At 41.8% G+C, this 230,686-nt stretch carries 196 protein-coding genes, 4 tRNA genes and 1 riboswitch (2 of these 201 only partly in view); of the genes, 107 read left to right on the forward strand and 93 right to left on the reverse strand.

All coding sequences use genetic code 11. From position 1 onward, the window contains the following. From AC1DYB_RS06825 to AC1DYB_RS06835, 3 genes are all read right to left on the reverse strand, one after another. Positions 1-2,568: the 5' portion of an FtsX-like permease family protein gene (locus AC1DYB_RS06825; RefSeq protein ID WP_477433502.1), read on the reverse strand. The gene continues 846 nt to the left of window position 1, outside the view; the window shows 2,568 of its 3,414 coding nt (coding positions 1-2,568); its start codon is at positions 2,566-2,568; its stop codon lies off the left edge, out of view. A 1,022-nt stretch (positions 2,569-3,590) separates the two neighbouring features. Further along, positions 3,591-4,310, reverse strand: a complete 720-nt coding sequence (locus AC1DYB_RS06830; RefSeq protein WP_477433504.1) for a LytR/AlgR family response regulator transcription factor — start codon at positions 4,308-4,310, stop codon at positions 3,591-3,593. Between the two features lie 5 nt (positions 4,311-4,315). Next, positions 4,316-5,200 carry a sensor histidine kinase gene (locus tag AC1DYB_RS06835; protein WP_477433507.1) on the reverse strand — a complete coding sequence of 295 codons (885 nt, stop codon included), beginning with the start codon at positions 5,198-5,200 and terminating at the stop codon, positions 4,316-4,318. 426 nt (positions 5,201-5,626) lie between these two features. On the opposite strand from AC1DYB_RS06835, the gene AC1DYB_RS06840 reads away from it, so the two are divergent. From AC1DYB_RS06840 to AC1DYB_RS06885, 10 genes are all read left to right on the forward strand, one after another. Beyond that, positions 5,627-6,823, forward strand: coding sequence for a lanthionine synthetase LanC family protein (locus AC1DYB_RS06840; RefSeq protein WP_477433509.1), 1,197 nt, complete (start codon positions 5,627-5,629; stop codon positions 6,821-6,823). Between the two features lie 96 nt (positions 6,824-6,919). After that, positions 6,920-7,102, forward strand: a complete 183-nt coding sequence (locus AC1DYB_RS06845) for a hypothetical protein (RefSeq protein ID WP_477433511.1) — start codon at positions 6,920-6,922, stop codon at positions 7,100-7,102. A gap of 116 nt (positions 7,103-7,218) precedes the next feature. Beyond that, positions 7,219-7,341 (forward strand): hypothetical protein, encoded by a 123-nt coding sequence (locus AC1DYB_RS06850; protein WP_279629784.1) that lies wholly within the window; start codon positions 7,219-7,221, stop codon positions 7,339-7,341. 152 nt (positions 7,342-7,493) lie between these two features. Further along, a complete protein-coding gene (locus AC1DYB_RS06855; RefSeq protein WP_477433514.1) occupies positions 7,494-8,369 on the forward strand; it encodes a HEAT repeat domain-containing protein in 876 nt (291 codons plus the stop codon). A 3-nt stretch (positions 8,370-8,372) separates the two neighbouring features. Next, on the forward strand, positions 8,373-9,287 hold the full coding sequence (locus AC1DYB_RS06860) for a hypothetical protein (protein ID WP_477433516.1): 915 nt from the start codon (positions 8,373-8,375) through the stop codon (positions 9,285-9,287). A gap of 43 nt (positions 9,288-9,330) precedes the next feature. Continuing rightward, the gene (locus tag AC1DYB_RS06865; RefSeq protein ID WP_477433518.1) at positions 9,331-10,344 is read left to right on the forward strand and encodes a hypothetical protein; all 1,014 of its coding nucleotides are present in this window, start codon (positions 9,331-9,333) and stop codon (positions 10,342-10,344) included. Positions 10,345-10,887: 543 nt separating this feature from the next. Next, on the forward strand, positions 10,888-12,072 hold the full coding sequence (locus AC1DYB_RS06870) for an ABC transporter permease (RefSeq protein WP_477433520.1): 1,185 nt from the start codon (positions 10,888-10,890) through the stop codon (positions 12,070-12,072). A 15-nt stretch (positions 12,073-12,087) separates the two neighbouring features. Beyond that, on the forward strand, positions 12,088-14,271 hold the full coding sequence (locus tag AC1DYB_RS06875; protein ID WP_477434214.1) for a peptidase domain-containing ABC transporter: 2,184 nt from the start codon (positions 12,088-12,090) through the stop codon (positions 14,269-14,271). After that, entirely contained in the window at positions 14,268-15,566 is a 1,299-nt protein-coding gene (locus tag AC1DYB_RS06880) for an HlyD family secretion protein (protein ID WP_477433522.1), read from the forward strand. Before AC1DYB_RS06875 ends, AC1DYB_RS06880 begins: the two co-directional genes overlap by 4 nt. Positions 15,567-15,647: 81 nt before the next feature. Continuing rightward, on the forward strand, positions 15,648-18,746 hold the full coding sequence (locus AC1DYB_RS06885) for a lantibiotic dehydratase (protein ID WP_477434216.1): 3,099 nt from the start codon (positions 15,648-15,650) through the stop codon (positions 18,744-18,746). A 96-nt stretch (positions 18,747-18,842) separates the two neighbouring features. Here the strand turns inward: AC1DYB_RS06885 and AC1DYB_RS06890 are convergent, their stop codons facing one another. After that, on the reverse strand, positions 18,843-21,914 hold the full coding sequence (locus AC1DYB_RS06890; RefSeq protein WP_477433524.1) for a lantibiotic dehydratase: 3,072 nt from the start codon (positions 21,912-21,914) through the stop codon (positions 18,843-18,845). 1,310 nt (positions 21,915-23,224) lie between these two features. Here AC1DYB_RS06890 and AC1DYB_RS06895 point away from each other — a divergent pair. After that, positions 23,225-25,933, forward strand: a complete 2,709-nt coding sequence (locus tag AC1DYB_RS06895; RefSeq protein ID WP_477433526.1) for a T9SS type B sorting domain-containing protein — start codon at positions 23,225-23,227, stop codon at positions 25,931-25,933. Between the two features lie 33 nt (positions 25,934-25,966). Here the strand turns inward: AC1DYB_RS06895 and AC1DYB_RS06900 are convergent, their stop codons facing one another. The 4 genes from AC1DYB_RS06900 to AC1DYB_RS06915 all read right to left on the reverse strand — a co-directional run bounded on the left by AC1DYB_RS06900 (position 25,967) and on the right by AC1DYB_RS06915 (position 28,032). Beyond that, entirely contained in the window at positions 25,967-26,215 is a 249-nt protein-coding gene (locus AC1DYB_RS06900) for a hypothetical protein (RefSeq protein WP_477433528.1), read from the reverse strand. A 180-nt stretch (positions 26,216-26,395) separates the two neighbouring features. Further along, positions 26,396-26,590: an Arm DNA-binding domain-containing protein gene (locus AC1DYB_RS06905; protein ID WP_477433530.1), complete on the reverse strand. Its 195-nt coding sequence runs from the start codon at positions 26,588-26,590 to the stop codon at positions 26,396-26,398. Between the two features lie 422 nt (positions 26,591-27,012). Next, positions 27,013-27,711 (reverse strand): phage integrase SAM-like domain and Arm DNA-binding domain-containing protein, encoded by a 699-nt coding sequence (locus tag AC1DYB_RS06910; RefSeq protein WP_477433532.1) that lies wholly within the window; start codon positions 27,709-27,711, stop codon positions 27,013-27,015. Positions 27,712-27,960: 249 nt separating this feature from the next. After that, positions 27,961-28,032, reverse strand: a tRNA-Glu gene (locus AC1DYB_RS06915). A 196-nt stretch (positions 28,033-28,228) separates the two neighbouring features. Between AC1DYB_RS06915 and AC1DYB_RS06920 the strand changes: the two genes are divergently transcribed. From AC1DYB_RS06920 to AC1DYB_RS06945, 6 genes are read left to right on the forward strand one after another with little or no spacing between them, the layout of a single operon-like run. After that, positions 28,229-28,510: a DUF427 domain-containing protein gene (locus tag AC1DYB_RS06920; RefSeq protein WP_477393438.1), complete on the forward strand. Its 282-nt coding sequence runs from the start codon at positions 28,229-28,231 to the stop codon at positions 28,508-28,510. 2 nt (positions 28,511-28,512) lie between these two features. Continuing rightward, positions 28,513-29,898, forward strand: a complete 1,386-nt coding sequence (locus AC1DYB_RS06925) for a mercuric reductase (RefSeq protein WP_477433534.1) — start codon at positions 28,513-28,515, stop codon at positions 29,896-29,898. A 9-nt stretch (positions 29,899-29,907) separates the two neighbouring features. Further along, positions 29,908-30,867, forward strand: a complete 960-nt coding sequence (locus tag AC1DYB_RS06930; RefSeq protein WP_477433536.1) for an ABC transporter ATP-binding protein — start codon at positions 29,908-29,910, stop codon at positions 30,865-30,867. Then, positions 30,864-32,435: an ABC transporter permease/substrate-binding protein gene (locus AC1DYB_RS06935; RefSeq protein ID WP_477433539.1), complete on the forward strand. Its 1,572-nt coding sequence runs from the start codon at positions 30,864-30,866 to the stop codon at positions 32,433-32,435. The genes AC1DYB_RS06930 and AC1DYB_RS06935 overlap by 4 nt, the downstream gene beginning before the upstream one ends. Positions 32,436-32,439: 4 nt before the next feature. Next, positions 32,440-33,591: an ergothioneine biosynthesis protein EgtB gene (gene egtB, locus AC1DYB_RS06940; RefSeq protein WP_477433541.1), complete on the forward strand. Its 1,152-nt coding sequence runs from the start codon at positions 32,440-32,442 to the stop codon at positions 33,589-33,591. A 19-nt stretch (positions 33,592-33,610) separates the two neighbouring features. Beyond that, complete coding sequence (locus tag AC1DYB_RS06945) at positions 33,611-34,609, forward strand: L-histidine N(alpha)-methyltransferase (RefSeq protein WP_477433543.1); 999 nt, start codon at positions 33,611-33,613, stop codon at positions 34,607-34,609. Between the two features lie 105 nt (positions 34,610-34,714). Here the strand turns inward: AC1DYB_RS06945 and AC1DYB_RS06950 are convergent, their stop codons facing one another. After that, positions 34,715-35,536, reverse strand: a complete 822-nt coding sequence (locus AC1DYB_RS06950; RefSeq protein ID WP_477433545.1) for a phytanoyl-CoA dioxygenase family protein — start codon at positions 35,534-35,536, stop codon at positions 34,715-34,717. Between the two features lie 124 nt (positions 35,537-35,660). Between AC1DYB_RS06950 and AC1DYB_RS06955 the strand changes: the two genes are divergently transcribed. Next, positions 35,661-36,557 carry an AraC family transcriptional regulator gene (locus AC1DYB_RS06955; RefSeq protein ID WP_295721740.1) on the forward strand — a complete coding sequence of 299 codons (897 nt, stop codon included), beginning with the start codon at positions 35,661-35,663 and terminating at the stop codon, positions 36,555-36,557. 4 nt (positions 36,558-36,561) lie between these two features. Here AC1DYB_RS06955 and AC1DYB_RS06960 read toward each other — a convergent pair whose 3' ends face one another. From AC1DYB_RS06960 to AC1DYB_RS06975, 4 genes are read right to left on the reverse strand one after another with little or no spacing between them, the layout of a single operon-like run. Then, complete coding sequence (locus AC1DYB_RS06960) at positions 36,562-37,218, reverse strand: response regulator transcription factor (RefSeq protein ID WP_295721742.1); 657 nt, start codon at positions 37,216-37,218, stop codon at positions 36,562-36,564. 44 nt (positions 37,219-37,262) lie between these two features. After that, entirely contained in the window at positions 37,263-38,045 is a 783-nt protein-coding gene (locus AC1DYB_RS06965; RefSeq protein ID WP_295721744.1) for a sensor histidine kinase, read from the reverse strand. Then, complete coding sequence (locus AC1DYB_RS06970; RefSeq protein ID WP_477433548.1) at positions 38,021-38,653, reverse strand: hypothetical protein; 633 nt, start codon at positions 38,651-38,653, stop codon at positions 38,021-38,023. The genes AC1DYB_RS06965 and AC1DYB_RS06970 overlap by 25 nt, the downstream gene beginning before the upstream one ends. Positions 38,654-38,678: 25 nt before the next feature. After that, complete coding sequence (locus AC1DYB_RS06975) at positions 38,679-39,164, reverse strand: hypothetical protein (protein ID WP_477433550.1); 486 nt, start codon at positions 39,162-39,164, stop codon at positions 38,679-38,681. Positions 39,165-39,557: 393 nt separating this feature from the next. On the opposite strand from AC1DYB_RS06975, the gene AC1DYB_RS06980 reads away from it, so the two are divergent. The 3 genes from AC1DYB_RS06980 to AC1DYB_RS06990 all read left to right on the forward strand — a co-directional run bounded on the left by AC1DYB_RS06980 (position 39,558) and on the right by AC1DYB_RS06990 (position 43,783). After that, the gene (locus tag AC1DYB_RS06980) at positions 39,558-40,493 is read left to right on the forward strand and encodes a hypothetical protein (protein ID WP_477433552.1); all 936 of its coding nucleotides are present in this window, start codon (positions 39,558-39,560) and stop codon (positions 40,491-40,493) included. Between the two features lie 301 nt (positions 40,494-40,794). Beyond that, positions 40,795-42,630, forward strand: coding sequence for a transthyretin-like family protein (locus tag AC1DYB_RS06985; RefSeq protein ID WP_477433554.1), 1,836 nt, complete (start codon positions 40,795-40,797; stop codon positions 42,628-42,630). Between the two features lie 286 nt (positions 42,631-42,916). Further along, the gene (locus AC1DYB_RS06990; RefSeq protein ID WP_477433556.1) at positions 42,917-43,783 is read left to right on the forward strand and encodes a DUF4261 domain-containing protein; all 867 of its coding nucleotides are present in this window, start codon (positions 42,917-42,919) and stop codon (positions 43,781-43,783) included. Positions 43,784-43,857: 74 nt separating this feature from the next. Here AC1DYB_RS06990 and metF read toward each other — a convergent pair whose 3' ends face one another. From metF to AC1DYB_RS07030, 8 genes are all read right to left on the reverse strand, one after another. Continuing rightward, positions 43,858-44,814, reverse strand: coding sequence for a methylenetetrahydrofolate reductase [NAD(P)H] (gene metF, locus AC1DYB_RS06995; protein ID WP_477433558.1), 957 nt, complete (start codon positions 44,812-44,814; stop codon positions 43,858-43,860). Between the two features lie 152 nt (positions 44,815-44,966). Next, complete coding sequence (metH, locus tag AC1DYB_RS07000) at positions 44,967-48,641, reverse strand: methionine synthase (RefSeq protein ID WP_477433560.1); 3,675 nt, start codon at positions 48,639-48,641, stop codon at positions 44,967-44,969. A gap of 161 nt (positions 48,642-48,802) precedes the next feature. Then, positions 48,803-48,913: riboswitch (SAM riboswitch) on the reverse strand. 132 nt (positions 48,914-49,045) lie between these two features. Next, positions 49,046-49,777 (reverse strand): Bax inhibitor-1/YccA family protein, encoded by a 732-nt coding sequence (locus AC1DYB_RS07005; protein ID WP_295721760.1) that lies wholly within the window; start codon positions 49,775-49,777, stop codon positions 49,046-49,048. A 114-nt stretch (positions 49,778-49,891) separates the two neighbouring features. Beyond that, complete coding sequence (locus tag AC1DYB_RS07010; RefSeq protein WP_477433563.1) at positions 49,892-50,875, reverse strand: YihY/virulence factor BrkB family protein; 984 nt, start codon at positions 50,873-50,875, stop codon at positions 49,892-49,894. 276 nt (positions 50,876-51,151) lie between these two features. Continuing rightward, positions 51,152-52,378, reverse strand: coding sequence for an alanine dehydrogenase (locus AC1DYB_RS07015; RefSeq protein ID WP_295721765.1), 1,227 nt, complete (start codon positions 52,376-52,378; stop codon positions 51,152-51,154). Positions 52,379-52,434: 56 nt separating this feature from the next. Further along, positions 52,435-52,851 carry a tRNA (adenosine(37)-N6)-threonylcarbamoyltransferase complex ATPase subunit type 1 TsaE gene (gene tsaE, locus AC1DYB_RS07020; RefSeq protein WP_477433565.1) on the reverse strand — a complete coding sequence of 139 codons (417 nt, stop codon included), beginning with the start codon at positions 52,849-52,851 and terminating at the stop codon, positions 52,435-52,437. Positions 52,852-53,075: 224 nt separating this feature from the next. Beyond that, positions 53,076-55,586, reverse strand: coding sequence for a TonB-dependent receptor (locus tag AC1DYB_RS07025; RefSeq protein WP_477433567.1), 2,511 nt, complete (start codon positions 55,584-55,586; stop codon positions 53,076-53,078). A 77-nt stretch (positions 55,587-55,663) separates the two neighbouring features. Further along, entirely contained in the window at positions 55,664-55,990 is a 327-nt protein-coding gene (locus AC1DYB_RS07030; RefSeq protein WP_295721772.1) for a hypothetical protein, read from the reverse strand. A gap of 265 nt (positions 55,991-56,255) precedes the next feature. Here AC1DYB_RS07030 and AC1DYB_RS07035 point away from each other — a divergent pair, with 265 nt between their 5' ends. The 3 genes from AC1DYB_RS07035 to AC1DYB_RS07045 all read left to right on the forward strand — a co-directional run bounded on the left by AC1DYB_RS07035 (position 56,256) and on the right by AC1DYB_RS07045 (position 58,347). Then, a complete protein-coding gene (locus AC1DYB_RS07035) occupies positions 56,256-56,603 on the forward strand; it encodes a hypothetical protein (protein WP_295721774.1) in 348 nt (115 codons plus the stop codon). Between the two features lie 137 nt (positions 56,604-56,740). Next, complete coding sequence (locus tag AC1DYB_RS07040; protein ID WP_477433569.1) at positions 56,741-57,460, forward strand: peptidylprolyl isomerase; 720 nt, start codon at positions 56,741-56,743, stop codon at positions 57,458-57,460. A 119-nt stretch (positions 57,461-57,579) separates the two neighbouring features. Beyond that, complete coding sequence (locus AC1DYB_RS07045; RefSeq protein ID WP_477433571.1) at positions 57,580-58,347, forward strand: exodeoxyribonuclease III; 768 nt, start codon at positions 57,580-57,582, stop codon at positions 58,345-58,347. Positions 58,348-58,492: 145 nt separating this feature from the next. On the opposite strand, the gene efp is transcribed toward AC1DYB_RS07045, so the two are convergent. From efp to AC1DYB_RS07080, 7 genes are all read right to left on the reverse strand, one after another. Continuing rightward, the gene (efp, locus tag AC1DYB_RS07050) at positions 58,493-59,056 is read right to left on the reverse strand and encodes an elongation factor P (protein WP_295721780.1); all 564 of its coding nucleotides are present in this window, start codon (positions 59,054-59,056) and stop codon (positions 58,493-58,495) included. Between the two features lie 357 nt (positions 59,057-59,413). Next, the gene (locus AC1DYB_RS07055; RefSeq protein WP_477433573.1) at positions 59,414-60,457 is read right to left on the reverse strand and encodes an NAD(P)-dependent alcohol dehydrogenase; all 1,044 of its coding nucleotides are present in this window, start codon (positions 60,455-60,457) and stop codon (positions 59,414-59,416) included. A gap of 165 nt (positions 60,458-60,622) precedes the next feature. Continuing rightward, on the reverse strand, positions 60,623-61,243 hold the full coding sequence (locus AC1DYB_RS07060; protein ID WP_477433575.1) for an ABC transporter ATP-binding protein: 621 nt from the start codon (positions 61,241-61,243) through the stop codon (positions 60,623-60,625). Between the two features lie 113 nt (positions 61,244-61,356). Continuing rightward, positions 61,357-62,142: an acyl-ACP--UDP-N-acetylglucosamine O-acyltransferase gene (lpxA, locus tag AC1DYB_RS07065; RefSeq protein WP_295721786.1), complete on the reverse strand. Its 786-nt coding sequence runs from the start codon at positions 62,140-62,142 to the stop codon at positions 61,357-61,359. Then, positions 62,139-63,545: a bifunctional UDP-3-O-[3-hydroxymyristoyl] N-acetylglucosamine deacetylase/3-hydroxyacyl-ACP dehydratase gene (locus AC1DYB_RS07070; RefSeq protein ID WP_295721788.1), complete on the reverse strand. Its 1,407-nt coding sequence runs from the start codon at positions 63,543-63,545 to the stop codon at positions 62,139-62,141. The genes lpxA and AC1DYB_RS07070 overlap by 4 nt, the downstream gene beginning before the upstream one ends. Before the next feature lie 116 nt (positions 63,546-63,661). Then, a complete protein-coding gene (gene lpxD, locus AC1DYB_RS07075) occupies positions 63,662-64,702 on the reverse strand; it encodes a UDP-3-O-(3-hydroxymyristoyl)glucosamine N-acyltransferase (protein WP_477433578.1) in 1,041 nt (346 codons plus the stop codon). A gap of 193 nt (positions 64,703-64,895) precedes the next feature. Next, entirely contained in the window at positions 64,896-66,155 is a 1,260-nt protein-coding gene (locus tag AC1DYB_RS07080) for an HD domain-containing protein (RefSeq protein WP_477433580.1), read from the reverse strand. 280 nt (positions 66,156-66,435) lie between these two features. Here AC1DYB_RS07080 and porX point away from each other — a divergent pair, with 280 nt between their 5' ends. Then, on the forward strand, positions 66,436-67,989 hold the full coding sequence (gene porX, locus AC1DYB_RS07085) for a T9SS response regulator signal transducer PorX (RefSeq protein WP_295721794.1): 1,554 nt from the start codon (positions 66,436-66,438) through the stop codon (positions 67,987-67,989). 158 nt (positions 67,990-68,147) lie between these two features. Here porX and AC1DYB_RS07090 read toward each other — a convergent pair whose 3' ends face one another. The 8 genes from AC1DYB_RS07090 to AC1DYB_RS07125 are packed head-to-tail and all read right to left on the reverse strand — an operon-like array spanning position 68,148 to position 75,231. Further along, complete coding sequence (locus tag AC1DYB_RS07090) at positions 68,148-68,879, reverse strand: DUF4197 domain-containing protein (RefSeq protein ID WP_477433582.1); 732 nt, start codon at positions 68,877-68,879, stop codon at positions 68,148-68,150. Between the two features lie 42 nt (positions 68,880-68,921). Next, entirely contained in the window at positions 68,922-69,932 is a 1,011-nt protein-coding gene (locus tag AC1DYB_RS07095; protein WP_477433584.1) for an inorganic phosphate transporter, read from the reverse strand. 21 nt (positions 69,933-69,953) lie between these two features. Continuing rightward, entirely contained in the window at positions 69,954-70,604 is a 651-nt protein-coding gene (locus tag AC1DYB_RS07100) for a DUF47 domain-containing protein (protein WP_477433586.1), read from the reverse strand. A 47-nt stretch (positions 70,605-70,651) separates the two neighbouring features. Next, positions 70,652-71,716, reverse strand: coding sequence for a sensor histidine kinase (locus AC1DYB_RS07105; protein ID WP_477433588.1), 1,065 nt, complete (start codon positions 71,714-71,716; stop codon positions 70,652-70,654). Between the two features lie 9 nt (positions 71,717-71,725). Continuing rightward, positions 71,726-72,424 (reverse strand): methyltransferase domain-containing protein, encoded by a 699-nt coding sequence (locus AC1DYB_RS07110; protein WP_477433590.1) that lies wholly within the window; start codon positions 72,422-72,424, stop codon positions 71,726-71,728. 18 nt (positions 72,425-72,442) lie between these two features. Continuing rightward, on the reverse strand, positions 72,443-73,567 hold the full coding sequence (locus tag AC1DYB_RS07115; RefSeq protein WP_477433592.1) for an NAD(P)/FAD-dependent oxidoreductase: 1,125 nt from the start codon (positions 73,565-73,567) through the stop codon (positions 72,443-72,445). A gap of 5 nt (positions 73,568-73,572) precedes the next feature. Beyond that, on the reverse strand, positions 73,573-74,682 hold the full coding sequence (locus AC1DYB_RS07120) for a type III polyketide synthase (RefSeq protein ID WP_477433594.1): 1,110 nt from the start codon (positions 74,680-74,682) through the stop codon (positions 73,573-73,575). A gap of 18 nt (positions 74,683-74,700) precedes the next feature. Beyond that, positions 74,701-75,231: a YceI family protein gene (locus AC1DYB_RS07125; protein WP_295721810.1), complete on the reverse strand. Its 531-nt coding sequence runs from the start codon at positions 75,229-75,231 to the stop codon at positions 74,701-74,703. A 141-nt stretch (positions 75,232-75,372) separates the two neighbouring features. On the opposite strand from AC1DYB_RS07125, the gene AC1DYB_RS07130 reads away from it, so the two are divergent. Then, complete coding sequence (locus tag AC1DYB_RS07130; RefSeq protein WP_477433597.1) at positions 75,373-76,257, forward strand: UbiA family prenyltransferase; 885 nt, start codon at positions 75,373-75,375, stop codon at positions 76,255-76,257. A gap of 267 nt (positions 76,258-76,524) precedes the next feature. Here AC1DYB_RS07130 and tnpA read toward each other — a convergent pair whose 3' ends face one another. The 6 genes from tnpA to AC1DYB_RS07160 all read right to left on the reverse strand — a co-directional run bounded on the left by tnpA (position 76,525) and on the right by AC1DYB_RS07160 (position 81,117). After that, positions 76,525-76,989, reverse strand: coding sequence for an IS200/IS605 family transposase (gene tnpA / locus AC1DYB_RS07135; protein WP_477433599.1), 465 nt, complete (start codon positions 76,987-76,989; stop codon positions 76,525-76,527). Between the two features lie 52 nt (positions 76,990-77,041). Then, positions 77,042-78,352: a carbohydrate porin gene (locus tag AC1DYB_RS07140; protein ID WP_477433601.1), complete on the reverse strand. Its 1,311-nt coding sequence runs from the start codon at positions 78,350-78,352 to the stop codon at positions 77,042-77,044. Positions 78,353-78,386: 34 nt separating this feature from the next. Further along, positions 78,387-79,034 carry an HD domain-containing protein gene (locus AC1DYB_RS07145; protein WP_477433603.1) on the reverse strand — a complete coding sequence of 216 codons (648 nt, stop codon included), beginning with the start codon at positions 79,032-79,034 and terminating at the stop codon, positions 78,387-78,389. A 45-nt stretch (positions 79,035-79,079) separates the two neighbouring features. Then, the gene (locus AC1DYB_RS07150; RefSeq protein WP_477433605.1) at positions 79,080-79,328 is read right to left on the reverse strand and encodes a helix-turn-helix domain-containing protein; all 249 of its coding nucleotides are present in this window, start codon (positions 79,326-79,328) and stop codon (positions 79,080-79,082) included. Positions 79,329-79,472: 144 nt separating this feature from the next. Continuing rightward, on the reverse strand, positions 79,473-79,901 hold the full coding sequence (locus tag AC1DYB_RS07155; protein ID WP_477433607.1) for a PepSY-like domain-containing protein: 429 nt from the start codon (positions 79,899-79,901) through the stop codon (positions 79,473-79,475). A 97-nt stretch (positions 79,902-79,998) separates the two neighbouring features. Then, positions 79,999-81,117 carry a DUF4407 domain-containing protein gene (locus tag AC1DYB_RS07160; RefSeq protein WP_295721825.1) on the reverse strand — a complete coding sequence of 373 codons (1,119 nt, stop codon included), beginning with the start codon at positions 81,115-81,117 and terminating at the stop codon, positions 79,999-80,001. A 210-nt stretch (positions 81,118-81,327) separates the two neighbouring features. Between AC1DYB_RS07160 and AC1DYB_RS07165 the strand changes: the two genes are divergently transcribed. The 3 genes from AC1DYB_RS07165 to AC1DYB_RS07175 are packed head-to-tail and all read left to right on the forward strand — an operon-like array spanning position 81,328 to position 82,748. After that, entirely contained in the window at positions 81,328-81,642 is a 315-nt protein-coding gene (locus AC1DYB_RS07165; protein ID WP_295721827.1) for a rhodanese-like domain-containing protein, read from the forward strand. Positions 81,643-81,644: 2 nt separating this feature from the next. Next, a complete protein-coding gene (locus AC1DYB_RS07170) occupies positions 81,645-81,833 on the forward strand; it encodes a DUF6358 family protein (RefSeq protein WP_295721829.1) in 189 nt (62 codons plus the stop codon). 9 nt (positions 81,834-81,842) lie between these two features. Beyond that, positions 81,843-82,748, forward strand: a complete 906-nt coding sequence (locus AC1DYB_RS07175; RefSeq protein WP_477391086.1) for a prohibitin family protein — start codon at positions 81,843-81,845, stop codon at positions 82,746-82,748. Between the two features lie 409 nt (positions 82,749-83,157). Here the strand turns inward: AC1DYB_RS07175 and pyrH are convergent, their stop codons facing one another. From pyrH to rplM, 6 genes are all read right to left on the reverse strand, one after another. Next, the gene (pyrH, locus tag AC1DYB_RS07180; protein WP_295721833.1) at positions 83,158-83,862 is read right to left on the reverse strand and encodes a UMP kinase; all 705 of its coding nucleotides are present in this window, start codon (positions 83,860-83,862) and stop codon (positions 83,158-83,160) included. Between the two features lie 125 nt (positions 83,863-83,987). Then, a complete protein-coding gene (nagA, locus tag AC1DYB_RS07185) occupies positions 83,988-85,109 on the reverse strand; it encodes an N-acetylglucosamine-6-phosphate deacetylase (protein WP_477433610.1) in 1,122 nt (373 codons plus the stop codon). A gap of 180 nt (positions 85,110-85,289) precedes the next feature. Next, entirely contained in the window at positions 85,290-86,141 is an 852-nt protein-coding gene (gene tsf, locus AC1DYB_RS07190) for a translation elongation factor Ts (RefSeq protein ID WP_477391090.1), read from the reverse strand. A 155-nt stretch (positions 86,142-86,296) separates the two neighbouring features. After that, positions 86,297-87,157 carry a 30S ribosomal protein S2 gene (gene rpsB, locus AC1DYB_RS07195; RefSeq protein ID WP_295721839.1) on the reverse strand — a complete coding sequence of 287 codons (861 nt, stop codon included), beginning with the start codon at positions 87,155-87,157 and terminating at the stop codon, positions 86,297-86,299. An 18-nt stretch (positions 87,158-87,175) separates the two neighbouring features. Further along, the gene (rpsI, locus tag AC1DYB_RS07200) at positions 87,176-87,562 is read right to left on the reverse strand and encodes a 30S ribosomal protein S9 (protein ID WP_090638861.1); all 387 of its coding nucleotides are present in this window, start codon (positions 87,560-87,562) and stop codon (positions 87,176-87,178) included. A 26-nt stretch (positions 87,563-87,588) separates the two neighbouring features. Then, positions 87,589-88,026, reverse strand: coding sequence for a 50S ribosomal protein L13 (rplM, locus tag AC1DYB_RS07205; RefSeq protein WP_295721842.1), 438 nt, complete (start codon positions 88,024-88,026; stop codon positions 87,589-87,591). A 200-nt stretch (positions 88,027-88,226) separates the two neighbouring features. Between rplM and AC1DYB_RS07210 the strand changes: the two genes are divergently transcribed. After that, complete coding sequence (locus AC1DYB_RS07210; protein WP_477433612.1) at positions 88,227-89,513, forward strand: BamA/TamA family outer membrane protein; 1,287 nt, start codon at positions 88,227-88,229, stop codon at positions 89,511-89,513. A gap of 115 nt (positions 89,514-89,628) precedes the next feature. On the opposite strand, the gene AC1DYB_RS07215 is transcribed toward AC1DYB_RS07210, so the two are convergent. Next, positions 89,629-90,039 (reverse strand): SPW repeat domain-containing protein, encoded by a 411-nt coding sequence (locus AC1DYB_RS07215; protein WP_295721847.1) that lies wholly within the window; start codon positions 90,037-90,039, stop codon positions 89,629-89,631. Positions 90,040-90,359: 320 nt separating this feature from the next. Here AC1DYB_RS07215 and AC1DYB_RS07220 point away from each other — a divergent pair, with 320 nt between their 5' ends. Continuing rightward, positions 90,360-90,491, forward strand: a complete 132-nt coding sequence (locus tag AC1DYB_RS07220; protein WP_262492947.1) for a hypothetical protein — start codon at positions 90,360-90,362, stop codon at positions 90,489-90,491. 211 nt (positions 90,492-90,702) lie between these two features. On the opposite strand, the gene AC1DYB_RS07225 is transcribed toward AC1DYB_RS07220, so the two are convergent. Continuing rightward, a complete protein-coding gene (locus AC1DYB_RS07225; protein ID WP_477433614.1) occupies positions 90,703-92,346 on the reverse strand; it encodes a S8 family serine peptidase in 1,644 nt (547 codons plus the stop codon). A 24-nt stretch (positions 92,347-92,370) separates the two neighbouring features. Next, positions 92,371-93,912 carry an L-piperidine-6-carboxylate dehydrogenase gene (gene amaB, locus AC1DYB_RS07230; protein ID WP_295721970.1) on the reverse strand — a complete coding sequence of 514 codons (1,542 nt, stop codon included), beginning with the start codon at positions 93,910-93,912 and terminating at the stop codon, positions 92,371-92,373. A gap of 240 nt (positions 93,913-94,152) precedes the next feature. On the opposite strand from amaB, the gene AC1DYB_RS07235 reads away from it, so the two are divergent. Then, positions 94,153-95,556: a tetratricopeptide repeat protein gene (locus tag AC1DYB_RS07235; protein WP_295721855.1), complete on the forward strand. Its 1,404-nt coding sequence runs from the start codon at positions 94,153-94,155 to the stop codon at positions 95,554-95,556. 203 nt (positions 95,557-95,759) lie between these two features. Here the strand turns inward: AC1DYB_RS07235 and AC1DYB_RS07240 are convergent, their stop codons facing one another. Both AC1DYB_RS07240 and AC1DYB_RS07245 read right to left on the reverse strand, forming a co-directional pair. Next, the gene (locus tag AC1DYB_RS07240; protein WP_477433617.1) at positions 95,760-97,715 is read right to left on the reverse strand and encodes a TonB family protein; all 1,956 of its coding nucleotides are present in this window, start codon (positions 97,713-97,715) and stop codon (positions 95,760-95,762) included. Positions 97,716-97,717: 2 nt separating this feature from the next. Next, the gene (locus AC1DYB_RS07245; protein WP_295721860.1) at positions 97,718-98,089 is read right to left on the reverse strand and encodes a BlaI/MecI/CopY family transcriptional regulator; all 372 of its coding nucleotides are present in this window, start codon (positions 98,087-98,089) and stop codon (positions 97,718-97,720) included. A gap of 167 nt (positions 98,090-98,256) precedes the next feature. On the opposite strand from AC1DYB_RS07245, the gene AC1DYB_RS07250 reads away from it, so the two are divergent. From AC1DYB_RS07250 to AC1DYB_RS07260, 3 genes are all read left to right on the forward strand, one after another. Then, a complete protein-coding gene (locus tag AC1DYB_RS07250) occupies positions 98,257-99,660 on the forward strand; it encodes an MBL fold metallo-hydrolase RNA specificity domain-containing protein (protein ID WP_477433619.1) in 1,404 nt (467 codons plus the stop codon). Positions 99,661-99,721: 61 nt separating this feature from the next. Next, a complete protein-coding gene (gene parS, locus AC1DYB_RS07255) occupies positions 99,722-100,213 on the forward strand; it encodes a type II RES/Xre toxin-antitoxin system antitoxin (protein ID WP_477433621.1) in 492 nt (163 codons plus the stop codon). Between the two features lie 3 nt (positions 100,214-100,216). Beyond that, positions 100,217-100,666: an RES family NAD+ phosphorylase gene (locus AC1DYB_RS07260; RefSeq protein ID WP_477433623.1), complete on the forward strand. Its 450-nt coding sequence runs from the start codon at positions 100,217-100,219 to the stop codon at positions 100,664-100,666. Between the two features lie 57 nt (positions 100,667-100,723). On the opposite strand, the gene AC1DYB_RS07265 is transcribed toward AC1DYB_RS07260, so the two are convergent. After that, entirely contained in the window at positions 100,724-102,292 is a 1,569-nt protein-coding gene (locus AC1DYB_RS07265) for a M28 family metallopeptidase (protein WP_477433625.1), read from the reverse strand. Between the two features lie 117 nt (positions 102,293-102,409). Between AC1DYB_RS07265 and AC1DYB_RS07270 the strand changes: the two genes are divergently transcribed. Both AC1DYB_RS07270 and AC1DYB_RS07275 read left to right on the forward strand, forming a co-directional pair. Further along, the gene (locus tag AC1DYB_RS07270; protein ID WP_477433627.1) at positions 102,410-102,616 is read left to right on the forward strand and encodes a hypothetical protein; all 207 of its coding nucleotides are present in this window, start codon (positions 102,410-102,412) and stop codon (positions 102,614-102,616) included. Next, a complete protein-coding gene (locus AC1DYB_RS07275; protein WP_477433629.1) occupies positions 102,617-103,075 on the forward strand; it encodes a DUF6036 family nucleotidyltransferase in 459 nt (152 codons plus the stop codon). A gap of 111 nt (positions 103,076-103,186) precedes the next feature. Here AC1DYB_RS07275 and AC1DYB_RS07280 read toward each other — a convergent pair whose 3' ends face one another. From AC1DYB_RS07280 to AC1DYB_RS07290, 3 genes are all read right to left on the reverse strand, one after another. After that, complete coding sequence (locus tag AC1DYB_RS07280; RefSeq protein ID WP_295721874.1) at positions 103,187-103,879, reverse strand: response regulator transcription factor; 693 nt, start codon at positions 103,877-103,879, stop codon at positions 103,187-103,189. Between the two features lie 105 nt (positions 103,880-103,984). Further along, complete coding sequence (locus AC1DYB_RS07285; RefSeq protein WP_477433632.1) at positions 103,985-105,781, reverse strand: sensor histidine kinase; 1,797 nt, start codon at positions 105,779-105,781, stop codon at positions 103,985-103,987. 173 nt (positions 105,782-105,954) lie between these two features. Continuing rightward, positions 105,955-106,320 (reverse strand): DUF3127 domain-containing protein, encoded by a 366-nt coding sequence (locus AC1DYB_RS07290; protein ID WP_295721878.1) that lies wholly within the window; start codon positions 106,318-106,320, stop codon positions 105,955-105,957. A gap of 82 nt (positions 106,321-106,402) precedes the next feature. Here AC1DYB_RS07290 and AC1DYB_RS07295 point away from each other — a divergent pair, with 82 nt between their 5' ends. Together AC1DYB_RS07295 and AC1DYB_RS07300 are read left to right on the forward strand one after the other, a co-directional pair. Next, positions 106,403-107,575 (forward strand): THUMP domain-containing class I SAM-dependent RNA methyltransferase, encoded by a 1,173-nt coding sequence (locus tag AC1DYB_RS07295; RefSeq protein WP_477433634.1) that lies wholly within the window; start codon positions 106,403-106,405, stop codon positions 107,573-107,575. Then, positions 107,576-108,073, forward strand: a complete 498-nt coding sequence (locus tag AC1DYB_RS07300) for a hypothetical protein (protein ID WP_477433636.1) — start codon at positions 107,576-107,578, stop codon at positions 108,071-108,073. A gap of 4 nt (positions 108,074-108,077) precedes the next feature. Here the strand turns inward: AC1DYB_RS07300 and cysM are convergent, their stop codons facing one another. From cysM to epsC, 3 genes are all read right to left on the reverse strand, one after another. Then, a complete protein-coding gene (cysM, locus tag AC1DYB_RS07305) occupies positions 108,078-108,950 on the reverse strand; it encodes a cysteine synthase CysM (protein WP_477433638.1) in 873 nt (290 codons plus the stop codon). A gap of 149 nt (positions 108,951-109,099) precedes the next feature. Further along, the gene (locus AC1DYB_RS07310; protein ID WP_477433640.1) at positions 109,100-110,242 is read right to left on the reverse strand and encodes a serine hydrolase domain-containing protein; all 1,143 of its coding nucleotides are present in this window, start codon (positions 110,240-110,242) and stop codon (positions 109,100-109,102) included. Positions 110,243-110,362: 120 nt separating this feature from the next. Further along, positions 110,363-111,193: a serine O-acetyltransferase EpsC gene (gene epsC, locus AC1DYB_RS07315; RefSeq protein WP_295721888.1), complete on the reverse strand. Its 831-nt coding sequence runs from the start codon at positions 111,191-111,193 to the stop codon at positions 110,363-110,365. Positions 111,194-111,436: 243 nt separating this feature from the next. Between epsC and AC1DYB_RS07320 the strand changes: the two genes are divergently transcribed. After that, positions 111,437-112,321: a sugar phosphate isomerase/epimerase family protein gene (locus AC1DYB_RS07320; protein ID WP_477391122.1), complete on the forward strand. Its 885-nt coding sequence runs from the start codon at positions 111,437-111,439 to the stop codon at positions 112,319-112,321. Between the two features lie 61 nt (positions 112,322-112,382). Here AC1DYB_RS07320 and AC1DYB_RS07325 read toward each other — a convergent pair whose 3' ends face one another. Both AC1DYB_RS07325 and AC1DYB_RS07330 read right to left on the reverse strand, forming a co-directional pair. Further along, positions 112,383-113,024 (reverse strand): zeta toxin family protein, encoded by a 642-nt coding sequence (locus AC1DYB_RS07325; protein WP_477433642.1) that lies wholly within the window; start codon positions 113,022-113,024, stop codon positions 112,383-112,385. After that, positions 113,024-113,266: a hypothetical protein gene (locus tag AC1DYB_RS07330; protein WP_295721894.1), complete on the reverse strand. Its 243-nt coding sequence runs from the start codon at positions 113,264-113,266 to the stop codon at positions 113,024-113,026. Before AC1DYB_RS07330 ends, AC1DYB_RS07325 begins: the two co-directional genes overlap by 1 nt. Before the next feature lie 302 nt (positions 113,267-113,568). Between AC1DYB_RS07330 and AC1DYB_RS07335 the strand changes: the two genes are divergently transcribed. Both AC1DYB_RS07335 and AC1DYB_RS07340 read left to right on the forward strand, forming a co-directional pair. Further along, the gene (locus tag AC1DYB_RS07335; protein ID WP_477433645.1) at positions 113,569-114,120 is read left to right on the forward strand and encodes a peroxiredoxin; all 552 of its coding nucleotides are present in this window, start codon (positions 113,569-113,571) and stop codon (positions 114,118-114,120) included. A 342-nt stretch (positions 114,121-114,462) separates the two neighbouring features. Beyond that, on the forward strand, positions 114,463-115,596 hold the full coding sequence (locus AC1DYB_RS07340) for an alpha/beta hydrolase fold domain-containing protein (protein WP_477433647.1): 1,134 nt from the start codon (positions 114,463-114,465) through the stop codon (positions 115,594-115,596). Between the two features lie 28 nt (positions 115,597-115,624). Here AC1DYB_RS07340 and AC1DYB_RS07345 read toward each other — a convergent pair whose 3' ends face one another. From AC1DYB_RS07345 to AC1DYB_RS07360, 4 genes are all read right to left on the reverse strand, one after another. After that, entirely contained in the window at positions 115,625-116,971 is a 1,347-nt protein-coding gene (locus AC1DYB_RS07345; protein ID WP_477433649.1) for an MFS transporter, read from the reverse strand. Between the two features lie 76 nt (positions 116,972-117,047). Next, positions 117,048-117,842, reverse strand: coding sequence for a molybdopterin-dependent oxidoreductase (locus AC1DYB_RS07350; protein WP_477433651.1), 795 nt, complete (start codon positions 117,840-117,842; stop codon positions 117,048-117,050). Next, positions 117,823-118,533, reverse strand: coding sequence for a cytochrome b/b6 domain-containing protein (locus AC1DYB_RS07355; RefSeq protein WP_295721906.1), 711 nt, complete (start codon positions 118,531-118,533; stop codon positions 117,823-117,825). Before AC1DYB_RS07355 ends, AC1DYB_RS07350 begins: the two co-directional genes overlap by 20 nt. A 92-nt stretch (positions 118,534-118,625) precedes the next feature. Continuing rightward, positions 118,626-119,423 carry a DUF1223 domain-containing protein gene (locus AC1DYB_RS07360; protein WP_477433654.1) on the reverse strand — a complete coding sequence of 266 codons (798 nt, stop codon included), beginning with the start codon at positions 119,421-119,423 and terminating at the stop codon, positions 118,626-118,628. 255 nt (positions 119,424-119,678) lie between these two features. Between AC1DYB_RS07360 and AC1DYB_RS07365 the strand changes: the two genes are divergently transcribed. The 6 genes from AC1DYB_RS07365 to AC1DYB_RS07390 all read left to right on the forward strand — a co-directional run bounded on the left by AC1DYB_RS07365 (position 119,679) and on the right by AC1DYB_RS07390 (position 122,795). Further along, positions 119,679-120,251, forward strand: coding sequence for a sigma-70 family RNA polymerase sigma factor (locus tag AC1DYB_RS07365; protein ID WP_477391136.1), 573 nt, complete (start codon positions 119,679-119,681; stop codon positions 120,249-120,251). A 10-nt stretch (positions 120,252-120,261) separates the two neighbouring features. Then, a complete protein-coding gene (locus tag AC1DYB_RS07370) occupies positions 120,262-120,540 on the forward strand; it encodes a hypothetical protein (RefSeq protein ID WP_477391138.1) in 279 nt (92 codons plus the stop codon). A gap of 83 nt (positions 120,541-120,623) precedes the next feature. Then, the gene (locus tag AC1DYB_RS07375) at positions 120,624-120,887 is read left to right on the forward strand and encodes a hypothetical protein (protein WP_477391140.1); all 264 of its coding nucleotides are present in this window, start codon (positions 120,624-120,626) and stop codon (positions 120,885-120,887) included. 76 nt (positions 120,888-120,963) lie between these two features. Further along, complete coding sequence (locus tag AC1DYB_RS07380; RefSeq protein ID WP_477433656.1) at positions 120,964-121,542, forward strand: peroxiredoxin-like family protein; 579 nt, start codon at positions 120,964-120,966, stop codon at positions 121,540-121,542. A 107-nt stretch (positions 121,543-121,649) separates the two neighbouring features. Continuing rightward, complete coding sequence (locus AC1DYB_RS07385) at positions 121,650-122,159, forward strand: molybdopterin-binding protein (protein WP_477433658.1); 510 nt, start codon at positions 121,650-121,652, stop codon at positions 122,157-122,159. Positions 122,160-122,165: 6 nt separating this feature from the next. Next, the gene (locus AC1DYB_RS07390) at positions 122,166-122,795 is read left to right on the forward strand and encodes a DNA-3-methyladenine glycosylase family protein (protein ID WP_477433660.1); all 630 of its coding nucleotides are present in this window, start codon (positions 122,166-122,168) and stop codon (positions 122,793-122,795) included. Positions 122,796-123,074: 279 nt separating this feature from the next. Here AC1DYB_RS07390 and cphA read toward each other — a convergent pair whose 3' ends face one another. Next, a complete protein-coding gene (cphA, locus tag AC1DYB_RS07395; protein WP_477433662.1) occupies positions 123,075-125,702 on the reverse strand; it encodes a cyanophycin synthetase in 2,628 nt (875 codons plus the stop codon). A 270-nt stretch (positions 125,703-125,972) separates the two neighbouring features. Between cphA and AC1DYB_RS07400 the strand changes: the two genes are divergently transcribed. The 7 genes from AC1DYB_RS07400 to AC1DYB_RS07430 all read left to right on the forward strand — a co-directional run bounded on the left by AC1DYB_RS07400 (position 125,973) and on the right by AC1DYB_RS07430 (position 134,376). Further along, positions 125,973-126,893 (forward strand): cyanophycinase, encoded by a 921-nt coding sequence (locus AC1DYB_RS07400; RefSeq protein WP_477433664.1) that lies wholly within the window; start codon positions 125,973-125,975, stop codon positions 126,891-126,893. 153 nt (positions 126,894-127,046) lie between these two features. After that, a complete protein-coding gene (locus AC1DYB_RS07405) occupies positions 127,047-127,889 on the forward strand; it encodes an isoaspartyl peptidase/L-asparaginase (RefSeq protein ID WP_477391152.1) in 843 nt (280 codons plus the stop codon). Positions 127,890-128,033: 144 nt separating this feature from the next. Beyond that, positions 128,034-128,675, forward strand: coding sequence for a tetratricopeptide repeat protein (locus AC1DYB_RS07410; protein WP_295721929.1), 642 nt, complete (start codon positions 128,034-128,036; stop codon positions 128,673-128,675). Positions 128,676-128,859: 184 nt separating this feature from the next. Next, positions 128,860-131,004: a carboxy terminal-processing peptidase gene (locus AC1DYB_RS07415; protein ID WP_477391156.1), complete on the forward strand. Its 2,145-nt coding sequence runs from the start codon at positions 128,860-128,862 to the stop codon at positions 131,002-131,004. Positions 131,005-131,145: 141 nt separating this feature from the next. Beyond that, positions 131,146-132,231, forward strand: a complete 1,086-nt coding sequence (locus tag AC1DYB_RS07420; protein ID WP_477433667.1) for a ligase-associated DNA damage response exonuclease — start codon at positions 131,146-131,148, stop codon at positions 132,229-132,231. Next, entirely contained in the window at positions 132,228-133,853 is a 1,626-nt protein-coding gene (locus AC1DYB_RS07425; protein WP_477433669.1) for an ATP-dependent DNA ligase, read from the forward strand. Before AC1DYB_RS07420 ends, AC1DYB_RS07425 begins: the two co-directional genes overlap by 4 nt. Before the next feature lie 61 nt (positions 133,854-133,914). Further along, a complete protein-coding gene (locus tag AC1DYB_RS07430) occupies positions 133,915-134,376 on the forward strand; it encodes a MaoC family dehydratase (protein WP_477433671.1) in 462 nt (153 codons plus the stop codon). Between the two features lie 84 nt (positions 134,377-134,460). Here the strand turns inward: AC1DYB_RS07430 and AC1DYB_RS07435 are convergent, their stop codons facing one another. Both AC1DYB_RS07435 and AC1DYB_RS07440 read right to left on the reverse strand, forming a co-directional pair. After that, positions 134,461-137,406 (reverse strand): outer membrane beta-barrel protein, encoded by a 2,946-nt coding sequence (locus tag AC1DYB_RS07435; RefSeq protein WP_477433673.1) that lies wholly within the window; start codon positions 137,404-137,406, stop codon positions 134,461-134,463. 218 nt (positions 137,407-137,624) lie between these two features. Continuing rightward, a complete protein-coding gene (locus tag AC1DYB_RS07440) occupies positions 137,625-138,449 on the reverse strand; it encodes a collagen-like triple helix repeat-containing protein (RefSeq protein WP_477433675.1) in 825 nt (274 codons plus the stop codon). 217 nt (positions 138,450-138,666) lie between these two features. Between AC1DYB_RS07440 and AC1DYB_RS07445 the strand changes: the two genes are divergently transcribed. Continuing rightward, the gene (locus AC1DYB_RS07445; RefSeq protein WP_477433677.1) at positions 138,667-138,939 is read left to right on the forward strand and encodes a hypothetical protein; all 273 of its coding nucleotides are present in this window, start codon (positions 138,667-138,669) and stop codon (positions 138,937-138,939) included. Between the two features lie 234 nt (positions 138,940-139,173). Here the strand turns inward: AC1DYB_RS07445 and AC1DYB_RS07450 are convergent, their stop codons facing one another. Further along, complete coding sequence (locus AC1DYB_RS07450; RefSeq protein ID WP_477433679.1) at positions 139,174-141,819, reverse strand: zinc-dependent metalloprotease; 2,646 nt, start codon at positions 141,817-141,819, stop codon at positions 139,174-139,176. Positions 141,820-141,907: 88 nt separating this feature from the next. Next, a complete protein-coding gene (locus AC1DYB_RS07455; protein WP_477433681.1) occupies positions 141,908-143,149 on the reverse strand; it encodes an aspartyl protease family protein in 1,242 nt (413 codons plus the stop codon). A gap of 58 nt (positions 143,150-143,207) precedes the next feature. Here AC1DYB_RS07455 and AC1DYB_RS07460 point away from each other — a divergent pair, with 58 nt between their 5' ends. Then, positions 143,208-144,533, forward strand: a complete 1,326-nt coding sequence (locus AC1DYB_RS07460; RefSeq protein ID WP_477433683.1) for a D-alanyl-D-alanine carboxypeptidase — start codon at positions 143,208-143,210, stop codon at positions 144,531-144,533. A 68-nt stretch (positions 144,534-144,601) separates the two neighbouring features. Here the strand turns inward: AC1DYB_RS07460 and AC1DYB_RS07465 are convergent, their stop codons facing one another. Continuing rightward, complete coding sequence (locus tag AC1DYB_RS07465) at positions 144,602-145,168, reverse strand: hypothetical protein (protein WP_295721952.1); 567 nt, start codon at positions 145,166-145,168, stop codon at positions 144,602-144,604. Positions 145,169-145,264: 96 nt separating this feature from the next. Continuing rightward, complete coding sequence (murQ, locus tag AC1DYB_RS07470; RefSeq protein ID WP_477391176.1) at positions 145,265-146,077, reverse strand: N-acetylmuramic acid 6-phosphate etherase; 813 nt, start codon at positions 146,075-146,077, stop codon at positions 145,265-145,267. A 100-nt stretch (positions 146,078-146,177) separates the two neighbouring features. On the opposite strand from murQ, the gene AC1DYB_RS07475 reads away from it, so the two are divergent. Next, entirely contained in the window at positions 146,178-147,761 is a 1,584-nt protein-coding gene (locus tag AC1DYB_RS07475; protein WP_477433685.1) for a S41 family peptidase, read from the forward strand. A gap of 193 nt (positions 147,762-147,954) precedes the next feature. Here the strand turns inward: AC1DYB_RS07475 and der are convergent, their stop codons facing one another. Together der and era are read right to left on the reverse strand one after the other, a co-directional pair. Beyond that, the gene (der, locus tag AC1DYB_RS07480) at positions 147,955-149,256 is read right to left on the reverse strand and encodes a ribosome biogenesis GTPase Der (protein ID WP_295721958.1); all 1,302 of its coding nucleotides are present in this window, start codon (positions 149,254-149,256) and stop codon (positions 147,955-147,957) included. Positions 149,257-149,404: 148 nt separating this feature from the next. Then, entirely contained in the window at positions 149,405-150,280 is an 876-nt protein-coding gene (era, locus tag AC1DYB_RS07485) for a GTPase Era (protein ID WP_295721960.1), read from the reverse strand. Between the two features lie 144 nt (positions 150,281-150,424). Here era and AC1DYB_RS07490 point away from each other — a divergent pair. Further along, positions 150,425-150,497, forward strand: a tRNA-Met gene (locus AC1DYB_RS07490). 54 nt (positions 150,498-150,551) lie between these two features. On the opposite strand, the gene AC1DYB_RS07495 is transcribed toward AC1DYB_RS07490, so the two are convergent. Beyond that, a complete protein-coding gene (locus AC1DYB_RS07495; RefSeq protein WP_477433687.1) occupies positions 150,552-151,115 on the reverse strand; it encodes a dihydrofolate reductase family protein in 564 nt (187 codons plus the stop codon). Positions 151,116-151,514: 399 nt separating this feature from the next. Between AC1DYB_RS07495 and AC1DYB_RS07500 the strand changes: the two genes are divergently transcribed. Both AC1DYB_RS07500 and AC1DYB_RS07505 read left to right on the forward strand, forming a co-directional pair. Continuing rightward, on the forward strand, positions 151,515-155,207 hold the full coding sequence (locus tag AC1DYB_RS07500; RefSeq protein WP_477433689.1) for an MBG domain-containing protein: 3,693 nt from the start codon (positions 151,515-151,517) through the stop codon (positions 155,205-155,207). Between the two features lie 179 nt (positions 155,208-155,386). Further along, positions 155,387-156,874 (forward strand): serine hydrolase, encoded by a 1,488-nt coding sequence (locus tag AC1DYB_RS07505; RefSeq protein WP_477433691.1) that lies wholly within the window; start codon positions 155,387-155,389, stop codon positions 156,872-156,874. Between the two features lie 182 nt (positions 156,875-157,056). On the opposite strand, the gene AC1DYB_RS07510 is transcribed toward AC1DYB_RS07505, so the two are convergent. Further along, positions 157,057-157,944 (reverse strand): dienelactone hydrolase family protein, encoded by an 888-nt coding sequence (locus tag AC1DYB_RS07510; protein ID WP_477433693.1) that lies wholly within the window; start codon positions 157,942-157,944, stop codon positions 157,057-157,059. A 409-nt stretch (positions 157,945-158,353) separates the two neighbouring features. On the opposite strand from AC1DYB_RS07510, the gene AC1DYB_RS07515 reads away from it, so the two are divergent. Next, positions 158,354-159,256, forward strand: coding sequence for a VOC family protein (locus tag AC1DYB_RS07515; protein WP_477433695.1), 903 nt, complete (start codon positions 158,354-158,356; stop codon positions 159,254-159,256). Between the two features lie 129 nt (positions 159,257-159,385). Beyond that, complete coding sequence (locus AC1DYB_RS07520) at positions 159,386-159,976, forward strand: C40 family peptidase (RefSeq protein ID WP_477433697.1); 591 nt, start codon at positions 159,386-159,388, stop codon at positions 159,974-159,976. A gap of 266 nt (positions 159,977-160,242) precedes the next feature. Here the strand turns inward: AC1DYB_RS07520 and AC1DYB_RS07525 are convergent, their stop codons facing one another. Further along, the gene (locus AC1DYB_RS07525; RefSeq protein WP_477433699.1) at positions 160,243-161,580 is read right to left on the reverse strand and encodes a BamA/TamA family outer membrane protein; all 1,338 of its coding nucleotides are present in this window, start codon (positions 161,578-161,580) and stop codon (positions 160,243-160,245) included. Positions 161,581-161,813: 233 nt separating this feature from the next. Between AC1DYB_RS07525 and AC1DYB_RS07530 the strand changes: the two genes are divergently transcribed. Together AC1DYB_RS07530 and katG are read left to right on the forward strand one after the other, a co-directional pair. Continuing rightward, positions 161,814-161,886: transfer RNA gene (locus AC1DYB_RS07530), tRNA-Met, on the forward strand. Positions 161,887-162,110: 224 nt separating this feature from the next. Further along, a complete protein-coding gene (gene katG, locus AC1DYB_RS07535; RefSeq protein WP_477433701.1) occupies positions 162,111-164,357 on the forward strand; it encodes a catalase/peroxidase HPI in 2,247 nt (748 codons plus the stop codon). A 312-nt stretch (positions 164,358-164,669) separates the two neighbouring features. Here katG and AC1DYB_RS07540 read toward each other — a convergent pair whose 3' ends face one another. After that, on the reverse strand, positions 164,670-164,867 hold the full coding sequence (locus AC1DYB_RS07540; RefSeq protein WP_477391203.1) for an SHOCT domain-containing protein: 198 nt from the start codon (positions 164,865-164,867) through the stop codon (positions 164,670-164,672). 601 nt (positions 164,868-165,468) lie between these two features. On the opposite strand from AC1DYB_RS07540, the gene AC1DYB_RS07545 reads away from it, so the two are divergent. After that, positions 165,469-165,879, forward strand: coding sequence for a helix-turn-helix domain-containing protein (locus AC1DYB_RS07545; protein ID WP_295714811.1), 411 nt, complete (start codon positions 165,469-165,471; stop codon positions 165,877-165,879). A gap of 83 nt (positions 165,880-165,962) precedes the next feature. On the opposite strand, the gene AC1DYB_RS07550 is transcribed toward AC1DYB_RS07545, so the two are convergent. The 4 genes from AC1DYB_RS07550 to AC1DYB_RS07565 all read right to left on the reverse strand — a co-directional run bounded on the left by AC1DYB_RS07550 (position 165,963) and on the right by AC1DYB_RS07565 (position 169,039). Continuing rightward, positions 165,963-166,718: a hypothetical protein gene (locus tag AC1DYB_RS07550; RefSeq protein WP_477433703.1), complete on the reverse strand. Its 756-nt coding sequence runs from the start codon at positions 166,716-166,718 to the stop codon at positions 165,963-165,965. Between the two features lie 257 nt (positions 166,719-166,975). Further along, positions 166,976-167,812, reverse strand: coding sequence for a glucosaminidase domain-containing protein (locus AC1DYB_RS07555; RefSeq protein ID WP_477433705.1), 837 nt, complete (start codon positions 167,810-167,812; stop codon positions 166,976-166,978). Positions 167,813-167,860: 48 nt separating this feature from the next. Then, entirely contained in the window at positions 167,861-168,397 is a 537-nt protein-coding gene (locus AC1DYB_RS07560; protein ID WP_477391209.1) for a glycoside hydrolase family 73 protein, read from the reverse strand. Positions 168,398-168,400: 3 nt separating this feature from the next. After that, entirely contained in the window at positions 168,401-169,039 is a 639-nt protein-coding gene (locus AC1DYB_RS07565) for an O-methyltransferase (protein ID WP_295714822.1), read from the reverse strand. Positions 169,040-169,246: 207 nt separating this feature from the next. Here AC1DYB_RS07565 and AC1DYB_RS07570 point away from each other — a divergent pair, with 207 nt between their 5' ends. The 7 genes from AC1DYB_RS07570 (at position 169,247) to AC1DYB_RS07600 (ending at position 174,808) form a co-directional block, all read left to right on the forward strand. Continuing rightward, the gene (locus AC1DYB_RS07570) at positions 169,247-170,056 is read left to right on the forward strand and encodes an alpha/beta fold hydrolase (RefSeq protein WP_295714826.1); all 810 of its coding nucleotides are present in this window, start codon (positions 169,247-169,249) and stop codon (positions 170,054-170,056) included. Between the two features lie 46 nt (positions 170,057-170,102). Further along, positions 170,103-170,726 carry a lysophospholipid acyltransferase family protein gene (locus AC1DYB_RS07575; RefSeq protein ID WP_477433708.1) on the forward strand — a complete coding sequence of 208 codons (624 nt, stop codon included), beginning with the start codon at positions 170,103-170,105 and terminating at the stop codon, positions 170,724-170,726. 36 nt (positions 170,727-170,762) lie between these two features. Then, the gene (locus AC1DYB_RS07580; RefSeq protein ID WP_477433710.1) at positions 170,763-171,383 is read left to right on the forward strand and encodes a 1-acyl-sn-glycerol-3-phosphate acyltransferase; all 621 of its coding nucleotides are present in this window, start codon (positions 170,763-170,765) and stop codon (positions 171,381-171,383) included. Continuing rightward, positions 171,373-172,473, forward strand: coding sequence for a glycosyltransferase family 2 protein (locus AC1DYB_RS07585; protein WP_477433712.1), 1,101 nt, complete (start codon positions 171,373-171,375; stop codon positions 172,471-172,473). The genes AC1DYB_RS07580 and AC1DYB_RS07585 overlap by 11 nt, the downstream gene beginning before the upstream one ends. After that, positions 172,452-173,126, forward strand: a complete 675-nt coding sequence (locus tag AC1DYB_RS07590; RefSeq protein ID WP_477433714.1) for a carotenoid biosynthesis protein — start codon at positions 172,452-172,454, stop codon at positions 173,124-173,126. The genes AC1DYB_RS07585 and AC1DYB_RS07590 overlap by 22 nt, the downstream gene beginning before the upstream one ends. Positions 173,127-173,242: 116 nt before the next feature. Further along, on the forward strand, positions 173,243-174,094 hold the full coding sequence (locus AC1DYB_RS07595) for a 4-hydroxy-3-methylbut-2-enyl diphosphate reductase (RefSeq protein WP_477433716.1): 852 nt from the start codon (positions 173,243-173,245) through the stop codon (positions 174,092-174,094). Positions 174,095-174,124: 30 nt separating this feature from the next. Beyond that, positions 174,125-174,808: a fatty acid desaturase gene (locus tag AC1DYB_RS07600; RefSeq protein WP_477433719.1), complete on the forward strand. Its 684-nt coding sequence runs from the start codon at positions 174,125-174,127 to the stop codon at positions 174,806-174,808. Between the two features lie 65 nt (positions 174,809-174,873). On the opposite strand, the gene AC1DYB_RS07605 is transcribed toward AC1DYB_RS07600, so the two are convergent. Further along, the gene (locus AC1DYB_RS07605) at positions 174,874-175,722 is read right to left on the reverse strand and encodes a menaquinone biosynthesis family protein (protein ID WP_477433721.1); all 849 of its coding nucleotides are present in this window, start codon (positions 175,720-175,722) and stop codon (positions 174,874-174,876) included. Between the two features lie 77 nt (positions 175,723-175,799). Next, entirely contained in the window at positions 175,800-176,420 is a 621-nt protein-coding gene (gene mqnB / locus AC1DYB_RS07610; RefSeq protein WP_477433723.1) for a futalosine hydrolase, read from the reverse strand. Positions 176,421-176,514: 94 nt separating this feature from the next. Here mqnB and AC1DYB_RS07615 point away from each other — a divergent pair, with 94 nt between their 5' ends. The 4 genes from AC1DYB_RS07615 (at position 176,515) to AC1DYB_RS07630 (ending at position 182,336) form a co-directional block, all read left to right on the forward strand. After that, complete coding sequence (locus AC1DYB_RS07615) at positions 176,515-176,931, forward strand: 6-pyruvoyl trahydropterin synthase family protein (protein ID WP_295714878.1); 417 nt, start codon at positions 176,515-176,517, stop codon at positions 176,929-176,931. 9 nt (positions 176,932-176,940) lie between these two features. Then, on the forward strand, positions 176,941-177,579 hold the full coding sequence (gene folE, locus AC1DYB_RS07620; protein ID WP_295714852.1) for a GTP cyclohydrolase I FolE: 639 nt from the start codon (positions 176,941-176,943) through the stop codon (positions 177,577-177,579). A gap of 81 nt (positions 177,580-177,660) precedes the next feature. Next, the gene (fabD, locus tag AC1DYB_RS07625) at positions 177,661-178,548 is read left to right on the forward strand and encodes an ACP S-malonyltransferase (protein WP_477433726.1); all 888 of its coding nucleotides are present in this window, start codon (positions 177,661-177,663) and stop codon (positions 178,546-178,548) included. Positions 178,549-178,607: 59 nt separating this feature from the next. Further along, positions 178,608-182,336: an ATP-binding protein gene (locus AC1DYB_RS07630; RefSeq protein WP_477433728.1), complete on the forward strand. Its 3,729-nt coding sequence runs from the start codon at positions 178,608-178,610 to the stop codon at positions 182,334-182,336. Between the two features lie 27 nt (positions 182,337-182,363). On the opposite strand, the gene AC1DYB_RS07635 is transcribed toward AC1DYB_RS07630, so the two are convergent. After that, a complete protein-coding gene (locus AC1DYB_RS07635; protein WP_477433730.1) occupies positions 182,364-182,897 on the reverse strand; it encodes a YfiT family bacillithiol transferase in 534 nt (177 codons plus the stop codon). An 87-nt stretch (positions 182,898-182,984) separates the two neighbouring features. Between AC1DYB_RS07635 and AC1DYB_RS07640 the strand changes: the two genes are divergently transcribed. Continuing rightward, complete coding sequence (locus AC1DYB_RS07640) at positions 182,985-184,322, forward strand: FAD-dependent oxidoreductase (protein ID WP_477433732.1); 1,338 nt, start codon at positions 182,985-182,987, stop codon at positions 184,320-184,322. 131 nt (positions 184,323-184,453) lie between these two features. Here the strand turns inward: AC1DYB_RS07640 and AC1DYB_RS07645 are convergent, their stop codons facing one another. After that, complete coding sequence (locus tag AC1DYB_RS07645) at positions 184,454-184,882, reverse strand: GNAT family N-acetyltransferase (protein ID WP_477433734.1); 429 nt, start codon at positions 184,880-184,882, stop codon at positions 184,454-184,456. Positions 184,883-184,972: 90 nt separating this feature from the next. Here AC1DYB_RS07645 and AC1DYB_RS07650 point away from each other — a divergent pair, with 90 nt between their 5' ends. The 5 genes from AC1DYB_RS07650 (at position 184,973) to infB (ending at position 193,005) form a co-directional block, all read left to right on the forward strand. Continuing rightward, a complete protein-coding gene (locus tag AC1DYB_RS07650) occupies positions 184,973-187,333 on the forward strand; it encodes a prolyl oligopeptidase family serine peptidase (protein ID WP_477433736.1) in 2,361 nt (786 codons plus the stop codon). Positions 187,334-187,602: 269 nt separating this feature from the next. Further along, on the forward strand, positions 187,603-188,013 hold the full coding sequence (locus AC1DYB_RS07655) for a hypothetical protein (protein WP_477433738.1): 411 nt from the start codon (positions 187,603-187,605) through the stop codon (positions 188,011-188,013). 124 nt (positions 188,014-188,137) lie between these two features. Beyond that, positions 188,138-188,602, forward strand: coding sequence for a ribosome assembly cofactor RimP (rimP, locus tag AC1DYB_RS07660; RefSeq protein ID WP_295714876.1), 465 nt, complete (start codon positions 188,138-188,140; stop codon positions 188,600-188,602). A 3-nt stretch (positions 188,603-188,605) separates the two neighbouring features. Continuing rightward, positions 188,606-189,841 carry a transcription termination factor NusA gene (gene nusA, locus AC1DYB_RS07665; protein ID WP_295718532.1) on the forward strand — a complete coding sequence of 412 codons (1,236 nt, stop codon included), beginning with the start codon at positions 188,606-188,608 and terminating at the stop codon, positions 189,839-189,841. Between the two features lie 59 nt (positions 189,842-189,900). Further along, a complete protein-coding gene (infB, locus tag AC1DYB_RS07670; protein ID WP_477433740.1) occupies positions 189,901-193,005 on the forward strand; it encodes a translation initiation factor IF-2 in 3,105 nt (1,034 codons plus the stop codon). Between the two features lie 435 nt (positions 193,006-193,440). On the opposite strand, the gene AC1DYB_RS07675 is transcribed toward infB, so the two are convergent. Next, positions 193,441-194,052, reverse strand: coding sequence for a hypothetical protein (locus AC1DYB_RS07675; RefSeq protein WP_477433742.1), 612 nt, complete (start codon positions 194,050-194,052; stop codon positions 193,441-193,443). A 175-nt stretch (positions 194,053-194,227) separates the two neighbouring features. On the opposite strand from AC1DYB_RS07675, the gene AC1DYB_RS07680 reads away from it, so the two are divergent. From AC1DYB_RS07680 to AC1DYB_RS07745, 14 genes are all read left to right on the forward strand, one after another. Beyond that, entirely contained in the window at positions 194,228-194,974 is a 747-nt protein-coding gene (locus tag AC1DYB_RS07680; RefSeq protein WP_477433744.1) for a hypothetical protein, read from the forward strand. A 118-nt stretch (positions 194,975-195,092) separates the two neighbouring features. Further along, entirely contained in the window at positions 195,093-197,870 is a 2,778-nt protein-coding gene (locus AC1DYB_RS07685; protein ID WP_477433746.1) for a TonB-dependent receptor, read from the forward strand. 5 nt (positions 197,871-197,875) lie between these two features. Next, positions 197,876-199,042 carry a DUF4249 domain-containing protein gene (locus AC1DYB_RS07690; protein ID WP_477433748.1) on the forward strand — a complete coding sequence of 389 codons (1,167 nt, stop codon included), beginning with the start codon at positions 197,876-197,878 and terminating at the stop codon, positions 199,040-199,042. Beyond that, complete coding sequence (locus AC1DYB_RS07695) at positions 199,039-200,199, forward strand: DUF4249 domain-containing protein (RefSeq protein ID WP_477433749.1); 1,161 nt, start codon at positions 199,039-199,041, stop codon at positions 200,197-200,199. The genes AC1DYB_RS07690 and AC1DYB_RS07695 overlap by 4 nt, the downstream gene beginning before the upstream one ends. 9 nt (positions 200,200-200,208) lie before the next feature. Further along, the gene (locus tag AC1DYB_RS07700) at positions 200,209-201,378 is read left to right on the forward strand and encodes a DUF4249 domain-containing protein (RefSeq protein ID WP_477433751.1); all 1,170 of its coding nucleotides are present in this window, start codon (positions 200,209-200,211) and stop codon (positions 201,376-201,378) included. Between the two features lie 84 nt (positions 201,379-201,462). After that, positions 201,463-203,847, forward strand: a complete 2,385-nt coding sequence (locus tag AC1DYB_RS07705) for a hypothetical protein (RefSeq protein ID WP_477433752.1) — start codon at positions 201,463-201,465, stop codon at positions 203,845-203,847. A gap of 209 nt (positions 203,848-204,056) precedes the next feature. Beyond that, positions 204,057-204,130 (forward strand) — tRNA-Asp (locus AC1DYB_RS07710). Positions 204,131-204,365: 235 nt separating this feature from the next. Beyond that, the gene (locus AC1DYB_RS07715) at positions 204,366-205,637 is read left to right on the forward strand and encodes a site-specific integrase (RefSeq protein ID WP_477433754.1); all 1,272 of its coding nucleotides are present in this window, start codon (positions 204,366-204,368) and stop codon (positions 205,635-205,637) included. A gap of 425 nt (positions 205,638-206,062) precedes the next feature. Beyond that, positions 206,063-206,536, forward strand: a complete 474-nt coding sequence (locus AC1DYB_RS07720; protein ID WP_477433756.1) for a hypothetical protein — start codon at positions 206,063-206,065, stop codon at positions 206,534-206,536. Then, positions 206,520-207,068, forward strand: coding sequence for an XRE family transcriptional regulator (locus AC1DYB_RS07725; protein WP_091209314.1), 549 nt, complete (start codon positions 206,520-206,522; stop codon positions 207,066-207,068). Before AC1DYB_RS07720 ends, AC1DYB_RS07725 begins: the two co-directional genes overlap by 17 nt. Positions 207,069-207,660: 592 nt before the next feature. Then, positions 207,661-208,701, forward strand: a complete 1,041-nt coding sequence (locus AC1DYB_RS07730) for a CBASS cGAMP-activated phospholipase (RefSeq protein ID WP_477433758.1) — start codon at positions 207,661-207,663, stop codon at positions 208,699-208,701. Between the two features lie 2 nt (positions 208,702-208,703). After that, a complete protein-coding gene (locus AC1DYB_RS07735) occupies positions 208,704-209,699 on the forward strand; it encodes a CBASS cGAMP synthase (RefSeq protein WP_477433760.1) in 996 nt (331 codons plus the stop codon). A gap of 7 nt (positions 209,700-209,706) precedes the next feature. Continuing rightward, positions 209,707-211,464, forward strand: coding sequence for an E2/UBC family protein (locus tag AC1DYB_RS07740; protein ID WP_477433762.1), 1,758 nt, complete (start codon positions 209,707-209,709; stop codon positions 211,462-211,464). Then, positions 211,464-211,916, forward strand: a complete 453-nt coding sequence (locus tag AC1DYB_RS07745; RefSeq protein ID WP_477433764.1) for a Mov34/MPN/PAD-1 family protein — start codon at positions 211,464-211,466, stop codon at positions 211,914-211,916. Before AC1DYB_RS07740 ends, AC1DYB_RS07745 begins: the two co-directional genes overlap by 1 nt. Before the next feature lie 213 nt (positions 211,917-212,129). On the opposite strand, the gene AC1DYB_RS07750 is transcribed toward AC1DYB_RS07745, so the two are convergent. Then, on the reverse strand, positions 212,130-212,288 hold the full coding sequence (locus tag AC1DYB_RS07750; RefSeq protein WP_477433766.1) for a hypothetical protein: 159 nt from the start codon (positions 212,286-212,288) through the stop codon (positions 212,130-212,132). A 22-nt stretch (positions 212,289-212,310) separates the two neighbouring features. Beyond that, entirely contained in the window at positions 212,311-216,075 is a 3,765-nt protein-coding gene (locus tag AC1DYB_RS07755) for a YobI family P-loop NTPase (protein WP_477433768.1), read from the reverse strand. Between the two features lie 634 nt (positions 216,076-216,709). On the opposite strand from AC1DYB_RS07755, the gene AC1DYB_RS07760 reads away from it, so the two are divergent. The 7 genes from AC1DYB_RS07760 (at position 216,710) to AC1DYB_RS07790 (ending at position 222,124) form a co-directional block, all read left to right on the forward strand. After that, positions 216,710-217,036 (forward strand): helix-turn-helix domain-containing protein, encoded by a 327-nt coding sequence (locus tag AC1DYB_RS07760; protein ID WP_477433769.1) that lies wholly within the window; start codon positions 216,710-216,712, stop codon positions 217,034-217,036. Beyond that, positions 217,026-217,274, forward strand: coding sequence for a hypothetical protein (locus AC1DYB_RS07765; RefSeq protein ID WP_477433771.1), 249 nt, complete (start codon positions 217,026-217,028; stop codon positions 217,272-217,274). Before AC1DYB_RS07760 ends, AC1DYB_RS07765 begins: the two co-directional genes overlap by 11 nt. Before the next feature lie 176 nt (positions 217,275-217,450). After that, entirely contained in the window at positions 217,451-217,858 is a 408-nt protein-coding gene (gene mobC, locus AC1DYB_RS07770; protein ID WP_477433773.1) for a plasmid mobilization relaxosome protein MobC, read from the forward strand. Next, positions 217,843-219,114 (forward strand): relaxase/mobilization nuclease domain-containing protein, encoded by a 1,272-nt coding sequence (locus AC1DYB_RS07775; RefSeq protein ID WP_477433775.1) that lies wholly within the window; start codon positions 217,843-217,845, stop codon positions 219,112-219,114. Before mobC (AC1DYB_RS07770) ends, AC1DYB_RS07775 begins: the two co-directional genes overlap by 16 nt. A gap of 3 nt (positions 219,115-219,117) precedes the next feature. Then, complete coding sequence (gene mobC / locus AC1DYB_RS07780; protein WP_477433778.1) at positions 219,118-221,055, forward strand: conjugal transfer protein MobC; 1,938 nt, start codon at positions 219,118-219,120, stop codon at positions 221,053-221,055. A 201-nt stretch (positions 221,056-221,256) separates the two neighbouring features. After that, positions 221,257-221,733, forward strand: a complete 477-nt coding sequence (locus AC1DYB_RS07785; RefSeq protein WP_477433780.1) for a MauE/DoxX family redox-associated membrane protein — start codon at positions 221,257-221,259, stop codon at positions 221,731-221,733. Positions 221,734-221,830: 97 nt separating this feature from the next. Continuing rightward, positions 221,831-222,124 carry a hypothetical protein gene (locus AC1DYB_RS07790; RefSeq protein WP_091209353.1) on the forward strand — a complete coding sequence of 98 codons (294 nt, stop codon included), beginning with the start codon at positions 221,831-221,833 and terminating at the stop codon, positions 222,122-222,124. A gap of 43 nt (positions 222,125-222,167) precedes the next feature. Here the strand turns inward: AC1DYB_RS07790 and AC1DYB_RS07795 are convergent, their stop codons facing one another. From AC1DYB_RS07795 to AC1DYB_RS07805, 3 genes are read right to left on the reverse strand one after another with little or no spacing between them, the layout of a single operon-like run. After that, positions 222,168-223,508 (reverse strand): RagB/SusD family nutrient uptake outer membrane protein, encoded by a 1,341-nt coding sequence (locus tag AC1DYB_RS07795; protein WP_477433783.1) that lies wholly within the window; start codon positions 223,506-223,508, stop codon positions 222,168-222,170. 15 nt (positions 223,509-223,523) lie between these two features. After that, complete coding sequence (locus AC1DYB_RS07800) at positions 223,524-226,757, reverse strand: SusC/RagA family TonB-linked outer membrane protein (RefSeq protein ID WP_477433785.1); 3,234 nt, start codon at positions 226,755-226,757, stop codon at positions 223,524-223,526. Positions 226,758-226,786: 29 nt separating this feature from the next. Next, positions 226,787-228,217: a TlpA family protein disulfide reductase gene (locus AC1DYB_RS07805; RefSeq protein ID WP_477433787.1), complete on the reverse strand. Its 1,431-nt coding sequence runs from the start codon at positions 228,215-228,217 to the stop codon at positions 226,787-226,789. Between the two features lie 479 nt (positions 228,218-228,696). On the opposite strand from AC1DYB_RS07805, the gene AC1DYB_RS07810 reads away from it, so the two are divergent. The 3 genes from AC1DYB_RS07810 to AC1DYB_RS07820 form a co-directional block, all read left to right on the forward strand. Then, a complete protein-coding gene (locus tag AC1DYB_RS07810) occupies positions 228,697-228,933 on the forward strand; it encodes a helix-turn-helix domain-containing protein (RefSeq protein WP_477433789.1) in 237 nt (78 codons plus the stop codon). Between the two features lie 171 nt (positions 228,934-229,104). Continuing rightward, positions 229,105-229,281, forward strand: coding sequence for a hypothetical protein (locus tag AC1DYB_RS07815; RefSeq protein ID WP_477433791.1), 177 nt, complete (start codon positions 229,105-229,107; stop codon positions 229,279-229,281). Between the two features lie 243 nt (positions 229,282-229,524). Continuing rightward, positions 229,525-230,686, forward strand: the 5' portion of a protein-coding gene (locus AC1DYB_RS07820; RefSeq protein WP_477433793.1) for a SulP family inorganic anion transporter. It continues 395 nt past the right edge of the window; only the first 1,162 of its 1,557 coding nucleotides appear in the window; it begins with the start codon at positions 229,525-229,527; its stop codon lies beyond the right edge, outside the window.

The raw sequence follows: 230,686 nt of genomic DNA on the forward strand, positions 1-230,686 counted from the left end.
TCCCACGCCGCTGGTAGTACCAGCAACATTGTTAGGCGGAGCATCTGCTTCGGCCATTTCAGTTATTGTGCCGTTACTTGCAAGGGCCTCTTTTATCGCATCAAAATGTTGGTGAAGTTCAATAGTTCGGACGGGTATCGTAATCAATCTGTCCTGGCTGTAGCCAACAGGGCGGTCTTTGGCAAAAAGTATCTGCCGGATAACTACAATGGTACCTATGATGAGCACAATAGAAACTGTAAACTGAAGTACCACCAGTACTTTACGCGGCGCTGAAGCCAGCCGCCCAACCCGGAACGCCCCCTTCAATACCTTTACTGGCTTAAATGACGACAGGTAGAGCGCCGGGTAACTGCCGGTGATTATAGCAGTGACCAAACTAAGGCCAATGCCGGCGAGCCAAAACGCCAGGCTGTTCCATGGAATAACTATCTGTTTACCGGCCAGTTCATTGAACGCCGGGAGACTTAATCGTGCCAGAAGTAAGGCGGCTAATAATGCCAGTAATACGCAAAGTAACGATTCACCGTAAAACTGTTGTATCAACTGGCTGCGGGATGAACCTATTGCCTTGCGGATACCTACCTCCCGCGCGCGTTTCTCAGATCTGGCTGTACTTAAGTTCATAAAATTAATACAGGCCAGCAGCAGTACAAACACACCTACAATGCCAAAAAGCCACACATATTGTATTTCGCCGCCGATGTTTTTTCCGTCCTTAAACTCACTATACAAATGCCATTTACTCATTGGCTGCAGGAACAGCGCCGGTTTTGTTTTAGCCGAAAGCGGTTTTAAATGCCTCTGCTTTTCATCTCTTATTTTTAAAGACACTTTCCCGAGGTCGGCATTGTCAGCCAATTGAACATATAAATTAACAATGCCTGGACCCCATGGCTCCTTCATCCCGCTCAATCTATAATCTGTTGCATAGCGGTCCCAGCAACCAATAAAAGCCAGACCGGCAAGCGTGGTATTTTCAGGCAAATCTGCATAAACGCCGGCTACTTTCAGGTTATCCAGATTATTCAGCTTTAATACTTTAGCCATGGGATCCTCATTCCCGAAAAATGCCTTAGCTGTCGACGCGGATATTAGTATAGATGATGGGTCCTTTATAGCATCGCGCCTGCCCTTGAGCATATTTAATGTAAACAGGTCCGGTCCGCCAGCTTCCATAAAGGTACCTTGCTTGTTCAGTTTTTTATCGTTTAAAGCCAGTATATAATCTCTCGGCAAGGTCGACATTGCTACAGATTTAAAATCGCCGCCATAATTTTTGCGTAGCTCGGCCGCCAAAGGGTACGGTTCATGAAATAAGGTTTTCACTTCGCCATTAATGGTCACATTTTGCATTACCTGGGCTATACGGTGGTAATTATTGTGATACCTATCAAATGATACTTCATCCAAAATCCACAAACTAATCAGCGTTACTACTGCCATGCCCACTGCAAGGCCACCTATATTAATGAGCGACAATACCTTATTATTAATAAGGTTGCGCCAGGCAATTTTGAAATAATTTCTAATCATATAATTGCGGTTTAGTTTTACAGGAGCCCAACCTGGCAGGCTTCCTGAACGCAATATTACCGCCGGTATTCGTAACCGGGGTGCCAACTTATCAATTGGCACCTCTTCTTTCAAGCTATTCTTATATTCCACCGGGGTTTTGCCGGTCATCTCTTTAAAAACCCGGTTGAAAGTTGTTTTGGAATTAAACCCTGACTCGTAGGCGATCCCCAGCAGTGTGAGCCGGTCGTAGGCCGGGTCCTGCATCTTCCGGGCAGTTTCACGAACCCTGAACTCATTAATAAAGTCGCTGAAGTTCTTTTCCATCCCCACATTAATAATTCGCGATAAATCGTGTGGATGGATATTCAGCTTTACTGCCAGAGAAGTCAATGTCAGTTCGGCATCCTCGTAAAAACGATTTACGGCTACGGCTTCCTTTAGCCTGCGGCTTTTTTCCCTTGCATCATGTCTATCTGTTACCGGCGTGGCCAATTGTGTGCTGCCATCCAATTTTAGCATCACTTCGGCGGCCACGCCAATAAGCACAAAAGCAACGGCAAAACTCAAGACATCATAAAACAGCCATAACATGCAAAGCAAGGCGAGCAGGCGCAAGGCCTTATCCAACCGGCGGAAAGCAAAGCGCGGCCTATCCATGAGCACCGGCTGTAAACTGTTATAAAAATGCTGTATCAACCGGTGCGACAGGTATAAATAAATAAGAACCGAAATTAGCACCAGCCAGCCCGGCATCCAATACGCAACCAGCAAAGGGCAAAAATGCAGAACATCCTTTCGGCCAAATTGTAGGTTTGGTGCCGTCATATGCCGCACATAAAAATACAATAGCGGCCCCAGCGCCGGTAAAAAAAACGGTGAAAGCCCACCAGTCTTCAATACAATTACAGTTAAAGCGGCACTTAAAAACAGATTGGCTGTTTGGCTTTCCCTTTTTGCAAATGCTAAAAGCAGCGCAAGCGTAAACCCCGAAAATAGGGTTGCCATGGCGGCCACATGATACAGGTTAATATGGAATATATCAGGATTCAAGTAATTCAAATAGCCCAAAGGCTGTTCCAAATTTACAATATATTCATATATACAAAATTATGCGATGATATATATGTTTATTCTGCTTAATCCTATGTTTTGCTGTATTGTTGCGAATAAGTATACCAAGCAAAAAGCCGCTCTACTTTCGTAAAACGGCTTTGTAGCCCGTAGGGGAATCGAACACGATCCACAACCAATTGACTTTCAATATTTTATATAGTTAAAAATTCACTACACACCGAATTACCAACCATTTTTTTTGATGCAGATTATTTACAAATCTTACTACACTAAGATACAAAATATTGCAAAAAGCACCGATTAAATTGTAATTTCCTGCTCGTGTTCCATATCCTGATCTTCATCACGCGGGAGTTCCTGGGCTTGACTCGGGGACGTTGTATTTTAAGTTCGGCCAGGGAGGGATTTGTACGCAGTGGTAAAATCAACTTTATTTCTCTTTAATGATAGTTTTTCAAAGGCTGGTCTCGTTTAAGACCCTTTCAAATTCGAATAAATTCAGCAAAATCTGATGTGCAAATTCAACTATTATAGATTAAGTTTTAGATAAATATTCTGGGCTATTGAGTGAAATCTTTTGGTTCTTTACTCGAGCCCAAAAGGTCAACAGGCCTAAACTCGAGCCAATTACTTAAAAGCGTGAGTTCTGGCAGCTATTTGCTAAATCTATAATTATTATGAAAAAAAAGAGTTTCTTTTTTTTGCCGCGAATTTTTACCGGTAATGGCTGACGGAGTGGCAGGATATACATGGGGAATCGAACTAGGTATAGAAGTAATTTATTTTCAATATATAATAAAGTGGTATTTAAACTGCGCAATGAATCGTTTAATAACACGTACTGATCATTGCCGACAAGCTTCCTATGGTAGTTAAAAAATACAGTTAAATAATTGGGGCTATAATGATACTGGAGCCTCACGATCGAGGCGGTTCATCCGCAAGCGTTTTAATCAAAGAATCGGGAGGGTGAAATTTTCGGTCCTGGAATTTTTGCCTTATTTTTTTGTGTTATCCATATTAAGCTTCTCAAATAATGACTCTTTATAAGTGTTGCCAATCGGAAGTATTGTTTTATCTATTAAAATTACGCTGCCATTTTCAATAATCTTTATCTTGTCGATATTGACAATATAAGATTTATGAATTCTGAAGAACGAATGAAAATGCAATAGCTTTTCCACTTCTTTCATCAACATATAGGTTAAGTGTTCCTCACCCTTCAGATAAATCGTAACATAATTACTGGCGCCTGCCACATAGGTAATTTCGTTGAAATTTATACGAACCAATTTTCCTTTTATTCCACTTTTAACGAAGAAGTAATCGCTTTTTGGGTTTTGATGCTGGCCGGGTCCCGTGAACGACTCTGTTTTATTAAACTTTTCAACCGCTATTAAGAACCTGCTGAATGTAAAAGGCTTTAATAGGAAATCCCTCGCATTTTTATCAAAAGCATTTATAGCGTAACCGGCAAATGCAGTAGTAAAAACGATGGTGGTTACAGAATGAATCAGGTCGGCAAAATCAATACCTGATATTTGAGGCATATTCACGTCAAGAAATGTTATGGTGGGCTTTTCTCTATTGATTATTTCAAGTGCAGATAATGGGCTCTGCGATGTTCCTATCAGCCGGACCCAAGGCGTCTTCGCAATGTATTTTTCAAGGATTTCGATAGCATAGGCTTCGTCATCAACTATATAGCAAGTTATCATAGTTGTTATAATGAAATTTCAAGTTTTACAGAGTAGAAGTCGGAAGTGTTTTCTAACTCTAAAACAAATTTGTCGAGATAATGAGTTTTAAGCCGTTCCATTATATTGGGAATTCCCAAACCGTGCCCAATTGTGCTGAACTGCTTTTTCCTGTTTTTACTTAAATAAGTCAATTCATTATCCCGGCAAGTAATATATAAATACGAATCGTCGGCGTTGCCGGCGGTAAGGTCCGCGTGAATGAACAGGTTTTCGACTAAGGTCATCAGAATCAAGGGTATGATCCGGGTATTAGTTTCATCTTCCTGGAAAAATGTTTGAATGGCGAACGGGCCTTTTAGCCTTAATTCGTTAATGGAGATAAAATTTTTGATATGCGTTATTTCGTGGCTTAGTGGAACTTTGCCGTCTTCATTTGCTTCGGTCAGCGAATATCTCATGATCTCAGAAAGTAAGATAACGGATTGTGCAGCTTGCTCAGAAACTTCAAAAATAGCGCCATAAATGAAATTCAGTGTATTGAACAACAAATGTGGATTAACCTGAGATCTCAGATACGCATTATCGGAGCGAATCAGATTTTTCTCAAGTTCTTTTTTTTCTATCAGGTTTTCTAACCTTTCATATTCCATTGCAGATATTTTGTTGTTCTGGGCTATGGATTTTTTAGCGAACCAGTAAGCTGAACCGAGCAGGATAAAATAGATGCCCCTCCAAACAGACCTCAAAACTTCAAATTTTTCAATGCTGAGTGGATTGATCTTTATTCCCCTGGCTGCCTGCGCCAGGCTACCTGCGATATGGATGACGAGTAAATACAGCAATATTTCCAGCACAAGCCAAAAGACTAAAAAGACTATTCTACCTTTTTTACCTCGTTTTAACTCCATAACAAAATGTGCATGGAAATAAAATAAAGAAATATTGATCGCATAAGGAAAGAAGTAATCTGAAAATCCAAGGGGTTTTCCGGTTAGGGTGGTAATAAATAATATTTCATATGTTATGAATATTAACCAACATAGACAATGGATAATAGCTGTGGAGTATTTTGTTAATATCTTCCTCATATATGTTTTTTTACAGTTGGCATAGAGCAACGGCAAGTTTATATAATAAATTTTTCATGTGAGTATCGTATAATTAATTTCAGAAGAAAATTATGAAAAACCTTATTAAATATAAATCGAAGCTAAAAATACGGTCTATTTACCGGTATAAAAATGATACTTTTTCTTCAGAAACAACCAAAGATCCCACAACGACAACAATTTTGACCACCGTCTCCGGCATACTGCGCATTATCAAATAACCTGATGGTAACGATGAACGGCTTGCTGAAATCGGAAATGCAGAGGGAGATACATAAGATAAATGACTATTTTTTGGATTTGGAAAACGTTCCGTCTTCTATTGATCTCTATACTGGCCTGTCAGGTAACCTGTTATTGATGACCCAGAACTTTTTATGGACAGAGGACAGGATTTATTTAGAAAAAATTGACAGCTACCTGGCTTTTAGTATGCTACAGATAGAAAAGTCACTTAATCAGAATTGGAATTTTTCATTGGCGCTTTCGGGATGGGGATGGGTTTTGAATTATTTAAGTCAGCATGAAATTACCGATTCGGAAATTGTTTTAGGGAGTATAAATGGTTACCTGGGAGGCGCAATGGCCAATCTTTTAATGAACGATAACTACGACCAACTAAATGGAGCGATCAGGATAGGCCGGTATTTTATCGCTCAGGGATATTCCGGGCAGTTAACAGCTATTATATCGTATCTGAACAGGATTAAATTGACCGTTGGTGACCAGATTATATGGCAGAAAAAAAAAGAGGGCGCTGTCTCCGGCTATTATGACCTTGGATTGGCCCATGGGGCAGCAGGCATTTTACATTTTTTGGCCACTTGTTTGGAAAATCAGGTGTGTGAAGAAGAGTGTTCAGCATTGATAGATGGCACAATTAGGTTCATTCTCTCGAATATACAGGATTATCAGTCGTGCGGATCTTATTTTCCAAGCATGGTTTCGGCCGAAGAACATTCTTCAGGGCGCATGAAACAAACGCATAGTCGTTTAGCCTGGTGCTACGGTGATTTAGGCATATGGTATACTTTGTATACTTCATCGGTGTTGACCAAAAATCAGCCGTTGCAAATGCAAGCACTTGCGGGTTTGAAAACGCTGGCCAGCAGGAGGTCTTTTGAAGAAACATTGGTTGTGGACGCCGGTTTCTGTCATGGCTCATCGGGTATTGCTCATATATTCAATAAAATTTGGGTTACCACCCAGGATGTGGTGTTTGCGGAGGCCAGGGACTTTTGGTTGCGGGAAACCATTACCTACGGTATCAATAAGTATGAATTTCTTGTTGGAAATTTCGATAACAGGACATTTAAATCCTGCGACACGTTACTGGAAGGCCTGATTGGCGTGGTTTTAACTTACAATTCCTGCTTAGATCCCCGATTCGGAAGGTGGGATGAATGTCTTCTGCTTTCCTGATCATGAAAAGATTGCGATGAAGTATTAATATATATTCTCGGAATGGCGTAATCCGAAAAGCCGACAGAGTAGGAAATAACAAACAAACAATCAACTATGGAAAAGTTAAAACCAACGTTCAAAAAGGAGATCGTAACCAAGCTAACTGATGCTGAGCAATCAATGGTACTTGGTGGAAACCAGCAGGCGTTATTTACAACATCAAACGAAAGGTGCACCGGAATTTTATGCTGCGATCCAAATCCGCCAACGCCTATTACCAGCGTTTCCTGCCCGTAAAAAACAATACGGTTAAAAATCTTAAGAGGAGGTTATTCTTTGAAAATCCTTAACAGAGTAGAAGACGTAAACCCGAAGACGATAATGTAGGGAAACAAACTAACAAATAAATTTTTATGAACACCAATTTTAAAAGAGTGCGTTTAAACGACCTTGAAGTAAACGTAAGCCCTGTGCAAAGTGAGCAAAGTTCACAAGCTGTAGTAAGTCTTGTGGTAGTTGTTATCATAGCGCTTTAAGCTATTATGAGCTTGTTGAAAAATACAAGCTCATATTTTAAAATTTAATTTCCGGCATTCAAACACTCACCTTATGCGTGAATATTTAGAATTTGTTGCTAACCGGCAGGAAGCTCGGAAAGAAGGAATACACCGATTTATAGTTAAGCTAAATGGAAGATTACTTTTCAAAAGCGGGGTTGAACCGTATTAATAAAATAAAAAGCCTGGGTGATTTTTGTCACTTGATCAAGGATAATACATCAAGGGATATCTCATACCTGGAAGAAGGACTAAAGAACCTTAGTGACGTGGGTTTCTTAAATGATTTAATTGATTATGAATTAAATCAGCTTATGGAGAAAACTGTTTACGTTCCGAACCCGGGTTCCTTTACCTTTATTAATTTATTTGATTGCGATTACTGTTCTTTTAACCTGTTTTACAGTAACGAATTGGATTTTACAAACAAAACATTATGTGCCGGCTTTGCTGCCGACCGTTTGATGTTATCATTAACTGATGGGGACGTAACATATGATTTGTATAAACAGAACGACCCATATCCCCTCGATATCCTGGATAAATCCAAAAAGATGGACCTCGTCCATTCTGATGCGGTTTTTAAAAATGGAGAAATTTTGTCGCTGAAGGCTCATGAGGATATTATTGTTTTCAAAGAGAGCGGTGAAAAAAGTATGATTTTGCTTGTGGTAACATCGAAAGATGAAAGCGCTTTCCTGTGGGAATATGACACTTTAACACTGACCCCCAAACAAATTATTACCGGAGATACCATCTCGTCGCGGTTGGAACACACGCTGCGCTTGCTTGGTGAGCTCGGACATCTGAGTTCGGTTACTTATTTGCAAAAATTTCTCGATTATGAAGACTATAATGTAAGATGGGAAGCCGCCAGGGCAATCATGCTAATTGATTTTAATAAGGGTATGGAAGCTTTGGAATATCTTAAAAATGACCCCCACCCCCAAATTCAAAAATCGGTTGATGGCGCACTGGTCCAGGTACAAAACTTAATAAACGCATAAAATATGGCAATTTCTTATACCTTAAATACATCTGAAAGCATATCATTTAAAGAATTGACTGATTTTGTAACGGAGACATTAGATCCTGATGATGTGGATACATTAGCCGCATGTACCGAGAAATTACAGATGTTATCCAATAATGAATCCTTCATAACAGAAATTATCCATGAAGAATTAAGTGATACCAAGCTTTTTCAGGCCAATAATACCCATTCTGCCCAGAGCTTAATGCTGTTCAAACACCCCAAGTATTATATGAGGCTCAATATCTGGCCCCCGTCCTCTGAAAGGGAAGATATCCGGCAGTGGCAGGACCAGTTGTACTTTTATCTGCGGGCTCATGATCATAATTTCAATTTTCTTACCGTAGGCTATTATGGATCAGGTTACGGCACTGAATTGTGGGAATACGATTCCGAATCGGTTGTCGGGTACGCTGGAGAAAGCGTTGACTTGACCTTTTTAGAAAAAACACGTTTACCTAAGGGGAAAGCAATGCTTTACCGGGCATCCAAAGATATTCATTCTCAATTTCCGCCTGAAGACTACTCCGTTTCTATCAATATTTTGCCTACGACCCTAAACATCGTCAGAAAGGAACAATTTTATTTTGACCTGGACAATAAAACAATTGTTGGCACTGCCGCAAATAATGGCACCGGAAGATATCTGATGCTGAACCTGGCGGCAAAATTTGGCAATGGTAAAACAGTCAACCTCTTACAGGACCTTGCGCATACACACGAAATTCCATATGTAAGGCTAAAAGCATTCGACGCCTTGTCTGTATTAACCAATGATAGAACCCGCATTTGGTCAGAAGCGCTGAATGATGATCATAAGATTGTATCAGGTCACGCAAAACTCTTTTTAGAAGGTAAACTATACAATGGTATCAAAGCCATTCAAACATAAAACAGCATTTACGAAACATCTAACCATCGCTGATATAAGTTCTATGGATATTAAAAGGCAGTCTTTTCCTTTAGTGACTTCAGTTGCTGTGATAACGGCTTTTGCGATCTTTTTAATCGCTATATTATCAACAAAGTTGTTGCACCTATACGGCCGCCCGTTGGCTTTTGGTATAACGGTAGACCTCGTTATTGTTTTGCCTGTTATTCCGGTGATATTAAGCTATGGGTCCCCAGGTACCAAGTACCTGTCATCATTGCTTTTTACTTTCGGTATTATTATAGCGGGATGGGTTATCCCCGCAAATGAACAGGTTTTGCTTTCTTATTTCAAATGGTGGATAGTGCCGGTAGTGGAGCTGGCGAGTGTTACGTTCTTAATTGTCAAAGTAAAAAAAGCCTTAAGGATGCACAGCAATTCAGGCCATGTTAATGGAGATTTTTACAGCGAACTTAAAAAGGTGGCATTTACAATGATTCCGAACCGGATAGCCTATATCGTATCATCGGAAATAGCGGTGTTTTATTACCTGTTTTTTAACAGGGGAAAGATCACCTATAGCAACAAGCATTTTAGCTACCATAAAGACACGGGAACAATTGCATTATTTGGTGTTTTGATCTTCATGATTTTTGTTGAAACCACGGCAACTCACCTGCTTTTGGCTAAATGGAGTGCTAAAGCGGCCTGGATACTTTCGATTATCAGTATATATGCTGCTCTTCAGTTACTGGGAATGGCAAGGGCATTTTTCAGGCGGCCGATTGAAATTAAAACAGATTCGTTGATATTGCGGTACGGTTTACTTGCTGAAACAGAAATTCCTATAAATGATATTGAATATATAGAAGCGGCTACGCATACAGGTGATAAGTACCCTGAGCTTCAATGTTTGTCTCCGCTTCGTAATCTGGATAGTTACAATATGATTATTAAGCTGCGCAGCCCGGCAACCATATCCTTTATTTACGGCAAGGTAAAAACTTATCAGACAATTGCCTTTCATGTGGATAATAGCATCTTATTCAAAGAAACGTTGGACAGCCAAATTCAATGATCGAATTAAGTTAGAAATAGCCAGCTTATATTTAAGGGAGGCTGCACAAAATACGCGTAGAGCATTTATGAAATTATTTAAGCACATCACCTTGTCAATTTTATTAAGCTCGTTCAGTGCAATTCTTGTATCCATCATTTCGAACCAGCTCTTTGAAATAAATGAATACGAATTGGTGTTTTTTATCGGCTGTCCGCTGCTCGCGGGTTTAATTTTCTGTTACTCTAAGATTTGCCAATATTATCCCGGCTTAGGGCTGATCGACTACCTATTGGTTGGTATTATTACTGTTTTACCCACATCGTTCCTATCCTGTTATTTATTGTATCAATGTGAGGGCAACGGCAGGCTATCACACCTATATTTAAATTTCAAGGGAGATTTTCTTTTTGTTACGACAGCCATATTCGTTATGGTTAGCGCTTGCGGTTTAATCACGTCTATTTTTGTTAGTTCATTTATAATCATCAAAAGAAAATGATTTTTTTTAAGCTGTCGGCTGCTGCTTTAAGTATAGCCTTTCGGAATTTAATTCAAAGCGGGATGAAGTCCTTTTTGTCCATCCTTGGCATTTCCATCGGCATATTCATGCTGATAATGATTTTTTCTATTGTCGACAATATGAAGGGGAGCCTGCAGAAAAGTGTTAACAAATTTGGATCCGATGTAACCTACGTTGAGAAATACCCCTGGGAGTTTACAGATAACGTTCCCTGGTGGAAATATTTGAACCGGCCTGTGGTAAAGCTAACGGAATTTCATTTTTTGGAGCGAAGGCTGGCTATACCTTGTTTTATATCCTTTAATAATATCATTAACAATGAGACGGTGAAGTTTGGATCGGTATATATCAATAATGCTACAATTTCGTCAAATAGCGCCGACTTCGATAAAATCAATTCTTTAAACCTCAAATGGGGGAGAAAATTTAACGACAACGACCACAAAAACGGAGCAAAAGTAGCCATTATCGGTTGGGACGTATATCATAGCTTAGGATTAGATAGTATAACATTTGACGAAAAGAGCCTCATTCTGCTTGGCAGGAAGGTACAGGTAATCGGTGTTTTGGATAAAGAAGGGCAGGATGTCTTCAATAACTCGGCCGACGATAAAATATTTATCACCAATTCGTTTGCGGCAAAAGTTTTAAATCTTAATCTGGAGAGGTATCAACCGGCTATCATGATTAAACCGAAGAACGGGCGTGATAATCCTGATCTTAAATATGAAATTCAATCTCTTATGAGATCGGTAAGACGTTTGCCGGCGCAGGCAGAAGATGATTTTGCTGTAAATAATACAACGATATTGGTAAATGCATTTGGAAAATTGTATCACGTAATGGAAGTTACGGGTTGGCTGGTTGGCTCGTTCTCATTGCTGGTAGGCGGCTTCGGAATAGCCAATATTATGTTCGTTTCGGTGAAAAGCCGTACTGCAATAATCGGGGTGCAGAAAGCCGTGGGGGCTAAAAGCTATTATATATTGCTGGAATATTTATTTGAAGCGATCATGCTCTGCTTGCTGGGCTCGCTTCTTGGTGTCGCATTTTCATTCCTGGTGGATTTTCTGATAAATCAATTATCAAATAATAATTTTTTCATCAGTTCCCAACGGCTTTTGACGGCGACGGTTCTGGCAGTACTGATTGGAATTATCAGTGGCATCATACCTGCATTTTCGGCTTCCCGGATGAACCCGGTAGATGCGATCAGATCTCATTAACCTCCGGACGCTATGATGAGGATAAAATCATTTCCCTGGTACAAACAGCCCGATCAAATGGATTGCGGTCCTACCTGTTTAAAAATGATCGCTAAATTCTTCGATGTAAGTATTGCCCTCCAGGACATCAGGGATTTATGCCAGATCAACCGCGACGGGGTATCCCTTCTCGGAATCAGCAAAGCTGCCGAAAGAGTAGGGTTCCGGACACTGGCAGTAAAGATTGACGCCTCCCAGCTGCGCGATTTGGAAATGCCTTGCATCCTGCATTGGAAACAAAATCATTTCGTCATTTTATATAAGATAGCAAAGGACAAGTTTTTCATTGCAGACCCTGCCGTTGGCCTCCTGGCATTGGACGAAAAAGAGTTTAACACTAACTGGTTGACCGGTAATAAGGGGATTGCATTACAAATCACACCAACGCCTGAATTATTTGAACGGGACGAGGAGTCAGAAAAAAGTGACTTGTTAACCTGGTCGTTTTTATTAMGTTATTTAAGCCAATACCGTAAATTATTAGTACAACTCCTGTTAAGCCTTATACTTGGCAGCCTGTTTCAGTTGATCATCCCATTTTTGGCGCAGTCAATCGTTGATATAGGGATCAATACAAGAAATATCAATTTTATTTCCGTAATCCTGATCGCGCAGCTGATTTTAATAGTCGGCAAGGTCACCGTCGATTTTATAAGGGCGTGGATACTTTTACATATCAGTACACGCGTCAATATATCTGTCCTCACGGATTTTCTAATTAAGCTGATGAAGCTGCCAATGAAGTTCTTTGACAGCAAAATGACGGGTGATATTATGCAGCGGATGAATGATCAAAGGAAGATTGAAACCTTTTTGACCGGATCAACGCTAAGTACGATTTTTTCATTTTTTAATCTCGTGCTTTTTTCCCTGGTGTTGGCCTATTACAATTTGCTTGTTTTTTTCTTATTCTTAGGAGGCAGCCTGTTTAATGTGCTCTGGATATTTCTTTTCCTGAAGCGCAGGAGAATACTGAATTACAAAAGCTTTGAACTTGCAGCTAAAAATCAAAGCGCGATCGTGCAGCTCGTAAATGGGATGCAGGAAATTAAACTCAATAACTGTGAACATCAGAAAAGATGGCAATGGGAACATTTGCAGGCGCGGATGTTTAAATTTAATATTAAATTATTAGCGCTGAGCCAATACCAGCAGGGCGGGGGGACCTTTATCACCGAAGGAATAAATGTAATCATTACATTTTTAAGCGCTAAGGCCGTAATTAGCGGGCATTTGACGTTTGGGGGAATGATTGCTGTTCAATATATAGTCGGGCAGATGAACAGCCCGATCCGGGAACTCTTGAATTTTGTCCAGACTTATCAGGATGCGAGAATAAGCCTGGAACGCCTAAACGAAATCCATGCGATGGAGGATGAACAATCAGTGGGTGAGCAGTTTGAAGCCGATGTGCCAGAGAAAAAAGATATCTCAATTCAATCATTGAGTTTCTGTTATCCCGGAGTTGCCGGCGAACGGATTTTAGATGACATCAGCCTCAATATCCCAAATGGAAAAACAACAGCTATCGTTGGCAAAAGCGGCAGTGGCAAAACAACGATCCTGAAATTATTATTGCGTTTTTACGAGCCAGACAGCGGGCAAATAAAAATTGGAGGGCGGTTACTTAACACGCTCAGTTTTAGCGCCTGGAGAGATCAATGCGGTGTTGTTATGCAGGATGGTTTTATTTTTTCAGATACCATAACTCAGAATATTGCTGTGGGGCATGACAAACCGGATAGCAACAGGCTAAGACAGGCGGTGAAGACGGCCAACCTGCAGGATCTTATAGAAAAGCTGCCCATGGGTCTCGAAACCAAGATCGGGCCGGAGGGAAACGGGATCAGCCATGGACAGCGGCAACGAATACTGATCGCCAGGGCGGTATATAAAAACCCTCAGTATCTTTTTTTTGATGAGGCGACCAACGCGCTTGATGCAAATAATGAAAAGACGATCATGGGCAATTTGCAAGAGTTTTTTGTCGGCCGCACGGTAATCGTTGTTGCCCACAGGTTAAGTACGGTGCGAAACGCCGATCATATCATATTTCTGGACAAGGGGAAAATTACCGAGCAGGGAACTCATGATATACTGACCTCTTTTAAAGGGGAATATTATCAGCTCGTTAAAGACCAATTAGCATTAGGCGTATGAATGGAAAAAAGCTTGCTGAAAAAGATCATCAAAACAGGCACTCCGAAGAAGTGCACGAAATTATAACGGCGGTGCCTTCCTGGTTGTTAAGGGCGGGTATATCCGTTATGGGCCTGGGCACAGCTTTGATCATTATGCTTGCGTTAATTATTCATTACCCGGAGATTGTTTCTACGCAACTTAAGATAAGCTCCAGTAATTTATCAAAAGCTGTGAAAGTAAGGTCATCCGGAAGATTGATAAAACTATTGGTAAAAGACGACAGCTACGTCAGGCAGGGCGCAACACTGGCATATTTGGAAAGCACAGCTGATCATGCCCGCACATTGCAATTGCTTGTTAAACTTCGGCTGTTGCAGAAGCAGCTTCCGGCTCATTTAAAACCGAATTTAGACCCTTTTTTTTTCACAGGTGCAACAGGCTTGGGAGAGGTCCAAAATTCATTTGAACAATTCATGGAAGCTTACGATTCTTATGTATCAGGCTTTCAGCGAGGTTACTATGTGCAGAAAAGAACATACCTTAACAACGATTTGCGCAATATTACCAGGCAATTAAACAAATTGCAGGCGCAAAAACTCCTGTCACAAAGAAGCGCCTTTTTGGCCGATGATGATTTCGCTATGCATAAAAAGCTGGCAGCCCAGCATGTAGAAACAGTAGCCGAACTCCGTTTACAGGAAAGCAATTACCTCGCTAAAAAATCACCTTTAATTCAAAACGAGAATTCTATTATTAATAACCGTATGGCCGAATCGGCGATAAAAAAAGAATTGCTTGATTTAGACAAGGGCATTTCCGAAAATTCGGCAAAATTTGAACAGGCAATAGGTGCTTTGATCAGCGCCATTGAAGAATGGAAGATGAGATACACCGTGAGCGCGTCTCAAACCGGCCGCCTCTCTTACAACGGTATAATCCAGGAAAATCAGGAACTTGCTGCCGGGCAGGAAATCTTCTATATCAATCCGGGGACGGGGCATTTTTTTGGTATGATGAACATTCCCGCAAATAAATTTGGCAAAGTAAAAGCGGGTCAGCGCGTTATCATTAAGCTTGACGGTTATCCTTTTGAAGACTATGGCTCTTTACAGGGGAAGATAGCGCGGATAAACGAGTTCTCTGCTGATGGGTACCCCTTTTCTGCCTATGTAAGCTTACCTGGAAATTCGGATTTTGATAAGCGTATACATCTCAAGGAGGGATTGCCGGCAAGCGCCGAGATCATAACAGAGGAGGCGACTTTGTTTCAGCGATTAACAAGAGCCATTACAAAAAATACGTCTCCAAATTGACGGGCTCCTATTACACCATTTAACACCATTTAGATTTTGAAGTATTTTTTCCACCATAATATTGTCATCAGGACACCGTTGATGCCATTTAAAAAAGGCTTTGACCGCGCCGACTTGAAAGAGATTCTCGCTACGGATGTTGTCCGGGAGGCCTTGTTTTTATCATCTCCCGAGTTACTGGCCGAATTTGAAAAGACCGGCAATGGCTTTTTTGATCGGGAGGATAATAAATTACCTGTTTCTTTATTGAAATATATCTATAGGATGCATACCAGGTGCACTCCATTTGGCTTATTTGCAGGTTGTAGCGTCAGCGGTTGGGGAAGCAGTTACTTACTAACAGACAGCGGCTTAAAAAGGAGCACAAGATTGGATATGGAGTTTACATGCGCACTGGTCCAGGTTTTAGAGAAACTTGATTTTATACGCCCATTTTTAAAGTATTATCCTAATAGCAGTTCCTATCATGATGGAACGACGGTTAGGTACATCGAATATTATTTCATCAATAAAAAAAGAATACATCAATTATGTGAGGTAATATTGGATGAATATATCGGGCGGATACTTTCGCGTGCCCGTAACGGGGCAACCTTCCAGGAGTTAGTGACGAGCTTGGATGATTTTGAGCTGTCTTTAGAGGATTCTTCATCTTTTATAACCGATGTGATCAATGCCCAATTGCTGGTTAGTGAATTGGAACCAACCGTAACAGGTGACGAGTTGCTTAAAAACATGCTTCGAACGTTAAAGTTCATTGAATCTCAACGCCATGATGAGCAACTTCAAGATACGATTGCACTGCTGGAGGACGTACAAAATGATCTGAAAGATCTGGATGGAGCAACAGGAAATACAAGGGATTCGTACTTGAGAGTGGCCGGTAAACTGGATGTTTTTAATATCCCTTATGATTTGGGTAAATTATTTCAGACTGATTTATTCAAAAAAATAAAACAGATAAACGAAGACAAAGAAAAGGAAACGGTAGTTCAGGATGCATTAATCAGGGCAATAAAGGTGCTGCGAAGCATCACTCCAAAATTCGAGGAGCCAAATTTAGCGGAATTTAAAAAGAGATTTTTTGCCAGGTATGAATATGAGGAGATTTCCCTGCTGGAGGCTTTGGACAATGAATGGGGTATTGGTTACGGGTCTCATAACAATCATACAAGTAATTCAGACCCCTTTTTGGAAAACCTTGGTATTAATACGGGAGCACCCCAGAACAGGGAAATTAAATGGGATAGACATCAAACTTTTTTCTTTAAAAAACTTTTAACTGCGAAGGCAGAAAATAGGCACACTGTTACGCTCAGTGAAGCGGAAGTCAAAGGGCTGGAAGATATGGATGACGAGTTGCCGGCTACGCTGGCAGTAACCTTCAATTACGTTAAAAATAAAAAGGAAGAACATCAGTTGCTGATCAAACATGTAAGCGGGCCCACAGCGAACCATATGTTAGGGCGATTCGCAGCTGTAGACCCCGAAATTAAGCAAATCGCGAACTATGTGTCCGTATCAGAAAAAGATTATTACCATCCACGCATTTTAGCTGTGTTGTCACATCTTCCCGAAAGCAGGACGGGAAACGTGCTCGTAAAGCCAATGATGAGAGACTTTGAAATTTCATATTTATCCAATAGCGCTATTCATAAAGAAAGGCAGATCCCGTTGGACGATCTATATGTTTCAGTTCGCAATGATCGGCTGTATCTAAGATCAAAACGCTTAAACCAGGAAATTATTCCCCGGATAGATAACGCACACAATTTCAGGCATAAAGCATTGCCACTTTACCATTTCCTGGGTGACCTTCAAACACAGGGGATAAAAAACGGGGTTTATTTTCACTGGGGAGCTTTGGCAAATGAATTTAAGTTTTTACCCCGCGTTGAAATAGGCAACGTCATTGTTTTCCGTGCGACCTGGCAACTATCAAAAGATGACTATAATGAAATCATAACCGGTTATGTTCCTTCTATGAGCTCGGAAGAGCTGCTGGTCCGTGTGTTGAACTGGAGAGAAAATTATCAGCTGCCAGAGCTCGCGTTGTTGATAGACGGGGATAACGAATTATTAATCAATTTCGACGATGAGTTTTCCCGGGTCATGTTTATAAATATGCTTAAAAACAGGAATAATATTATTCTTAAGGAATTCCTGTTTGACGATGAACATGCCGTTGTGAAAAACGAAGCCGGCGAATTTTTTACAAATGAGATGATCGCTGTGCTAAACTGTGAAAAAGACACCATCGATAAAAGGCAAATCAATGGAAATACAGGAATTCAAACAACAGTAAAAAGGAAATTTCCGGTCGGCTCGGAATGGCTATATTATAAAATCTACTGTGGAAAAAAAACGGCTGATCTTTTGCTGCAAAATGAAATAAGGGTATTGACAGGGAGCCTGATAGATAATGGCATTGCAGACTACTGGTTTTTTATCAGGTATAATGACCCGGATCCCCATATAAGACTGCGAATTCATTTACCTGATCCTGAAAAAACGGGAGCTGCGATCCGTAGCTTAAAATCAGACATGAGAAACCAATTAAGAAATAATCTGGTCTGGAAACTGCAACTGGAAACTTACCAGCGGGAATTAGAGCGCTACGGCCAATCTTCCATTGAGATTTCAGAAAAAATATTTTTTCACGACAGCGCATTGGTTGTCAGTGTGATGCACCTGATAAAAGAGGATTCGGAACTGAGGTTCATGTTCGCTCTTAAAGCAGTAGATCTATTATTAAGCCAGTTTCAGATGACCGATCTGGACAAACTTTATTTCCTCAGGGAGCTTGAAAATGATCATCTGAAAGAATTTGGTAAGGATATGAAGGAAAGGATTAATAAATTATTTAGGGACAAAAAGGCCCTGTTGCACAATTTCTTTAATTCCCCGCTCACGGACACCGATGAGCTTAATCAACGTATAAATGAATGGACGAAACAGGTAACACCGCTTATATTCTCGATGCGACGGAAAATTGCAAACAGTAAGGACGTGATTATCAGTACGGTCATATCAGCTCACATACATATGCTTTTAAATCGCCTGTTCAGAGGACATCAGCGCCTCTATGAAGTGGTAATTTATTCTTTTTTACACAGCTTGCACCGTTCGGAAATTGCTAAAAATAAAATCCATGGGCTTGCCAGCATCAACAAATTTTAATCAGATAAATCCCCGATAAAATTATGAGCGAGATATTTTCTATACTAATAATGACGTTCAGGTGTTGTTGAATAAGGGGGGCGAAAGGTAATAAAACTAGCGTACCTTTTTAAGCCGGGCCTGTTCGGACATTTTTAATTTATAAAAACAGTGATAAATAACCAACTCTTGTTTCCGCTGATGACTGATAAATGCCCTGTTAAGGTGCATGTGAATCAAATCAGCAAGAAGCTGGTTTTTACGGTAATCCTGGTTTTTTTTGAAACTGTTGTTAAGGTCTTTAAGTACGCTAATAAAAGATTTTTGGTATTTAGTGAGACGTAACGAAGTGAAGAATCTTTTATTGGAAAGTAAATTTTCAAATTCTTTTTTCATTTTCCTATATTTTAAATCCAAAGAAACCTTCAGCAGTTTATCAGCGGAGAACTCATTGTAAAATGAATTGCTCATTTGATGGAGGAAATTTACCTGGTTAGCCGGATCCGGGATAAAAATTTCAAGCATTTCATTGATGGAAATCATGGCAAGACTATGGTCGCTGTATATTGCGGGGCCATTTTTGCCGAGAAAATACAGAATAATGTTACTGCTCTGATGAAAGAATTCCTCAACCTTTTCGATCAGATCGGCCCCATAACGCTCTATTTCACGCTGGTAAGTTTCTGCCTGGTATTCTTTGATGATATGATAAAGAAAAGTGTCTGAAAGGCTTTCTTTAAATTTGGTAATTATAGAACCGATGTAGGATTCGCTTACCTTTATTCTCAGCCTGATATGATATCCCGAATCATTATATCTGATAAAAAACCAGGTCACCGGTTCCATTTTCGAGATCCTTTTTAGTAGCGGAAGTACTTTCCCGATCAGTAGTTCGTTTGCAGTAGCCGGAGTACAGTAAATTTTTAGATATAGCCATTTGCTGCCGATTATAAATGCTTTTTCTTTTTTTGTCTGGTGGGGTATATGTTGAATGTATTTGGCCGTATACACCGTTGATTCCTTATAGAGAAAAGAAATAAGTTCATTAGTGTATGGCTTTCCAGCACCATCCACTACTTTTAGGGAGGTGGGGGCAGGTAAAAAATACTCTTTTAAGAGCACCTCTTTTTCTTCTTTGATGACTTTTAGAAAGAGCAAGAGTTCATTTCTGTTTTTTAGGTTAAAAATAAGCTGCTGGTCGGATTTGGCAAGGGAAATTAAATCCGGAAGCCTGCACTTTTTTTTGATCGCTTCAAATTGCAAAATGGCCTGATCCTGGCTGAGTTCGCGGAGTACGTTAAAGTCATCACCTAATCGCCATTTAGCTTCCGCAATAACGATATCGTTGAAAAGAACTTTGGGGTAATAACGCATACCAGGGAAAAAATGTTCGAGGTTAAATGTCAGGTTGGCTTGTAATCCCTGATATTGAAGGTCACATAAGAATCGGAAAATTGCCAGTTCGCTATTACTGTGATTGTAGGCTGAGCTAAGTCTTGGTACAACAATCTTTTTTAAAGAGGATGACTCCAACACGATCCGGTCATCAACGACCGAAACATATAAGTCTGATAAGGCAATTTGTTTGTTTATGGGATAACCTGAATAAGCGTTAACGGGAATCTCGTAGCTGTAAACCGCGCTTCTTCTGTTGATATTATCGACATGTGCGTTTGAAAGCTGTGCTATTTCGGCAAATATAACCTCTGGATTATTTGACTCCTCTATCCCGGCAATGTCCTTTGCTATTTGCAGGATCTCTGGGCTTAACGGGGTAAACCTGCCGATGAGAGCATTAGCAGAAACCCCTCCTGCATTTTCAATAACGATTTGATCCTCAATCAGCTTGAAAACAACACATAACGAAGAAGGTAACAATAAGGTGTCATCTATCCGGAGATTGATCAAGTCAGCCGGCTCTATTTGTATAGTTTCTATCGGGGTTCCGTTAAGTTCGGTCCACTTTTTTAACAGTAATCTGTGCACATCTGACCACTCGATTGAGACAGCGTCCTGTTTTGGGTTGGTAAATTGAACTTGATCCAATAATTCAGGTTCCTGGAATGCTGTCATCAGGTTGCCGTAACCTACACCAGCATCAGGGTCCAGGGCATTCAATAAAAGTATCTTTTGTTTGTCGAACCGGTTTTTAAAATCTTTGATAAAACTGGCCATGGTTTGTGATTGTACAGGAGGTACCAAATATTTCAGGGCTTCAATGGCCAAAGATATCTTTTGTTGGTACTGATCATTAATTCCTCCCGATAATGTAGGGCGCAGGGCGTTCGCGTAGAAATTGGTTTTAGGCTTTTTTAATCCGAGATGATCGGATATACGATCCATATTTTTATGAAGACGTTGCAGCGTTGATAATGTAGGATACTTGATGCTGCGCATTTCCGTCATTAAATGTGAAATCGTTTCGGCTAAAGCTGTTTCTTTGTTGTTGTTGAGCAATAAAATCCGTTTTAGGTAATCCTCGCCGGTGATGTTGGGGTCTGAATCTGTTTTTAGAATTTGCGCGTTTTTTAACAGTAGCAAATATGCCCTGGCTTCTTCCTCAGCGTATGCTGTCTTCGAAAGAACCCACGATAGAATGTTATCTTGTTTTAATTTTTTTCTGGCTATGTATTTGAGCAGAGCGTTGGTCAATGTATCACTTTCTAAAGATTCTAAGGAAAATGATAATTTGTTATTGTCCTGATTATCAATTGATTTGATATACCTAAAATGCCTTCTTAATTTGTATAATGTCGGGTTTGCATAATAAAGATGCCCGTCTGAAAGACCTGGCTGTAGTTTGGATGCTATTTTTAATGATAGTTCATTATCAATCTCCAGTTTTATAATTGAATTTTCCTGTTTTCCAACAACTACTTGGTCCCAGCCCGACCATTTAACAACCGAGCAAACAGAAAATCCGCCGAACGGAGTCGGCCGGAAACTCATTCGGTTATAGTATTTCAGGATGCTAAGGGACATTTTGGGCTCTAGAGAGGTCATATTAAAGTCTATAGCCGAAAGTAGGTCGAATAGCAACGGGTTAGCCAGATACAGGGCGACCTTAAAATAATCGTTTTTAAGGGGACTGTTTTCCTTATCAACAACATAGTCGGAGTAGCTTAAAAAGGGTGTTCTAAGTATTAAAGCGGGGTGTATTTTGTATGGATCGATCAGTTTAGCATGCATATCGGAAATAAAAATGACGGTTATTTGATAAGGTATTCAAAGAAGGTGAAAAATTGGAAATAACTACTAATAGTAGTCGCGATTGGCACTAGACTTGGTTTTGCTGGGACATTAAAACGGACAATACAGCGACATGGCCACCTGGAGGCCCCTGCACCTGGTCAATGCCAATCGCCTGCTGAAAAAACTGCCTGCAAGCAAGCTGAATTATATTGTCGCCGAACGATAGTGGTGCGCAAACTATCACTTGTAACTTAAAAACCACAATCCTATAGTAGATTCTGAATGATTAGTTTTGTTGACTCTGTAACGATGATCTCGTGCCTGCCTTTAAAATCAATTACCGTACCTTCAACTGACATCGTTTTACCCCCAATTTGGGGAGCCAGTTGCTTAGCGTCGCCTTTTAATACTACTGTTAGCGATAATAAGCAATAATAAGATTAGGCAGCATATTTTTTGAAGATAATAAAATATCGGGACAAGACAGGCTACCCTCCGTCAAAATTTACCGCTAATGGTTTTAATCTTTCTGAGCATAATTAACAGACGTATTATAAAAATTCGTCAATTCCGGAATCGACACCTCAATTGTAATTCGTAGATAAACCGGTGCTGTTCCTTCACGGGTAATTTTAGATCACTTTACGTAAAAGAGTAGCGCAAAGGATTTGTTCATCGCGGGTCGCTTTTTAAGTGAATAAAAGTAGCTTTTAAATCATACTGAAATCAACATGTTTAATTATTGAACATGTTGATTTTCAGAGCCTTATAAACTTTCTGATGGCCTGTTGGTTTTTAACCTCGACAGGTCACCCAGAGGTCACCAGAAATATGCGATTATTTGGTTTATTTTGACTTTTGATATAAACAACAAAAACGCCGTAAGTTATTCATTTACAGGGTTTCTGTTATTTTTTTTTAAATATACTTGGCGTAGAGGGAGGGAACAACCTTGTGTTGTTTTGTGTCTCTATACCAGCAAGTTATATTCAAAAAAAACTTTGAGGGTCACCGAATAGGTCACCTCCAAATTCAACCAAATAACGCGAATGGCTTAAGGTAAAGTTACTGAATTTTCAATTGTATCGCAAGGGGAAATAAGATAAGGTATTAACGGATTAAACGGCTAAACTCCGACGAGAATCGAACTTAATTCCCAAATCGCTGACTTTATTTTCGGTAGTACCGATACATCCTGGTTGGAAAATAAAAGCAAAGTTGGTGTGATTCACTATTCGCAGTGGTAGATAAGAGGCCGAAATATTTCTTTTTTAAATTATCTTTGTTTTCGACTTGCTTATCACTTGATGAAGACTAAACGGGCGGAATGGTGCATCCGTAATTTCTTTTTTATTTTCTTGTGGGTGTTGTGCGTGCCTATTTATAAAGTGGCGGCACAAGTTATCACACCTAAAACCAACCTGGTATTTCCCATAGACGCTACCGGCCATAAAACGATTGTGCCCGGCGACGTGGCTACGGTTGCTGGAGCCGGCAATGCCACGGTAGCGGTCAGTCCTTCAGCCTTCGATTGTTCGCAACTGGGTAAGCAACAGGTGACGCTGTCGGTGTCGGCGCCCTCGGAGGTCGAATTTTCAGATCCGGTAGGTATTGTTACCGATCCGAACGGTGATATTTTCTTTACGGATGCGACAAACCATTTGATCAAAAAGATCACACCGGATGGCACGGTGACGACGTTTGCAGGTAGTGGTGCGGATGGAAACGCGAACGGACCGGCCAGCCTGGCCAGTTTTGGCAACCCGGCATGGATGGCGATCGATCATTTGGGGAATTTGTTTGTGGTCGATTACCAGTTCAATGAGATCCGGAAAATCACCCCCGACGGTACGGTGAGTAATTTTGGCTCGGGCTTTCAGCAAATTATCCAAGGGGTTGTGGCCGATCAGTCGAATAATATCTTTGCGACGGTGGGGGTTTACGTCGACAAGATCACGCCGGACGGCACGGTTTCGCTTTTTGCTGGTATCGATTCTGACGGCGATCTGGACGGTACGGGGACAGACGCCCGGTTCAGTTTTGTTCGGGGTATTACGATCGATCCTTCGAACAATTTGTTTGTGCTGGATTATGGCAATAGCAAAATCAAGAAAATAACGCCTGGCGCTGTGGTCACGACAATTTATAGCTTTACCCAATATTCAGTTTACGGCTGGCTGACGATCGATGCGGCCGGCGATCTTTTTATGACGCAGGAATACTCGGTCTGGGAACGTTCGGCTTCCGGCGTGATCAGTAATTTTGTGGGCACGGAATTCATGGGTCAGGGATTTAAAGATGGCACCGGCAGCAGTGCTGAATTCAACCAACTCGGTGAAATCACCACGGATGCCTCAGGCAATATGTATGCGACCGACCAGGAAAACAATGCGATCCGTAAGATCACCCCGGCGGGCGTGGTGTCGACTTTGGCCGGTGGCGTTGCGGGAAATCAAAATGGAAATATCTACCACAGCTCGGTCACTTCGCGGCAGATCCCGGTCACCATTATTAGCACACCGGCGATCGCTGCGCATGCCGACGAGACGATTCCAGCCGGGACAAACTGCAGTGCAACCATTCCCGATTATACAATAACGGCCGTTGTCAGCGACATTTGCAGTCAGGTGCAGCTTCAGGTCACCCAGTTACCGGCCGCCGGCACCGTAGTTAACCTTAATACCACCACACCGGTAACGCTTACCGTAACGGATGGTTTTGGCGGTACGGCGTCGACCAGCTTTTCGGTCACCAGCAAGGATCAACCGGTGATAACCGCCAAACCCGGCCCGATCAATTTGAAACTGGACGTCTCCGGAAATTACACGGTTCAACTCAGCGATGTCGCAACTGTTTCAGGTTGCAGCGCGCCCATCAACGTGACGCTTAGCCCGGCATCCTTTTCCTGCGCTGACGTTGGCCCGCAAACGGTCACCGCAACGGCCACTTATCCTTCGACCGGTGCCAGTGCGACACTTAAGGTCCCGGTCAACGTCACGAGCTCACTTATAATGACCTCTACCTTTAACAATATGATCCTTCAAGATAACGGTTTGTGCCCGCTGCAATTGCCGGATTATACCAAGCAAGCAACAGTCAATGACAATTGTTCCAGTGTCGTTTTCACACAAACACCGGCGCCGGGAACAATCTTGACCGGTACCGCGCCTGTACAAGTAACCGTTAGCGTTTCCGACAGCCATCAAAATACAGCGCATGAGTCCTTTAGAGTCACCCCATCGATTTCCGCGCCGCCGGCGCCCGCGCTGACCATCGAACCGACTGCACCCGTCATTTGCGCAAAAACGCCGCTTACCTTTACTGCCCTGCCGGTAAACTTTACTGGTACCTTAACCTACAAGTGGCAAATGAACGGACAAAATGCTGGCGGAAACAGCGCAACTTTTACGGCCAGTGATTTCAATAATAGTGACCAGGTGACTTGCATGGTGATCGGCAGTCTTAGCTGTTTTGCGCCGCTACAGAGCGAGCCGGTTATTGTACAGGTCAACCCGCTGCCGCAGATCAGCCTGCCAAACCAGGTGTCAATTGATCTTGGACATAGCACCCAGCTCGCCTCGGTCGTGATCGGCGATATCAACAGTTACCAATGGAGCCCCGCAACCGGCTTGAGCAGCACGTCGATTCCCAATCCGCTGGCCAGCCCGCAAAAGACAACGACCTACCAGTTATCGGTCACCGCCTCAACAGGCTGTCAAAGCAGCGCACAAATTACGGTCACCGTCCTAGAACCGGTCGTGATCCCTAATACCTTTACACCTAATGGCGACGGCATCAATGACACCTGGAATATTGCGTATTTAAGCGACTATAACCATTGCACGGTCGACGTTTTTACACGTTACGGCCAGCAAATATTTCACTCCAACGGCTATCCTGTTGCCTGGGATGGTACCTATGGCGGCAAGAACCTGCCGACGGGGACTTATTATTACGTGATCGATCTCGAAAACGATACGGCAAAATTGAGCGGTTTTGTTGCGATCATTCGCTAGTGCGAGTGGTTCGATAAAGGTAGCACAGCAATATCATTTCAATTTCCAATGCACATAACTAACAATATGGCCGGTCATCATGGCCAGCAGATGATCGATGAGCTGGCCGGTTTCAGGCCCCGTTAACCTGGGTTTTTGCCGCTTATAATCCGCGACACTTTGCTTACCGAGAACGGTTTCTACCCAGCTGATCATGAGGGAATCACTGTGCCGGTCTAGAAAGATTGTAGAAGCGCCGCTTACGAAAGACCGGCTTTTACATGGTTTGTGCTTCAAATCCATTGCCAATTAATGCTTTTACTTCGGCATTATGCTCATTAAATTGTGCAACCACATAATAAGCTTTTTCCGTACGGCCAATAAATTGACTACGTAGCTTGTCGGCGGTAATTTCTACACCTGCGCCAATTAGTTGTTGATGGGCGTTCGTTACTTTAGTGTGTAGGGTATCTAAGTAACTGTTTAAAGCCGTTGTTTCAGATTTAGTGCCGATTGCCGTCCTGCATGTCTATTCCGTCCTGACGGCTCACAATCTCGCCCGGCCGGTACTTCCGCACGTTTTCCGTTAACTGTGATACGCATATAAATCGGTATTGCCCCTGATGCGTAAACTTTTTGCTTTTTTAAATAATAGAGCAGACTAAAATTTGTTTTCATGATTCCAAGTATTAAAATGTATGCTTTCAATTAACAGGTATCCAGATGTTAAGATTATTAACATCTGGATAATAAATAGATTATAAAGAATTCGGTAAGTGGTAAATTTGATTTGTGGTACTCACCGAATTACGCACCGCGCTTTTTGATACAGATTGGTTGCAAATCTTCACCATAAATATTTGTATTTTGAAATTATTTTCAAAGTGCCAATTTCACTTTTACAGAAAATGCAGCAATTTCGGAAAGTCATGAAGTCCAGATCTCGCCCTAATAGAGTCCTTATTTAAACATCGTTTATTATAAATCTAATTGCGTAGAAGCCTATTCAGAACGGATTGTTTTCACCGGATTAGCCATTGCAGCCTTTATTGCCTGAAAGCTTACTGTAATCAGTGCAATGGCTAACGCGGCAAATGCGGCTATGGCGAACATCCAATATTGTATTGTTGTCCGGTGCGTTCTTTTGCCTTAGCAGTGGATTTAAAATTGATGAATGGATTTTGCTTTAACCAGCCATTAGCAATACAGTGATTAGCTATTTTTTTAAGATGTTTAATGTACTTGGCAGCGGATACACCGGTAATTTTACAATCTGCTTTCAGGTAAAACTCAAATCCAGTAATAAAGGCATAGTTTAATTGGCTGATCGCTATATCTGTTTTGCCATATTTCTTTTGCAGGAAGCCAGTAAGGTGTTTTTCAGACGTATTGTATCCTTTTAATGTATTTGCTTCAAACCCATTACCAATCAATGCCTTTACTTTGGCATTATGTTCAGCAAACAGCTGCATCAGATAGCGGCTCTTTTCTGTTTTTCCTGTGAATTGGTCCTGTAGGCTTTCAGTGGTGATGCGCTGGTTTGAATCAATCAGCACCTGGTGCGCATTTCTAACTTTGGTAAGCAGGCTGTCCAGATAATTATTAAGCGATTTGATCTCTTCTTTTGCGCTGATGGCTCGACCCGCATGGCTGCTCCATTTGGCCGGATCACATTCACGTCCGGCAGACATTTCTACGCGTTTACCATCTACGGTAATGCGCATGTAGACGGCCATAGGGCCGCCTTTGTAGCTTTTTTGCTTTCTCAGGTAAAAAAGCAGGTGGAAATTACTTTTCATAATTACAAGCTTAAAAGTGAAACAAAAGTAAGTTTGTAGCCTGCTATTATCAAGATGTCCAACGATTGAACCTCTTGATAATCAATTAATTATGAGCAATTCGGTGCGTAGCATTTTTCCATTTAGGTACGCACCGAATTTGCTTCTTTTTAGTTGCAATTGAGTGCATAAAATGGTGTTTGATAGAAACAAAAAAACCTGCAATTATTTGATTTGCAGGTTTTTAGCATCTTTCGATATTGTTTTAAGTAGCCCGTAGGGGAATCGAACCCCTGTTTCTAGAATGAAAATCTAACGTCCTAACCCCTAGACGAACGGGCCTTTTTTTCTTTTTTGTTTCCCTTATTTTGGGATTGCAAAGATATAGCTTTAATGATAAAAATAAAATAAATTTTTCTTTTTTTTTATTTCTGCCTGATAATGAACGGCTTTTTTTTATTTACCAAACAAAATAGCACAATTTCAATTGTAAATCTGCCCCCGTTAAGGCTATCTTTATCCTAAAATCAATTTACTTATGAAAGCAATCTGGAATGATAAGATTATAGCACAAAGCAATGATACAATTATTGTTGAAAATAATCACTATTTCCCCAAAGATAGCGTGAACGCCGAATACCTTGAAACCACCGACACGCACACAACCTGCCCATGGAAAGGCTTAGCATCCTATTATACCTTGAACGTTGATGGGAAAATAAATCAAGATGCTGCCTGGTATTATCCACAGCCTAAGGAAGCTGCAGCAAACATTACCAACTATGTAGCATTTTGGAAAGGTGTTAAAATAACCGAATAAAAATGAAAAAATACGATGCCATCGTCATAGGCGCCGGCCAGGCCGGCGGTCCGCTTGCCAAAAAACTGGCTATGGCCGGGATGAAAACTGCCTTAATCGAAAAACGTTTTTATGGTGGCACCTGTGTAAATGATGGTTGCACGCCCACCAAAACCTGGGTGGCATCGGCAAAAGCGGCTTATATGGCTGTTAAAAGTTCTGATTTGGGAGTATCGGTAAAGCGGTTCTCCATCAATATGCCCAAGATAAAAAAGCGTAAAGACGATATAGTGATGCGTTCGCGCGTGGGCGGCCAGCATGCAGCTGAGAAAATAAAAGGACTGGATGTTATTTTTGGAGATGCTACCTTTACCGGCAAAAAAACAATTGCTGTTGCCCTTAACAGTGGCGGCAATCAAAATCTGCAGGCCGATCTTATATTTTTAAATACCGGTGCAAAACCCTCTATTCCCGAAATAGAGGGGCTGAATGAAATTAAATATCTTAATTCAACTACCATTTTGGACCTCGATTATGTGCCCAAACACCTTTTGGTTTTAGGGGGTAATTACATAGGTTTAGAGTTCGGACAGATGTTTCGCCGGTTTGGGAGCAAGGTTACCATATTAGAAAAATCAGCCAGGATAGTAGCACACGAGGATGAGGATGTATCGGCAGAGATGCAAAAAATACTGGAGGCAGAGCAGATAACTATTCATACAAACGCACAGGCCACCAAATTCAAGCAAAAAGGCGATGGTAAAATAACTGCAACAGTGTTGGCTAACGGAGAGGAAAAAAAAATCAAATGCACGCATGTGCTGATAGCCGTTGGTCGCACCCCTAATACCGAAACACTGGGCTTAGCTAATGCGGGGGTAAAAACAGATGAAAAAGGGCATATCAAAGTAACTACCAAGCTGGAAACTAATGTGAAGGGCATTTATGCTTTAGGTGATGTAAAAGGCGGCCCCGCGTTTACACATATCTCTTATAACGATTACACGATAGTTTACCGCAACCTCATTGAAAAACAAAATTTTAATACCACAGATAGGCCCGTTCCTTATTGCATGTTCACCGATCCGCAATTGGGCCGGGTTGGAATTGATGAAACGGAGGCAAAAAAGCACGGTTTAGATTATAAAGTAGCCCGGTTACCTATGGCATATGTGGCCCGGGCTATTGAAACCGGGGATACACGGGGCTTTATGAAAGCGGTTGTTGATCCTAAAACAAAAAAAATCCTGGGTGTTACCGTATTAGGCCCAGAAGGCGGCGAGATCATGACCGTATTACAAATGGCGATGGAAGGCGGCATTACTTATGACAGGATCCGCTATTGCGTTTTCGCTCATCCCCTGTATTCAGAATCATTGAATAACCTTTTTTTGGCTTTAGAAGATTAGTTTTACTACATGATAAAGGTAGATGGTATAAGCAAGCATTTTGGCAGGATTAAAGCCGTTGATACCATATCTTTTGAGGTGCAGGACCAGGATAATCTTATTTTGCTGGGCACCAGTGGTTGCGGCAAAACCACCACACTAAAAATGATTAACCGGCTGATAGAGCCCGACAGCGGAAATATCTATATCAACAACAAAAACATATTTGAGCAACAACCCGAAGTTTTAAGGCGAAGCATTGGCTATGTATTACAAAACAACGGATTATTCCCCCACTATACAGTGGCCGAAAATATTGCCATTGTTCCACAATTGCTTAAGTGGGATAAAAAGAAAATAGAAACCCGCACGGCCGAGTTGATGGAAAAGCTGCATCTGGATGCAAATTACCTCCATGCTTATCCAAACGAACTTAGCGGCGGTCAGCAACAGCGAATAGGGCTTGCCCGGGCCCTGGTCTCCAATCCGCCGGTTTTGCTGATGGATGAACCCTTTGGCGCACTGGATAATGTAACCCGATCAAACATTCACAAAGAATTTAAAGCACTTGATGAGCTAAAAAGAAAAACCATTGTTATGGTTACCCATGATGTACAGGAGGCATTTGAATTAGGCGACAGAATATGCCTGATGGATAAAGGTAAAATTGTACAATCGGGCACACCTGCCGAACTATTATTTAACCCGGCCAATGAATTTGTGGAGGGTTTCCTGAAAGACCAGCGCCTGCAACTGGAGTTTAAAGCAGTTCGGCTACGCGATCTGTGGGGCTTGCTGCCAGAATTATACCAGGACCAGCTTAATTCATCTTCACTATCATCTGATATTGACCTTTGGGCGGCGCTGGAAAGTTTCAAATTCAGCAACGAGGAAACCATCAGGATCAATAAAGATCAACACACGCAAAAGTTAGTAAGCTTTGAGCAATTGATGTCTGCTTTTTATCAATATAAACAAGCAATGGCATGATGGAGCATCAGCAAACATTATTTGAATTTATGGAGCAACAGGCCGATAAACTTGCCATGCAAACGCTGCAGCATATCGGGCTTACTTTTATTTCGCTTTTTATAGCCGTGCTTATTGGCTTGCCGCTGGGTATTTTTATCACCCGCAAAGTAAAACTATCCGGGCCGGTTTTGGGTGTTGCCGGGATATTGCAAACCATCCCCAGTATTGCATTATTAGGTTTTATGATCCCCCTTTTAGGAATCGGTGCCAGGCCCGCAATTGTGGCATTGCTGCTTTATGCTTTATTACCTATCATTCGTAATACCTATACGGGCATTACAGGGGTTGATGCCGCCGTGAAGGAAGCTGCGGTAGCTATGGGGATGAATAAGTGGCAGGTATTGTTTAAAGTTGAGCTGCCGCTGGCTATGCCCGTGATTTTGGCCGGTATCCGTACCGCTACGGTAATAAATGTGGGCGTGGCAACATTGGCCTCATATATTGCAGCGGGTGGCTTAGGCGAGTTTATTTTCGGCGGTATATCACTCAACAATACCAACATGATATTGGCCGGAGCAATCCCGGCAGCGTTACTGGCTATTATTTTTGATTTCCTGCTCTCCAGGGTGCAAAAATTAAACTTCAAAAAGATCAAAGCAGGCGCTTATGGCATACCGGTTTTATTGGCATTATTATCATCGTTTTACTTTATCCCCTCTGCATATGGCGGCAAACTTACCGCCGGTTTTACGCCCGAGTTTATGGGCAGGCAAGATGGTAACCTTGGGCTGGAAAGCAAATATGGCCTAAAAATCCACACCATCGTCATCAGCGATGCTGTTATGTACAAGGCCGCGTTTGAAAAACAATTGGATGTTATAAGCGGCTACTCAACAGATGGCCGGTTAAAGGCTTATGACCTGGTGGTACTGGATGATGACAAAGTGATTTTTCCGCCTTATTATGCCGCGCCCATTGTTCGGGAAGAGGCAATCAGGAAATTTCCCGACCTGGAAAAAACATTAAATTTACTGGCAGGCAAAATAAATGATTCCATTATGACGGAATTAAACTTCCGTACCGACTATCTTCACCAAACCCCGGAACGTGTAGCAAAAGATTTCCTGGAAACCAACAAACTATATAAACCATCCCGCGAGGGGAATGCAGGAATCATTCGCATCGGATCAAAAATTTTTGGCGAGCAATATATCCTGGCTAATATGTACAGCATGCTCATAAAAGGGTATACCAATTATGATGTATCAACAAAAACAGGGTTGGGCGGAACCAAAATTTGTTTCGATGCCCTGACAAATGACCAGATAGATTTTTACCCGGAATATACCGGTACGGGCTTGCTGGCTATATTACAGGCATCGCCGGCAACAGTTACCAGGGTAACCCAAAATAAAGATAGTACATACAACTATGTGCAGCAGGAATTTATAAAACGCTACCAGGTAAAATGGCTAAAGCCCATTGGCTTTAATAATGCTTACGCGTTAATGATGAGAAAACAGCAGGCAAAAAATTTAAATATTAAAACAATTTCAAACCTTAAACGATACTTGAATAGTAGGTAATTCAATGAATTTAGTCGATTATTATACAAAAGTGCGCCAGCGAACGGAGCAAATTTGCAGTTTCCTGCAAACCGAAGACTACGTGGTGCAGCCTGTAGTTGATGTTAGTCCGCCTAAATGGCATATAGGGCATGTTACCTGGTTTTTTGAAACTTTTATTCTGAAACCTTATTTTATGGGTTACCAGGAATTTAATGCCAATTACAATTACGTTTTTAACAGCTATTACGAAACCGTAGGCAACCGGGTAATCCGTACCGATAGGGGTAACTTAAGTCGCCCAACGGTTGCCGATATTTATCAGTACCGGGCCTATGTGGATGAGGCCATGACCAGGTTTTTACGCGATGAGCCATCCGCAGAAATAAAAGAATTGTTGGTACTCGGTTTTAATCACGAAGAACAACACCAGGAGCTTTTATTAACCGATATTAAATACATTTTAGGGCACAACCCCTTGTTTCCGGCCTATTCTGATAAATATGTATCGCCAAAGATCCAAAAGACCGACAGTCCCGATTTTATTAAGATGAATGAGGGTGTATACGAAATAGGTTATACAGGTGATGGATTTTGCTTTGACAATGAGCTAAACCGGCACAAGGTTTATTTAAACGAATATGAAATAAGCCCAAACCAGGTTACTAATGCCGAATACCTGGAGTTCATTAATAGTGGAGGCTATCATGATTTCAGACACTGGCACGCCGAGGGCTGGGATTGGGTAAACACCAATAAAGTGGAGTGCCCGCTTTACTGGCATTTAATTGATGGCGAATGGCAAAACTACACCTTCCACGGCTTGCTGCCGCTTAATTTAAAAGATCCGGTTTGCCATATCAGCTATTTTGAAGCTTATGCTTATGCCTCCTGGAAGGGCCTCCGTTTGCCCACCGAGTTTGAATGGGAAGCCGCCGCAACCCAGTTTAGCTGGGGCAAAAGCTGGGAATGGACAGAAAGCTCCTACCTGCCTTACCCTGGTTTTGCAAAAGCTCCCGGTGCAATTGGGGAATACAATGGCAAATTCATGGTAAATCAAAAAGTATTGCGCGGGGCATCAGAAGCAACCCCGCCCGGACATAGCAGAATTACTTACCGCAACTTTTTTCAAACAAATTTACGTTGGCAATTTACTGGCATAAGACTTGCGCGGTAAAAGCACAAAACAGGAAGATATGGACTCAACCTTAACTCATACCCAATTGAACCCCGAATCAGGCATTAAAACTGATTCGTTTTATAACGATGTTATAAAGGGCTTGCAATCATCGCCAAAGCGTTTAAATTCAAAATATTTTTACGATGCCAATGGCGATAAGCTTTTCCAGGAATTGATGGGCTGCGAAGAATACTATCCAACCAACTGCGAACTGGAAATATTTTCTGAAAGGACCGATGAGATCACCAATGCGCTAATTGCCTCTGGTGATGCTTTTGACCTGATAGAACTTGGTGCAGGCGATGCCATGAAATCGACCTACCTGTTGAAAGATTTGCTGGATAAAAAAGCAGATTTTACGTATTTGCCTATCGATATTTCTGACAATGTAATATCATACCTCAATATCACCCTGCCCGTAACCCTGCCGGGGTTAAAGATCACCGGCTTAAACGGCGAGTATTTTGATATGTTGCAGAAAGCGGCATCAATATCCTCCAGGCGTAAAGTGGTACTGTTCTTAGGATCAAATATTGGTAATATGGCCGTTCCTGAAGCTATTGAGTTTTGCAGGGAGTTGAGGAATAACTTATCCGAAGGCGACATGGTACTTATCGGCATGGACCTTAAAAAAGATCCTAAAGTTGTATTAGCTGCCTATAATGACAAAGGGGGTATCACCAAAAGATTTAACCTTAACCTGCTGGAGCGGATCAACCGCGAGCTGCAGGCCGATTTTGATTTGACCAAATTTGATCACTACCCAACCTATGACCCCGAAACCGGAGCTTGCAAAAGCTACCTTATCAGCCTGGAAGATCAAAAGGTGAACATCAGCGGGAAAGAAACCATCACGTTTATGAAAGATGAATACATCTACATGGAGATCTCCCAGAAATTCACCATCATGCAAACCGACCAGATAGCCATCAATACAGGCTTTGTTCCGCTAACACAGTTTTTTGACGGTAAAAAATGGTTTGTTGATGCTGTATGGATAGCAGGTACAATATAAACACGATTTACAGGATGAGGCAGAATTTACAGGTTTTTTGATTTGAGGTTTAAGTTTTAAACCCGGCAAAAAACCTGTAAATCTTTTCAAATTCTCAAAATCGTGTTAAAGTAATTTTGGGTTCAGTTTCGAGTCTATAAGCCCGCCAATAGGCTTACCCATCAACCATTTATGGTGATCATTTTTTTGCCAATCGTTTTTATATGGGGTGATGCGTGCGCCGTCAGCAATATAAATAACAGTCATTACCTCCCGCATTTTATCGGAGTTGTTGCCCGGCGCGTTATGAATTGTAAAACCGCGGTGCCATGTAGCGTCACCAGCCTGCATCGTTTTTGCTCGGCTTATAGGGAAGTTATTGTTTTTCACATAATCATCAAAAGCCGATTCCGACTCGTCCGAGATCTCGTGGTTAAAAACAGCTCCATTAGTATAGGAGTTTGATGCAAAGGTGAGCATCCCCATATCTACATCAATATCAACCAGCGGCATCCACATGGTTACCGTATTATTGGTATCAATTGGCCAGTAATATTGATCCTGGTGCCAGGGGGTAGGGCCACCGCCTGCTTCTTTAAACAAGGCCTGGTCGTGGTACAGCCTCACGTTTTCAACCCCCATAAGGTCGGCGGCAATTTTTGCCAAGCGCCTGGCAAAAACGAATCTTTTTACATCGGCATCAAGCTGCCACAGGTTCATGATCTGCAAAAATGCTTTGCCGTAAGTGTCCCTGTCTTCCAGCTTTCTTTTTTCGGTGTTATACCGGTCTGCAGCCCCTACAATTATCGGCCTGTAAACTTCCATTTCATCCTTTGAAAGTACGCCTTTAACCAAAGTATGTCCCTTTTCACGGAACTCATGAATGCTTTCTTCGGGTAATTTTATCAAATCATCCAACAGCAAAAGATCAGAAATCTTTGTATTCATATTTTTTTTAGTTTATATCCAAAGTAAGTTTAACTTTAGCTGATAAAAAATGATGTAAATGGTGTTATTATGGATTATTTTATCCGTAACTTAACAATAAAATAAATTTACGCTAAAATATGCAATGATAAAGGCCTCGTACGAAGTTCTTCAACCCGCAAACACGCAGTCATTCCTGGTCAGGAAATTTGATAAACTGGCATTTGATGCCCCTTACCATTTTCATGAGGAATATGAGCTGACATGCATCATAAAAGGCGCCGGCAAACGATATGTTGGCAGCCACATGGAAGACTTTGTGTCTGGCGATGTTGTGTTGCTTGGGCCCAACCTGCCTCATTGCTGGAAACTGGAGGGCGGTGATATTTTGCCCAGTGAAGCATGCGCTATTGTGATACAGTTTAACGATGCTTTTTTAGGCGACGAGTTTTTTAACAAGTTTGAGTTACTGCATATTAAGAAGCTTTTTCAAAAAAGCGGCTGTGGAATTTCGTTCCACTCAGATACGCAGGCAGAGGTTAAGCAACTTTTGATGAACCTGGTTGAGGAAAAAAGCAATTTCAGGATATTGATAGGCTTACTGGAGGTACTGCAATGCCTGGCCTCGTCAGATGAATATATCCTGCTTGATCAGCATCGCATTGTGGCAGAGCGTACATCTGCGGAGCGGGAACGCATTAACCCGGTATTTGCTTACCTGGTTGAAAACTTCAGAAAGCAGGTATCACTGGATAAAGCCGCCAGCATAGCCAACATGACCACAAATGCTTTTTGCAAATACTTTAAGAAAGTAACCCGCAAAACATTTATGGAAACCATAATTGAGTACAGGCTTAATTATGCCATACAGCAATTAGTACAAACAGATAAACCCATATCTGAAATTTCATTTGAAAGCGGCTTTGGCGATGTATCACATTTTTATAAAATGTTTAAAGCCAAAATGCACCTTAGCCCGCTTAATTATCGCAAACGGTTTATGCGTAATTTAGCCAGCAGCGCCAAAAAACTATCGGCCTAAAAAATTATACTACGTTGATGATACCGCGTTTAATGGCATATATAACCAGGCCAACTAAATTTTTTGAACCGGTTTTTTCAAACAACCGGGCCCGGTAACCCTCAACGGTACGTACACTCAGAAAAATTTTATCGGCTATTTCCTGGTTGGAGTATTCCTGGCAAACAAGTTTCAAAACCTCTACTTCACGTTCATTAAGATCGGCTTTATTTTGAGCAATATTTTCGGCGTGATCATTGCCCACCAGTTGTTTAATGAGCGTAATGGATAAGTGTTCATTAAAATAAAAACCCTTGCTATGAACGGTAGATACAGCTTCTATGATCTCCTCCGGCTCGGCATTTTTAAGCAGGTAGCCTGATGCCCCGGCTTTCATCATATCAACAATATATTTATCCTCGTTGAACATGGATAGCGCCAGTATCTTAATATTTTTATAATTCTGATGAACAAATGCTGTAGTTTGAATCCCATCCATCTCCGGCATTTTTATATCCATCAATAGCACATCTGGGGTTTGGGTTGTTAATAACCCCATCAATTCTTTACCGTTTGAAGCCTCAAGTACCAGGTCAAAATCTTTGAAATCTTCAAGCGTAGCTTTTAAGCCATTTCTGAAAATTTTATGATCATCTACAATACCTAATTTAATTGTACCCATTGATTCACAAATAGTTGAATAAAGATAGTTTTAATGTAACAAAACTATGCTATTTTTAATTTAATAGTAGTGAGCGTACCATTTAATGGCTTGCTGTAAATATTAATATCCCCGTTAATCAACTGCACCCGGCTTTCCAGGTTTTTAATTCCAAACCCCTGCTTTACTCCACCCAGGTTAAAGCCCACGCCGTTATCTTTAAATTCCATCACCATATAATTACCCTCCTTGTTAATAGACAGGTAAATAACCGTTGCGTCGGAGTGTTTAATGGCGTTGCCAAAAAGTTCCTGCGCTATACGGTAAAGGGTAAGTTCTATTTCTTGCGCAAAGCGCTGGTCGGGCATATTTTTACTAAACTTTACTTTAATATGGGTGGTTTGCTCAACTTTATTACTTAAGGCCTCCACAGCAACCAACAGGCCATAATCGGTAAGTACGGGAGGCAACACATTATGAATAATATTACGAATCTCCTGGATGCATTCGTCGGTCAGTTTTCGCGTATCGGCAAGCAGCGGCTGCGTTGCTTCGCTCATGCAATTTTTATCAAGCCGGTGCAAATTAAGCTTTATGGCCGATAACACCTGCCCAACACTATCATGCAGATCCTCAGCCAGCCGCTTGCGTTCACTCTCCTGTGTTTCAAAAACAGCGGCCAGCAGATCGCTTTGGCGCGCATCATGTAATGATCGTAATTCAACCTGATTTTTGATCATTTTACGCTGGTAAATGATCACAAAAAAGAACAAGCAGGTAATCAGTACCACTACTACCAGTGTACCAATTATTAATACCGGGATCAGGTTGTTTTGTGGGGTTTGCAAAGTAATCCTACTGAAAATAAAATATTAGCGATTATGTTAGTAATGCTGTTAATTATATAGTAATTGTGCCGGTCACTTATGGGTATTTGTGTTAATAGCATAAACAGAAAAATATTAACTGATGAATAAAACAGAACACCCGCATTTATCCAGAACAGCCCTTGTTTTTCAATGTCAATATATTTTAAGGGATTTAACAACTTGTAAAAGTATATTAAAGATAATATAATTAAAGATACGCTCAATGATGTATTTGAAACTGTGGGGTATTCATTCATATTGCTATTAAAATACAGCATAAGCACAAATGTGATGAAAGCAAGTGCGAGTGTGATCTTTTTAAGAATCGGCTTATTAAATAAAACGTAATAAATTAATGTATAGAAGATCAGGGACACTAAAATATTTAAATGAATAACCGGCATGTTGTTTTTTGTTCCGCTTTCTGACATTAGCCACATGACAGGATCAAAAGTGCTGGATATAAGAAAATAAAGAGCTGCGATTTTCAAAACCCTATCAAGGTGCTTATAATTATATACTGTTGCCAATACAGGAAAAAAGCCAGATATCCCTGAGATTAGAGCAAATATATTATCTATAGACATGGCTATTAATAAATTGGTGCTTTAATTAGCTTCCTGAAAGTGCATTTTTGGGGCAGCCTGTAGATCCTGGACATGGATACGATTGATTACCTACTAAATTATCAGTAGTTGGAGCAGATACTTTAAATGTTTTTATTTCTGTAGATACAGCAGCAACTTCTTTTTTAACTTCTCCGGGTAATTGATCCTGGCCATCTGCCTGTACCCCGGTTATTACAAAGCGTTTTTCACCTTCGGCATTGGCAACTACTTTGATAAAGAAATTGCCTACGCTTACAAAAAACTTTTGCCAGCCGCTAAGCTGTTGTTTATTAGCATAATAAATGCGAATGCCTAAACAGCCATTTTGTTGCAATATAGTGTTCAATATCTTTTGTCCAAAAAATTGAGATACAACTCCATCAGGATGTCTGTGTCTGTGGTTACGTGTCCAGCTGGCTGCAAGTTCAAGATCAATGGGTGCACCTTCATCACCGGTAATTGGATTAGGCTCTCTTGGTTTTGTTTCCATAAGTAATTTTAATAGAGGGTTAGGAATATGTGGCTAAAACTAACATTAATTAGTTATTATTTCAATGATCAAAAAACGTAGAGAGTAAAACCAAACGACACGGAAATATCACAACTAACTCATTTATAATTGTTTACAAATTTAAACATTCTTAAAATTTATATTTTTACGTATTTCTACGCATTCAAAACTGTATTAATACGTGCTCCATAACCCATTGAGAATGAACTGTTTTGTATGGTGTTTTAAATGACCCTGTTTTTAAACTTAATCTTGGCCGCCTTTGGCACCGATTCGATATAATACGATATTGGTTTTATTATTAATTTGGCTAAATATTATTAATACCTTTAATAAGTAATTCATCACATCAAAAACCTAAGTCTAAACATCATGCAATCTGAAATACCGATCAGCAAAATTAACCCGGAGCAAGTAGGCAAATTTATTACCAAAAGCTATTATCAGGAACTCGCTCAAAATTTCGAAGATAAATTCCCATCAGAAGCCCGTTCTGTAACACTCTCAAAATCAACACTTGAAACAGCCTTAGGCGACAAAAATGTCTCAGGCATTAAATTCATGAACGGCCTTGAAGATGCAAACGTTCCTTCGTCAAGGCTTCTTGTGCTTATGCCTGTCAATTATACTATGAATAGCAGCCTTCCAAATGCCTTGATCAATAAGAGTGGCTTTATGACAAATACCGGTGCTATAATTTCTTTAGAAAAAACATGGCAGGTATTATTTAATCATGTACTTAATTTTAAAAAACTTGATTTAAGCGTTCATTACACAAAAATTAACCGGGGATCATTTCTTGGACGTAACGTGCTAATCGAACTTGTAAATAAAACTGATGGTGATAACCTTATTTATAATTTTGGTTATAATATGGAGATGAATTATCCGTACAAGGCACTCATACACCCCGAAAACAATTTGTCTTTAATAGTAGACCAATCATTTCCTTGCCCGGGTTCATCCGGTTGCCCTAAAACAGATAGTGATATGTGCGCACTTACACATATTGCAACCAATTTTGCCGGTAACAACGCCGAAGGAGAATTAAATATACTTAGAGCTTTCAGGGATAAAATTTTACAGGACAAATTTACCGGCACCGAAATAGAAAAATATTATACCATTTCAGCATCATTATTGGAGGCTATTAATAAGCGGCAAAACCAGGAAATTATATTTAAAGGCATATATGATAAATATATAAAAACATCTATCGATTCGATAAAACACAATGATGAGGCAACCGCCTACGCCCTGTTCCAGGAAGCTATGCAGCACCTTACAGATACTTATTTATATCAATAATTCCCAGGAACATAAAAAAGCGTCATTTCTTAGCTGAGGTGGCGCTTTTTTAGTTTAAATCTCACCAGGCTTTGCATAACCGTACGCGTGTTTCTACGCTGCAAAACTGTATTAGTACGCTAACAGATAGCGTACAACCCCAAGCTACAAAACAGTAGTAGCAACATTGATTAGGATCATTTTTAGCTAAACCTTTGACATATCAAATCAGCGGTATGAAATGCCTGCATGGTTAGATGTTATGGAGTATGCCGAAAATCCAATTAAAGAGTAAGCCGAAAAAAATCTAAATTAAAAACCTATGAGCTTTATTATTAAAGGAAACCTACGTGGTTTGCTGTGTTCTGATTGTGAGATCCCCGTATCTGGTATCTCTGTAAAAGTTTACAAACCTTTGGACAGGGGCAACGAAACCCGCCTGGCAGTAGCTGATGCCAAACAAACATTTCACCAGGTAAGCGATGAAGAACTGAAAGAAAAAGAAAAGCTATTTGTTGCCGAAGGCAGTTTACAGGACAATGGTGATTTTGTTATCCAGATTGGCGACAAATCTGGCTACGAAGGCGGAGCTTTGGATGTTGACTGGTATTGCGGCAACACACCTATAAAAATCGGGCCCGGACCAAAAAAAGACCTTTCCCTGCAATTTCATATCACCACCTTGCAGCCTATGTATAAGCAAAGTGAAAGGGGCGAGCAGTTAGCATATTTTGAATATAAAATAGATTCTAAATGGTTTTGCCGAATCCTTACCCTGCTTGATATCTGGGTAGTTTGCGGCATTGTGGTTGACTGCGATACCAAAAAACCAATAGCAGGTGTAAAAGTATTTGCCTACGATGTCGATTTGTTTCAGGATGATACATTGGGCAATGCTTATACCGATTTTAATGGCAAGTTTGTTATTGTGTACCCAGGCGCCAATTTCAGGCAAACGCTGCTTTCACCATTTTTAAATGTAGAATGGCCTGCCGGTCCTGATTATTATTTCAGAATTGAATCATCATCCGGCGCTGTTTTGTTGCAGGAAGACCGTACCCGTGGCCGCCAAACAGACAGGCACAACGCTCATAACTGCTTTTGTGTGAAACTATGTATTAAAGGAGGCGATATTCAGGTGCCCTGGTTTACCGCAGTAGGCAACTTCAGTATCACATCAGATATTGATGCATCCGGCAAAACGTTGATTACTAAATTTGGCGCCGGTGGCACCGGGTATGGCTTTTTCAGTTCGGTTAAACTGGAGGGTTATGCAACAAAAAAAGTTCCTACTGCACCAGCAAGTGCACTTCATTATCGCTTTTTATACTCATTAGATAATGTAAATTTCAGCCCGGTAACCAGTGCACAAATGGAAAGCACCCCGCTTAAAGTGGCAACACGCCAAATTACCTGGAACGGCACAACGGGTTTTCAGGATGTAGTTATCGATATTAATCAGCCGGCATCTGTACCCGATAGCATCCCGGCCGATAACTTTCCAAACCCAATCCCAGATCATGTTCTTAATCCGGATGCTAATGGCTGGATAAGGGTTGACCAGCCGGCGTTAGATAATGGATTTTACGGGGCGCTTCTTTATTTAAATACCAACACCATTATTGGCGGCGGCGATGCAAGCACCGGTTTAACAGCGGGTGACGTCGTAAACGTCGCGGATCAAAAAAATGGTAAAATGTTATATATCCAATTTCAAACCACAGATGACCCAACCAACCCTGCATCTACCAATTTAAATACCCAGGCGCTCATCGGTAAAATATATGTAAACAACTGGAACGAGGTAAACCTGCTTAAACTGGAAGAATTGTTTGCAGGAGGCGGCAGCGGCTGTACGCCGGTACAATCACAAGCCCATGCCGATTATACGGTTGATCATGAACTGATAGCCAGCTGGAGCATGGGTGTATGGTCAAACGCTATAGGTAGTGTAGCGGGCTTACCATCGGGAACTTTCCCAAGAGGCGGGGCAGCTAAGTTTAACCTGGCATCGCCACCAATACCTTATGTATTAGTGCCTGCGTTTAATACCTGGCCATCATGCGCATATAGCTTAACACTAAATACTGTACGTAAATTAACTACCGGCGAATATAACGACCAGGGCAAAACCAACCAGGTTATCTTCTGCAAGTAACCTGCTCAAAAAGGTATCACTTTAATTTAGTGGTACCTTTTTTATTAAAACAGCCTTAATATATTGCACCCCGGATGTTGGATTTGTTTAGCCTCGCCTTTAAGCAAATGAGGAATGCTAAGGCCCAATATAATGCCGATAACAGATTTAATATGACTTAAAAAGCCATTGGTATTAGTATAGATACTAATAACTAAATGTAGATATTTGATTGACAGGTTTAGGATAAATTTTTTAAATATATTTTATAAATCCAACCCTCAAATCATCATTTTAATACACCCCTATGGGAATCTTCGATATATTTAAAAAGAAGTCGACAATAACTGATAATCCAGAACCTGAACAAGAGCGGTTAGAAAACTATCCTGAAATCCTTACTACCAAGCTTTTATTTGTAGATAAGCCGGTTATAAATGTCGAAAAGATACTATATGAGCTAAACAGATATGTTAATAATATTACGCACTCAGAAATAAAAAGTGCTTTTATGTTTGCCTTTCCCGATTTTAAAGTTGAGCTGGCCGATGCAACAGGCCCGGCGCAATGTATTGTTTTAGTACCTGAAGATAAGTACCCTAAACTTGAAATTCCAGAAGAGGCCTTTCAGCAAAACTGGCATTGGAAAGATGCCAAGATCGCCACAAATAATTGCCATTATGAGTTACTTGTTACCGACATCATGACCAGGACGCTGGAATACAAACAGCGTTTAAACCTGTATATGAACTTTTTGGTTGCAGTTGTCAAAGCAACAAAACCAGATGTTGTATATGCTGTTCATGGCCAAAAATTGATCAATCCAACAAACCTGATCAACGACTGGGATGAGCCGAACAGACAAATACTCCATGCACTTTTTAATGTAAGGCTTTTCAATATTACCGGTAGCGGCAAAACAGACCTGTTAATGGACACTATTGGACTCAATGCTATTGGCCTGCCCGATTTTCAGGTTCGTTTTTCTGCTTTTGAAGCAAATGAAATAGCAAATTTACTGTGGAATTATGCCTATTACATTTATGATAGCGGCGATGTTATAGAAAACGGAAATACACTCGAAGGGACAATTAGCGGGAGCAAATGGAAATGTGAACGGATCATACCGGCATTACAACCAGAACGCGTGGTTATAAACGTACAGTCGAATTGAATAATGAATAAACAAAAAACGATGCTCTTGTTTAGAACACCGTTTTCTCCAAAGAATATTACTATAAAGGTCTACTAAAATATTGCTTCCGCAATTCGCTTAGTTGGCCCGGCGTTACTCATGGTATAAAAGTGCAGTACAGGTACGCCAAAAGCTATCAGCTCGCGGCATTGGTTTATCATCCATTCTACACCAATATCCTTCACATCTTTTTCTGATTTGCATCCATTTACCGCATCGCACAGATCTTCCGGCATATCAATATGGAATGTTTTGGCCAGATTGATCAATTGCTTTGATGTGGTAACCGGCTTTAAACCCGGTATAATAGGTACTGTAATCCCATTGGCGCGGCAATTGTTTACAAAATCGAAATACTTTTGGTTGTCAAAAAACATTTGGGTTACAATGAAATTTGCACCCATATCTACCTTTTGTTTAAGGTATTTAAAATCGGTTTTGAGGTTTGGGGCTTCAAAATGCTTTTCAGGGTAGCCTGCAATCCCGATACAGAAATCGGTTTTAAGACTGTCATTATTATGCTCATGCAGGTAAATGCCATTGTTCATGTTCACTACCTGTTGCAGCAGGTCGGTAGCGTAGTTGTGCCCGTTTGGGGTAGGTACAAAAGAAGCGTCTCCGCGTCTTGCATCTCCACGAAGTACCAGTACATTTTCGATACCCAAAAATTGCAGATCAACCAAACCATTCTCGGTTTCATCCTTGGTAAAACCACCACACAACAAATGCGGAACGGTATCAACCTTATACTTATTCATAATGGCCGCACAGATAGCAATAGTACCGGGGCGTTTGCGATAGCTCAGTTTCTCCAGCAAACCATTATCGTGCTCCTTATAAATAAAATCCTCGCGCAGCGAAGTAACATCAATAAACGGCGGTTTAAATTCCATCAACGGATCAATAGCATTGTAGATGCCCTCGATGCTCTGACCTTTCAACGGTGGAATCAGCTCGAAAGAGAATAGTGTTTTACCGTTTGCGTTTTTTATGTGTTCCGTTATCTTCATTATATGGTTCGGGTTACGGGGCTCTCCTCACCCGTCATTGCGAGGTACGAAGCAATCCCCAAACTTTACAGAGTGGCTCTGCTTATCGGGGATTGCTTCGTACCTCGAAATGACGGGTTTATATGCCTGTATGTCGTTTTATATTTGTGATCTTAATAATTTATATTCGGACCTAACCAGCGTTCAACCGTTTCGAGATCCATGTTTTTCCTAACCGCGTAATCCTCAATCTGATCCTTGCTGATCTTGCCAAGTCCAAAATATCTGGCCTGCGGATGCGCGAAATAGAAACCGCTTACCGATGCAGCCGGGGTCATCGCCAGGCTTTCAGTCAGGTGCATTTTGGCGGCATCTTCTGCTTTTAACAATTCAAACAAGGTTGTTTTTTCCGTATGATCCGGACAGGCAGGATAACCCGGTGCCGGGCGGATACCCTGGTAGTCTTCTTTGATCAGGTCTTCAGTGCTTAATTTTTCCCCTTTAGAGTAGCCCCAGTATTCCTTACGTACCAGTTCATGCATTTTCTCAGCAAAGGCTTCGGCAAGGCGGTCGGCAAGGGCTTTGGCCATAATGCTGTTATAGTCGTCATGGTCGGCCTCAAATTCGGCTACCATTTCATCGCAGCCAATACCTGTAGTTACCGCGAACCCACCAAAATAATCGGGAACTCCACTTTCTTTTGGCGCGATAAAATCTGACAACGCATAATAAGGGTCGCCTTTTACCTTTTCGGCCTGCTGGCGAAGCGTATGAATGCGGGTTAACAATTGCGTTCTGCTTTCATCTGTATACAATTCAATATCATCACCAACGCTGTTAGCCGGCCAAAAACCTATTACGCCATTAGCCTGCAATAGTTTTTGATCTACAATTTTCTTCAACAGCTCCTGTGCATCATCAAAAAGTTTTTTGGCTTCATCGCCCACAAATTTATCCGCAAATATTTTAGGATAGCTTCCGCGCAATTCCCAGGTATGGAAAAACGGTGTCCAGTCGATATAGGGAACGAGCTCCTCCAGCGGGTACGACTCCAATACTTTGGTACCGGTAAAAGTTGGCTTAGGCGCAATATCACCATCCAGACTGATCTGAAATTTTGACTGCCTGGCCTGATCAATGGTAACAAACCGCTTGTCAGATTTTTTATTCAAATGCGCTTCGCGCGATTTGGCGTACTCGTCTTTAATATTTTTAATGTAAGCATCACGATTTTCGCGGTTCATCAAACTGCTGCAAACAGTAACACTGCGCGATGCATCCAATACATGTATAGCTGCACCCGAGTAATGAGGATCAACCTTTACAGCAGCATGAATACGTGATGTAGTAGCCCCGCCAATAATCAACGGAATAGTAAAGCCCTCACGTTCCATCTCTTTGGCAAAATGCACCATCTCATCAAGCGATGGAGTGATTAATCCACTAAGGCCGATAATATCTACGTTTTGTTTTTTTGCTTCCTCGATGATTCTTTGTGCCGGCACCATTACGCCCAGGTCAATTACCTCGAAGTTATTACAGGCCAAAACTACACCTACTATATTTTTACCAATATCATGCACATCGCCCTTTACGGTAGCCATCAGCACCTTACCGGCATTGGCCCGCTGATCTGCATTGGCATTGTTTTTCTTTTCCTCCTCAATGAAAGGCAACAGGTAAGCCACCGCCTTTTTCATTACACGGGCCGATTTTACCACCTGCGGCAAAAACATTTTGCCGGCACCAAACAGATCACCAACGATGTTCATGCCGTCCATTAGCGGACCCTCAATTACCTCCAGTGGTTTATCATAAGCCTGGCGCGCCTCTTCCACATCATCATCTAAATATTCAATAATACCTTTAACCAACGCGTGTGATAAGCGTTTGGCTACTGGTTGTTTACGCCATTCTTCATCGCGCACAATCTCTTTGCCTTTACTTTTGATGGTATCGGCATATTCCACAAGGCGCTCGGTAGAATCATCACGGCGATTAAGCAATACGTCCTCTACCAGCTCCAGCAGGGTTTTATCAATCTCTTCATAAACTTCCAGCATCCCGGCGTTTACAATACCCATATCCATACCCGCTTTAATAGCATGATACAAAAATGCCGAGTGCATAGCCTCGCGCACAACATTGTTTCCCCTAAAGGAGAATGAAATATTACTCACCCCGCCGCTTACTTTGGCGTGAGGCAGGTTTTGTTTTATCCAGCGGGTGGCTTCAATAAAATCAACCGCGTAGTTGTTGTGTTCTTCCAGGCCGGTAGCAACAGTTAATATATTCGGGTCGAAAATAATATCCTGCGGAGGGAAACCAACCACATCAACTAATATATCATAGGAGCGTTTACAAATCTCGGTACGGCGCTGTAATGAATCGGCCTGGCCGGTTTCGTCAAAAGCCATTACTACAGCAGCGGCGCCGTAGCTTAATATTTTGCGGGCGTACTCAATAAACTTTTCTTCGCCCTCTTTAAGGGAGATAGAGTTTACGATGCCCTTACCCTGGATACATTTTAAACCAGCCTCAATAACCGTCCATTTAGATGAATCAATCATGATGGGCAATTTGGCAATATCGGGTTCGGAGGCTACCAGGTTCAGGAATTTAACCATCACCGCTTCCGAATCAATCATCCCCTCATCCATGTTGATATCAATCACCTGGGCACCACCCTCAACCTGTTGCAGGGCCACAGCCAAAGCAGCTTCATAATCCTCGGCTAATATCAGTTTGGAGAATTTTGGCGATCCGGTGATATTGGTACGCTCACCTACGTTTACAAAAATACTTTCGGGCTTTATGGTAACGGCTTCCAAACCACTCAGGCGAAGATCCGGCTCCACTTCCGGGATTCTCCGGGGTGGATACTTAGATGCCCGCTCGGCAATACATTTGATATGCTCGGGAGTAGTGCCGCAACAACCACCCACTATATTAACCAGCCCGGCTTTGATAAAATCATCAACCTGGTGAGCAGTTTCATGAGCGGTTTCGTCATACTGACCAAACTCATTCGGCAAGCCGGCGTTTGGATAAGCTGATATATATACATCGGCTTTCTCAGAAAGTTCGGCAAGGTGCGGGCGCATTTCCCTTGCACCTAAAGCACAGTTTAAACCTACCGAAAGCAGGTTGGCATGGCGGATAGAATTCCAGAAAGCCTCAACAGTTTGCCCCGATAATGTACGCCCGGAAGCATCGGTAATAGTACCCGAGATCATGACAGGCAGATGCTTGCCAGATTCATTTGCATAACGGTTGATGGCAAACAAAGCGGCCTTGGCATTCAGGGTATCAAATATGGTTTCAACCAGTAACAAGTCCGATCCGCCATCAACCAGGCCACGAACCTGGTCGTAATAAGCATCGGCCAGATCATCAAAAGTAACCGCCCGATAACCCGGATCATTAACATCGGGCGAAAGGGAAGCGGTACGGTTGGTTGGCCCAACAGCCCCGGCCACAAAACGTGGTTTATCCGGCGTTTTTATATTGTACTCATCAGCAACTTCGCGGGCAAGGCGTGCACCTTCATAGCTCAGCTCGTACGCCAGTTCTTCCAGCTTATAATCAGCCAGGGAAATTATTTGTGTGCTAAAAGTATTTGTCTCGATGATATCCGCGCCGGCATCCAAATATTCGGCATGGATGGCCTTAATGATATCCGGGCGTGTGATGTTCAAAAGGTCATTATTCCCCTGCAGATCGCTATTGTGATCTTTAAATCTTTCCCCACGAAAATCCTTCTCGGTAAGCTGGTACCGCTGTATCATGGTGCCCATGGCACCGTCGATCACAAGGATGCGTTTTTCTAATTCTTTTCTAATATCCATTGATAGTATCAAGTAATTAGTATCAAGTATCAAGTACGGCAAATTCCGGTGCTTGATTTTAATTAGGTCATGATACAAGCAAAAAAATGTCTTGATACCTGATACTAACTACTTGATACTTAAAAAACTTATTTCGAAAAGTCGGGTGTTATTTTGACTTTCGCTTATCTTTCCCAGGGCCGTGCGGCTGGCTGAGTAGAATGTAGCACCTTGTGAAGCACAGGTTGCTAAGACATCGCAGGGTCTAATCCCTCCGTCTTTCTCCATAAGCATTGCAAAGGTGCATAATAATGCGGTAAAATGCAATAGTGTATATCCTCATCTATCTGTACGCTAAGTAAATTTACGCATACAAAAAAAGCCGCCTTTGCAGGCAGCTTTTAATAATAAATGTTTTGCTAATATTATTTTCTTCTGCCGAATAAACGCAGTATCATCAGGAAAAGGTTGATGAAATCAAGGTATAATGTTAAGCCACCCATAAGGGCCATTTTTTTTGCCGAAGCGTCGCCATATTCAAGGCCAGCGCCAATACGCTTTAGTTTTTGAACATCATATGCCGTTAAGCCAACAAAAACAGCTATACCAACGTAGCTAATAATATATTCTAATTGGGTACTGTGCATAAACATGTTAAATATTGATGCTACGATTATACCAATCAAGCCCATTATCATTATCGACCCAAAGTTTGTAAGATCGGTTTTGGTGGTGTATCCGGCAACTGCCATAACGCCAAACACTACAGAGGTGGTAACAAATACACCCACCACAGAGCTTGTTGCATAAACCAAAAGTATATAGCTTAAACTTACTCCCATTATTGCCGAAAATGCAACAAAAAGCAATGCTAAAACACCGTAAGACAAGCGGTTAAAACCAAACGAGATAATTAACACAAAAGCAAGCGGAGCAAACATTACAATAGTACCTAAACCGGTGTTACCACCTGTTTCCGGGTTTCTGAGCATTTCATACAATGCCTGGTTATTTGAAAAAACAAAAGCGCAAAAGGCAGAAAGGCCTAAGGCAACAAACATCCATAAAAATACATTAGCTATAAATTTACGGGATGCATCTTGTTCTGTTAATTGTATTACGTTTTTGTAAACGTATTCAGGATCTTTAGTTTCCATTTTTTTATAAATAATTCTTATACGAATTTACGAATAATAAGTGAATATCATGTGAAGATTGTTTGTGGAGAGTCAAGAGATCAGGACCTAAACCGGTTAACTCCGCGCGATCGATTATTTCTTCAGCACATCCTTTTTCAAATGCCCCTGCAATTGCGGATTTTGTGGGGGAAGATTTTTCACTTCTCTTTCAACCTCGGTTTGTTGAACAGAAACCGCGTAATCTGCCGGTTCAATACGGCTGCCAATGGCCTCGGCATATACCTGGGTAAACTCGGCGCCGATGTATAATATAGCCGATGTATAATAGATCCAAACCAAAATAACAATGATGGAGCCTGCAGCTCCGTAAGCTGATCCCTGAGCCGTATATTGAATATACAGACTAATCATATACTGACCAAGCATAAAAAGCAACGACGTAAAAAAAGCGCCAGACCGCACATCTTTCCACTTGATTTTTACATCGGGCAAAAACTTAAATATGATGCCAAACAAAGTAGTAATTACGATGACAGTGATGGCAAGGTTAATTCCTTTTAACAGTAATCCTGTTACAACGGGGATAAAATGTTGTATTTTATCCTTCAAGGCATCAAGTATAATATTTATTGCAAGTGTAGCTAAAAGCAAAAAACCAAGGCTTATAATTAATGAAAAGGATACAAAACGATTTTTGAGCAGTTGAACCCAGCCGCGTTTTGGTTTTGCTTTTACCCGCCAAATGGTGTTCAATGAATCCTGTATCTCAATAAAAATACTGCTCGCGCCCAATAGCAGGGTAATTACACCAATTATTACCGCCATCCCCGATTTGCCCGAAAGTGCCAGGTGTTTTAATATATCCTGGATTTGCAAAGCGGGTCCTGAACCTACATAATGAGCAATTTGTGGGTACAACCTGTCTGTAGCTGCATCCTGTCCAAAAACCAGGCCCGCTACTGAGATAACGATGATGAGCAAGGGAGCAATGGAAAACACGGTATAGTAAGCCAACGATGCACTTAATTTTAAACCATTATCGCTTCCAAAGCCTTTAAAGGTTGCCACCAATACCTTCCAAAGCTGTGTTAAATATTCTTTGCTTAAAAAACTCATTCCTTATTTTTTTAATTATACTGCTTAAACCCATATTGCAAAGCAATTTTAATGCCTTTAAGCAAATGGTGATTAAAATTCCAATTACAAAGCTGTAAAAGGGGTATCGGGCAGCTGACAATCAGGTCATTCGCCAAAATCATCAGGCCACCATTCACTTTTTAGTACGGTGAAACTATGCGTTTGCATATCCGGGGACTGTCAATATACTTGTAGTGTTGTGCCTGGGCGTTGTTGTTTACAATAAAAAGCAACAAGACAGCAAGCCAACAAAGTTTACCTGTTTGATACGATAAGCAAATCAAGATCTTTACATGGGATGCCGAAACGCTCACCAATGTGTTTGTTTGTAAGATGGCCCTGGTAAATATAAACAGCATTACGCACCCCCGATTTTTGCCATATCACATTCTTGATACCTCCGTGTTCGCCAATATCCAACAGGATAGGAGCAAAAATATTGGTAAGCGCATAGGTAGCAGTACGGGCAACTCTTGAAGCTATATTGGGCACACAATAATGGATCACATCATATTTGCGAAACACCGGGTGAGTATGATTGGTAACTTCGGATGTTTCAAAGCAGCCACCCTGGTCAATACTTACATCAATAATTACCGAATCGCGCTTCATGCGGCTAACGGTTGTTTCTGATATAATGCAGGGACTGCGGCCATCCTCCGCGCGCATGGCCCCAATAGCCACATCGCATGTAGTAATCGCCTTTTCCAATACTATTGGCTGCACTACAGAGGTAAAAACCCGGCTGCCAATATTGTTTTGCAAACGGCGCAGCTTGTATATTGATGGGTCAAAAACCTTTACCTCGGCACCTAATGATATAGCGGTGCGCGCGGCATATTCACCCACAGTACCGGCACCCAGTATCACGATCTCTGTTGGCGGCACGCCGGTAATGCCTCCCAGCATCAGGCCTTTACCTTCAAAAACGTTACTTAAATATTCGGCCGCAATTAATATGGATGTTGCGCCCACAATCTCGCTCATGGCCCTTACAACGCTAAGAGAGCCTCCTTCATCGCGCAAATGCTCAAAGCAAAGTGCGGTTATTTTTTTATTGATGAGGGCATGCAGGCAATCTGCTTTAAGTGTTGCCATTTGCAGGGCCGAAATCAGGATCTGTCCGGGCTTCATCATTTCAATCTCCTGCTTCATAGGAGGAGCGATTTTTATGATGATATCGGCCTCATAAACAGCTTTTGTATCATATACAATATGAGCTCCCTGCTCGCTGTAATCCTTGTCGCTAAAATTAGCGGCCTGCCCGGCATTACTTTCCAGCATTACATGATGCCCGTTATTTACCAATAACGCTACCGAAAGTGGTGTAAGCGGAATCCTGTTTTCCTGGAAGGAAATCTCCTTGGGGATGCCGATAAATAGTTTGTTTTTTTTGCTTTTAACCTCCAGCATCGACTCCTGCGGTTGCATCATTGCCTGTTTGGCAACATCCGAAAACCCGCTGTATATCCCTGAACTCATTTGTGTGTGTTATTTTTCTGGCTGATGAAGATAAGAAAAAACGACTTATCATAAAACTAAATAATTTCAATGTCTATCTGCCTCGCTCCATCATCCAAAACCTTTAGATTAATGTTGGAGTAATGCTGTGGCAGCAGGTCTGGTATTTTCTCAGGCCACTCAATAAAACAATAAGCACCGTCATAAAAGTATTCTTCATAACCCATATCAAGGGCCTCGGTTTGGTCCTTAAGCCGATAAAAATCAAAATGATATATCTTACCTTTTACAGTATGATACTCGTTAACAATAGAAAATGTAGGACTGGTCACCGTATCCGTTGTGCCTAAGCCCTTGCATAGTTCTTTAATAAGTGTGGTTTTACCCGCACCCATATCGCCATAAAAAAGAAAGATCCTACTGTTTGCCGCATGCTCAATAATAGCTTTGGCTGCGTTGGGTAAATTTGATATGGATGGTATGATTAGCTGCACTGTAACATTTTTAATTAAGCTACCATGTCATTGCGAGCGCAGCGTGGCAATCGCGGACTTTATATCGCGGACGTGCACAGTTCGCGGTTGCTTCGTCGTTCCTCCTCACAATGACATAGTAGAAGATCATTCAAAAATACTCAAAAATACTCAAAAATACTTAAACCAATAAGAAAGTCCTGCCGACGATAACCGGCAGGACTTTCTTAACTAAAGGAATTATCTTATGATTTCTTACCCGTATTAAATCCAAACGGCACAACAACTTTAAAGCTGATATTGCGGCCCATATTAAATATACCAGGGCGCACACCTGCAGGCACTGTTGCGTTATCAAAATATTTTAACCTGCTCATGTTTGATTGATAGTTAACATTTGCAAGGTTGGTACCTTCAATAAATAATTTAATTACCGGTTGCCCTGCTTTGTTTACAATGTTACCACCAAAGCCGGCGCTTAGCAGGTTATAACCTGGCGTAGCAGTCTCGGTACCGTAGGCTGCAAAGTAACGGTTTTGGGCGCTGTAGTGATCAAAGCCTACAAAAACATACAAGCTTTTAAAGTCGCCAAAGCCACCGTTAAATGTACCGCGCAGTTCAGAGTGGGTGTGCAACGGGGGTATAAATGGCAGGTATTTTAAACTGTCGGCTACCGGGCCGCCGTTGCCCTTATTTTCGCCATAAGTTAAACTTAGCGCGTTTTCAAAATGCAGCCATGGTATAGGGTGCAAATCTACATTCACCTCGCCACCGTAAATACGCGCTTTACTTTGCACATAAGTAAATGTGGTATAACCTTGTGTATAAACCGGGCTTCCATCAGGATTTAAAACCTGCTGCTGGTAAATGTAGTTGGAGATATCGTTATTAAACACCTCCACACTGGCCGATATATTCGGGAGTGTTAAAAAGGTGCCAAGGTCTTCCTGTACACTGAATTCGGGTTTAAAGTTTTTATCACCGATGTGATAGATCTGCGAACCCGGATCTGGTCCGTTGGCCGAGATCTCGGCAATACTTGGCGCCCGGAAGCCCCTTGAAATATTACCTTTTACCAGGAATGCATTAGATACGTTATAGGTGGCCCCAAAGCTGCCTGATGCGCCCCTGAAGGTTTTACTAAAGGCTTCAAACTGGTTGGTAACATTTGGTGTAGTGGTTGGATTTGCTCCTGTGTATAATTGAGGAAATCCGTTGCTGCCCAAACTATCAACATAGGCAGCACTACTGGTAAACGACCGGTTATCATACCTTGCACCTAATGACAGATCAAGCTTTCCGTAGCTTTTCTTCACTACAAAAAACGGACCTACATCAAACTGGTGATAGGCCGGGATTGGAAAATCTGTAGCATCGCCGATAGTGTTATTTTGATACTGCCCATTAATGCCAAAAGTGGTTTCATAATCATTGCCGATACTGAAATTGTATTTAACATCATAGGTATAAGTAGTTAAATGAAGGTTTAACCCGGCAACATCACCAGCTTCGGGATGGGTATATTCGCGCCTGTGACTGTATTGATAACCCAGGTTTACAACCAGGTTCCCATCGCCCAACCTAAAGTTACTATTGTTATAGATGCGGTAGAGCTGCACATGCTGGTGCAACGTAGGGATAGTATATGAGTTTAACACGGATTGCGGAACGATAGGCCGGGAGGCATCATCCTCTGTAATCTGGCGGGTAAACTGGCGGGTAATTGAATCGCGGCTACCATCAGGGATAGATTGCTCATCATCAAAAACAGATGCATGCAAATATGATGTACCCCATGATTTATTTAGCCCTAACATAATACGGGCATCTTTTTCTTTATAGTTGGTGCCGTAAACGCGACCATCATGCTGGTTCTGGTAGTTTTTTCCTTCTTTGGCAGATACTACCGTCCCCCAAACAAAACCATTTTGATTGCCCTGAAGTCTGAATGATCCGTTCAATAAACCCTGGTTAGTGCCATAAATTCCTTGCACAGAACCTGCTATTGTACCTTCGGGAACTGGTGATGGTGATATTAAGTTAACAACCCCACCAATGGCATCAGAGCCATAGGTTAAACTGGCAGGCCCTTTAATTACCTCAACACGATCAACAGAATTTTGATCTACCTCAATACCGTGCTCATCGCCCCATTGCTGCCCTTCCTGGCGAATGCCATCCATCAGCGTGATAACCCGATTATAGCCAAGGCCATGGATAAAAGGTTTTGATACGTTTGGCCCGGTGGTAACGGCGCTTACGCCCGGCAGGGTAGCTATCTGATCAATAATATTACCAGAAGCAGCGCGCTGATCTAAATAAGTTTTCCCCACGGCTAACATAGGCACAGGGCTACGCTTTATTTCGGTGGCTTTACTTACACCGGTAATTATAACCTCGCCGGCCTCAACAGATGAAGTTTGCAGCTTTACATCAAATACGGTGGTTTTGGAAAAATCAACCCTTTGGTTGAGCGTTGAATAACCGATGTAACTTACCTGTACAAGGTAAATACCTTTAGGTATGTTGTTAAAAACGTACTTCCCGTTTGCATCGGTGATTGCACCTTTTCGCAGATCGGGAATAGTGATTGTAGCACCTATAATAGGCTTGCCATCGGCTTTATCTGTAATGATACCCGATAGGGTTCCGATAACATCTTCCGGCGTATTTTTAGTAGTTATAGTGGTGGCATGTGCCAAATAAGTAAAACCTATAAACAGCAATATTAAGAAGCTAATTAGCTTTAATTTCATAACGAATAAATTGTGGATCAATAAATACCGCCTTTAAAACGGCTCAGTTTGTAAAAAATTCTAACAGAATAGATTTGTTACGAAATTACAGGAGGAGCCCTGCCGGCTGCAAGCACAAGCGACATGCTTACAAAATCATAGTCGCAAGGTTTAAAAACATGCATTACTGCAAGTTGTGGAGTTGCATATAAAGGGGTATCAATTACTGCAAAATTGTGGTGCATGGCATCGCACATATCGCATTTCTCCTTCACGGTTTGCTGCGGATGGCTGTTTGTTACCAGTTCTGTTTTGGAGATGCCTTTTATAAGCTGGTGCTGGTGCGAATAAACCATATACTGACCTGCAATAAAGCAGATGAGCAACAGCCACGAATAAATAATATTTGATTTATTTTTCTTCACACTTACAACCTTTTTTAAGGTGCGGCACAAAAATAAGCAATAAAACCACATAATTAATGCAACATTGTAACAATTGTGATAAGTTGGTAGTGGATAGTTCATGGATCAAGGCAGCCTAAGTCGTGATTATTTGGGCATCACTCATTAACTATCAGGATGTTTACAGGTATTAGTTTACAGTAGCTTTATGTGTTTACATCATGTTATTAACATTTCGCCATGATCCATGAACTATCAACCATGAACTAACCCTATCTTTGCCCATATGAAACCTGCTGAAATTAATTTAAAGTGGACTGCACTGCAGGAACGCATTGCTGAAGATTTTGATAACGAAAAACCCGATATAAAGGTAATACTGTTTTTAATTGGTGTGCAGGAACTTGGCCAGGGACCGCGAAAGTTTAGCAAACGCCAAAAAGAAGAGTTGATGCATATAGCCAATTGCAAGCTGATGAGCATGATGGGTTTTTATGAACTGGAAGGCCTTGACCAGGATGGCTGGCCGCATTGGAAATTGATAAAAGTTATCCCCAACTACACGTTACTTGAGCAGGAAATGCTCTTGAAATCATTAATAATTAGTTATTTTGAGGAACAGGGAGTAGTTTAACTGCCAGGTTTGAATTGGGGGTGGGGTTGGTTAAATTACCTATTCTTTAAGTTTCTATAAATTCACACATTCGAAAAAACTTGGATCAGGTAACATGATGTACGTTTCCTGAATTTCAAAAAACTCTGTTTCAGCCAATGAAAAAGCTTTTTACAATAACACTGTTATTACTTACCCTTACTGCTACAGCCTTTGCCAAGCCACCGAAAAACCAATATGTACGCATCAGTACCAGTTATGGCAGTGTCATCATCCGCTTGTACAATGAAACCCCTTTACACCGCGATAACTTTATAAAACTTGCAAAAAAAGGGTTTTATAATGGCGTGCTATTTCACAGGGTGATCCAGAATTTCATGATCCAGGGTGGCGACCCCGATTCTAAAGATCCCAACAAAGCAAAACCCGGCGCCGAACTGGGTAATGGGGATGTTGGTTACACTGTACCGGCCGAGTTTAGAGATAGTTTGTTCCATAAGCGTGGGGTACTTGCAGCAGCCCGAGATGATAATCCTAAAAAAGCATCAAGCGGGTGCCAGTTTTATATTGTGGAGGGCAAACGCCTGAGCGACGCTAAAATGGATTCGCTGGAAAACGGTCGCTTAAAAGGTTACAAAATACCGGCCTGGCAGCGTGAATATTACAAAACAGTAGGTGGTACCGCTCAATTAGATCATGGTTATACTGTTTATGGCGAAGTAGTATCGAGCATTGACATGGTTGACCATATTGCTGCGGTGAAGAAAGATAAAAATGACCGTCCGCTGGAAGATGTACCCATGACCGTGGAGGTTTTGAGCAAAAAGCAATGCAAGCAGCTGGACAAGCTTTTGAGCCCAGGCCCCCCAGCCCCCTAAAGGGGGAGCGATATATTTGTGATAGGGCTCTTCAATCATTACAGATATAATTAATATTGCGCACAAAATATTTTACAATAATTTAAATCAAAAATTCCCCCTTTAGGGGGTTAGGGGGCATGAAAATAATCACTTATAACGTTAATGGTATCCGATCTGCAATAAGCAAAAACTGGCTGGCCTGGCTACAGGCTACCGATGCCGATGTAGTTTGCCTGCAGGAAATTAAAGCTACTCCCGATGTACTTACCGACCTTGGGCTGGTAGATCAGCTTGGTTACAAACACTACTGGTTCCCGGCCGAAAAAAAGGGGTATAGCGGTACCGCTATCTTCTGCAAACAAACACCAAAACATATTGAATATGGCTGCGGTATCCCTGATTTTGACCGCGAAGGCCGTTGCATCCGGGTTGATTTTGATGAAGTATCCGTAATGAGTGTATACTTCCCGTCGGGCTCAAGCGGCGATGAACGCCAGGTATTTAAGTATCGCTTTTTAGATAAGTTTGGCAAATACCTTACCTTGTTAAAGGTAGATCACCCTAAACTGGTAGTATGCGGCGATTACAACATTTGCCACCGCCCCATCGATATCCATAATCCAAAGTCAAATGCCAACTCATCCGGCTTTTTACCCGAAGAACGTGAGTGGATGGAGAAATTCATCGAAGGGGGCTTTATTGATACCTTCCGCCATTTGAACAAAGAACCACATAATTATACCTGGTGGAGTTTCAGGGCCGGCGCAAGAGGCAAAAACCTGGGCTGGCGTATTGATTATACCATGGCCAGTACCGAGCTGGAAAATAACATTAAAAGAGCCGCTATATTGCCCGAAGCCAAACACTCTGACCATTGCCCGGTTTTGCTGGAGCTGGAGTTTTAGCCCCCCGGCCCCCTGAAGGGGGAGCTTATAGGGCTTATTTCAAGTTCGGCATGACACCAAGAGACAAAAAAAGGAGGGTTTGTTTTTAACAAACCCTCCTTTTTTATATGCTAATCAAAAAATTCCCCCTTCCGGGGGTTGGGGGCTACCCCTTTACTCTTTCCACATATGCACCGGTTGCTGTATCAACCTTAACCTTATCACCAATATTGATGAATAATGGTACGCGGATCTCGGCACCGGTTTCAACTGTCGCGTTTTTTAGGGCGCCTGTTGAGGTATCGCCTTTAACGGCTGGCTCGGTGTAAGTAATTTCCAGTTCGGCAGATCCGGGGATGGAACCCATGATAGGTTCTTCGCTTTCAAAAGCTACTATTACGTTCATGCCTTCTTTCAAGAATTTAACCGCGGGGCCAAATAATTTTTTAGGTATGCTATGCTGATCATAAGTGGTGTTATCCATTACTACTAATGAATCGCCCTCGTCATATAAATATTGATAATCACTGGTTTCAACACGGGCAATATCAACCTCCTCGTCGGTACGAAAACGGTATTCAACCAATTTTCCTGATTTTACATTACGCATACGAGCCTGATAAAATGCACGCAAGTTACCTGGTGTACGGTGTAAAAATTCCTCTACCTGCACTAATTCGCCATTAAAGCGAAGCACATTTCCATTTTTAACATCTGATGCTTTGGCCATAAAATAATATTGAGGCGCAAAATTAGGAATTAGATATGAGATGTGGAATATGAGAGGTTAGATTTTTATAAAGGAGATAATCAGGTGGTTAGGGATAGGAATAAAGATAAAAAGAGCAAGGAATAAGGACAATGGGGTTGTTGGTAAACCTTTTATAAAACGTTATTGAATAATAAAATCCTGAAGACTTTGAAGGAGAATTGGCGCTTTAAAAAGTTTGTCATCCTGAGGAACGAAGGATCTATTCGCAAGCTCTACAGAGCGAAGAAGCATAGCGGCGTAGATCCTTCGTTCCTCAGGATGACAAAAGTTTTAGTCAATACATCACATATAGGATATATTTATAATATCAAAAATCTACAGCGTAGCAATATCAATCACGAAACGATACCGTACATCACCTTTTTGCATACGTTCATATGCAGTGCTGATATCTTTGATATCAATCATTTCAATATCAGATACGATGTTGTGTTCTGCGCAAAAATCAAGCATTTCCTGTGTTTCGGCTAAGCCTCCAATGCCAGATCCGGCAAGGCTTTTACGGCCACCCAATAAACTGAATGCCTCGATGCTGGCCGGTTCTGGTGGCACCCCTACGCAAATATGTACACCATTGGTTCTTAATAAAGACAGGTACATGTTAAAATCATGTGGTGCAGAAACAGTATCCAATATAAAATCGAATGAGTTTTTAGCGGCTTCAATCTGTTTAGGATCGCTGGTTACCACAAAATGATGTGCTCCCAATGCTTTAGCATCTGCTTCCTTGCTTGGCGAAGTACTTAAAACGGTAACTTCGGCGCCAAAGGCTACACCAAACTTAACGCCCATGTGGCCTAATCCGCCCAAACCCAAAACTGCAAGCTTATGGCCTTTTCCAACTTTCCAGTGCCTAAGCGGTGAGTAGGTGGTGATACCGGCGCATAACAATGGCGCGGTGGCGGCAAGGTCAAGTTTATCAGAAATATGAAGTACAAAATCTTCATTAACAACAATGCTGTTGGAGTAACCGCCGTAGGTAGGTGTTTTATGATCCTGCTCCAGGCCATTGTAGGTTTGCGAATTGCCATTTAAGCAATATTGCTCCAGGTCCTCCTTACAGTTTTCACATATCCTGCATGAATCAACCAGGCAGCCGGTACCGGCAAGATCGCCAACTTTAAATTTTTTAACATGATCGCCAACTTTAACCACCCGACCAACAATTTCATGTCCCGGTACCATTGGGAATATCCCGGGAAACCAGTCATTCTTTATCTGGTGAAGGTCACTATGGCAAACGCCACAAAATAAAATATCAAATTGCACATCATGCGCACCAACTTCGCGTCGCTCAAAATCCCATGGGGCGAGGTCGGTAGTAGGTGATTGTGCTGCATATCCTTTTACTGGTATCATAAGTAGTTTTTTGTTTTAGTAACTAAAGATACGGGAATAGATATGAGATATTAGCTGTGAGATTTCAGATTTCGCCCGGAAGTTGCTGAATTATGACAATAGCATGTGGAGGAATAAGATTAGATCAAAACTTCGACAAGACCGATTTTAACTTCTGCCTCAAATCTAACTCTTGTAATCAGATATGCTCAGCCGTTGTTTACAAAAGCCATACTCATGTTCCTGGTTTGAGCAGATGATAGTGAGGCGACCTGTTGCAAACTGTTCAACCAGGCTTAAATACCAATCCACACCCTGATGATCCAGGTTGGAGGTTGGTTCATCGAGCATCAGCATGGGGGTATCGGCACAAAAAGCCAGGATCAGCTTAAGGCGCTGTTTCATGCCCGATGAAAAATATTTAATAAGCTTATGCTCGCTTTTGGGCAGGTTTAGCAAATTGATCAGGTGCTTTTTATCAACACCTTCTTTGTAAGCTTTAAACTTAAAATGAAAATCAACCATTTCACTAAGCGTAAATTCCTCAATTACTTCCAGGTATGGGGCGGCAAGACTTAAATATTGAAATACCTTATCAATCTCGATCTGTTTTTCCTGAAATTCAAAATCAATAGTACCAATTGACGGGGAAAGACTGCCGTTTAAAATCTGTAGCAAGGTAGATTTCCCCGACCCATTTGGCCCAAGTATGGCATATGATTCACCGCTGGTAAACGTATGGTGTATCCCCCTGAAAATCCAATCGCGGTTAAAGCGGCGGCCAATGTTATTTAGGGTGATGGTCATGAGATGTCTGAATCAGAATTTACAGAATTATAGAATGGGCAGAATAGAGAATGTTGAACAAATTTACAGGATTCTGTTAATTCAAAAATCCTGTAAATTCTGATTCAGACAATTTAGCTATTCCCAAAACCCTTCATGATACCTCTTTGCGAATTTTGCAGGAAGTTGATGATTTCATCGCGTTCCACACTTGGTGTAAACTCGGCTTCGATGATGTCAAGGGCCTTACTTACATTATATTTTTTGAGGAACAGGATACGATAGATCTCCTGGATTTCATTGATAGTAGCAGCAGAAAACCCTCTGCGGCGCAAACCAACCGAGTTGATACCTACGTATGATAATGGCTCCCGACCAGCTTTGGTAAACGGCGGCACATCCTTACGTACCAACGATCCGCCGGAGATCATGCTATGCGCGCCAATTTCAACAAACTGGTGAACGGCTGATGATCCGCCAATAAAGGCGTAATCATATATATTGATATGCCCGGCCAATTGTACAGCATTGGCAATAATCACATTATCGCCGATAACACAATCATGTGCTACGTGCACATAAGCCATCAGCAGGCAGTTGCTGCCAATGGTGGTGGTATTTTTATCCAAAGCAGTACCACGGTTAAGTGTTACACACTCGCGAATGGTTGTATTGTCACCTATAGAAACAGTGCTTTGCTCGCCTTTATATTTCAAATCCTGGGGTGGCGCAGATACTACGGCTCCCGGAAATATACGGCAGTTTTTCCCTATACGGGCGCCATCCATGATAACCGAGTTGGAGCCTATCCAGGTACCCTCGCCAATTTCAACATCTTTATGGATAGTAACAAAAGGTTCAATCACCACATTATCGGCTATTTTAGCCTGTGGGTGTATATATGCTAAAGGCTGGATCATGCTTCTGTTCCTTTTACTTTTACAATTTGTGCCATTAATTCAGCTTCAACAACAACTCTGTCGCCAACCATACCTACGCCCTTCATAGTCGCAATCCCTCGTCTGATAGGGGCCAGCAGATCGCAAATATAAATAATAGTGTCGCCAGGTACTACTTTACTTTTAAAGCGGGCATTTTCTATCTTTAAAAACAGGGTCAAATAATTTTCCGGATCGGGTACCGTATTTAAAACCAGGATACCCCCGGTTTGTACCATACCCTCAATTTGCAGCACACCCGGAAATATAGGGGCGCCCGGGAAGTGACCTTTAAAAAACTCCTCGTTGATGGTTACATTTTTCATGCCCACAACGTGGCTTTTGGTCAACTCCAATATTTTATCTATCATTAAAAAAGGCTGCCTGTGCGGTAGCATACCCATAATTTCTACCGTATCAAATACCGGCTTGGCATTAGGATCATACACCTTAACCTGTTTGCGGCTTTTTTCTTTTTTAATTAATGTTTTTATTTTTTTTGCAAAAGCCACATTAGCAGCATGGCCGGGGCGGGCAGCCATAATGTGCCCTTTAAGCGGTACACCAACCAGGGCCAAATCGCCTATCATATCCAGCAGCTTGTGCCTTGCAGGCTCATTCTGGTGGCGCAATTCAATATTATTAAGTATTCCCTGCGGGGCTACGTTAATATCTTTACGGTTGAATAGTTTGGCAAGGTGGGCAAGCTCTTCTTCGTCCACTTCTTTATCAACAACCACAATGGCGTTGTTAAGATCGCCACCTTTAATCAAATCATGCTTTACCAACATCTCTAACTCATGTAAGAAGCAAAAGGTACGGCATGATGCAATTTCCTTTTTAAACTCACTTATGGTAGATATACTGGCATGCTGACTTCCCAACACCTGCGAGTTATAGTCAACCATACAGGTAAAACGGTAATCATCCAAAGGCATGGCCACCATTTCCACTTTGCGGTCGGGCTCAGAGTAATGAATATTGTAAGGGATGTGGTAATATTCGCGGTCGGCTTCCTGTTCAACCAGGCCAGTTTCCAGTATTACGTCAACAAACTGTATCGAACTGCCATCCATGATAGGCGTTTCGGGCCCATCCATATCAATTAGCACATTATCAACCTCTAATCCTACTAATGCAGCAAGTACGTGCTCCACTGTATTTACCGTAGCGCCGTTTTGTGAAATAGTAGTACCACGTGATGTATCTGTCACATTATCAACATCCGCATCAATTATAGGCGAACCGGGCATATCAACCCTCCTGAATTTATAGCCGTGATTTTCGGGTGCGGGGTTAAATGTCATGGTTACCCTTTGACCGGTATGTAGGCCGGTGCCCGAAACCGAAACAGGTGTTTTAATGGTTCTTTGTTTTACATTCATTTTTTGTAGCGTTCATTGGTTCATTTGTTCATTAGTTCATTGGTGAATAGTTCATTATTGCCATCAGAAAAGACCAATGAACTAATGAACCGGTGAACCAGTGAACGTTTACCGAACTATTGCCCCTTCTTTAATTCGATAATTATTTTTTCTAATTCGTTTATTCTTTTCTCCAACTCGGGCAGGCGGTTTATAACCACATTTGACCGCATATTGGCATTGTATGATGTAGCAGGAGTACCGGCCCATTTTTTACCTTCCTCGGTAATAGAGCGGCTAACACCTGATTGAGCCTGAAATTGTGACCGGTTTGCAATGTTGATGTGACCAACTAAACCCACCTGGCCGCCCATAATTACATTTTCGCCAACCTTAGTACTGCCTGATATGCCCGTTTGGGCCGCAATTACTGTATTAGCCCCAATCTCTACATTATGGGCTATCTGAATCAGGTTATCCAGCTTTACGCCCTTGCGTATTACTGTTGACCCCATAGTAGCCCTGTCAATGGTGGTGTTTGATCCTACCTCCACGTCATCTTCCAAAATCACGTTGCCTATTTGGGCAACTTTGGTATAAGTACCATCGGGATTGGGGGCAAAGCCGAAGCCATCACTACCAATCACCGCGCCCGAGTGCACCACAACGTTATTACCTATCACGCAATCAAAATAAACAGTAACACCCGAGAACAAGGTAACGTTGTTTCCAATGGTTACATTATCAGCGATGTTAACATTGGGGTATATTTTACAATTGTCGCCAATTTTGGCATTAAGCCCAATGTAGGCAAATGCTCCTATATAGGGTTCGGCACCAATTTGTGCAGATGGGTGGATAAAGCAAGGCTGTTCGATGCCTTTTTTATTGAGTTTGAAGGTATTATATTTTTCCAGCAGAACCGAAAATGAACTGTAAGCATTCTCCACCCTGATCAGGGTAGCGGTAACAGGCCCGGTAAGCTGCAGATCGTTATTTATAATAACTACCGATGCGTTTGTAGTATATAAGTACTGCTCATACTTAGGATTGGCCAAAAAAGAAAGACTGCCGGAAGTGCCTTCTTCAATTTTGGACAGTTGATGAACGGTTACCGAAGGATCACCTTCAACAGTTCCGTTAAGAAGAAAACTTATATCCTGGGCAGTAAATTGCATCGACAAATTTAAATGTTAAAATTAAAGCAGCAAATTAATTAGTGAGTATCAAGTAGTGAGTATCAAGTATCAAGTAGTTAGCATCAAGATAGCTGCATTGAAGCCCCCCAAAATCCTTATACGTGATACATTTATTAAGTAGTTAGTAACAAGACAGCTGCATTGCAGCGTCCAAAAATCTTGATACTTGATACTAACTACTTGATACTTCAACACTACTTGATACTTCAATTAACTCCTTACTATAGCAAAGTATATATTTTTTTACCGTTTTAGCTAATGCCTCTAAATTTGAGTTATCGCTTGCGGTTGTAATATCATGTACATGACCATCCTTCATCAATATGCCAATATTGCCATCGCCGGCAGTGTAGGCATTATTACGTATGGATGTAGTGAAAACAAAGTAACCTGCATCCTGCTCGCTTACGCTATATTTTTGCATCGCTTTTTTAATGAGCGAACTTACAAAGGCCTTATCCGGCCGTTTGTTGCTGATATCTACATGGTACAATTTACGCTGTATCAGGTTCTGTGATAAGGTTGATAATATAAAATCATGATGCCCGGCCCAAACCTTTACCGCGGCCATAATATCGGTATCATCCAAACCGGCAAAAGTATCCAGGTGATGATCTTCGTTCATGAAAGCATCCCTGCTGATGTGGCCTTTAATAAAATGTTTTAAAGCGGGTGTGGCAAACAGATCCTCGCCCTTTAAGGTAAGTTCACGGCAGCGTTTAAAAATTTTCACCAGTAATTCTTCACCGGCAACCACTGCTTTATGCAGGTAAACCTGCCAGTACATCAGCCGGCGGGCTATCAGGAATTTTTCTATCGAATAAATGCCTTTAGCATCTACCACAATAAGATCGTCCTTAACGTTCAACATTTTGATGATCCGCTCTGAGCTGATTACACCTTCTGATACACCTGTAAAAAAACTGTCGCGGTTAAGATAATCCAGCCTATCCATATCCAACTGGCTTGATACCATTTGATGCAGGAACCTTCGGGGGAAAGTATCATTAAAAATACTGATAGCCATAGTTAAACGCCCGCCAAATTGCTCATTAAGTTTATTCATGAGCATTGATGAGATATCCTCATGATCAATGCCTTCAATAATAGTACGCTCCAACGCGTGCGAGAACGGACCATGACCAATATCATGCAGTAATATGGCAATGGTAACCGCTTCCTCTTCCTCATCGCTGATGTTGTGGCCCTTGTTACGCAAGGTTTCAATAGCCATATCCATAAGGTACATTGCACCCAGCGCATGATGGAAACGGGTATGCAGCGCACCGGGATATACCAGGTGTGTCATTCCCAATTGCTTGATATACCTTAATCTTTGAAAGTAAGGATGCTCAATCAGGTCGAATATCAGCTCTGTTGGGATGCTGATAAAGCCGTAAACCGGATCGTTTATTATTTTCTTTTTATTCAATGGGATCAATAAAGTGCAAAAATGTAAAACAAAGGTAAAATAAGCGCCCGATGTTTGTTAAATTTTGTTAATACCTTTACTCAGTGACAACAAAACCGTCCCTTTGAGGTTTTATTGTCTGAATCAGAAACGTCTGAACCGGAACTCATCGAATTAAAGAATTATTTGAATTTTACTTTAATGGTGAATATTTGGCAAGCAGATAGTTCTGTTTATTCCTTAATTCGATGAGTTCCGGTTCAGAAATAATTCTGATTCAGACTACTTAAATACAGATATTATGCAAGATACAACCATTTTATGGGCTGATGACGAAATTGACCTGCTACGACCACATATACTTTTCTTAAACGAAAAAGGCTACAAGGTTACAACCGTAACCAATGGCAACGATGCTGTTGATACTTTTAAGAGTGGCTATTTCGACCTGGTTTTCCTGGACGAAAACATGCCTGGTCTTACCGGCCTGGAAACACTGCAGCAGATCAAGAACATTAATAACGATGTGCCTATAGTGCTGATCACCAAAAACGAGGAAGAATATTTGATGGAGGATGCCATCGGTTCAAAGATTGATGATTACCTTATCAAACCGGTTCACCCCAAGCAGATCCTGCTTACCATTAAAAAATTGACCGAAAACAAACGCCTGGTTACCGAAAAAACAACCATGGCTTACCAAATGGATTTCCGCACGCTGGGCATGACGCTTAACGATAACCTGAGCCACCAGGAATGGGTTGATGTTTACAAAAAACTCATCTACTGGGAGCTGGAACTGGAAAAACTGGAAGATGCCGGCATGCACGAGATATTAACCATGCAAAAAGCTGAAGCCAATACACAGTTTTGCAAATTTATTGAACGCAACTATTTAAACTGGATAAAAAATCCGGATTCGGCGCCTACCAGCTCACCGCAGTTGTTTAAAAAGAAAGTGTTCCCTAAAATGGATGGCAAGGGGCCCTTGTTTTTTATACTGATAGATAACCTTAGGTTTGACCAGTTTAAGATCATCAACCCCATAATTTCCGAATATTTCAGGTTAGAGGAAGAGGATACTTATTACAGTATTTTACCTACTGCCACGCAATATGCCCGTAACTCTATTTTTAGCGGCCTGATGCCTTTGGATATGGAAAAAAGATATCCGCAGATGTGGCAAAATGATGAAGATGAAGGCGGAAAAAACCTTTTCGAATCTGAATTTATTGCCGATCATTTAAAACGGGTGTTAAAAAGAGACTGCAAATACTCTTACCATAAAATACTTAACATTGATGAAGGCCGGGCATTGAATGAATCGGTAAGTAACCTGATGAATAACGAGCTGAATGTGGTTGTATACAACTTTGTTGATATGCTATCACATGCCCGTACCGATATGCAGATGATTCGCGAACTGGCCAGTGATGATGCGGCTTACCGTTCATTAACCTTATCATGGTTTGAGCACTCGCCTTTGTTTGATCTGCTTAAATTTTTGGCACAGAAACAAGTACGTGTAATTATTACCACAGACCACGGTACCATCCGCGTAAAAAACCCAAGCAAAATAGTGGGCGATAGGAACACCAATACCAACTTACGCTATAAACAAGGTAAAAACCTTAATTATAATGCTAAAGAAGTATTCCACATCCGTAACCCCCATGATGCTATGCTCCCTAAGCTGCACTTAAGTTCAAGCTTTGTGTTTGCCAAGGAAGACAGCTATTTTGTGTACCCGAACAACTATAACCACTTTGTTAACTTTTATAATGAAACCTTCCAGCATGGAGGCATCTCGTTAGAGGAAATGATAATACCGGTTGTAACCTACGGACCAAAATAGGAAGCGCCTCTATATCTCTCCGCTGATTAGCGGAAGACTTTAAAAACATAAAAGGAAAGGCCAATCGTTTTGCGATTGGCCTTTCCTTTTATGTTTGATATTTTTAAATTCTGTAAAGCGCAAATCAAAAAACTCCCCCTTCAGGAGGTTGGGGGGCTCTACTTCTTTTGCTTATCAGCAAAAGCGAATACCTTTTGCAATAACGGCGTTGTGCGTGCACCAAGATTTTGGCGAATATCCAACTCTTGTTTGGCTATCTCCAGAAATAAACCATCAATAGCTTTTTGGGTTACATAATCGCTGATATCGGGATTAATCTTAGATACAAATGGTACTTTGTTGTAGGCCTGGGCTGCATCTGTATAGTATTTTGTAGCACCTGTTTTGTTTAAACTTAATTGTACAACAGGTTTAAACTTGTCTGATAACTGCAAGGTTGTTGTGCGCTTAAAATATTGAGTTGCAGCATCCTCTTTACCCAATAAAATATTGGTAACATCCTGCAAGGTCATTTGCTTTACAGCACTGATAAATATGGGTTTTGCCTGTACCGCGGCATCTTCTGCGGCATGATTAAGGGAGGTTATCACATTATCACAAAGACTGCCCAAGCCAATGCTTCTAAGCGTTCTTTCTGCTTTTTGGGCTTCGGGCGGAAAAAGTATCTTAACCTCCGCGTTCTTCAAAAAACCATCCACTGCCGAAAGCTTATCTGAGCTTTTACCGGTTCCTATTTCAAGGGCCTGTTTAAGGCCGTTGCCAATTTCAAATGTTGTTGGGTTACCCTGTGGGCTTGTTACTGCTGCCCGGGCTACCTGGTTCAGCGTATCGCAACTGCTAAGTGTTATAAAGAACAATAAAACAGCTATAGATAATATTTTTGTTTTCATAGTTGCTAAAAGTAACAAAAATGCCTCCAAGTATTTGGAAAATTATCCTATCGCTTTTAACAGGGCAAATACACCGGCAGCAATCAGGGCAGAAATTGGAATGGTAATTATCCAGGCCCACACCAGGTTAATGGTTACCCCCCAGCGTACTGCAGAAACACGCTTGGTTAAACCTACACCGATAATTGAACCTGTAATAGTATGAGTTGTTGAAACCGGAATACCAAATCTTTCGGTAATAAAAAGGGTAATGGCACCGGCTGTTTCCGCACTTACGCCTTCCAATGGAGTTACCTTGGTGATCTTTGACCCCATGGTTTTAACGATCTTCCAACCACCAGACATGGTTCCGGCTGCAATAGCCGAGTAACAAGCCAATGGGATCCACTCGGGCATTGCTGCGCCAGGCTGAATAATTTTTGCAGCTATCAACGTTACATATAGTATTCCCATTACCTTTTGCGCGTCGTTACCACCATGTGCAAAACTTAATGCCGCTGCCGATACCAACTGTAATCTTTTAAACCAGCGCTCTGCGGCGGCAGGCCTTGCTCTTTTACAGATGTTTAGTATCACAATGGTTACTATATATGCTATAATTAAGCCGATAAAAGGGGCTAACACAATATATGCTACAATGGTAAGCACATACTTCATTTCGATGGCATGCAGGGCATTTGCACCCATATAAAGGGCATTAGTCATACCTGCACCTGCAAAGCCACCAATAAGCGTATGCGATGAGCTTGAAGGGATCCCAAACCACCAGGTAATTAAATTCCAGGAGATAGCTGCAATTAAGCCGGCCAATATTACATGCATGGTTACATAATGCTCCAGTACGATCTTTGAAACCGTATTGGCAACCTTATGATCTTTTATAAAAAAGTAAGCTGCAAAGTTAAACACTGCTGCCATGAGCACAGCCTGGAAAGGTGTAAGTACTTTAGTAGATACTATGGTAGCGATGGAGTTGGCAGCGTCATGAAAACCGTTTGTGTAATCAAAAACAAGAGCAAGTACAACAACAACGACAAGTAGGGAAGTAACCATTTAGTGATGATTAGGATATGCTTAAGCGTTTTTAACTAAAATTGATTCCATTACGTTGGCCGCATCTTCGCACATATCTGTAGCGGTTTCAAGGGCGGCAAGTATCTCTTTATATTTTATAAGCCTGATAGCATCCTTTTCGTACAGGAACAGATCTGCTACAGCGCGGTCAAATACATAATCAGCCTGGTTTTCCACGCTGTTTATCCTGATGCATGAATCGGCAATGTTACGTACGTTACGTAAATCTTTTAATTCGCGTACAGCTTTTTCCAGGTCAATACTGGCCTGCAAAATCAAATCAGATAGCTTACGGATATGCTCATTAAAATCATCTATCCTGTAAAGGCTCATGCGGTTAGCAGCACCTTGTATATAATCGGCAACATCATCAATAGCAGTAGCTAATGCGTGAATGTCCTCACGATCAAATGGCGTAATGAAATTTTTACCCAGCTCAAGATATATCTGGTGTGTAAGTTCATCGCCTTTGTTCTCCAGCTTGTCAATCTGTTTAAACAACTCCTCGCGGGTGGCGGCGTTGTTTGAGTTAACAGCTTCAACCAATATAGTTCCCATGGTTACTACATTGCTTGCCGCTTGCTCAAATAAAGGAAAAAATATTTTTTTATCCTTTGGTACAAAATACTGGAAAATGCTGTTAAGTGACATATTGCTTTAAATTGAGGTAAAGGTACGGTTGCTATGTTAAATTAATGTTAACTTTTTAACACTGGTATATTTGGGAAAGGTAGAGTTTGTTTTGCTCTTTGCAAAGTAAAACCAAAGGTAGATCCGAGCCCCTCGGTACTGCGTACGTTGATGGTTTGCTGGTGCGCTTCAATAATATGTTTTACAATAGCCAACCCCAAACCCGAACCGCCAATTTGCCTTGAACGGCTTGTATCAGTACGGTAAAAGCGCTCAAAAAGGCGCGGCAGAAATTTCTCTTCTATACCAATACCATCATCGGTAACTTCAACCAAAACCTGGTCATGCAGTACAAACAGGCTTACTGATGTGCTGCCTTCCTCTTTACCGTATTTAAAGGAATTATCTATAAGGTTCACCAAAACCTGCCTTATTTTTTCCCTGTCGGCATATACAATAATACCTTCATCATATTTTTGTTTAAAGATCAGTTTAATCTTGTATTGCTTGCCCTTAATCTCCAATGACTCAAACACCTCTTTTATAAGATCATTGATCTTAAATTTTGTATAATTAATAGGGATCTCGCCCGATTCCAGCTTGGAGATCTCATCCAGGTCCTTAATCAGGTAGCTTAAGCGATCAACGTTTTTCGAGGCTTTCTCCAAAAACTGCTTTGCCATTTCACGATCATCAAAATCATCATCCTGCAGGGCTTCTATATATCCCTGTATAGCAAAAAGCGGTGTTTTAAACTCGTGCGATATATTGGATAAAAAATCCCGGCGAAATTTTTCCTGCTTGCGCAATTCATCAATTTCTGATTTTTTTTGCTTCGCCCATTCTTTTACTTCCTGTTCAACATCATCAATCGGGTTGGCCGTTACATGCTCGCCAAGGGCATCGCGCAGGTCGCGCCCCAACTTCAGGTTATGGATAAGCTTATAGATAAGTTTAATGCGCGAGTAAATATATTTTTCTATGAGGTAGTAAAATACGATGTAGCTTACGACAAGGGTAGCCGTAAAAGTGATCATAACATCGTACCATTTGTGTTGAAAATAAAAGTTTACTGCCGACAGCGTTATTGCTACGCCTGTTGCGGTAACTAAAACCAATACGCGCAAATTCATAGCGTAAAGCTACGATTTATAGATCACTAACTGCCAGCGGAAAGGCCACTTCCATGTTAAATTAAAGTTATCAATTCCTGCATTTTTAAGCAAGGTTAATAATTCGCGCTTTTTAAAGGCACGCTTTACTGATAAAGGACCATCATAACGTACCATTTTGTTGCGGGTTAAAACATGGGTTATCACTATAACTGCGTAGTACAATAACCAATGCCGGTGCAGATCGGTAATAATAATGCCTTTGCCGGCAGATGCATGCATGTTTTTGATCATCTGTATCCAATGCTCATCATCAAAATGGTGGGTGAACAGGCTGCTGATAATGATATCGTGTTTGCCCAGCAAATGAATATCCTTTATCACATCGGCTTGTACATAGCTGATATTATTAAAGCCCTTTGATGCCTTGCCTGCAAAATTGATTGCCGCGGGGGCCGCGTCAATACCCGTAAGTTTTAGGTGAATTTGTTGCTGTTTAGCCCAATTGGCAATGGCAATTAGCGTGTCGCCACCACCACAGCCCCAGTCACTAACCGAATAACCATTATGCACCGGAAATTTTTTGAGGCTGTCTATTATACTATTATGCCCGCCAAACCAGGAGTTTACTTTACCTAATCCCTCTAAGACCGGGGCTATTTCATTATATGGCAAATAGAGATCATCCATGATCTCGGCATCAAAAACGCGGATTGATAAATCGGGCATATCGTAAATACGCTTATATCAGGCAAAAGGTTTGCCATGGGTTTTACTTATCAGGTAACGAGACAACGGTGGCAGGCCGTTTAACAGGTGCAGAGTAAGCGCGGTAGTATTGTTATTGCCAAACAACCGTTGTAGCTGTCGCCCCACCCACAAACGCTGTGCAAATTGCTTATTCCAGCTCTCTGTATAGTCGGCTTCCAGGCTTGCACGATTGCTGTCAACAAATTTACCGGGCTTATAATGACTGATGATTTTCTCTGATAGTATCTTAGCCGAGTGAATTGCCATAGTCATCCCATTGCCGCAAAGCGGGGCAATCATCCCGGCCGTATCTCCGCTCATCAGGATGTGGTTATCAACCGGGGCCTTTTTCTCAAATGAGATCTCATTGATCACTTCGGGCTTATCCAGCAAAAATTCTGCATTGGTAAAAATATCGTTCAGATAAGGGTTTTTACGAATGATGTTATCCTCTAAAGCCTGTAATGTTCCGAACTTACGCAGGTCGTCCCGGTGCGCCATATAGCACATGCAGTACCTGTCGCCATCTGTTTTGCTTACGCCGCAATAGCCATCTTTATAATTATTAAGCTGGATAAGATCGTCTGGAAAATCCATTTTTACATGAAACTTTACCGCCAGGTACGGACTTCGTTTATAAAAAAATGGGCGTTTTAGTTTTTGGTCGAGGTTTGATCGTTTACCGAATGAGCCGATAACCAGCGGGGCAGTCAGCACCGCGCCGGGAGTAACCACCTCGAAATGATTGTTTTTAAAATGAATATCCTCCACCCGTGTGCCAATCATGAAGTTTACCCCTTCCACCATCGCTTTATGGTAAAGAAAATTATCAAAAGTGTAACGACTCAATCCAAAACCACCCAAATCAAGCTTTTGCGAAAATTTGGTACCAGATGCCGCTGTAACTTCCACCCGGTTGATGCGGGAAACGTTCAACTGATCAAGATCAATATCTAAGCTGCCGAGAAAGGGAATTACTTCGTTGGAGATATATTCGCCGCATACCCGGTGCATCGGGTAGGTTTTTTTTTCGATAAGGGTAACCTTTAATCCGGCGCGGTTAAGCAATATCGCATTAAATAATCCGGCCAGGCCGCCACCAACTATCAATACGTCGCTCATGTGGGTTAATGCATTTCAAGTATCATACCTTCAACCGTTAAACCGGGCCCAAAGGCAAAGCTCATGATCTTTTGATCTACTAGGTTTCCGGCTTTAAGCATTTTCTGCAACACAAAAAGAATAGTGGCAGATGACATGTTTCCGTATTCCTGCAATACCTGGTAAGCAAACGCATTACTTTCTTCGGGAAGTTCCAATGCCTCTTCAACCGCTTCCAGTATTTTACGCCCCCCCGGATGCACGGCGTACGCGGTGATCTGCCCGGCATCAAGCTTTGCTTTTTGCAAAAACCTACCGGTTAAGGCCTTTATGTTTTTTTTGATCTGTTTAGATACGCGCGACGTAAGCTTCATTTCAAAACCGGTATTGCCCACATACCAGCCCATATCATCGCGGGCCTCGATCACAAATTCCGAGTAGAAATTTTTTAAAGAGAGATGTGTTCCTTTACTCAATCGTTGTGATGTATTTTCAACCAATACCGCAGCTGCCCCGTCAGAGAACAGGGAATTGGCAACCCAATTATCCAGGGTATTATCTTTTTGAAAATGCAGCGTACAGAGCTCTACACTTACCACCAGCACCTTTGCTTCTGGGGTGGCCCGGCAAATATAGTCGGCAACTTTTAAACCATTAATTGCACCATAGCATCCCATAAAATTGATACAGGTGCGTTCTGTATCGCGATTAAGGCCAAGCTTTTCTACCAGCTCGATATCAATGCCTGGGGCATGCATACCGGTACAGCTGATGGTTATCAGGTGTGTTACCTGCTGTAAAACACCTTCTTCAAAGCCCGCAATGCAGTTTTTTACAGCATTAATGGCTATAGCTATCGCTTCATTTTCGTAAAACTTTAGCCGCTTCTGCGTGTCAGGGAAAGGATCAAAATTTCCTGATGGATCAAAAAAAGTATAATTGGATGGATCGCTTTCGCCAAAATCCTTAATTACCGAATACCGATGATCGATACCAGAATTATCATAAATGCTTTTTAACCTTGCTGCATTTGTATTATCCAACCCAAAAGCGTTCACCATAAAGTGGTAAATATCAGCCTGGGCAATACGGTTATGGGGATTTGCTATCCCGATGGCACTAATGCAACTCTCCATTAATTTTTTTTAAACCTTTTATTTGCTAATCTCTGTTTCTACCAGGATATTGGCTTCGTTTGATAGCACAATATTCTGGCCGCCAATGCCAAAGTCGGTTCTTAAAACCTGGAATCCCCCTTTAAATATTGCAGTATTGCCCGCTTCAGTATACGTAAAAGGTATTTCTATCAACTTTGTTTTATCTTTAATACTTACGTTAAAACTGCCCGTATAGTTGTTTCCGCTTGTATGTTTAAATGAAACCGATTTTACGGTGATCTTAGGATATTTGGCTACATCAAAGTAGGCTTCACTTTTGATGTGGCTATCCCGGCTTTCGTTATCGGTATTTAAACTATTAGATGCTACCGAAGCCTCTATTGAGCTACCCGCAAGGTTAGTTGGCTTAAACTGGATGTCGGCATTAACGCCTCCAAAATTACCGCTTACATTAAAGCCCAGGTTTTTAATTTTAAAAGAGACATTTGAGTGTGTTACCTTGCTTTGTGCAAAGGTGTTTATAGCTAAAAAAGCTAAGATCGCGACTGCATATATTTTTTTAATCATGGTATAATAACGTAGTTTTCAAACATAATGATTTATGCAATACTAATTTTTACTTTAGTGAAATGAAGCATCCTATTTTATGTTTATAACGTTTAGTAAACAGTCACCGTTGCCTTCATCTTTCTAATATGCATCAATTGAATGAAAATTAATCAAATTATACCTACATCTTCGGCACTTGCACACCTGCGTTTTGTTTTTTCTGTCTTCCTGCTGCCGGTATATTTGTTTGCCTTTAGCCAGGTGCCGTTTATTGATCCTGTTAATGCAATATTGGTGTTTTTAATCTGGCATTTTTTGGCATTCCCGGCAAGTAATGGATATAACAGTTATTTTGATAAGGATGAGGATAGTATTGGCCTTTTAGAAAAGCCGCCCCAAGTAGATATCAGCCTTTATTATTTTTCCATTTTGCTGGAGGCTTTGGCTTTTTTATTGGGTTTTTTAATCAGTTGGGAATTTGCTTTCGCGGTGCTGCTCTATGGCATCATGTCCAAACTTTATAGTCACCCGGCAACCCGGTTAAAAAAATACCCCATCATTAGCTTTCTTACGGTTTTCTTTTTCCAGGGAGCTTTTATCTATTATGTCACTTTTTCGGCACTGAGTGGCCTAAGCTTATTGAGGCATTGGGATATTAGCTTTATAGTAGCCGGGGCAATATGTTCTTGTTTAATTGGGGCATCATATCCATTAACACAGGTTTACCAGCATGAAGAAGATAGCCGCCGTGGCGATAACACCATTAGCCTTTTGCTGGGTTATAAAGGGTCGTTTATTTTCTCGGGAGCGTTATTTGCGTTGGGAATTGCCTGCTCGTTTTATTACTGGCATACCGCGGATAAAATGTATAACTTTTATTTTTTCCTGGTATGCGCGCTGCCTATATTTTTATTTTTTAATTATTGGTTTTACAAAGTGGGTAAATCAACCGATAACGCCAACTTTAAAAATGCCATGCGGATGAATTTTTTAAGTTCGGGATGTATGCTGATCTATTTTGGAACGCTGGCGCTGATTGGGTAATCTGTTTAAAAGAACAGGTGGTAGATAGGTAGCTCCTACGGAGCAAAGCGATCATTCATTTTTGGGGGCTACAAACAGGTAGCCTCTACGAGGCATTTAAGACATTTCCAATTGACATAACAAATATCCCGTGGGGATATGCACCCTATAAACGCTTAGTGTCATTCTTTTAACATGCAAATATATCCCGTAGGGATAACCTGTTTGTAGAAAAAAAACAGGTAATCTTTTTGCCTCGTAGAGGTTACCCAATAAAGCGCGGGGCAATCAATCTATCAAATCCCGAAACACATATTTTTCATCATAATTAACCGAATAATCTTTCAAAATATTCAAATACTCTTCTTTGAATGATTTCTTTCGATGATGTTCTTTTTGATTGTTGATGTATTTAACAACTGAATCTATTTGAGAATTACTATTGCTGAAAGCTCCATAACCTTCCTGCCATTGAAACTTTCTCTTGGTAAATCCTTGTTTGTTTACAAATTCCGAACTGTCTCCTTTAACAAGCCGCATTAACTCGGATATTGACTGGCTGGGGTTAAGGCCAATAAAAAGATGTGAATGATCTGTCGCAGAGTTTATCGCAAGTAATTTGTGCCCATTATTTTGAACTATTCCGGTAATGTAACGATGCAATTGTTCTTCCCATTCAGGTTGAATTATTGCCATCCTGTATTTTGCGGCAAATACAAAATGAATATATAGTTGTGTATAAGTATTAGGCATAAACAAATTTAATATTGTATTAGTCTTTTGCAAACTTTAAATACCGTTACAATTAAAATTCAATATGCGCACGCAACGAAAATACATTCACCGGGCCGCGGTCTTTATTGTATGCCGGGTTTAGGATAAACTGATAATCGGGCGAAAGCCAGAATTTTTTCTGATAGGCATTTATCTTATAATACAGTTCGGCTATCAGTTCATTGCTGTAATTTAGTTTTCCATCACCAATAATAAAACCGTATCCGCCGGCGGCAAGGTAATCGCGATGTGGCCGGGCGAGGCCATTGGCTACAAATGCAAGTCCTAATTCGTCGTCGCCACGTTTCCATGAGCTGCCTTTGAGCATAGCGCCAAAGCTTAATGACCGGTCTATTTCTGTAAAATACCAGGTTTCGGTATGGCCATCGTTATAGCTTACTTTGGCAAATACGCCAAAATCCTTGCTCAGGTATTGATCAGCACTAATGCCGAAACCATATTTATGTTTGCCATAAACCAGGTTGGTATCAATAACAGGATTAACCGCATTAATAGCCAGCGCCTGCCTGTAATCGCCCATTTTGCCATTGTTACGAAAGCCCAATACCCTCACGGTCCCTTTGTTGCCGCCAACGGTGTAACGCCTTTCATACTCCAGGGTTTGGGTATTGGCTTTCCCAATTTTTGCGTCCCATATAGCACCATTGGCTGTGGTTGTCGACATGGTGAAGGCAAATCTTAACGTCCAGTTGGGCATACCCAATTCAGTATGTACGCCCATGGCATAGCCGCGGGTATTTGCCGGATAATCCCACGCACCGTTATCCATTAACGCCCAGTTCATGAACTGCGACCTTGGGTCATGACTAAACTCGTTACCGTCATAAAAATCGGCCATACCAAATTTACCAACGGTAACAGAAAAATAACGTTTGCTTTTTAAACCTGCCAATTGGTTGACATCATCCTGTAGTGTGTCTTTATCTTTTCCCCATTCAAAATTTTGGGTAAAATATAAACGGGCTATATAAATTTTAGGCTCCGAACCTCCAACCCTAAAGGTTTCGCCATTTGGGAAACCTGCTACACCCAGCGTTTTGCTCAGGCCCGATCCACCAGACATTTCGGGATTAAAATAGGCCGAGGCCCCTTTCCATAGGCGTGCAGCCCCAAAAAATGTAGTGGTTATTGAACTTTGGGTTTCTGATTTGGTGAGCAAACTATTGTTGCCGGTATAATCGGCACCAAATGATGGTTTATACTGGGTAATAATGGTTTGCTGGAAATGAAAATTAAAGCGCTGTTGCTTTAACGTATCCTGTGCTTTTGTAATAACACCTATACTTAACAGGGGAATTATAAATAGTAAAGTTTTTTTCATAAATAATAATTGATGCTGAAACGTTTTTTTTAACCTATGGTTTGCATTCCAGGTAGAATTGCTGCAAATAAGCCTCCATAAATTGATGACGCTGTTGGGCCAGCTTACGGCCGGTGGCGGTATTCATCTTATCTTTCAGTAATAATAGTTTTTCGTAAAAGTGATTGATTGAAGGCGCGGGGGAGTTTTTATACTCCTCTTTGCTCATATTTAAATTGGGCTCAATTTCGGGGTTATAAATTTCTAGGCCTTTAAAGCCGCCATAAGTAAAGGCCCTGGCTATACCTATAGCACCAATAGCGTCAAGCCTGTCGGCATCTTGTACTATAGCTAATTCCGGAGAGTGGAAGGATGGCTTATCAAAGCTTGATTTAAACGACATATACCTGATGATCTGTTGCACATGTACAATAACATCTGCATCAACATTTACGCTCTGCAAATAATTGCCGGCTGTAAGCGGACCTATTTCTTCATCCCCATTATGGAATTTACTATCGGCAATATCATGAAGCAGGGCTGCAAGCTCAACGATAAGCAAGTTGGCTTTTTCGGTTTGTGCAATTAGTTTGGCATTGGTCCATACCCGGTGTATGTGCCACCAGTCGTGGCCACCTTCGGCATTTTTAAGGGTATCGCGTACAAATTGTACCGTATTATCAATCAGATTGGCTGTCTCCATAACGGGTGCAAAGATATTATTGCCCCGGATGAAACAACGGATAATTTATAAATTATTAACAAACGACAATCTTTCTGTGTCTATCAGGGAGTAAATATCTACATCTAATATGGCGGCCACCTGGAATAGTCTTTCAACGGTTATTTTGGTATAGCCCAACTCAATTTTACTATATGCATTTTGCGATATATTCAATTTAGCGGCAAGATACTCCTGCGTGTAGTTTAACTGCTCGCGCGTGTGTCTTATATTAACAGCAATTGCCTTGATCTTATAGTTCAGCGTATCTTTCATCAAATTAGTTTATTTATTATTATCAATAAACGAGATTAACTAAGAACTGGATTTACACTTTTTAGTTTTATAGAAACTTTTCTTTCTGTCATTAAAGAATCAGTTTTTTGTATCTGTCCATATTGCCTTAAATTAATCTGCCTATTAATCTTTTTTAACAAAGTTTCCTTTATCATCAAAAATAAGGTCGCCGCTTTTTATTTCTGCCTCATAAAAAGTTTTACCTGCAGCATCGGTAACTTTTCCGGCTTCTTTTATTTTCGACCCTTTATAATGGGTTTCTACATAAGGAGCTATATTTTTGGGCAGATCGCTTATTTTAATTGAATTAACAATCTCTATAAAAATACCGGCAGGTGTGAATGAAGCCGAATTATCCTCGCCCGATTTACCGCCCCAATTAGCCTCGTAATTACCCTTTTCTTTTTCCCAGCTTACTTTGGTCGCCGCAGGGTATTTAGAAACCAATGCCGCTTTAACTATAGCAGGCACATCTTTGGATTTTAGGTCCTGTGCCATAGCAACGCCGGATGCAAAACCCAGTACCATTAATAATACAAATTTCTTTTTCATGATAATTTTACTTTACACAAGTATAAATTACCAATCTGTAGAAATTTGGGTTTATTTCTTCGGAAACTCCTGATAATGATAGTAATATCAGATTACATCAATCATAAGTATGCCGCTCAAAATCATAATCGGATTGCGATGTGATGATCTTTTTACGCCGCTCCACATCGATACCTAAATTGTGCTCGTAGGTATCGTCAGTGACAGTAATGTCCCTGTTCTTTTCCTTTTCGGCCATATATAGATTAGCTTCGGCAGTTTTGGCTATAGCAGTATCATATGGCCCTTTAGGCGACATGAGCTTTACAAACACAGGCAAACACTCAAATAAAATAAACAGATAACCTATAAAAGATATGGCCATATAAGTATCCAGATCGCGGGTGCCGTTTTCGTTGAAGGATAGCTGCCCAAGCGCCCAGTTACGATCTGCAAAGCCTGCTACATTGGATAGGCTATCCAATTGATGATCGGTAAACAATCTGGTGCTGTTGAGCCCCTCATAGTCCTTTCGCTTGCTCAGGTATTGATCCATTTGCCCCAGGTTATCCGTTACCGTTTTTAGCCGGTTTTCTTTTTCCTCCAATACACTTTGTTTTTGTTTGGCATAGGTCCCGTAACCGGTAATGCCCGACGTTTGATTGGTTTTATCACCAAATACTTCCTGGTTAAGCAGGAAACGGGAACGGTTGATATCTTTTTCCAGAGAGTCTTTTTCTTTCTTCAGATCATTGTTCTTACCCATCTCCATTGCATACTTTTGATTGTATGTTTTTTCGAGCGTATCAATTTTACGGTGCTGCCCTTTCAGATAGGATGTTTTTAATTTCTGACGGATCTCCTTATCAAAGATCTTCAACTCCAGGGGGCGGGATATCACTATACCGATCATGATGGCCAGTAAAATACGCGGAGAAGCCTGCAATATCTGCTGGTTGGTTGTACCCTCTTTATTAATGCTGGATACTATATAACGATCCATGTTAAAAATGGCTGTTCCCCATAGTAATCCAAATAAAATGGCAAACCCTACGGCAAAGGCATCGCCATTAAAGACAAAGTACATGGCATAACCACCAGACAGGGAGGCAAACAGCGCCGTGAAAAATATGGTAGCTCCAATACCCACATACTTATTATGCTCGATGGGGTATTTTTTTAGGGTATCTATATGTGCTCCTGAACAAAACCAGAAAAAGCGGGTAACTTTTTTCATCTATATGATCTGTTTAAATTTAATGCCGGTTAATATTTATGTAAAATTATTAATCGCACATTATCAATCCACTGCCTTTTTAGTGCTAAAAATAGCGCTTTATACAGCAAACCATATAATAAACGCTCTTAGGTATTGATTGTTACAAAATTTGAGCATAATTATTTGCAATAGAAAAAAAGCTACCTTTGGGTTATAATTTTATTAATCATGAACGAGATAACCGTACAGGAACTAAAAGAGAAAATTGACAAAGGTGAGGATTTTCAACTGATTGACGTCAGAGAAGATTTTGAATATGAAACATCAAATTTGGGTGGCCAGTTAATACCTCTTGGTGGTATTTTAATTGAAGCCGAAAAGATCCGTAAAGATAAACCGGTAGTAGTAATGTGTCGCAGTGGTAAACGCAGTGCAGCCGCTATTATGCAGCTGGAACAACGTGGCTTTACCAATCTATCTAATTTAAGCGGCGGCATTTTAGCCTGGGCTGCAGAAATTGACCCTACACTTAATGTATACTAACCATGGGCTTTAAATTAGTGCTCAATGTATTGTATACCATAGGGGTGGTATTGTGCGCCTTTGTAGCATATCAATATTTTCTGGCTAAAAACTACCCGGTTGTAGGCGTAGCCATATTTGCCGGAGTTGTTGTTATAATCTTAAAAATAAGACTGTTAAAAGACGTAAAGAACTCTCAGAAAAAGGTGTAACTTCATTGCATGTTTATAGCAATATTAGGAGTTATTGTACTCGTGGTGGGTATAGTACTCAAACGCTCACCTGAGCCCGCAAATCACTTCAGTAATATAGTAAGTATAGCCGGAGGAGCAATGGTAGCCATAGGGCTGCTGTTATCCATGTTTAAGGTTATTGAGCCGGGCAAAGTAGGAGTGCAAACCCTTTTTGGCAAGGTACAGGATAATGTTTTAGAGAGCGGATTGCACATTATTAATCCTGCTGTTGAGATCACTATTTTCGATACTCAAACCCAAACCTATACCATGAGCGCTGTTAGCAGCGAAGGGCAGAAGGAGGGCGATGACGCGATCCGCGTATTATCTTCTGATGGGTTAGAGGTTACCATCGATCTATCGGTGTTATACAAAGTAATGCCCGATAAGGCCGGTTACATTTTGCAAAACATCGGCGAAGATTATATCGGCAAAATTGTTCGCCCGGTAGCACGCACTGCCATACGTGACAACGCGGTAAATTACGCGGCGGTTGACTTGTATTCAACCAAAAGGCAGGAATTCCAGGATAAAATAAACCGTTACATAACGGCAAACTTTGCTAAAAGAGGGTTGGAGCTTCAACAAATTCTCGTGCGCAATATCACCCTGCCAGCATCTGTAAGGGCAAGTATCGAATCAAAGATCAACGCCGAGCAGGATGCTCAGAAAATGCAATTTGTATTGCAGAAAGAAAAGCAAGAGGCAGAACGTAAGCGGGTAGAAGCACAAGGTATCGCCGACTATCAAAAAATTCTTTCAACCGGCTTGTCTGACAAACAGTTACAATACGAAACCATCAAGGCACAAATGGCTATAGCTACTTCGCCAAATGCCAAAGTGATCATTATTGGCGGAGGCAGAGGAAACCCAATAATGCTGAGCGACAAGTAAACACGAATTTCACGAATGAAGGCGAATTTCACGAACCTTGTTTGGAACCATAAATAATAAAGGCCACCCTATCCGGGCGGCCTTTATTGTTTATGGCTTAGAATTAATTCTTCGTTCCTACGTATGCCGCGTTCGCAAAAAAAGGTTTGTCATCCTGAACGCAGTGAAGGATCTGTTATTCGCCATGCTTCTTCGCCCTGTAAAGTCTGAGAATAGATCCTTCACTGCGTTCAGGATGACAAACCTTTTTAACGTCATTTCTCCTTCAGTGTCCCCCCGGATTTTATCACTCGCAATGACTATTTTTAGACAGCCTCTCTGGATGACAAGCCTCTTAAAACGTCATTTCCACCTTCGGAGTTTTTCCGAATTCTATTGCCCAGAATGGTAAAATAATTGAGAAAGACTCTTACCTTACCAGTGTACCTATGGCTTCGCCAAGGGCTATCTTCATAAAGTTGCCCTCTTTGTTCATATCAAATACAATAATAGGCAGCTTGTTTTCCTGGCAAAGGGTTATGGCTGTCATATCCATTACATTTAAGCCTTTGTCATATACTTCCTGGAAAGAGATTTCGTCATAGCGGGTAGCCGAAGGATCTTTTTCAGGATCGGCGGTGTAGATACCATCAACACGGGTACCTTTCAATACAACGTCGGCTTTAATTTCAATAGCGCGTAATGATGCAGCGGTATCGGTGGTGAAATATGGGTTACCGGTACCGGCGCCAAATATTACTATTTTACCCACCTCTAAATGGTGCATAGCACGGCGGCGGATGTATGGCTCACAAATTTGTTCCATTTTAATGGCCGATTGCAGGCGGGTTTCAACGCCAATGCTTTCCAGCGCATTTTGCAGGGCCATGCAATTGATCACAGTAGCAAGCATACCCATATAGTCGGCCTGAGCGCGTTCCATCCCTGATTTCTCTGCGCTTAACCCTCTGAAAATATTACCGCCACCAACAACGATTGCAATTTCGATCCCCGCGTCATAAACGTTTTTTATGTCCTGTGCATATTGCAAAACCTGGGCATTATCAATACCATATTGCCTGGTGCCCATCAGCGATTCGCCCGAAAGTTTCAGTAAAATTCTTTTGTACTTCATTTGGTGTGATTTGTTAATAATAGAAATAGATGGAACTTGCTTTTGTGGATATCATGAATTGATATAGCTCTGTTCATATGTGCGTAGTTCGCCAAAAATAAAGAATAAAAATCAGTGTTAAAATTTTATGTTGTCTTTGTTAAAAAATCACCTTGTAAAATGGTGCCTTCCACCTCAAAATCAGCATTAAAAATAACCAGGTCGGCATCAAAGCCTTTTTCTATTTTGCCCTTTTTAAGTTGTTTTGCCAGTTGAGCGGGGTATAACGAGGCCATGTTAACAGCTTCGGCAAGGTCAATACCCACATATTTCACGCAATTTTCAACAGCATTCAACATGGTAAGGCATGAGCCCGAGAGTGTGCCGTCGGGCATGGTATACCTGTCGCCTCTTAATTCATGTTGATAAGTACCCTCTTTAGTTGAAGTTACGGCATCGGTAATTAAATATAGCTTATCGCCCAGTTCGCGTTTAGCCAACCGGATCATCGCGAAATCAACATGAATACCGTCGGCTACAATGCTGGTATATGGCCGTTCTTCAAAAATGGCAGGAATATAACCCGGTTCGCGGTGATGCATCTGTGGCATGGCATTAAATAAATGCGTTACTGCCTGCACCGGTTTGTTTAAAAATGCTTTTCCTTCGGCATACGTAGCATTGCTATGGCCTGAAGAAATGATGATGTCCTGGTTATATAGGTAATCGATCACTTCCTGATCCTGCAGCTCGGGCGCTATGGTGATCATTTTTATCTCGCCTTCGGCACGTTCTACCCAGCCTTTAACCTCGGCAAGGGTAGCTTTCTTAATATATTTTTCCGGATGCGCACCCTTTTTTGCCGGGTTTAAATATGGCCCTTCCAGGTGCAAGCCCCAAAAAGCACCCTTAGCTTCTTTACGGTATATTTTAGCAGCATCGATACCTGCTTCAACAATATCATTGGTATTGGTTCCAATGGTTGCGAAAACGCCGGTAGTTCCCTGGTTAAGCAAGTCGGTTTCTAAACGCGCTAATGCATCAACAGTTGGCGTGCCTGCAAAAAGCTTTCCGCCGCTACCATAAATTTGGAGGTCGATAAAACCGGGGGCAAGGTATGAACCATTTAGATCTTTTCTCTCGGCATCGGCGGGGATAGCAGTATCATCAATAACATCGAGGATTGATGTGCCAGATATTAAAACGGCTTTGCACCGGGCAATTTGCCCGTTTGAAATGAGTTGGAGATTGTAGAGTGCTGTTACCATAATTCCTGAAGGGTTTTAACAACATGTCATTGCGAGCGCAGCGCGGCAACCGCGAACTGTGCATCTTCGCTCTGTATAGTTTGCGGTTGCGTCGTCGTTCCTCCTCGCAATGACAGGAGAATTATCAAACAATATCGCAAAAAAAATCCCCCTCGTTTTAAAACGAGGGGGATTAAATATTTAAGCTCCTAAAGCTACTCGCTTAAAGGCAGTAACTGTTAAACCTTTTTCAACAGTGCTCAGGAATTGAGCAACGCTTTTTGAAGAGTCTTTTACAAACTCCTGGTTTAACAAAGTAGAATCTTTATAAAATTTGTTCAGTTTACCTAAAGAGATTTTTTCAACCATTTCTTCTGGTTTACCTTCAGCACGGATCACATCTTTAGCAATTTCTAACTCACGCTCAATTACAGAAGCATCAACACCATCTTTATCAACAGCAATAGGGTTCATAGCAGCAATTTGCATTGCAACGTCTTTACCTGCTTCGTCAGCACCTTCTGGGTTTGAGTTTAAAGCAACTAATACACCTAAACGAAAGTTACCATGTACGTAAGCGATAACTTTTTCGCCTGTAATGATCTCTAATTTAGATACACCAATTTTTTCGCCGATTTTACCTGTTTTATCGATAATAGCTTCACCAATAGTTGTAGTGGTGTTATCTGTATCGATAGAAATAGCGTAAAGCTCTTCGATGCTTTTTGGTTGGTTTTCAACAGCTTTGTTAGCAACTTCATTAGCGAAAGCAACAAACTCAGCGTTTTTAGCCACGAAATCAGTTTCGCAGTTAAGTTCAATAATAACACCGGTTTTACCATCAGCAGATGTGCGTGAAATAACAACACCTTCGTTTGATTCTCTGTCCTGACGGCTTGCTGCAACTTTAGCGCCTTTTTTTCTTAAAAAGTCGATAGCTGCTTCAAAATCACCGTTAGTTTCGGTTAATGCTTTTTTGCAATCCATCATACCGGCACCTGTTTGTTGGCGCAGTTTGTTTACGTCGGCTGCAGATATTTGTACTGTAGACATGTTTTTAAGTTTTTTATTGTAAGTTATGAGTGATAGTTGCAAGCAAAAGTAAAGCTCTACTGTAACCTGTAACTATTTCTATTATTAAAAAATATGGGTTGTATAATGCAGCTATAAAAACTTACAGCACACAACATACAACCCACAAATTATGATTACTCTTCTGTTGTTTCGGCAGCAGGAGCTTCAGTTTCAGCGTCAGCTACAACATCAGCAGTTTTCCTTGTTCTTTTACCACCTTCGTTTTCGCTGCGGTCTTTAACTTCAGGAGCATCAGCTTTAGCTTTCGCGGTAGCTGCTTCTTTTTCTGCTTCGTCTTCTTTGTCGCGTTTGCGTTCATCTAAACCTTCTTCAATTGCTTTGATGATAATGCTGGTGATCAATGAAATTGATTTTGTAGCATCGTCATTGGCAGGAATAGGGAAATCGATGTTTGAAGGATCAGAGTTGGTATCAACCATAGCAAATGTAGGGATGTTCAACTTCAAAGCTTCTGAAACTGCGATATGTTCTTTCTTAACGTCGATAAGGAATAATGCTGCAGGTAAACGGTTCAAATCAGAGATACCACCTAAAAGGGTTTCTAATTTGATACGCTCACGTTGTATCATCAGTCTTTCTTTTTTAGAAAGGTTGCTGTAAGTACCGTCTTTAGTCAATTTATCGATGTTTGACATCTTTTTGATTGACTTACGTACAGTAGCAAAGTTGGTTAACATACCACCCAACCAACGCTCGGTGATGTATGGCATGTTTACGCTTTTTGCATAGTCAGCAACGATATCTTTCGCTTGTTTCTTTGTAGCTACGAATAATACCTTACGGCCTGATTTTACAATTTGTTTGATAGCTGCAGCAGCTTCTTCAACCTTAGTTAAGGTTTTATTTAAATCTATAATGTGGATACCGTTACGCTCCATGAAAATGTACTGTGACATTTTCGGATCCCATTTGCGGGTAAGGTGACCAAAGTGTACACCTGCATCCAGTAAATCCTGATATGTTGTTCTTGCCATTGTGTTGTCCTCCTGTGATTAACGTTTACTGAATTGGAATCTCTTACGTGCTTTCTTACGACCTGGTTTCTTACGCTCAACCATACGGTCATCACGTGTCATAATACCTTTAGCGCGTAATGCTGGTTTCTTTTCAGGATCCAGTTCAACGATGGCTTTCGCGATAGCTAAACGAACGGCTTCTGCCTGTCCTTTTACACCACCACCGGCAACATTTACTTTAACATCAAATTTTCCGGTGCTACCAGAAACCTCAGTGCTCTGAGTTACGATGTACTGTAATGGCAATGTTGGGAAGTACTCTTTGTAATCTTTACCGTTAACGATGATCGCACCATTTCCTTCTGAAAGGTAGATGCGGGCAACGGCTGTTTTTCTTCTGCCTGAAGTGTTAGTTGTTGGCATTTCTTTTCTCCTTTAAAATTAAAAAGTTAAATGGTTGTTGGATTTTGTGCTGCATGAGGATGCTCTGCACCTGCGTATACATGCAGGTTACCAAATAATGCTTTACCCAAACGACTTTTAGGTAACATACCACGAACGGCTTTTTCAATTACGCGTTCAGGATGTTTTGCCATTAACTCCTTAGGAGAAATGAAACGCTGACCACCTGGATAACCAGTGTAAGAAACATATTGCTTTGCGCTCAATTTGTTTCCGGTCAACTTTACCTTGTCTGCATTGATAACTATTACATTATCACCGCAGTCTACGTTCGGGGTGAAATCTGGCTTGGTTTTACCACGAATGATCATTGCGATCTTAGTGGACAAGCGCCCCAAAATCTCGCCTTGTGCGTCAACAACAACCCATTGTTTGTTAACGGTTTTTTTGTTGGCTGAGACAGTTTTGTAACTTAACGTATTCACTTGCTTTAAATTAAATTGTTTAAACGTTTATTATACCCCGCATTTTCGGGACTGCAAAGATACAGCTATTTATGTTATTAACAAATAGTTTTTAAGGAAATTTCACGGGTAATTATTCAATAATTTATCACAGCTTATATTATACTTTTTAAACCGATAGCTATATATTAGCAAAGAACTATTATTAATTCCCTAAATTGATGTCACCCTTTTGCAGGTTTGCGCTTGCTGTATGCTTTATTGTTTTAAACTCAATTCCGCTTTCTGCACAAACCAGGGTAAGCCTGGAGGATTCATTAAAAACGCAAAGTGACGCTAATGGCTTCTTAAATTCAATTTTCAGCAGTAAAAAACCAGCCACTGCCGATACCAGCCGCGAGGAAAAGAATTTCTTTTGGGCTATACTGCCATCTGCTGCTTATAACCCAAGCGTTGGCTTTGCCGTCGGGGCTACCTCTGCAGCCGGTAAATACTTTGGGGATAGGCACAATACCATCCTATCAGTAATGAACGCCGGTGCATACATTTCAACCAACGGGCTTTCAACATTGGAGCTAAAACATAATGCGTTCACCTCAAAAAATATATGGAACCTGCAAGGTACATTACAGGTAGGCAAAACTATAGCCAAAGATAATGGCCTGGGCACAGGTTACCGTAGTATTGGCGATGGCCCGTTCCATATGGGCGATCAGCATTTTAATGATAATCCCGACGAATTCCCTTTAAGGTATACCTACCTAAAAATAAACGAACGCATTTACCGTAAAATAACAGATCATATTTATGTTGGAGCCGGCCTTAGTTTTAACTTTTACAATAATATTGATGATAACCGGGCAAACATCCCGGCAACCGATACGCACAACTTTAGGTACAGTGTGCATAAAGGCTACTCTCCCTACCGTTATAACGCAAATGGCATTTTAATAAACTTTCAATACAACAGCCGCGATCAGCCAAACAGGGCATTCAAAGGCATTTATGCGGATGTTATTTTACGAACCAACCAAGGCTGGCTGGGCAGCAATCATAACGCGGTTCAATTAAAAGCGGAGTTCAGGAAATACTGGAGCTTAAGTGATACCGATCCTGAAAATGTTTTAGCTTTTTGGCATTGGGCCAATTACCTGCTTAAAGGTTCAGTACCGTACCTGGAACTACCGGGCACAGCAAGTGATGCCTATGGCCGTATTGGCCGCGCTTTTATTATCGGCCGGTTTAAGGGCCCATCCTTTGTTTACAATGAGGCCGAGTACCGTTTTCCATTAACCGGTAACAAGTTATTAAGTGGCGTTACGTTTGTAAATATCGAATCGGCAAACAACCAGCGGGATATTAAACTGTTTAGCCATTGGGAGCCGGGAGCCGGTTTTGGCTTAAGGTTGTTGTTCAATAAATTTACCCGATCAAACATGTGCTTTGATTATGCCCGGGGCAGTTATGGCTCAAGCGGCTTCTTTTTGGGACTTAACGAAGTTTTTTAAACCCCGCCCGCAATAGTGCTGTTGATTTATCCCTGGGGAAAATTTGAAAAAAAGTATTACAAAATAAAAGGGGCGCAAAATTTTGCGCCCCTTTTATTTTGTAATATATAACTGTTTATAATGAATCTGTTGAAGTAAACCCACCTTCTTGAAGCGGTTCCTGGTGTCTTTTAAGCAAAGGCGATCCCTCGGTGAAAATACCCATGATGAATAACAAACCACCAAATAAAACCTGCGGTATCCATAATTTCGAGCTGAAATCATAAACCCATGGAGAGCACATCAGGAATGAACCCATAATTACATCATTTACATTGTGCATGCTCATCGGGAACACTTTAATAAAGCCCAGCTTGTTATCTGCAAAAATAGCCATGATCAGTTGTAACCATCCGACGATCAGTGGCAGGAATAAAGCCGCGCCGCCAATATGTAATGTATCAAATGTCCACAGTGTAGAGATCAGTAACAGGGCTACTACATAATTTAAAAATGCATAAAATGTTGTTGGAATAAAGCTTTTCATTTTTTAGCGAATTGTTGTATAGTGTATCTATATTTTATATATGTGTCTCAAAAATCGTTGCAAAGCTAAGCATTTATACAGTTTTTTGATATTTAAAATTGCCCCGAACGCTTTTTATTGTTTAAAACAATTACCTTTAATTAATTGCAGTAATAATTCGCTAAAGATAGGCGTTTTTAAAATTAAAGCAATCCATTTTTCTTTCTACAACCGGGCACCACAGATAAAGCCCGTTAATTCATCCGCTATTACAATAATACCCAGATTGCAATACCAGCAATTGAGGGTAAATTAACATCTAATCTAAAACTATTAAGATCATGAGCAAGGACAGACAAGCCGTAAAAGAAAAAAAGAAACCAGCCGCAGAAGGAGGCAAAAAAGCCCCATCTGATTATCAATCAGGCAAAAAAGATGCTGTAAAACCTATTGGCGGCGATAAGAAAAAGTAATTTTTTTTGGAATTTTTGGACGAAAGATTTTCGGAGCAAAGAGCAAGGATTTTTGGACGAAGATCTTTCAGACAAAGGATTTTCGGACAAAGGACAAAAGATATAAAACTGTTTAAAGTTCCTTATCTTTTGTCCTTCTGTCTTTTGTCTTAAAGTCCTTTATCTTTTATCTAAAAATCCTTGCTCCTTGCTCCAAAGTCCCAAAAAAAATCTATTTTCTTTCCCCTTGCACAGTGGCTGCTATTTGTAAAGCTTTATAAGCATTTACAATGCCGCCGGTTTTGCACAGGGTAGTAAAATCAACCTTTTCGGTTTTTGAGCCGGGTTTGTAAACCATAGTGCCCGTTAATGGCGTGGCCGAAGCCAGGATAACCTGTTTTAACTGTTTTGCACTCAGGGTTGGGTAATATTCCAATATTAAACCAGCTATACCGCTTGTTATCGGTGCCGAAAAGCTGGTTCCATCTTCGGTATTAAATTCTGCATCAGTATCAATGGTGGTAACCTTTACACCAGGTGCAAAAACATCTACCATCTTTTTGCCGTAATTGCTAAAATCTCCGGCAAGGTGATCATTCAAACGTGAGCCGGAAGCACCTACATTGATTAGGTTATCAGCATCCGTAGTTGATCCATCCAAAAAAAGATCATTCGGATAATCCGGATCCTTGTCCATATCATCATTATCATTCCCGGCAGCCAATACCAGCAGTACATCTTTTGCAGCTGCATACTTAAATGCCTCGTCAACCCATTCTTTATGTGGTGATATTTTTTTACCAAAGCTCATATTAATAACCTTTGCGCCATTATCAACCGCGTAATGTATGGCATTGGCAACATCCTTATCGTACTCATCGCCGTTAGGCACGGCTTTAAGCGCCATGATCCTTACATTATCTGCAACTCCATTTATACCGTAATTATTTCCACGCACAGCACCTATCAATCCGGCTACACCTGTACCGTGGGATGCATCAGCAAATTTTAAAAGATTGTTGCCATAGGGCTTATGATCCTGGCTATCTACATTATCGCCAACTATCCTTTTGCGTGCTTCCAGATCGGGCGATAAGTTGTTGTTAAGCTTTTCCAGGTATTCGCTTAAATCCTTAATGATAGCGGCATTTGTTTTGTTGCCACCCTCCTGCGAAAATATGGTAGCCCAAACATATTTGCTTTGGCTTAAGGTATCGTTTGTTGTTTTAATCCTTACAAGATCGGCTTCTTTAAAAGTATCGCCGGCACCTATATTAAGCGATTTTTTGATATATCCGCTGGTTGCCATCAAAGCATTCATGATAGGCTGCAGCTGTGCCGTTTCCGTCTGCGATTTATTGATAGTAGTATCATAAATGGTTTTAACACGCTGCCAGTAAGCAAATGCCTTTTTATCTGTAGCTGTAGCTTCAGTCAAAGCAGCGTATTTCCCTTTAAGCTTATTATACTCGCGCACTTCTTCGGTAGTTTCATTAAAATCGGCTTTGCCGCCTGCACCACCTAAAAAATTCCAGCCATGTATATCGTCAACATAACCGTTATGGTCATCATCAATACCGTTGCCGGGTATTTCCTTTGTATTTATCCATAAGATGCTTTTCAGATCTTTTTGCAAGGTATCCACCCCGCTATCAATAGTAGCTATAACTACCGTTTTGCTTTTTTTACCTTTTACAAAAAGATAAGCCGGTTTTAAACTGATGCCAAAATAGCCATCGTCTTTAAGGTCCATTAATTGCCAGTGCCTTGGCGGTTCGGGTTCTGGCCTGGGCATTACCTGCGCCGATACCGGTTGATCAATTGTTAAAGCAGCTAATAAGAAAGTACAGGTAATGAAAGAGCGAAAATTAAACATGTATAAGTATTAGTAATAAAAATTTTAGAGGTCGAATTTGATCCCCTGGGCTAAAGGCAACGTTTTTGAATAGTTAATAGTATTGGTTTGTCTTCTCATGTAAACTTTCCATGCATCAGAACCAGACTCGCGGCCACCGCCGGTTTCTTTTTCGCCGCCAAAAGCGCCGCCTATTTCTGCGCCCGATGTACCGATGTTTACGTTGGCAATTCCACAATCAGAACCAGCGTATGATAAAAATTGTTCTGCCTCGCGTAAATTATTAGTCATGATGGCCGATGATAAACCCTGCGGCACACCATTCTGCAAGTCGATAGCCTCTTCAAGCGTAGTATATTTTATAAGGTAGAGGATAGGTGCAAAGGTTTCGTGCTGTACAATTTTAAAGTGATTTTCCACCTCGGCGATACATGGCTTTACATAACAACCGGATGCATATGCGCCGCCTTCCAGCTTACCGCCTTCAACAACAAATTTGCCGCCTTCGGCCTTACATTTTTCTATAGAATCCAGGTACAGGGCAACAGCATCATGATCAATCAGCGGCCCCATGTGGTTATGCTCATCCAGAGGATTACCTATGCGGATTTGACCGTAAGCGCTCACCAGTTTTTGTTTAAAAGCTTCGTAAACACTTTCGTGTATAATAAGCCTTCGTGTACTGGTACAGCGCTGGCCGGCGGTACCCACGGCGCCAAAAACAGCGCCAATAAGTGACATGTCCAGGTCGGCATTTTCGCTGATGATGATGGCATTATTGCCACCAAGCTCCAGCAAACTTTTGCCTAAACGGGCGCCAACAGCCGCGCTCACAGCCTTACCCATGCGGGTTGATCCGGTAGCCGATATGAGCGGTACGCGGGTATCATTTGCCATTAACTCACCAATATTTCTATCGCCGATGATGAGGTTTGATACCCCTTCTTCAATGCCATTTCTTTTCAAAACATCCTGCGCAATGTGCTGGCAGGCTATGGCGGTCAATGGTGTTTTTTCTGAGGGTTTCCAGATACAAACATCGCCGCAAACCCAGGCCAGCAGGGCATTCCAGCTCCATACCGCAACCGGGAAGTTAAACGCCGAAATAATACCCACAATACCCAGTGGATGGTATTGCTCATACATACGATGCTCAGGCCTCTCGGAGTGCATGGTTAAGCCATACAGCTGCCTGCTTAATCCTACCGCGAAATCGGCGATATCAATCATTTCCTGTACTTCGCCAAGGCCTTCCTGGAGGCTTTTACCCATCTCGTAGGATACCAGGGTACCCAGGTCCTGCTTATTGGCACGCAAGGCCTCCCCAATCTGGCGCACTATCTCGCCACGTTTTGGCGCAGGAGTCTGGCGCCAGCTTTTAAATGCTTTAGCGGCTTGTTCAATTACCTGGTTATAATCGGCTTCGGTAGCAAATTTAACCGTGGCTATCTTTTGGCCATCAACGGGCGATGTAATATCTTTTAAAGTTGCATCGGGGCTGCTGCCCCAGTTACTGCCGGTACTAAAAGCTTCATTAATATCGTTTATATGTAAACGTTTTAGAATATCTGTAATATCGAGGCTCATAATTGTTACTTTTGTCAAAGGTAAAAATCTTTAAGGCAATTTTTTGATCACCCGCTCATTGCCTGCTAATTGATTGTCATTAATTATCAAGGCTTTGCAATTAACATTTGTTAAAATGTGTGAATGTTGAAAACTAAATTGTCGATTGGACGCTTACTTATTGTATTTTCAACTAAATAAGTCTTTAAATAAGCAATTTTAATTGTTAACCTAAAGCGGATGTTCTGCAAACATAATTGAATGGAAGAAGAATTTGAATTTGGTTTTACCGAAGATCCAAAGTTTTCGGTAGAGCGGTACGAGGAGATGATCCGCAATCACGACCAGTACTTTTTTGATGCCCAGGCGTTTGAGAACATTATCGACTATTACATCGAAAAAAATGATCCCGCCAAGGCACTGCAGGTGGCCGAGTACGCACGTAATCAACACCCATTTGCAGCGGTTTTTTTAATTAAACAAGCGCAGTTGCTTGTAGTGGGCAACAAAGTGCCCGAAGCTTTTGCCGCCCTTGAAAAGGCTGCTATGCTTGAGGCCTCTGATGCTGATATTTATATTATTCGCGGCAACCTGTATGAAAGCATGGAGCGGTTTGGCGAAGCCCTGGAAAATTATGAAAAAGCCCTTGGCCTTGCCGAAGAAACCGACGAGATATTACTGCACATAGCCTACGTTTACCAAAACATGGGCGATTATGATACTGCCATAAGTTACCTTAAGCTTTGCCTTAAGCAAAATATGGAAAACCAGGATGCCCTTTACGAACTGGCTTTTTGCTATGACGTAATGGATAACCAGCAGGAGAGCGTGCAGTTTTATCAGCAGTATATTGATAATGAGCCTTACAGCTATGCCGCATGGTACAACTTGGGCAACGCTTATACCAAGCTGAGTTTGTTTGAGAAAGCGATAGATGCTTATGATTATGCTATCCTGATAAAAGACAGTTTTGCATCAGCCTACTTTAACAAGGGTAACGCCCTGGTTAATCTGGAGAAATATGCCGAAGCCATTGAAGTTTATCGCCACACCTTTGAGTATGAGCAACCAAATGCCGATACTTATTGCGCTATTGGCGAATGCTACGAAAAGCTGGAGCAAATGGATGATGCCCGCGCATTTTATAAAAAATCAGTTAAAATGGATCCCAAGCTGGCTGATGCCTGGTTTGGGATAGGTGTTACGCTTGATTTTGAGGAACGTTATTTTGAAGCCCTGCACTTTTACAAAAAAGCGCTGGATCTTGATATTGCTAATGCAGACTACTGGTTTGCCATTGCCGATGCGGAATATAAATTGGGCCACATGACCGAGGCTGAACAAGCCTATGAAAAAGTGGTTGAGCTCAACCCATTGGATATTGATGCCTGGCTTGATTACTCCTCTATATTATACGAGCAGCAAAGGTTAGTTGGCGCTATAGAGATCATTTCGCAGGCGATAAAGAATAACCCCGAAGCAGCAGAATTGTATTACCGAATGGTGGCTTACCTGTTTGCCAAAGGCGATTACAACGAAGCCCTCAACCACCTGGAAATGGCTTTAACAAGCGATCCCGAAAAACATTATATCCTGTTTGATTATCTGCCTCAATTGCAAAAAAACAAAGTGATAGTTGATATCATTAACAGGTACACGAAATAGCAAATGTGCAGATTTCAGATATGCAGATAATGAGCTGCAATGATTTGATGATATTAAATGAAAAAGCAGGTGGAAATTAATTTTCACCTGCTTTTTTTATGGCCTAAACGTTTTGATTCTTTTCATCTGTTATCTGTGCGCCTTCAATGTCATCTTAAATCTGCAAAATCATCTGCACATCTGAAATCTGCACATCTGCACATCTACCTTTTCTTTGTATTAATTAAAACTACGCCGTTTTTTCCTTTGTCGCCCCACAAGGCAGTCGCGTCTTTATCTTTTAAAACATTGATACTTTCTATATTACTTACGTCGATCAACTTAAATTTCGATTCTGCTATTATTTTATTGTCCAAAACATATAGCGGTTTGGAACCTGTAACAACATTATCAGCGATAAGCGATCCTTTATGAATAGCAGCAGTATCCTGCACACTACCCGTTTTGTTTCCTGTTTTTGCCGGCTTTTTGTCACCTTCCAAAGTATAGCTTATCGGAATAGCATACTGTACTCTTACCTTTTCTCCATGCTCCATCCCGGGGATCCATTTGGGCGATAGTTTAAGTACCCGCACAGATTCCTCGTCCATATCCGGGCTCACACTTTTTACAACTGTGATATTTGACAGCGAGCCACTGGGCTCTACAATAAAACTACATATAACCCTGCCTTCAATTCCCTTCTCCCTGGCTGCTTTAGGGTATTTTATGTTTGAGCCCAGGAATTTGCCCAGTGCTTCAATACCGCCGGGAAAGGCCGGCAATTGTTCAACAGCCCTGTAAACCCCATTCTTGTCGGGGCCAGATACGCCAAGAACCTTGTCTGGGGTAGCGATCCCTTCAACTTTGCTTTGAGGTGATTTCTTACCATCATCAGCCAGTGTATAGCTTATCGGAACCGCATATTGAACCCTTACTTTTTTATTGTTTTGCTTACCCGCTTTCCATTTTGGCGAAAGCTTAAGTACCCTTACAGATTCCTTGTCTATATCCGGACTAACGCCTTTTACTACCTTGATATCTGATAACGAGCCATCTTCCTCAACAATAAAGGAGCAGATATCTCTGCCTTGGATTTTCTTTTCCCGCGCGTCTTTTGGATACCTGATGTTTGTGCTTAAAAACTTCCCGAAAGCCTCAACTCCGCCCGGAAACTCTGGCAATTGCTCAACCTCTTTAAATACTTTGCTTTTCTTATTGGTTGTATCCTGCCTGTTGTTTTTTTCATTATCCGCAAATTGATCCTTGTTATCAGGAAGGATTACAGATAAATCAACCTTTGATGCAGGAAGTACAAATAGCTCCTCTGCCTTGCTGTTAATAGCAGTAACAGTTTTACTATTGTTGATGGTTGCCGATGATAAAATAAGCATCAGTATAAATAGTGGCGCCGAAAGCCCATATTTAATGAGCGAGATTCGGTGTGATTTATTTTTTTGTAACATAAAAATACGCTGTTTTAATAAACTGTGATTAAAAAATGGATTCACCAGCCGGTGGGCCGGCGCATTAAATGTTTGCGTCAATAGCAATAGTGCATAGTCGGCTTTACTGGTGCCTGCCTGCACGGCCTGCCTATCGGCAATGTACTCATGGATGTGTTTAATGGCAAAGCGATACAGGTAAACTACCGGGTTAAACCAATTGATGATCATCACCAGTTCGATAAGCAATACATCGGCCGAATGCCATTGCTGAGCGTGTACCTGTTCATGAGCTTCAATCACTGCATTATCAGCATTGCTATCATTTAGCTTTACCGTTTTAAAAAAGGAATAAGGAACATCTGCCTGGGGCCTGCTAATCACCTCTTTTAGTTTAAATAACTGCCAGGTAAGTTTTGCCGATAAAATCAATATTCCGCTTAAATACAATATGGCTAATATTTCGCCCATGCTAATATGCCTGTCGTCAATGGGCTTAAAGTGGTAATCCATTACCGGCATACTATAAATGGTATATTTTACCTGTTGCGTAATAAAAAGGTTCTGCACCCAATCTGCCTGTATAACCGGTATAAAAAACGACAATAGGGCCGCAGTTACCAGGTAAATGCGATTAAGCTGGAAAAAGGTTTCCTTACGCAGCAATAAAACGTAAAACACATAAAACAGTACCAGGTAAATATTTACCAGTAATAAATATTGCCACCAGTTCATAACTACTTGTCTTTAAGTTTCTCAATCAGTTTCATGATCTCATCAGCCTCTTTCAGGTCGATCTTTTCCTTTTTCACAAAAAACGAAAGCATACGATTAACCGAATTATCAAAATAGCCACTCAATAGTTTATCTGAAGCAAAATCCTGGTATTGATCTTTACTTACTATTGGATGGTACTGATGGCTTTTCCCAAATGCGGTATGGCCAACAAACCCTTTTGTTTCCAATATCCTGATAATGGTTGATACCGTATTATAGGCCGGCTTTGGCTCAGGTAGCAGATCGATCACATCTTTTACATAGGCTTTTTCCAGTTGCCATAATACGTGCATAATTTGTTCTTCGGCGCGGGTTAACTCTTTAATTTCCATGTGCTTTTTGTAAAAATTGCTGATGTTTATTTAAAATCACATCAGCCGTTCCAATTGGTTAATCTAAGGTAAATACTATAAATTAAATTAACAACTAAAAGTTTAGTTTTATTAAAATTAAACTTTTAATGCCCATATTCGTTCAGCTATTTCATACCAAATTATAAATGAATATAACCTTTCATGGCGCTGCCCGTACCGTTACCGGCAGCAAGCATCTCATCAAATTAAATGATGGCACCTGTATATTATTGGATTGCGGAATGTTCCAGGGCATGGGGGAACAATCTGAAGATTGGAACGAGCATTTTGGATTTAACCCGAAAAAAGTTGACCACATGGTGCTATCCCACGCGCATATTGATCACTGCGGATTAATACCCCGCTTAGTTGCCGAGGGATACAATGGCCCTATTTATTGCACATCGGCCACTATGGATCTTACGCGAATCCTGCTCCTTGATTCGGCACATATACAGATGCAAGACGCCACCTATATGAACAAGCGCCTCGCCCGTAAAGGCCAGCCATTAATAGAGCCGCTTTATACCGATGAGCAGGCGATGGAGGCCCTCAGGTTATTTAAAATTGTTGAATATAATGAGGAGTTTGACATTACGCCCCAGGTGAGGCTAAAGTTTACAGATGCGGGCCACATATTGGGCAGCGCGGCAGTACATCTATCAATAATGGAAGATGGAAAACCTACCCATATTACTTTTAGTGGTGATGTTGGGCGATATGATGATATGTTGTTAAATGATCCACAGGTATTTGATCAATCAGATTATATTTTGCTGGAATCAACCTACGGTGATTCACTGCATAAAGATATCGGCCCTATTGAGGATGCCTTATTAGAGATCATTAAAGAAACCTGCGAGATTAAACGGGGAAAAGTGATCATTCCCGCGTTTAGCGTAGGGCGCACACAGGAAATATTGTATGCTTTAAATGCGCTCGAACTCAGAGGGGTATTGCCAGATCTGCCTTATTTTGTAGATAGCCCATTATCAAAAAAAGCTACTGAGGTGATTATGAACCATCCCGAGGTTTATAATAAGGCGGTGAAAGAAGTGCTAAAAACCGACCCCAATCCATTTGGCTTTAAAGGACTCCGGTTTATTGAATCAGCCGAGGAGTCTATTGCTTTAAATGATGACCTGCGTCCAAGTGTTATTATTTCCTCATCGGGTATGGCCGAAGCCGGGCGTGTTAAACACCATATTAAACAAAACATCGGCAATAATAAAAACACCATTTTAATGGTTGGTTACTGTGAACCCAGCTCATTAGGAGGCCATTTGCTTAACGGGGATAAGGAAGTGCATATTTATGGCGACCTATATACCGTTAATGCCGAAGTAAAATCGATCAGATCAATGAGCGCCCACGGCGACTATGAGGATCTGCTTCATTTTATAGCTTCCCAGGACCCGGAAAAAGTAAAGGGGATTTTTCTTGTTCACGGCGAATACGAGGTTCAACAACATTTTGCCCAAAAGTTAAAAGAGAAAGGCTTTAAACATATCGAGATTCCTTATCAGCATCAGCGAATAGATTTACAATAATTCGGAAAAATTTCTTTGTTTGACGGAAAAATTTCTAAATTTGTAATAAGAGATAAAAATCATGGAAAACGGTAAAAATCCATCAACAAAACAAAAAAAGCCCAAGCCTTATCATACACATGCGCTTGTTAGTTATGTTTCTGATTTTGAGGCGGGGTATAATGTCCGTCCAAAATACACTGATGCCATCAGTTTATTAAACAGTTCAAAAAAAGGGCTGGATGCAAAAACGGCTCTCGATTTTTTATCACTATCGGGTTTTACCCAGGATGAATTCCAGGAAACATTTAAAACCACGGTTAAAACTATTCAAAACCATGTTAACCGCGATTTAAAACTGGATGCTGCCTTAAGCGAAAAGCTACTTAAATCCTTTGCATTATTTGATACCGGCATAGACATATTCGGATCGGGGCAGGCATTTCATCAGTGGCTTAATACACCTGCGTATGGCCTTGGCAACAGGCTACCTTTTGATATCATGGATACGATAACAGGCATCCAGCTCATCGAAGAAGAACTGATTCGTATACAATTTGGCGATCTGGCTTAAAAGATGCTGGTATACCGTATTGCACTTGCCAAATATTCTGGTAAACTGATAGCCTCGGGCAGGGCAGCCCGTTGGAACCCTAATGATGTAGAGGTGATATATACCGCATCGTCACGATCATTAGCCTGCCTTGAAAACGTTGTTCACCGCAACCAGATAGGCCTAACCATGGCCTTTAATGTCATGACCATTAAGATCCCTGATAATATCAATATAAGTAACATCAAGATCACCGACTTGCCTCCCGATTGGCGAGACTTTAACCAAATGCCTTTGACCCAAAGCATTGGCGAAAAATGGATCATAGAAAAAAAATCGGCTATTTTAGCTGTACCCTCCTCCATTATCGACGAAGAAATAAACTACCTCCTTAATCCCGGACATGATGATTTCAAAAAAATAAAGCTGGTTACAACAATGCCGTTCGCATTTGATCAAAGAATAAAACAATAAAAAAGCGATGGATCAACTCCATCGCTTTTTTTAAGTGAGTAATGCCAGCGGCATTCCTTAAAACGCCCTTGCCGGTTGTGGCTTAGGCAAAGCCTTACGTGGTATCATCTCTGCACGTTGCGAAGTATTATATACAAACGATGCAATAATGGTGGCTGCTTGTTTTAAATCATCTTCAATTAACCTGTCATAAGTATCCTGGTTACTGTGGTGGGTGCGTGAACCGTAATCAATGGCATCCTGGATAAACTGGAAGCCCGGAATACCAACGGCATCAAACGACTGATGATCTGTACCGCCGGTGTTGCTGATGGTTACAGTTGCAGCGCCAAGGTCTTTAAACGGCTCAAGCCAGCTTTTAAATATTGGCCCGGCTGCCGAGTCGCCTTGTAAATAGATGCCCCTTATTTTACCTGTACCATTGTCAAGGTTATAGTATGCCGAAAGTTTGGCTTGCTCCGGCTTCAGTTCCATCGTTTTAGGATCGCCGAAATGGTTCAGCACATACCCGCGTGAGCCAAACAAACCTTGTTCTTCAGAGCTCCAAAGTGCTATCCTGATAGTACGTTTTGGTTTAAAACCGATGGTTTTCAATATACGCATAGCCTCCAGCATTACTGCGCTGCCGGCAGCGTTATCAGTAGCACCTGTTGCTGCATGCCATGAATCAAGATGGCCGCCAAGCATAACTACCTGGTCTTTTAATTTTTTATCGGTACCCGGTATTTCACCAACTACGTCATAACCTTGCATATCATCGGTAAAAAACTGCGTTTTAATATCAGCTTCCAATTGTACCGGCTTACCCGCGTTTACCAGGCGTAAAATACGCTGATAATCTTCACTGCTGGTTTCCAGCTCTGGCGCTACGGCTTTAGCGGTATCGGCATATGAAGCGCCATTGGTTGTAAATACGGTACCATCTGTTCCGCGCGCCTGAGTCAGCACCAAAGCAACTTTCTCTTCCTTTAAAAATGTACCCAATGATGCTCTGAAGGCGCGTAATTTACGCATTGCAGCAAACTGAGCTGAGTTTGGATCAACGGGAGTGCGCGGGCGGGCGGGGGCCATTGTCGCCTTTTCCATAGTAGCCAGTTCCTCATCGGTATAACGGGCAGCATCAGATTTGAAGGTACGCTCGGTAAGTGGTTTGGTATCAAATATTACAATTTTGCCTTGCAGCTTACCTTTATAATGGTCAAGCTGGGCAGCCGAATCTGCTTTTATAACCATTACATCGCCTTTGATCAATCCGCCGGTGCCAGGGGTCCATGCTTTAGGGATAGCTATAATAGCATGGTAGTAAGGAACGGTAATAGCTGCATAATTTTTTTGAACTTCCCAGCCTTTGCCAAACTTGCCCCATGGTTCTAATTTAGCGTTTGCCATTCCCCATGTTTTCAATTGCTCAACGGCCCAGTTCTGCGCCCGTTTTAATCCGGGAGAATTAGCCAACCGGGGACCAGATACATCGGTTAGGTAAAAAGCGGTTTCCATCACTTTGGAGTGATTTAAACCCTCTTCCCTTATTTTTTGGACCATTGCCGGGTCAACTGTTTCTTGTGCAAACAGCTGAGCACCTATGCCTGCAGATAAGAGGCATGAAAAAAGTAATTTTAGTTTCATAGTTAATTAAATAATGAGATCAGTCAGTAAACAAACCTATTTATTAATCAGCATAAAACCATAACTGTGGCTTAACAAATTTGTTACATGTAAAATTTTTTGCGGTATATTTGAACTATGAGCGATTTTAGATTAGACCGGACTGCTTTTAAAGCCCAGACAGCTAAAGAAGCCGCCGACCAAACAGCGTATTATAAACAGCTTACCTGGCAGGAAAGACTACGCATAGCAAACTACTTGAATAGCGTTGCTTATAATTATCCGGAGAATAATCCTCCAAGAATGGACAAAACCGTGTTCAGTATCAGGACGAGGGGAAAATAGATGGGTAATATTTTCAATCAGGATTTCAGAGATTTTATTGACCAACTTAATAAGAATGACGTTAAGTATGTGCTGATTGGTGGGTATTCTGTCATTTTGCACGGGCACCCGCGAACTACCGGTGACATGGATATTTTGGTTGCAAAAACAGTTGACAATTATAGAAAGCTAAGAACCGCATTTTTGCATTTCGGTATGCCCGTTTTTGATATGACGGAGGAGAAATTTTTAAATGAAAATATAGAGGTTTTTACATTTGGCAGACCTCCGGCGTCTATTGATGTAATGACATCTGCACTGGGGGTTGACTTTGATTCTTGTTATAATAGCGCTATCTATTTTGAAGAAGATGGTTTACTTGTCAGAACTATTCATTTGAATGACCTTATTAATGCTAAAAAGGCATCGGGCAGATATAAGGACCTTGACGATTTAGATAACTTAACCAAAAACCTTTAATTAAGCGTTCCACCCACAAAAAGCATACGGTTTTATACTAATAACATGTCCTGGAAAACGCTACAATTCAGCATCCAGAATAACAATGGCAACAGACATATCGAGCTGAAATTAATTGATTAGCAATTTATACCCCCGGCCATGCACATTAATGATCTCCACATTGGGATCATCCTTTAAGTACTTACGGATTTTGCTTAGAAATACATCCATGCTGCGGCCATTAAAGTAATTATCATCATGCCAGATGTTGAGCAGGGCTTCTTCGCGGGTAAGCACCTCGTTTTTGCGCATACACAGCAGGCGAAGCAGTTCGGCTTCTTTGGTTGATAATTTTTGATTCGATTCGCCTATGGTGATGATCTGCGAGGTGTAATCAAATGAATAGCGACCTATTTTGAAGCTGGTTTGTTTTTCTTCTTCAGATTTTTCGGTGCCGCTGGTGCGCTTAAGCAGGGCGTTAATACGCAGCAACAGCTCTTCAATACGGAACGGTTTGGTTATATAATCATCGCCGCCAAGGTTAAATGCCTGTGTTTTATCTTCTATCATACTTTTTGCAGTAGCAAAAATGATAGGCACATTAGGATTTATCTTCCTGATATCCTTACCTAATGTAAAGCCGTCCTTTTTGGGCATCATCACATCAAGTATCAGCAAATCATAAACCTGCTTGGTAAAGGCCCGTAAACCTTCTTCCCCGTCCTTGCACAAAACAACATCGAACTTACCTTTTAGCTGCAGGTAATCCTGTAACAGCAAACCCAAATTGGCATCATCTTCAACCAGTAATATTTTCTTCATGTTTTTTTGTCCTGAACTCCGGCAGATCCGAAAACCGGGAAGCTTATATATCGTTATTACTTACTTATGTGCAACTCTATTTTTAGTCTTTTTAGATCGAACCCCTTACGCCACTGCGAATTTCAACTCAAACTCTGATCCCTTTTCCTTTTCAGATCTTACGCTTATGGTACCGTTTAAGCGCTTAACTATGGTGTTAACGTAGCTTAGGCCCAATCCAAAACCTTTTACATCATGAATGTTCCCTGTTGGAATGCGGTAAAACTGCTCAAATATTTTTGCCTGCTGATCGCGGTTCATTCCTATCCCCTTATCCGCAACCTTAATAACTACCTGTCCGCCCCTGGTAAATGTACTGATGGTAATTTCGGGTTTATCGTTACTGTATTTAATGGCGTTATCTATGAGGTTATATAGCACATTTGAAAAATGGAGTTCATCGGCTATAATTACCGCGTGCTCCGCATCAAGCTCAAGCGTTGTTTTGGCGTTGCACTTATGCAGTTTAAGTGCCATGCTATCCAATACCACGGCTATCATATCGTTTACATCAAGGGGTTTCTTATCAAGCTTAAAGTCGTTTTTTTCAATGCGGGCGATATTTAATACCCGTTCTATATGACTACCTAAACGTTCGTTCTCCTCAAAAATTATGTTTGCCAGGCGTGCTACACGGCTTTGGTCGTTTGTAATTTCGGTATCTCTTAAAGCCTCGCTGGCAATCATGATGGTTGATACGGGGGTTTTAAATTCATGGGTCATATTATTGATAAAATCAATTTTCATTTCAGACACCTTTTTCTGTTTCAGGATGGAGAAAATGGTGTATCCGAAACAAAATATCAGCACAATAAGCAACCCGCCGGTTGTACCCATGGTGGCCGTCATTTTACCTAATATGAGCGAGTTTTTTTGTGGAAAAGATAGCTTGATCATGCCGGGATCATTGATCACATCTTTACTAAAAATAGGGGTTTGGTAAGTGTTAGCGGCAATAAATTCCGGCTTGCCACCTTGCAAATCGTTAGCCTTTGAAAATATGAGCGAATCATTACTGGTGGTAACCTCATAGCTAAAGGGCAAATTAATTCCTTTATTATGTAATTCAAACCTGAGCAGGGTATCTATCCAGAAGGGGCTTAAGCGCTTATTTAAAGGCTGGCCAGAATTGCGGTAATCTTCGGCCAGGTTTTCAATTACGCTTGTTTTATTACTGTTTAAATTTTGCAGGGAATCAGTCACCAGCATTTTTTTAATCTGGGCAAACTGCCTTTCCTTTTGCTTGCGCTGCTGCTCACGCACCCAAAGCGGGTTAAGTTTTGGTATCTGGATCAATTGTTTCCCAATCATCGGATCCTGGTAAAAATACCGCAGGGTATCATACTTATGCAGCTTTTTGGGGATTCTAAATTTAGTGATACGCGTTCTTACAGCTTGCGGGGTAAGCCTAACGTGTACAACGCCCAACTCATCTGTTTGCTCCTCAACCAGGAAATCAACCGTACCCTCCTGCATCAATAAATTACTGAGCTCATCGTCCAGCTTTTTATGCATGATCATGCGCTCCAGGCTGTCTCTTAAAAGCGCTATTTTCCTTTGCTTATACGTTTGTTTCTTTTTTGTTTTAGCGGTGTATGGCCTGTTTGTACTGCTTTTAACAACTTTTACTCCCGCTTCATCAATAGCTATTACTTTATCCTGGGCTTTTGCGTTTAAAAAGTTATTGGCATCCTGCTTGGTTACTTTTGATACCACATTATTAAGGGCCTCGTTAACAGAACGATCAAACAGCTCGGATTGCATCTGGTACGATTGCCTTAAAAAGTACAATTGCATGGCCATTACGCCCAAAAGCGCAAGTCCCATTAATCCAATAATCAATCCAATACTTCGTTTCTTCATGTGTTAACAAACAAAATTATTTTAAATAACCCAACAAAACAGGCATTTAACAAAATTTAACAATTGTTAATATACAATAACGATTTGAAAAATAGCGTATTGCTGCTGACTTTACAGCATAAAAAAAGCCCCTTTTATGAAAGGAGCTTTTAAATATCTAATGAGCCTGCTGCTTAAAATGGCAGATCGTCATCATCGCTTGATGAGCTGATATCAGCTGATGGCGCGGCATATTCTGGGGTTGAGGCGGCGCCTGCACCAGATAAAACGTTAATTTTCCACAACTGCAATGAGTTGAAATAGCTTTTCTTACCTGATTTATCAGTCCATGGACGGCCTTTCAGGTTAAAGAAAACTTCAACGTCGTCACCAATCTTCACGTTGTCCATTAAAGCGCAACGGTCCTGTATGGCTTCAAACTTTAAATATTCGGGATACTGAGGATTCTCAACATACTCAATTATCAGTTCACGCTTTTTTAGTGACTCTGTTACCTGCTGTGTTGGTGACACCTCATGTACTTTACCTTTAACTTCCATAATCTTAAAAAATTTAAAATGTAAAGTTAATAGTTAGGAAATTAAAATAGGGGGTTTTTAATTCATAAATTCGCAAAATATTATGCAAGTTTTCCACAACGAGAGTAAAATAATAATTACCTGTAATAAAAGGTTATCGAGCTACCTTCAACAGGAAGTAGAAGAATTGGGCTTTACGCCAACCCGCGTTTTTCAAACAGGGGTCGAGCTTAAAGGTACCATAACGGATACTATCGCGCTAAATTTAAATCTGCGCTGCGCAAGCCAGGTGCTTTACCTTATAAAAAGCTTTAAAGCCGATGACCCTAAGCAGCTATATGATGAGCTGGTAACTATTGAATGGGAAAAGCTGATAGACTTCAGCGGCTATTTTTCAGTAACATCAAACGTTAATAATGAGCATATACTTACGCCATTGTTTGCCAATGTGAAAGTGAAAGATGCCATTGTAGACAGGATTAAGGAAGTTAAAGGCGTGCGCCCGAACTCTGGTTCTGAGGCCAATAAAACGTTGGTTCACCTTTACTGGCAGGATAGCGATGCCGATATTTTCATGGATACATCGGGCGAAACACTGGCCAAGCACAGCTATCGTAAAATACCGGGTAAGGCCCCAATGCTGGAGGCTTTGGCAACATCAACCATTCTGGCCACCAATTGGGACAGGAAGAGCACTTTCATCAATCCCATGTGCGGCTCCGGTACGCTGGCCATTGAAGCGGCACTGCTGGCTACCGATAAACATCCTGGTTTATTTAGGATGAACTATGGCTTTATGCACATTATGGGCTATGACGAAAACGTGTTTTTTGTAGAGCGCCGTAAATTAAAAGATAAGGCAAAAAAGGAAACCGGCTTTAAAATTATAGCTACAGATATATCTGAAGATGCCATTGATATCGCCCAAAAAAATGCTAAAACTGCCGGGGTAGAACATTTAATTGACTTTGCTGTTTGTGATTTTGAAGATACCGAAGTACCAGAGGATGGTGGCGTGATAATGTTTAACCCGGAATATGGTGAGCGTTTAGGTGTACACAGCAAACTGGAGATCACCTATAAAAGAATGGGCGATTTTCTGAAAAAGAAATGCGGCGGATACCGCGGATATGTTTTCACGGGCAACGCCGACCTTGCAAAAAAGATAGGTTTGCGCCCATCAAGAAGGATTGAATTTTATAATGGCAAGCTGGATTGCCGTTTATTTGAGTATGAGCTGTATGAAGGCAGCAAACGAGAACCAAAAGAAGAATAAATGAAAAAGATCATATTAATTGCAGTAGCCGTTTTATTTTCAGTTTACAGTATGGCCCAAACGGAGCTTGCCTTCCCTTTCCAGGGAGGGGCTCCTGTAATGAGCACTTTTTTTCAGGATAGCCTTAAAGTATCGCCAGAAATAGTTAGCAAGAAAGCTACAGGAACAGCTGTATTTAAATTTACTGCTGATGAAAAGGGAACTATTAAAAGAATAGTGATTTATTACGCTGATGATTATATTTTGACGGCTCCGATTATTGAAGCCCTCAAAAAATCAAATCATAAATGGATCATTCCCGATCATGAAAAATCACATGATTTTGTATTGCCGTTTTCAATAGGCTTTACTCCGCCCGCGGTGGCAAGTAAAGCTTTAGAGAAGCACGTGTATGATTTTTACACCCATCGCAAGCCTATTTTATCGACTAACCAGGTGCCTATGGATAATGCCACCCTGTTGCCTACTATAGTTATCAATTACGATTTAGGTAAATAATAAATTACCCGAATAGGTTGCTGCTTAAATACCTGTCGCCGCGATCACAGCAGATAAAAACAATGATGCCTTCTTTTAATTCGGAGGCTAATTTTATTGCTGCCGATAAAGCGCCGCCACTGCTCATACCGGCAAATACACCTTCAACTTTAGTCAGTTTACGGGCCATTTGGGTAGCATCTTCTTCAGATATATCCATCACCCTGTCAACCCTTGAAGCATCAAATATTTTGGGCAGGTAAGCAGGCGGCCACCTGCGGATGCCGGGGATAGAAGAGCCTTCGGTAGGCTGGCAGCCTACTATCTGGATACCAGGATTTTTTTCTTTAAGAAACATAGAACAGCCCATAATGGTGCCGGTTGTACCCATGGCACTTACAAAATGGGTTATTTTCCCTTCGGTATCCCGCCATATCTCCGGACCGGTGGTTTTAATATGAGCGCCATAGTTATCGGGATTCCCAAACTGGTTCACCAAAAAAAATTCACCGGTAGCTGCTTTTTCTTCGGCGTAATCACGGCAAAGTTCTATCCCTTCCAGCAAAGTTACTTTGGCGCCAAAAGCTTCCATGGTAAGCGTACGTTCGCGGGTAGAGTTTGATGGCATAACCAGCTCAATCTCCAGATCAAATAAACAGGCTATCATGGCCAGGGCAATGCCTGTGTTGCCGCTGGTGGCTTCAATAAGTTTTGTGCCGGGTTTAATATCGCCACGTTCAATGGCACTGCGAATCATATTAAGCGATGCACGATCCTTTACACTGCCACCTGGATTATTACCTTCCAGCTTAGCAAATATTTGTACGTTGGGGTTAGGATTTAGCTTTTTTATTTCAACCATAGGCGTATTGCCTATCAGATCAATCAGTGCCGCCATAATATGTTTTCTTTAAGTATAGACTGTAAATGAAATTCATTTATTGAAAACAAAATTAGCAGGAATATTTAAATAGCAGCTAAAAGCTGAATGCACAAAGCAGAAAGCCCATGAATTGACTTTTAAATTACTTTTTCATCCCCCGTGAATTACTTATCAAGCGCCTGCTGTATGTGCATTTGCAGGTCAGTAACCCGTTGCTGACTAATGTTATCATTAACAATAATAATATAACCCAGGTTTTTCCCCGGATAAAACAGGCACATGGTATTAAAACCAATACCCGTATGCCCGTCATGATAAATAATCTTTGTACCCTTATAATCAGTGTCCATCATCCAGCCCAAACAAACACCGGTATCATCAGCGTTTTTCCAGGTAGGTTGATGAGTTAGTTTTATTGCGGGATCCTGCTCTTCCAGATTAGCCTTTAAATATTTAAGCATATCATTAATGGTTGAGTTCATGCTTGGCCCGTTATAGTAATCGGCCAGGTTAAGGTATGGCTGTGGCTTGTTGTTACCATCGTAACCCTGTGCAAAACGGTCAAAAAGCGACGCGGATACCTGGGTCTTAGTATCCTGCATATGCAGATGCGTTTTTAGATAATGTGTCACGAGTTGCTCATATGGCTCGTGATAGATTCGCTCCAACAGCAAGATCAACACCATCATGCCGTTGCCATTATACCTAAATTTTGCGCCGGGGATGGTATCGGGATTTAGGCTATGCAAATCCTTCAGCAAGCTATCGGCTTTGTAAACGCTATAAAAATCAACCTGCTCCGCAAGGCTTAATTTCCTGAGGCTATCTTTTACCGCTTTTGGAAAAATATGAGCATTGCCCGGCAAGCCGGATGTATGATTAGCCAGGTTAATAAGCCTGATGGGGTGCCCTTTGTATTGGAGATTGGGATAACTGCCCGGCAGGTATTTCCTGATATCATCATTAAGGTTGGCCTTCTTTTCAATAACAGCCTCTGCAAGCATGATAGTTACAAAGGTTTTGGCAACCGAACCGAGGTTATAAAAATTATCTGCAGTGGGGAGTTTACCTGTTTCCTTTTTTACTTCGCCGTAATTGTACGTGTATGCTTTACCATCTTTGTAAATACCTATAGATATCCCAACAGTGTTGGGCGTATCCATATAAATTCGTGCTCCCTTATCAACCGCGGAGTCGAGTTTACTTTTAAGCTGATTATCGCTTAATAAAGGTTTTGTGTTTTGCGCGTTTACACTTGAGCATACAAAACACAAGTACAGCATGGCAGATATGGTAAGTGACTTCATTTATACAGATAGTAAGGATATATTATTATCTGCAAATTGAAAAAATTTGGCATCTTATAATTACACAAGCTGGCAGGCTGCGGTAAACTCCCGGTGAAAATGTAATAAATATCGGTGAAATTATTTTTTCTCGCCAAAAATACGCCTGCTTAGCTTTTTAAGTATGCGAATATTTGGTGTATGATATACTCTTGAGTTTGCAGGCAGGCTTTTGGTGAGCCAAACGTTACCGCCAATAATACTATTACTACCAATTACCGTTTCGCCGCCCAGGATAGTAGCGCCGGAGTATATAACAACATTATCCTCCACCGTAGGGTGCCGTTTGGTGAAAGCCATACTTTTATCAACGCTTAAAGCGCCAAGTGTAACTCCCTGGTATAATTTTACATGCGAGCCAATATTACAGCTTTCGCCAATTACAATACCGGTACCATGATCTATATAAAAATACTCGCCGATAACTGCTGCAGGGTGAATATCAATACCGGTTTTGGAGTGACCATACTCGGTTAATATCCTTGGGATCAAGGGAACATCGCTCACATATAAACGGTGCGCAAGCCGGTAAAGCGAAATGGCAAAAAAACCCGGATAGGTACGGATAACCTCAAACTCACTGCGTGCAGCCGGGTCTCCATTAAATATCGCCTGGATATCTGTATTGAGAACCTGGTAAAGTTGCGGTAGTTGTTCAAAAAAATCTGCTGCCCGCTTCTTGTTATCACATTCGGCGCAGGCTTTTGTTGCTTCCATAAGGCTGTACAATTCTGCCTCCAGTAACACAAATTCCGCCTTCAGCTCATCAACTGTAGCAAACATCTTAGCGGTTTGCTCGGGGTATAATAAATGAATAACCCGTAGCGCCCACCTGGTAATTTCCTTATTTGAAGGCACATACTCAAGATTTTGCTGCTTGTCAAAAATCTGCTTGTAAAATTCCTGGCTCATGTTTTATGAATGGGTTGCTTATGATAAACAACTATTTGCACTGCAAGTTTATGCAAAAGAATGTTGTTTACAAGTAAAAAAGGCTACTTAATTGGTGGATATAATAATACAGGAATACTTTTCGTACCGAATTTGTAACAATTATTATATAATGTTCTAAACCATTCAAATTATTCCAAGTCTTTGGTTTTGGTATAGCTAATACCCTATATTTACGGTAACCAATTACTAAAACGAAAAACAATGACTTCCAGACGCTCATTCCTCAAAACTTCGGCTCTATTATCGGCCGGACTTTTAGCAGCACCCCATTTATTTGCATATGACAAAAAACTTATAGGCCTGCAATTATATACCGTACGCGATGCTATGGCAAAAGATCCCGCTGCAGCGTTGGCCAAAGTAGCCAAATTAGGTTTTAACTCTGTTGAGGGTGCTACGTACACCGGTACCGAATTATTTTATGGCATGAATGCCAAAGGCTTTTCAAGTCTGTTAAACCAGGAAGGCCTCATTATGCCAAGCGCACATTATCGCCTTGGTGAAGAACAGGTTAATGGTGCATCGCAAATGGGCACAATTTTAAACGATTGGAAAAAAGCTGTTGATGATGCTGCCGCAGTAGGTGTTAAATACATGGTATGTGCTTATTTATCGCAGGCTGAGCGCGGAAACCTGGAACATTACAAAACTGTTGCCGGCATGCTGGATGTTGCCGGCCAAACATGCAAGCAAGCAGGGATACAACTTTGCTATCACAACCACGATTTTGAATTTATACAGGAAGATGGCAAATACCCTTACGAAACACTATTGGCCAATACTGATCCAGACCTGGTAAAAATGGAAATGGACTTGTACTGGATTACCAAAGCCGGTCAGGATCCAATTGCATTGTTCAATAAATATCCGGGCCGCTTCCCGCTGCTGCATATGAAGGATATGGATAAAACGCCAGAAAAGAAATTCACCGAAGTAGGTAATGGTATTATCGACTTTAAAAAGATCCTGGCACAATCAAAAAAAGCAGGCATGAAATACTTTTTTGTTGAACAGGATGTATGCCCGGGCGATCCGTTTGATAGCATTGCGCAAAGTATCTCCTATATCAAAAAGAACCTGGTATAAAATATTAGATCGAAGAAAAAGCCAGACCAAAAGACGTCTGGCTTTTTTTGTAAGCCCGAAACTATAGCTTAAACTTTCCTGAAGGTTTCACCCCTTGAACAAATTCCTTTTTATAATTCTGATTGGCTTTTATTAATTGATATGCATCATCGCTAAGCCGTTCTTTGCTAAAACTATATTGAGCAAAGAGTTGAGGGTATTTTAAATCACTGGATTGATAAGCAACTAATTCGCCTTTTTGGAAACTCATAATTTGCTGGTTTTTCCCTCCTGTTCCCGTATATATAAAATAGCTAAGGTCAAAATAAAAAAAGTATTTAGCCAGATTTTTAAAGCTTTCATTAAAATTAATAATCACGTTACTTCCTGATATTGTTATACCGCTTTGTTGCATACCACGAACAGCCACCCTATCTTTTGATTGCCGGGGATTATCTAAAAACAGAGCTACTAAAGAGGTAAAATACCCAGCATTCTTAGCTTCATCTACCATGTCTTTAAATGACTCATCGTTAAAGACAGTTTCCAATATAATATCTTTCTTTTGTTGGATAGCCTGACGAAAAATCTCCTTTGTCCGACCCTTATAAACATCCGTCATAATAACCTCAAATCCGGAAAGTTCATTGAGTCTTGTGCGAATAAAGGTTGACTTGCCAGCAGCATTACAACCGGATACAAAAATGAGTTCCGGAACTTTCATTAATTATTTAGCTGTTTAACAACATGATCCTTTATACGTAAAGGCATATCATTTTCATCTGTTATAACCTCAATGGTAACTAAAAATTTATCCCCATTAGGAAGTTCTTTACGCCAATAGCCTCCATCTTCTTCAAACTGCGCATAGAATGGATTACCCAATTCAAAGGCGCGCTGGCGACCGAGCTCATGCATATTATCCATGTTCTCTAAAAGCCGATCCACTACATGAGTTGTGTTCATTGTTAGGTATTTAAATTCAAATATAAAAAATGATAACCATTCGTAATAACAAAAGGGCTTTAAAAGAGCCAAGTAAAGAACCCATTACCGAAACGTACACTCATACAACATTTAAATAAACTAAAAGTTGATCTATTAAGAAGGATTGTCTGAAACATTGCGACAGGCATAAATAAAATAAAGAACCTGGTATAAAAATTTTGTTACAAGCATTAAATACAGGCCATCACTCCCAAACAAAGTGATGGCTTTTTTATTTTTATTCTATCCGGGTTAAATCGTATGTGCTTTAAATAACGTACATGATAGAAATAGATATCACCATGATAAAATACTTGTTAGTTATACTGGCAGCATCGTTCCTGTTCTCGTGCGCGGCGCAGGCCCAAAGCGGTAAAGAATTATTAACCGGCGATGCCATGCCCGCCTTCTCGCTGACCGATCAAAACGGCAAAGAGTTTAAAACTGCCGATTATACAGGCAAAAAAGTACTGGTAATTTATTTTTATCCCAAGGATGAAAGTATGGTTTGCACCAAAGAGGCTTGCGCTTTTCGCGATAGCTTTGACCAGTTTACCAAAGCCGGTGCTATGGTAATAGGCATAAACGGCGGCACGGTTGCCAGTCATAAAGCCTTTGCCGACCATTATAAACTCCCTTTTACTTTACTGAGCGACCCTGGCAATAAGGTTTACAATATGTTTGGCATCCACAAAAAGTTTTTCATGACGGGCAGAAAAACATTTGTTATTGACCTGAAAGGAAAAATAGTTTATGCCCACGAAGCCATGATGCAGGGTAAGGAACATGCCGATGACGCGCTTCAGTTTATAAAAGCAGCTAAAACCAAATAAGCGGCAATATTCAACACCTTTTTTTTGAATTATTTTTGTAAATATGCGACCCTACCTACGACGTATTAACCAAAACAAACTTTTTGTCATCCTGAACGATAGTGAAGGATCTATTCTCCAGTATGCTTGTTCTCCCTGTACAGTCTGCGAATAGATCCTTCGTGCCTCAGGATGACAAACCTTTTAAAACGTCATTTACCTTTCAGAGTCTCGGGCTTTTACACCTACCTATGACAAGCGGCGAAAGAGTACCTGGATTTCACAACTATCAAAGGCGGATTGAACAATAAAAATAGCATCTTCGCAACAGAAGCCCAACCGCTTATTTCATAAAAAAGCCGCATGATCCGTTTTGTAATCTGTATCTTACTATTGCTGATATCATTATTTACTGTTTTAAAAGCATTTGAGTATCATATATGGATGCTGGCCATTATCGCCACAGAATTTTGCTGGATATTTATCATAATTACGACGATGGCCTTGTTATCTGGGTTTTACAGCTCAAAATATCAGCTTGCGGGCACCATCGGCGGCATCATCGCTTTGATGTTATTTATTGTGCCGATAGTTAGCGCCTATAACATAGCGGGCAGTTTAAAGCAAAACTTCCAGGCAGCATTCGGACCAGGCAGCACCATTATTAATGGCGATAATAATGCCCTTCCCTATAGTTTCTGGAATATGTTTAAAAGCAATAAGGAGGTTATATGCAAGGCTATCGCTTATCGCACTTCGGCGGGGTTAAGCTTAACTATGGATTACTTTCCATCTCAAAAAGCCGGTAACAAACCATGCATTATAATAGTACACGGAGGCTCCTGGAATAAAGGTGATAACAAACAACTGCCGGAGTTGAACAGCTACCTGGCCACAGCTGGTTATAACGTGGCCGCTATAACCTATCGCCTTGCACCAAAATATCAAAGTCCGGCTCCTGTAGAAGATCTTCGCGCAGCGATAGCCTACCTGCGCGGGCATGCTGATGAATTAAATATTGATACCAATAACTTTGTTTTACTCGGCCGCTCGGCCGGGGCGCAGATAGCTCTACTGGCTGCTTATACCTTACATGAGCCCGGTGTAAAAGCAGTAATTGATTACTACGGCCCTGCAGATATGATTTGGGGATATTCCATAGCGACAAGCCCGCTGGTGATGGATTCGCGGAAAGTGATGCGTGACTATATTGGTGGGAGCTATCAGCAGGTACCTGATAAATTTGCAGCTTGTTCCCCGCTTGAATTTGTGAGCAAGCAATCGATACCTACTTTAATTATCCATGGGGATAACGATATACTTGTATCGCCCGAGCATAGCCGCAGATTGAATTTAAAACTTGAACAAAACGGGATAAAGCATTTTTTGCTAAAACTGCCCTGGGCTACGCATGGTTTTGATTTTAACCTCAATGGCCCCGGAGGCCAGCTGGCCACGTATACGGTTGAGCGCTTTTTAAATGTGGTAACCAAATAAAATATTCACAGGCGCACCCAAATAACTGCTAACTCCTGGCCCTGTGCTCCTTAAACCTGCTAAAAAATACAATAGCCAGGAGGCAAAGTACACAACCGCAGATGCCGTTAAGGCGCAAACCATAATCATTACCCGGATCTTTTCCATACACGGTTAAAAACGCGAACAGGGCTATCCCCAGAGTTTGGCCCAATTTTACAAACAAGTATTTTACCGCAAAGAACATTCCTTCGCGGTTCTCACCCGTTCGTTCCGCATCGTCCTGCGCTATTTCGGCAAGTATGGCATTAGGCAATATACCCAGCGAAGCCAGCGGGAAAGATGCGCTTAATACCAGCATATAAATTTGAGCGGTTGGCGATAGTGGAAATTTCCCCAGGAAAAATATCGCCACAAAAATCACACTCAATAACCCAAATGAAAAAAGCACAATAGGTTTTTTACCTATTTTTTTCGACAGATAATTTACGAACGGATAAAATACCAGCGAAAACAATACCATTGAACCCATTAATATACCACCCATAGACTCCGGAAGATTCAGCAATACCGTGAGGAAAAACAATAACCCGCTTGATATAATGCTTAATGACATATAGTATGAAAAATCAGAGATGAGGTAGTATTTAAAATTACGGTTACTGAATGTTTTTTGAATAGCTGCCAGCAAAGGTAAATGCGTAGGCTTGCTGCTTGAATATTTTTTTTCATCAATTGCTAAAACCGGGATCAGCATAATGAGGCCGGCAAAAGCACATAAGCCCCAAATGGTATATTGAACCGCCGAGTCGCGATCTGTTACATGAAAAATGTGCTGCACCAGGTCGGCAAAGTTATTCACCATCGCCGATATAATGATACCAATTACAAAGCCCACCTGTTGCAGGGATGAAAGCTTCACCTTTTCGGCCGCGGTTTCTGTAAGCTCGGGTAGTAAGGCATTATAAGGTATAATGTAGCTGGTGGCCGCCATAAAAAAGCAAACAAGCGTAAACGTTATCCAGGCGGCGTTGTGGATACTTTCGGCCCTTACCAGGGGGCAAAACGTTAAGGCGCAAAAAATAACAGCAGGTAATATTGTCCATTTCATGAATGGTATTCGCCGCCCTTTGGGATTAGTGCTCTTATCGCTCAATGAGGCAATAAACGGATCAAAAACCGCATCAACAAACCGGCCCGAAGCCGCTATGATTGACATGACGTTTAGCACCCCAAATACCAGCAATTGCGGTACCAGCGGAATTAACCCTGAGCTGGACGGTGGCAGGTAGAAGTAGGGGAGCATCACAATAATTATATTGGTCATGGTACTCCAGCCTATCATTCCACAGGCGTAAGCGAGCTGTTTTGAAAGAGGAAGTTTAGCAACCGGCATTGGCTGCAATATGCAAATATTAACTCAATAGCGGCAATAAAGTTAAATTATTCAAAACAGCGTTAGCCATAATCATTTACAACCCCGAATAATAATCATAACCCTGCTCGGCCCAGTAATCACGCGGGCGCTTATCGCTAAACGAGATACTGCCCAAGCGCTTCAGGTTTTTGATGCCATACTTTACCGGAATTATAAGCCGTAGGGGCGCGCCATGCTTTGGCTGCAAGGGCTTTTCGTTCATCTCATAGGCCAGCATTGTTTGTGGGTGCATGGCGCTGGGCATATCAATACCCACATAGTATTCTTTATCGGGCGTCTCCATACCCACATATTCCAGCCGGGTCTGATCATCCAGTTTAAAATGAGCAATAAAATCGCTGAATTTTACACCTCCCCAATGCGAGATCTGGTCCCATCCCTCCACGCATTTAAAATCATAAATGATATCTGTTTTGGGCAAGGCCTTAATGTCATCCAGGCTAATGTTCAGCACCTCGCCAGATTGTTTTTTTACCTGGAGTTTCCATGCCGCTATATCTATCTTTCCTTCCGATCCTATATCGCTGTTGTGGCGTACATTTTTAGCAGCCATTTCTTTGGGATAGGTTTTTACAAGATGGTTATTGCTGAAAAAATTACGGAAGGCCAGTTCGGTTTTGTTTAATGCCCTGCGTAAAGGTTTGCGGGCCCCTGCGGTTATGCCTGCAACTTCGTCGGGCGAATTATACAGCCATTTCCAGCCACCATAAGCCACGCCGGATGCTACAAAAAAAGTACCGAACGAAATAAAATTACGCCTCGTGATCTTTTGCTCAACCGTAAGCGGCTTTTTAGGGCCTTTATTTTTTTTACTGAATAGGTTTTTCATCGGTTGGGGTTGGGGTTTCAATAACGGGTTGAGGATCGGGTTCATTCACCACTTCAAATCCGGATATAACTGATCTGAAATTATTCCAGCCGGCAAGTACTACCTGTACTATGTGTATCAAAAAGAAAAACACATAGCCTATAGTGAGCGCGAAATGCAGGATGCGTGCAAAATGATAACCGCCACATATCCATGTTAAATAATAAAACTGAACCGGTTTATAAATGGCAAGGCCGGTTATTAATGAGCCAATGCCCATCACTATAATTGCAGTGTATGCAATGCGCTGGGCGGCGTTATATTTATTTTGAGGCGGCGCCATTTTTCTGATGTGCAGATCATGCAGCAACACCAGCCATGCCTCTTTAAATGATTTTTTTTGTGGGACAAGCTCCCGCCACTCGCCAGATATTATGGTGTACAGTATATATACCAGGCCATTAATGGCAAAGGCCCACATAAACAAAAAGTGGAACGCCATACCTTCGGCCAGGCGGTGGGGTATGTTAAAGGTTTTATAAAACCACTCCGGGAAAAACATAAAATAGGTATGCCCGAACAGCTTTATTTTATACTCGTCATTAGCCCAGTAAATTAACATTCCACTCCATATCATAATGGTGAGTATCGGGAAGTTTACCCAATGCGTCCACCGCATGGCTAAAGGGTGTTTTTCTTTTATTACTTTCATTTAAAAAGTGGTTTTGGCTTGCAAAAATACCTGTAACCGGGTAAACTCTACCAGGTACAGGCTACATTAATATAAAACAAACAACAACCATATTATTTACTGGCGCCATTACTATCAAATGCTGATTTGGCCGCGGCCAAAATAGTGCCGTTGTCCACGTTTTGCACAAAGCCAATTACTTCATAACCCTGGGTGCTAAATCCCTGGGGCAGGGCAATAATGGCGGCACCCTTACCATCGGCACTTACTGGCTGGCTTTGTATTTCACGCACAATTTGTACATGTGATAATGTCTTGCCACCATTTTCACCGCGTTGCACTTTGGTTTGCGCGGCCTTTTGCACAAGGGCCAACAGCAGGGTAGCATTCTTTTCTACTCCTTCGCTATGGTATTGTACAGTAACATGGTCCTTATCTTTTTGAGCATTAAGGGTTAGTTTACCCGCAGCATTTGTACGTAAGCCTACTGTAATAGCATTGCGTAAATTACCCTCTTCCGAACCTACGAACTCTTTTTTTCCGTTAACTACAATCTGCGGCGTATAAACCGATTGCAGGTGTAACCAGCTGGCATATTTACTTTGTCTCTTTGAATAATCGGCGCTGCTAAAAACATCTTTCCACCCCAGGCGGTTCCAGTAATCAACATGATAGGCAAGTATGTAAACCGGCTTATCGCTATCCTCTTTCTGGATGCGTGCAACCAGTTCATCAGCAGCCGGGCAACTTGAACAACCCTCTGAGGTGAACAGCTCTATGACAGCAAAACCGTTACTGGCAGTTTTAACTTCACTATTTTTATTAAGGCTTTTATGATTTATAAAAGCCGATGATACCAAAACTGCAATGGCAAGGCTGGCAGTAAGGGCAAATATTTTAATTGATCTCATATTTTAATAATCTATGTACGTTTTAACGGCTTAGTCGGCTTGCATTAAATAACCTTACAATAAATTTATTTTTTTTTGCGAGGGGACGGCAATTCGGCGGGATAACTGTTTTAATAAATTATAACCAATAGGATATATGTAAATTTAGCATAATTCTATTTGTTTTTTCGCCACAAAAAAATCTGCATTTTATTGTAAGGATTTGCCAATGTTAGCGACTAATGGAATTAAAACACACTATGAACATACCATTCAATGGCTACTGAAAATCAATTATTAGATCCACGGCATTGGGTTAAGGCGCATGCAGATTACCTGTACGGTTACGCGCTGCCACGCTTAAATGATGAAGAACAGGCTAAAGACCTGGTGCAGGAAACATTTTTAGCGGCCCTTGAAAGAAAAGATAAGTTTGAAGGTAAAAGCTCCGAACGTACCTGGCTCACCGCTATCCTTAAAAACAAAATAATTGATGTGTACCGCAAAAAATCATCGGGCCTAAAAATGGCCGACGTTAAAGAGGCCGAAGATGAACAGCAGGATTTTTTTGATGCCGATAACGGGCATTGGAACAAGGCTCATTATCCCCAGCCTTTTGGTATTGAAGATCATGACCCATTGGCCGGTAAGGAGTTTAACCAGATACTTCAAAAATGCCTTCAAAAACTGCCGGCTTTATGGATGGCTGTTTTTACAATGAAGCACATTGATGATGCGGCTACAGATATCATCTGCAACGATCTGAAGGTTACACAGGCCAACTTTTGGGTAATTATACACCGGGCCAAATTAAACCTGAGGGCATGTCTTCAAAGAAACTGGATTTAAAGAAATTTTTATGAGCCCACTAAAAAACATCATTTACAACTGCAGGCAAGCTACTTTTTTGATAGAGAAAAAACAGCTCCAAAAATTAGGGTTTCGCGAAACTATAGAGTTGAGGATTCACCTTGCAGGTTGTTCAATATGTATATTATATAATCAGCAAAGCCGAGTTATCCACGAAATGGTAAAGCAGCTTTTTCTCGACTCTATGAAAACATCGGGCACAAGGCTTGATGACGACTTTAAACAGGAATTACAGGAACGCATAGATGCCGAGTTAAATAAAAAATAAAATACTTTGTAAGGCTTATCCAAACCGCCCGACTAAGGTTGAAATGTTAATATAAAACCAACATGAAAACTAAAAATCAAAGTATGAAAACAATTATTTCAGGCGCATTGGCAGCAACCGTACTTGCTGTTTGTTTAACTCTTAACGTACAGGCTAAATCTCTATCTCCTGTTTTATCAAACGGATCAACTACAGCAATCAGCGATACCGGCAAAATGGCTAAAGATAAAATGAAGATGGCCAAAATGGAAAAGAAAAAAATGGCCAAAATGGACAATGATAAGATGAAGATGGATAAGAAGATGGACAAAAAGAAAATGACTAAGGATACTGCAAGTAAAATGTAGATTGTTTTTGTTTTTTGATCGTTGGAGGGAGGTGATGCTCCCTCTTTTTTTTAATTCCAATTTTTAAACAACTCAAATGAAAAAGTATTTATTTATTATGATGCTGGCTTTTGCCGGCCTGCAGCTTTCGGCGCAAACCGGGCTAAAAAAAGGCGATGATGCTCCGGCTTTTAGCGCGATAGATAATTCAGGCAAATCAGTCGACCTGAAAACATTACTAAAAGCCCACAAATCAGTGGTGCTATTTTTTTACAGGGGCGAGTGGTGCCCTTATTGCAATAAGCATATCCAACAGTTACAGGATTCATTGCAGCTGCTTAGCGCAAAAGGGGCTTATGTAATTGCTGTAACACCCGAAACAAAAGAGAACATTAGCAAAACCATTCAAAAAACCCACGCATCGTTTTCTATTGTTCAGGATAAAGGATACAGCATCATGAAGGATTATAAAGTTAACTATACTTTGGACGATGCCACAGTTGAAAAATACAAAAGCTTTGGCCTCGATCTTAATAAAAGCAACGGCAATACCGATCATGTACTACCCGTACCAGCAACTTATGTTATTAATCAGTCGGGCAAGATCGCTTTCGTGCACTTTAATAAGGATTATACCCGGCGTGCATCTGTAAATGATATCATGCAGGTGCTCTAATAGTATTATACCCCTAAATAATGGCAAGTAATTGCTACAGATCAGGTTCATTCGGGCCTGATTTTTTTGTGTTGTTTTAAAGCAGGCTTGTTATATTTACCATTACTATGAAAAAGCTGTTATTACTCGTTTTGCTGTATAGCACTGCTGCTTCGGCGCAGGAAAAATTGACCCCCACTCAAAAGTTCAGCATTACAGGGCAGGTATCAAAAGAGTCGGTGATTACTATTGATTCTATTTTGCAGTATAAAGTACATGACATTGGCGAAATGAACGTGACCAACCACCTTGGTGAGTTTAAACATAAGGACGATCAATTAAAAGGTGTTCTGCTGAAAGATATTTTAAGCCATACCACATTTAAAACTACCAGCCCCAAATTGTTGAGTCAGTTTTATTTTGTTTGCCAGGGTGCCGATGGCTACAAAGTAGTTTACTCATGGAACGAACTATTCAATACCGAAGTAGGCAACCATGTTTTTATCCTTACGGAGAAAAATGGAGTCAAAGCTGATAAAATGCCCGAAAGCCTGCAAATGAGCTCGGCTGCTGATTTTAAAACCGGTCGCAGATATTTGCACAACCTGGATAAAATAATTGTAAAACAGGCAGAATAGGCTACCATGTTTAAACAGTTTAACCATTCCAATTACCACGCCATTTGCGATGAGCTTGCTTTAGCTGATGAAGATTTGGCTGTAATTATCAACACCTATGGCTATCCCCCGCTATGGTCAAGGCCAAACACATTCGAAACCCTGGTACACATCATCCTGGAGCAACAGGTATCGCTGGCATCAGCACTATCCGCATTAAATAAACTGCGGGAGCGGGTTCAAGAAATAACCCCGGCCAGGGTATTGTTATTAACCGACGAAGAGTTTAAAGCCTGTTATTTCAGTCGACAAAAAACCACCTATACCAAATATTTAGCCGAGGCCATCATCAGCGGGCAAATCAACCTCCAAGAATTGGAGCAACTGCCCGATGAAATTGTTCGTGCCAAACTTATTGCCCTCAAAGGCATCGGCAACTGGACGGCAGATGTGTATTTGATGTTTGTATTACAGCATGCCGATATTTTCCCTATCGGTGATCTGGCAGCGGTAAACGCTTTGAAAAGAGTGAAATTGCTACCCAAAGATATTTCAAAAGAAGAAATGATTGTGGTAACCGAACAATGGGCACCTTATAAAACTATTGCAAGTATGCTGTTGTGGCATTGGTATTTATCGGCACCGAGGAATAGCTAAAATAAACGGAGAAAGACTTACGAAGTTTTAAAAACTTCGTAAGTCTGGGATTCTACGACTTGTCATGGATAGGTCCTACCTATGACGTATTTACTAAAAACGCTTTTGTCATCCTGAGGAACGAAGAATCTACTCTCCGCTATGCTTCTTTGACCTTTACAGTCTGCGAATAGATCCTTCGTTCCTCAGGATGACAAACTTTTCCAACGTCATTTTCCTTTCAGTGTCTCCCGGATAGTAAAACTCGCAATGATATCACTTATAATACCCTATGGCAGGCTATACGTTAAACAACCCGTTCCGCTCCTGTTCCTGGTAGTTTTGTACCGTTTCAATGGCGTTATCAACTACATCGCTTAAAGCGGTAATGAAAGTGCCGGGTTTGGCAAGGCTCATGGCATGCTTTATGGCATCAATCTCTTTTGGCACTACTTCTATAGGCTTATCCGGATTAACAGACTTAATCCCATCTATAAGTAAGCTCAAAATATTTTCTGCAGTACGCCCGCGCAGGTGTTTTTCCTGGCGAAGGATGATATAATCAAACATTTCGGCAGATATTTTTCCAAGCTCGCGGATATCATCATCGCGCCTGTCGCCGGTACCTGCTATAATACCTATTTTCAAAGGCGAATCGATATGCCTTAAAAACTCTCTGATACCATTATAACCGTCAGGGTTGTGGGCAAAATCAATCATGAAACGGAAATCCCTAAACTCAAAAATATTCATGCGGCCCGGTGTTTGCGCTGCCGATGGAATAAAGGTTTCCAATGAGGTTTTAATATCTTCGGTTTTAAAGCCCCATAAAAACGTAGCCAAAGTTGCCGCCAGCACATTTTCAATCATAAAAGGAACGGTACCGCCAAAGGTCAGCGGGATAAGAATAGTACGTTGTACCCTTATCTTCCAGTCGCCTTTTTGTATGGTGATAAAACCGTTTTCGCATATTGCGGCGATACCACCCTTACGGCAATGTGATTTAATGATCGGGTTATTCTCGTTCCTGCTAAAATAAGCGATGTTACAATCTGCCTTATTGCCTATGCGTACACAATATTCGTTATCAGCATTTAAAACGCCCCAGCCATCTTTTTTAACCGAGTTGAGCACTACACTTTTTACCCTAGCCAAATCATCAAGCGTATGGATATCTGAAAGGCCCAGGTGATCTTCCTGAATATTGGTTACTACACCAATATCGCAAAAGCCAAAGCCCAAGCCCGAGCGCAGGATGCCGCCGCGGGCGGTTTCCAATACGGCAAAATCAACGGTAGGATCTTTCAAAATAAACTCAGAGCTTACCGGGCCGGTGGTATCACCCTTTAACATCATGGTATTTTGCACATAAATACCGTCAGATGTAGTAAAGCCAACCCTATGCCCATTATTTTTAACAATGTGCGCAATTAAACGGGTAGTGGTGGTTTTACCATTGGTGCCAGTAACAGCGATAATGGGGATCCGTGCCGATTTGCCGGTTGGGTAAAGCATATCAAGCACATGCCCGGCAACGTTACGTGGCAGGCCCTCGCTGGGTGCAATATGCATGCGGAAGCCAGGCGCCGCGTTAACCTCCAATACTACCCCTCCGTTTTCGGTAAGGGGCTCATGAAGATTTTCGGCCATGATATCAATACCGCAGATATCCAGGCCAATTATTTTCGAGATCCTTTCGCAAATAAAGATATTTTGCGGGTGCACATGGTCGGTAACATCAACAGATGTGCCGCCGGTACTCAGGTTGGCGGTTGATTTTACAAATACCTTTTCGCCCTTAGCCGGTATGGTATCCAGGGTATAGCCCTTCTTTTCCAGCAGGTCAATCGTATCCCGGTCAATGCCTATCAACGTAAGCACCTTTTCATGGCCATAACCACGGCGTGGGTCGCTATTCTCCTTGTCAATAAGTTGCTGAATGGTTAATATGCCATCACCTTTAACGTGGGCCGGGTCGCGCAGGGCGGCGGCTACCATTTTATTATCAATTACCAGTATTCTAAAATCATACCCGGTAACAAAACGCTCAACAATAACTTTATGTGATATTTTGGCAGCATGCTCATAAGCATCCATCGCCTCGGCTTCAGTTCGGATATTGATAGAAATCCCCCTCCCATGATTACCATTCAGTGGTTTAAATACCAACGGGAAACCCACCTTGCGGATTGCCTCTGCCACTCCCTCTACCGATGATATGGTAATGCCTTTGGCAACAGGAATGGCCTGCTCCTGCAGCATGCGTTTGGTTTCATCTTTATTACTGGCAATATCAACCGCAATACTGCTGGTTTTCTCGGTCATGGTAGCGCGAAAACGCACCTGGTTTTTACCATAACCTAACTGCACCAATGATTGGTTGTTAAGCCTGATCCAGGGAATATCCCTTGCTATCGCTTCTTCAACAATTGATCCTGTACTTGGCCCTAAACGGGTATGTTCGCGAATCTCGCGCATTTCCTGAATATCGGAGTCAAGATCATACAAATCGCCATTGATCAAAGCCTGGGCAATGCGCACTGCTGATTCAGCTGCAAATACCCCCACTTTTTCTTCAAGATAGGCAAATACTACATTGTATACCCCTTTGGTTTTAGTTTCGCGGGTACGGCCAAAGCCGGTATCCATGCCCGCCAGGGTTTGTATTTCAAGTGCAATATGCTCTATAACATGGCCCATCCAGGTGCCTGCAATAACACGCTGAAAAAAACCTCCCGGTACACCCGGCGAACAGCGGTGAGTATATAATGATGGCAGTAAGCTTTCCAGGCGTTCATAAAAACCGTCAATTTCGTTAGATGGCTTGTGCTCCATCTCCTGCAGGTCAAGCCGCATTTGTATTAATTTTTTGCGGCGGATGCTCCAGATGTTCGGCCCGCGCAGTACTTGTATATTCTCGATCTTCATACGTATGTTACGAAATTTTTAAACGGCTTTTTTTCTTTAAAACTATAAAACTTAATAGGGTATTTAAAATTTTTAAAGGTAAAAAGGCATTATTTGTTTATAACAGACTGTGTTTTTGATGCATTTTATCGTAATTTGTATTGTAAAATCAGTTGATTAGTTGAATTAAGGTGATTTAGTGCATGTTTATCTGATAAATAATTAGAAATTTTAGGTAGCTCAATCAACTTTGTCAACCCAATCAGCTTTAACAACCAAATTAAAAAAAGCATGATTGTCCCGAAAGGAAAACTAATAATTATAGGTGGCGCGGTTGATATGGGGAGTAACGTAACCATACAGGAACACATTTTACAGCCAGATTATATTAAATTTTTTGAACAGGGCATTTTACGGCGGATTATTACCGAGTCTGCTAAGCACGAAGGTTCGTTGGTTGAAGTTATTACTACCGCCTCCCAAATTCCAGAGCTGGTGGGCGATGAGTACATAAAGGCATTTGGGCAGCTAAATGTTACCAATGTTAATGTAATACACATAAAAAGCCGTGAGGATGCGGCAAATAAAAATTATCTTGAGCGCATCCGTAAAGCAGATGTAGTGATGTTTAGTGGCGGCGATCAGCTTAGGCTAACCGCTATTTTTGGTGGTACCGAATTTTTACAGATCCTGAAACAACGTTTCAGGAATGAAAATTTTGTAATAGCGGGCACATCGGCAGGGGCGGCAGCAGCCTCAACCCACATGATCTATCGCGGCCAAAGTAACGAAGCCCTCATTAAAGGCGAAGTACAGATTACCGCCGGGCTTGGCTTTATTGATTCTGTTATAGTTGACACCCATTTTGTACAGCGTGGCCGCATTGGCCGGCTCATGTACGCCGTAGCAACCAACCCGGGCATCCTGGGTATTGGCCTGGGCGAAGACGCGGGTTTATTGATTACAGAAGGTAATATGATGGAGGCTATAGGATCAGGCCTTATTATTTTGGTTGATGGCAGAAGCATTGTTGCCACCAATATCTATGACGTGGAATTAGGCTCGCCGGTATCCATCGAAAATTTAAAGGTGCATGTCATGTCTATCTATGATAAATATGATCTTACACAACATCGTTTACTCATAAAAAAAGCGGTTAAGGTTGAAGACGGAGTTTTTATTCAGGCCCCCGATAGCGACCTTTTACAATAAATAACCTACTCCTCAGTTATAAAAAATGTTATCCTGAACTTGTTTCAGGATCTCACACGCTTGGTATAAACTTTAAGTTTACTTGTCCTGTGGGATGCTGAAATAAATTCGGCATGGCGAACTATATTTTTGAATCAATTTAAGCAGTTCAAAATGAAGATCATTATTCATGGCGGTTTTTTCAGCGAATCGCAAACCAATCACGAGATAAAACAGGCCAAGCAACAAGCTTTAAAAGATATTGTGCAAGCCGGATACAGGTACCTGAAAAACCATACCGCCCTGCAAACGGCGGTTTATACAGTTTGCCTCCTGGAGGACTGCGAACTGTTTAATGCGGGTACGGGCTCTCAAATACAAAGTGATGGTAAAATAAGGCTCAGCGCATCATTGATGGATGGCAAAACTCAAAAATTTTCCGGGGTCATCAATATTGAAGATGTAAAAAACCCTATTTGTATTGCCGATAAACTCATGGCCTATGATGATCGTGTTTTAAGTGGCAAAGGCGCAAAAGAGTTTGCTACAAATAATGGAGTTGCCTATTACAACCCCGAAACACCCCAGCGCCGCCATGAGTACGAAAAAAAATTAAGTGACTCTATCAGGCTGGGTACAGTGGGCTGTGTGGCGCTTGATGTTTACGGCAACCTGGCCGCGGCAACATCAACAGGAGGCAAGGGTTTTGAAATTCCGGGCCGGGTGAGTGATTCGGCAACTACAGCGGGTAATTATGCAAATACTTATGCCGGCATTTCATGTACCGGTGTTGGCGAGGATATTGTAAGCGGATCTGTAGCCTCAAAAATTGTTACCAGAATTACCGATGGTATGGCCATATCTGCAGCTACTGAGAAAACTTTGGATGAGTTGAAACCATTTGACGGCTTTGCCGGGGTAATAGGAATATCAGCGGATGGTAAAATTTATCATGCCGATACCCACCCATACATGGTGTGGGCACTGCATGATGGGGACGTGGAGGTTTTTGAATAACAACATTATATGCTTTTCTTGCGTTAAATGCAGGATAAACAAAATATTGCAACTATTTTACCCGGTTATAAGTATTGATTAGCTGGGTATTATGATTATATTTGTTTACTGATTAATTTATTAAACTCAGACAAGAAAAGTTAAATGAGATATTTTTTCCTTATTATCTTATGCTCAGTTAGCGTATCGGCGTCTGCGCAATGGTGGCAAAAACCCATAAATTCTATAAATAACGTATTTAAAAAGCACGAACGTTTTCCGCCGCTTGCCGGCTTAAAGGATAATTCTGTAAGCAAGTTGCCTACAGCTAAAATTGCCAAACTTAAAATTACTTCAAACATTCTTGAGCGTGCTCCATATATGCTTTACATGCAAGAAATGTCGGTAATGAAAACGGCGCAGCATAATATGCGTTTTCGCGTTTACAACGCCGCCAGCTATAACTTTAGTGATCTGGCGCAGATGTATTTAAAGCAAAATCGCCTGTCAGAAGCAAAATGGTATTTATTGCAAAGCCTCCAGATATCGCGCCAGCAAAACGACGACAGGCATACCATCACTAATTTAATAGGGCTGGCTACCGTAAAGGCCGGTTATGGCGATTATACACAGGCGATGCAGGATCTTGATGAAGCCCGCGCCCTGGCTACTTCACATGGTCTTACTATGGATGTAACAGCCATAAACAAACAAGCACGCTACCTGCAGGATAATAAATCGAACCCTAAAGCCGAGATCCGTTACGCTGAAACTGACGATACCGATCAAAAAAAGGTAATAAAATAACTTTTTATGTAACAATAGCGTAAAATGCAGATGCATGTATACTACAAGCAAAACATTATCGTATAATTGTTATTGTTATTAGGAGACAGCGTTTTGACTGTCTCTTTTTTTTACATTAGCAATTATAAATTAGGCACAGATATTGATGTTTTACACAACCCCCGATTTAATTACAGTAAAAGATATGTTTAAGAAAGTATATTTATTTTTAATGCTTGCTACAGCACTTGCATGTAAAGCATCCCCCTCTAAGCCAATTAAAGTAAGTACAGCAGACCTGGTTCCCGATGAGCAGCAGGTCATAGTTTGCAAAAAAATTGCTGAGCTTATTACCAATTACAATTATAAAAAGGTTGAACTGAATGATTCTATATCAACAGTGATCTACAACCGTTATATAAAATCTCTGGATGAGAACCACAGCTATTTTTTAGCATCAGATATCAAGGACTTTGAAAAATATAAAACCGTGCTTGATGATGACATTAAAGCAGGCAACCTGAATGATGCTTTTTACATATTTAATGTTTTTCAAAAAAGATACATTGAGCATGTAAACTACTCACTGGCCCGTTTAAACAAAAGCTTTGATTTTGATAAAAAAGAAACCTTTGTTTACGATCGCGATAAACTGCCATGGCCTGCTTCGCAAACCGAAATGGATGACATGTGGGGACAACGGGTAAAATACGACCTGTTGAATTTGAAAATAGCCAACCCCGATATGGCTAAAAATAAAGAAACATTAAAAAAACGCTACACGAATTTATTGTCGCAAGCTGGCAAACTTTCAAATCAGGACGTTTTTCAATATTTCATGGATGCCTTTACCGAGACAATAGATCCGCATACCAATTACTTTAACCCATCAAACGCGGCTAATTTCAATATTGAAATGTCACGTCAGCTGGAAGGTATCGGCGCATCGCTGTTGGTTGAAAATGAATATGTAACCATAAAATCTGTAGTACCAGGCGGCCCTGCCGATAAAAGCAAACAAATTTCTATTGACGACCGCATTGTTGGCGTTGCACAGGGCAAAATCGGCGAATTTCAGAATGTTGTTGGCTGGAGAGTGGAAAACGCCATTGCTTTAATCCGTGGTACAAAAGGTACCGTTGTAAGACTGGAGATATTACCTGCCGGAACAAGCGCCGGTGGTAAGCCAAAAGTGGTGGAGATGATACGCGAAAAGATCATTTTAAAAGATCAATCTGCAAAAAAGGAAATTCGTACCTACAACAACAATGGTAAAGCGGTAAAAATTGGTGTAATTTCTATCCCGGCTTTTTATATCGACTACAATGATTACAAAGCAGGTAACCCCAACTATAAGAGCACTACTCATGACGTAAAATTGTTATTGGATTCCCTTAAACAGGAAAACGTTGACGGCGTGGTGATTGATTTGCGCGAGAATGGCGGCGGTTCATTAATGGAAGCCATTGAACTTACCGGCTTATTTATAAAAAGCGGCCCGGTAGTACAGGTACGTGATACTAAAGACCAGGTTGATGTGGAGAAAGATGATGATCCATCAATCACATACGCAGGTCCCTTAGGTATATTGGTTGATCGTTTCAGTGCATCCGCATCCGAAATTTTTTCGGGAGCGATACAGGATTATGGTCGCGGTATCATATTAGGTACGCAAACCTATGGTAAAGGATCTGTTCAAAACGCAATTGATCTGGATAGGATATTAGGTTCACCAATTAAGGATAAAATTAACCAGCTGGCAAACAGAGTATCTCCGGGTGCTAAAACAAGAGTATCAACCGGCAGCCAGAGCACTTATGGCCAGCTTAATTTAACCATAGCTAAGTTTTATCGCATTAGCGGCAGCTCAACCCAACACAAGGGTGTAACGCCGGATATCCAGTTCCCATCATTAATTCCGTTGGATAAATATGGTGAGGATACAGAACCATCGGCTATGCCTTTTGATGTTATTCAGAAAAGCGATTTCACCAAAGCCGGTGATTTTACTTCTGTGTTGCCTCAGTTAACAAAACTGCATGATCAGCGTATGGCTACCAGCGAAAGTTATAAATACATGCTGGAAGATATTGCTGATTTTAAAAAGCACGAAACAGAAAACAGCGTAACTTTAAACGAAGGCGAATTGAAAAAACAACGCGACGCTGATGAGCAAAAAGCTTTGGAGCGCAATAACCTGCGCCGTGTTGCCTTAGGTTTACCGGCCCTTAAAAAGGGAGATAAAAAACCTAAAGATGAAGACCTGGATTTTGTAAAACGTGAAGCAGGCCAGATCATGACTGACTATATCAGCTTAGGATCAAAGTTTACAAGTATCTCAACGCAATAACCCCCAGCCCCCTAAAGGGGAGTTTAAAAATATATTTTGAGCCGCCTGTTTTACAGGCGGCTTTTTTATTGGTGGATACTGCCGGTTAAGCGTAAGCACAGCATAAAACTTATTTGTACCCAAACGGTTTAAATATATACTATGGCTAAAAAACCGCTGCTTGAGTTTACCGACCGGGGAATTTACTGTCCACAGGGCATGTTTTACATCGACCCATGGAAACCGGTTGATGACGCCGTAATTACGCATGCACATGCTGATCATGCCTACGTGGGGCATAAACGCTACCTGGCCCATCATTTATCAAGAGAGGTGTTGCGCTACCGTTTAGGTGAAATCACGCTGCAAACTGTGGAATACGGCGAAACAGTGATGAAGAATGGAGTTGCCATATCTCTGTATCCTGCCGGCCATGTTATTGGCTCGGCACAAATCAGGGTGGAGTACAAAGGAGAGGTTTGGGTAGTATCCGGCGATTACAAAGTGGAGAACGACGGCATCTCCACACCATTTGAACCGGTACAATGCCATCACTTTATATCTGAGTGTACCTTCGGGATGCCGGTTTACACCTGGAAACCGCAGGTGCAAATTTTTGAGGAAATCAACAACTGGTGGCGTGGTAACCTTCATAATGGCATAGCAACAGTTTTAGTTGGGTACTCTTTGGGCAAGGCCCAGCGCATATTACAAAATCTAGACTTGTTTAACGGCAAAGTATATACCCATAGCGTGATAGAAAACACCAACGAAGCCTTGCGTCGTAATGGGGTAATATTAAACCCAACGGAAAGGATAACCCAGGATTCAGTAAAAGAAGAAGTACGTAAGGGTTTGATCATAGCGCCGCCATCATCAGTAGGCTCACCCTGGATGCGTAAGTTTCAACCCTATAGCTTTGGGTATTGCTCTGGCTGGATGTCTATCCGCGGAGCCAAACGCCGCCGGGCAGCAGACCGTGGGTTTGCACTATCAGATCACGCCGACTGGACTGGCCTCATCAGCGCTATTGATGCCACCGACTGCGAAAGCGTGTACCTGACCCACGGATATACGGCCACATTTACACGTTATTTAAATGGGATAGGCTTTGATGCCCATGAGGTATATACCCTTTATGGCGGTGAAGAGGAGGAGGCCTCGCCTCAACCCGCTCCTTTAGAAACGACGCCTGAAAATCAGACCGAAGAGGATTCCGCAGAGGTTTCCGGGAGGGTTGAATTATGAAAGCCTTTGCCCAGCTCTTCCTCTCCTTAGATGAAACCAACAAAACCAACGAAAAGGTGAGGGTTTTAAAAGACTATTTTATAGCTGTGCCCGATACCGATAAAATGCACATGCTGGCCTTGTTTACCGGTCGCAAACCCAAACGGCAGATCAACTCTACACTGGTACGCAACTGGGCTGTGGAGGTTTCAAACATACCCGCCTGGCTGTTTGAGGAAAGCTATCATGTAGTAGGCGACCTGGCCGAAACCATGACGCTCTTGATGCCTCAAAGTGACGTTGGAAGCAGCAAAAGCCTCACCGAATGGATTGCCGAGATAAATGCCCTTGCTGATAAAACCGAGGAGCAGAAAAAACTATGGCTCCTGGATTCATGGGCCATGCTGGATAGCCAGGAACGTTTCGTGTTTAATAAACTGCTTACCGGAAGCTTCCGGGTTGGGGTATCCCAAAACCTGGTGATCAAAGCATTGGCCGATATCTCGGGCTTGGAGGCCGCAGTACTTACCCACCGGATTATGGGCAACTGGGTTCCTGAAACATACCAGTATGCACAGCTCATGGAGGAGCAGGACGCAGCAGAAAATATATCAAGGCCCTATCCATTCTTCCTGGCCTACCCCATACAGGAAACCTCCGAAAAGCAAAAAGCCCCGCAGGAGATTCACGCTGCGCTTGGTAATGCCGCCGATTGGCAAGCTGAGTGGAAATGGGATGGGATCCGCGCGCAAATGATAAAACGAGGTGGCGAGATCTTTATCTGGAGTCGTGGAGAAGACCTGGTTACAGAGAAATTCCCCGAGCTGCACCCTTTCTTGAATGCCCTTCCTGATGGTACGGTGATTGATGGCGAGATCCTGAGTTTTCGAAATGGCTTGCCTATGCCGTTCAATGTATTGCAAACCCGCATCGGCAGAAAAAACCTGAGCAAGAAAATACTGGAAGAAAGCCCGGTTGCTGTAATTGCCTATGATTGTTTGGAGTTTAACGGTGAGGATATAAGGCGCCAACAGCAAAGCGAAAGGAGGGCTATTTTAGAGGAACTTCAGGCTGCAACTTTGTATCCCGAGGTATTCCGGATTTCGTCCCTGATACAGTTTGATAGCTGGGACCATTTGGGCCAGGCCAGGGAGCAATCACGCGCCATGATAGCCGAAGGTGTTATGATAAAACGCAAAAGCGCGGCATACCAGGTTGGCCGCAGGCGGGGAGATTGGTGGAAATGGAAAATTGATCCCCTTACAGTTGATGCCGTGATGATCTATGCACAAAAAGGGCATGGCAGGCGCGCGGACCTTTATACCGACTATACCTTTGCTGTTTGGGATGGTGATAAACTTGTTCCGTTTGCCAAGGCCTATTCAGGCTTAACAGATGCAGAGATCAATAAGGTTGATTATTTCATCAAGCGCAATACCATTGATAAGTTTGGCCCTGTTCGAACGGTAAAACCTGAGTTGGTTTTTGAAATTGGGTTTGAGGGGATTAATAAGTCTACAAGGCATAAATCGGGCATCGCCCTGCGTTTCCCCCGCATTTTGCGCTGGCGGCATGATAAGCCTAAAGAAGAGGCAGATACGCTGGAAACCCTAAAGGCATTATTGGGCGACAGTACAGAATAAAAATTCAGATTACGGAAATTTTGTAATTACTTTGCCTGTAGAAAGCAATAAACTGATATAAATGATAGTAATTAATAACTTCAATGAGTTTGAAGCTCAGATAGGTAAGGAACTGGGTGTTTCGTCATGGCACCAAATTACGCAGGAGCAGATCAATAAATTTGCCGATGCAACCTTAGATCACCAATGGATCCACACAGATCCGGAGAAGGCCAAAACCGACAGCCCATTCAAAACAACTATAGCCCACGGTTTTCTTACCTTATCCCTTATTCCATATTTATGGAAAGAGATAGTAGAGATCAGAAACCTTAAAATGGAGATTAATTACGGCATCGAGTGCCTTCGTTTTGCACAACCAGCATTGGTTGATAGTGAGGTACGATTGAAAGTTAAACTGGCTGGCCTGCTTAACCTGCGCGGTGTAATTAAAGCCACAATGGCTATCGAACTCGAAATAAAAGATCAAAAGAAACCAGCCTTCACCGGCGAAGTAGTTTTCCTGTATCACTTTATTTCGTAATCAACAAAAATAAAAACCCAAAAGGCAAGAGAATAAGAAAGCAAAAGCCCCCCGTTTATAATAAAACGAGGGGCTTTTGCTTTCTTATTGTGGTCCGCCTGGACCACCACCACCTGGACCGCCGCCGCCTGGGCCACCACCGCCCGGACCACCACGTTCACCACGCGGCCTTTCACCCCGAATATCTTGTGTTGGTGCCTTGCCGGCAAATTTTTGCAGGCGCAGGGTAAAGGTTAACAGGTAATAACGCGCAAGCCTGTTAACACTTGATTGTGTAATTGAGCTGGCAGTTGTTGTTGATGAATAACCAGTATTTTGATTAAATAAATCGAACCCGGAAAGACGGACAGTCGCTACCTTGTTTTTCAGGAAACGACGCTCCACATACAGGTTTAAAATATTAGGATTAGTTATCTTAATGGTAGATGCATAGCCGTAGTTAGTTGCCTTGGTATAATCATAGCTAAATACCCAATCGCCAAAATAGTTTTTACCGTTAAGGCCGATATTCCAGGTTCTGATATTCGAGATGCCATCGTTAAAATCATTTTTTACAGAGTTGGTAGTTCTGTTTACAGCGTAATTGGTTAAAATTTGTGCATCAATTATATTAGGCAGATCAACCCTGAAACGTACTTCGGGAGTAAGGACCAGGTTTTTAGCCAGGTTTTTTTGTTGTGCTGCTGCAATTTCTTCCGGGGTGGCCAAAAGCGGATCCGTGATAACGCTGTGGCTTAAATCTGTTAAATACCCCACATTATTATTGTATTGTGCGGTACCATTAAAAGTGAGTGAGTATTTGCGCTCTGCCCATGGCTTAGAATAGGTCAAACGTCCGGTTAAATTATAAAAACCATCGGCGTTTAAATATTGTGTAAAGATCCTGTTTGATGTAGCGGAAGTAATAGTATTAGTTACTACCTGGTTCTGGATTTTCTGGAAAGTAAAATTCGCGAAGAATACATTACCGGTTGCAAAACTAAAGTTATTATACCTGATGGATACATTGTTCGTAAACGCTGGTTTCAGCTCTGGATTACCTTCAACCGGATATGTTGCGTTTGAATAATCTATTACCGGCTGCAACTGGTTAAAGCTTGGCGCCGCGTTTGAGCCGTTATAATTAATGCTGAATGTTTTGCTTCGCGAGAAATTGTAAATAAAGCGGGCAGTAGGAATAATATTAAAAGTTGATTTATGAGTTGGATCTGCTTTTGGCGATTCGCCGTCTAAAACAGAAGGCTGCACACCCAAACCCAATGTGTAATTATACTTACTTTCGATAAAACGGTAGTTTAAACCTACTTTGTTTGTCGTAAAGGTATAGTCGAACCTATTGCTTAACAGATCGTATTGGTTCATGGTACCGGCATTGCTCAAAGTATCTGTTTCTTTATTATTGGTTGTAACCGAATGGTTAAAAGCATAATTAAGCTCCAGGTATGATCTTTTACCCAACGGCTCCAGGTACGATAAGTTTACACCATAGCTGTTGGTACGGCTGTAGGTATTAATTGTTTGGTTATCCGGAACCCGTGGTTCATCCGCAGTGTAAACCGTATAATTATAAATAGGGTTTTGATACGACCAGCTTGGAGCCGAACTTGCTGACGCGAAAATACTCAGGTTGCGGCGGTGTTTAAATTTATGGTTAAACAATGCCGTAATGCCATAGTTTGGGGCCTGCGAATCGCCATTGGTAGTGGAAGTATATGCAGATGTTACGCCCGACTGACGGCTAAGGCTTACAGCATCAGATTCATTAGTATTTGTTCCTCCGTAAGAGAATGTGGGTGTTACCTTTAAGTAATTTACCGTATCCGGCTTATACTCCATGTTCCAGTTAAAACGGTGGTTGATGTTTTCATCTTTTTCAAGGCTGTTTTGATGCTGCTGACTTGGATTTGCCGATGATGTATTTTGCTGCAGAATATTGTTGATGGTTGTTGTAGTGTTATCTGCAAAGCTGTAGCTTCCATACACGCCAAGCTTTTTACCCCATTGGTCACGAAAATTTACGCCGATTGATTTGGCATCAGTGATTCCGTTTTGAGCTGTGATCAGGCTACCGCCGCCGCCACCACCACGGCCTGCGTTACCACGACCGCCGCCGCCGCCAAAGCCACCACCGCCGCCACCACCAACGGTACCGAAAGAAAATGTATTAACATTGGTATTGTTTAAGCTTCCCTGAACAGCAATTTGCTGATCGCCATGAAAATTAAAAATGTTTAATGATCCAATATAGCGGTTTTTATTAGCTACCCCGTCAGATTGAGGCAAGGCATCCCGACCTTCGCCTACTGTACCCTGTGCGGTATAACCATAGTTTTTATCCTTCCTGATAGTAATATTCATCACCTTGGTAGGATCGCCGGTTTTAATGCCGGTTAAGTTTGCCTGGTCGCCATAATCATCAATCATCTGAATATTTTCGATGATATCGGCAGGCAGGTTTTTAGTAGCGCTTTGCACATCGCCTCCCATGTAATCTTTACCGTTTATACGCACTTTAGTAACCTGTTTGCCCTGAGTTGTAATATTACCGTTTACATCCACATCAACACCAGGAAGCTTTTTTATCAGATCCTCCGTTGGGGCGTTTGCGCGTACCTTATAAGCAGCAGCATTGTAAACTACGGTATCCTCCTTAAGGGTAATGGGGTTAGCGGCACCAATTATATTTACCTGGTTAAGCACATTTGTTTCTGCCTTTAAAAGAATCACCCCCAAATCAACCGGTTTGTTGTTATCATCAAGGGCAAAATGTTTTTTAACACCAGTAAAACCAATTGATGATATGGTGAGCGTAATTTTACTGCCTTTAACCCCTGGAAATGAAAATTTACCATTAGCATCGGCGATAGTAAGCGTGCTGTCGCCCGTATTACTTACCAGCTTAATACTGCTACCGGGTAACGATAGTTTTGTTGTATCGGCAATAATTCCGCTTACATCGCGGGTAGTTTGCGCATGTGCGCCAAGGGTGCTTAACAGAATAATGCTTAAAAAGAGAAAAAGGGGTTTCATGATGTATGTTTAGCTTACAAGTGTTTTCATTTGTGTTTATAGACACAAATAAGATGCAAATGTTCAACTTATATAGCGCTAATTGTTCAACAAACATACAATTGTTACATATTACGCAGCTAAAGGCCTATCAATCATATTATTGTTACATATATTAAACTAAAAAAGCCGGGCTGATGCCCGGCTTGAGGTAATTTTATAAGATCAGTTTGTAAAATTTAATTTAAATGTAGTGCAGAAGCTACGTCGTTATAGTTTTTGAAGTTAAGACCCGGATGAGTAACCTGTAAAGTAGTTACAGAACCGCCTGGTATTACCACCACCTTAAAATCATAGCCAGGTGAGTTGAAATTAGCTATCACATTAACAAATCCAACTCCTACATCAGATTGATATATGGCATTGGTAATTCTGATGAATGGTAAAGAATAAAAATTGGAAGTACCAGTTACTCTTAAATACACCAAAACAAGGCCACTGTTAACAATTGACTGAGTTATAGCCGGTACATTAAGTTTGGTTGCACTTGCCGCGCTAACGCTTTGGTTAGTTATAATATAGCTCTTAATATTTATGGAACCATCAGCTCCGGCCGGGCCCTGTGGTCCGGTAGCACCTGTTGCACCAGTGGCTCCTGTTGCGCCCGTTGCTCCATTAGCACCGGTTGCACCTCTGGGGCCCGCTGGCCCTGTAGCACCCGTTGCGCCTGTTGCACCAGTAGCGCCAGCTGGTCCCTGAGCGCCTGTTGCGCCAGTTGCTCCATTGGCTCCTGTTGCACCCGTTGCGCCGGTAGCTCCCTGCGGACCTATTGGTCCTGTTGCTCCGGTAGCACCTGTTGCACCAGTAGCTCCTGTTGGGCCTGGTATACCTGTTGTTGCTCCTTGTGGTCCCTGTGGTCCTGTAGCTCCGGTTTCGCCTTGAGGCCCCTGTGCCCCATCAGCACCTGTAGCCCCCACCGGTCCGGGTGTTTTATCTTTCTTGCAGGAATTCATACTTATAGTGCAAGCCAATAAAACAGTAAATAAAAGTCGTAGTCTTCTCATAAAAATATGATTTTAGTAGTATATAGACACGTTTTACGGATATGTGGATAATTAGTTTCACAAATTATTGACATGGATCATCTTTTTTATTAGCAGCCACACTTATAGACCTAAGGCTATCAATGTTTTATTAAACAATGTTTAACAATGCATGCAACAAAAGGGCTTAGACTTTCGTTATACTTAATAAACATTTAACCATTGAATAACATCACCCATGAACAACATCAGCAGTAATTTACATGAAAAGGTCCATCACTGGATAGATGCGATAGGTTTCAGGCTAAACGCCTCGCAAACAAATGGCAAAAATCACATTACAACCAATCACTACTTTTTTGAGACCTTCAATTTCTTTGAAAAAGAAAAAAGAGACCATCCGGAAAGTAGTAAATTCCTTTGTTTTGATGCGTATGGCGAGAAAATCAATGTAAAGTCATTGCTTGATCTGCAAATTGCTTTTTTCGAAAACATTAGCCAGCTTAAATAATATTGACCTGCTCGCTGATGTTTTGGGGCAAATAAATAAAAAAAACGCGAGGCGTTACCGTGCGCCGGATAAAGAAAAACAGGCTGATCATACATGTATGATCAGCCTGTTTTTCTTTTAAACCTATGGAGATTTCCTGAAGTATGCTATTTTGTAAAAGGGAATTCCCAAACTCTCCCTTTTACTTATGATACAGCCTCTTCTCACCCTCAAATTTTAACTATTTAATTAAAATTAGTTATCCACATTTGTTTTTGGCCAACAGTTCATGTAGCCTTTTCCAGTATTTTCGTTAATAATTTCGTCAGCATCTTTGATCCGAATTGTACCTCCGCCAGGCAGATTAACAATTGGCCGGGAAGGATTTAATGCCTCCTTTATCCTTAGCTTAAGATCGGCATAATGAGCAGCAGTTAACGCATCGCCACCTTTTGGCAAGCCACTATCAATCTTCTTCAACTCGGCGCGCACCATAGGCCTGATATCAGATAATGCCATATTAATAGGTGTTAACCCAAAAGCCGCCAAAACCTGCGTAGGGAAGCCCGGAAAGCCCCTGAAATCATCTGTTAATAAGCTCCTCAGGTTTTCAACATAACCACGTTGCAGGTTGCGTTTAAAGGCATCAGGCTTACCCCCTGTAAAAATCCCTGGCCTAAGATCATCAAACAGCTGGGCTACGGTATAAGCAGCGGCACCATTTTTGGCTTCATTATCATACATACGGGCAAGCCTTGACGGGCTAAGAACGTTTGCCAGCGCACCCACTTGCAGGCCTTTGATACGGTTGTACATAACGCCATTATCAAACTTGCTTAGTTCGGTTTTATTAATAAGCCAGTATGGGGTAGTAAATATTTGTTTATCTAAAAACTCAACCGCGTCATGTTGCAGGCTTTTGCTCACAAAATCATAAACAGGGCCTTTTTGATCGTACGTTTTAAAGTTTTCGTTCATGCCGCCAATGTTGGTGGTTACGTGGCCCATGTATCGGTAATACTGCCCTAAAACCTCATTGTACAACTCACTTACATCATCAAAGTTCTCCCCTTTTTGGAAGGTCCATTTTTCAAGATTGGGTAAAATGCGTTTTAAATTGGCAATGCCATAGGTACTGGCCTTCATTGCATTATCGCCTAAATCTTCGCTTTGCAAGCGTGGATCAATTGAAGTCCCTTGCCGGCCAAAATAATAAACAGGGTTCCCTGCTTTTTTAGTGGCCCAATCGGCTAAGATCACTTTTTCCTGATCGATAGTTTTGTTCCCCGAAAACCAGCTATAGCCCCATTTTACCGCCCACAAATCGTACTCGCCAATTTGAGGGTAAAGGTGTGTAACGCCATCGCCTGGTTGCGCAACGTAGTTAAATCGGGCGTAATCCATAATAGATGGTGCCGTACCATGCTTATCCGTAAATGATTTTGACCGCAATGAATCAACGGGGTAGGCATAGCTTGAGCCAAAGTTATGTGGCAAACCAAGCGTGTGACCAATTTCATGCGATGATACAAAACGGATCAATTCGCCCATTTGCTCATCTGTAAACTGGGGCTTGCGTGCCGCCGGATTAACGGCTGCGGTTTGTATCAGGAACCAATCGCGCAGTAAGCTCATGACATTATGATACCAACCTACATGGCTTTCCAATATCTCGCCGCTGCGCGGATCTGACACATGGGGGCCATATGCATTTTCAACATCAGACGCAAAGTAACGAACAACGCTATACCGGGCATCTTCTGTACTAAATTCAGGGTCTTGTTTTTTTGTTGGCGCCTCTTTACCTGTGATGGCATTTTTAAAACCGGCAGCTTCAAAAGCTTTGTTCCAATCGTTTATACCGGCAATAAGGTATGGCACCCATTTTTTTGGTGTCGCCGGATCAATATAATATACTATTTGTTTTTTTGGCTCAACCAGTTCGCCACGTTCATAAGCTGCCGGATCTTTGGGCTCCAGTTTCCAACGATGGATATAAGCGGTTATTGCCGATTTTTGCTTGTCGGTGCCATAATCTGTTTGGCGCTGACCAAAAAACCCAACCCTTGCATCACTGATACGGGCTTTCATAGGCGTTTTTGGCAATAATAACATAGACGTATTTAACTCAAAAGTTATTGCCCCATTGCTGTTATCGGTAGGTGATTCGCCCGACCGGTAGGTTTTTAAAGTACGGGCTTCCAAATTTATAGGGAAGCTTTTAATAGTATCGATATATGACCGCGTTGCATCAACACCAGAAATTTTATATGCTTTTTTTACATCATCCGATAAACCTATGGCTGCAATATCTCCATTATAAAAATCAGATACATCTATCAATACACCTGTAGTATCTTTATTAAAAGCCTTGATATCAAAAGACGCTAAAACAGCATCAAGGTTTGAGTTTTTAACAGACTCATACATATCTGATGTACTATCGGCCCTTATAGAAAAATTGGGCACACGAATAAAAACTTGTTTATCATGGCGCTGCCATTTCCATACCTGCTCGTTCAGCTGCTCGCCGCCATATTGCTGACCAAATGTTTTTAAACCTGTAGGTGTTTTTATATAGCGGGTAACCACCAGCATTTCCCGGTTTAATAATGAATCCGGAATTTCAAAGTAGTACTTGCCATCAACTTTATAAGTATTGAAAAGACCGCTATCGGCTTTGACTTTACCGGTAATTAAGTCACTGAATTTTTTAATTCCCTCTTTTTTAGGAGTACTGCCAGTGGTTGCCGTAGCGGTAGTGCCGCCGGGGCCAGTGGTGGTTTTAAGCGTTAAACTTTGGTTTGCTGTTTGTTTTTTAGTGGAGCAGGAGGCAGCTAAAATAGCTAACATTAACGCGGCGCCACGCATATATTGGCCAGCCAGGGAGGTTCTTTTCATTTAAATGATATAGTTTAAACGTAAACTTATGCAAAAGTTTGCCCTTTTTAATAACGGTAAAGAGTTAATTACACAAAATGGTAGAAATTTAGATGCGCCTTTTTAAGGTTAACACAACTTTATCGAGTTTTTTATCATGGTAAACATCAAGCAACAGGCTCCTGTCGTTTCTTGATTTAAACAGGTCATCAATTTCCTCGAGGCTCATTTTTGATACCGGCTTAAAGTTTATAGCAACTATCTCGTCATCTTTTTCAAGCCCGATCTCGTCACCCGCAGAGCCAGGTTCAACGCGGTTTATAATTATCCGCTCCAGATTTTTGCCTGCCGCGTAATATTCAATGCCGCTCATATCATGTTCAAAGGACTCTTTAAAATTATTGTTGGGCTTTAAATACATCGCATTACCGGAATAATCAAATATAACCGAGAACCGCTTAAGCACACCAATACCCAGGTTACCATCCCGGGGTATCGAAAGATGGGTTTGATCAGCATCAGGGAAAGAGGATATGATGCCCTTAATTTTAAACTTGCCTATTTCAAGGGCATCCAAACGGGCTATGTAGCCATTAATCGGTCCGTTTAAGCCAATGCCGAGGTTAGCCGAAGCGATGAACTTTTGAGGAAGTCCGTATAGGGGAATGATCTTTTCTAACGATATCGGGTGGCCGGCACCAAGATCAATAACCAGTTTGCTATTAATTTCCTTTCCGTTCTGTAGTATAACTTTCCCGGTTACGTAGGGCTTCCTGTCTTCAACCGTGATAGGTATTAGCGTGCCTTTCCTGAAAACTTTGAGATCTTTAGGCCTGCAAACCGTAACGGTGCTATCCTGAAAATTAATTTTAACGGCCAGGTTGTTAAAAAACTCGTAACCTATGAGGCCGTGTATGGGCATCCCGGCATAGCCAGACAGGCTAAAAAGGTCTTTTTTTAATATGGCCGCGGCTACATCATAACTCACTAAACCGGGTATTTGAATATCTAATGCCGAGGTAACATAAGCTTCGGCATCGGCACCTTCGCCAAGGCCGGGAATTTTTAAGGTACGTTTGTTGGGGATACTGATAGAATCAGCTAATTTGGGGTCGGTAATGATCATAAGGCCGACGCCTGTATCTAATATAAAGTTAAATGGTCCTTTATTATTGATATTCAACTTTATCACCAAAAGGTTACGCACCAATTTAAAGGGGATAGTTACTTTTTTTTTACGCGCATCAAGATCAAAATATTGTGCACAGGCTGTTGTGAAACAAAATGCAAATAAACACATTAGCCACAGTGCCCTGAAATACTTTAATTTATGAAATAGCGTAGGTAACAATTTGGTATAGTTGGTATATTAAATTTACAACATTAATTGGTTATATAAATATTTATTTATGCGAAGCACAACATTTACATTTCTGCTAATTATTGGGGGCTTATTATTGGGTAGTGATATTGTTTATGGCAGAACTATTAAAAAACGAAAGATAAAAAAACAGTTCAGACATTCGCAGATAGTTAATGACCATTTCACCGGGTTTGCTTTGTATGATATGGATGAAAAAAAGATGGTATTTGAGTTAAACTCCGACAAATATTTCACTCCTGCATCAAATACTAAATTGTTTACTTTTTATACCTGCCTTAAAATGCTGGGCGATTCGATACCGGCCCTAAAATACGAGGTTCATCATGATTCGCTTGTTTTTTGGGGAACCGGGGATCCCTCGTTCCTGCACAGCGATCTGAAAGGTGTTAACGGCTTTAAGTTTTTACAGAAAAGCAGTAAGAAACTATACTATTCAACAACAGGCTACACCGGCGACTTTTTTGGACCAGGATGGGGATGGGATGATTATAATGATGATTACCAGGTAGAAATTAACGCTTTACCTATTGAAGATAATGAAGCCCTGCTATATGCCGATCATGATGGAAACATGCAGGTGAAACCCAACTATTTTAAAAGATATCTTACCCGCGATGCAGATTATCCTGCAGGTATATTTAAAGTTAAGCGCGATTTTTTAAGTAATAATTTTGTTTATCCGGATAGGATAATACCACCAACTTTTAAGCAGCAGGTGCCGTGGAAAACAAGTGATATATTAACCCGGGCGTTATTGGAGGACACATTAAAAAAAGCCGTTTATACGGTAAAGTTGCCGGTAAGCAGCAATGCAAAAACTATTTATAATACCAATGCCGATTCCGTTTACCGGCGCATGTTGCTACCCAGTGATAATTTTATCGCCGAACAATTGTTGCTGGTTTGCTCATCGGTAAAGTTTAATATGCTCAACAGGGATTCTGTTATCAATTATGCCAAGGCTAATTTTTTAAAAGATTTACCAGATGAACCTCAATGGGTTGATGGATCGGGCCTTTCACGCTATAACCTGTTTACTCCCCGCAGTGTTGTAAAACTGCTTTGTAAAATTGATGATGAAATAAAAAGCGATTCGCTTTTACATAGCCTGATGCCTGCGGGTGGATTAACCGGAACTATAAAAAGAGCCTATAAAACGGATAATGGGCAGGCTTTTATATGGGCAAAAACAGGCTCATTATCCAACAATCATAATCAAAGCGGTTACCTGGTTACCCGTAAAGGCAAGAGGCTGGCCTTCGCCTTCATGAATAACAACTTTACCCGCCCATCAAAAGAGATCAGGGAGGAGATGGTTAGGATCATGACTTATATACACGAGGAGTTTTAGACCCCGCTAAATCTCCCCCGGTAAGGGAGACTTTTAAAACCCTCACTTCCGGGGAGGGTTGAACTATTTTAATTCAGCCTTTTTACCATTTGTTCCTCAACCTTTTTAAATACCTGGATGGGTTTTAAGCTGCGCCAGGCAAGATCGTCAAGCTGGCCGCCGAAGTTGATGTAATAGTCGATATTGTTGCGCTTAAATTCGTCAATCACGTGTTCGCGGAAATTGATGCCGGCTATCCAGCCATCTTCAACATCCTGAAACCATTCCTCATAATAGCAATCATCAGAGGAGTGAAAGTTCAATATATTTTCACCGATCAGAATAAAGCGACTGATGCCATTATCTATCATCAGCTCCAGGATCTCGCGCTTAAGCAACATGATATCATTGTTAATCGCATCGTTCCATTCGCCAATAAATTCTATAATGGTATACCCCTTTTCATAGTCGGCAAATAGCACTTTCATATAAAGGGTGTTTGAGCCGAATGAATCCCATTGGGGGTGGAGCAGGTAATTGTATACCTGCTTATCAAATTCAAACTCACTGTATTCTGTTGCATAAAAAGGAGAATACTCATCTTCAGATGCAATGTAATCATCTCTCCAGCGGTAATATGGTTCTATCTCGTGCATTCTCTTTCCATTTTTTGTCTGAACCCGAATTCTCAGAATTTAAGAATTAGCAGAATCAAGTTCAAAACATTTTCAAATCTTCAAATCACCAAATTTTCAAATAGTGGTATTATAATTATCAACCGCAGCCCTTACGCTGCCGTATTTTTTTAAAAGTGTTTCAGCATCTGCTTGGTTTAGTGCGGTTTGTTCCATCACCATGCGCGTGCCACGATTGATAAGCTTATCATTACTTAGCTGCATATCAACCATTTTATTCCCTTTTACCCGCCCCAGCTGAATCATTACACAGGTACTCAACATATTTAAAACCAGCTTTTGGGCGGTCCCTGCCTTCATTCGGGTTGATCCGGTTAAAAATTCAGGGCCGGTAACTACCTCAACAGGGTATTGGGCTACAGCAGCAACCGGGCTGCCGCTATTGCAAACTATACAGCCGGTAACAATATTATGCTTCGCTGCCATTTTCAACCCGCCAATTACATACGGCGTTGTACCCGAGGCTGCAATGCCAACCAATACATCTTTATCATTTATGTTAAATTCCAAAAGATCTTTCCACGCTTGTTCAGTGTTGTCTTCCGCAAACTCAACGGCTTTGCGAATGGCAAAATCGCCACCGGCAATAATACCCACCACCATATCAAACGGAACACCAAACGTTGGAGGACACTCCGATGCATCAACAACGCCTAACCTGCCACTGGTACCTGCACCAATATAAAATAACCGGCCTCCTGCTTTCATCCGCGATGCCGTTATAGTAGCCAGGGCTTCAATTTGCGGCAAAGCTTTAGCAACTGCCTGCGGCACAGTTTGATCTTCCCGGTTTATGTTTTCAAGGATTTCTTTTACTGATTGAAGCTCCAGATTATTATAATTCGATTCCCTTTCGGTGGTGGTTTCCATTATTATTAAATAATTTATAACAAAATTCGGTAAAAAACATCAAATGCAAGGCTGCTGATAAAAATTATTGGTTTAGCATTGACTAACTTTGTTATCGGATATGAAAAAAACTGCGGGTGTAATTTTCAGGACACTGATCCTGTTGCTGGTGGGTGTTACTTTTGGGTTGTGGATAAGTAGGAATAATACCGACCGTGGCCTTGGCTTTTCATTTTCTGGCAGCGATAAGCTTTCGCAGGTTTTAAACCTGGTGGGGCAAAATTATGTTGATAGTGTTAATGTTGATAGCATTGAAGGTGCATCCATTAATGAACTGCTTCAAAACCTGGACCCGCATTCCCTTTACTTACCTCCGCAACAGGCACAAAGTATTAATGAACGTTTAGAAGGGGGTTTTAACGGCATAGGTATAGAATACCAGTTGCTGCGCGATACACTGATCATTACGCAGGTGTACGCAGGCGGGCCGGCTGCCAAGGCTGGTTTACTGGCAGGCAGCAAAGTGATTAATGTGGACCATAAAAAATTCTCGGGCACAAAACTTACTGCCGATAGAGTTAACAACGCTTTCAGGGGCCAAAAGGATGCCACCTTAGTTATGGACGTTGCCAACGCAAATGGCACTGGTACAATACCCTATGTAATGAAGCGCAGCCGGGTTGACGTCAGCAGTGTAAATGCGGCTTATATGGCCAATGCAAATACAGGCTATATCAAGATCAGTAAATTTGCTGCCACTACAGATGTTGATTTCCGTACCGCACTTAATAAACTTAAGACTAATGGCATGAGCAAGTTGGTGCTTGATCTGCGTGGAAACGGCGGTGGCTATTTAAGCGCTGCTACATCAATGGCCGATGAGTTTTTAGGCAAAGGTAAATTGATCGTGTACACCAAGGGAATCCACGAACCCAGAACAGATTACTTTGCTACCGATTCCGGCGCTTTTCAGCAAGGCAAGGTTACTTTATTAATAGATGAATACTCGGCATCGGCAAGTGAAATACTGGCAGGCGCGTTACAGGATTTGGATAGGGCAACTATTGTGGGTCGCAGATCCTTTGGTAAGGGACTGGTACAGCAGCAGTTTCCGTTTGGCGATGGCTCGGCGGTTAATTTAACTGTGGCTCGTTATTATACCCCATCCGGCAGATCGATACAAAAATCATACAAGGGTGGATTGAGTAGCTACCGTAACGAGCTGGCTCAACGCATGAGAAAAGGGGAGCTATTTTCTGAACAAAGTAATTTAAACGACACCGTTTTTAAAGGATCATCATACCATACCACAGGTGGACGTAAGGTTTATAGCGGCGGCGGTATTATGCCCGATGTCTTTGTACCTGCTGATACCACACAAAACACACAGGTACTACAAAACTTAAGCGAGTTGCAACTATTTTCGGCCTATGTGATAGACAGGATGCTGCCTTTGCTTAATAAATACTCAACCGGTGATGACTTTATAAAACATTATTCGGTAAGCGATGATGAGTTTAATAATTTTATCATCTACGCGTCTCAAACACTTAAAGAGATGGACTCGCGCGAGCTGCGCTTATCAAAAGATTACATCAAAAGCATTTTAAAAGCCAGTGCCGTGAGGTTTAAATGGGGCGACAATGCTTTCCACGAAGTGCTGAACGGAAATGACGTGGCGTATAAAAAGGCCCTGGAGCAGTAGGGGCGCACCGATGTGCAGATTTCAGATGTGCAGATGTGCAGATTTTAAATATCCGAATTTTCAGATGTACAAAACTCTCTAAAACACGATAAGCAGATTAGTAAGACTTTCTGAAAAATCCTACCAATCTGCTTATCCAAAGAGTTTACGTTCAGACATCATCTGCACATCTGAAATCTGCACATCTAAATCCTTATTTCTGCCTAAACCATACCTGTATTGGGGCACCGCTAAACTCAAAGTTCTCTCTCAGTTTATTTTCAATAAAGCGGTAGTAAGGCTCCTTAACGTATTGCGGCAAATTACAGAAGAACGCAAACATTGGTGATGTTCCGGCAATTTGGGTAATGTATTTAATTTTAACGTATTTGCCTTTGATAGATGGCGGCGGATAGTTTTCGATGATCGGAAGCATTATCTCATTCAGTTTTGAGGTAGCTATTTTGCGCGCCCTGTTTTGGTAAACCTGGTTGGCTACATCAATCACTTTTAACACACGTTGTTTTTCGGTAACCGAAGTAAATACGATTGGAACATCAGTAAATGGCGCTATCTTTTCGCGGATCATCTCTTCAAAAACCTTAACGGTTTTGTTGTTCTTCTCAATCAAATCCCATTTGTTCACCACAATCATGACGCCTTTTTTATTCTTCTCGGCCAAGTGGAAAATGTTGATATCCTGCGATTCGATACCCTCAACGGCATCAATCATCAAAATGATTACGTCGGCCTCCTCAAGCGCTTTTATGGTACGCATTACTGAGTAAAACTCAATGTTTTCTTTTACCTTGGTTTTTTTACGCATCCCAGCCGTGTCAATCAGCATAAAATCATGACCGTACTGGTTGTAATGGATGTGGATAGAATCGCGGGTGGTACCTGCAATAGGGGTAACAATGTTACGTTCTTTACCAATAAGTGAGTTAATGATAGATGATTTACCAACATTTGGCCTGCCTACAATGGCATATTTGGGGCGGGTGTTTTCTTCCAGTACCTCATCATCAAATTCCTTAACAACTTCGTCAAGCAATTCGCCCGTGCCAGAGCCTGTCATGGATGAGATGCTATAAATCTCGCCCAAGCCTAAACTGTAAAATTCTGTAGCATCAGCAAGCAGCGCGTTGTTATCCAACTTATTAACTACCACAAAAACCGGCTTTTTGCTTTTGCGCAGCATGGTAGCAATTTCATCATCCAGATCGGTAATACCGGTGGTAACATCAACCATAAACAAAATCACAGATGCCTCTTCAATGGCTATCTCTACCTGTTCGCGGATGGCTGCTTCGAATACATCGGCAGAGTTTGCCACATAACCCCCGGTATCAATAACGGTAAATTGATGATCGGTCCACTCAGAAACACCATAGTGTCTGTCGCGGGTTACACCGCTAAAATCATCAACAATGGCTTTGCGGGTTTCTGTTAAACGGTTATATAAAGTTGATTTGCCTACGTTAGGGCGGCCAACTATGGCTACTATGTTACTCATGCTTTTAAATTAGAGTCAAGAATCAAGAACCAAGAGTCAAGATTTATGCAAATCTATCTATCTTAAATTTCCCGTTCTATATATTAAATGAAATTTTATTAAAGAGTCAAGCCATATCTTGATTCCTGACTCTTGATTCTAAGGTCTGTTACTCGTACCCGAATTTTTTAAGGTAATTTTTTTTGCTGCGCCAGTCTGGTATCACTTTTACAAACATCTCCAGGAAAACTTTCTTTTGAAAAAACTCTTCCATATCGCGGCGGGCATAGGTGCCTACTATTTTAAGCATGCTGCCAGCCTGGCCAATAATGATATTTTTTTGCGAATCCCGCTCCACAATAATTTCTGCACTGATGCGGTGGATGGTTTCACCCTCAACAAATGCAGTCACAATTACTTCGGCACTATAAGGGATCTCCTTTTTGTATTGTTTAAGCAACTGGGCGCGGATCATTTCCGAAGCGAAAAAACGGTCATTCCTGTCAGTTAGCTGGTCTTTTTCGTAATAAGCCGGATGCTCGGGCAAATTCCCGATCACGAAATCCATAATGGCTTTAATATTGTGTCCCTTTAATGCCGATATAGCAAAAATGGCTTTGGGGTTTAGCTTTTCCTGCCAAAACTCAATTTTCTTTTTTACCGTTTCCTCGTCGCTTTGGTCAATCTTGTTGATCAGTACCGCGATAGGAGCCAAAGAACCTTCCAGTTTTTTAAGCACATCGGTCTCATCAAACTCTTCGTAGATATCTGTAACCAGCAAAATAAGATCGGCATCAACGATGGAGCCGTCTACCTGGTGCATCATGCTTTCGTGCAAAGCATAGTGTGGTTTGATAACTCCGGGCGTATCAGAAAAAACTATCTGATAGTTCTCGTCGTTAACAATTCCTAAAATACGGTGCCTGGTAGTTTGCGCCTTAGGGGTAATGATTGACATTTTTTCGCCAACGAGGGCGTTCATAAGGGTTGATTTCCCTGCATTGGGCTTACCAATTATACTTACAAAACCTGCCTGGTGACTCATATAAAAATAATTAAAAATATATTTGGACTGCAAAGAAACGAATTATATCTTTGCAGTCCAATTAAAACGGAGTGCAAATTGCATTTTCATAATTGGAAAAAGCTTTTCGAAGTTATGCCGAAAAGCAATAAACAACAAAAATAGTGCGGGATGGAGCAGTTGGTAGCTCGTCGGGCTCATAACCCGAAGGTCGTAGGTTCGAGTCCTGCTCCCGCTACCTCAAGTAAATAAAAGCCTTTCAGAGAAATCTGAGAGGCTTTTACTTTAACAACTATTTCCTTATTTCATAGTGCAACTCCACTATCCCGTTTTTGTAAGCCGTCACGTTTTTCACGTGCAACATTTGCTCTTGCCCAATATGATCAAAAAACAGTTTTCCTTCACCTAAAATAATGGGGATGATTGATACCCTTATTTCGTCTGTCAACTTTAAACGAATCAGATCTTTGGCAAGTACAGCTCCCCCTGCCATCCAAACATGCTGATAGTTCGGTTTTAGTCGTTCATTCACAAGTTTATGCAGGTCCCCCGAATAAAACTCAACATTATGTCCGTCAACTGGCAAATCTCTGTGCGTTAATACAATAACCGGAACCTCCCCATAAACCCACCCGTAAGATTTTGAAAGCTTTAGTGCGTGCTCATAGGTATGGGAACCTATCAAATAACAATCTATCGATTTCAGAAACGCCGCAGTATCCTGTTCAGTCAGCGTAACTCCTTTTTCATAGTTGTCAACGGTTTCAAACCAAGAAATGCTATTGTCTTTTTTCGCAATAAATCCGTCAAGGCTTGAAACCATGTGGATGGTTAATTTGAAATCGTCTTTTCCCATTGTGGTAAGCATTGTTAAAGTTGTGCCGATGCCAAAGCAATATAAATAAAAAACGAGCCACACCAGGATTAAATCTATATTTTGCTTGGTTGCCGATTAGACAGCCATTAGTAAAACAGCCCTCTGTAAATTAAAATAACAGCAGACGGCACAATAAATGGTTCGATTTTAGTAATTCCCCGACTGCGCACCAAACTCAACCTTTAATAAATAATTTCTTTGGCTTGCTCGTATTCCTTGTATAAACGGACCAGTTATTACAGTAACGGGGCGCACAAGCTTCTTGTTTTCCTTTCACTCATGAAAGAGAAAACAGCCTTTAAATTCAATTGAAAATCTCACGATAGTGAAAAAAATAAACCATTATCTTCACTGCTTTAAAAATGTTCGGCCTAAACTATGCGCAATAAATTATTGGTACTGGGTTTTATCTGCTTTTTTTGCTTAATAGCACCAGTAATATATGGGCAAACAATAACGGCAGGAACTGCAACAGGTACAATTATCGGTTGCGCCGGCTCAGCTTCTGCAAGCCCCAACCTGCAACAAATTGTTGTTACCGGTACTGGTTTATCAACAAATATTACGGCAACGGCACCTTCAAACTTCGAACTATCATTGGCGGCCTCCGGCCCTTTTGCCAATACTATTGCCTTGCCACAAAGCGGAGCCGCTGTTTATGTACGCTCTTCAGTAACGGCGCCTATAGGTAATATATCGGGTAATGTGAGTTTTTCATCGGTCGGCGCAAACACCTCCAATGCGCAGGTAAGCGCTACCATAAAAGCGCTGCCGGTAGTTAATGCTATAGCCGACCAAACCGCTGTAATTAGCGGTAATTTAACGGCTGCTGTTAAGTTTACCGGCACTTCCCCCGCCTACAAGTGGACCAACAGTAACCCCGGCATCGGCATCGGTGCCAGCGGGTCAGGCAATATCCCGTCATTTACCGCCGTCAATACTGGTACTACTCCCATAAAGGCAACCTTTACGGTTACGCCAGCGCCTGCCGGGTTTATTTTTACAGCTAACACCAACGATAACAGTGTATCTGTAATAAGCGCAGGCAATAATAGCATTATAGCTACCATCCCTGTGGGCCCTATCCCTACTTATACCCTTGCAGGTCCAGATCAAAGCAAAGCTTATGTAGGGTGCTATGGCGAAGTAGATGTTTTAAATGCGCTTAATAATACATTAATTACCAAAATTCATACAGGTGGCGTGGTGCGATTTATGCTATTAAGTAAAGACAAAACTAAGCTATACGTTTTAATAGATAATCAGGGCCTCCCGGGGGCATTTGTTGTTATAGATCTGGCAACCAACACCGTGGTTGGTACTGTAACCACTGAGCCTACTCCTATGTTTGCAGTTGTTAGTAACGATGGCACCCACGTATATATATCTACTTATGGTGTTATGGGAGGTGGGCCCACCCAATCAATTAACGTATCATCGATGCTTATTGACAATAACTTTATGGTAACTGCTTATCCCTCTGGTATTTTATTAAGCCCAGACGGCAACAAACTTTATCTATCAGATGTTGGTGAAAGTACTATAGTAGCCATCAATTTATCAAATAACGTTATCGTTAAAATACCGGTAGGCAGGTATCCGCTGCAACCATCTATAAGTCCGGATGGCAACATGCTGTATGTATGTGACATGCTTTCTAACAATGTTTCAGTAATCAATACGGCAACAAACAGCGTAATTGTTACGATACCCTCGGGTGCCTATGACAAAGGCACCGCATTGACACCTGATGGCAAATTCTTGTATGTAACCGAAAGGGCGTCACAGGAAGTAAAAGTGATCAATACAGCTACCACCAGTGTGATAGCTACTATTCCGCTTGCCGGGATTGGAATGGACAGTCCGGTAATGAGTTCAGACGGCAACACTTTATATGTATCGGATCTTTATAACGCTGTTATACACGTTATAAATACAGCCACTAACACACTCGTTACTGATATACCCACTAAGGGACCAGCCTTTATTAACAATACATCAATTAGCACCGGCAGCGGCTGCACCGGCGCACCTGTAACATTTACTATTACAGTTACGCCACCTGTTCCTGTCATCACTACTTCGGGCAGCCTTACTGCTGTTAACACCTCTTACGGAATCCCGTCTGCCTCAACAAGTTTTACCGTATCCGGCGCTAATTTATCCACGGGTATTACAGTTACGCCGCCGCCCGGTTTTGAGGCAAGTACGGATAATGTGACCTTCAGCAGTATAATTACTGTTGGAGGCGCAAATACAACTGTACCCATAGCCGTTTATATCCGCTTAGCAGCAACAACCAATGCCGGTGCGTATAGCGGCAATATTGTATTAAGCAGCAATGGTGCAGCAAGCGCCAGCGTAACTATGCCCAATAGCATTGTATCGCCTTCTATTTTGGATATCATAGGTACTTATAGTAAAATATACGGTGATGTGCTTACCGATTTTACGCTCTATTACAATACACCTAACTTTACTTTTAATTTAGTCGGATTGCGAAACGGCAATACTTTTAAATCTATCAAATTCGCTTTTGACGGCGGAGCTGCCGCTACAGACCCGGTAAATAGGTATTTAAGTTCGGTAACATTGTCTGACTTTGAAGGCGACAATGGCTTCCTTCCAGGTAACTACATTATCAACTACTTTCCTTTTGACCTGGTTGTACTGCCGGCACCTGTCACCATCACTGCCAACAATGTAAACAAGCCTTATGGCGCAGCATTGGCCGATGAGCTGACTTCAACAAATTTTACGGTAACCGGTTTGAAGAATAATGAAACAGTTGGCAATGTCAGGATAAGCTATGGATTGGGCGCACCTGCGCCATCATCTCCTGGTTTGTACACGAGTTCGGTTGTTCCATTTGGCGCTGCGGGAGGTACCTTTTTGCCTGGCAATTATGACATAAGCTATCAAGCCGGCAACCTTACTGTTAACGCGCCATCGCCACCGGTAATTACCTATCCGGGACTTCCCCTTGTGCTTCAAACAACTTATGGCACGCCTTCTTCCGTTACAAGCATTCAAGTATCGGGCGCAAATCTTGCTTCCGCCATTGCTATAACCCCGCCCGCGGGGTTTGAGATCGGCACCGATAACAGGAGTTTCGGCAATATCGTTACGCTTCTGCCTAACGCTGTAGGTACAGTGGCCGCAACAACAATTTATATCAGGCTCGCCGCAAATGCACCTGTAGGCAATTATGCTAATAATTTAACATTGGCCAACAGTGGCGCTGGCAACGTCAATATACCGCTTACAGGTACTGTTAAGCAAGCGCTGCTTACTGTTGCCGCGAAGCCGGCAATCAAAATTTATGGTACTGCACTTGTGGGAGGTGCCGGATCAACCGGGTTCACAACAACCGGCTTGCAAAACGGCGAAACTATAGGGGATGCTACCTTAACGTACGGCTATGGCTCCGCCGTGAGCGACCCGGTGGGGGTTTATAATACATCCTTAGTTCCATCTGCCGCTACCCACGGTAGTTTTAATAGCAATAACTATACTATTACTTACGTTCCTGCCTCCATCACTGTTAATCAGGCAGCACTCACCATCACGGCCGACAATTTATCAAGAGCTTTTGCCACGCCAAATCCAACACTTACAGCAACTTACACTGGCTTGGTTAATAACGAAAGCCCCGCACAACTTACCCTATTACCCATAGTTTCAACCAATGCTATACTCAACTCCCCAAGTGGGCAATATCCAATTATGGTGAGCGGAGCGTTTTCTCCAAACTATGCCATCACCTATGTACCTGGCATGTTAACTATTTACGCAGCTCCGCAAAATATCATAGTACCTAATATTTTCACCCCCAATAGCGATGGCACTAATGATTTGTGGGTTATTAAAGACCTGCAATATTACCCCAACTGTACAGTTGAAGTTTATAACCGCTATGGGCAGCAACTGTATCATTCCCGAGGCTACAACCAGCCCTGGGATGGTGCTTACAACAGTCGACCGCTACCTTTCGGCACCTATTATTACATCATCAACCTGAACGATGGCACCCCAACAAAGCTTTCGGGATATGTAGCTATTGTAAAATAGTTTTGATTTAGTCCTCCTCCTGCTACCTGAAACACAAAAAACGGCCTCGGGCTGGATATTATATAGTTCGTTCCCACGAACCTATCTTCACCCAACCCGTCTTCATATTCCTCTTCAAATAAATCATCACATGTAACATAAGCTATACATCACAACTCTTAATAATATATTTTTAGCTCATGAACTTTATACGCACTATCACATTCCTGTTATTTGCCTGTCTTTTAGCTCCTCTTTTTTCCAGCGCGCAAAATCTTACGTCAGATAGTATCGACGTGTTTATCAAAAATAAGATGCAGCAGAAACATATACCGGCCTTGCAACTGGCGGTAATACGCAATAATAAAATCATTAAATTAAACAGTTTCGGCATAGCCAATCTTGAAAACAATATTCCGGCTACCGATTACAGTATCTTTTCCATCAATTCAATCACCAAAGCGTTTGTGGGTGTAGCCATTATGCAACTGGCCGAAGAAGGCAAACTCAAGACAACTGACCCTATCTCCATGTACCTGGACAGCCTGCCCGTTGCATGGCAAAAGATAACATTGCAACAGGTGTTAACACATACCTCAGGACTGCCGGATATGCTGGATGCCGATGAGCAAATACTGGGCAACGGCATCGAAAAACTGGCCATGCAAAAGGTAAAAGCATTACCCATGGAGTTTAATACAGGCGATAAATTCAGCTATAACCAAACTGGTTATGTACTGCTTGGCCAAGTGATTAATAAATTGAGTGGCATGCATTTCACTAAGTTTATTGAAGAAAGGCAATTTAAAGTAGCCGGGATGAATTTAACCAGGTTCGGAGATTCTTATGATGTGGTTCCAAACTCGGCCGGCGCCTATACCATGACTAAATTGGTTAACGGACAATTTATCAGAAACAAAACTCCCGGTGTTGGTTATATACAGTTCCCCTTGTTTTACAGAACCGCGGCCGGCATCCAATCTACAGCCGGTGATGTGGGCAACTGGATCATCGCACTAAAAGAAGGTAAATTACTGAAGAATAAATCAAGTATAGACACGATGTGGAAACCTGCAATCCTAAATAACGGGCATGTTGGCGGATTTAATAAGCTCACCAATGGCTATGCACTGGGATGGCCAACCGTAACCCGGGATGATCACCCTGCAGTAGGCCCGGTAGGTGGCGGCAGATCTGCACTGTTTATTTACTTAAAAGACGACCTTTCTATCGTTGTACTCACCAACCTGATGGGCGGCAACCCAGATCAGTTTATTGACGAAATAGCCGGTTATTATATCCCCGATATGCATGAAGCCAATGGTTTCGGCTTACCTCCAAGTCTCAAAAAATTAAGGACCGGATTATTAAAACAGGGTTTTGACCACGCAAGCAGCATTGCCGCCGACTTGAAAAAACACGATGCTACATTCAAATTAGAAGAAAACTCCCTGAACGCATGGGGATACCAGCTACTTAATCAGAAGAAACCCACCGAAGCGCTTTCCATTTTTAAACTAAATACAACACTTTACCCTAATAGCGCAAATACTTACGATAGCTATGCAGAGGTATTGGAATTAACGGATAATAAAAAGGACGCCCTGATAAACTACAAGAAATCATTTAAAATGAATCCGGAAAATAAAAGTGCAGCCGAGCGGATAAAGGCACTTTCCGTAAATTAAATATTTACCGCAATAGTTGGTTCTAAACAGTAACGTACTTTGCAGATGCTACAACAAGCGATTCAATTTTAATCCTGTTTGGAACACCCTCAAGTAAACGAAAGCCTCAAGTCGAAAGATTTGAGGCTTTTGCGTTGCGGATGCTTTGTAAGTTGGCGTTGTGGTGATAAGCAATGCGGAGATTATTTCAAATACTCATTAAAAAAGTCAATAGTGCGTTTCCAGGCAAGTTCTGCAGCGGCTTTGTCATAACGGGGTGTTGTATCGTTATGGAAGCCATGGTTTACGTTTTCGTAAATAAACGCCTGGTATTTTTTGCCATTCGCTTTTAAGGCCGTTTCATAGGCTGTCCATCCACCCGTAATGCGGGTATCAAGTGAAGCATACTGCAGCATAAGCGGAGCTTGAATTTTAGGTACATCTTCAGCTGCCGGCTGACTGCCATAAAAGGGCACTGCTGCCGCCAGGTCGGGTATGCGCACTGCCATCCTGTTGGCTATACCGCCGCCAAAACAAAATCCAACCACACCAACCTTACCGTTACAATTCGGGTTAATTTTTAGGTATTCATAGGCCGCAATAAAATCCTCCTCCATTTCTTTGGGATCTCTTTTACTTTGCATTTCACGGCCCTTGTCATCATTACCAGGGTAGCCGCCCAGGGGTGTAAGGGCATCGGGCGCCAGTGTAATAAAACCGGCCAGGGCGGCCCTTCTGGCCACGTCTTCAATATAAGGGTTGAGGCCCCGGTTCTCATGAACAACGATGATACCGCCCAGTTTCTTTTTATTATCTTTTGGTTCCGATAGCAAGCCTTTGATAACACCGCCCCCTTTTGGCGAGTCGTACTTGATATATTCCGATTTCAAACGGGGATCATCCGCTTTAATCTGCACGTTTCCCTGGTAATCAGGCATCAGGAAACTCATTAATGCAGGAACGGTTAATGCGCCAACTGCATAAACAGATAGTTTTTGCACAAATTCACGCCGGTCGAGCCGGTTATGTGCATAGTCATCATACAGGTCAAATACTTCCTGCTTAACGTCTTCTTTGTTGATTTGGCTCATAGTTAAAGGTTTTATTCAAATATAATAATTCGCTGCAACCGCCTGTTAACCAAATTGTAACAATCCCGAAGCATGTAGAGCTTTGGTTTCACTCATAATAAAACTGTGGGTCGATTCCCGCACCGGCAGGCACTCTAATGGCACCGCCTTTTTAATAACTGAGGAATAAATGTTATTTTTCAATGAGTTCCATATAGTTTACCCGGATGAAAATAAATGGCTTTTTCAGTCGGTTTAACAGTCTGATTGCGTGTTAAAACCTGTCGCAATACGCCCCCTGAAATGTCCCGAACACCCCTGCCCCGGCAGCAAAAAACCTTTTAATTTTGAAATAGTTAAACAAAATACTATCAAAAACAATTAATGTTTACGAATTTTAACTCTATATCGACACCAAAATTATTTACCTATGTTACCCATCAAACCACACCTCTGGTTCGACCAGGATGCAAAACAAGCCGCTGAATTTTACGCATCATTCATGCCTGATTCAGCCATCAATTATGCCAATCACTTCCCAATGGCCGGCGGCGAATGCGAAGTAGTAGAATTTACTATAGCCGGCCAGTCGTTCTTCGGCATCAGTGCCGGGCATAAGCTGGGCATCAATCCGTCTATTTCCTTTATGATCAATTTTGACCCATCGCGAAATCCGGATGCCGCCCAACATATCGACGAAATTTGGAATAAGCTAATTGAAAAAGGTAAAATAATGATGCCATTGGATAGCTACCCTTTCAGTAAACGTTACGGCTGGGTTGAAGACAAATACGGCGTATCCTGGCAGCTGATCCTGACCAACCCCACCGGCGAGGAAAGGCCTGTGATTGTTCCTTCGCTGCTATTTACCGAACCAATGGCGGGTAAAGCCGATGAAGCAATTGACTTTTACTGCGCCGTGTTTAAAGATGGCAAACGAGGCATCACGGCACCACGCCCGGAGGATATGGGTCCGGATAAAGCAGGTACACTCATGTACGCCGACTATTATCTTGATCAAACCTGGCTGGCCGCTATGGACAGCGCGCATCAGCATGGTTTCCGTTTTAACGATGCGGTGTCATTATTAATACCATGTGAAACCCAGGAAGAGATCGATTACTACTGGTCGGCACTTTCAGCTGATGGCGAAGCCGGGCAATGCGGTTGGTTAAAAGATAAATATGGCGTATCATGGCAGGTGGCCTCTACCGTCATGTTAAATGCGCTCAAAAACGGCACTCCCGAACAGATTGCGCGAGTTACGGAAGCTTTTATGACGATGAAGAAAATACACATCGCAACATTGCAGCGGGCCTATGATGGTGATTGATCAACGAGTGTGGGGTACCCCATGCCTAAAGATTTGAGCCTTTTTTATTTTGAATAGCAAGAGCAGGAATTTTTTGCCTATTATTACGACATGCATCTTCCTGTTGCCTTTCAGATTCTTTTTTTGGTTTTGTCATCATTTTTTAAACCGGGGAAATCTGATTTAAAAATCAACGCTACACATCACAAAACGAGTAATATTCTTAAAACGCGTAAACACGCTCATGTACATTACAGATCAGCAAGCGCGGATACTGCCATTTCAACCGAGGGCACAACGCCTGATGAATTAGTGACTTTTGCTAAAACACTCAAAGGGATAAGGTATCGGTTTGGGTCCACCAATCCCGAAAAAGGTTTTGATTGCTCGGGTTTTGTTAATTATGTTTTTAACCATTTCGGGATAGCCATTCCAAGGAGTTCTACGGATTTTACTTCGTTTAGGGGGCTAACCGACTTAAAAGATGCCAAATTTGGAGACCTGATACTTTTTACCGGTACAAAAAAACACACCAAAAGGGCGGGGCATATAGGCATCATTGTATCCTTGCCTGGTGAGCCCTTAAGTTTTATACATTCAACATCGGGTGCGGCCAATGGTGTTACGGAAACTGCCTTAAACGATTATTACCTGGGACGTTATATTAAAACGATAAGGATATTTTCTGAAAATAACGATAAGCCCATCGATAATACAGAGCTGGAAACGGAATCCCGTTAATAGCCTACTGTGTACACAAGTTTGTTAGCATGGCTTTGATTTGGCTAAAGCCACCCGGTCCCTTTATTTATCCGCCCCATAAATGGGACGGCAATGAATTAAGCCACTGTTTACCTTCAATTCTTCGTTGCCGTTGGTTTCAACCCACGGATAGAAAGCATATGCAATGATGGCTTTAACCTAAATAAGCCACATTTTATGACAAATTCAGTGTTAATTATTATACTGGTCGAATGAAAAGATATGTACACATAGTAGGTTAAAAACTAAAAAGCCTCATTCAAACCCAAAAAGAACCCTTTAGATCCATACTTACCATAAGCGTAATCAAGGCACAAGTTGGTACGTGTGGCTTTATTAAACAGCACACGCAAGCCACCGCCACCACCGGGCTGCCATTTCTGAAACAGCTTTGTGCCAAATTCATCATTGGCGGTTTGCAGGTTAAAAAAGGTAACTCCGCTAACAAACTTGTTGCTTAAAATTGGGAAGCGATACTCCACTTCGGAGTAGTTATATTTTGTGCCTTTAAAGTACCCCACCGTATAACCGCGGCCGCTGCGAAAACCTGCGTCTTTAGCTGTGCCGGGCAGTTCCAGGTACGGTATATTGCCGCTGATTAAATAAGATCCCCAGTTCCAAAACGCGATAACATGCTCCGGATTTTCGGATGAAAGGCTAAAGTATTTTCTGAAATCGGTAGTAAATTGTACCGCACTTTTTGAGCTGCCCATCCAGGTTTGATTGACGCGAAATCCCGCGTCGGCATATATTCCTTTATAAGCCCTGTTTTGATTATCGCGGGTGGTGTATTGAACATTGAAAAGCAAACCATTTGCCATATAATGATCACGGGCGAAGCCATGCCTGTCGCTATACACATTGTAAGGAGTTAAGTTTGCAGTATCCCTGGCATTGATTTTTCTTCTGACATCAAATGCTACGCCGGCACCCACAAATAGATTTTTTTCAACTTCCTTATATACCTTTTCCCTAAGGGTATAAAATTGAGAATGGAGCGCATGAGGTTTACGATCTGCATCTATCAACGCCTGATCGGCCGCGCTCCCGCCAACTGCTGCCTGGCCTATGCCCAACCCATAATCGGGCGTAACGGTCTTTGCCGCAACCAGGTTACCTTGAAAATTCCACTTATTACCGGGCGTATAGATGTTATGGTTGATGTAAAAATAAATAATCCCTTTTGTGGTATAGGAAGCTGACGTTGCCGCGACAGACAAGAGCGTATTTGGGTCATTCCCTAACTTTTTGCCCGCTACAGCCTTAATCCCCAATTGAAATCCAATACTGGGATTGGCAGCAATATTAGGTATAATGGTGATGCCCGACCTTTTGTGAAGTGAATCGGGTTTCTTATTTGGGGTAAAAACATTACTGATCAAATCTGCGACGTCATACTGCTTGGAAATGGTATTTGCCTGCTTTTGAAATTTTATAGAGTCGGCACGTTTGGAATTTGCCTTGGCGGTATCAACAGGAACGCTTACCTGGCTATAGGCAGAGCCTTGTATACCTGTAAACAATAGCAATAATAATACCTTAAATACTAAATAAAACCGGCCTCGTCTTTCTTTATACTGCACTTTTGGAATCTTTAATATTAATATTTCAATTATTTTTATGTGTATTGTAATAAGGCAAGGTCAAGCTTTAAACTTTAAAACTCTTTAAATGTTTTAGTTTTAAGCTTACTGCCACATCCTCAGGATGATGGGTACCTCAACCTTAGGGTATCTTTATTAAAAAACAGATCTTTGATTATTTAATGCGCCAATGCCAAAATTTATCATACATTTGCAACCCCAACAAAATAGAGTGCGGGATGGAGCAGTTGGTAGCTCGTCGGGCTCATAACCCGAAGGTCGTAGGTTCGAGTCCTGCTCCCGCTACAAGTTAAAAGCCTCAAGTCGAAAGATTTGAGGCTTTTTGTTTGATGCACAATGCTTCCAAAATCCTCCCCCTGTACCTATAAACTCCCTTCTAATTTTAAATTCCAATCTCCATAATAAAGATTATTTATTTATGAGCGTGGAGTGAATATCTCATTATAGATTTTCTTAAATTTGAGTTATAGCCAATCCAATTAACCTCCCAATTAACCTATAAATTAAGTATGGAAAACAATACAGATCACACTACCAAGTTAGCTGACCTTAATGATCCAGGCAGTGCAGCTAAATGCCCTTTTTTAAATGGTGCCTTAAAGCAAAGCGCAGGCGAGGGCACAAGGAATCGCGACTGGTGGCCAAATCAGTTAAAATTAAATATCCTGCGTCAAAATTCTTCGCTATCCAATCCGATGGGCGAGGGATTCAATTATGCCGAAGAGTTTAAGAGCCTGGATTTGGATGCACTGAAAAAAGACATCTTTGATTTAATGACCAATTCCCAGGAATGGTGGCCGGCAGATTACGGTCATTACGGGCCGTTCTTTATCCGTATGGCCTGGCACAGCGCAGGCACCTACCGTGTCTCCGATGGTCGTGGCGGTGGGGGCTTTGGTACTCAACGCTTCGCACCGCTCAACAGCTGGCCCGACAATGCGAACCTTGATAAGGCACGCTTGCTGCTTTGGCCGATCAAGCAAAAATATGGCAAAAAACTTTCATGGGCAGATTTGATGATCCTCACCGGAAACTGCGCTCTCGAATCGATGGACTTTAAAACCTTCGGCTTCGGCGGCGGACGTGTGGACGTTTGGGAACCCGCAGAAGATGTTTATTGGGGTTCTGAAAAGGAATGGTTAGGCGATAGCCGATACACCGCCGACAGGGAACTGGAGAACCCGCTTGGCGCAGTCCAGATGGGACTTATCTACGTGAATCCGGAAGGCCCTAACGGAAACCCCGATCCGCTTGCATCCGCGCGCGACATTCGCGAAACATTTGGCCGCATGGCTATGAATGATGAAGAAACTGTGGCCCTTATTGCCGGCGGTCACACTTTCGGTAAAACCCATGGTGCTGCCGATCCGGGCAAATATGTTGCTCACGAACCAGCCGCCGCGGGTATTGAGGAGCAAGGCTTGGGCTGGAAAAATTCATTTGGCACAGGTAATGCCGGTGATACCATTACCAGCGGTATTGAAGGCGCGTGGACTACTACACCAACCAAGTGGAGCAATAACTATTTTGAGAACCTCTTCGGTTACGAATGGGAGCTTACAAAAGGCTCGGGAGGCGCACATCAGTGGAAACCTAAAGGTGACGCTGGCGCTGACTCAATACCCGATGCCCATGATCCGGCAAAGCGCCATGCGCCGTTTATGCTGACAACAGACATTGCCCTAAAAGTAGACCCTGCTTACGAAAAAGTTGCCAGGCGTTTTTACGAAAATCCCGGGGAATTTGCAGACGCATTTTCCCGTGCATGGTTTAAGTTGACGCACCGTGATATGGGGCCACGGGTCCGTTACCTGGGTAAAGAAGTACCCGCAGAAGAACTGATCTGGCAGGATCCTATCCCGGCCGTTACTCATCAATTGATTGATGATAGTGATATCGCTGCATTGAAAGGTAAAATACTTGAAACAGGATTAACCGTTTCTGAACTGGTATCTACTGCATGGGCGTCGGCATCAACATTCCGGGGCTCCGATAAACGTGGCGGCGCTAATGGCGCACGCATTCGGCTTGCACCACAAAAAGATTGGGAAGTAAATAATCCTGCTCAACTGGCAAAAGTTTTGGCAGCACTGGAGAACATTCAAAAAGATTTCAACAGCACCCAATCCAGCGGTAAAAACGTTTCACTTGCCGACCTGATTGTTTTGGGAGGATGTGCAGCCATTGAGAAGGCGGCAAAGAATGCCGGACAGGATATAACAGTACCTTTTACACCCGGACGTGCCGACGCGTCACAAGAGCAAACGGATGTGGAATCATTCGGAGTCCTCGAACCTACTGCAGATGGTTTCCGCAATTATCTGAAAGCCCACCACACCAGCGCGGCTGAGGCCATGCTGGTTGACAAGGCACAGCTGTTAACACTCACCGCACCCGAAATGACGGCTCTGATTGGCGGCATGCGAGTTCTTAACACTAATTTTGATCATGCTCAGCACGGTGTGTTTACCAAACAACCGGAAGCACTTACAAACGACTTTTTTGTGAACCTGCTTGATTTGTCTACCGTATGGAAGGCTACATCGGATGCTCAAAAGGTGTTTGCAGGCTCTGATCGTGCTACAGGTGAAATAAAATGGACTGGTACCCGTGTTGATCTTATCTTCGGTTCCAACTCCGAGCTTAGGGCCATTGCTGAAGTATATGCCTGCGAGGATGCTAAAGAAAAGTTTGTGCAGGATTTTGTGGCAGTATGGAGTAAGGTCATGAACCTTGACCGTTTCGACCTGGCCTAATTTCGGCCCTATATTATTTAGCGTTAAAAGGTGGCCCGGCAACTGGGCCACCTTTTTCATTTTCAAGTTTTATTCATCACCGGTAAACCGGAGATCCTAAACTTTATTTTTTTTCCGCTGATGGTGGATACCGGCGTATCTTTTCATCATAGGAGATGATTTTCCCGTTTCTCATTAATTTCATAACTATCGGGTTTGTTAAAAATTAGCTTTAAGATTAAATGTAACAAGCAAAAAACAACCGCATTTAAGTGATATACAAGGCAACAACCTTTACACTCTGCTTAATAAACTCCGTTAACCCAAATAACGTTAAGCCTTTTTCAGTAGTGCTTTCTTCTCCTCGTACTCCGGGATATCAATTTCTCCTTTTACCAATTTTCTTTTAAGGGTATCTAAAGGATCCTCTTTTCTGGCCCACGGGCTAAAAAACACCCGGTACAACAGGATGAACCAGAGTACCCACCAAATCCAGTGCATACCCCAAAAATAAGTTTGATAATGCCACATCTTTTTATTGTTTAATTTACTATTCGCTGATTGTTTCTATCGCTCCTTATTAGTCCATAATGACAGTGCACACCCTTTTGAAAATCCCAAATGCTGTATATAGTAATAGCCTATTTGTCCTTTTAACAAATCGGTTATTCTGTTTAAATGGCATGGTTAATTGCGGCTGAATTAACATGTGCTCTACGTATTTTAAAGCCGGCCATAATTAAGGAGATTCGCGCAATCCATCAGCTGTTTCTGAACACCCTCAACAGGTGCAAAATTAACCACCTATGGCTATAAGAAGAATGATATAGAACACAAAACCAGTAGATTATGAAAGTTTTTTTGTTTTCGACTAAAATTAATCTGATATTTATTGTACTTCGATTTTTAATCTGATCAATAACTTTATTAGCATCAATCCGTTCGTTTGCAATTGGCTCAATTATTGTATTATTCGTTATATTAGGTAAATTTGTATTACCAGCGATACTCCCTCATTACCGTGAAAAATGGCGTTAAAGCCAGTAAGTAGAACAAGGGATCCATCCGCGGTTAAACAATTAACTTTTTTAAATTATGTAGCTATCTGTTTTGTACCAGTAGAATTAAGGCCATGAATATTTCTTCGATTAATGATGATGATTTAAACCTCTCCCAGCCACATCGTGGGCACATTCTGGAAAGGGTGCTTCGAAAGGAATGCATGTGTATTTCAGAAATCGCCAAAAGTTTAAACGTCAGTCGTCGTACAGTTTACAATTGGTTCGGGATGAAAAATCTCGATCTTGAAATCATCTATAAAGTCGGAATCGTTACCGGGTATGATTTTTCTGCGGATATCGCGGGGTTTGACAAAGTAAAACAGATTTTTGATGAGAAATCCATCAAAGAAAATCTTGTTATAAATGAACCTGATTCAAAGGCAGTGCACTATTGGATGGAAAAATATATCAGTTTATTAGAGAAATATAATACAGTTGTACTTAAGGATTATGGAACCCCGAGGGATAAGGAAATGCTATAATTCGTCCGTTGTATGTGTCACCCGGCGTATTGGTACCAAACGCCGTCATCGTTCTTTCTACAAAACCGGAGTATTGTAAGTTGCTAATTTCCACCCACCTTGGGTGTAACTAAAGGCGCCAAAGTATATGAAGTTTTTGATGAGCGTAAAAAACGGCGAAGGTTGGCTTTAATGGTGCTAATAAACTCATAATCGGTAGCGTTTTTTACCAGGTAGTAGCCGGGGCGATAGCGCTGCATAAAATCTGTAAGCTGCTGGTCTTTAAGGCGGGTTACGCTGGCAACAAATACGCGGTTAAATCTAAAATCTATCTCTCTCTGGTGGTAATCTTTTTCGATGGTTTCGCGAAGTTTTTCGGCATTACGGCCGCTGCGGCTAAAAGCATTATACAAGGCATCAATGCCAATGCCTGCACCCAGGCCTGGTGATACAGAAAGTAAACTCTGGCTGTATTCCGATCCGTAAATTTTGGTATAATCGCGCTTGGTGGCTTCAAACTGCTTCGCGGGTGTAAGTACAGAGTCGCGGATGTACACTTCTTTCAGCATAATGGCCGATCGTTTCATATAAACCGCAAGCGCGTTGCTACTTTGCACCGTTACAGTATCACTATAATGATCAGCTTTGGTAAATACCAGCACATCGCCGGGCTGTGCATCAATGGCAAATTCGCCTTTGAGTGTATTGTACACAGATTTGCCGCTTGTTATATTTTGTACATTTACTTTGGCAATACGATCCTTGCTCTCTTTATCAAACACAATACCCTCTACGGGCTTTTGCTGTGCAAAAACCCGTAAGGATAACGTGCATAAAAATAAGAACAACCAAATCTTCATTGTGGCGCCAAAAATAAACGATCGGCCGTATTTAGCCATATTATTTAACAACAATTAACTTTTGGAGAGCAAGGATTTTGGAACAAGGCGTTATTACTGTTCGTCATTGCGAGGTACGAAGCAATCTCCACATATGCAAATCGACATTTCACGACTTCCCTGTACAGCGTAGAGATTGCTTCGTACCTCGCAATGACGCGTTTTTTTTTGATTCTTGTCTCTTGATTCTTGTCTCTTGATTCTTAACTCTCTTTCAATTACTTCACTACTATAAGCTTTTGCCCAATATGAATATTATTATCGGGTATACTGTTTAACGCTTTTAGGTCATCAACAGTTATTCCAAAACGTTTGGAAATATTATATAGTGTATCGCCCTGTTTTACAGTATAGATCTTATCGTCGGGCTTTGTTTTGGTGAGTGTATCTGTGTTGGACTTGCCAATGCTATCATTAATCTGCGATAGCACACGGTCTTCGCGTTTTATCTTTGCTACTTCGCCCTCCGCCCGATCATACTGATCAAGGTTGTATCTTACAATGAGGTTAATAAGCAGCTGAGGATATTTGGGGTTGGTGGCATAGCCTGCAGCCTTTAATCCTTTAGCCCAGCCTTCATAATCATTTTTATCAAGCTCAAAAAGTTTGGCGTAGTTCTTACGCTTTAAAAAAGTAGAATGATCACGAAAGGAGTCTTCCGGATTATCATATACCCTGAAACAATCATTGGCGTTATCATCATCTTTAAAATAGCTTTTGCCCTTCCAATCGCTTGTACACTTGATACCGAAATGATTGTTGGCAAAACGGGCCAGTTCGCTGTTACCCGCACCGGATTCAAACAAGCCCTGCGCCAATGTTATACTGGCCGGAATACCATACTGGTTCATTTCCTGTATAGCAATTGCCTTAAATTTATCAATATAATCTAAAGAAGAAAGTGATTTATAATTGGCAATAGAGGCGCTGTTTGCCTTTTGGATGCTGCGGTTATTGTTACGAACATCCCGGTTTGATACCGTTGTTTTTTTACGTGCCGAGCAGGAACTAAAACATACAAGAGCAGCCAGGAGCACAAAATTTATTCTTTGCATACATTTAAACCTTATTTGAGGCAATTATTAATTTGCCAAAATAAGATTTTATTGTTTAGTTTCTGCTAATTCTTTGGGCTGATCGCTTGGGTTTTCGTCAAGGTCATGAAGATCATATTTTTTGATGATCCCTAAAACCTGCGATGCCCATTTACGGCTGCTGGCATAACCACTGCGCTGGATACCATGTGCCCAGCCTGCATAGTCATAATGAGAAAGTGCATCTGCAAGGTGGCTAAACTGCTTACGCTCGGTCATGATGCGGGCAAAATCCTGGAACGAATCTAAAACAGAATCGTAGCGTTTGTATGAGGAATGAACTTTTTTGTTGTGTTTAATAAACACTACACTGCCTCCGCCTTTTACTCCAAACTGGTTATTAAGGTTTTGTGCAATGGTACTGTTGCCGCAGCCCGATTCATGCATAGCTACACCTAAAACGATGCTTGCGGGGATACCTGTTTCGTGCATAATGCGTATGGCATCATCTTTGAACTTCTCTATATAAGATTGTGAAGTATTCTTTTGCGCTGAAGCGGCAAGTGTTGAAATCAACAGGGTTGTAATCAGTAAGATTTTCTTCATAATTTATTTTTTTCTGATAACCAGCAGGCCGTCGCGTACAGGCAGGATCAGTTTTTCTATCCTGGTATCAACAGCTATGTGGTCATTTAGTTTGCGAATATTTTCAGTATCGGCATCTTTTTCGGCGCCATACACCTTTCCTTTCCACAAAACATTATCAATTATTATTAATCCTCCGGATCTGACTTTGTCAAAAACCAATTGAAAGTAAGTAAAATTATTCTTTTTATCAGCATCAATAAACACTAAGTCGAAAACATCCTCCTGTAAATCAGCAATAATGGCCTCTGCTTGTCCAAAATGCAGCTTTATTTTGTTTTCAACATTTGTTAGTTTAAAATGTGAATTGATGATATCCTCCATTTCGCGGTTAACCTCAATGGTATGCAGAATACCTCCTTCAACCAATCCCTCGGCCAGGCAAATTGCCGAGTAACCGGTGTAGGTACCCACCTCAAGAATGCATTTTGGGGCCACCATTTTACTCAAAAAACTAAGCAGCCTGCCTTGGTAATGCCCCGACAGCATATGCGGTCTAAGCACCTTTAAATGCGTTTCGCGGTTCAGTTGCTGCAAAGCTTCCGGCTCGGGATCGCAATGGTCATCTAAGTATGCCAGAAGGGCCTGTGGTAGAATATCCATGCCGCAAAGATAGGGATTTTGTTTTTAAAGGTACTAATTGCGCCTGGCAGGGCTATTTATAAGGCTTCTGGCATTATAAATAAAATATACTAAAACCTTATTAAACAATCAATTAACGCAATAGCAAATTCAAATTCCCGTAATTGTCATTTGCATTTTATTTAACCGGCTTCCTTAATATTAAGCATAATTGTTAATATTGCCGTAATGGGTTTTTTACAACTGCCCGGCCTGGGCAAAGTGCATTTTCATGAATACGGTACCGGCCAAAAGCCCATGCTGGCCTTTCACGGCTATGGCATGACGGGTAAACAATTTCATGTACTGGAGCAATCTATATTGCCCCAGTACCGCATTTATGGTTTTGATCATTTTTTTCATGGCGAGAGCCGCCTGGATGGCTGGACGGATAAACAGATTCGTGCGGGGATGCCCAAAAGCATGGTACGCAGCTACCTGCAGCAGTGGTTCGGCATTTATGGCGAGCAGCGTATCTCTATAATGGGCTACTCCATTGGTGCCAACCTGGCACTGATATTAGTTGAGGAATACGCCCACCTGATTGATGATGTTATATTAATGGCTCCCGATGGGCTTGCGGTATACAAAGGGTTTAATTTTTTAATGCATAATCCGCTGGGAAAATACCTCTTCGGCAGGGCTACCAAAAGTAAATGGCTGGCCCCGTTTATATTAAAAACAGTTAAAAGAATAGGCGTTATTGATGATAACCTGTACCAGATAGCCTATAATGAAATTGATACCGAACAAAAACGCCTGGATACTTATTATACATTAAATTTGATTCGCCTGCTTAAACCTGATGTGGAAAAAGTAGCCGCGCTCATCAATCAGCATAAAATTAAATGTACGCTCATATTTGGCAAACATGACCACCTGTTTCCCAAATCAGCCGCGATGCCATTTATTGGAATGCTGGATGATGCCGAGGTGCATGAGCTTAAACTTGGGCACTGGTTAGTGATTAAAGCACTGGATGAATATTTAGTAAGTTAAATACAAAACAATACCGGGGCGTGTAACAACGCCTGCAAACGCAAATATGATCCCAACGCGCAAAAAGGAATTTTGGAGTGCCGTGTACATTCGTTATGTGCGCTGGTGGATAAGCCGCAATTTTAAGGAGGTGAAAATAATGCCTTTTGAGCCGCGCGCCGGTCATTCGGTACTGATGTTATGCAATCACTTTAGCTGGTGGGATGGTTTTATTGCCAACTGGACGGCTGTATACAATCTGAAACGGCGATACCATGTAATGATGCAGCAGGACCAGTTTTTACAGCGCAGCTACCTGCGTTATATTGGCGCTTACTCTATAAAAAAGGGCTCGCGCGAGTTGTTGGAGTCGCTCACTTATTCGGCCCGCTTACTTGATGATGCCAGGAACATGATTGTAATATTTCCGCAGGGCGAACTGTACAGCAATCATGAAACCCATATCCATGTAGAAAAAGGGGTTTGTAAACTGATAGAGCAAATTAAAGGCCCCTGCCAGGTGGTATACCATTGCATACTGATTGATTATTTTGAAAGCCTGAAACCCCGCGCTTACATACACCAGTTTGATTGCGGCTTAGCCGGCGAGATCACCTTTGAGGAACTTAAACAACGCATTAATGATTTTCACCGGCAGGCGTTGAAAAATCAAAAAGTTATGAAACATTAATAAATGTTGTTATTACATTGAGTAACTTACCCTTTCATGATCTACAATAAAAAGAACTTTTTTATTAACCGGCTGATACATTTTTATGTAAAACGAATAGTGAGCCGGCAGTTTCATGAGGTGCTTTGCGATGCCATTGAAGTAGATAAAGACAAGTCCATATTGCTTATAGCAAACCATTTTAGTTTTTGGGATGGATTGATCCTATATTGTGTGAATGACAAAATACTGAAAAAGAAATATCATGTGATGGTAGAAAAAGAAACCGTACATATGCTGCACTACCTAAAATTTGCGGGGGCTTTTTCTATTACCAAAAAATCCAGGGATGTTATTGAGTCGCTTAATTATGCCGCAAAATTATTGGATGACCCGCAAAACCTGGTACTCATCTTTCCGCAGGGTAAACTGTTTTCAAATTATGTAGATGACGTACGGTTTGATAAAGGGGTATTCAGAATAATGCAAAAAGCACAGACAAATTTCCAACTTTTGTTTGCTTCAACATTTATTCAGTACTTTAAGCATAAAAAGCCCACTGCAACCGTTTACTTAAAAAGCGATTCGCAAAAGTATACTAACGTAACCGAGCTGAAAGCGGCTTACCAGCAATATTACAGCAGCTCAAAACTGCTTCAAACCGAATTTGACATATAAAGTGACCGTAATTATATTAATCACCCTTTTCTTTATCATCCTGCGTTTTACGGTAACGCTGTTCAACTTTATATCCGATCCTAAATTGCGGCGCGTAGGCAAGCAATACAGCGATAAAGTATCCATCCTGATACCGGTTCGTAATGAGGCAGATAATATTTTAATCCTACTCAACTCTATCCATCAGCAAGATTATCAAAATTATGAGGTTATCATTCTCGATGATGGATCAACCGATGGCACTTTTGAGGTTTGCTCCGCCTTCGTCAAAAAACATCCGGAGTTTAAAGTAATTAAAGGAGGAGAGCTACCCAACGGCTGGATAGGTAAAAACTACGCGTGCTACCAGGCGGCCCAGCAGGCCGATGGTAAATATTTGCTTTTTTTGGATGCTGATGAGCAAGTAAAACCCGGCCTTATTAACAGTGCCGTATGCCGCATGCATTTGAACAAGTTGGGCTTACTTAGCCTTTTCACCAACCAGGAAATGGTAACCATGGGCGAAAAACTGGTAGTCCCCCTGATGCATTTTATATTGCTAAACCTGCTGCCTGTAAGATTGATTTCACTGGTGAAAAATCCATCCATAGCGGCGGCCAGCGGGCAATTCATGTTATTTGATGCCATGATTTACCATCACGAGCAATGGCATAAAGCGGTTAAAGACAAAGTAGTGGAAGATGTAGAGATCATGCGGCTTATAAAGGCCAGGGCCTACAACGGCGAGGCCCTGCTGGCCAATGGAATGATAAGCTGCCGTATGTATAAAAATTACACTGAGGCTATTAACGGTTTCAGCAAGAATTTTTTAGCAGCTTTTAATTACAGCGTTATCGGCTTTTTAATTTATTTAACACTGGTTATCATTTTTCCGGTGATACTTATCATGACCTTAAATTTACCGCTGATCCTATTCATGTGGGGCCTCATTATCTTAACCCGTATTATGATTTCATTAGCATCCGGACAAAACGCGCTATATAATGTGGTGCTGCATCCCTTACAAATGATCAACATGCTGCTTATTGCCATATTATCTATCCAAAAGCATTTAACCAAAACAAACGTTTGGAAGGGACGCAGAATTTGAACAGTCATTTATCTACAGGCAGCGCAAAAACCGAACGCATCGCTATTATTATAATTGTACTGTTTCATATAGTGGGATTGATTGGTTTTGTCATTCCATCCTTAACAGTGCTGTTTATAAAATTAGTACCCTGGCATTTGTTGCTGATGGCGGGTGTAATTGTTTACAGTTATAATCAGCTAAGCACAAAATTTTTATTGTTTGGCCTCCTTGTTTTCACGATAGGCTTTTCGGCCGAACTCATCGGCGTACATACTGGTTTGCTGTTTGGCAACTATAGCTATGGCGAAACACTCGGCATTAAACTGTTTAATGTACCCCTGATGATCGGGGTAAATTGGTTCTTGCTTATTTTTTCAACAGGAGTACTGATACAAAGAAGCCGTATTAAGAACATTTTTATCCGGGTTATAGTGGGGGCCCTTGTCCTTACTTTTCTTGATGTGCTCATAGAGCCTGTAGCCGTTCATTTTGATTATTGGCATTGGATGGGAAATAGCATTCCACTTAAAAATTATTTCTGCTGGTTTATATTAAGTGCTGCAATGCTTTTCGTGTTCGAAAAATTTCAATTTAAACCCCAAAATAAAGTTGCAGCGGCATTGCTTATCATGCAGTTTGTATTTTTTATAGTGCTGGAGTTAATGAACTAAAGACAAGGAATATACTCTTCCCAGGTGACGTGTAAAACGGCAACATCCTTGAGATCGTGTCAAATAATTAGCAAATGCAACAAAATCAAATAATCAACAGTTATATTTGCAACACCATGGGAACGTACAATTTACAGGTTACTATCGATCAGGACTCGGGCTTTTGCTTTGGGGTGGTTTACGCCATTGACATGGCCGAGGAAATACTGGCCGAAGACGGTTACCTGTATTGCCTGGGCGATATTGTGCATAACGATGAGGAAGTAGATCGCCTAAAGGCTCAGGGTTTAAGAATAATTGACCATGACCAGCTTAAAGATCTGCATAACGAAAAGGTACTTATTCGTGCACATGGCGAGGCTCCGGATACTTACCGTACCGCTTTAGATAATAACATTACCCTCATTGATGCTTCTTGCCCTGTAGTGTTAAAGCTGCAAAACCGCATAAAAACATCTTACGATTCCAATGAGAAGATCCTGATATTTGGTAAACATGGCCACGCGGAAGTAATTGGCCTTGAAGGGCAAACCAACAACGAAGCCCTGGTTTTCCAGGATATTGCCGAGCTGGATAACGTGGAACTGCCCCACAACATTACGCTTTACAGCCAAACTACCAAGAGCATGGAAAAGTTTTACAGCGTAAAGGATGAGTTGATTTCGAGGGGATATGATTTAAAGGCAAATGACACCATCTGCCGCCAGGTATCAAACCGGGATAAGGATTTGCCAAAGTTTGCAACCAGATTTGATAAGATCATATTTGTTTCGGGCAAAAAATCATCAAACGGGAAAGTTTTATATGAAGTTTGCCGCAAGCATAACCCCAATACCTATTTTATCTCATCGGCCGATGAACTTGATTCTTCCATGTTCTCGCAAAATGATACCGTTGGTATAGCCGGCGCTACATCAACCCCTATGTGGCTGATGCAAAAGGTAAAAGATGCCATTGAAAATCTTTAACAGCACGCTTTTTGCTGTTGTTTAAATCACATGCAAAAAAGTCCTTCAAATATTGGTTTATTGGTAGCAATCATCGTAATTGGTTGCTGGGTAACATCCATTACCTTATTAATGCAATGGCATTTCAGTTTTGCGAATCCGCTGGTTTACCTGTTTATTTTGGTGCAAATGCATCTGTACACCGGCTTATTCATTACCGCGCATGATGCCATGCATGGCACTATATTGCCAAATCGGGGTATTAATAACTTTGTTGGCTATCTGTGTACTTTTCTATATGCATCGTTCTGGTATCCGCAGCTTTACACCAAACATCATTTACACCATAGCAACGTACACACCACGCAGGATCCCGACTATCATAACGGGGGCTTCTGGAGCTGGTATGTAACTTTCATCCGCAACTACTTGTCTATCTGGCAAATTGTAATCATGGCTGCTTTATTCAATATTTTAAAATTGTGGATCCCGCAGGCTAACCTCTTACTATTTTGGGTGGCCCCATCTTTATTGAGTACTTTACAGCTGTTTTACTTTGGCACCTACCAGCCACACAAAGGCGAGCATAATAATAAATATTTCGCGCGCAGCCAGGCTAAAAACCATGTCTTTGCCTTTTTCAGTTGTTATTTCTTTGGATACCACTATGAGCACCATGACTCGCCGGGTACGCCATGGTGGATGTTATGGAAAACCCGAATCGAACAAAAGTGATCAAGGTAAATTATAGCGTTATGCTAAGCCTGTTGCCGGGCAGGAAATAGAAACGCAGTCTAAGTTTAACTTAAAAACAAAGTTTCCTTTATTGCGGGTATAAAGTTGTTTTTAAGCGCAGTATCAAAAAGCAGTTTAATAGCTTTTCTTCCTTCATCGCCCAGTTCAACAGAGTATTTGTTTACATAAAGTTCGATGTGCTTGTACATCACTTCTTCGCTCATTTCCTGGGCATGTGACCGAATAAACTCGAGGCCCGATTTTGGATTGGCAAATGCAAACTCAACCGATTTGCGCAGCACCCTGTTTAATTTATGCTGAACATCTAATGGCAAGTTGCGATTTGCCACAATACCACCCAAAGGAATAGCGCAGCCCGTTTGCTTTTCCCAATGATCGCCCAGATCGATGATTTTTTTTAAACCCTTATCCTGGTACGTAAAGCGGTTTTCGTGAATAATAAGACCAATATCTACTCTTCCCTCTAAAACAGCATTTTCAATGTCCGAAAAAACAAGCTCTATTTTGTTAGTTGCATTTGGGAAGGCATTGCCCAATAAAAAATTAGCGGTGGTGTACTTGCCGGGGATTCCGATTTTGAGGTTCGGGTTGCCGGTTTCGAGTTGCGTGAGCAATTTTTCAGGATCATCTTTACAGATCAGCATTGGCCCAACTCCAAATCCTAAGGCGCTTCCTGAATCAAGCAGCACATATTTATCGGCCACGTAGGCAAAGGCATGGTAGCTTAGTTTGGTAACATCCAGTTCGCCGCGAAAAGCTTTTTGGTTAAGGGTTTCTACATCATCATAAAAAACATCAAACTCCAAACCCTCAGTATCAATTTTATGATGAATCAGGGCGTCGAAAATAAAAGTATCATTAGGGCAGGGCGAAAAACCGAGGGTTAGTTTCATGTTGTTAATGGGTTCGCGTACTATGCTGTACAATTAATGCACGCTGTATAACAAAAAGGTTAAATGTAAAATCTGATCTATGAATTAATTATGGCATCAATAAGATCGATGGCAAATGTATTCAGATTTTTTATGGCAAGACCTATCTGCCAGCTATCGCGATTGCGTTTTTCTACATAATTTGACACAGCCCTGATTTGCATACACGGCGCATTAACCTGCCCGCAGGCGTAAAAGAAAGCAGCACCCTCCATACTTTCAAGCTGCGGATTTAAGCGGGCCTGCACTTTTTTAATAGACAACTCATTTCCATGAACTGTATTTACCGTGATAGCCCGTACCTTTTTCAAAAAAAAATTGCTGTAAACTTCGTTAAGAGTGGTTGTGGGCTTGTAGGTTATTTCGCCAAACCCCAATGTATTCATGGGTATAAATTGCTCATCATCTTCGGCGCCCATTTCTGCAAAAGTATCTTCGGTAACTTCAAGCACATGACCCGGCTCAATGTTCCTGTCAAAGCTGCCGGCAATACCCAGGTTTATAACCAAATCGTATTTTGAGTGTGCAAAATGATGGCCAAGGGCAAAAGCAGTGGGCACCATACCGGCACCGGTTACAAGCAAATCTATTTTATTACCAAAGTATTTACTAAGGGGGGCTACCTCTGGCGCCGTTGCGGCAACTACTAATATAAGCATATTGCTTTAAAATGTTTTATGAAGTTTTTTGGGTACTAATATAAAACAACTCGCCTGTTTTTGTTTTGTATATTTGCATCCACTTACTATTATGATGATACATATAACGCGCAAAGAACATTTTAATGCCGCTCACAGGATGTACCGTGAGGAATGGAGCGCTGAAAAAAACAATGAGGTATTTGGCAAATGTGCCAATCCTAACTGGCATGGTCATAACTACAACTTGTTTGTAACGGTTAAAGGCGAAGTCACGCATGCAACTGGCTATCTGATTGACCTTAAAGAGTTAAAGATTATCATTAACGAGTTTGTTATTGAAAAGCTTGATCATAAAAACATCAATAAGGATGTAGAGTTTATGGCAGGTAAAATGGCATCAACGGAGTTGCTTTGCATTGAGATATTCAATCAGCTTAAAGCGCCTATTGAGGCCTATGAGGGTGTGTTTTTACACTCGGTAAAATTATATGAAACAGAAAACAATTCGGCCGAGTACTTTGGCGGATAACTTTATAAAATGATTGACGAAAACCACATCCCCGACCGTGATGATGATATTGACGGTTATACTAAAATAGATAGGTACAATCCTCAACTGATTGAAAGCTTATCAGCCAACTACCTTAATGTTTTAAAACAGATTGGAGAAAATCCCGAACGCGACGGTTTGTTAAAAACCCCTGAGCGTATTGCCAAAGCCATGCTGTTTCTTACTCATGGTTATGATCTGGATGCGAAAACAATACTGAGCTCCGCGATGTTTAAGGAGGACTACAGCCAGATGGTTATTGTTAAGGATATTGAGGTATACTCGATGTGTGAGCACCATATGCTGCCTTTTTTTGGCAAGGCACATATTGCCTACATTCCTAACGGATATGTTGTAGGCCTGAGTAAAATACCACGCATTGTTGATGTTTTTGCCCGCAGGTTGCAGGTACAGGAACGGCTAACCAACGAGATTCGTGACTGTATCCAGGAAACACTTAATCCTTTTGGCGTAGGTGTTGTAATTGAGTGCCGGCACCTGTGCATGAGTATGCGCGGGGTACAAAAGCAAAACTCAGTAACTACCACATCGGCATTTACGGGTGAGTTTTTAAAAGAAAAAACACGCACCGAATTTTTGAATTTGATAAGCGCGAAACTGGGTTAAGAAGCCCGGGAAGAATCAAGAGTTAAGAATCAAGATAGAAACAAATCCGAAATCGAAAATTCGAATTTCGAAATAAAACATATGAAAGCATATATTTTTCCGGGGCAGGGTGCCCAGTTTGCAGGTATGGGTAAAGATCTTTACGATCAATCAGAAAAAGCCCGTGAACTATTTGAAAAAGCCAATGAGATATTAGGTTTCCGCATTACTGATGTAATGTTTGATGGAACAGCCGAAGACCTGGTACAAACCAACGTTACCCAGCCGGCTATATTTCTACACTCGGTTATTTTAGCAACCGTTTTAGGTGACGACTTTAAACCAGAAATGGTTGCCGGCCACTCATTAGGCGAATTTTCTGCCCTGGTAGCTGCCGGAGCATTATCATTTGAGGATGGTTTGCGCTTAGTAGCCGCCCGCGCCAATGCCATGCAAAAAGCCTGTGAGCTGCAGCCATCAACCATGGCCGCGATTTTGGGTTTGGATGATTTTATTGTTGAAGAAGTTTGTCAACAAGTAAGCGATGTGGTAGTAACTGCAAATTACAACTGCCCTGGTCAACTGGTAATATCCGGTACCATTGCAGGGGTTGACGAGGCTTGCGAAAAATTACTTGCAGCCGGCGCAAAAAGGGCTTTAAAACTTAAAGTTGGGGGTGCATTCCATTCGCCGCTAATGGAATCGGCAAGGGTTGAGCTTGAAGCCGCCATTGTTGCTACTGAAATTAAACCGCCTGTTTGCCCTATCTATCAAAACATAGATGCCAAACCATATACTGATCCGGCGCTTATAAAACAAAATTTAATAGCCCAGCTTACCGGCGCCGTAAGGTGGACACAAACGGTTAAACATATGCTGGAAGATGGAGCAACCTCCTTTACCGAGGTTGGCCCGGGCAATGTATTGCAAGGCCTTGTAAAAAAAGTTGACAGGGCAGTGGTTACCGGCAGCGCCGCTTTACCACAATAATTTTTTAAAGGCACTGTATAGTGCCTTTTGTTTTTTTAATCGTTTTATCTGATAGTAATTTGACCACATCCGGAAAAATACGTTTGTTGCTTACCCTGATAGGTATTGGGTTATGGTTTGCGGCCATTGTTGTCCAAAAAACATACACGCCAATAAATAACCTGCTGCAAACCGCGCAAACACTTGAGGATAATCTGCATAAAAAAGAAGCTTATATAAATGCACAGCTAAACGACAAAGCTCGGTTTAGTAAATTTAAAACACTTACCGATAATGACCAGGATGCTCTTAATAGCATTAATGATTTTACCACTAAAAGAAGCATCTGGTTTGTAACTGCTTATAAAAACCGGTTAAGCTTTTGGAGCGGCATTAAAGTATTGCCAGATAGCTTAGGTGGGATTAAGGAGGGATATTCATTCATAAAACAACCTAACGGCGATTATGAAGCCATTAAAAAAACAGACGGTGATTTTTCTATCATCTTTTTCATTCCGGTAAAAATTAATTACACATTTACCAACCAGTACCTTCAAAACACATTTGCCAGGGATCTTACTACCAGTAACAATATTGAGATTGCCAATTTTACAGATAAAGATGTTTATGAGGTACGCAGCAGTAATTATAGTTACCTTTTTTCTGTAAAGCAAAAGGCCGGCGGTGTTAATAATGCCTTTATCTATTATGAGTTATCCATCTGGATTTTAACAATCCTGACACTTTGTGTTTTGATACACAATATTTGCTGTCACGTGGCGGCAAATGGATACCCCTGGTCATCCGTAGTGTTTATGGCGCTGTTTATTGTGCTGTTCCGATATGTGAACTTACATTATCACCTGCCCGATTTTAATGGAATGCTTAAGGTATTCGATCCTAAGCTCTATCATTCGGGCGTTTTATATCCCTCTCTGGGCGACCTTTGCATCAATATATTATGTGTATTTTGGTTTGTTGCTTTTGTGTATTTGCAACGGCGCAGGCTGTTCACCTTTGCATATGGCAATATTGCCGGCTATATTACGGTAACAGGCTGTATATTATTGCTCATTGCCGTTTCCACATCTTTATTGAGGTTGTTTTATGACATTGTTGTTAACTCAGACATTAGCTTTAATGTAAACAATGTACTCAGCCTTTCCTCATTCAGCGTACTGGGGGTTGTAATGCTCTGCTTTAGTTTCCTCATTTTTTATCTTATTGATGAAGTGGTGCTTTTTCTTTGCCTTAAACTAAATGTGCCAAGAGCGCATCAACTATTCCTGCTGGTAATAAGCATTATCATTACTACCGTTGTTTTTGCTTTTTATTATGAATTTACTTTGTTTTACGTGTTATGGATGCTTTTGGTCATTATCAGGGCCTATGGTTTTATATATCAGCATAGTAAGCTTACCACGAGTTCGTTTTTGGTTGTTATCTTAGTATGCGCGCTTATTTCGGCCATAAAGCTTAATCATTTTGAGCGTGTTAAAGAAGAAAGTGTACGTAAGGGATTGATAAGTAAACTGGAAGAGCCGGATGACCGCTCGGCAGAAAGCTCTTTTAAACGAGTGGAAGGAAGGATTGTTACTGACACCGCTATCATACGCTACTTTAAAGAGAATGTACATAATATAGAGTACCTTAAAACTCGGTTTCAAAAACTTTATTTTGATGGCTACTTATCAAAATACGGACTTAAAGTACATGAATATGATGCCATAGACCAACCAATATCCGACGATAATTTTTCGCTGAATGTGTTTAAGGACCAGGTTGTTTATAGTTCATTTAAAGTATCATCCTATTTTTACCGTATCACCGAATCGTTCGGATTTCAGAGTTACTTTGCTATACTACCTATTAGCTATAACCACAAGAAATTGGGCACATTGGTAGTTGAGTTTAAATCAAAGCCGCTGCAGTCATTAGGAGCCTTTCCCGAATTATTGATTGATGATAATTTCAGAAGTGAAGATGAGCTTAAAGATTATTCATACGCTTACTATATTGACAATAAGCTGCAAAGCCAAAAGGGAAGCTATGTTTACTCCCTTAATAATACCGATTTTAACGGTACGCTTAAAAAGTATACTGTAAAGACAACTAAGAACAATAACCCTGAATGGTACAATACCTTTACCAAGTATGAGCACCTGGTATATAAACCCAGCAAGCGTAATTTAATAGTAGTGAGTAAAGAGGTAAACCCATTATATGATGGAGTAACCTCCATTACCTTCTTTTTTATGGCGCTGCTGATATTTAGCGCCTTCATCATAATTGCAAGAGGGGCCTGGGTACGAATCAGGATATTGAGCATCAAGGATGATAAGATCCGCTGGAATTTCAGGATGAATTTTGATAAGGTGCTCTATAAAACCCGCATCCAGTTTGTGATGATATTTTCGGTAGTTGTTACGCTTATAGTAGTTGGCTTTATCACCTTTATATCCATTAGTAACCAATACCACAATCAACAGGACAGGCAGATACGCGATAAAATAACCCGCATTACGGAGGCATTTCAAACAGGCGCGCTAAATAAATATATTTATAATGTAAATGAAAAAAGCCAGGTAGATTTCAATGATCTGGCCAAAACCTACTCAACCGATCTTATTTTATTTGATACCAATGGTGTACCGCTGGTAACCACACAGCCCAAAATTTATGAATATGGCCTGGTAGCAAAAAAAATGAATTCAAGGGCTTATATCTTTTTAAGCAAATTGCAAAAAACCGAATTTGTGAATGAGGAACGGATAGGCGAGCTAAGCTATAAGGCGGCGTACGCTCCTGTAATGACCTCTGGCAATAAAACCATTGCCTATGTGCAATTGCCTTATTTCTCTAACGAGGCCGACTACAAAGAGAGGATCAGTTCGTTACTTAATGTAATGATCAATGTATATGCTTTGGTTTTTATCGCTATTGGTTTGTTTGCCATTATAATTGCCAGGCAAATAACCGCGCCTTTAAGCTTTATACAGGACACACTGAGCAAAACCATTTACGGCAAAAAAAATGAGCCTATAAAATGGCAGCGGAATGACGAGATAGGGGCCCTGGTTAAAGAGTATAACAAAATGATATCGGCATTGGAAAACAGCGCCAACAGGCTGGCCCAATCTGAACGGGAAAGTGCCTGGCGCGAAATGGCCAAACAGGTGGCGCATGAAATTAAAAACCCGTTAACGCCGCTAAAACTGGGCTTGCAACTGCTGGATAAATCATGGAGGGATAAAGACCCTAAATTTGATCAAAAATTTGAGCGCTTTAGCAAATCATTTGTTGAGCAGATAGAAAGCCTGTCGTCAATAGCATCTGAGTTTTCGGCGTTTGCTAAAATGCCCGATACCCGCATTGAGCCTACCAATATTTTTGATATGCTAAACCAGGCCGTTACCATTTTTAAACAAATGGATAATATCCACATTTCATTTCAACCTCCCGAAACCCCTTTTATCATTAATGCCGATCGTGATCAACTGCTGCGGTGTTTTAATAACCTGTTAAAAAATGCCATTGAGGCCACGCCACCGGATAGAAAAGGGTTGATTGATATTAATTACCTGGTAACCAGCAAAAATGTATTGCTTACCATAAAGGATAATGGTAATGGCATCCCCGAAAACATGCGCGAAAAAATATTCGAGCCCAACTTTACCACTAAAAGTTCGGGCACGGGCTTGGGGCTGGCCTTCGTAAAAAACTCTATTGAAAATGCCAATGGCAAGGTTTGGTTCGAAACTACGATGAATATTGGCACCTCATTTTACCTCAGCTTTCCATCTGCATAAACTTAAAGCTTAAAGGCGTTTTTTCCTTTAAGCTTTAACAAATCTTTTCACCGTTTCGGTAACATGTGCCAAATGATGGTTACTGTGCCATGCGTATAGCGCCAATCCCTTTTTAAGCGAAACGGTATCGCCCGAGGCCGGGTGTACAAAGGAGCGTTCCCATTCATTTTCGGTAAAGCTTTCAAACAATGCAACCATATGAATATGTATCCCTTCAAGCATTTTTAATGACGACTCCACGGGCAGGCGATAATCCGGCAACAAGGCCCAGTCTGCCTCTTCGTAGGGCTTTATAACCGGGTTGTTTTCCGTAAGGGCCAGTTTAAAACGGGTAATAGAGTTCATGTGGCTATCGGCCAGGTGATGGATCACTTGTCTCAATGTCCAGCCACCGCTGCGGTATGGGGTATCCAATTCCTGGTAATTTAGGCCAGCTATAGCATGGCGCAATTTGCCTGGTAATGTGCGCAGGTCATCAATCCATTCCCGGATGTTATCATCGGTGTATGATGCCGGAGGAGCGAATTTCCCTATCGGGTATTTCATCTGTTCGTCTATCATGGGCTTAAAAAAAATTAAATTAGTTATAATTTTATAGTACCACAAGCTTTTAGTCTAAATTGCGTTTTGTACGTGTTATTTATACCGATGATAAAAAAGCTTCTTTTAGTACTATTACTATTAAAATGTTCATTTACATACGCGCAAACCATTAAAACCGATATTTTGGTAATAGGGGGCGGACCAAGTGGTACAGCGGCAGCCATCCAGGGTGCACGAAGCAAAATAAAAACATTGCTTATTGAACAAGGCCCTCAATTGTGCCCTTCATTAACTTCGGCAAGTATGCTAACCATTGCCCCCGGCAAGGATATGCCATCCGGTATATGGGGCGAATTTCGTAAAAGAGTTATAGCGTTTTACAAAACCACACCCGGATATGATACCACCTATAATGCCCCCCTTCGCTTTGAGCAGTTTACCGGTGCCGCTATTCTTAAAAAAATAACAGACACCGTAAAAAACCTCACCGTAAAGCTAAATGCCCCGGTTACAAACATCAAAAAAGATGGAGATGGCTGGCAGGCAACTATCAGCCAGGATGGAAAATCGCAGTTGATAAAAGCCAAAATAATTATTGATGCCACTAAAGATGGCATTGCTACCCAGAAATTGAATCCAGACTTTAAAGCTTTTGATTTTTTTTCAGGCAATGATGGGTCAACAGTTTACCGCACCAGTATAGCAACGGGAAACGGCTTCGCGGGAGAGCGGGGCGATTCCATTCTTCCCAAAAAGAATTATCCGCAATCGCCGGCTTACTGCATCCCGCTTAGCGCCATAGTTGCAAAAGGTGTTGACAATTTACTAATAACCGCTAAGCTTATACCCGAAGATGATATACAATACCTGCCCAATTACCTTACACTTGGCCAGGGCGCGGGTACAGCAGCAGCCTTTTGCGCTTTCTTTAAAACAACAACTAAAAACTTAAATGTACGCGCGGTACAGGGAGAATTACTTGATTTTAAAGGATACCTGGTACCCTTTGCCGATATCAAACAAAACGATCCCTATTTCAGATCTATCCAACAGATTGGGGCAACTGGTTTGTTAAAAGGAATACAAAAAGGAACCGGCAATACCTTGCAGGTGCTTTTCATGCCTGATTCTGCCGTTCATACTGCCGAAATTGAACCCGTTTTAAATGATATCTACTCCCGTACTTTTTTATGGTTCAACAGGGAAAAACCAGCCGAAAAATTCACCGTTGGCAACCTGCTTTCGCTCATTAGCGAGATAACCCTCACTGATCCCAAAACATTGCAGATCAGCATGACAAAAACCTGGAAAATCCAATATAAATTCAACTCGGATTTTGACATGAACCGCCCGGTAACCCGCCGGGAATTTGCTGTACTGGTAAACAAATTCTTGAACCCCTTTGCACGAACGGTGGATATGGCTGGAAGACTGGTAAATTAGGTTTTGTACAGGGACGAATCAGTAAAGCCCTTTTATCAATTTAACCCTCTTTTTACTATCCCATACACATGCTCGTCCAAAATAACACCTTTCTTAAAAATGGCATTGGTCAAAACTCCTTCTTTAACAAATCAGGCTTTTTCCAGTACCCGCATTGATTTTGGGTTATTGCCAAGCACCCCTGCCTGTATCCGCGTAATATCCAGATTGTTAAATCCGTAATCAACTATCAGTTTTACCGCCCCCGGCATAATACCATTGCCCCAATATTCTTCGCTAAGCCAGTAACCTAATAAAGGCGCTTTTATGTAAATATCTACCCTAAAGTCGAGGCCGATAACGCCGGCTACCTCACCATTGATAACGATGGGGAAATTTGTTTGTGGCGTTTCTGCCATCTTCATATCAATAAAGTCGATAGCATCCTGCAGGGTGTAGGGCGATGGAAAGCGATCGAACAAAAAATCGGTGATATGGGTATTGTTGGCATGTTTTTGTAGTGATTCCGCATCTTCTTTTTGCCAATCGCGTAAAGTAAAACCCTTTCCTTGTAGTATCATTTTGTAACAATAAGATAGTTAAAATTAGCAAACTTAACCTAAACTGCTAAATTGCATTCGCGTAAATATTACGCGGTATAGTGACTGAAGATGAAAAAAATATTTACCTTATTATTAATAGCGAATACAACAGGTGCATTTGCCCAAAAACTGGATACGCTAACTATAGAAAAGATCATGCGCGATCCCAAGTGGATCGGGGTATCACCCTCAAACATCCGCTGGAGCGATGACAGTAAAAAAATCCTTTTTAGCTGGAATCCGGATAAAACAGGTACGGATGAATTATTTTCAGCTACCCCGCTTAATACCAAACCCGAAAAAGTAAGCACAGCCGAAAAGCGCACCTTGCCCGACAATGGCAGCTGGAATAAAAAGCACACTCAAAAGGTTTTTGAAAAAAATGGCGACCTGTACTTAGAAGATATAAAACAGGGCAAAATAGCACAGCTAACCCATACCGAACTACGCGAAAGTTCTCCTGTTTTTAATGGCGATGAAAGCCGGATTATATTTTCGCAAAACAATAACCTGTTTGCCTTAAAACTTAACGGCACCGGGCTTGAGCAGCTAACCAACTTTGTGAAAGCAAAAACTAAAAAAAGCAAAGATGATCTTAATGAGCAGGAGCGTTGGTTAAAAAAGCAGCAGGTTGAGCTTTTTGATATTATTAAAGTGCAGGCCAGGGAGGAAAAGCAGGATTCTGTAGAAAATGCCAGCTTGGCGCCAAAGCAATTAAAGGAGTTGGCTTTTGGCGATAAGAGAGTTAGCCGGGTTAAAACCAGTCCGGATGAACGATTTGTAACCTATAGATTGACGAAACCCGCGGAGGATGTTAAAAACGCCATAGTGCCTAATTATGTAACCGAATCGGGGTTTACGGAAGATATTCCAAACCGATCAAAAGTAGGGAGGCCGTCATCAACTTCCGAAACCTATATTTTCGACAGGCAACGGGATACGGTTTACCGCATTAATACCAATGATATTCCAGGTATAAAAGATCTGCCCGATTATGTGAAGGATTACCCTAAAGAGCTTGAGGAGCTTAAAAAGCAAAATGCCGACAGACAAGTGACTATAGAAGGGGTGTTTTGGAGCGATAACAGCGCGAACGCGGTTGTGGTTATCGCCGCCCAGGATAACAAAGACCGTTGGATTATGCGCCTTACCTCCGCCACAGGCAAACTCACCCTGCTTGACCGTCAGCGCGATGAAGCCTGGATTGGCGGCTCCGGCATTGAAAACTCAGCCGCCGGAAACGTAGGGTTTATTGACGATAACCATTTTTATTTCCAAAGCGAAGCCAGCGGCTACTCGCACGTGTATACTATCGATGTAAATACGGCAGCAAAAAAGCAACTCACCAGCGGCAAATGGGAAGTTCAAACCCTACAGCTATCTGCCGATAAAAAGAAATTCTATTTTACAGCAAATATTGACCATCCCGGTGCGACAAACTTTTACAGCATCCCTGTTGATGGGGGAACCCCAACTAAAATAACCGGTATGAAAGGTGGTAACGAGGTAACGCTATCACCCGATGAAAAATGGCTTGCTATCCGTTATTCCTACTCCAACAAACCCTGGGATTTGTATGTGCAGGCCAATAAGCCAGGTGCAAAAGCGCTTCAGGTAACTAATTCGGTAAGTGCCGAGTATAGGTCATACCCATGGCGCGACCCGGAGATCATTACCTTTAAAAACCGTTATGGCAGCGATGTGTATGCTCGGCTTTACCTGCCTAAAAAAGCCGACCCGGCCAAGCCTGCGGTAGTGTTTGTGCATGGAGCAGGTTACCTGCAAAATGTAACCTATTCCTGGAGTTATTATTTCCGCGAATTTATGTTCAACAATATGCTGGCCGATAATGGATATACCGTGATTGATATTGATTATACCGCCAGCGCAGGTTATGGCCGCGACTGGCGTACTGGCATCTATCGCCATATGGGTGGTAAAGATTTAACAGACCAGGTGGACGGTGTAAAATATTTAGTTGAAAAATATGGCGTAAACCCAAAACATGTGGGGTTGTACGGAGGATCATACGGTGGCTTTATTACGCTGATGGGGATGTTTACCGAGCCCGATGTTTTCGCAGCCGGCGGAGCCATCCGCTCGGTTACCGATTGGGCGCATTACAACCACGAATACACCGCCAATATTTTGAACGAGCCTTTTACCGATGAAATAGCCTACCGCAAAAGTTCACCTATATATTTTGCAAATGGTTTAAAAGGTAATTTACTGATGCTGCATGGTATGATAGATCAAAATGTAAACTACCAGGACATTGTCCGTTTATCGCAAAAACTGATTGAGCTGCATAAAGAGAACTGGGAACTGGCATCATACCCGGTAGAAGATCACGGCTTTGAACAACCCAGCAGCTGGGCGGATGAGTACAAACGGATTTTTAAGTTGTTTGAACAAACGTTAAAGAAATGATGAAATTTATCCCCCCGTCGCCTGTGTCCTCACAGGCGATCATTCGGCTTTTCGGTAAGTTGCTTGTGAGGACACAAGCAACGGGGGAGGAAATGATGAGCTCCCAAAAAAAGCAAGGGCAGGTGCGATTCCTTCCCTGGGGAAGGGGAGGTAGGGGTTTAATAAACAATGCATATCAACTCGCCCGACGAAACCCCTCCCCGCCCTCGCGCAATCCATCGCACCCCTCCCGTTGGGAGGGAATTACCTTTGGGATTTCAACAACGTTTTTGATAACTATAATCCTATGCTCCCTCGCCTGTTCCTCCAACAAAACCAGTAGCAACCAGGTCAAAATAAGCCTCACGCCCGATAAACATTCCATCAACATAACCGGTCTTGACCGGGCCATAGTTCAGGATATCAACCGCGATTCAATGGGTGGTAACTGGCAAAGCCTGGTGCCGGTGTACAAAATGCCGGCAGATACCGATATTAAGAACTATCAACCCATGCAGCCCGGCAAATATCTGGTTAAAGATAGTATTGTGGTATTTACACCTGATACCCCTTTTGTGGCCCGGCAAACTTATTTTGTGCGCTACTATAAATTTGATACAAATACAAAAGCCAATGATTATATCATGGGCCGTAACAAGCTGGGCGATTTACGCTATACAGATTTGATTTTTAAGCAATAAAGGGTGTTTGATAGTTGAAAAATTAATAAATTTGATTATATTTGCATTCAATTAATAAAAGAGGGGGCAAATAGCCCCCTCTTTTATTTTATCAATTAAAAATTATCAATCAAAAAGGCGGGTAATGAACATTGAAAAAAAAGTAAGGGAACTGGTAGAAGAAAAGATAGCCGATAAGCCAAATTTGTTTTTAGTGGATGTTAAAATGCACTCAAACGGAAAGCTGATCGTTTTAATAGATGGGGATAACGGACTTGGTATTGACGACTGTGTACAGGTAAGCAGGCATGTAGGCTTCCATCTGGAAGAGGAAAATGTAATAGAAACTGCTTATAACCTGGAAGTATCATCGCCGGGTATTGATTATCCGCTATCATCGCCAAGGCAATATGCCAAAAACATGGGGCGCACACTGGCCATTAAAATGGCTGATGGCTCAAAAAGAGAGGGTGTTTTATCAGCAATAACTGAGGATGCCATCGTTATAGAAGAAAAAATAAAAGAAAAAGGGAAAAAGGCCGAAACTGTTGAAAGCGTTATCCCTATTAATCACATAACAGAAACAAAAGTTTTAATATCATTCAAGTAGAAAATGAGCAATATTAATTTAATTGATTCTTTTCAGGAATTTAAAGATTTCAAGAACATTGACCGCCCAACCATGATGAGCGTTTTGGAAGACGTTTTCAGAAGCATGATCAGGAAAAAATACGGCACAGATGAAAATTGCGACGTAATTGTTAACACTGATAATGGTGACTTAGAGATCTGGCGTACCCGTAAGGTTATGGAAGATGGCTTTAGTGAAGATGATGACCTGGAAGTTGAATTAACAGAGGCAAAATTATTTGATGCAGACCTGGAAGTTGGTGATGAGCAAATTGAGCAGATCACGCTGGAAAGCTTTGGCCGTCGTGCTATATTAGCCGCCCGCCAAACACTGGTTTCAAAAATTTTAGAACTGGAAAAAGACGAGATCTTCAAAAAATATAAAGATCGCGTTGGTGAAATTGTTACAGGCGAGGTTTACCAGGTTTGGAAAAAAGAAACCCTGGTACTGGATGATGAAGGTAACGAATTGTTGCTTCCAAAAACAGAACAGATCCCGGCCGACTACTTTAAAAAAGGCGATAGCGTAAAAGCGGTTGTTTATAAGGTAGATATGTTGAACAGCAACCCTAAAATCATTATTTCGCGTACAGCACCAGAGTTTTTGCAACGTTTGTTTGAACTTGAAGTACCAGAAATTTTCGACGGATTGATCACCATTAAAAAAATTGTTCGTGAGCCGGGCGAGAGAGCTAAGGTAGCCGTTGAATCATATGATGACCGTATTGATCCGGTTGGTGCCTGTGTGGGTATGAAGGGTTCACGTATACACGGTATCGTTCGTGAGTTGAAGAATGAAAATATTGACGTAATTAACTTTACCAACAATATCCAGTTATATATTCAGCGTGCATTATCACCTGCCAAAATCACTTCTATTAAATTAGATGATGAGAAAAAAACAGCAGCTGTGTACTTAAAACCTGATCAGGTATCTTTAGCCATCGGTCGTGGCGGACATAATATTAAATTAGCTGGTAAATTAACCGGTTATGAAATTGATGTTTACCGTGAGGCTGACGAACATGATGAGGATGTGGATATTGAAGAATTTACAGATGAAATTGATAGCTGGATAATTGATGAATTTAAACGAATTGGTTTAGATACAGCAAAATCGGTATTGGCTTTAACTGTTGGCGAATTGGTAAAACGTACCGATCTGGAAGAAGAAACGGTAAAAGAAGTGCTATCAATATTGAATGCTGAGTTTGAATAAGCATAATAACCAAAATTAAAATCGTATTTTTGCGATAATTAGCAGAGAAAATATAATAAATGTCAGAAGACAAATCAATAAAATTAATTAAGGCAGTAAAAGAACTCAACATTGGTATGGGTACCATTGTCGATTTTTTGGCTACAAAAGGTTACAAGGTTGACAAGCAACCTATGGCCCAGCTGAATGGCGACATGTACAACGCATTGTTGAAGGAGTTTGCTGTGGACAAAAGCATTAAAGAGGAAGCTAAGCAGATCAGTATCGGAAAGATACGGAAAGAAGATCCTGCGCCGTTCCCGGAAAAGCCAGTCGAAAACCGCCGTTCAAGGGATTTTGAGAACGAAGAAATATTGATCAAAAACACCGGTCAGTACACTTCACCGCAAACAGAAAAACCAAAACCGGTTGAGCCTGTTGCACACGAAAAAACCGAGGATCGTAGCGATGTATTGCCAGGTGTTAAGGTAGTTGGGAAAATTGACCTTAATAACTTAAATGCGAAGCCACAACCTGTTGCTGAAAAACCAGCGGTTGTTGAGCCCAAAGTAGAGGCTCCGAAGCCAGAAGTAGTAGCTCCGGAACCAAAACCTGAGCCAAAAGTTGAGGCCCCAAAAGAAATAGTAGCGGAAGCTCCTGTTGTAGAAGCTCCGAAACCGGTTGTTGCCGAAACCCCTAAGGTTGAAGCTCCAAAGGTAGAGACTCCGGTAGTTGAAACGCCAAAGGCAGAGACCCCAAAGGTTGAAGAGCCTAAAGCTCCGATTGTACAGGCTCCTGTTACACCGGCAGTGGTTGTGCCAGCCCCGGTTGCAGAAAAACCAGCCGAAGCACCTGTTGTTGATACTGAGGATGAAGTTATTAGGGCAAAAGCCGAAAGACTTACCGGCCCTAACATTATTGGTAAAATACAGTTACCTGTTAGTGCGCCGAAGCGTAATCCTATAGCATCATCATCAAACGCCAACAGCGCTGATCATAAACGCAAAAGAAAACGTAAAGATAACCAGGGAAATCCACAGCAAGGTGGCGGTGGTAATCATCCTCCGCATAACCAGCAAGGTGGCGGCGGCGGTAACCATCCTCCGCACACACCGTCAGGTGGTGGAACTATTAATCCAAATCGTCCTGATTTCAGGAACAGGACTAATGGTGCGCCCGGAAATGGCGGCCCGAGCCAAGGTGGCGGCAATCGTCCTGATTTCAGGAATAACCGTAATGCCCCTCAAAGCACAGGCCCTAAGGAAGAACCATCTGAAAAAGATATACAGGACCAGATTAAAGCAACACTTGCCCGCTTAAGTGGTGCAGGAAAATCAGGAAAATTTGCACAACGGGCTAAGTTCCGTCGTCAAAAACGTGATGATGTTGCCGCTACTGCCGAAGAACTGGCAATGGAGCAGGAACTGCAATCCAAAGTACTGAAGGTTACCGAGTTTGTTACAGCGAATGAGCTGGCCAGCATGATGGATGTATCTGTAACGCAGATCATCTCCACTTGTATGAGCCTGGGCATGTTCGTATCTATCAACCAAAGGCTTGATGCAGAAACATTAACCATTGTGGCTGATGAATTTGGTTACCAGGTTGAGTTTGTTAAACCACAGGATGAAGAGGCCAACCTTGATCAGCCTGATGATCCGGCAGACCTGGTTGCACGTGCGCCAATCGTTACCATCATGGGTCACGTCGATCATGGTAAAACATCATTGCTTGATTTTATCCGCAAAACAAACGTAATAGGTGGCGAAGCAGGGGGTATTACCCAGCACATTGGTGCCTATGAAGTAACATTGCCTGATAATAAAGGAAAAATAACATTCCTGGATACACCGGGTCACGAGGCGTTTACCGCCATGCGTGCAAGGGGTGCACAGGTTACAGATATTGTAATTATAGTAATTGCCGCTGATGATAGCGTGATGCCGCAAACCCGCGAGGCCATAAACCATGCGCAGGCTGCAGGTGCTCCAATCATCTTCGCTTTCAATAAAATTGACAGGCCAGGTGCCAATGCGGATAAGATCCGTGAGCAACTATCGGCTATGAACATTTTGGTTGAAGAGTGGGGTGGTAAATACCAATCGCAGGAAATATCGGCTAAAACCGGTTTAAATGTTGACTTGCTATTAGAGAAAGTATTACTTGAAGCAGAGATATTAGAACTTAAAGCCAACCCTAATAAACGTGCTGTAGGTACGGTTATTGAAGCTGCTTTAGATAAAGGTCGTGGTATTGTTACCACTATCCTGGTACAGGCAGGACGTTTAAAAGTGGGCGATCCAATTTTAGCGGGTTGCTACAGCGGGCGTGTTAAGGCATTAACTAATGAGCGCGGCCAAAGGGTTGAATCTGCAGGGCCATCAACACCGGTACAGGTGTTGGGTATGCAAGGTGCACCAACGGCGGGTGATAAGTTTAACGTATTGGAAAATGAAGTTGAGGCACGTGAAATTGCCAACAAACGTTTACAATTACAACGCGAACAAGGTTTACGTACACAGAAACATATTACACTTGATGAAATCGGCCGTCGTTTGGCAGTTGGTAACTTTAAGGAACTTAATATTATTGTTAAGGGTGATGTGGATGGATCAATAGAAGCGTTATCAGATTCATTACTGAAACTTTCTACCGAGCAGATACAGGTTAACATCATATCAAAAGCTGTAGGTCAGATCTCCGAATCAGACGTATTGCTGGCTTCTGCATCTGATGCCATCATTATAGGTTTCCAGGTTCGTCCGTCAGGAAGTGCCCGTAAACTTGCCGAGGCAGAGCAGATCGATATCAGGCTTTACTCTATCATCTACGATGCTATCAATGAGATAAAAGCGGCGATGGAAGGTATGCTTGCACCAACATTTGAAGAGAAAATTGTGGCTAACGTTGAAATACGTGAAACCTTCAAGATTAGCAAGGTTGGTACAATTGCAGGTTGTATGGTGTTGGATGGTAAAATTAACCGTAACAGCAAAATACGTATAGTACGTGATGGTGTAGTAATTTACACCGGCGAACTTGCTTCACTGAAACGCTTTAAAGATGACGTGAAAGAAGTATTAACCGGTTACGAGTGCGGTTTAAATATCCATAACTTTAATAATATTGAAGTAGGCGACATTGTTGAAGCTTATGAAAATGTAGAAGTTAAACGTAAGTTGTAATACAATACTTACTCATAAATATAAAGGCCGGTCTTCAACAGATCGGCCTTTTTTTTGTGCCATTGGGTAGCCATTCAGACATAGCGGCGTAATTTCCCAAGCCCCGGCACCAGGGAAGTCGCTTTTAAAAAGGAGGCGCCTACGGTGCCAAGACAATCACATCTGTCCTAAAATGCGGATTATTTAGGCTAAAGCTATCCTTGTATATCCTTTCTATCCGTTGGTTGAAACCAACGGCAATGAAGAATTGAAGGCAAACAGTGGTTTAATTCATTGCCGTCCCATTTATGGGAAGGATAAATAAAGAGCCTCGGTGGCTTTAGCCAAATAATAGCCCTGCTAACAACCTTGTGTACATACAGTAGGGCTCGGTACAAGGCGATGCCCATTTATACCGGTTCATTGCGTAAGTAAAATGTTAACCAATCTGCATATCTACGCTTTCAGCAATCCTTCTACCAGGGCTTTCCACTGCGGGCCTGACAGCCCTTCCCGAGCGGTAAGAGCAATGATGGTATTTCTGATAGTATCATAAATATTAGTATCCTTATTATTAATTACTTCGTTACGCCCATGCACAGCAGCGCTAACGTGGTTTAAGTACCGCTCAACAATAAAAGTATTAGTTGCCCCATGATCATAAAAATTGGCGACTGCCTGTCCTGGTTTCCTGGGGTTCACCACTGGCCTTACGGTAATGGTTATAAACTCGCTTTCGGCTTCTGCATTTTCAACCTCCTGTATATCTTCAATCATAACCCAATCGAGGCCGCCCCCCGCTATAGAGCCCGGCGCAGGTAAATCAACATAAAAATGATCGCCCTTCTCTGCCATTCGGTATAATTCATTCCCCTGCGCATCTGTAAGCGAAAATTTTGATGAACCTGGTCCGCACAGCTGATGCCAGCTGGATATATCCTTTAAACGGCTTTTAGCCAGTAAAAAAAGGGCATGTGCCTGTTGCCGGGTTTTCAAATCAGCAAAGTGAATAAAATCGGTTATTCCGCCATCGCGCTGTTCAGGAATACCTTCGTATGCATCGTCCATTTCTATAAAATATAAATATTTAACATGCAGTGTTACAAAGGGTTTTAGGCTTGCGTAATATTATTAAGTACTCATTTCGTGTAACATAATTAATACATTAAATATTAGATGGGTTTTCCATTCAATATTTGATTATTAATAAAAGTAATGTACATTTCATCTTTATAAAACCTAAATGATAAATAAACCACTCCTGTGCTTTTTTATCGTCTGCCTTTTTTTAAGTGACCGTGCCCTAAGCCAAACGGTGACCGACGATAGTACTATGCAAAAAATTGCGGTAGGCCACTTAGTTAGCACTTACAACTCCTCCATAGGCCAAATGTCTCGCCTTTACAACGGACCTGAATATGAGTTTTACGATCCATATATAAAAAGCAATGCCTTTTTTTTGGATATAAATGCATTCAGGCCAGGCTCGGTTAATTACGATGGCATATTTTACCCGAACATAGCCATGATGTATGATTTGAACAAAGACAAAGTTGTTGTATTGCTATATAACGGATTTTCTAAATATAGCTTGTTGAAATCAAGAGTACAAAGCTTTGATCTTCTTGCACATCATTTTGTATATGTGGCTCCGGATTCGCTAAACAAAGCGGCATCAATAGATACAGGATTTTACGATGAGGTATACAGGGGCAACCTCCAGGTTTTAACCAGGTGGTCAAAAAGTATTCAAACCATCTCTACGCAAACAACGCTCGAAACTTTTTTTACTGCCGCCTCCAAAAATTATTTTCTTAAAAAAGGCAATAACTATTATAGCATAAGCGGGCAAAGCTCTTTCCTGAAAATATTAAAGGATAAGAAAAAAGAACTGCAGCAATACATCAAGGCTAATAAAATAAAGTTTAGAGATAATCCTGAATTGGCCATGCGTATGATAGCTGCAGAATACGATCAGCTGGTTAAATAAAGTTACGCGGTGTTATAAATAAAGTATAATCAAGATCTAAAGTCTTTTTTATGGTTTGATATTCCATGCATAAACCTTAAGGGGTATAGTAGTATAGTGTGAACATTAAAATATACTGATGAAAAAAATTTACTTTTTAAGTTTTTGCTTTTTGATCCTGCTAAAAGTGGGATATTCTCAACAAACAACGGTACAAACTATAAGTGTAAACTTTCAACAGGCCACTATTGAGCAGTTTGTTACCGAGCTTGAGGCAAAAACCGGATATCACTTTTATTATGAGCCTACAAAATTTGATAGTTTAAAGGTAACTGTACAGGCTGATAATAAATCCATAGAAACTGTGCTTGACGCGGCTTTTAAAAACACTGCATTTCATTACGCAATTACGGTTAATCACGAGGTTTTTCTCACAAAAGGACGCGAAATACAACTATCGCTCGCTGCCGGCTTTTTTGGGATTAAAGCAGGAGCCGAAACCCCAAAAAACAATGTTACCACACAAGTTAAAGATTTTGCCGATACCAAAGAAAAAGTTGTTCCTGAAGCAACTACAGAAAACAAGCTTTATGAAATTGGTACCAAGACAAACACGATTGGTGCCGGAAATGCCACCTTATCGGGCTATGTTCGTGATGGCAAATCGGGCGAAGCCGTAGTAGGTGCCAGTATATATGTTACCAATACCAAAACTGGCGTGGCCTCAGATCAGTTTGGGTATTTTACCCTTTCGCTGCCAAAAGGACGGCAAATTTTAAGCGTGAGGGGCTTAGGCATGCGCGATACCCGCCGCCAGATTGTGCTTTATTCGGATGGTAAAATGATCATCGAAATGAAGGAACAGGTGACCAGCTTAAAAGAGGTAAAAATATCGGCCGAGAAGGTAGCCAATGTACGTAATGTGCAATTAGGCGTTAACCGTCTTGATATCAAAAGCATTAAACAAGTGCCAACCGTTTTTGGTGAAGCAGATGTATTACGGGTGGTGCTAACTCTTCCCGGCGTACAATCAGTGGGCGAAGCTACCACAGGCTTTAACGTTCGTGGGGGTTCGGCAGATCAGAACCTTATTTTAATGAACGATGCTACCATTTATAACCCATCGCATTTCTTTGGCTTCTTCTCCTCGTTTAACCCCGATATAGTAAAAGATATAGAACTATATAAAAGCAGCATCCCCGAAAAATTTGGCGGGCGCTTATCATCGGTACTCGATGTTACCAACCGCGAGGGTAACAAAAAGAAGTTTACAGGATCGGCAGGTATTGGTTTAATTACCAGCAGGCTTAATGTTGAAGGGCCCATTTTTAAGGATAGAACCTCGTTTTCATTTGGTGGCCGCACCACCTATTCCGATTGGTTACTGAAGCTACTACCGGAAGCATACAAGCACAGCCAGGCCTCATTTTATGATTTAAACCTTGATATAAGCCATCAGATAGATGATAAAAACAATATCTATGTATCCACTTACCTAAGCAAGGATAAATTTAAATTAAACAGCGATACTTCCTATGGTTACAGCAACAGGAACGCCAACATTAAATGGAAGCACAATTTTAACGATAAGCTGTTTAGTGTTATAGGAGCGGGTATTGATAGGTACCAATATAATATAGCCAGCTTTGATAACCCTGTAAATGCTTACAAGCTTAATTTTGATATTAATCAAACTAATTTCAAGGCCGATTTTACCTATTATCTAAATCGTAAAAACACGGTCAATTTTGGATTGAGCTCTATCTTTTACAAACTGCATCCGGGTAATTACCAGCCCAATAATCCCAAATCACTGGTGGCGCCGGATGTGATCCCAACGCAGCGCGCGCTGGAAAGTGCATTGTATGTTGGCGATAAATATGACTTTACCGAAGATTTTTCCGTAAGTGGCGGCGTACGCTATTCTTTATATAGTTTCCTTGGGCCGCAAACGGTATATAATTATGCGCCAAATTTGCCTAAAACAAGTTCAAACTTGCTGGATAGCACCAACTATAGCAGCGGCAAGTTTATTAAAACATATTCAGGGCCCGAGATCAGGCTTTCGGGCCGGTACCAGTTAGGAGATAATACATCGTTAAAAGGGGGGTACAACACACTAAGGCAATACATTCATTTACTATCCAATACCACCGCTATTGCGCCAACCGATGTATGGCAGCTGAGCGATCCTAATATCAAACCACAATATGGCGACCAGGTATCCTTGGGGATATACCGTAACCTAAAATCAAACACGATCGAAACCTCGGTAGAGGTTTATTACAAACGGTTAAGAGATTACCTTGATTACCGCAGCGGAGCCAACCTGGTGCTCAATCATCATATAGAAAACGATGTACTGGCTACCCAGGGCAAAGCGTATGGTATTGAGTTTTTGATTAAAAAAACCACAGGTAAAGCAAATGGCTGGATAAGCTACACCTACTCCCGTACATTTTTAAGGCAAACTGATCCTAATGAAGGCGAACTAATTAACGGCGGCCTTTATTATCCTGCCAATTTTGATAAACCACATGATTTTAATTTCATAGGCAACTACCGGTTTTCGCACAGGTTTAGCATATCATTAAATGTTACCTATAGTACAGGCAGGCCAATAACATTGCCGGTTGCCAAGTATGAGTATGGCGGATCGGAGCGCGTATACTATTCAGACCGTAATCAATATCGAATCCCGGATTACTTCCGGTCGGATTTTTCAATGAATATCGAAGGCAATCATAAGGTGCATCAACTAACGCATAACTCGTTCACTATAGGCGTTTATAACCTTACCGGGAGGCAAAATGCCTACTCAACCTATTTCACCGAGCAAAGCGGCGTAATAAGTGGCTATAAGCTTTCGATATTTGCAAAGCCAATTCCGTTCATCAATTACAATATCAGGTTTTAACAGGTATGAACAAAAGGGGTAATTATATGGTTTTTATAGCATTGCTCACCGCAATAGTGGCCTGCCGTAAACCTTATACTCCTAAAGCAATACTGGCTCCCGGCAGTTACCTGGTGGTTGAGGGAGTTATTAATAGTGGTGCCGATTCTACCATTATTACTTTAAGCAAAACGATAAACATTGCAACCAAAGACTCGTCGGCTTTTGAAACAAATGCACAGGTAACGGTGGAAAATGAAGGCGGCACAAGCTATCCGTTACAGGAGTTTAAAGCCGGGCACTATCTCGCCATCGCCCTAAATCTCGACAAAACAAAAAAATACCGCCTACATATTAAAACGGCTGCTTCTAATGAATATGCATCTGATTACGTTGCGGTAAGGCCGACGCCACCTATTGATAGCATTACTTATAGAATAACAGACAAAGGTTTGCAGGTTAATGTTAATACCCATAACCCGGCCAATAGTACACGATATTACCGCTGGGCGTATGAAGAGGCCTGGCAATTTCACGCACAACGCAACTCGGAATCAATAGTTAAAGGAACAGATATTGTACCAAGAAAACCCGAAGAACAGATCTATTATTGCTTTGCAGGTGATAAATCAAGCAATATAGTTTTAGGTTCAACAGAAAAATTACAGCAGGATATTATTTCACAAATCCCGATTACAATTATTTCGCCCCGGTCAGAAAAATTACAAATAAAATATAGCATCCTCCTTAAACAGTACGCCGTAACAAAAGAGGAATATCAATTTTGGGAAAACATTAAAAAAAATACCGAACAACTTGGCAGCATCTTCGATGCGCAGCCATCGCAATTAAAAGGGAACATACATGGCATTACCAACCCTACAGAGCCGGTTATTGGCTATATAGGCGTAACCAACACACAAACTAAAAGGATATTTATTACAAACAACCGTTTTCCGGATAATTACTACCCCGTTTATGCCGATGAATGTGAAGTAATCAGCGCTTTCTTTATAAATGCCCTTACTGGAGCAAATGACGTTGACTTTTTCATATTTAGACTGGGCTATATCCCGGTATCGCCAATAATTAGTCCGCGGGGTGTAACCATAGGTTATAAGGCAGCGCCAATTGAATGTGTTGATTGCAGACTAAGAGGCCACATTGATGCACCAGATTTTTGGGAATTATGATAAAGAATAAATATATATCGTTTTTTATATTACTGGGCTGCGTTATTACCGGTTGCCGAAAACCGTATACTCCACCAGCCATAGTTGCACCGGGCAGCTACCTTGTGGTTGAGGGAGTTATAAATAGTGGCGCAGACTCAACCATTATTACTTTAAGCAAAACGGTAAACCTTTCACAAAATCCGTCCTCGGCTTTGGTGTCAGGTGCACAGGTACATGTTGAGGCCGAAGGAGGAGCAAGTTATCCCTTAGCGGAGCTTAATACAGGGCGTTATGTAGCGGTTTCCTTAAATCTGGATAACTCAAAAAAATATCGCCTCCACATTAAAGCGATAGGGAATGAATATGTGTCTGATTATGTAGCTGTAAAACCAACGCCACCTATTGATAGCATTGGTTATAAAATTACCAGCAAGGGTTTGCAAATTAATTCAAACACCCATGATCCAAGTAACAATACCCGCTATTACCGCTGGGCTTATGAAGAAACGTGGCGCTTTCATTCACAATTCAATTCGGGGCTGATAGTTAGGGACGGAAAGATAGTATACAGAAATAATGATGAGATGATCTATTATTGTTATGCCGGCGATAGATCAAGTAATATTGTTTTGGCGTCATCGGCAAAATTGAGGCAAGATGTAATATCAGATAACCCCATAATTTTAATCCCTCCAACTTCAGAAAAACTGGAAATACGATACAGCATCCTCCTAAAACAATATGCGCTCACAAAAGAAGAATATGCTTTTTGGGAAAATATGAGGAAAAATACAGAACAGCTGGGAAGTATATTTGATCCGCAACCATCAGAAATTAACGGGAATATTCATAATGTTACCAACCCTGCCGAACCGGTTATTGGTTATGTAAGTGTAACTAATGTACAAACCAAGAGGATATTTATATCAAATAGTGTTTTCCCTTATGAATGGCGACCCGAGTATAATGGTTCCTGCCAAATTGATTCGGCTTTTTTTACAAACCTACACACAGGATCAAATGATGTGGAGAACCGAATTATTGAAGGTACACTAATACCAATTTCAACCATAAGCCCGGATGGATTTCATATTATTGGATATACGGCATCAAGTGTTGAATGTACTGATTGCAGAGTGAGAGGGAGAATAGAGGCCCCCGTTTTTTGGAAATAATTTATTAAAATGATGAAGCCTAAATATATGTTGTATTTGCTGGTGCTGGGCGTCATGATCACCACGTGCAAAAAACCTTATAACCCAACAGTTATCTCCAGTAACAATAATTACCTTGTTGTTGAGGGTGTAATAAACGCGGGCAGCGACCCTACGGTTATCAGCCTGAGCCAGACAGTTAATTTAAGCGACGGCGTACAACCTTCGGCGTTGAATGATTATATAGTTAGCATACAGGATGAGGCGGGTAATTCAATACCGTTAATTTCACAAGGCAATGGCAAATATACTTCCGGGAGCGGGTTGAATCTTAATCAATCAAAAAAATACAGGCTACATATAGCTCACAATGAAAAAGAATACGCATCCGACTATATCGAGGTAAGAAAAACACCACCCATTGATAGTGTTGGTTTTGTGCCCAAGGGGAGCAACCTTAATTTATACGTTAGCACTCATGATGCCACTAATAATACCCGCTACTACCGTTGGGATTTTGAAGAAACATGGAAGTTTCATTCCCGGTATGAATCCGGCTTTCTGGTTGATCCGGTTACCAAATCAATAAGATCCCGGAAAGAAAGTGAAGCATCATACTATTGCTATACAAATGATTTATCAAGTAACATCCTGATAAGTTCATCGGCCAAACTGGTGTCCGACGTTATATTTCAGGCTCCGTTAACAACTATTCCATCCACATCAGAGAAAATATCGGTTAGGTATTCTGTTTTGGTAAAGCAATACGCCTTAACCAAGGAGGCATATGCGTTTTGGGAAAACATCAAAAAAAACACCGAACAACTTGGAAGTATATTTGATGCCCAGCCTTCGCAGCTGCAGGGTAATATTCATAGCGTAACTAATGCTGCAGAGCCGGTAATTGGCTACATCAGCATTACAAACGTGCAGCAAAAACGAATCTTTGTTGATAACAGTCAATTACCGATAAACTGGTTTCCTGTATACCCATATAACTGCGAGGTTGATTCGGCACTTATTTACAATCCTAAAAGCATGCTGCATGAGGTACAAGGCAGCATTATTGATGGAGGTGGAATTCCTATTGCACCAATAATGGACCAGGGTTTTGTGATAGGATATATTTTTTCGACGCTGGAATGTACAGATTGCAGGATACGGGGACTATCACAGCCACCAGCATTCTGGAAACCATAAACAAAGTTATGCTATTAAAAAATTTACGGTGAGCACTATGAAATATCACTTACATGAAAACATTAAACAAACCAGTTTTTGGCTATGAAAAATTTTAAGGAAACTGCTAAAATTACAGCCTTATCAATTGGGATACTGCTGCTTTGGCAAACAACTTGCTTTGCGCAGGCGATAAATCAGATCAGGAACAGCTTTAACCAATACCAGCAGACAACAGTACAGGAAAAAGTTTTTGTACATACGGATAAAAGCACTTACCTGCCCGGCGAAATTATATGGTTTAAGATTTATGCCGTTGACGCTGCTTTACACCGGCCATTTAGCCTGAGCAAGGTAGTTTATGTTGATGTGATAGATAATGGCCACAGCGCTGTTGTACAGGCTAAAATTGCCATGAAAAATGGCACAGGCAGTGGATCATTATATATTCCGGTATCTGTAAGCAACGGCAATTACAAATTGAGGGCCTATACCAATTGGATGAAAAACTTCAGTCCCGATTATTATTTCGAAAAAACCATCACTATCATAAACCCCTTAAAATCGCCCGATACACTGGCAAAGGAAATTGCCCCTGCTTATGACGTTCAATTTTTTCCGGAAGGTGGCAACCTTGTGACCGGCTTAACCAGCAAAGTAGCCTTCAAAGTTACCACACCCAATGGAGAGGGTCTTGCCATGTACCGCGGAGCCCTAATTGACCAGCATAATGATACCGTAGCCCGTTTTCAGCCGTTAAAATTTGGTATGGGTAATTTTACGTTTACGCCCGTTGCCAACAATACCTACAAGGCAATCATTAAAACCAACTCAGGCATTTCCGTTGTTAAGGAACTGCCTGAAATTAACAGCCGGGGCTATGTGATGCAATTAAAAGATAACGGACCAAGCCTGGAGGTTACCGTAAATAGCAATGCTACAGGTGGCGAGGTATTCCTTTTTGCGCATACCAGGCAATTGGTTAAAGCTGCAGCAAGTACTTCATTTAACTCCGGAGTGGCCAGCTTTACAATTGACAAAAGCAAACTCGGCGATGGCGTATCTCATATTACCATTTTTAACAGTGCCCAACAACCCGTTTGTGAAAGACTTTATTTTAAACGCCCCAAACAACAGCTACTTATAGATGCCGCTGCCGATCAGCCTCAATACTCCACCCGCAAAAAAGTAACTATTAATGTAGCGGCAAAAAGATTATCAGGTGCGGCAATGGCAACAAACATGTCGCTATCTGTTTATCGCGTTGATTCACTACAGCATATAGATGCCGATGATATATTTAGCTACCTATGGTTGCGATCAGATCTGCGGGGAGGCATTGAATCCGCCGCTTATTACTTTAAAAACACCAATGCAGAAGCCGATGCAGCTATGGATAATCTGATGCTTTCGCAAGGCTGGCGAAGGTTTATTTGGAGCAGTATATTAGCGAATACTCCCCCTGCATTCTCTTTTTTACCCGAGTATGATGACCACCTTGTAACCGCAAAAATAGTAAGCACCATAACAGGCACCCCCGCAAAGGAGGTGGTAGCTTATTTAAGTGTGCCGGGTAAAAGGGTACAATTATACGTTTCAAAAAGCGATTCGTTAGGTAGACTGGTATTCAATACAAAACAATTATATGGCCCCGGCGAAGTTGTAGCCCAGACAAACTCTGAAAGGGATTCTACTTTTCGGATAGATGTGTTAAGCCCTTTCTCTGAACAGTATGCCAAATTTAACTGGCCAAAGTATAGTTTACTGCCAAACGCGCAAAAAGCTTTAGAAGAGCATAGCCTTGCTATGCAGGTACAAAATGTATATGCAAATAATGAAATTAAGCGATTTTATGACCCGGGTGTTGATAGCGCGGGCTTTTATGCTCGCCCCTATAAAACTTATCTCTTAGATAATTATACCCGCTTCACCACTATGGAAGAGGTGCTGCGCGAGTATATAAGAGAGGTTAACGTAGTGCGTTCTCAACGCCGTTACCATATCAAAGTATTGAATGAAAAAGGCTTTTTAGAAGGCGATCCATTGGTAATGCTTGATGACGTACCGGTATTTAACATTGATAAGGTAATAGCTATCGACCCCTTAAAAGTGCGTAAACTGGAAGTTATAAGAGAAAGGTATTTCTATGGACCATCAGTATCTGAAGGGGTATTAAGCTACACCACTTACAAAGGCGACCTTGGCGGTGTTGAAATGGATCCGCATGCTGTAGTGCTTGATTACGAAGGAATGCAGTTAAAGCGTGAATTTTATTCGCCGGTTTATAATACCGAAAAGACAGAGAAAAGCCGGGTGCCTGATTTTAGGAGCCTGTTGTTTTGGTCGCCGGATGTTTACACAAACCAGGGCGGAAAAGGTGTTGTATCGTTTTATACCTCCGATCAAAAAGGCAAATATGTAGGGTCAATACAGGGAATAAATGAGAATGGGGAGGCGGCAAGCCAATATTTTAGCTTTGAAGTAAAATAAAAAAATATTTTTTTCAGATAATTTAGAAAAACGTAACGGGTACAAATTGAGTATTGTTTGTTTTGATATAGAGTAAGTTATGTGGGTGATAAAAAATGAACAGGCGCCGTTTTGCTGCGATAAACAGCATACAAAAACAGCCAAAATCACTTTTTTTGAAAAAAGGACTTGTGTAATATAAAATGGTGTGTATATTTGCACACCCAAACGGAGTGGTAGTTCAGCTGGTTAGAATACATGCCTGTCACGCATGGGGTCGCGGGTTCGAATCCCGTCCATTCCGCTGAAAACTTAAAAGCCTTACTGAAAAGTAAGGCTTTTCTGCATTTAAACCCTTTTTAAGCGGTTTCTCACAAAAAAGCATATCAAATAAAATCAATTATTTACAGCCTTGTAGGGTACCATTTCGGGTAACACCGAATGTACCGAAATTTGTTACCCTCGACCCTGCACAATGCGCTATTAATCAGCATTTTGAGGGAAGAATGATTAAAATCATTCATTAAAAATTATTGAGTATGAAAATCAATGAAAGGGTATCATTATTAGTTATGCTGGAGAAATCCAGGTTGACCACAGATGGCAAAGCGCCGATTTTTATCCGACTTACCGTGGATGGCAAGCGCGCGGAAATGTCTTTGGGGCAAAAAGTAAATCAAAAAAACTGGAATCAGGAAACCGGCTATGTGCGGGGAGCATCTATTGAAGCAAGACTGATCAATAACGCCATCGACGCCGCAACGTTAAAGGTCAGGCAGTTGTATGATCAGTTATGTATCAATGAAGACTATGTTTCAGCTAACATGGTTAAGCAGGCGTACCAGGGGAAACGTGAAAGGGAAAAGACCTTGATGGAAGTTATTGATTTTGTCATTGACCGTGTTAAATTAAAAGTAGCAGGAGACAAACGCTCCCCCGCTACACTAACCAAATGGAACACGGCTAAAGATAAGGTGGTTTCATTCCTTCAATCCGAATACAAAGCTAAAGACATTCCACTAAGTAAAGTCAAAATGTCCTTTGCGGAGGATTTTGTAGATTATCTCACCCTTAAAGAACATATTGGGAATAATACCACTATGTGTTACCTAAAGAAAGTACGTTCTGTGCTAAAAACAGCTGTTGAAAGGGAATGGCTAAACAGGAATACTTTAAGTTCCTACCAATGCTCTTATATAGAGCCCGAAAAGGACATCCTTGACGAAAGGGAGCTGTTTGCCCTTTATGAAAAGAAAATGGCTGTAGAACGATTGGAAGACGTGAAAAATGCTTACTTGTTTATGTGCTTTACCGGCTTTGCCTATAAGGATGCCAGTAAATTAACCCGTGAGCATATAGTTAATTTTTTTGACGGAGAAGAATGGATTGTAAAGAACCGTCAAAAAGTAACAAAAGCAATATGTCGTGAAAGTGTTCCGTTATTGCCAATAGCCAAAGAGATCATCGAAAAATATAAAGACCATCCCTACTGTCTACAAAACGATGTGTTACTGCCCATCAGCAGCAATCAAAAATACAATGCCTATTTAAAGGAAGTTGCCGATATCTGCGGTATCAATAAAAATCTGACCACCCATACCGCCAGGCATACTTTTGCGACAACAGTTACGCTGGCTAATGGCGTTCCTATTGAAACAGTTAGCGCCATGTTAGGACACAAATCAATTAAGACAACACAGATCTATGCCAAGATAGTTGCCCAAAAAATCAGCACTGACATGAGTGACCTCAAGAAGAAACTTATGTTAAAAATGCCTAATCTGCAAAAACTAAATGAATTAGTGGCTTAATGAATGAAGAAAGCTGCGATGGAAAACAATAAAGCCCCGGGATTGCCGGGGCCTTAATTCTTAAACTTGATTACGTTTTTATCGCTAAAAAGAGGCTTTATCAAGCATTACGAAACAAAATTACATAATTTACAATTAAAGTCTGTAAAGCAAAAAAACAAACGTCATTTCCTGCGAATTACCTAGAATTCATTGGTAGTTCCCAGGTTGTGGAAAATCAATTTTTTAACACAAAATGAGCGTTTGTATCGTTTGAGTAAGGTTTTTGAATAACCTGCAAATGTAGCGACCGCGCAGAATAGTTCAATTTTACAGGGTTTTATAAAAAGGAATTTATAGAGCTAATGCCGGAAATGGATGTGAAAAACGAACCGATTAACAATGAAAGTTTACATAAATTGTAAACTTTTTCTTATATTTGCATTATGTATGTAATACATGCCGAGACAGGTCAGAAACTTCAAGCTACTATTAGTAAGCTGGATGCCAAAGAACTTGCTCAAATCAATAAAACGAAACGGTTTGATTTTAATTGGAACAAAGAAAAAAGCTATGAAGTTTATAAATTAATAGCGGCAGGCATTGACGAGCCCTTAGGATTAATGTCATTGGCAGACCGGCCAGATGATATTGCAATTGAAATCAGACTGCTGGCATCATCTTTGGAAAATGTGGGCGATAAAAAGCAATACCAAAGAATTGCAGGCTGTATGATCGCCTTTGCCTGTAGGCAATCATTTATGGCCCAATATGGCGGTTACGTTTGTCTGAAGCCTAAGACTGACCTGAAAGATCACTATCGGGATATTTATGGATTTGAATCCACGAAACTATTTTTAGTAACAGACGGCGCTAATTCTTTATCTTTAATTAAGAAATATTATGAAGACCAGGAATAATAAAAAGCATGAATTAACGGATTTTTCGAAATTCAGTAATAAAGAACTTGCCGAAGCTTTTGTATTTCCATCAAAAGCTCCCGCCACTGAAAAAGAAAAAAAAGAAGAGAAAGAGTTTTTTCAGGAACGCCGAAAAAAATTCGCGAACAGGACACATCAGCAGCAGATATATGATAAATTATTGCAGTTAAAATTTCAATTGGAAGATTATATCAGCAGTAATCAATATCAGGATGTTCTGAATTTTAGTTATTTCTTAAGTGAATATGTGAACAGGCAAGATAAGAAAGATAAAGACTTTGCCGCCGAGATCGATATTAAACCGGCAGTATTAAGCCAGTATCTTAACAATTACCGTAAACCTCCCGAAAAAATTGTTTTCAGGCTGGAATTACATTCCAATGGCATGATTCCGGCGGTGGCATGGTACAAGCTTTTACAGAAAGATAAAGAACACGAAATCATGACAGATTCCAGCAGCAGAACGGAAGAAAGCAAGCATATTAAAAATAAACTGGAATTTGCATATTAAGTTTTTTTCACACAAAAACGTTAAAGGTTGCCAAAAGTAATTTTTTACTACAGTTTTCTGTGTTCACTTGGATATACAGTTAATGATGGGTTTAAGGAAGTAGTGCCTGTTGTTACCAGATTATGCTTTAACTCATACCCTGTCCTTGGGCATAACAATTATAATTATTTAACAAAATCATTGATGTTCGTTTCTATCAAATCAGCAATGGGCTCCTCAGGATAATGTTCAGTTATCCGTTGTCGAAGTAATATAGGTGCGTTTAATGCCGGTAATGGGCAGTCCATACATCGTTAAACTTGGAGTCTTAATTAGCCTATGCGCTGCTATGCTTTTATGTTCGTGAATTGCTCTGTAAATTGGAAAGGCCACTTTGCAACAAGGGAAGTTCATCACAAGATTCAAAATTCCTCAGTTATATTTGGTCCAATTGGTCTTTACATAACACTTATCAAACAGCCTTTTCTTTTAGGCAACATATTTTGAGTGATTATTTTCAACCTCACGAGCACATTAGCAACTTTCGTTTGCTAAAGAAATTGGCAATTTAAAAAAATATCGTACCTTGTAATCCATTAGCTTAAACCAATCAATGGATACCGCCGTTCGAAATCAAAAAACCAAAACTTTTAAAGTTCTTTCCATTGATGGAGGCGGTATAAAAGGTTTATATTCTGCACAAATACTAAAGCATTTCGAGGAGAAGTTTGACTGTCGCATATCCGACTATTTTGATATGTTATGCGGCACATCAACCGGAGGATTGATAGCATTGGCACTTTCTTTGAAGATTCCAGCGGCCGACATTTGCAATTTCTATGATCAACAAGGCCCTAAAATATTTACAAAATTTAAGAATAACATTTTCCTGGGCAAAAGGCTTAACAATGGCACTATTAAGCAGTTGGTGAATGGTGGTAAATTCACGGACACCAATTTAAAGATAGCTTTAATAGATATTTTTGGGCAGAAGCGAATAGGGGAAAGTAACAATTTACTCTGTATTCCAAGTTATAATATAACTGAAGCCCGCCCATTTGTTTTTAAATTTGACCACAAAGAAGGCGATTTAAACCGCGATAATAAGGCGCTGTATGTTGATGTCGCTTTGGCCACTAGTGCGGCACCTACTTATTTTCCAATGGCGCAAATCGACTATTACGATAATAAGCAGTTTATCGATGGCGGTGTATGGGGCAACAACCCAACGCTGGTAGGTTATCTGGAGGCTCTGCAATATTTTGTAGGTAAAAATAAACCTTTTGATAAGCTTAAGATCTTGTCAATAAGCAGCTTGTCGCTCACTGGCGGGAGGCCTACAGGGTTGAAGCGAAACCGATCATTTCTGGACTGGAAAGATGAACTTTTTGAAACATCCTTCACCGGTCAGAGCTTTTTTACGGACTTTTTCATGAGTAAAATAGCCGGCCTTAATGATTTGGAAGTTGATTACGTGCGGATACCCTCGTCAAAAATTTCCAGTTCACAAGAAGAACTCGTTCAATTAGATAAGGCTACCCCAGAAGCCCTGGACTTAATTCGCGGTAAGGGAAATGACATGGGAGACATTTGGCGTAAAAAGCCCGAAATCGCAGACTTTTTTAAACAAGAAAAAATTTATAAAACCAATTAGATATGGCCGATTGTCACGCTCAGTTTGTGGACTTTAATACGGAGATTACTTTAACGTCTGACCGCAAACAAAAATTGAAAACATCAAGAAAAAATTTGCGCGACCGTGTGCGTGATGATTTTAAGGAGAATCATTCAGGGGAAATCAAACCCAAATTTAGTGCCCAGGGTTCCTCCGAAATGAAAACCGGCGTCAATCCTATTCCTCGCGTTATCGACGAGGAAGGTACCGAAAAACGTCTTACTAAATATGATACAGATGATGGTATCTATTTTATTGGCGCTCTTGATCAACGTAAAAGCGTTCAAACATATCACAATTGGGTTTGCAATGCGGTGGACGGTTATACGAGCATTCCGCCGGTGGATAAGAACACTTGTGTCAGAACATTATTTTCGGATGGACACCATATCGATCAGCCTATTTATTTTATGGATGAGAAAGACGACACCCATCCATGGTTGGCGCACAAAAAACATGGATGGGGAGCCAGTGACCCTAAAGAGTTTTACAAATGGTTCAATGCTGAAGCCGATAAAAATAAACAGATTCGCAGCTTGGTCAAGTATCTGAAAGCGTGGTGCGATTATCAGAATTTTGAAGACGACTCCAAGAAAATGCCAACAGGCTTCGTTTTGACCATTTGGGCAGTTAATCACTTCATTGCAGACGATAGGGACGATATTGCTTTAAAAAACTTGCTGGAGAATATCTATACTGAACTTTATGCGAATTTTCAATGCTTGCGGCCAACAACACCTGTGGATGAAGATGTAGTAGACGGTTACAGCTATGAATCATATTTCATGGAAAAATTGAAAAGCTTCCGCGATAGCGCCAAACAGGCGATTAATGAGACCAATCCTAAAAATGCCTGCTATAAATGGCAGAAGCATTTAGGTCCTCGTTTTACCTGTTCGACGGCAAAGGATGAAGATGAGGGGGCAAGAAGTTTTGCTACACCAGCAGTTGTTACCAATAACGCAAAAAGTGCTTAAGAATTAGATGGTTGATTTTGACGAGGCAAGGGCAGCGGCGTTCAAACTCATTGAGAACACCAGGACTGTTGAACAGATTTCTGAAGAAGTAAAAAATAATTCTGGCGGTAAAACCACTAAAACTTTTTGGCGGGTTATTGTAGAAGTACCCGTTGAAGACCAAATCAGGGATTTTACACTGGAGATTTTTTTGAACTACGATTTTCCATTATCACTTCCGCAAATTAAACTTGCAGAATCTGATTATCAGCAAACAAAATACCTGCCGCATGTAGACGATAAAAGATGTATTTGTTTATTTGATCAGGAGACAATCAAACAAAACACTGATGACCCAGCCGGTATAGTCAATGAATGTGTCAATCAGGCCGTTAGGATTTTGGCCGATGGTCTGAATAAGGATAGAGTTGCAGAGTTTAATGATGAGATCATCGCTTATTGGGAAAATAAATACCATAAAGAGGATAATGTTGTTTCGGGTTATATAGGTAGTAATATGTCCTGCCTTAAGCCCGGTAACGTTGCTGCATATTATTTGCAGCAACCCCATGCTAATGCTAACTTATATGTAGGCAATGATGAGGTCGAAACGAATAAACTGATTGAATTCTTCAAATTCAGAGGACACACCTTACAAAACCTTGACGCATTTTACCTTGGTGAGGTAAATGAACTCAATCCGCCTTTTTATTTCACCAATAAATCGTTATTGGAATTTATGCGTTTTCGGTTCCATGATATATGGAAGGAGATAAAAAGTTACCTTAACCGAAACAGTCATTTGAGCAAATTTTTGCTTTTTTCGGTAGTATCGGGCGGACAATCATTATTTTTGGGTTTCTATTGGTATCCGTTAAAAAAAGATTTCAAAGGATGGAGATCGGGTTATCACAGTACTGTCGAGATCATGACCAGTATCATACCGGCGCAGGGCATCACGCGCGTCCGGTTTATTGAGTTCCATCCATCCAGACTTCAGGCCCGTACTGATGGTAAAAGCAGTGATTTTCCGGATAAAAAGTTTATGCTCGCCGGCCTTGGCAGCATCGGCTCTAACTTATTGTTTTATTTAAATTCGTTAATAGTCAGTAAATACATATTGGTAGACCCGGAAATACTTGCGTTGGAAAATGTAAACAGGCATCTTCTATCTTTTAATGATGTCGGTTATTACAAGGTGGATGGCATAGCTAAATATCTCACCCTACAAAACCCGTTCGTGGATATCACAAAAAAAGCAGGGTCAGTTGTCGATTTGGTTCAACGGAATCTTAAAGAGATCAATGAAGTGGATTTGATATTTTGTGCACTGGGCAAAGATGCAATCGAATCATACATTTTGCAGCAATTGGCAGCTGGTCATATTCAAAAGCCGGTATTGTTTTTTTGGGTGGAACCCTACCTGCTTGGGGCACACATTTTGTATATTACACCAAACACAACCTTTACCTTAAAAGACCTGGAGGTTGATGGGTATTTTAAATTCAACATTTTAGCTCCTGAAACCTACAAAGACCCGTCAAAGAAAATTTCTTTGCGAGAGGCAGGTTGCCAGGGCTCATATATGCCCTACGGTAAGGCAGAAATTGTTCGCTTTTTCGCTGCGATCATACCAGATTTATTCAACGTTATACAGACGCCGCCCGATTCAAATCTTGCTATTACCTATGCCGGTGATTTAAATATGGCCGCTAAATTAAATTTGTCTATATCTGATTTGGCAAGCGGTATATCGTCTTACCAAATTCTAATTCAAGCCATTTAATGAGTGTTAAAATAGGACCTTACTCGCTTGTGCTTCATGCGCAGCCCCGGGAAATCTTAGAAAAATATACCCAGTATAATCGCAAAGATCCTGAGGCTGGCGGAATATTGTTAGGGAAGATAATTAATGATGAAATCAATATTTTAAAGCTTTCAGTTCCCACGTCCCTGGATAGGTCATCACGGACAAATTTTGAGCGAAGTAAGGTCGGCGCGCAAATTATTTTAGACTATGAATTTCATAATAGTAACGGTCAAATGACCTATTTAGGCGAGTGGCATACGCATCCCGAACGATTCCCGACACCATCTTATACTGATTTGCATATGCTGAAGGATCAGTTTAAGAACAATAGACTGCACACTGATTTTATTTTACTGATCATTAAAGGTACAGATGGTTTATATATTCGCTTATTAATTAAAGACAGATACTACGAGTGTAAGATATAAGCTGCATTTAAGTAAGCATTTCTGATGTTCTGTTAATCGTTCCATTGTCTATTTTTTTTAGAAAACAATTAAACAATAAGGTGGATATTCCGGACGCCTTGACCAAGTAGTTCCGTAGGATGTAGAGCAACTATTTGTGTAATCGGATTATTAAAGTCATTGTTCTTAGTCAATAAATTGGCCTGATCAAAGTGTTGCGGAATCAACGGTTCGCTATTTCGGAATGAGGTGATCAATGACTCCGGAATATCCACATATCAGCACTGAACCGAAATTCACCAGTTCTTCGAGCCCGGACGCGAATTGTGAGAGAATGGCGGCGACTTCGGGATCAAGCTCTCTTGGAATGAACCCATCTGCTGGTTTCGTCATAATTTTAAAAGGTCTAAGTGGTTCAGGAGCGGGCCACCATTTTAATGGTACCCTTTTCCTCGTCGATGGGATGACTGGTGATATATTCTTTTGATAGGAGCTCGCGGGCGATGCTTATGTTTAAAGGAGTTTTCGGGAATACCGGTCGCTTTCCGCGGTTGAGCCGTTCGTAATCGCCCCCGATGCCGTTCAGCAATTCCCTGATCGTTGCATTATCCAGGCTAGGAAGATTGCGCTCAAAGAGCCGGAGTTTATCCTGTTGGCGGCTTGCTGTGGCAACCAGGGCTTTTAGTTTTTCTTCATCAACGTTCAATTTGTCTGTTTCTACTAATATTTCGCTGATCCTTGTGGCCAGCGGCTCATCGGCTGTTATCATTTCCGCTGTGATGGTCCCGATCAGTTGCAGCTGTTCGGCAGCAGTCATATTGCCGGTTCCCAGCAGCAGCAGGAGGTCGTGATTGTCCAGTGCGAAATCATCGGTGGTATCCAGAAATGAATCAGGCGAATCTAGCAACAAATAAACGTGCAACTGGTAGCCTTTCGCCTTCAGCCGGTTAAAATTGGCCGGGTTGACGGCTAACAGCCCTGCGTCAATGATCGCTTCGATCTTGTCTGCTGCGATACTTGTAATATCAAGATCACTATACGCCCTGTCGAAAGCTTGGAGCAGCGAACGGTAAGGTCCGATCACAAATTCATCAAAGCTGATGAGGGCAAGTGTGAGTTTATCGGTCAGTGCTTCCGGGTAGCGGCCGTCGGGTGTCAGTAAAGTCTTGCCCAGCTCAGCGGCATTTGCCGGCCAATCCAAAAATTTGAGCAGATGGCTGTCGAGGACTTCTCTGGTATGATAATAATAAAGCACATTCTGCCAGGTTGCCTTGACCTTATTATAGCTGTCCAGCAATAGCGGGTAGAGTTCGGGGCTTTCCACTGCCTCCAGATCTGTGATAAGAACTGACTCTTTAGCGATGAGCTGTTTTTTCTGTTCAGTGGTAAGGTCTTCTTCATTCAATAAATTGATGACATCTTTTTCGGCATCCAGTAGCTCCCCGGGTATTTTCAGTAAGACACGGTCCACATAGACGCTGATCTCCTGGTCTATGTAATTAACAAGCGGCTCACAGTCGGAGGACATGATGGTAGAATAATTCGCGCTGGCCAGTTGAGTAATCTCTATGCTTGCCTTGTTCCGGGCATTGATGATCACGACAATGTTTTCCCTATTCAGCACATAATGATCACCGGTATAAGCCAGTTCGAACAGTAACTCAGTTTCCATGCTTGCGTTCAGCGTATCAAATTGTATCTCCAGTTTTGCTAACAGCGCCGCCATCCTGATCTCGTTGATCTTCGGCAGGAATCCGGCTACGAGGTCAAAATGGCTGTCTATGTATTGTTCTAATTCATGGTTTACGTTAACAGCAGTAATGTCAGCTTCGTTGCAATACGCCAGTATCAGCTTCAAAAACTGGTTGATCTGCGCCTCATTTCCCGGAGAGGAATAAAAAGAAAAGATAGCGGGCCATTGCTTGCAGAGCAACTCGACGAATAAGGGTATTTGCGTCCCAGCCTTTATATATTGGTCGATAAATTCAAGGCCCCGCTTACTGCCGTCATGCAGTTGGGCGATCACGCGGTCGCCAGGCAAGGTGTATTGTTTCCTGCTTTTCAGAAGTGCGTCCAATAAACCGATGTTCAAAACCGCCTCACGCTCAAAATCATAATCGGCCAGCATACTGATCACGCCGTCCGGCTTTTCAAGCACATATTCAAAAGGAAGGGCAATGCGGTCGTTGACATAGGTCAGGAACTTCATATCCGGCCTGCCGATGCTGCCAGGATAGAAATAGGAGATCAGGTAAGGATAGGAAGCATCGATAAAACCTTCCCAAAGCAGGTACCTCAGCAGGCGGTTCTCTTTTTTGCTTTCGGCGATCGCGGGAAACTCCTCCGGTTTCAGCCGGATGATCTCGGTCACCGAATAGGCATTCACTTTTGCACGGGCGGCATTTAATTTCGCGAGTTCAACGGTTAGTTTACTCAGCGCATCGCCCGTTTTTCCCCTCAGGAATTGTTCCCGCTCTTCGTAGGTAGCACCGGGAAAAACCTGCGCTTCTACGTCTTCAAATTTATAGCGCGCCCCGTTTATGCCGCTTTGGTGCCGCATATATTGTACATTCTTGCCGGTTTTCAGGATGGCAAAGAGGGCATCGCTTTGCAGGTCGGTGTATTTGGCGCGGTCATTATCAAAGTAAAAGTAATTGAAGTCGGGTAAGAGATCAATAATGCCCTGTATGTAGGCGGCGCGGAGTTCTTTGATATTGGAGGGCAGTATCGATTGAACCGCCTCGAGCTGCCTTTTCTTTTCCGCGATCTGCGTATCAAAATCGGCAGCAAGGGTTAAGCGTACCGATTGCGCGTGGGTAAAGATATCATACACCATACCTTCTTCCTCATGCAGGTCGGCAAAGTCATGCGGATAAATATTTTTGTAGGCGATCATGGCTAGCAGCTTGGTTTGCCGTTCCGGTGGGATAATCAGCGTTTCTTTGTACAGCATCAGCTCATTGAAGATGTTCTTGAGCACGCGCATATCATCAATATAGAGAGTGATCGAAGTAATAAAACGTGGGTTGACGTTAAAACCGGCGGCATCGAGCTTATCCTTCAGTTTTTGAAGCGAGTTCGACCAGTTGATCACCGGGATCACCGGAATGATAAAATCAAAGAATTTCGTCCGGGTTCGATCATCGGGAAACATGTTATCGCGGATCGCGTAGACAAAAATGATACGCCGCCGCACCTGGCCCGAGTTGTTGAGCAGTGTGTTCAGTTCCCGCAGTTTGGTAAAGATCTCCGGGTCGTCAAAGCGGTCCATATCCTCGATGAATACGACGTTAAAGGCTGTAACGCTGAAAAAATAAACCAGTTCGTCCAGGTATTTGTTGAGTATGGAGGCTTCGCTCTTGGGATTGATCTCGATCTCGCCGCTGCTGATGTTCAGTTTCTTGAGGCCTGTGTTCCTGAAAAACCTCACAAGCGCACCGATGAGCCAGATCAACCCCGGTAAAAATAAGGCCATCAGCAGTAAAAACCAGGCATCGGGGTAGGCAGTGCTGAAGTCTTCCAGCATACTAAGCCGGGCTGTTTGTTTCGGAAAGACAAACATGATCAGTGAAAACAGAAAAGCAAGCGTGCCGCCCACAAATAAGCGCAGATCGGCAGGTGCCAGGCTACTGATCCTTTTAAAACGGGAGTCCGGAATCTCTGCTTCATTGACATGATAAAAGATCTGCTGTAAAATACTGAGCTCGATCAGCTGCTGTGCCTCGTTCTTGCGTTGTTCCTGATGCTGCTGAACAGCGTCGGCCGTGTCGCCCTCGGCTTTGACCAGCGCCGGTAAAGGTGGCGGAGGAGGAGGCGGATCACCGGCCTGGTGATCGGAAAACGAGGCCAAGGAGATATTCAGGAACTGGAATTGACCAGCGTAGGTTTTGCGAAAGGTTTCCAGGATACTGCTCTTGCCCGATCCGTATGGCCCGGTAACTGCCACATTATGGATCTTGCGATTTCCTAATGCCCAGCGCAATGCTTTCAAATAAGCTTCGGATTGCTCAGCCTCGTCTACCGGCGCCAGGTCATCAAATTTCAGCGAATTTTCGACCGGCGGTATCTCTTCGATAACAGGTTCGGTTTGTTGCTCCCGAATGATATAGATTGCCAGAGGCAGAATCAGTGCGATGGTAACGAGGATGCTGATCCAATTGAATTGCAGGTATAATAACATGAAAGGCCGGTAATATGGAATTGAAATTTAAAGATATGGAAATAAAATAGTTAGTTTATTGAACAAATCCGTAATATTTGAAAAAAGGCGAGCTTGAAAAATAACTCCTATGGACAGCTTGAAAAACTGTATTAAAATAATAAAATCAATTTTCATGATTACTTCAACAAGTATCGCCACTATGGGTCATCAAAACACACCCGCTATTTTTCAGCGAACAGGGCAGCCCGCTTTTCACTAGAATATCTTTTTATTTAAAGACCAGGATCGCCATGGACAAGCATATACAATCATTACGTTAATTGTACTAATTCATTAAAAATACTATCATCCCTTTCATCTCAACAATGATGTTGATCTTTGACTACCCTGTCAAAACGGCTTTCTGATATACAGGTAGACTTTACAGATCTCATTCGGTTATTACCCATAAAGTTGAATTGATTTAGGGATATTGTGACAAATAAGCTCTTACAACAGATAACTATTTATTATCTCGTAAAGCGCGAATAATCGGTCAGGCTTTATTGGGATAGAAGGTGCAAAAAAAAATATTTTGCTCTCCGACATCCCATTACGTCGGACATTCCCGACCTTTTCCTTGCCCAACTTTGCCTCATCAAACACCAATACGATGAGCGCAACAGATCAAAAACAAAAACTCGGTGGTCATACCCAACTATTCGGCGAACAACTGGTCACCCAGAAAGACCTCCACGAATTTAAAAACGACCTGCTGTTAGAGGTCAAAAAAAGCCTCAAAGAAAATGCCGGTCAACCGACAAAAAAATGGCTCAAGACTCACGAGGTCCGAAAGCTTTTAGGCGTATCCATTACCACCTTGCTTACGCTCCGCATCAATGGCATATTGCCTTATTCCAAGATTGGCGGCTGCCTCTACTTCGATTATGAAGACATTCTGAAAGTCATGGATCAGCACAAGCGCCATCATGCCTATTAAGATGATTCCGGAAAACAAACCAGGTTGCGGCGGTCAGGTACCGCCAGCCTGGGAGCATGTGCTCGTCTTTTTTGACCAGGCAGGTTTCGAAGAAACCGAGGCGTATAGCTTCTTTTACCATTATGAAGAACTCCAATGGAAAGGTCTTAAGGGAGGTCTGATCCGCAACTGGAAAACCAAGGCTAATGAATGGATCTGGGAACTTAAACTACAACATCCCTATCTGCGGTTCAAATAAACAAGCTTAATCAAAAGACTCCGGTTGCGGAAGCGTAAACGAAGTCCGAAGGACGCAAAACGCCGCGTTAGCGCGTTTAGCGAGATGTATTTTTGATTACATCAAAAAGTAATCTCGCCCTTCGGGGAGGTTCCAATCGCTCCGAAGTCGCATTAGAAAAACTTGATCAAATCGATATGGGCAGAAGAAAAGCAAACCAACCGGACGACAACCTGACCCAGGTGATCATGCTAAGGGTTACCGAAAATGCCTGGCGGAAACTGGAAAACATCCGGCTGAACAGTGACTGTCAAACGGTACCCGAAGTGATCCGCCGTATCCTGGAAAAGGACAAGATCATCTATTATCATAAAGATGCTTCAATGGATGCACCGATGGAAGTTTTGATCGGGATACAAAAAGAACTGAAAGCTATTGGCAATAATATTAACCAGATCACCCGGCAGTTAAACGGTAGCATCAGCGAAGGACAGCGCTGGAATCATGTGAAAAGGGCCGCGGTATACTATAAGCAGGTAGATACCAAAGTTAGCTTGCTTTTATCATTGATCTCTCAACTGGCAAAAAAATGGTTGCAAAAATAACCATCGGAAAAAGTGTCCGGGGCATCCTGAACTATAATGAAAATAAGGTCAAGGAAAGCCAGGCACAATGCATTGCCGCAAGTAATTACGGCGTGGAACATGATGAACTGAATTTTTACCAGAAGCTGAACCGGCTGGAGCATTTACAGGAAAAGAATGGTAGGGTTAAAACCAATTCTGTGCACATTTCACTCAACTTTGATCCGTCAGAGCAAATGAATCACCGAGCCTTGACCGAAATAGCCGGAAGTTATATGGAAAGGATAGGCTTTGGCAACCAACCTTATTTGATCTATGAGCACCGGGATGCAGGTCATCCTCATGTCCATATTATTACAACCAACGTGCAGGAAAATGGTAAGGCCATCAGTCTGCATAATATTGGCAGGGAACGTTCGGAGCCGGCCCGAAAGGCGCTGGAACTGGAATATGGATTGGTACAGGCGGAAAGCCGCTCCCAAAAGCAGATGCTGGGTTTAAAACCATTTCCGGTAGAAAAGCTGCAATATGGTCAGACTGAAACAAAAAGGGCCATTACCAATATCGTGAACACAATTATCCGGCAGTACAATTTTACTTCATTGGCTGAATTGAATGCCGTGCTCAAACAATATAACGTGGTTGCTGACCGGGGAAATGAAAACACCCGGATGTATCAGGGCAAAGGACTTGTCTATAATGCTACAGACGATAGTGGTCAAAAGCTTGGTGTTGCCATTAAAGCGAGCGCTATCTATAACAAGCCTACGCTAAAAAAACTTGAACAACGGTTCCAGAAAAACCAGCAAAGCCGCAAGCTTTATAAAGAAATACTAAAGGAAAGGATAGGCAAAGCCCTGAGCAATCAACCTAAACTGAGCAGGAACGACATGCAGTACCTGCTCAGAAAAGAAAATATTCAGGTGATGTTCAGGAAGAATAAAGAGGGGCAGGTTTATGGTATTACTTATATCGATCAGTTTAAAAAGTCTGTATTTAATGGCAGCGACCTGGGTAAGGAGTACGCCGCTAATGCCATCAACCAGCGCCTGGTTGCAAAGGATCAGATACAACAATCAAAGCAAATACTGAGGCACACACAACAAATGGCGCCGGCACAATACCCGCAAATTCATCAAATTACCCAGGAAGAATATACACCAAGCTTTATAGCAGAACTATTGCAGGGCCGCAGACTGGATGACTATATCCCTGGACAGTTAGTTAAAAAGCGTACACGTAAAAGAAAGCAAGTCCAACACCAACGAAAAAATTAAACCATGCAAACCGGGGAAAACGAACAGGGCTTACGCCGTATTATAGACTTTATCAGGCTGGTCAGTATCCTGGTATTGTCCATTCATTTTTACATTACCTGCTATAATGCGTTTTTGAAGTGGCATCTTAGTGCGTCAATCATAGACCGGGTTATTGATAATTTTGTTCAACTGCCTGTGTTTGCAAATAAACTCTCGGCTAAAGGGGCATCTTTATTATTGTTGGTGGTTTCCCTCATTGGAGCAAGAGGACGTAAGGATGAAAAGATCCGGCTGAAAAACGCCCTGTCCTATATCGGTATTGGTCTGCTTTTATTCTTCGGCAGCCAATTTTTATTGCTGTTGCCGGTGTCCGTATTGGTAAAAGCTTCGGTTTATATGGGGACAACTACTTTGGGATATATCCTGGTACTTAGTGGTGGAACCCATATTGCACGGATATTAAAGCTGCGGTTTCAGCAGGATGTTTTTAATAAAGCAAATGAATCCTTTCCCCAGGAGGAACGGCTTTTGGAAAATGAATACTCTGTCAACTTACCGGCTCGTTACCATCTCAAAGGGAAAGTCCGCAAAAGCTGGATCAATATCATTAATCCTTTCCGGGGATTAACAGTTTTAGGTACGCCCGGTGCCGGGAAATCCTATTTTGTGATCCGGCATATTATAGATCAGCACATTCGCAAAGGGTACAGCATGTTCATATATGATTTTAAGTACCCGGATCTGACCATGATAGCTTATAATACCCTGTTGAACAACTTGCATGCTTACAGCGTCAAGCCACAGTTTTATGTGATCAATTTTGACGACCTGTCCAGGTCGCATCGGTGTAATCCGCTCGATCCGGGTACGATGGATGATATTACCGACGCTATGGAAGCGGCCCGAACAATTATGATGGGCCTGAACCGGGAATGGATACGCAAACAGGGCGATTTCTTTGTGGAATCGCCTATTACCTATGTCACGGCTATGATCTGGTATCTGAAGAAATATCGGGGTGGCAAATATTGCACCCTGCCACACGTCGTGGAACTGATGCAGGTGGAATATGCCAAACTGTTTGCAGTACTCAGGAAGGAAAGAGAAATTGATGCATTGATCAATCCTTTTATTTCCGCATTTGAAAATGACGCTATGGATCAGCTGGAGGGGCAGATCTCCGGAGCCGGTATCGCCATGGCACGGCTTTCATCCCCTCAATTGTATTATATTCTCTCTGGCAATGATTTTACGCTGGATTTGAATAATCCACAGCACCCCAAATTGATCAGCCTAGGGAATAATCCGCAGAAGCAACAGGTCTATGGCGCAGTGCTCTCCCTATATATCACTAAAATGATTAAGCTGGTCAACAAAAAGGATCAGTTAAAGTCCAGCCTGATCTTTGACGAGTTCCCGACGATCTATTTTAACGGCATTGACACACTCATGGCAACTGCCCGCTCCAATAAAGTAGCAACAACATTGGCGGTGCAGGATTTTAGTCAGTTGAAACGCGATTACGGCAAGGAACAGGCTGATGTGGTCATGAATATTTCCGGTAATGTGATCAGCGGGCAGGTATCCGGCGAAACAGCCAAAGCCCTATCCGAAAGATTTGGTAAGATCATGCAGGACAGGCAGAGTACCTCAGTTAATAGCAGTGATACCTCGGTAAGCTACTCTAGTCAGCTGGATGTTGCGGTGCCTGTTTCGACCATCGCCTCGCTCTCCTCGGGTGAATTTGTCGGAGCAGTAGCCGATAATCCCGAACAGAAAATTGAGCTCAAGGCTTTTCATGCAGAAATTATCAACGATCATGAAGCAATCCGAAAGGAAGAAGCGCTTTATCAGCCTTTGCCTTTATTAAGAACCGTAACGCCTGAAATGGTCAAAACGAATTACCTGAAGATCAAAATGGATATCGAGGACCTGGTACTGGAAGAGCTAAAAAATTAAAGAGAGGTGATCAGGGGGAATATTTAGATGGTAATGATGGGGTTAAAACGTGTGTTCACCTCGTTTTCCCCCTGTTAAAACGAATATCTTGAGGGTAAATGACAAATTCGGGTCGCTTTTCTTGTTTTTGACACCCTCCGTTTTACCCCTGTTTCTGTCTTTCCTGTATCGCTTACTTTGTCTTACACGTAAGACCATACCTTGAAAAACAAATTAAACGCATTAAAAAAAAAGCCAGCCACGCAAACCATTTCCGAGGTCATTGTGTGCCTGGTAATCTTATTGTTTGTATATGCTGCGGTAAGTAAACTGGCGAACTTTGATCTATTCCGCCGCCAGATGCTCATCCAGGTTTTTCCGCTTTGGCTGTCTTCGATTTTAGTTTGGGCCATACCCCTTGCTGAATTGATCGCAGCCATCATGTTATTGTTTTCAAATACCATGCAAAGAGGGCTTTATTTATCCTGTCTGCTAATGACGGTTTTTACCGGCTATATCTCCTTGGTGTTGCTTCATGTGTTCAAAAAGGTGCCCTGTTCCTGCGGTGGTATTCTTCAGAATATGGGCTGGGAAACACACCTTATTTTCAATGCAGTTTTTTTAATACTGATCATAATGGCCATCATCCTTAAAAAGAAAGGAGGTTTAGTGACAAAGAGGAAAATGATCAAACTTTAGTTGGTGTTAAAGTAGCATTGACAGAAACCAGGAGACGCGAAAACCTGTATAAAAGAGTAAGCATTAATATTATTTGTCATTATTAAATTTATCAAAAATGAAAAGTTCAAGAGTATTATTTTTTGCCCTGGCCCTGGTATTGGGCATGGGGAATACATTGGTAAGTAAAGCAGCAAAACCGGTTAAATCTTCCTTTGCCGCTGTATGGTGGGATTACAACGGCACACAAACGCCGGCCCAGCTGAACGACCCGGCTAATTATTCGTTCAGTTCGACGGAGCCCGTTTGTTCTGCCGGTTCATCAAGGTGTGCGATTGAAGCCGACAGAAGCACCGGTAATCCCAATCAACCCAACCTGGCGACAATCGTTCTGGAAAAGGTTAAACCGTAATACACTGCAATGCAAAAGGCTGATTTTCTCAGCCTTTTGTTTTTTAGTTTTGTGCTATTCCCGTATTGTTGATCACATCCTGAGGGATAGGCCAGGTATACCGGGCATCATCAGGCATCAGTATATATTTATGGCCATTTACACTTTTTTCTAAAGTCGTCTGATAAGCCGGTTCTTTATTCAGTCTCCTCAGATCGGTCCATCTTAACCCCCTCAAACATAACTCTCTTCTCCTTTCCAGCAAGACCAGTTTCAGCGCTTCGCCGGCATCATTAACAGCGAATGGTTGGAACCCTATTTTCTGATAACGGTTTTTCTTTAACGTATTCAGGTCCGCCAGGCAAGCCGCGGTATTGCCTGCCCGGGCATAGGATTCGGCGCGGATGAGATACATCTCGTCGGTTGCTGTACCACTAAATAATATAATGCTGCCGTCATAACTGCCGTTGAAGGTGTAATAGGGTGTTCCGTTAAGTGCTTTAAAGAACAGCTTTTTACGCAGGTCGCTGGCTTCATATGCGGTATACAAGGTGGTGTCCACAAGATATTTATTAGGCAGCAGCATAGCTGTTGGGAAAACAATTGCATAGGAGATCACTTCATCATTGAAACGGGTAAAGGACGGTGAGGGCGTCGATGTAACCTGGTTGTAGTCTAAAAGTTTGGCGTTTAGCTGAAGGCAGGAATCCGCATACAGCCCGGCCTTGTCATATAACCGCATGCTTAAATAGGTCCTGGCCAGCATGGAATAGGCCGCCGCCTTTCCCGGGCGGATTTTCGTAGGAACGTCCACGGGTAGGAGCTTTGCTGCCATGTACAGGTCAGTTATCATTTGGGCGTAACTTGCCGCGACCGTTGACCGGACCGATTTGGTATTCAGATCTGCGGTATGGCGTAAAACGATGCCGGGATCGGTATTAGCTGTCTGGGAATCATATGGCTTGCAGAACTCCTGGGCCAGCTGGTAATAGGCGGATCCCCGAAAAAAGGAAGCCTGCCCTTTGATATTAGACCATTGGTCCGTTTCATCACCATACTTACTCACCCCTTCGAGTGCGATATTACTGATGTAAACAATATTGTAGGATAGCGACCAGTCATTCCTGGCATTGTCATTGAATACGTTTCTATCCCAGATATACGCATTACGTTCCGTGAGTGTTCCGGTCGCATAGGTCTGATCGGTAACGAAACCTTCATCAGCCCCTGCGGTGCCTGCGAACGGACTACCGGGAGACAGGTTATTAGTATTGTTCAATATCGCCTGAAAGTCGCTCGCGGTGACCGGTACCTGTAATACCGATGAGGGTTTGACCTCCAGTTGTTTTTTGCAGCTGAAAATAGGAATGATCAGCAGTATCAATAAGGTATGTTTTTTTTTCATGAGTTTGTTTGATGATTAGAAGTTGGCTTTAATGCCCAGGGAAATGGTTCGGGGTGGCTTTACAGAATAAGGGTAGTCGGGATCAAGGCTCGTTTTAGTTGCTTTCCAAACCACGCCAAGGTTGGCCGCATACACATAAAATCCCAGGTGTTTGAAAGGCATGCCTTTAAGCATTTGCTGGTCGAGGTCGTAACCAAAGGTCATGTCCTGCAGGCGGATATGGTCGCCCTTTTCTACATTGGCTGACGACGAATTGTAAAAGGCATCCCGCTGGCTGTTCGCCGGGTAGGCCAGCGAAGGGACATTCGTTGTTTTTTCATCGCCCGGTTTCTGCCACCGTCTCGCATAGTCGCCGCTAAGGGTGTTCCAGTTATTAAATAGCGCGGTATAGGAAACAGCGGAACGAATAAAGTAGTAGTCCAGTTTGTAGCTGAAGTTGACCGAAAGGGAGAATCCCTTGTAATTAAATGTATTCCGGAAATTGCCATAATATTGTGGTACAGCTGGTCCGCTGTATTGCAGATCACCGACTTTGGTGTTGTTCAGGATATCTGCGTAGTCTTTGCTGACTTTTCCATCCAGGTATCCTTGCGGGTCGCCTGTTTCCGGGTCAAGGCCGGCCCACTTATAAGTGAGTATGGCATAGAGCGGTTTGCCCACAATAGGGGTAACGCTAAGGCCGTTGGCCACGAAATTGGCACCATTGTCCGAATACTGGTAATATTGTGTTACTATATTTGAAGTATGGTTGAATAACAGGTCGGTCTGCCAGTTGAAATCACCTTTCAGGTTATTGGAATGCAAATTGATCTCCAGTCCCTGACCTTTCATTGCCGCCACATTGCCTTTATACTGGAAAAGATTCGTCGCGGGGTTCAGAACCCCTGTGGTCTGGTCAAGAGGTTGAAAACCGATCAGGTCTTTGCCGTTCTTCCGGTAGTACTCTACCGAACCTGTTATTCTGTTTTGCAGCAGGGCGAAATCAGTTCCGATGTTGAGCGTACCTGTTTTTTCCCAGCGCAGGCTTGGGTTCGGTGGGTTGACCACAATCGCATAGGTTTGTTTTCCTAATGAACTTAAACCGACATACCGGATGGTGGTCTGTGCGGCAAGGGTGTTATCCACGTTGCCTCCGTAACCGTAGGTCAGCCGGAATTTAAGATAGGGTAACCAGCCGATATGATAAAAGTCTTCTTTACTGACAGCCCAGGCGGCACCCCCGGCATAAAGAGGGACGCCCTTTTGGTTACTTTCCACGCCAAACAGATTGGATTCATCCTTTCTGGCACTCAGTGATAGCGAATACCGGCTGTCATAGTTGTAAACTACGTTGGCATAGTAGGAAAGATTGTAGTTCCGGCGCGTCTCAAATTGATTGATGTAGGGTATCGTATTATCTATATAGTAAGAATAATTGGATAAAAAATAGCTGGTCTTATAATCAACCGGCTGGCTGGTTTGCATATCTGCATTGTAACCGTAATCTCCTGATAAACGATATCTGTTTTCGTCCGTCCGGTACTCATAGCCGGCCAACGCGGTGAGTTGATTTTTGGCCCAGTCCTTTTTATAGTTCAGTTGCAGCCGGAGACTATTGGATATTAGCCGGTTGTCGGACGATTGCAAAATACCGCCGAGTGGAATGGGGAGGGTCAGGCTGCCGTTGGCATTCGTCTGGGTATATTGATTGATCAGGTTACGGGCGAAATAGCTGTCTTTCCCATATAGTTGACTGCCCTGGGTCTGTGCTGTTTCCAGCTGGTATTTAGCTTCTGCTTTAAGTCCCGGTAACACCCGGTATGTAATACCTGTATTGAATAGGAGGTCGGTCAGGTCCGTACGGTTACTGTTATTTTGGTAGTCAGTTAAAGGATAATAATCCCAGTTTTGAAAGCCTTTGGCTTCTGCATCCTGTTTAAAAGACTCCCGGTAATCCTTGAGCACAGGCAAGGCATTTCCCCGGGCATCAGCCAGGCTGGCATAGGGATAAATACTTTTACTGTTTCCGGTGATTAGCGAGGTGTAATCGTCCCGCCCTGCAATGGTTTTGCTATTGGTCAGGTAAGCGCCAACATCGATCTGCAATTGCTCGGTTGGATAAAAGCTGTTATCAGATCGCAGGTTTAAACGTTCATAGGTCCCACTCAGCGCGCTCAGGTTATGGTCATAACCCGCAGAGAAGACGAAGGCCGATTTTGTGCCCCCGCCGCTGATTGTTAGGGCGTATTGCTGATTAATACTTTGCCGGAACCAGTATTTCTGGAGATCTTTTCTGACGTCTTGTTGCTTATAGGCATTGATCTTTTCATTTGCCTGCGCCGTGCTGATCGTGCCGTCACGCTGTGCGATCAATGTCTCTACCGCAGGAGAGATGGGCGCGTGCAAATAGGAATTTTCATCATCCGAATAAAAGTCCTTACTAAAAAGCATCTTTTCCATATCAACAAAATCAGCAGATGACATTCGCGGGAGGTAGAACATGTCCGGATTGGCAGCCATAGTAGCATTGGCATTAAAACTGACAGTAAGGGCCTGGTTCTTCCTTCCCTTTTTAGTCGTGATCACGATCACGCCGTTACTTGCGCGGACTCCCCATATCGATGCTGCCGCAGCATCTTTCAAAATGGTAATACTTTCTACATCATTGGGATTCAGGTTAGATATATCTCCGTTATAGGGAAAGTTATCCACGACGATGAGGGGGGAGGAGTTGGCGAAAAGCGTACTTCTCCCCCGGATATTGAGGGTGTTTTCCTGCCCGATACGTTTATCAAAGGCGATACTGCTTACTCCGTCCAGCCTGCTCAGCACATCGGTTCCCGTTGCCCGGTTGATCAGGGAGCTGTTGATTTGTTCAAATGAGCCTGTAGCTTTTTCCTGGGACAGGGTCTGGTAACCTGTTGAAACAACTTTAATCTCGCCTACCTGCTGAACTTCGGGCCACAGGCGGATATTGATAAAAGAACCGCTGTAAATGACCACTTCCTGGTGAATATAGCCGGGTTTTGCAAAGATCAGGGTATCGGAAACGTGAATGTTCTTTAATGAGAATGAGCCGTCTGTGCCGGTGTGTGCCTGGACGTTTTTTCCCTTCACACGGATTTGTACTTCGTTTAATGGCTTGTTACCAATATCATGCACAACGCCATCGAGCTGGTCAAGGTTCTTTCCGTTGCTTTGCGCATTGGCTGGTAAATGGAGCAAGAGGCAACAACATGTCAATAGGATATTTATATACAGGTATTTCATTTTTTAAGTTTGGGGTTTATCAGGTCGTATTAATAGGTTAATGGCTCGGACCGGTTATATTCGGCCGGGAGCGGCACGATCAGAAATTGTTTACGCTTAATTTTCTTATAGGCCAGATAGACACCACTGCGCTTTAGGGTTTGGTTCATTTCAGAAAGAGGTATCGTTGCTTTTTGAAAAGCGGCGCTTATACGGAGGTGCTTTCCTGAATTATCGATTAGCAATAATTGACCATTACTGCCCTTCAGCCATTCGATAAATGCAGCCGGGGACAGGTTGGCGATTTTCAGTGTCTTTATATCCAATGATATCTGGATATCAGTTGCAAGTTCCTCAACATGATTAATCGCGGAAAGCGGGCTGAGTATAAGTGCCATCGTGTCCTTTTCTACCATCGTGGTCCTGACTTGAAAAAAACGATCAAGGTCTTGGTGGATGCTTTCTCTCGCCAGCAATACGGATGTTCCGGGCAGGTCAAGCTCGTAACAATAAAAATGACTCGTCATATTGCTGTCAACAGCAGTTGGATCAAATGCTAATTGATCGGCGGCCCTGTCGATAATCTGATCGTTCTCCATGAATTGAAGCTCTTTAAAAGCCAGCGTATACAACCGTCTTGGATTGCCATTTGTGGATTTGATCCGGATGAACTGGTGTAGGGAATCTTTTTTTAAACTGGATTCTGAAGGCAAACCTTTGAGGTAGCCTGTAATGATTGACCGATACCGGAAGAGGCTGTCGTTCCCTCCGTTATGATTGACCAGTAATGGTTTTCGGGAGTTGTAATCCATCGCGTCCACTTTCATAACGCCGGTCATTTTTGTCCCGTTTAATTGTTTACTGATCGTTTCGGCTGTGATCTGCCATGCTTCCGTGAAACCTATGACCTTTCCCGCTTCATCAACCCATACATCATGCGGTAACATGCGATGGGGAAAGATCTTTTGCAGTACCGTGTCCTCAACCACTGAAGGGAGTTTTAAACCCCGCAGAAATTTATTGGATTGCTGGAAGGCAAGGATCTTTTCAGTCTTTTCATAAGTTACGGGCAGGATTATTGCCCGGTCCTTAAATTGTTGCTGGAGAGAATCGAGCCGAGGCATCGACGAAATACAGGCCCCGCAGGAAGTAGCCCAGAAATCCAGGATAAGCAATTTGCCTTTGAAGTCAGATAGCTTCGCGGATTTTCTGGGATAATTGATCAGCTTGCTGATCAACACATCAGGAACCTGATCCCCTATCTTTAATCCTTGCTGTTGCCTCAACTGGGCATTGCAGGCCGGTTGCCAGAATAACAGCAAGGCTAGCATCAGCAAAATGATCACGCCCAGCATATAGGCTCCTGCATAAGGATGGGGTATTGCCTTGGGATCAAATACTTCATTATCAGTGTGTTTATTTAATTTTTGTTGTTTTCCAAAAGGCCATAGTATGGCAGGGAAGCGAATTTTAAGCTTCATTTCGTTTCAGTTAAAGTGAATTTTGCAAACTAGAAAGACCCAACAGCGCGCAGGCGGTTGGTTATGAGTTTTTATAACTCATTCCGGGGGGCAAATCACTAAAGAAAGAATGTTCCTGACAGTTTGCATACCAATTACAATTAAGGTATAGAACACTGTAAGATGAGTCGGCAGCCATCGTAATGAAAGTAAGGCGTGGAACTCAACTTACCGTCATAGAGGTCGTAGGAGACCCGGGTACAATAAGTGAGCCCACGCCTATGGCATGGGCATTCCACTTATCATCTCGTGCCCTTTGAAATTTCCTACGTTTCTATGACGAGAATCAAGCGAATGCTTCGTTTGTTTAAATGAAGTACCGCAAAAATATGTAATAATTATTTACAGCCCTTTAGCATATAAATAACTAAATTAATAAATATTAATTTGTATGTCAATAGTCCTACAAAAATAATTGTGTTTTACACCATTTTTCTCAAATGAGCAAAACAAGGGATGAAAAAACACTTATAGCCTTTGGAAAAAACCTTCAAACAATTCGGAAAGCCCAAAAAATTAGCTTGAGGAAGCTCGAAATATTATCAGAAGTTGATTATAGCGAGATACATAGAGTTGAAAAGGGTAAAAGAAACCCTTCATTAACGATAATTCTTGCTTTGGCTAGAGCAATGAAGATAGATCCGTGTGATTTAATAAAGTTTCCAGATATATCTTAATGATCAATCTTTATTTCTCTGAACGATATTAACCCTGATATTTTTCGAAAATACTTTGGCCGGCTTTTTATATAAAAGTCGGCTTTATCTGTTATGTACACCTGCGTTATTTCTCGATCAATTTTCATAGCTTCGCGAACCAATTATCAATGCCATCTCTTGCTTTTTCACATGGCTCATAAGCTTTTTTTATTTGTTTTATCTCCTGTTCTGCAATTAACTGTCCGGGGAATGGCCGGCTTTGAAGGCACACACAGTTTTGGTTTGTACGCTTTAATTGCGATGCTGCTGATTTGTATAGTCATTTGGATTATGACCAGTGATAAAGACGCGTCTGATAAAGATTAGTTGAGTGCCGGGCCTGAACTGGATTCATTGCTTAAAACCGGATTAGCCCTTTTGGTGCTAATCGCTATATTGATATTTTTCGGTAATTAGCTAAAAATGTTAATTTTGAGCCATGATAGGTTTCCTGTTTATTGTAAAATTGCTAACACCGCCCTGAGTTTTAAAGCGGAACTCATCTCTTCATATACCTGTTCGTCCTGGATTGGTAATCACGTTTTATTTTTTACACGTTAACACTTAGGTATGAAACCTTATTTAGGCCTTTTTGACTTTTCACAAAAAATCAACTATAAGAATGAAATACTGGCAGGCTTAACAGTTGCCATGACCATGATGCCGGAATCTTTGTCTTTTGCTATCCTGGCTGGATTTCCACCATTAGTTGGCTTATATGCTGCATTTATCATGGGTTTGGTGACTTCCGTATTCGGAGGGCGCCCCGGATTGATTTCCGGTGGTGCCGGTGCGACGGTAGTCGTGCTTATCGCACTGATGAAATCGAACGGATTGGATTATGTATTTGCAGCAGTCGTACTTGCAGGTGCCATTCAAATCTTGATCGGCTTATTAAAGCTGGGGAAATTTATTCGTCTGGTGCCTCAGCCTGTCATGTATGGCTTTGTGAACGGACTTGCGGTAATCATTTTCATGGCGCAGCTGGAACAGTTCAAAACAGTTGCAGGGGGACACGAAACCTGGCTTTCCGGCGCTCCTTTGATGATTATGGCCGGATTAGTCGCCTTAACCATCGGTATCGTTGTTGTCTTGCCCCGAATTACCAAAGCTGTTCCGCCCTCCCTTGTAGCTATTATTGTTGTTTTTCTTATCGTTCTGATTTTCAATATACCGACAAGAACGGTACGGGATATCGCTGCCGTAAGTGGCGGCTTTCCGCCATTACATATCCCTTCGGTTACATTTAACCTGGAAACACTGAAAATTACTTTTCCTTATGCGCTCATCATGGCAGGTGTCGCTTTAACAGAGGGGCTGCTTACGTTAAACCTTGTTGATGAAATGACCGGTACGCGCGGAAACAGCAACAGGGAATGTATAGCGCAGGGCAGCGCAAATATCATCAACGGTTTTTTCTTTGGGATGGGTGGATGCCCCATGATCGCGCAAACACTGGTCAATCTTTCCGCCGGGGCCCGGGCAAGGCTGTCTGGTATAATTGCTTCGCTTACCATTTTGGCAATCATCTTGTTCGGTGCTCCGGTCATTGAACGCGTACCTATGGCAGCTTTAACCGGCGTGATGATCATGGTAGCGATAGGAACCTTTGAATGGATAAGCTTCCGGATTATCAATAAGATGCCGAAACAGGATGTATTTGTTGGGATACTGGTGGCGCTGATCACCATCTGGTTGCATAATCTGGCATTGGCTGTGCTGATCGGTGTGA

It is taken from the genome of Mucilaginibacter sp. P2_A4 (assembly GCF_056405015.1).

Coding starts and splice junctions, on each gene's coding strand:
- AC1DYB_RS07045 (WP_477433571.1), top strand. CDS start 57,580: ATGAAAATAATCACTTATAACGTTAATGGTATCCGATCTGCAATAAGC.
- AC1DYB_RS07805 (WP_477433787.1), bottom strand. CDS start 228,217: ATGAAGCTTAAAATTCGCTTCCCTGCCATACTATGGCCTTTTGGAAAA.
- AC1DYB_RS07150 (WP_477433605.1), bottom strand. CDS start 79,328: ATGAAAGATACGCTGAACTATAAGATCAAGGCAATTGCTGTTAATATA.
- AC1DYB_RS07280 (WP_295721874.1), bottom strand. CDS start 103,879: ATGAAGAAAATATTACTGGTTGAAGATGATGCCAATTTGGGTTTGCTG.
- AC1DYB_RS07095 (WP_477433584.1), bottom strand. CDS start 69,932: ATGGTTACTTCCCTACTTGTCGTTGTTGTTGTACTTGCTCTTGTTTTT.
- AC1DYB_RS07125 (WP_295721810.1), bottom strand. CDS start 75,231: ATGATTAAAAAAATATATGCAGTCGCGATCTTAGCTTTTTTAGCTATA.
- AC1DYB_RS07795 (WP_477433783.1), bottom strand. CDS start 223,508: ATGAAAAAAAAACATACCTTATTGATACTGCTGATCATTCCTATTTTC.
- pyrH (WP_295721833.1), bottom strand. CDS start 83,862: ATGAAGTACAAAAGAATTTTACTGAAACTTTCGGGCGAATCGCTGATG.
- AC1DYB_RS07390 (WP_477433660.1), top strand. CDS start 122,166: ATGTTTAAACAGTTTAACCATTCCAATTACCACGCCATTTGCGATGAG.
- AC1DYB_RS07745 (WP_477433764.1), top strand. CDS start 211,464: ATGAGTGTTAAAATAGGACCTTACTCGCTTGTGCTTCATGCGCAGCCC.
- AC1DYB_RS07140 (WP_477433601.1), bottom strand. CDS start 78,352: ATGAAAAAAACTTTACTATTTATAATTCCCCTGTTAAGTATAGGTGTT.
- AC1DYB_RS07765 (WP_477433771.1), top strand. CDS start 217,026: ATGCCTATTAAGATGATTCCGGAAAACAAACCAGGTTGCGGCGGTCAG.
- AC1DYB_RS07815 (WP_477433791.1), top strand. CDS start 229,105: ATGGCTCATAAGCTTTTTTTATTTGTTTTATCTCCTGTTCTGCAATTA.
- AC1DYB_RS06855 (WP_477433514.1), top strand. CDS start 7,494: ATGGAAGATTACTTTTCAAAAGCGGGGTTGAACCGTATTAATAAAATA.
- AC1DYB_RS07285 (WP_477433632.1), bottom strand. CDS start 105,781: ATGAAGAAACGAAGTATTGGATTGATTATTGGATTAATGGGACTTGCG.
- AC1DYB_RS07740 (WP_477433762.1), top strand. CDS start 209,707: ATGGTTGATTTTGACGAGGCAAGGGCAGCGGCGTTCAAACTCATTGAG.
- AC1DYB_RS07100 (WP_477433586.1), bottom strand. CDS start 70,604: ATGTCACTTAACAGCATTTTCCAGTATTTTGTACCAAAGGATAAAAAA.
- AC1DYB_RS07290 (WP_295721878.1), bottom strand. CDS start 106,320: ATGGAAGTTAAAGGTAAAGTACATGAGGTGTCACCAACACAGCAGGTA.
- AC1DYB_RS07415 (WP_477391156.1), top strand. CDS start 128,860: ATGTTTAAGAAAGTATATTTATTTTTAATGCTTGCTACAGCACTTGCA.
- AC1DYB_RS06880 (WP_477433522.1), top strand. CDS start 14,268: ATGAATGGAAAAAAGCTTGCTGAAAAAGATCATCAAAACAGGCACTCC.
- AC1DYB_RS07600 (WP_477433719.1), top strand. CDS start 174,125: ATGCAAAAAAGTCCTTCAAATATTGGTTTATTGGTAGCAATCATCGTA.
- lpxD (WP_477433578.1), bottom strand. CDS start 64,702: ATGCAATTTACTGCCCAGGATATAAGTTTTCTTCTTAACGGAACTGTT.
- AC1DYB_RS07505 (WP_477433691.1), top strand. CDS start 155,387: ATGAACTTTATACGCACTATCACATTCCTGTTATTTGCCTGTCTTTTA.
- AC1DYB_RS06970 (WP_477433548.1), bottom strand. CDS start 38,653: ATGTCTATAGATAATATATTTGCTCTAATCTCAGGGATATCTGGCTTT.
- tnpA (WP_477433599.1), bottom strand. CDS start 76,989: ATGCCTAATACTTATACACAACTATATATTCATTTTGTATTTGCCGCA.
- AC1DYB_RS07145 (WP_477433603.1), bottom strand. CDS start 79,034: ATGGAGACAGCCAATCTGATTGATAATACGGTACAATTTGTACGCGAT.
- AC1DYB_RS07400 (WP_477433664.1), top strand. CDS start 125,973: ATGATTGTCCCGAAAGGAAAACTAATAATTATAGGTGGCGCGGTTGAT.
- AC1DYB_RS06890 (WP_477433524.1), bottom strand. CDS start 21,914: ATGCATGCTAAACTGATCGATCCATACAAAATACACCCCGCTTTAATA.
- tsf (WP_477391090.1), bottom strand. CDS start 86,141: ATGTCTACAGTACAAATATCTGCAGCCGACGTAAACAAACTGCGCCAA.
- AC1DYB_RS07275 (WP_477433629.1), top strand. CDS start 102,617: ATGGGTAATATTTTCAATCAGGATTTCAGAGATTTTATTGACCAACTT.
- nagA (WP_477433610.1), bottom strand. CDS start 85,109: ATGGTAACAGCACTCTACAATCTCCAACTCATTTCAAACGGGCAAATT.
- AC1DYB_RS07310 (WP_477433640.1), bottom strand. CDS start 110,242: ATGAAGTCACTTACCATATCTGCCATGCTGTACTTGTGTTTTGTATGC.
- infB (WP_477433740.1), top strand. CDS start 189,901: ATGTCAGAAGACAAATCAATAAAATTAATTAAGGCAGTAAAAGAACTC.
- AC1DYB_RS07170 (WP_295721829.1), top strand. CDS start 81,645: ATGGGCTTTAAATTAGTGCTCAATGTATTGTATACCATAGGGGTGGTA.
- amaB (WP_295721970.1), bottom strand. CDS start 93,912: ATGAGCCTCGATATTACAGATATTCTAAAACGTTTACATATAAACGAT.
- AC1DYB_RS07575 (WP_477433708.1), top strand. CDS start 170,103: ATGATCCCAACGCGCAAAAAGGAATTTTGGAGTGCCGTGTACATTCGT.
- AC1DYB_RS07025 (WP_477433567.1), bottom strand. CDS start 55,586: ATGAAATTAAAGCTAATTAGCTTCTTAATATTGCTGTTTATAGGTTTT.
- AC1DYB_RS07295 (WP_477433634.1), top strand. CDS start 106,403: ATGCAAGTTTTCCACAACGAGAGTAAAATAATAATTACCTGTAATAAA.
- AC1DYB_RS07335 (WP_477433645.1), top strand. CDS start 113,569: ATGATAGAAATAGATATCACCATGATAAAATACTTGTTAGTTATACTG.
- AC1DYB_RS07090 (WP_477433582.1), bottom strand. CDS start 68,879: ATGAAAACAAAAATATTATCTATAGCTGTTTTATTGTTCTTTATAACA.
- AC1DYB_RS06910 (WP_477433532.1), bottom strand. CDS start 27,711: ATGAAAAGTAATTTCCACCTGCTTTTTTACCTGAGAAAGCAAAAAAGC.
- AC1DYB_RS06955 (WP_295721740.1), top strand. CDS start 35,661: ATGATAAAGGCCTCGTACGAAGTTCTTCAACCCGCAAACACGCAGTCA.
- AC1DYB_RS07430 (WP_477433671.1), top strand. CDS start 133,915: ATGATAGTAATTAATAACTTCAATGAGTTTGAAGCTCAGATAGGTAAG.
- AC1DYB_RS06870 (WP_477433520.1), top strand. CDS start 10,888: ATGAAGTCCTTTTTGTCCATCCTTGGCATTTCCATCGGCATATTCATG.
- AC1DYB_RS07475 (WP_477433685.1), top strand. CDS start 146,178: ATGAAAAAAACTGCGGGTGTAATTTTCAGGACACTGATCCTGTTGCTG.
- AC1DYB_RS06975 (WP_477433550.1), bottom strand. CDS start 39,164: ATGGAAACAAAACCAAGAGAGCCTAATCCAATTACCGGTGATGAAGGT.
- AC1DYB_RS06990 (WP_477433556.1), top strand. CDS start 42,917: ATGGGAATCTTCGATATATTTAAAAAGAAGTCGACAATAACTGATAAT.
- AC1DYB_RS07675 (WP_477433742.1), bottom strand. CDS start 194,052: ATGGACGATGCATACGAAGGTATTCCTGAACAGCGCGATGGCGGAATA.
- porX (WP_295721794.1), top strand. CDS start 66,436: ATGCAAGATACAACCATTTTATGGGCTGATGACGAAATTGACCTGCTA.
- AC1DYB_RS07460 (WP_477433683.1), top strand. CDS start 143,208: ATGCGAAGCACAACATTTACATTTCTGCTAATTATTGGGGGCTTATTA.
- AC1DYB_RS07245 (WP_295721860.1), bottom strand. CDS start 98,089: ATGGAAATTAAAGAGTTAACCCGCGCCGAAGAACAAATTATGCACGTA.
- AC1DYB_RS07500 (WP_477433689.1), top strand. CDS start 151,515: ATGCGCAATAAATTATTGGTACTGGGTTTTATCTGCTTTTTTTGCTTA.
- cysM (WP_477433638.1), bottom strand. CDS start 108,950: ATGGCGGCACTGATTGATCTGATAGGCAATACGCCTATGGTTGAAATA.
- epsC (WP_295721888.1), bottom strand. CDS start 111,193: ATGAGCCAGGAATTTTACAAGCAGATTTTTGACAAGCAGCAAAATCTT.
- AC1DYB_RS07015 (WP_295721765.1), bottom strand. CDS start 52,378: ATGAGTTCAGGGATATACAGCGGGTTTTCGGATGTTGCCAAACAGGCA.
- AC1DYB_RS07385 (WP_477433658.1), top strand. CDS start 121,650: ATGAAAAAGCTGTTATTACTCGTTTTGCTGTATAGCACTGCTGCTTCG.
- AC1DYB_RS07700 (WP_477433751.1), top strand. CDS start 200,209: ATGATGAAGCCTAAATATATGTTGTATTTGCTGGTGCTGGGCGTCATG.
- murQ (WP_477391176.1), bottom strand. CDS start 146,077: ATGGAAACCACCACCGAAAGGGAATCGAATTATAATAATCTGGAGCTT.
- AC1DYB_RS07380 (WP_477433656.1), top strand. CDS start 120,964: ATGAAAAAGTATTTATTTATTATGATGCTGGCTTTTGCCGGCCTGCAG.
- AC1DYB_RS07165 (WP_295721827.1), top strand. CDS start 81,328: ATGAACGAGATAACCGTACAGGAACTAAAAGAGAAAATTGACAAAGGT.
- AC1DYB_RS07405 (WP_477391152.1), top strand. CDS start 127,047: ATGAAGATCATTATTCATGGCGGTTTTTTCAGCGAATCGCAAACCAAT.
- mobC (WP_477433773.1), top strand. CDS start 217,451: ATGGGCAGAAGAAAAGCAAACCAACCGGACGACAACCTGACCCAGGTG.
- AC1DYB_RS07215 (WP_295721847.1), bottom strand. CDS start 90,039: ATGAAAAGCTTTATTCCAACAACATTTTATGCATTTTTAAATTATGTA.
- era (WP_295721960.1), bottom strand. CDS start 150,280: ATGAGTCACCAGGCAGGTTTTGTAAGTATAATTGGTAAGCCCAATGCA.
- AC1DYB_RS07250 (WP_477433619.1), top strand. CDS start 98,257: ATGAATATAACCTTTCATGGCGCTGCCCGTACCGTTACCGGCAGCAAG.
- AC1DYB_RS07465 (WP_295721952.1), bottom strand. CDS start 145,168: ATGCACGAGATAGAACCATATTACCGCTGGAGAGATGATTACATTGCA.
- AC1DYB_RS06920 (WP_477393438.1), top strand. CDS start 28,229: ATGAAAGCAATCTGGAATGATAAGATTATAGCACAAAGCAATGATACA.
- AC1DYB_RS07155 (WP_477433607.1), bottom strand. CDS start 79,901: ATGAAAAAGAAATTTGTATTATTAATGGTACTGGGTTTTGCATCCGGC.
- AC1DYB_RS06925 (WP_477433534.1), top strand. CDS start 28,513: ATGAAAAAATACGATGCCATCGTCATAGGCGCCGGCCAGGCCGGCGGT.
- AC1DYB_RS07515 (WP_477433695.1), top strand. CDS start 158,354: ATGTTACCCATCAAACCACACCTCTGGTTCGACCAGGATGCAAAACAA.
- folE (WP_295714852.1), top strand. CDS start 176,941: ATGATTGACGAAAACCACATCCCCGACCGTGATGATGATATTGACGGT.
- lpxA (WP_295721786.1), bottom strand. CDS start 62,142: ATGATCCAGCCTTTAGCATATATACACCCACAGGCTAAAATAGCCGAT.
- AC1DYB_RS07445 (WP_477433677.1), top strand. CDS start 138,667: ATGAACAACATCAGCAGTAATTTACATGAAAAGGTCCATCACTGGATA.
- AC1DYB_RS07730 (WP_477433758.1), top strand. CDS start 207,661: ATGGATACCGCCGTTCGAAATCAAAAAACCAAAACTTTTAAAGTTCTT.
- AC1DYB_RS07270 (WP_477433627.1), top strand. CDS start 102,410: ATGAGCGATTTTAGATTAGACCGGACTGCTTTTAAAGCCCAGACAGCT.
- rimP (WP_295714876.1), top strand. CDS start 188,138: ATGAACATTGAAAAAAAAGTAAGGGAACTGGTAGAAGAAAAGATAGCC.
- AC1DYB_RS07410 (WP_295721929.1), top strand. CDS start 128,034: ATGAGATATTTTTTCCTTATTATCTTATGCTCAGTTAGCGTATCGGCG.
- AC1DYB_RS07060 (WP_477433575.1), bottom strand. CDS start 61,243: ATGACCATCACCCTAAATAACATTGGCCGCCGCTTTAACCGCGATTGG.
- AC1DYB_RS07775 (WP_477433775.1), top strand. CDS start 217,843: ATGGTTGCAAAAATAACCATCGGAAAAAGTGTCCGGGGCATCCTGAAC.
- AC1DYB_RS07605 (WP_477433721.1), bottom strand. CDS start 175,722: ATGAAACTAACCCTCGGTTTTTCGCCCTGCCCTAATGATACTTTTATT.
- AC1DYB_RS06935 (WP_477433539.1), top strand. CDS start 30,864: ATGATGGAGCATCAGCAAACATTATTTGAATTTATGGAGCAACAGGCC.
- AC1DYB_RS07735 (WP_477433760.1), top strand. CDS start 208,704: ATGGCCGATTGTCACGCTCAGTTTGTGGACTTTAATACGGAGATTACT.
- AC1DYB_RS07350 (WP_477433651.1), bottom strand. CDS start 117,842: ATGAAAAACCTATTCAGTAAAAAAAATAAAGGCCCTAAAAAGCCGCTT.
- AC1DYB_RS07420 (WP_477433667.1), top strand. CDS start 131,146: ATGGCTAAAAAACCGCTGCTTGAGTTTACCGACCGGGGAATTTACTGT.
- AC1DYB_RS07755 (WP_477433768.1), bottom strand. CDS start 216,075: ATGTTATTATACCTGCAATTCAATTGGATCAGCATCCTCGTTACCATC.
- AC1DYB_RS07320 (WP_477391122.1), top strand. CDS start 111,437: ATGACTTCCAGACGCTCATTCCTCAAAACTTCGGCTCTATTATCGGCC.
- AC1DYB_RS07570 (WP_295714826.1), top strand. CDS start 169,247: ATGGGTTTTTTACAACTGCCCGGCCTGGGCAAAGTGCATTTTCATGAA.
- AC1DYB_RS07340 (WP_477433647.1), top strand. CDS start 114,463: ATGATCCGTTTTGTAATCTGTATCTTACTATTGCTGATATCATTATTT.
- AC1DYB_RS07330 (WP_295721894.1), bottom strand. CDS start 113,266: ATGAACACAACTCATGTAGTGGATCGGCTTTTAGAGAACATGGATAAT.
- AC1DYB_RS07595 (WP_477433716.1), top strand. CDS start 173,243: ATGGGAACGTACAATTTACAGGTTACTATCGATCAGGACTCGGGCTTT.
- AC1DYB_RS07375 (WP_477391140.1), top strand. CDS start 120,624: ATGAAAACAATTATTTCAGGCGCATTGGCAGCAACCGTACTTGCTGTT.
- AC1DYB_RS07645 (WP_477433734.1), bottom strand. CDS start 184,882: ATGATACTACAAGGAAAGGGTTTTACTTTACGCGATTGGCAAAAAGAA.
- AC1DYB_RS07680 (WP_477433744.1), top strand. CDS start 194,228: ATGATAAATAAACCACTCCTGTGCTTTTTTATCGTCTGCCTTTTTTTA.
- AC1DYB_RS06840 (WP_477433509.1), top strand. CDS start 5,627: ATGGTAACGATGAACGGCTTGCTGAAATCGGAAATGCAGAGGGAGATA.
- fabD (WP_477433726.1), top strand. CDS start 177,661: ATGAAAGCATATATTTTTCCGGGGCAGGGTGCCCAGTTTGCAGGTATG.
- AC1DYB_RS07790 (WP_091209353.1), top strand. CDS start 221,831: ATGAAAAGTTCAAGAGTATTATTTTTTGCCCTGGCCCTGGTATTGGGC.
- AC1DYB_RS07130 (WP_477433597.1), top strand. CDS start 75,373: ATGAAAATTAATCAAATTATACCTACATCTTCGGCACTTGCACACCTG.
- der (WP_295721958.1), bottom strand. CDS start 149,256: ATGAGTAACATAGTAGCCATAGTTGGCCGCCCTAACGTAGGCAAATCA.
- cphA (WP_477433662.1), bottom strand. CDS start 125,702: ATGAAGATCGAGAATATACAAGTACTGCGCGGGCCGAACATCTGGAGC.
- AC1DYB_RS06895 (WP_477433526.1), top strand. CDS start 23,225: ATGAAGACTAAACGGGCGGAATGGTGCATCCGTAATTTCTTTTTTATT.
- AC1DYB_RS07695 (WP_477433749.1), top strand. CDS start 199,039: ATGATAAAGAATAAATATATATCGTTTTTTATATTACTGGGCTGCGTT.
- AC1DYB_RS06930 (WP_477433536.1), top strand. CDS start 29,908: ATGATAAAGGTAGATGGTATAAGCAAGCATTTTGGCAGGATTAAAGCC.
- AC1DYB_RS07110 (WP_477433590.1), bottom strand. CDS start 72,424: ATGCCCGATTTATCAATCCGCGTTTTTGATGCCGAGATCATGGATGAT.
- AC1DYB_RS06945 (WP_477433543.1), top strand. CDS start 33,611: ATGGACTCAACCTTAACTCATACCCAATTGAACCCCGAATCAGGCATT.
- AC1DYB_RS07265 (WP_477433625.1), bottom strand. CDS start 102,292: ATGAAACTAAAATTACTTTTTTCATGCCTCTTATCTGCAGGCATAGGT.
- AC1DYB_RS07510 (WP_477433693.1), bottom strand. CDS start 157,944: ATGAGCCAAATCAACAAAGAAGACGTTAAGCAGGAAGTATTTGACCTG.
- AC1DYB_RS07635 (WP_477433730.1), bottom strand. CDS start 182,897: ATGATAGACGAACAGATGAAATACCCGATAGGGAAATTCGCTCCTCCG.
- AC1DYB_RS06950 (WP_477433545.1), bottom strand. CDS start 35,536: ATGAATACAAAGATTTCTGATCTTTTGCTGTTGGATGATTTGATAAAA.
- AC1DYB_RS07550 (WP_477433703.1), bottom strand. CDS start 166,718: ATGAAGATTTGGTTGTTCTTATTTTTATGCACGTTATCCTTACGGGTT.
- AC1DYB_RS07070 (WP_295721788.1), bottom strand. CDS start 63,545: ATGAATGTAAAACAAAGAACCATTAAAACACCTGTTTCGGTTTCGGGC.
- AC1DYB_RS07355 (WP_295721906.1), bottom strand. CDS start 118,533: ATGAAAGTAATAAAAGAAAAACACCCTTTAGCCATGCGGTGGACGCAT.
- AC1DYB_RS07160 (WP_295721825.1), bottom strand. CDS start 81,117: ATGAAAAAAGTTACCCGCTTTTTCTGGTTTTGTTCAGGAGCACATATA.
- parS (WP_477433621.1), top strand. CDS start 99,722: ATGGAAAACGGTAAAAATCCATCAACAAAACAAAAAAAGCCCAAGCCT.
- AC1DYB_RS07650 (WP_477433736.1), top strand. CDS start 184,973: ATGAAAAAAATATTTACCTTATTATTAATAGCGAATACAACAGGTGCA.
- AC1DYB_RS07260 (WP_477433623.1), top strand. CDS start 100,217: ATGCTGGTATACCGTATTGCACTTGCCAAATATTCTGGTAAACTGATA.
- AC1DYB_RS07425 (WP_477433669.1), top strand. CDS start 132,228: ATGAAAGCCTTTGCCCAGCTCTTCCTCTCCTTAGATGAAACCAACAAA.
- AC1DYB_RS07615 (WP_295714878.1), top strand. CDS start 176,515: ATGATACATATAACGCGCAAAGAACATTTTAATGCCGCTCACAGGATG.
- AC1DYB_RS07210 (WP_477433612.1), top strand. CDS start 88,227: ATGTCACCCTTTTGCAGGTTTGCGCTTGCTGTATGCTTTATTGTTTTA.
- AC1DYB_RS06905 (WP_477433530.1), bottom strand. CDS start 26,590: ATGAAAACAAATTTTAGTCTGCTCTATTATTTAAAAAAGCAAAAAGTT.
- AC1DYB_RS07175 (WP_477391086.1), top strand. CDS start 81,843: ATGTTTATAGCAATATTAGGAGTTATTGTACTCGTGGTGGGTATAGTA.
- AC1DYB_RS07450 (WP_477433679.1), bottom strand. CDS start 141,819: ATGAAAAGAACCTCCCTGGCTGGCCAATATATGCGTGGCGCCGCGTTA.
- efp (WP_295721780.1), bottom strand. CDS start 59,056: ATGGCCAAAGCATCAGATGTTAAAAATGGAAATGTGCTTCGCTTTAAT.
- AC1DYB_RS07325 (WP_477433642.1), bottom strand. CDS start 113,024: ATGAAAGTTCCGGAACTCATTTTTGTATCCGGTTGTAATGCTGCTGGC.
- AC1DYB_RS07760 (WP_477433769.1), top strand. CDS start 216,710: ATGAGCGCAACAGATCAAAAACAAAAACTCGGTGGTCATACCCAACTA.
- AC1DYB_RS07435 (WP_477433673.1), bottom strand. CDS start 137,406: ATGAAACCCCTTTTTCTCTTTTTAAGCATTATTCTGTTAAGCACCCTT.
- AC1DYB_RS06960 (WP_295721742.1), bottom strand. CDS start 37,218: ATGGGTACAATTAAATTAGGTATTGTAGATGATCATAAAATTTTCAGA.
- mobC (WP_477433778.1), top strand. CDS start 219,118: ATGCAAACCGGGGAAAACGAACAGGGCTTACGCCGTATTATAGACTTT.
- AC1DYB_RS07300 (WP_477433636.1), top strand. CDS start 107,576: ATGAAAAAGATCATATTAATTGCAGTAGCCGTTTTATTTTCAGTTTAC.
- AC1DYB_RS06835 (WP_477433507.1), bottom strand. CDS start 5,200: ATGGAGTTAAAACGAGGTAAAAAAGGTAGAATAGTCTTTTTAGTCTTT.
- rpsI (WP_090638861.1), bottom strand. CDS start 87,562: ATGCCAACAACTAACACTTCAGGCAGAAGAAAAACAGCCGTTGCCCGC.
- AC1DYB_RS07115 (WP_477433592.1), bottom strand. CDS start 73,567: ATGAGCGACGTATTGATAGTTGGTGGCGGCCTGGCCGGATTATTTAAT.
- AC1DYB_RS07715 (WP_477433754.1), top strand. CDS start 204,366: ATGAAAATCAATGAAAGGGTATCATTATTAGTTATGCTGGAGAAATCC.
- AC1DYB_RS06885 (WP_477434216.1), top strand. CDS start 15,648: ATGCCATTTAAAAAAGGCTTTGACCGCGCCGACTTGAAAGAGATTCTC.
- AC1DYB_RS07800 (WP_477433785.1), bottom strand. CDS start 226,757: ATGAAATACCTGTATATAAATATCCTATTGACATGTTGTTGCCTCTTG.
- AC1DYB_RS07495 (WP_477433687.1), bottom strand. CDS start 151,115: ATGGGAAAAGACGATTTCAAATTAACCATCCACATGGTTTCAAGCCTT.
- AC1DYB_RS07005 (WP_295721760.1), bottom strand. CDS start 49,777: ATGGAAACTAAAGATCCTGAATACGTTTACAAAAACGTAATACAATTA.
- AC1DYB_RS06865 (WP_477433518.1), top strand. CDS start 9,331: ATGGATATTAAAAGGCAGTCTTTTCCTTTAGTGACTTCAGTTGCTGTG.
- AC1DYB_RS06900 (WP_477433528.1), bottom strand. CDS start 26,215: ATGGATTTGAAGCACAAACCATGTAAAAGCCGGTCTTTCGTAAGCGGC.
- AC1DYB_RS07365 (WP_477391136.1), top strand. CDS start 119,679: ATGGCTACTGAAAATCAATTATTAGATCCACGGCATTGGGTTAAGGCG.
- AC1DYB_RS07580 (WP_477433710.1), top strand. CDS start 170,763: ATGATCTACAATAAAAAGAACTTTTTTATTAACCGGCTGATACATTTT.
- egtB (WP_477433541.1), top strand. CDS start 32,440: ATGAATTTAGTCGATTATTATACAAAAGTGCGCCAGCGAACGGAGCAA.
- AC1DYB_RS07040 (WP_477433569.1), top strand. CDS start 56,741: ATGAAAAAGCTTTTTACAATAACACTGTTATTACTTACCCTTACTGCT.
- AC1DYB_RS07705 (WP_477433752.1), top strand. CDS start 201,463: ATGAAAAATTTTAAGGAAACTGCTAAAATTACAGCCTTATCAATTGGG.
- AC1DYB_RS07750 (WP_477433766.1), bottom strand. CDS start 212,288: ATGACGAAACCAGCAGATGGGTTCATTCCAAGAGAGCTTGATCCCGAA.
- AC1DYB_RS07685 (WP_477433746.1), top strand. CDS start 195,093: ATGAAAAAAATTTACTTTTTAAGTTTTTGCTTTTTGATCCTGCTAAAA.
- AC1DYB_RS07725 (WP_091209314.1), top strand. CDS start 206,520: ATGAAGACCAGGAATAATAAAAAGCATGAATTAACGGATTTTTCGAAA.
- katG (WP_477433701.1), top strand. CDS start 162,111: ATGGAAAACAATACAGATCACACTACCAAGTTAGCTGACCTTAATGAT.
- AC1DYB_RS07360 (WP_477433654.1), bottom strand. CDS start 119,423: ATGAGATCAATTAAAATATTTGCCCTTACTGCCAGCCTTGCCATTGCA.
- AC1DYB_RS06830 (WP_477433504.1), bottom strand. CDS start 4,310: ATGATAACTTGCTATATAGTTGATGACGAAGCCTATGCTATCGAAATC.
- AC1DYB_RS06850 (WP_279629784.1), top strand. CDS start 7,219: ATGAACACCAATTTTAAAAGAGTGCGTTTAAACGACCTTGAAGTAAAC.
- AC1DYB_RS07105 (WP_477433588.1), bottom strand. CDS start 71,716: ATGAATTTGCGCGTATTGGTTTTAGTTACCGCAACAGGCGTAGCAATA.
- AC1DYB_RS06845 (WP_477433511.1), top strand. CDS start 6,920: ATGGAAAAGTTAAAACCAACGTTCAAAAAGGAGATCGTAACCAAGCTA.
- AC1DYB_RS06980 (WP_477433552.1), top strand. CDS start 39,558: ATGCAATCTGAAATACCGATCAGCAAAATTAACCCGGAGCAAGTAGGC.
- mqnB (WP_477433723.1), bottom strand. CDS start 176,420: ATGCTTATATTAGTAGTTGCCGCAACGGCGCCAGAGGTAGCCCCCCTT.
- AC1DYB_RS07225 (WP_477433614.1), bottom strand. CDS start 92,346: ATGTTTAATTTTCGCTCTTTCATTACCTGTACTTTCTTATTAGCTGCT.
- AC1DYB_RS07560 (WP_477391209.1), bottom strand. CDS start 168,397: ATGAAGAAAATCTTACTGATTACAACCCTGTTGATTTCAACACTTGCC.
- AC1DYB_RS07555 (WP_477433705.1), bottom strand. CDS start 167,812: ATGCAAAGAATAAATTTTGTGCTCCTGGCTGCTCTTGTATGTTTTAGT.
- metH (WP_477433560.1), bottom strand. CDS start 48,641: ATGGATATTAGAAAAGAATTAGAAAAACGCATCCTTGTGATCGACGGT.
- AC1DYB_RS07370 (WP_477391138.1), top strand. CDS start 120,262: ATGAGCCCACTAAAAAACATCATTTACAACTGCAGGCAAGCTACTTTT.
- AC1DYB_RS07235 (WP_295721855.1), top strand. CDS start 94,153: ATGGAAGAAGAATTTGAATTTGGTTTTACCGAAGATCCAAAGTTTTCG.
- AC1DYB_RS07545 (WP_295714811.1), top strand. CDS start 165,469: ATGAATATTTCTTCGATTAATGATGATGATTTAAACCTCTCCCAGCCA.
- AC1DYB_RS07720 (WP_477433756.1), top strand. CDS start 206,063: ATGTATGTAATACATGCCGAGACAGGTCAGAAACTTCAAGCTACTATT.
- AC1DYB_RS07440 (WP_477433675.1), bottom strand. CDS start 138,449: ATGAGAAGACTACGACTTTTATTTACTGTTTTATTGGCTTGCACTATA.
- AC1DYB_RS07810 (WP_477433789.1), top strand. CDS start 228,697: ATGAGCAAAACAAGGGATGAAAAAACACTTATAGCCTTTGGAAAAAAC.
- AC1DYB_RS07220 (WP_262492947.1), top strand. CDS start 90,360: ATGAGCAAGGACAGACAAGCCGTAAAAGAAAAAAAGAAACCAGCCGCA.
- AC1DYB_RS07240 (WP_477433617.1), bottom strand. CDS start 97,715: ATGAACTGGTGGCAATATTTATTACTGGTAAATATTTACCTGGTACTG.
- AC1DYB_RS07055 (WP_477433573.1), bottom strand. CDS start 60,457: ATGATACCAGTAAAAGGATATGCAGCACAATCACCTACTACCGACCTC.
- AC1DYB_RS07120 (WP_477433594.1), bottom strand. CDS start 74,682: ATGGAGAGTTGCATTAGTGCCATCGGGATAGCAAATCCCCATAACCGT.
- AC1DYB_RS06860 (WP_477433516.1), top strand. CDS start 8,373: ATGGCAATTTCTTATACCTTAAATACATCTGAAAGCATATCATTTAAA.
- AC1DYB_RS07035 (WP_295721774.1), top strand. CDS start 56,256: ATGAAACCTGCTGAAATTAATTTAAAGTGGACTGCACTGCAGGAACGC.
- AC1DYB_RS07640 (WP_477433732.1), top strand. CDS start 182,985: ATGATAAAAAAGCTTCTTTTAGTACTATTACTATTAAAATGTTCATTT.
- AC1DYB_RS06985 (WP_477433554.1), top strand. CDS start 40,795: ATGAGCTTTATTATTAAAGGAAACCTACGTGGTTTGCTGTGTTCTGAT.
- AC1DYB_RS07565 (WP_295714822.1), bottom strand. CDS start 169,039: ATGGATATTCTACCACAGGCCCTTCTGGCATACTTAGATGACCATTGC.
- rpsB (WP_295721839.1), bottom strand. CDS start 87,157: ATGGCAAGAACAACATATCAGGATTTACTGGATGCAGGTGTACACTTT.
- AC1DYB_RS07540 (WP_477391203.1), bottom strand. CDS start 164,867: ATGTGGCATTATCAAACTTATTTTTGGGGTATGCACTGGATTTGGTGG.
- nusA (WP_295718532.1), top strand. CDS start 188,606: ATGAGCAATATTAATTTAATTGATTCTTTTCAGGAATTTAAAGATTTC.
- metF (WP_477433558.1), bottom strand. CDS start 44,814: ATGAAGATAACGGAACACATAAAAAACGCAAACGGTAAAACACTATTC.
- AC1DYB_RS07010 (WP_477433563.1), bottom strand. CDS start 50,875: ATGAGTTTTTTAAGCAAAGAATATTTAACACAGCTTTGGAAGGTATTG.
- AC1DYB_RS07690 (WP_477433748.1), top strand. CDS start 197,876: ATGAACAAAAGGGGTAATTATATGGTTTTTATAGCATTGCTCACCGCA.
- AC1DYB_RS07345 (WP_477433649.1), bottom strand. CDS start 116,971: ATGCCGGTTGCTAAACTTCCTCTTTCAAAACAGCTCGCTTACGCCTGT.